Consider the following 198,766-nt stretch of genomic DNA (forward strand, 5'->3'; position numbering starts at 1 on the left):
GGGTGACGAGGGTCGCGACGAGCACCAGGGAGAGGGTCGACATGGCGTCGTCCCACAGCTCGATGGAGTCCACGAGCGCGAAGCCGGCGAAGGCGAGCACACCGGCGGTGAGGCCGCGCAGCCACCAGGCGACGACGGCGAGGATGCCGGCGAAGAGCAGCGGTTCGGGAGCGGCGAGGACCGCGTCGATCCCGTCGTAGAGACCGGTGACGGCGGTGCTGATGGCGTCGAAGAGCCAGGAGAGCTGGATCTGCAGCCAGTCGACGGCGCTGTCGACCCACTGACCGAGGGGGAGCCTAGGCATGGGCGGGCACCTCCTCGACGTCGGCGGCCGGGGCGTCGCAGGCGGTGGGGGGCCTCTGCTCGTCACCGATGAAACCGATGAGACGGGACTGCGGTACGACACCGAGGAGGGTGCCGTCGGCGTCCTTGACGGCCACGGGGTGCGGGACGCGGGCGCTGACGGCGCACAGGTCCGCGACCAGCGTGTCGGGGCCGACGGTCTCGCAGCCGCAGGCGTCGGCGGCGGCCCGACGGGTACCGGCGGGGGCGGCCGCGGGCTCGGCGGCGTCGGCGGTGGACGCGGCGGGGCCGGTCACGGCGGGTGCGGCGTCGGCGGTGGACGCGGCCGGACCGGGCACGGCGGCCGTGGGCTCGGGGTCGGTCATCACGGCGGCGGCCGTGAGCACGCGGGAGCGGTCGACGTCCTGGATGAAGGAGGCGACGTAGTCGTTGGCGGGGCGGAGCAGGATGTCCTCGGCGGAGCCGAGCTGGACGATCCGGCCGTCCCGCATCACCGCGATCCGGTCGCCGAGGCGCATGGCCTCGTTGAGGTCGTGGGTGATGAAGACGATGGTCTTCTTCAGCCGCTTCTGCAGTTCCAGGAGCTGGTCCTGCATGTCACGGCGGATCAGCGGGTCGAGGGCGCTGAACGACTCGTCCATCAGAAGCAGGTCGGCGTCGGTCGCGAGCGCGCGGGCGAGGCCGACGCGCTGCTGCATACCGCCGGACAGCTCGTCGGGCCAGGAGTCCTCCCAGCCGGCGAGACCGCACAGCTCCAGCGCCTCGGCGGCGCGGGCGAGGCGCTCGGCGCGCGGGACGCCCTGGACCTCCAGGCCGTAGGCGGCGTTCTCCAGGACGCTGCGGTGCGGGAAGAGCGCGAAGTGCTGGAAGACCATGCTGATCTTCTGCGAGCGCACGGCGCGCAGGTCGCGGGGGCTCAGCGCGGTGAGGTCCTTGCCGTCGAACAGGACACGGCCGGCGGTGGGGTCGAGCAGCCCGTTGAGCATGCGCAGCAGGGTGGACTTGCCGGATCCGGACAGACCCATCACGACGAAGATCTGGCCCGGCTCGACGACGAAGGACGCGTCGATCACGGCCGCGGTCGTGCCTTCCGCACGGAGCTCGTCGCGGTCCGCGCCGTCGGCGAGCTTCTTGACGGATTCATCGGGTCGTCTGCCGAACACCTTGTACAGGTGATCGGCCTGGAGCCTGGACACATATACCTCACGCGTAGCAACGAATACGGCCCTCCCCCGAGGACTCCGTCCTGGGGGACCCCCACCCCGCGGCCGGGCCGTGGAGCGGGACGGGTTCGGCCCGCGTCTCCCTGTGCACGGGATTCGATCGTTAAATCCCGTACCGGGTCCGCTCCGGGCCCGCGCCTGCCCGGGCCCCCTGACACCAAACGCAAAGGTGACGGGCGTCACGACGGAAACCGGCTCCGGGCGGGAACCGCGTGGTGGGGTGGGGGTCGATGTCGTCACGGGGTCGATGTCGGTGGGGTGCGGCATGATCGGGGGGTGACGACGCCACGCCTGATGCTTCTCGACACCGCCTCCCTCTACTTCCGCGCGTACTTCGGCGTGCCGGACTCCGTCCGGGCCCCGGACGGCACCCCGGTCAACGCCGTACGCGGACTCCTCGACTTCATCGGCCGGCTCGTACAGGACCATCGCCCCGACGAGCTGGTGGCGTGCTGGGACGACGACTGGCGTCCGCAGTGGCGGGTGGACCTGATCCCCTCGTACAAGGCGCACCGGGTGGCCGTGGAGACGGAGAAGGGCCCGGACGAGGAGGAGATCCCGGACACGCTGTCGCCGCAGGTGCCGGTGATCGAGGCGGTCCTGGCGGCGTTCGGCATCGCCCGGATCGGGGCGGCCGGCTACGAGGCGGACGACGTCATCGGGACGCTCGCGGGCCGGGCGAAGGGGCCGGTGGACATCGTCACCGGCGACCGCGACCTGTTCCAGCTCGTCGACGACGAGCGCGGCGTGCGCGTGCTGTACCCCCGCAAGGGCGTCGGCGACTGCGACCTGGTCGACGACGAGATGATCCGTACGAAGTACGGGGTGCGGCCCGACCAGTACGCCGACTTCGCGGCCCTGCGCGGGGACGCCAGCGACGGACTGCCCGGCGTGAAGGGCATCGGGGAGAAGACGGCCGCTCAGCTGATCACCGAGTACGGCGATCTGGCGGGCGTCCGCGCGGCCGCCGTGGACCGCACGTCGAAGCTGACGCCGGCGAAGCGGCGCGGGATCGTGGAGGCGGCGGCCTATCTGGACGTGGCCCCGACGGTCGTCCGGGTCGCCGGTGACGTACCGCTGCCGGAGTTCGACCCGGCCCTGCCGAAGGCGCCTCACGACCCGGCGATGCTGGCCGCGCTGGTGGAGCGGTGGGGGCTGGGCGGGGCGGTGGGCCGGCTGCTGACGGTGCTGGAGCGGTGACGAAAGCTCCTGGGCGGAGATCCCGAAGGATGCTAGCTTAGGTAAACCTAAGTTCATCTCGGTACACCGAAGCCAGGGAGACGTCGTGGCAGAGCAGCCGGCGCGCAAGGCACCGAAGGCCCACGAGGCACGTGTCGTGCGCACGGAGCGGATCACTCCGCACATGGTGCGGGTGGTGCTGGGCGGGGCCGGACTCGACGCGTTCGAGGTCGGCGACCACACCGACCACTATGTGAAGCTGCTCTTCGCCCCCGAGGGCGTGAGCTATCCGGAACCGTTCGACATGGACCGCATCCGCGCGGAGTTCCCGCGCGAGCAGTGGCCCACCACCCGGACCTACACGGTACGGAACTGGGATCCGGTCCAGCGCGAGCTGACGATCGACTTCGTGGTCCACGGCGACGAGGGCCTGGCCGGCCCCTGGGCGGCGCGGGCCCAGGCCGGCGAGATCATGCGGTTCCTCGGACCGGGCGGCGGATACGCCCCGGACCCGGCCGCCGACTGGCACCTCCTCGTGGGCGACGAGAGCGCGCTTCCGGCGATCGCGGTGGCTCTCGAACGGCTCCCGGAAGGGGCGGTCGTCCAGGCCTTCCTGGAGGTCGCCGACGCGACGGAGGAGCAGAAGCTCGCGACGGGCCCGGGAGTGGAACTGACCTGGCTCCACCGGGGCGACCGCCCGACGGGCGAGGCCCTCCTGAAGGCGGTACGCGGCCTGGAGTTCCCGCCCGGTGACCTCCACGCCTTCGTCCACGGCGAGGCGGGCTTCGTCAAGGACCTCCGCCGCCACCTCCGCCTGGACCGCGCCGTCCCCCGCGAACGCCTCTCGATCTCGGGCTACTGGCGCCTGGGCAAGACGGACGAGGCCTGGCGCGCGATCAAGCGCGACTGGAACGACCAGGTCGAACGCGAACAGGAATCCTGACCCGCCAGGGCCCCGCGAGACTCGGACCGCCTCAGGGGGCCCTCCCCCTCCCTCCCTCCCTCCCTCCCCTCCACCTCCACCCGCCTGGGTCCCCGGCTTCGCGGCGGGCCCCTTCCCCTCCTCGATCACCGCTCCCCGACCGGGAGTTGGCGACGGTAAGGCCGCAGGTCCCGACTCGTGAAAGCGGTCCGAACGTCACCTAGGCTGACGCGATGAGCCCCACGCACCCGATGCCCGCGATCGACCGAGCCGTAGGGGCCGTGCTGGGCTCCGCCGTCGGGGACGCCCTCGGAGCTCCCTTCGAGTTCGGGCTGCCGGGGGGCTTCAGCGCGCGCTTCCCCGATGGTGTCGGCACGATGTGCGGAGGCGGCGGCTGGGACCCGGGCGAGGCCACCGACGACACCCAGATGGCCGTGCTCGTCGGAGAGTCGCTCCTCGACCGGGGCGGCCTCGACCTGCCGGACGTCTTCGACCGGTTCCGCGCGTGGGCGGCGGCCGAACCCAAGGACATCGGGCTCCAGACGGAGGACGTCCTCACGAGCGGCGACCCGTGGGACACGGCAGCCGCCCTCCACTTCCAGATCAACGGCCGCGCAGCGGGCAACGGTTCCCTCATGCGCGCCTCCACCTCCGCCGTGTACTTCGCCTCCGCCGGGCGCGAGGCCACGATGGACGCGGCCCGCCCCCTCGCCGCTCTCACCCATGGCGACGGCGCCGCCTGGGAGGGCACCGCCATCCTCCACGAGCTCGTCCGTGTCGCCCTCCTCGGCGAGGACCCCCTCGAGGCCCTGCCCGCCACCCTCGCCGCGGTCGCCCCGCCCCACCGGGAGCGCTGGTCGCGCGTTCTCGCCCCTTCCTGGCACCCGGACGACGCCACGGAGTTCAACGGCGCCGTCTGGCCCTGCCTCGCGTCTGCGGTGTGGTCCCTGCGCACGACCACCTCCTTCGAGGCGGCGCTGTCCGTCGCGATCGACCTGGGCGGGGACACGGACACCGTGGCAGCGGTCACCGGCATGCTGGCCGGCGCGGTGCACGGCCCTTCCGCGATCCCGCCCCGCTGGACGGCGCCCCTCCACGTCCCGCTCCCCGGATTCGGCGACCGCGTCCTGCGCGCCCCCGAGCTCCGCGACCTGGCCGTGTCCCTGACCCGCGCGGGAGCCGCACACTGACGCTGTCTCCCCCGCCGCCCCGGGAGTCCCACGTCGGCACCGCTCCCCCCATTCCCGCAGCTCAGTCCTCGGTCGTGCCGCTGCCGGTCGCACGAGCCCGCACCGTCGCCAGGACCTCGCGGTCCGGTTGGAGGGTGAGGCTGGGCACGGGGCGTATCTCCCCCGGGTCGACGGTGACGGTGAACCTGCGGGCGAGGACCGCCAGGACGAGGACGGCCTCGACCATGGCGAACCGGGTGCCGAGGCAGACGCGCGGTCCGCCGCCGAAGGGGAACCAGGCGTATTCCGGTATCTCCTCGGCGGCCCCGCCCTCGGTGGTGTCCCAGCGCTCGGGGCGGAACTCCTCCGGGTCGGGGAACCAGCGCCCGTCGCGGTGGGTGGCCCACTGGCTGCTCCACACCCGTGTGCCGGCGGGTATCGGCATGCCGCCGAGGGTCGCGCCTTCTTTGGCGATGCCCGTGAGGAGCCAGATCGTCGGGTAGAGCCGCAGGGTCTCCTTGACGACGGCCTGGGTGTAGGTCAGCCGGGCGTAGTCGTCGAAGCCGGGCTCCCGGTCGCCGAGGACCCGGTCCAGCTCCTCGGTGAGGGCGTCGCGGACTCGCGGGTTCTGCGACAGGAGCTGCCAGGCCCAGACGAGGGTGGAGCTGGTGGTCTCGTGGCCGCCGATGTAGAGCGTGACGGTCTCGTCGCGGATCTCCCGGTCGGAGAGGCGGGCCCCGGTCTCGTCCTGGGCGGTGAGGAGCCGGCTGAGGAGGTCGGGCCGTTCGCCGTCCCCCTCGCGGTGGCGTGCGACGATCCGGCTCACCTCGGCGTCGATGACGGCGGTGGCCCGCTTGATCCTGGCCCGCCCCGGAGTCGGGACCCAGTCGGGCAGCAGGGCGCCCAGGCCGCTGAACTCGGCGCCGATCTCCTTCTGCGCGATATCCATCGCGCTGCCGATGGCCTCGGCGTCGGCGGCGGTGTCGACGCCGAAGATGGTGCGGACGGCGATGAGTTGGGTGAGGGCGGCCATCTCCTTCTTGATGTCGATCCGCCGGCCGTCGGACCACCGGTCGGCGAGGTCGACCGCGCACTCCGCCATCGTGGCGGCGTAGGAGCGCACCTGCCTGGGCCGGACGGAGGGCTGGACGAGGGAGCGCTTGCGGCGCCAGTCGGCGCCTTTGGCGACGACCACGCCGTTGCCGAGGAGGGTGCGGAAGGCGATGCCGAGGTCGGGCTGGTCGAAGGTCCGCTCGACTTCGGTGAGGAGTTCGCCGATGGTGTCGGGGTGGGCGATGAAGAGGGCGCGCCCGCGGCCGAACTGCCAGCTGACGAAGTCTCCGCGCTCGCGCAGCCGCTCGAAGAAGGCGAGCGGATCCTTGCCGAACTCGGGGAGGTTCCCCAGCAGCGGCACGCCCCGTGGCCCCGGCACGATCGTAGGTCCGTCGGTCGCCCTGTCGGCGGCGGCCGGACCGGCTTGCGTGGTCACGAGCGTTCCCTCCCCCTGGTGTTGCCCGGTGTGTGTCTCCATGGAATCGGAGAGGACCGACCCTCCGCCACCCCTGTGGACAACTGCCTGTGGTTGACGGGTGGGCAGAAAGCCGGGAGGGGCCCGTGGCGTCAACCACGGGCCCCTCCCGGCTACTTCGGCGCCCCGCGTACGGCGGTCCGCCTTCGCGCCCTTGGGCGTCAGCTCACGGAGCTGTACGCCACGACACCTCTCAGCAGCGCCTCGACGGCCTTGCGCGCGTTCTTGGAGACGGTGCTGTCGCCGTCCTTCGGCGCTGCCGCCGCGATCTGTCCCAGGACGTCGATGACCTGCTTGCACCAGCGCACGAAGTCGCCGGCGGGCATCTCGGCTTCCCGCAGCACCTCGTCGAGCCCCCGGTCGGACGCCCACTGGTGCGCGGCCCAGGCGAAGCCGAGGTCGGGTTCGCGCTGGCCGACCCCCTCCGCCTGGTTGATCTTGAACTCTTCCTCCAGGGCGTCGAGCCGCCCCCAGATCCGCACCATCTCGCCGAGGGCGGCCTTGGCGTTGCCGGTCGGCAGCTTCGGCGGGACGGCGTCGTCGGCCTGCCGCGCCTCGTACACCAGGGCCGAGACGCAGGCGGCGAGTTCGGCCGGGTTGAGCCCCTCCCAGACACCTTCGCGGAGGCATTCGCTGGCGAGCAGGTCGAGTTCGCCGTAGAGGCGGGCGAGCCGCTTGCCGTTGTCCGTGACGTCGTCGCCCCGGAGGTAGTCGAGCTCGGTGAGCAGCGCGACGATCCGGTCGAAGGTGCGGGCGATGGTGTTGGTGCGGCCTTCGATGCGCCGCTCCAACTGGCGGGTGTCGCGCTGGAGGCGGTGGTACCGCTCGGCCCAGCGAGCGTGGTCCTCGCGCTCGTCGCAGCCGTGGCAGGGGTGGGCGCGCAGTTCGGTGCGCAGCCGGGCGATCTCACGGTCGTCGGCGGCGGGCGAGCGGTCCCTGCGGTGCCGCTCGGGGTTGATGTGCCCGGCCTTGGTGCGCAGGGCGGAGGCGAGGTCGCGGCGGGACTGCGGGGAGCGCGGGTTGAAGGACTTGGGGATCCTCATGCGCTCCAGGGCTTCGACCGGGATGGGGAAGTCGATCGAGGCGAGCCGCTTGACCTGCCGCTCGGCGGTGAGGACGAGCGGGCGGGGCCCGTCGTGGTGCTCGAAGCCGCGGTGGCCGTTGGTCCGGCCGGCGGGGATGCCCGGGTCGAGGACGAGCGCCAGCCCGGCGAACTTCCCGGTGGGGACGTGGATGACGTCGCCGGCCTTGAGGCGTTCCAGGGAGGCGGCGGCCTGGGCGCGGCGCTGTGCGGCGCCCTGCTTGGCCAGCTCCGTCTCGCGGTCCTTGAGGTCGCGGCGCAGCCGTGCGTACTCCTCGAAGTCCCCGAGGTGGCAGGTCATGCCCTCCCGGTAGCCCTCCAGGCCCTCTTCGTTCTTCTGGACCTGCCGGGAGATGCCGACGACGGACCGGTCGGCCTGGAACTGCGCGAACGACGTTTCGAGGAGTTCCCGGGAGCGGTGCCGCCCGAACTGGTCCACCAGGTTGACGGCCATGTTGTACGACGGCTTGAAGCTGGAGCGCAGCGGGTACGTGCGGGTGCCGGCGAGGCCGGCGAGGTGGCCGGGGTCGAGGCCGCGCTGCCAGAGCACGACCGCGTGGCCCTCGACGTCGATGCCGCGGCGGCCCGCGCGGCCGGTGAGCTGGGTGTACTCACCGGGGGTGATGTCGGCGTGCTGCTCGCCGTTCCACTTGACCAGCTTCTCCAGGACCACGGACCGGGCGGGCATGTTGATGCCGAGGGCGAGGGTCTCGGTGGCGAAGACCGCCTTGACCAGGCCGCGGACGAACAGCTCCTCGACGACCTCCTTGAACGTGGGCAGCATGCCGGCGTGGTGGGCGGCGATGCCCCGCTCCAGCGCCTCGAGCCATTCGTAGTACCCGAGGACGTGCAGGTCCTCGGTGGGGATGGAGGCGGTCCGCTCCTCGACGATCTCCCGGACGCGCCGGCGGGCGTCGTCGTCGTTGAGCCGCAGGCCGGCATAGAGGCACTGCTGGACGGCGGCCTCGCAGCCGGCGCGGCTGAAGATGAAGGTGATGGCCGGCAGGAGCCCCTCGGCGTCGAGCCGGTCGATGACCTCCGGTCGGCCCGGCGTCCAGATGCGGGAGCGCTGGCGGCGCTCGCGCTCCCGGTCGGCCTCGCGGATCATCTTGCCGCGGCGCCGGTCGCGGGGGTTGTACGTCCGGGAGTTCTCGGTGTGGGCGAGGCGCAGCAGGTCGGGGTTGACCTCGCGGCGGGACGCGCCGCGGCCGCCGTGGTCGGTCTCCTCCTCGAAGAGGTCGTACATCCGCCGGCCGGCCAGCACGTGCTGCCAGAGCGGCACGGGGCGGCTCTCGGAGACGATGACCTCGGTGTCGCCGCGCACGGTGTCGAGCCAGTCGCCGAACTCCTCGGCGTTGGAGACGGTCGCGGAGAGCGAGACGAGGGTGACCGACTCGGGGAGGTGGATGATCACTTCCTCCCAGACGGCGCCGCGGAAGCGGTCCGAGAGGTAGTGGACCTCGTCCATGACGACGTACCCGAGGCCGGAGAGCGCCTGGGAGCCCGCGTACAGCATGTTGCGGAGGACTTCGGTGGTCATCACGATGATCGGCGCGGCGGCGTTGACGCTGTTGTCGCCGGTGAGCAGGCCGACCTTGGCGTTGCCGTACCGCTTGACGAGGTCGGCGTACTTCTGGTTCGACAGCGCTTTGATGGGTGTCGTGTAGAAGCACTTGCGCCCTTGGAGGAGGGCGAGGTGGACGGCGAACTCGCCGACGATGGTCTTGCCCGAGCCCGTGGGTGCCGCGACGAGCACGCCTTTGCCCGCCTCGAGTGCCTGGCACGCCTCGATCTGGAAGGGGTCCAGATCGAACTCGTACATCTCGCGGAAGGGGGCCAGCGCGGTGGCCTGCTCGGCATTGCGGGCCCGGGCGGCTGCGTACGCTTCGGCTGGTGTGAGGTCCTCTGTCATCTTGTCGTCGAGCCTACCCGCCACCTCTGACAGTGACGCGATCTTTAACGACCTGCCGTGCGGAGCGCGGGAAGCGGAGGCGCGGGGGCACGGAGCGCCGTCGTCGTACGACGTTCCGTGAGCGCCGACGGCCGGGGACCACCCCCGGAGACGGGTGTCCCCCCGGACGCCTGTCCGGGGGGAGAGGACCCGGTCGGGTCAGGTGATGTCGTCGTAGCCGATCTGCCGGTGCGCCCGGGCGCCGTCCGAGTCGCCGGTGGCCTGCTCGGGAAGGGCGGGCGCGGCGCTGACCGGCTCGACCGCTGCGACGGCCTCGGGGTTGAGGTCGAGGACGGAGGCCTCGTCGTCGTCGAGTTCGGCGTCGGGGTTGTTGCGCCTGCGGCGCCGGTCGTTGAGGAGCGAGAAGCCGACGGCCGCGAAGTAGAGGATGGTGATCGGCCCGGCGAGGGCCAGCATGCCGATCGGGTCCGTGGTGGGGGTGATGACGGCGCCGAAGACGAAGACGCCCATGATCACGCCACGCCACCAGCCGGCCATCCGTCGGCCGGTGAGGACGCCGGTGAGGTTCAGCATCACCAGCACGAGCGGCAGCTCGAACGCGAGGCCGAAGACGAGCACCATCCGCAGGGTGAAGTCGAGGACGTCACCGAGCGAGAGGATGTTCGCGGATCCACCGGGCGTGAGGCTGATGAGCACCTTCACGCTGATGGGGAGGATGAGGTACGCGAGGTAGGCGCCGGCCGTGAAGAGCGGGACCGCGGCGCCGACGAAGGCGTAGGTGTACTTCTTCTCGCTCCTGTGCAGGCCGGGCGCGATGAAGGCCCAGAGCTGGTACAGCCAGACCGGGCTCGCGACGACGAGACCCGTGACGAGGCTGACCTGGATCGTGGTGCTGAAGGGCGCGATCAGCGTGTTGAAGGAGACGATCGCGCAGTTTCCGCCGTCGCTGGTGACGCCCGACGGGCACTTGGGCACCGACCTCGTCAGGAACTGCATCAGGTCCTCGCTGTACACGAGGGCCACGACGGTGACCGCGGCGATGGCCAGCAGGCCTTTCGCCATGCGGTTGCGAAGCTCACGCAGGTGCTCCACGAGGGGCATGCGGCCCTCGGGATCCTTCTCCTGCTTGCGGGCAGACTTGAGCAACCCACGTCCTCATCTCGTGCGGCAGCCGCCGCTCGGTGCGGCGGCCGCGGCGGACCGGGTCAGCGCTTGGTGGTGTCCGTCGGCTCGGCCACCGGACGCGCGCTGGTCACGTCGCCGGGCGCGGCCTGGATGGTCCGGGGCACGGCCTGGTCCGGGGCGCCGGGGTGCGGCGGGTCCGCGGGGGCGCTCTGCTGGTCGTCCGACTTCATCGCCTTGGCCTCGCTCTTGAGGATGCGGGCCGACTTGCCCAGCGAACGGGCCATGTCGGGCAGCTTCTTCGCGCCGAAGAGCAGGATGATGACGACGAGGATGAGAATGATCTCGGTGGGGCCGAGCCTACCCATAGCGTTTACCTTCTTCACCGAGGCGACATTGAGTGCGTGTCCGGCGGGTCGGACATGCGTCCGGCCACCGCGCTGTCTGCGATCGTAACCCGCAGGAGTAAACGCCGGGCAATGCCTGTGCATACTCACCATTGCGGCCCCCGCTGCCTCGCGAAGCCGCTTCGTGCAGCGTACGGCAGGGATCAGCGCAGCGTGTCGCCGGTACGGGCCAGGTCGGCGGCCGCCTTCTCGAGGTCTTCCGCCGCGCGATTGATGCGCTCCGTGGTGCCGGCGACCTGGCGGCCGAGCCGCTGGGCCTCCACGAAGACCTTGATGCCGAGGACACCGAGGACGGCGATCCCGAGGAATCCGAGTGCGATGGCGAGCATGGGCCAGAACATGGGGCGAGCCTAGGGGTAGTACGGACGCCGCGCCGGACGGTACCGCCGCGGGGACGGGAACCGGCCGGCCACGGCGGGAAACGGAACGCGTGGGGCCGGGCCCGGTCTCAGACGGTGGAGTGCAGACGCAGGGTCCGCACCCCGCCGCCGGTGAGGAGTTCGATGATCCGCTCGCCGGCCGGCTTGCGGACCGCGCTGCCGCACTCGGGGCAGGTGAAGGAGTAGAAGGTGGTGCGACGGCTGGCCCCGATCGCGAGGCGCAGCGCGCTCGCGGAGAGTTCGCAGCGGGAGCGGCAGTCGGGGCAGGCGGCCTTGAAGAAGACCGGTGCGATCGACGCCGTCATTCCGTGCATCACGGACATGTCCCTCTTCTCTCATCCTTCTGGGGGAATGTCACATTCCCCTCGATTCCCGGCCTTCCCCCGTCGCCCCGGGGGCGGGGGTCACTCCACGCCGTCGTAGGCGGCCAGTGCGGCGGTCGCAGCCGCCCTCGCGCTGTCGGCCAGTTCGGGCGGGGAGACGATCCGCCCGTCGCTGCCCAGCCGCAGCGCGAGCCGGCGCAGCGAGGCGGGAGCGGGCGTCCGGAGGGTGATCCGCAGCCCGCCGTCGGCCAGCTCCTCGGCCCGGTCGTGCGGGTAGTACTCCGCCACCCAGCGGCCGCCGGGACCGACCTCCACGACGACCTCCGGGTCGTCGGCGGACGGCTGGACCAGACCCTCGGAGAGGTCCCGGAGCTCCAGCTCCGGGGGCGCCGCGTGCTCGTCGAGGATCCGGATCTCGGCGACGCGGTCGAGCCGGAAGGTGCGCCGCGCCTCGGAGAGCCGGCACCACGCCTCCATGTACGTGTGCCCGACGGCGAAGAGCCGGATGGGGTCGACCTCCCGCTCGGTCAGCTCGTCCCGCGCGGGTGAGTAGTACCGCACCCAGAGCCGCCGCCGCTCCGAGATGGCCCGGTCGACCTCGGCGAAGACCCCGCCTTCGGACTCGAAGGTCACGGAGAGGCGGGAGCTGGCGCCCGCGGCCTCCCCGGCCGCCGCCTCCAGCTTGGCGGTGGCCCGCAGCAGCGCCTCGCGGTCGCTCTCGCGCAGGCCGGGCAGGGTGGACACGGCCCGGGCGGCGACCAGCAGCGCGGTGGCCTCGTCGGCCGCCAGCCGCAGCGGGGCCGCCACGTCGTCGGGGTTGTGCCACCAAATCCGGTCGCCGTCCGTGTCGATGTCGAGCAGGTCGCCGCCCCGGAAGCTGGTGCCGCACATGGGCAGCACGTCGAGGTCGGAGATCAGCTCGTCCTCGCTGATGCCGAAGGCGCGGGCGACGTCGGCGACATGGGCACCGGGGCGTTCCCGTAGGTAGGTGACGAGGGAGAGCATCCGCCTCGTCTGGTCGATCGCGTTCGCGGCCATGCCGTACGTCTCCCCTTCAGCCCTTGGCCACGGCGCGCAGCCGGTCCATCACATCGGCCCGCAGATCCGCGGGTTCCCGGACGACGACATCGGGGCCGAACTCGACGAGCCAGGCGTCGAGGCCGTGCCCGTACGGGATCTCCAGCTCGTCCCAGCCGTCCGTCCCCTCCTGTACGGACTGGGCGCGGGCCCGCAGCGGATAGCCGCAGCCGGCGCGCAGCCGGATCCGGGCGGAGCGGGTGGCGGTCTCGCCGGCCCAGCTCTCGACGGTCTCGCGGACGGTGACGACGTCGGGCACGGGCGCGGTGAAGGCGCCGGCCCGCGAGCGGACCTTGCCGGTGATGCGGGAGAGGCGGAAGACCCGCTCGGCGCCGCGTTCGCGGTCCCATCCGGCGAGGTACCAGTGGCCGCGCCAGCATTCCAGCGTCCATGGTTCGACCTGGCGCGTCTCGGGGCGGGCCGCGGTGGCCTTGCGGTAGTCGAAGACCACGGGCCGCCGGTCGCGGCAGGCGAGCATCAGGGGCTCGAAGGCGGCCTCGTGCACGGGGATCCGCGGTTCGAGGGCGCTGTGCTGGACGTCGTACGAGTCCTCCGCCTCGGGCATCCCGGCGGCGCGGAGCTTCTGCAGGGCGCCGCTGGCGGCGCCGGCGAGGCGGGCCTGCTGCCAGACCTTGGCGGCGAGGCCGAGCGCGGCGGCCTCCTCGGCGTCGAGGGTGATGGCCGGCAGGCGGTTGGAGTCGCGGCGGGCGAGGTAGCCCGTCTCGCCCTCCAGGTTCTCGACGGTCTCGATGACCAGGCCGAGTTCGCGCAGATCGTCCTTGTCGCGCTCGAACATCCGGTTGAAGGCGTCGTCTCCGCCGGCTTCGAGGTAGGCCTCGATCGAGCCGCGCAGCTCGCGCTTGCTCAGCGGGCGGCGGGTTCCGAGCAGGCACAGCGCCAGATTCATCAGCCGCTCGGCCTTGGCAATCGCCATCGACGCCCTGCACCTCTTCTGCCGGATTGACTTCTCGGACGTCCGACCGTACCGCCCCGGGGTGTCGCGGCAAAAGCCGAGGGCCCATGCCGGACGGCATGGGCCCTCGTGGTGATCGGTTCCGGGTCAGGATCCGGTCACACCGGGTCCGATCAGACCGCGACCAGGTCGCAGACGAAGATCAGCGTCTCGCCGGGGGCGATCTTGCCGCCCGCGCCACGGTCGCCGTAGGCGAGGTGGGCGGGGATGATCAGCTGGCGGCGGCCGCCGACCTTCATGCCCTGGACGCCCTGGTCCCAGCCGGCGATGACCTGGCCGGCACCGAGCTGGAACTGCAGCGGGGTGCCGCGGTTCCAGGAGGAGTCGAACTCCTCGCCGGTGGAGAAGGAGACGCCGACGTAGTGGACGGAGACGGTGGCTCCGGCCTTCGCCTCCGGGCCGTCACCCTCCCAGATGTCCTTGATCTCCAGGTCCTTCGGCGGCTCGCCGCCCGGGAAGTCGACCTCGGGCTTGTCGATGCTCACTGCAGTGTGCTCCTCAAACTGATGAACTGGACAACCGGGACAGTCTTACATCCCCGCCCCCGCTTACTTGGCAAGGATGTCCACGGTGAAGACGAGGGTCGACTTGGCGGGGATCTGCTCGTTCGCCTGGTCGCCGTAGGCCATGTCCGGCGGCACGACCAGCAGCACCCGGCTGCCGACCTTCTTGCCTTCGAGGCCCTTCTGCCAGCCGGGGATGACCTGGGAGAGCGGGAAGCTCACCGGGGCGCCGCGGTTGTAGCTGCTGTCGAACTGCTTGCCGTCCTTCCAGAGCACGCCCTGGTACTGCGCGGTCACGGTGTCCGCGACGGTGACGGCCGGTCCGGTGCCCTCGATGATGTAGTTCGACACCAGCTTGGTGGGGGCCGGCTTCTTCGGGACCGTCAGCGAGGGGGCCTTGCCGTCGGTGTTGGTGCCCACCTTCGGCAGGTCGACGTTGTCCTGCGCGACGACGGTGCCCTTGGCGGAGACGGGCACGGTCTTGCTCTTCACGATGTCCATGACGAAGACGAGCGTGGCGTTGGCCGGGATGTCGCCCTGTCCCTGGGCGCCGTAACCGAGGTTCGGCGGGATCGACACCTCCAGGCGGCTGCCGACCTTCTGGCCGTCGAGGGCCTTCTGCCAGCCCTCGATGACGCCGCCGCCTCCGATGTTCACGGCGAACGGCTGGCCGCGGTCGAAGCTGTTGTCGAACGGCTTGTCGCCGTCCCACAGTTGCCCGAGGTAGTTGACGTCGGCCTGGTCGCCCTTCTTCAGGACCGCGCCCTTGCCCTCGCTGATGACGTTGACCTTGAGGTCCTTGGGCGGGGTGCCCTCCCCCTTGGCGAGGGTGGGCTTCTCTCCGAACTTCTCGCCCGCCGTGATGGCGGGGAGACCGTTCTTCATCGAAGCAGCATCGGAGCCCTTGTCGTCGCTGCCGCACGCCGCTGTCGAGAGCAGCAGCAGCGGGACGACGAGTAGGCCGGCAAGTCGGCGCACGTGTTCCTCAGATCTCAGACGGCACAGTATGCACGACACTCTAGGGGACCTCCCGGGCATGCCGAGGGCCCCGCACGTGGACGTGCGGGGCCCTCGGGGGATCCGGCCGGACCGGCCTTACATTCCGGCGATCAGCTTTTCCACCCGGTCGTCGACCGACCGGAAGGGGTCCTTGCACAACACCGTGCGCTGTGCCTGGTCGTTCAGCTTGAGGTGGACCCAGTCGACGGTGAAGTCCCGTCGCTGCTCCTGGGCGCGGCGGATGAAGTCGCCGCGCAACCGCGCCCTGGTGGTCTGCGGGGGCACGGACTTGCCCTCGAAGATCTTCAGGTCGTTGCAGATCCGCGCGGTCTGGCCCTTCTTCTCCAGGAGGTAGTAGAGCCCGCGGCGGCGGTGGATGTCGTGGTAGGCGAGGTCTATCTGCGCGACCCGGGGGTTCGACATGGTCATGTTGTGCTTGGCGCGGTACCGCTCGATGAGCTTGTACTTCATGACCCAGTCGATCTCGGTGCCGATGCGGTCGAGGTCCTCGGCCTCGATCGCGTCGAGCGTGCGGCCCCACAGTTCCAGGACCTGGGCCACCGTGCCCGTGCGGATGCCCCGGCGGTCGACGAAGTCCGCTGCCTTTTCGTAGTACTCCCGCTGGACCTCCAGGGCGGAGGCCTCGCGGCCGCTGGCGAGGCGGACCTTGCGCTGTCCGGTGATGTCGTGGCTGACCTCGCGGATCGCCCGGATGGGGTTCTCCAGCGTCAGGTCGCGCATGACCGTGCCGGCCTCGATCATGCGCAGCACGAGGTCGGTGGCGCCGACCTTGAGGAGCATGGTCGTCTCGGACATGTTCGAGTCGCCCACGATGACGTGGAGCCGGCGGTAGCGCTCGGCGTCGGCGTGCGGCTCGTCGCGGGTGTTGATGATCGGCCGGGAGCGGGTGGTGGCCGAGCTGACGCCCTCCCAGATGTGCTCGGCCCGCTGCGAGACGCAGTAGACCGCGCCGCGCGGGGTCTGCAGCACCTTTCCGGCGCCGCAGATGAGCTGTCGGGTGACGAGGAAGGGAATGAGGATGTCCGCGAGCCGGGAGAACTCTCCGTGGCGGGCGACGAGATAGTTCTCGTGGCAGCCGTAGGAGTTTCCCGCCGAATCGGTGTTGTTCTTGAAGAGATAGACGTCGCCGGCGATTCCCTCCTCGTGCAGGCGGCGTTCGGCGTCGACGAGCAGGCCTTCGAGAATGCGCTCGCCGGCCTTGTCGTGCGTGACCAGTTCGGTCACGTTGTCGCATTCGGGTGTTGCGTATTCCGGATGCGAACCCACGTCGAGGTACAGGCGGGCGCCGTTCCGCAGGAAGACATTGCTGCTGCGGCCCCATGACACGACACGGCGGAAGAGGTAGCGCGCCACTTCGTCAGGTGACAGTCGGCGCTGTCCCCTGAACGTGCACGTGACGCCGTACTCGTTCTCCAGCCCGAAAATGCGGCGGTCCATGTCTGAACATTACGCCTGATGGCCTGAGCTGAAACCGGGTTGGGCGGCCCCGTTTCGATCATTTTCCGATGAGTGCGTGTTCTTTTCGGTGTGTCCGGCGTGACCGCCGACGTCGCTGACGGCGTGTCGCACGCTCCGGCCTGGGGCGGCGAGGGCCCGGCCGGTGGCGAGCAGCACCAGGAGGGCGGTGAGACCGCCGGCCGCGGCCACCGAGAAGCCCGCGGTGATCCCGGCCAGTTCGACGACCGGACCGGCGACGGCGGAGCCGAGGGCGGCCCCCACGCCGAACGTGGTGACGAGCCAGGAGAAGGCCTCCGTGACGGTCCCGGTGGGGGCGTGCCGGTCGACCACGATGAAGCCGCAGGCGAGCGCGGGGGCCAGGAAGACACCGGCGAGGGCGGCGAGGGCCGTCATCGGGACGACACCGGGGGTGAGCATCAGCGGCACATAGCCCAGCGCGAGCAGCCCGACGATCACCGTCAGGCGCTTCTCGGGGGACCCGGACCAGTGGCGGGCGCCGTACAGCACGCCGCCGACGAGGGCGCCGAGGCCGACGGCGGCCATGATCCAGCCGTAGGCGGCCGCGTGGCCCCGGTCGTCGGCGTAGGCGAGCCCGGCGACCGTGATGGAACCGAGCGCCAGGCCGACGAAGAAGAACGAGCCGAGCAGGGCGAGCAGGCCCGGTGAGCGCAGCGCGCCCAGCCAGTGCGCCTCGCGGGGCTCCGAGCGCCAGACGCGCGAGGGCTCGGAGAGGACGACGGAGAGGGCGCCGAGTACGCCCAGGACGTTGATGACGAGGAGGGCGGCGGCCGGGGACCATACGGCGACGAGCAGGGTCACCAGGAGCGGGCCGACGGTGAACATCACCTCTTGGGCGACGGCGTCCAGGGCGTAGGCCCGGTGGACCCGGTCCTCGCGGCCCAGGACGCTCGGCCAGAGGGCCCGCAAGCCGCCTTCGAGCGGCGGGGTGAAGAGTCCGGCCACGACGATGGCGGCGTAGGCGAGGGCGATGTTGCCGATGCCCGCGACCGCGAGGGCGGCCATGCCGAGGGCGGAGAGGACCGCGGCGGGCAGTTGGACCCGGGGCTGGCCCTTCAGGTCGACCGCGCGGCCCAGGAGCGGCTGTCCGACGGCGGTGGCGACGCCGTAGGCGGCGACGAGGCCGCCGGCGAGGCTGTAGCTGCCGCCTTCGGCGCGGGTGAAGACCACCGTGGCGATCGGGCCGGTGCCGTTGGGGAGCCGGCCCACGAGGGTGCCGGTGAGCAGCCGGAGAGCGTGCGGCGCCCTGAGTATGTCGCGGTAGCCGCCGCTCGCCTGGGCCTCGGTGGCCATGTACGTCTCCTCTCCCCCGGTGCCCGAGCCGAGGTTTTACGTATAACTTTCTGCGTCATACGTACCATGGCTCCAGCCCCAGGGTCCACCTCGCGGGCCCCGACCGCATCCACGGAGGCACGCGTGCGCACCCCGGAACCGCCCGGCGCGGCCAGGCCCACGAGCCGGGACGTCGCCCGCGCCGCCGGGGTGTCCCAGGCCACCGTCTCCCTGGTCCTCGGCGACAAGTGGCGCGGCCGGGTCTCCGAGCGCACCGCCCAGTCCGTGCGCGACGCCGCCCAGGGCCTCGGCTACCGCCCCAACCTCGCCGCCCGCAACCTCCGGCTCGGCCGCACCCGCACGGCGCTCCTCGTCGTCCCGGCCCTCACCAACGAGTTCTTCGCGCGCGTCTACACCGGAGCGGCCACCGTCGCCGCCCGGCACGACTTCGGCGTGGTGCTCTATCCCTCCCCCGACGGCGTCGGCCCCGCCAGGGACCCCTTCGCCTCCGCCCGCGCCGCCCTGGACGGCGTCATCGCCTCCTCGATGGCGGCCGACGCCCTCACCGCGATCCGCGGCACGGACCTCCCCCTGGTCATGCTCGACAGCGACCCCTCGGACGCCGGGGCGGCCGCGCACGTCAACCTCGACATCGCGGACGGCATGCGCCAGGTGGCGGAGCACCTGCTCGGTCTCGGCCACCGCCGCCTCGTCCACCTCGCGTCGGCCGTGCCGTCCTGGACCTTCGACGTCCGGGCCGCCGCGCTCGCCGAGGCCGTGCGCGACGTCTCCGTACGCACCGTCCGCGCGCCCCTCGACGTGGACGGCGCCCGGGCCGCCGCAGAAGCGGCCCTGACCGCCCCCGGGCCCCGGCCGACCGCTCTCGTCTGCGACGACGACATCCTGGCCGCCGGCGCGTGCAAGGCCGCCCGCCGGCTGGGCCTGCGCGTGCCCGAGGACGTGTCCGTCACCGGCTTCGACGACCTGGCGCTGGCCACCGCCGTCGAACCCGAGCTGACCACCGTCCGCCTCCCCGCCGAACGGGTCGGCGAGGACGGCATGACGGCCCTCCTCGCCGTCCTCGACGGCCGTGCCCCGGACTCCGGCGGCCTGCCGGTCACCCTGGTGGTCCGCGGCTCCTCCGGCCCGCCACCAGCCCCCTAGGTCGTTGTAACGACCTGATCGGCAGTGCCCCCATGAGACCCCGGGACAACGCGACGGCCCCGGACCGCCTGCGCGGGCCGGGGCCGTCGGCCGGGTCGACGGAGGAGCTACTCCTCGGTCTCCTCCGGGATCTCGTCCGAGGGGTCGTCGGTCTTCGCGATCGCCGCGTTGTCCGCCTCCATCAGGCGGACCAGCTGCCGTCCGACGATCCGCTTGAACTTGCGCTGCTGCGGCCGCGTGCGGTCCAGGACGGCCACCTCAAGGCGCTCCGCGGGGATCTCCCGCTCGCTGCCGTTGGTGTCGCGGGACAGCGCCTGCACGGCCAGCTTCAGCGCCTCGGCCAGGGACATGCCGTCGCGGTGCCGCTGGTCGAGGAAGCTGCCGATCTGCTCGGCGTTCCCGCCGACCGCGACGGAGCCGTGCTCGTCGACGATGGAGCCGTCGTGCGGCAGCCGGTAGATCTGGTCGCCCTCGGGCTCGGTGCCCACCTCGGCGACGACCAGCTCCACCTCGTAGGGCTTCTCCCCCGCGCTGGAGAAGATCGTGCCCAGCGTCTGGGCGTAGACGTTGGCGAGGCCCCGGGCCGTCACGTCGTCCCGGTCGTAGGTGTAGCCCCGCAGGTCGGCGTAGCGCACACCGCCGATCCGGAGGTTCTCGTACTCGTTGTACTTGCCGGCGGCCGCGAAGCCGATCCGGTCGTAGATCTCGCTGAACTTGTGCAGCGCGCGGGACGGGTTCTCGCCGACGAAGACGATGCCGTCGGTGTACTGCAGGACGACGAGGCTGCGGCCTCGGGCGATGCCTTTGCGGGCGTACTCCGCCCGGTCGGCCATGGCCTGCTGGGGTGAGACGTAGAACGGGGTCGACACCGGCTATCCGTCCCTTTCTTCTGGGCGGCTGAGGGTCCCCCGGACGGAGTCGGGGGAGGAAGGACGAGCGGAGACTCAGAGCAGCGCGGCGCGCGGTCCGTCGGGCTGCTCCAGGCGCCGGTCGGTGACCGAGCGGGCGAGCGCCGAGGACTCCTCCTCGCTCAGCCTGCGGAAGCCCTCGTCGGAGATGACGGTGACGATCGGGTAGATGTTGCGGTAGAGGTCCGGGCCGCCGGTCGCCGAGTCGTCGTCGGCGGCGTCGTACAGCGCCTGGACGACCAGCGTGGTGGCCTGCTCCTCCGTCAGGCCGGGGCGGTAGAGCTTCTTCATGGAGCCCCGGGCGAAGATCGAGCCGGAGCCGGTGGCCGCGAAGCCGTGCTCCTCCGAGCGGCCGCCCGTCACGTCGTAGGAGAAGATCCGGCCCTTCTCCTTGCCCTCGTCCCAGCCGGCGAAGAGCGGGACGACGGCCAGGCCCTGCATCGCCATGCCGAGGTTGCCGCGGATCATCGTGGAGAGACGGTTCGCCTTGCCCTCCAGGGAGAGCGTCGTGCCTTCGACCTTCTCGAAGTGCTCCAGCTCCAGCTGGAAGAGCTTGACCATCTCCACGGCCAGGCCGGCGGTGCCGGCGATGCCGACGGCCGAGAACTCGTCGGCCGGGAAGACCTTCTCGATGTCGCGCTGGGCGATCATGTTGCCCATGGTCGCCCGCCGGTCACCCGCGAGCACGACGCCGTCGGCGAAGGTGGCGGCCACAATGGTGGTGCCGTGCGGCGCCTCGACGATCCCGTCCGGGAGCTTCCGGTTGCGCGGCAGGAGCTCCGGCGAGTGGTCGGACAGGAAGTCCAGGAACGAGGACGACCCCGGCGTCAGGAAGGCAGCTGGTAGACGCCCGGTGCTACGAGTGTTGGCTTCCACGCGTGTCCCTCCAAATATTGAGATGGCCCGCCGCAGAGTGTCGGGATCGTCTCCCGACGTGCCGATGGCCGAATTGCAGTTGAAGCACAGTACGCCACGGACCCTACCCGCCAAGTGACGGTGATCCACCTGAATCCGGCGGGGGATGCCGGACGGATCGGCGGGCCTGCGCGGCGGGCCGCTCCGGCCCGCGCTCGGCTTCGGTGGTGCCCTCTCGCCCCCCACGGCCGCGCACCCGCCGCACGGGACGGAGACCGCGCGCGGGCGTCCTTTTCGGACCGCACCGCGCGCGTCGCTCCGTCACCTGGGTGTGCCGCCCTGCTCCACCTTCGATGTGAAGGTGGAGCGCTCTTACTGGCCGCCCTTTTGCACGAACGACCGCACGAAGTCCTCGGCGTTCTCCTCCAGGACGTCGTCGATCTCGTCGAGGACGGAGTCCACGTCGTCCGAAAGCTTCTCCTGGCGTTCCTTGAGGTCGGAGCTTTCCTCCGCGGTCGTCTCCTCGACCTCCTCCGTGGAACGCGTCGCCTTCTGCTGTCCGCCGCCGGTGTCCTTGGTCGCCATATCCCTCACCCCGCTCGAATCGGCCCGCTCGGTTGGGTCTCTCTCAAGATCAGACCCTACAAGCCAGGTCTGACATCGGCCCTGTGGTCGCCGCAACGTCCGGGCACTAGTTCCATGATTCCCAGTGCCCGGCCATTTCAGCCGTGCAATCAGTTGCCGGACAGGAAACGGACCAGTTCCTCCGCGGTCCGGCACCGGTCGAGCAGTTCCTTGACGTGGTTCCTGGTGCCCCGCAGGGGCTCCAGCGTGGGCACGCGCTGGAGGGAGTCCCGGCCGGGCAGGTCGAAGATCACGGAGTCCCAGGAGGCGGCCGCGACGTCGTCCGCGTACTGCTCCAGGCAGCGGCCCCGGAAATAGGCCCTGGTGTCCTCGGGCGGCTTCGTCTCGGCCCGCTGGACCTCGTCCTCGGTCAGCAGCCGCTTCATGCGTCCACGGTCCACCAGCCGGTTGTAGAGGCCCTTCTCGGGCCGCACGTCGGCGTACTGCAGGTCCACGAGGTGCAGCCGGGCGGCGTCCCAGTCCAGGTTGTCGCGGCGGCGGTAGCCCTCCATCAGCTCCCGCTTGGCGATCCAGTCCAACTCGCCGGCGAGGCTCATCGGATCGTTCTCGAGGCGGTTGAGGGTGTCCTCCCAGCGGACCAGGACGTCCTTGGTCTGCTCGTCGGCGTCGGCGCCGAAACGCTCCTCCACATACTTCCTGGCCAGCTCGAAGTACTCCATCTGGAGCTGCACGGCGGTCAGCGTGCGACCGCTGCGGAGCGTGATCAGATAGCTCAGGCCCGGGTCGTGGGAGACGTCGTGCAGGGTGCGTACGGGCTGGTCGACGGCGAGGTCCACGTTGATGAACCCGTCCTCGATCATGGACAGGACCAGGGCGGTGGTCCCCAGCTTGAGGTAGGTGGAGATCTCCGAGAGGTTGGCGTCCCCGATGATCACGTGGAGGCGGCGGTACTTCTCGGCGTCGGCGTGGGGCTCGTCCCGGGTGTTGATGATGGGCCGCTTCAGCGTGGTCTCGAGGCCCACCTCGACTTCGAAGTAGTCCGCGCGCTGACTGATCTGGAAGCCGTGCTCCCGGCCGTCCTGGCCGATGCCGACGCGGCCGGCGCCGGTGACGACCTGGCGGGAGACGAAGAACGGCGTCAGGTGGCGCACGATGTCCGAGAAGGGGGTCTCCCGCTTCATCAGGTAATTCTCGTGCGTGCCGTAGGAGGCGCCCTTGTTGTCGGTGTTGTTCTTGTAGAGGTGGATCGGCTGAGCGCCGGGGAGCTGGGCGGCTCTCTCGGCGGCCTCGGCCATGATCCGCTCCCCGGCCTTGTCCCAGAGGACGGCGTCGCGGGGATTGGTGACCTCGGGGGCGCTGTACTCGGGGTGGGCGTGGTCGACGTAGAGCCGTGCTCCGTTGGTGAGGATCACATTGGCCAGGCCGATGTCCTCGTCCGTGAGCTGGCTGGAGTCGGCGGCCTCGCGGGCGAGGTCGAAGCCTCGGGCGTCCCGCAGGGGGTTCTCCTCCTCGAAGTCCCAGCGGGCGCGGCGCGCCCGGTGCATCGCCGCCGCGTAGGCGTTGACGATCTGGGACGAGGTGAGCATGGCATTGGCGTTGGGATGCCCCGGAACGGAGATCCCGTACTCCGTTTCGATGCCCATTACTCGCCGTACGGTCATGCGGCCCTCCTTGCCCGGCGGCGCGCCCATTCGGGTGCGGCGCTCAAGTACCGCGCTTTCTCGTGCGTGTGCGGTGCCCGTCCCCGCACTGCGCGATTCGGCGGTACCGAAGAGCCTAGAGCGACTCCGCGTCGGTGGGGAGATCGATTACGTCATTGTGTACGTTGGTGGTGGCGAAAAGCGACGGCTGCGGATGTCCGACTTCCGGACATCCGCAGCCGGTGTGCGTTCCTACAGGTACTGACCGGTGTTCGCCACGGTGTCGATGGAGCGACCCGTGTCGGCGCCCTGCTTTCCGGTGACAAGGGTGCGGATGAAGACGATCCGCTCGCCCTTCTTTCCGGAGATACGGGCCCAGTCGTCGGGGTTGGTGGTGTTGGGCAGGTCCTCGTTCTCCTTGAACTCGTCCACGCACGCCTGGAGGAGGTGGGAGACGCGGATGCCCTTCTGGTCGTGGTCGAGGAAAGCCTTGATGGCCATCTTCTTGGCCCGGTCGACGATGTTCTGGATCATCGCTCCGGAGTTGAAGTCCTTGAAGTAGAGGACTTCCTTGTCGCCGTTGGCGTACGTCACCTCGAGGAAGCGGTTCTCCTCGGATTCGGCGTACATCTGTTCCACGACCGATTGGATCATGGCGTGGGCGGCGGCCGGCTTCGACCCGCTGTGCTCGGACAGGTCGTCCGCGTGCAGCGGGAGGGTCGACGTGAGGTACTTGGCGAAGATGTCCTTTGCCGCTTCCGCGTCCGGACGCTCGATCTTGATCTTGACGTCGAGCCGGCCGGGCCGCAGGATCGCGGGGTCGATCATGTCCTCGCGGTTGGAGGCGCCGATGACGATGACGTTCTCCAGGCCCTCCACACCGTCGATCTCGGCGAGCAGCTGCGGGACGATGGTGTTCTCCACGTCCGAGCTGACACCGGATCCGCGGGTGCGGAAGAGGGATTCCATCTCGTCGAAGAAGACGATGACGGGGGTGCCCTCGCTCGCCTTCTCCCGGGCACGCTGGAAGACGAGGCGGATGTGCCGCTCGGTTTCTCCGACGTACTTGTTGAGCAGCTCGGGACCCTTGATGTTCAGGAAGTACGACTTCCCGGCGGGCTGCCCGGTCACCTCCGCGACCTTCTTGGCAAGGGAGTTGGCGACGGCCTTGGCGATGAGCGTCTTGCCGCAGCCGGGCGGGCCGTAGAGCAGGATGCCCTTCGGCGGCCGCAGTTCGTGCTCCTTGAAGAGGTCCGGGTAGAGGTACGGAAGCTCGACCGCGTCGCGGATCAGTTCGATCTGGTTGCCCAGGCCGCCGATCTTGTCGTAGTCGACGTCCGGGACCTCTTCGAGGACGAGCTCCTCGACCTCGCTCTTCGGGATCACTTCGTAGACGTAGCCGGACCTGGGCTCGAGCAGCAGGGCGTCGCCGGGGCGGATGGTGATGTCCAGCAGCGGCTCGGCGAGCCTCACCACCCTCTCCTCGTCGGTGTGCCCCACGACCAGGGCGCGCTCGCCGTCCTCGAGGATCTCCTTGAGGGTGACGATGTCCCCGGCCCGCTCGAATTCCATGGCCTCGACCACGTTGAGCGCTTCGTTGAGCATGACTTCCTGGCCGCGCCGGAGCTCTTCGAGCTCGACGCTGGGGCTGACGTTCACCCGGAGCTTGCGGCCCCCGGTGAAGATGTCGCAGGTGCCGTCCTCGTTGTCCTGCAGAAAGACACCGAAGCCCGCCGGCGGCTGCGCGAGCCGGTCGACCTCCTCCTTGAGGGCCACGATCTGGTCGCGGGCCTCACGGAGCGTATTGGCGAGCCGCTCGTTCTGTGCGGATACGCCGGCCAGGTTGGTCTGCAGCTCGACGATCCGCTCTTCGAGAATCCTCGTATGACGCGGAGAGTCGGCGAGCTTGCGGCGCAGGACGGCGATTTCCTGCTCGAGATAGGCAACCTGGCCGGCGGGGTCTTCAGACCCCCGCCCCGGCCGGATGCCGCGGTTGATGTCGTCGTCGTGGGCTGCCACGGTCCTCACCTCCTCCAAGGGGAGCTGGACGCTTCCTGACCCTACCTGCGTGGGTGGTGATTGAAACCCCTAGATCACAAAGACATCGGGGTGTGTCCGATCTTCACCCTTGCGCTTCCCCTCACGCCAAGGGAATACCCACCCATCAACATCGGAAAGCCGACGGTTGTATCGTCATCGGTGGTCAACACCCGTCAGGCTTGGCCGGACTTAGCAGGAACGCTCACTTTCACAGCTCAGGATCGGCAGGAGACATGACCGTGCGGCACGAGGTCCCGACGGCGGGCGCCGGTGAGGCGCTGGAGGTCTGGATCGACCAGGACCTCTGTACCGGGGACGGGATCTGCGTGCAGTACGCGCCGGAGGTCTTCGAGCTGGACATCGACGGGCTCGCCTACGTGAAGAGCGCCGACGACGAGCTGCTGCAGGAGGCGGGGGCCACGACGCCGGTGCCGCTGCCGCTGCTGACCGACGTGGTGGATTCGGCCAAGGAGTGCCCGGGCGACTGCATCCACGTCCGCCGGGTCGCGGACGGGGTCGAGGTCTACGGTCCCGACGCGGAGTGACGGTGCGCGCACGGCGCGTGGGTCACAGGGCGACCGGATCGGTGTGGGCGGTGCGGACGAACGCGCTGCCCTTCCAGCGCCATTCGACGCGTTCCCGCTGGTCGGGGCAGCAGCTCGGGACATCGAGCGAGGAATAGCCGAGGACGGTGGCGACGACCGCCCCGTCCCGTACGGCGAGGTCGGCGACGGTGCTCCGCCGCGCCGGGTCCAGGAGCGTGGCGACCACGCGCGCGGTGGCGTCCTTGGCGCGGGTGAGGACGTAGATCCCGCTGGGAGGCGTGCCGGAACCGGCTTCGCAGTGCACGACTGCGACGGTCTCGGGGTTCCCGTCGCCGTCGAGGTCCCCGCGGCTCTGCCGGGCGACGGTGGTGGGCGCGCGTCCGCAGTCCAGGGGGTAGTCGGCCGCGGCGGCGTCCGGGGCGGGCGCGGCGGCCGGGGCGGCCTGGGGGCCGGCCGCGGTGGTGGCGGTCGCGGGGCCGGGTTGCAGCAGGCCGGCGGCGGCGACGACGGCGGCCATGGCGGTCGCGGTGGCCAGCCAGTGCACCGGCCGGGCGTGGGTGTGCGCGAGGTCCGGGACGGCGGAGGGCTGCACGCGAGAAGTCTCCTGTGAGGGTGGCGCGGAAGGAGTTGCGGGCATCGTGCCACACGTCACAGGAGGGGGGAACAGCCGGGGTGGAAACGGTCTTCGATGCGGAAGCGAACACTCGAACATGAGGATGCCGCCGTCGAGTTCCCCGCCGTGGGGCGGGAACTCGGCGGCGGCACGCCTGCGTTGCCGGGGCGTCGGGCCCCGGGTCGTGTCGGGGGGCGTCAGCCCTTGTTGGGGCCTTCGTAGTCCTCGCCGTAGGCGCCCTTGGCGGGGCGGCGGCGGCGCATCGGCGGCTCGACGCCGTCGGCGAGGCGGCGGGCGGTGACGAGGAAGCCGGTGTGGCCGATCATCCGGTGGTCCGGGCGGACGGCGAGGCCCTCGACGTGCCAGTTGCGGATCATGGATTCCCAGGGCTGCGGCTCGGCGTAGCAGCCGAACTCGCGGATGGACTCCACGGTGCGGGCGAGCTGGGTGGTGGTGGCCACGTAGCAGCAGAGGATGCCGCCGGGGACGAGCGCCTTGGAGACGGCCTCCAGGCACTCCCACGGGGCGAGCATGTCGAGGATGACCCGGTCGACGTCGGTGTCGGAGAGGTTGTCCTGGAGGTCGCCGACCGTCAGCTGCCACGCGGGGTGCGGGCCGCCGAAGTAGCGCTCGACGTTGCCCTTGGCGATCTCGGCGAAGTCCTCGCGGCGCTCGTAGGAGTGCAGCATGCCGCTGTCCCCGATGGCGCGGAGCAGGAAGCTGCTGAGCGATCCCGAGCCCACGCCGGCTTCGACGACGCGTGCGCCGGGGAAGATGTCGGCGAAGGCGAGGATCTGCCCCGCGTCCTTCGGGTAGACCACGGCGGCGCCGCGGGGCATGGACAGGACGTAGTCGGGGAGCAGGGGGCGCAGCGCGAGGTAGGCGACGTTTCCCGTGGTACGGACAACACTGCCCTCGGGAGCACCGATCAGCTCGTCGTGGGGGAAGGAACCCTTGTGGGTGTGGAAGTTCTTCCCGGCCTCGAGCGTGAACGTGTAGTGGCGTCCCTTGGGGTCGGTGAGCTGGACCTGGTCCCCGACCTTGAAGGGCCCGCGACGGCGGGCGGCACCGGTCGGTTCGGACATGTGACCAGAGTACCGGGGTTACGAGGACGGTCTTGCCATGGCCTTGACGAAGGCGCGCTCCACGTCGGCGGTGGAGAGCACGCCGTAGATCTCCCCGGTCTCCTCGACGACGAGGTACTCGGTGGCCGGGCTGGTGCGGAGGTGGTCCAGGAGGGGCTGGCCCGCGAGCTCGCTGGGGACCCTCATGCCGTCGGTGAGGTCCTGGGCGAGGCCGCTGACCGCGACCCAGGGGCGGCGGTGCTGCGGGACGCCGGCGATGGCGCTCTCGCGGACGAGTCCGGTGGGGACGCCGTGGGCGTCGACGACGACGAGGGCGCGGGCTCCCGCTTCGTTGGCCCGGCGCAGGGCTTCGGAGAGGGGCGTGGCGGGTTCGACGGGGATGGCGCGGCGGGTGAGGCTGCGGGCGCGCAGGTCGGGGAGGTGTTCGCGCAGCCGGGCCATGCGCAGGCTGTTGCCGGCGCCGGTCCAGATGATGGCGGCGAGGATGGCGGCGAGGAGCGCGTCGGTGACGGTGCTCATGCCGCTGATGTCGTCGGTGGAGTTGCCCAGGAGGCCGGTGCGGGTGAGCAGGGGCAGGCCGATGAGGACGGCGACGGCGAGGGCGCGGCCGACCCAGGCGGCGGCGACGGTGCCGCTCATGGGCTTGCCGGTGATCTTCCAGATGACGGCGCGGAGCATGCGGCCGCCGTCGAGGGGCAGGCCGGGCAGCAGGTTGAAGACCGCCACGATGAGGTTGGAGATCATCAGGCCGGCGAGCAGGACGCCGGGGACGGTGCCGGGTTCGACGGCGTACAGGGAGACGTAGAAGAGCCCGGCGAGGACGAGGGAGAGGAGCGGGCCGACGAAGGCGAGGACGAATTCGCGGCCGGGGGTCTCGGTCTCCTTCTCGATCTCGGAGACGCCGCCGAAGAACTGGAGCTGGATGCGGCGGACCGGGAGCTTGAAGCGGAGGGCGGCGAGGGTGTGCGCCAGCTCGTGGACCAGGACGGAGGCGTAGAAGGCGATGGCGAAGAAGAGGGAGACGAGATAGCGGGCGCCGCCGAGGTCGGGCAGGACGCGTTCGATCTGGTCGCCGAAGACCCAGGTGATCAGGGCGGCGACGAGGAACCAGCTGGGGGCGACGTAGACGGGCACGCCGAAGGGGCGGCCCATGAGGAGCCCGCCGCCGGGTTCGTCGGTGCGCCGGGGCCTGCCCTTGCCCGTGCCGGAGGGGCCTCCGGCGGGGCCGGGTGCGGCGGGCTTCGCTTCCGGTTCCGTTTCGCCGGACTGCGGCCGGTGGTTCTCGCCGCGCTCGTCGTCCTGGTTCACGGGTTCCTTTCGTCGCCGGACTGCATGACCCGCGTCACTGCGTCACGGTTCGATCATGCAGTGCGACGGGGTCTGCCGTCGATGGTATTCCGCTCGCTGTCGGTGGCGGGCCGTAGGGTCTGAGTCATGAGTACGAGCGAGCAGCCGCCGACCGGGTCACGGGCGCCCATGTCGTTGTCCCCGTCACGGGCGAGCGACTTCATGCAGTGTCCCCTGCTGTACCGGTTCCGGGTGATCGACAGGCTGCCGCAGAAGCCGAGCGAGGCGGCCACTCGGGGGACGCTGGTGCACGCCGTCCTGGAGCGGCTCTTCGACGATCCGGCGGCGCACCGGACGGCTCTCCGGGCGAAGGCGATGATCCCGGGGCAGTGGGACCGGCTGCTGGAGTCGAAGCCCGAGCTGGCCGAGCTGTTCGCCGAGGACGCGGAGGGCGAGCGGCTCGCGCGCTGGCTGGGCGAGGCGGAGCGGCTGGTCGAGCGGTGGTTCACGCTGGAGGATCCGACGCGTCTCGAGCCGGCCGAGCGTGAGCTGTTCGTGGAGACGGAGCTGGATTCGGGGCTGCGGCTGCGCGGGGTGATCGACCGGATCGACGTGGCGCCGACGGGCGAGGTGCGGATCGTCGACTACAAGACGGGGAAGGCGCCCCGGCCGGAGTACAGCGAGGGCGCGCTCTTCCAGATGAAGTTCTACGCGCTGGTGATCTGGCGGTGGAAGCGGGTGGTGCCGCGCCGGCTCCAGCTGGTGTACCTGGGCAGCGGGGACGTGCTGACGTACGACCCGGTGGAGGCGGATCTGCTGCGGGTGGAGCGGAAGCTGCTGGCGCTGTGGGAGGCGATCCGGGAGGCGACGGAGTCGGGTGACTGGCGGCCGCGGCCGACGAAGCTGTGCGGTTGGTGCGACCACCAGGAGCTGTGTCCCGAGTTCGGGGGGACTCCCCCGGTGTATCCGCTGGAGATCGTTTCGCCGCGCCCGCCGGAGTCGGGCGAATCCGGGCAGGGCAGAATGGACGGGGTCCAGCCCGCCCCGTGAAGGAGTTCCTGTGGCTATCCGCGTCCTACTGGTCGACGACCAGCCGCTGCTGCGCACCGGCTTCCGGATGATTCTGGAGGCGGAGCAGGACATCGCGGTCGTCGGTGAGGCCGGGGACGGTCTTCAGGCCCAGGACCAGGTCCGGGCGTTGCAGCCGGACGTGGTGCTGATGGACATCCGGATGCCCCGGATGGACGGGGTCGAGGCGACGCGGCAGATCACCGGCCCGGGCCGGGACGGTCCGGCGAAGGTGCTGGTGCTGACCACGTTCGATCTGGACGAGTACGTGGTGGAGGCGCTGCGGGCCGGGGCGAGCGGTTTTCTGCTGAAGGACGCTCCGGCCAACGAGCTGGTGCAGGCGATCCGGGTGGTGGCGGCGGGCGAGGCGATGCTGGCGCCGTCGATCACGCGCCGGCTGCTCGACAAGTACTCCGCGCACCTTCCGTCGGGCGACGAGCAGGTCCCGGACACGCTGAACACGCTGACCGACCGTGAGGTCGAGGTGCTGAAGCTGGTGGCGCGGGGGTTGTCGAACGCGGAGATCGCGGCGGACCTGTTCGTCAGCGAGACGACGGTGAAGACGCACGTGGGGCACGTGCTGACGAAGCTGGGTCTGCGCGACCGGGTGCAGGCGGCGGTGTACGCGTACGAGAGCGGGCTGGTCCGTCCGGGCGCGCAGTAGCGGCGTACGAGGAAGGGCCCGGCGCGCGTCCCCGCGTGCCGGGCCCTTCGTCGTCGTGTGCCGGTGTCCTGGTCAGCTCTTCTTGATCTCCCAGAAGCGGAAGACGGTGGAGGCGTCCAGGGTCCACTCCAGGCCGGTGACGTTGTCGCGGGCGACGGCGTACTGCTTGCCCTGCCACAGCGGGAGCAGGGGCAGCTCCTCGGCGACGAGGTCCTGGAGCCGGCCGAAGTCCTGGGCCGTGGCGGCGCGGTCGGCGGCGGCCGCGGTCTTCGGGATGAGGGTGCCGGTGATGGTGGTGTTCTCGTACCGGTTGCCGAGGACGTTGCCCTTGCCGAAGAACGGGGTGGTGAAGTTGTCGGCGTCGGGGTAGTCGGGCACCCAGCCCTTGACGTAGACGCCGTACTTGCCGGCTTCGATGTCCTTCTCGTACTGAGCGAACGCGACGGACTTCACGTCGGCGTCGAACAGGCCGCTGGTGTTGAGCTGGCCGGCTATCGCCTTGAGCTCCTGGTCGGTGGCGGGGCCGTAGCGGCTGGGCGTGGACCAGAGGGTGAGCTTCACCTTGTCGGTGATGCCAGCCTTGCGGAGGGCCTTCTTCGCCTTGGCGGCGTCGGGGCTGCCGTAGGTGTCGAAGAAGGCGGTGTTGTGTCCGGCGATGCCGGCCGGGACGATCGAGTAGAGCGGCGTGGCCGTCGACTTGTAGACGTCCTGGACGAGGGCCTCGCGGTCGACGAGATGGGCGATGGCCTGGCGGACGCCCAGCTTGCCGACGACGGGGTCCTTGACGTTGAAGACCAGGTGCTGGACTTCGGCGCTGGTGCCCTGGACGATCTCGATGCCCTTGTCGGCGGTGGTCTCGGAGGCTTCGAGGGCGGCGATGTCGTCGGCGGCGAGGCCGCGGTAGGCGACGTCGACATCGCCCGCGGCGAAGGCCTCGGAGAGGGCTTCGCGGTCGCCGGAGTAGAGCTTGAGGCTGACGCCGCCGTTCTTCGGCGTGGCCCCGCCCTTGTAGCCGCCGTTGACGGAGAAGACGGCCTCGGTGTCGCTGAGGGAGTCCAGCGTGTACGGGCCGGAGCCGACGACCTTGCCATCGGTGCGCAGCGCGTCGGCGGCGTACTCGCGGTGGTCGACGATGGAGCCGGCCCCCGAGGCGATCTTGCTCGGGAAGGTGGCGTCGGGGACCTTGAGGCGGAAGACGACGGTCCGGTCGTCGGGGGTCTCGATGGTGTCGATCGTCGAGAGCAGCGGCGCGGGCCCCGACGGGTCGTCGATCCTCAGCGCGCGCTCGAAGGAGAACTTGACGTCCTTCGAGGTGAGGGGGTTGCCGTTGGAGAACGTCAGACCCTCGCGCAGGGTGCAGCGGTACACCGTGCTGCCGGCCTGGAAGCCGCACTCCTCGGCGGCCTCCGGCTCGGGTACGGAGGCTCCCTTCGGGAAGCCGAGGAGGGACTGGAAGACGTTGTTGAACAGGAGCCAGGAGCCGGGGTCGTAGCCGGCGGCGGGGTCCGTGGCCAGGATCTCGTCGGACATGCCGACGCGGACGCTGCCGCCGGAGCCGCCGGAGTTCCCGCCCTGCTCCGCGCCGCAGCCGCTGAGCAGGGCGGCGGACAGACCCGCGGCGAGCGGAGCCGTCAGCCACTTGTTGTGCTTCACAGAACGTGCCTCTTGATCTCTTGCCAGGCCGGCCGCGCGCCCTGCGCGGCCGGTGTAACCGAGCTGGGTGAGGGGGTCAGGCGGTGCCGCGGCCCAGCTCCCACAGGAGCAGGTCCGAGGAGGTGTTCAGCGCCCATTCGACGCCGGTGACGTCGTCGCGCGCGGCGACGTACTGCTTGCCCTGCCACAGGGGCAGGACGGGGACGTCCTTGGCGACGATCTTCTGGATCTCTCCGAAGACGGGGCTCGCGGCGTTGCGGTCGGCCGAGCGGCGCGAGCGGGGGATCAACTGGTCGCGTACGGCCTTGTTGACGTAGGGGGTGTTGAGGAAGTTGTCCGTGTCGAGGAAGGGGGCGACGTAGTTGTCCGGGTCCGGGAAGTCGGGGAACCAGCCGAGGCCGTAGACGGGGTAGTCGCCGCGCTTCTGCGCGGTGCGGAACGTGGCCCACTCGGTGCCCTCGACGGTGACGTCGAAGAGGTCGGTGGCGTTGAGCTGGTCGCGCAGCGCCTCGAACTCCTTCTTGGTGGCGGAGCCGTAGTGGTCGCTGGTGTAGTGCAGGGTCAGCTCGACGGGCTTCTTGATGCCGGCGTCCCGCAGGATGCCGGCCGCCTTGGCGGTGCTGGGCTCGCCGTAGGTGTCGAAGAAAGCGGTGGAGTGGCCGGTGACGCTGGAGGGGATCAGCGAGTAGAGCGGCTTGGCGGTGGGGCCGTAGACGTCGTCGACGAGTTCGCCGCGGTCGACGACGGCGGCGATGGCCTGCCGTACGGCCTTGTTCCTGACCGAGGGGTCCTGGGTGTCGAAGGCGAGGTAGCGGATCTCCAGGCCGGGGACCTCGGTGAGCTCGACGCCCTCCTGGGGCTTGTCGGTGAGTTCCTTGATCTGGTCCTGCGACATCGAGCGGGCCATCATGTCGATCCGGCTGTCCCGCAGGGCCTGGCCCATGCTGTCCGCGTCGGCGAAGGACCGCAGCTCGATCTTGTCGTTGCGCAGGGTGATGTCGCCCTTGTACGCCGGATTGCGGGTGAAGACCACCTTGGTGATCTTGTCGCCGTCGTGTTCGGCCTTCATGGTGTACGGGCCGGAGCCGTCGACCTCGAAGCCTTCGCGCAGCTTCTTCGCCCCGTACGTCTTCTTGCTGAGGATGCCGGCGACCGGGGTGGAGAGCTTGTACGGGAAGGTCGCGTCGGGCGTCTTGAGGTGGAAGACGATCTCGCGCTCGCCGTTGGCCTCGACGGTGTCGATGTTGGCGAGGAGGGCGGCGGTGCCGTTGTCGGACTTGATGCCGAGGACGCGCTCGACGGAGAACTTGACGTCCTCGGCGGTGACGGGGGTGCCGTCGGCGAAGGTGAGCCCCTCGCGCAGTTCGCAGCGGTAGCTCTCGCTGGCCCGGTCGCTGAAACCGCAGCTCTGGGCGGCCTCGGGGACGGGCTCGCCGCCGCCGCGGGGCACGTGCATGAGGGTCTGGACGGTCTGCCGGAGGATGTTCCAGGCGCCGGTGTCGTAGGCGAAGGCCGGGTCCAGGGGGGCCGGTGCCTCGGCGGTGGCGACGAACTGGTCCGTGGTGCCGACGACGATGGCTCCGGCCTCGTCCGAGCCGCCGCAGGCGACGAGCAGGGGGGCGAGCATGCCGGCCGCCAGGGCGGGCAGCACCAGAGTCTTGCGGTTCATCGTGGTCGTTCTCCTCATCCGGCACTGGGATGCAGCGGGTACGGACACTCCGCCGCTGCCGCCCGGTCGGGGCGGGCGATCGGGCCGGGATGGTGAGCGATCGGTCCTGCGTTCACGGCGACTTGGGTGTGCGCCGGGGCACGCGGAGGGTGCGGCGAAGTACTCGCGAAAGGTTAGTCGGCGGCGCCGGTCGGGCCGGACCGCCGACGGTCCGGGAGGTCACCACACAGTGATCATGAATACGGCGGACTCGATAGTCATGCGTGGGAACGTATCGCTACGGAGGGCGCGAAACGGGACACAGGGGAAGGGCGCAACCACCGCGATCCGGACACGGTTCACAAGAAGGCCACCCGCCGGTCGGTACGCTGCGTGACCAAGGTCACGCGGCGGTCCGGAGTCGGGTGGCCGGAAGAGCACGGTGAGGTGGCGCGGACGGGACGGCCGGAGCGGACCCGACGTAGGGGCGCGGGGGCAGCCGACGGAGGGCCGGGGAGAGCCGGGCCGACCCGGGTCCTCAGGGGCCGGTGATGAGGGTCCGCAGGAAGGGGACGTCGACGTCCTCCAGGGAACGGACGACGACCCGGCCCTCGGAGGGTGCGATCGGGGCGACGGAGGGCACCGCCACCACCCGGCAGCCGGCCGCCTCCGCGGCCGCTACGCCCGTCGCCGTGTCCTCGATGACGGCGCACAGCGCCGGGTCGGCGCCGACGCCCCGGGCGGCCGTGAGGTAGGGCTCCGGGTGCGGCTTGGTCTGGACGACCTCGTCTCCCGCGACGCTGAGGGTGAAGCGGTCGCGGCCGAGGGAGGCGAGCACCCGGTCGATGATGCGGCGGTGCGAGGCGGAGACCAGGGCGGTGGGGATGTCGTGGTGGGCCAGCTCGGCCAGCAGGCGCTCCGCGCCGGGCATGAGCGGCACACCGCGCTCGATGCGCTGCTCGAACTTCTCGTTGAGCAGGACCGTCAGCTCGGCGAGGGTGATGTCGGCGCCGGTGGCCTCGATGAGATAGCCGGCGCTGCGGGTCATGGGCCCGCCGACCACGATGTCGCGCCAGGTCTCGTCCAGCCGGTGCCCCAGGGCGGCGAAGGCCTCGACCTCGGCGTCCCACCAGAACCCCTCCGTGTCGACGAGGGTGCCGTCCATGTCGAGGAAGACCGCTTGCAGGGCGGAGCTTCCGTTGGCGTGGAACAAGGACGCGGGGACCGTACTGGTCATCCGGCACACCTCCATGGAGGGACGAGAAGGCCGGTCTCGCCCCCCAGCTACGGGGAGGGAGACCGGCCTGCGCTGGACCGACCAGTGTACGTCCCGATCATCCCGGGCGCTCGGAATCGGCCCGTGACGTGCGTCGCGGTGTCGCCGTGACCTTGCGGGCTCGTGGCGACCGCGGCGCTCAGCGCGCGTTGAAGTACTTCGCCTCGGGGTGGTGGATGACGATCGCGTCCGTCGACTGCTCGGGGTGGAGCTGGTACTCCTCGGACAGCTCGACGCCGATCCGCTCCGGCCGCAGCAGCTCGGCGATCTTCGCCCGGTCCTCCAGGTCGGGGCAGGCGCCGTAGCCGAGGGAGAAGCGCGCGCCGCGGTACTTGAGCGCGAACATGTCCTCGACGTCGGACGGGTCCTCGCCGGAGAAGCCCAGCTCGGCGCGGACGCGGGCGTGCCAGTACTCCGCGAGGGCCTCGGCGAGCTGCACCGACAGGCCGTGCAGCTCCAGGTAGTCGCGGTAGGAGTCGGACTCGAAGAGCTTGGCGGTGGCCTCGCCGATCCGCGATCCGACGGTGACGACCTGGAGGCCGACGACATCGGTCTCGCCGGACTCCTCCGGGCGGAAGAAGTCGGCCAGGCACAGGCGCCGGCCGCGGCGCTGACGCGGGAAGGTGAAGCGGGTCCGCTCGTTGCCCTGCTCGTCGAGGATGATCAGGTCGTCGCCCTTGGACACGCACGGGAAGTAGCCGTGCACGACGGCCGCCTCCAGGAGGTTCTCGGTGTGCAGGCGCTCCAGCCAGCCGCGCAGCCGCGGCCGTCCCTCGCTCTCGACCAGCTCTTCGTACGACGGTCCGTCGCCGGCCCGGTTCTGCTTGAGGCCCCACTGGCCCTTGAAGAGGGCGCCCTCGTCGAGCCAGGAGGCGTACTCCTTGAGCTGGATGCCCTTGACGACCCGGGTGCCCCAGAAGGGCGGCTCGGGGACGGGGTTGTCGACGGCGACGTCCGAGCGGCCCGCCGGCTCCGCCTCCTCGACCTCCACGGCGGAGGCGCGCGCGGCGACCCGGCGCTGCTTCAGCTCGGGCAGCGCCGCGCCCGGGACACCGCGCTTCACAGCGATCAGGGCGTCCATCAGGCGCAGGCCCTCGAAGGCGTCGCGGGCGTAGCGGACCTCGCCCTGGTAGATCTCGTGGAGGTCCTGTTCGACGTAGGCGCGGGTGAGGGCGGCGCCGCCCAGGATGACCGGGAAGTCGGCGGCCAGGCCGCGCTGGTTCAGCTCCTCCAGGTTCTCCTTCATGATCACCGTGGACTTGACCAGGAGGCCCGACATGCCGATGACGTCGGCGCGGTGCTCCTCGGCGGCGTCCAGGATCGCGGAGACGGGCTGCTTGATACCGAGGTTGACGACGTTGTAGCCGTTGTTGGACAGGATGATGTCGACGAGGTTCTTGCCGATGTCGTGGACGTCGCCGCGGACCGTCGCCAGCACGATGGTGCCCTTGCCGTCGGCGTCGGTCTTCTCCATGTGCGGCTCCAGGTAGGCCACCGCGGTCTTCATGACCTCGGCGGACTGGAGCACGAACGGCAGCTGCATCTGTCCCGAGCCGAACAGCTCGCCGACGACCTTCATGCCGTCGAGCAGCGTCTCGTTGACGATCTCGAGGGCCGGCTTGGTCTGGAGGGCTTCGTCGAGGTCGGCCTCCAGGCCGTTCTTCTCGCCGTCGATGATCCGCCGCTTGAGGCGCTCGTCCAGCGGCAGCGCGAGCAGCTCCTCCGCCTTGCCCGCCTTCAGCGACTTCGTGGTGGCGCCCTCGAACAGCGCCATCAGCTTCTGCAGCGGGTCGTAGCCCTCGGCGCGCCGGTCGTAGATCAGGTCCAGGGCGGTGGTGACCTGCGCGTCGTCGAACCGGGCGATCGGCAGGATCTTCGACGCGTGGACGATCGCCGAGTCGAGTCCGGCCTTCACGCACTCGTCGAGGAAGACGGAGTTCAGCAGGATCCGGGCGGCCGGGTTCAGGCCGAAGGAGATGTTGGACAGGCCCAGCGTGGTCTGCACGTCCGGGCGGCGCCGCTTCAGCTCCCGGATGGCCTCGATGGTGGCGATGCCGTCCTTGCGGGACTCCTCCTGACCGGTGCAGATGGTGAAGGTCAGCGTGTCGATGAGGATGTCCGACTCGTGGATCCCCCAGTTGCCGGTCAGGTCGTCGATGATCCGCTCCGCGATCGCGACCTTGTTCTCGACGGTGCGGGCCTGGCCCTCCTCGTCGATGGTGAGCGCGATCAGCGCGGCCCCGTGCTCCTGGGCCAGCCGGGTCACCTTGGCGAAGCGGGACTCCGGTCCGTCGCCGTCCTCGTAGTTCACCGAGTTGATCACGGCGCGGCCGCCGAGCTTCTCCAGGCCCGCCCGCAGGACCTCCACCTCGGTGGAGTCCAGCACGATCGGCAGGGTGGAGGCGGTCGCGAACCGGCCCGCCAGCTCCTCCATGTCCGCGACACCGTCGCGGCCGACGTAGTCGACGCACAGGTCCAGCATGTGCGCGCCCTCGCGGATCTGGTCGCGCGCCATCTCCACGCAGTCGTCCCAGCGGCCCTCCAGCATGGCCTCGCGGAACTTCTTCGACCCGTTGGCGTTCGTCCGCTCGCCGATCGCCATGTACGCCGTGTCCTGGCGGAAGGGGACGGTCTGGTAGAGGGAGGCGGCGCCGGGCTCGGGGCGCGGCTCGCGGGCGGCCGGGGTGAGGTCGCGCACCCGCTCGACGACCTGCCGCAGGTGCTCCGGGGTCGTACCGCAGCAGCCGCCGATCAGGGAGAGGCCGTAGTCCCGGACGAAGCTCTCCTGCGCGTCGGCCAGCTCGGCCGGGGAGAGGGGGTAGTGCGCGCCGTTCTTGCCGAGGACCGGCAGGCCGGCGTTGGGCATGCAGGAGAGCGGGATGCGGGAGTGCCGGGCGAGATAGCGCAGGTGCTCGCTCATCTCGGCGGGGCCGGTGGCGCAGTTCAGGCCGATCATGTCGATGCCGAGCGGCTCCAGTGCCGTCAGCGCGGCGCCGATCTCCGAGCCGAGGAGCATCGTGCCCGTCGTCTCCACCGTCACCGAGCAGATGAGGGGTACGTCCGCGCCGAGCGCGTCCAGCGCGCGGCGGGCGCCGATCACCGACGCCTTGGTCTGCAGCAGGTCCTGGGTGGTCTCCACCAGCAGCGCGTCCGCGCCGCCCGCGAGCATCCCCTCCGCGTTCTGCTGGTAGGCGTCCCGCAGCGCGGCGTAGGGGGCGTGGCCCAGGGTCGGCAGCTTCGTGCCGGGGCCCATGGAGCCGAGGACCCAGCGCTGCCGGCCGGTGCTCGCCGTGAACTCGTCCGCGACCTCCCGGGCGATCCGCGCGCCGGACTCGGACAGTTCGTAGACCCGCTCCGGGATGTCGTACTCCCCCAGCGCCGCGAGGTTCGCGCCGAAGGTGTTGGTCTCGACGCAGTCGACGCCCGCCGCGAAGTACTCCTCGTGCACCGACCGCACGATGTCGGGCCGGGTCACGTTCAGGATCTCGTTGCAGCCCTCGAGGTTCTCGAAGTCCTCCAACGTGGGGTCCTGCGCCTGGAGCATGGTGCCCATCGCACCGTCCGCGACGACCACTCGACTGGCGAGTGCCTCACGGAGGGCGGCGGCGCGGGTCCGGCTGTCAGCGGAAGGGGTCGGCGACGAGGCCATGGATGAGCTCCCTGGGATGCGACGGCTGTCGGCTTTGCACGCTCGGTGGAGGGTGCACGGGGCCAGACTAGCCCCGCGGGTGCCGGGGTGGGCATGGCATCCCACGTGCCGGACGGCATCCTGTGTGCGGGGGCTCCCGTCCGCGTGTCGTCGTGGCGGACACTGTCGGGTACCACTCGGTCGGCATCGACCGATAGTGTTCAGCATTGTCGAACGGCATGATCCACGGGATCCTGTCCGTAGGACCCCGCGACCTGGCGGGATCGAGGAAAGGGAGAAGGGCCGGGCGATGGCGAAGAACATCCAGTCGCTTGAACGGGCGGCGGCGATGCTGCGACTGCTCGCGGGCGGCGAGCGCCGGCTCGGCCTGTCCGACATCGCCTCCTCCCTGGGGCTGGCGAAGGGGACGGCGCACGGCATCCTGCGCACGCTGCAGGCCGAGGGCTTCGTGGAGCAGGACGGGCCCTCGGGCCGCTACCAGCTCGGCGCGGAGCTGCTGCGCCTGGGCAACAGCTATCTGGACGTGCACGAGCTGCGGGCCAGGGCGCTGGTATGGACGGACGACCTGGCCCGCTCCAGCGGCGAGAGCGTGCATCTGGGCGTGCTGCACCAGCAAGGCGTACTGATCGTGCACCACGTCTTCCGCCCGGACGACAGCCGGCAGGTCCTGGAGGTGGGGGCCATGCAGCCCCTGCACTCCACGGCGCTGGGCAAGGTCATCTCGGCGTACGACCCGGTGGCGCACAGCGAGGTCCTGGAGGTGCCGCGGGAGGCGTTCACGCCCCGGACGGTCACCGGCCTGGAGGAGTTCGAGACGCTGCTCGACACGACCCGGGCCCGGGGCTGGGCGGCGGACGTGGAGGAGACGTGGGAGGGCGTGGCCTCCGTGGCGGCGCCGATCCACGACCGGCGCCGGATGCCGGTGGGCGCGGTGGCCATCACGGGAGCCGTGGAGCGGGTCTGCGGCGACGGAGAGCTGCGCTCCGAGCTGGTCGCGGCGGTGCGCGACTGCGCCCGCGCCGTCTCCCGCGACCTGGGGGCCGGCCGCTTCTGAGAGGTTCGTACGACAACGGGGAACCCGCTGGTAACGATCGCGTTATCGGCGGGTTTTTCATTTCCCGGACCCTTGACGCGCTGTTAACCGGAGGGCAAAACTTCCGTTCATCGGTCGGCATTGTCGAACACCTACCGGCAATACGCGCTAGAGTGTGGCAGTGCCAAGGGCCGGCAACCGCCCTCACACGAGGGCGCGGACCATCGGAGGGACCCGGGGTTCGCCTTCCCCTGGACGAAGGACAAAGGAGTCGCGGGTGTCCAGCTCCGACATCTTCATCGGCGAGACCATCGGGACCGCCGTTCTCATTCTGCTCGGCGGTGGCGTCTGCGCCGCCGTCACGCTCAAGAGCTCCAAGGCCCGCAACGCGGGCTGGCTCGCGATCACCTTCGGGTGGGGCTTCGCGGTCATGACCGCCGTGTACATGACCGCTTCCCTCTCCGGTGCCCATCTGAACCCTGCCGTCACGGTCGGTATAGCGGTCAAGGACGGGGACTGGGGCAACGTCCCGGTCTACATCGCCGGCCAGATGCTCGGCGCCATGATCGGCGCGGCGCTGGTCTGGGTGGCCTACTACGGCCAGTTCCGGGCCCACCTCACCGACCCGGAGACGCTCGGCGAGAAGCCGCTGGAGGGCCCCGGCCCCGTGCTCGGCATCTTCTCCACCGGGCCCGAGATCCGGAACGTGTGGCAGAACCTCGCCACCGAGATCATCGGCACGGTCGTCCTGGTCCTCGCGGTGCTGACCCAGGGCCTGAACGACAGCGGCAAGGGACTCGGCGTCCTCGGCGCCCTGATCACGGCCTTCGTCGTCGTCTCCATCGGCCTCTCGCTCGGCGGCCCGACCGGTTACGCCATCAACCCGGCCCGTGACCTCGGCCCGCGCCTCGTGCACGCTCTGCTGCCGCTGCCGAACAAGGGCGGTTCCGACTGGAGCTACGCCTGGATCCCGGTCGCCGGTCCCCTGATCGGTGGCGCCCTCGCAGCGGGTATCTACAACATCGCGTTCGCCTGAGCCGTCCTTCTTCCAGACTTCCCTTGGAGTAACCGTGACCGACGCACACACCGCCGGGTCTTCCTCCCACGGCAGCGGCCCCTTCATCGCCGCCATCGACCAGGGCACCACCTCCTCGCGCTGCATCGTCTTCGACAAGGACGGCCGGATCGTCTCGGTCGACCAGAAGGAGCACGAGCAGATCTTCCCGAAGCCGGGCTGGGTCGAGCACGACGCCGCCGAGATCTGGGCCAACGTCCAGGAAGTCGTGGCGGGCGCCATCGACAAGGCCGGCATCACCTCCGCCGACGTCAAGGCCATCGGCATCACCAACCAGCGCGAGACCACCCTGCTCTGGGACAAGAACACCGGTGAGCCCGTCCACAACGCCCTCGTCTGGCAGGACACCCGCACCGACGGCCTCTGCAAGGAGCTCGGCCGCAACGTCGGCCAGGACCGCTTCCGCCGCGAGACCGGCCTGCCGCTCGCGTCGTACTTCTCCGGCCCGAAGGTCCGCTGGCTCCTCGACAACGTCGAGGGTCTGCGCGAGCGCGCCGAGCGCGGCGACATCCTCTTCGGCACCATGGACTCCTGGGTCATCTGGAACCTCACGGGCGGTGTCGACGGCGGCCACCACGTCACCGACGTCACCAACGCCTCCCGCACCATGCTGATGAACCTGCACACCATGGCCTGGGACGACAAGATCCTGCAGTCCATGCAGATCCCGTCGGCCGTGCTGCCCGAGATCCGCTCCTCCGCCGAGGTGTACGGCACGGTCAAGGGCGGCGTCCTGGACGGTATCCCGGTCGCCTCCGCCCTCGGCGACCAGCAGGCGGCCCTGTTCGGCCAGACGTGTTTCGCCGAGGGCGAGGCGAAGTCCACGTACGGCACCGGCACCTTCATGCTGATGAACACCAGCGACAAGATCATCAACTCCTACAGCGGGCTGCTGACCACCGTCGGCTACCAGATCGGCGACCAGAAGCCGGTCTACGCCCTGGAGGGTTCGATCGCCGTCACCGGTTCGCTGGTGCAGTGGATGCGCGACCAGATGGGCCTGATCAACTCCGCCGCCGAGATCGAGACGCTCGCCTCCTCGGTCGAGGACAACGGCGGCGCCTACTTCGTGCCGGCCTTCTCCGGCCTGTTCGCCCCGTACTGGCGCTCCGACGCCCGCGGCGTGATCGCCGGCCTCACCCGGTACGTCACCAAGGCGCACATCGCCCGCGCCGTCCTCGAGGCCACCGCCTGGCAGACCCGCGAGATCACCGACGCGATGACGAAGGACTCCGGCGTCGAGCTGACCGCGCTCAAGGTCGACGGCGGCATGACCTCCAACAACCTGCTGATGCAGACGCTCTCGGACTTCCTGGACGCGCCGGTCGTGCGTCCGATGGTCGCCGAGACCACCTGCCTCGGCGCCGCCTACGCCGCCGGCCTGGCCGTCGGCTTCTGGCCGGACACCGACGCCCTGCGCGCCAACTGGCGCCGGGCCGCGGAGTGGACCCCTCGCATGGACGCCGAGAAGCGCGACCGCGAGTACAAGAGCTGGCTGAAGGCCGTCGAGCGCTCCATGGGCTGGCTCGAAGAAGAGAACTGACGAGGAGTAGATCGACATGACCACCCTGCAGAGCGTCCCCGCCCTGGGGACGCACCCGGCTGCCGGTTCCCTCCCGAGCCGCGCCGAGACCCGGGAGCAGCTTTCCAAGGCGACGTACGACCTCCTGGTCATCGGCGGCGGCATCCTGGGCATCTCCACCGCCTGGCACGCCGCGCAGGCGGGCCTGCGGGTGGCCCTGGTGGACGCCGGCGACTTCGCCGGCGCCACCTCCTCCGCCTCCTCCAAGCTCCTCCACGGCGGCCTGCGCTATCTGCAGACCGGCGCGGTGAAGCTGGTGGCGGAAAACCACTTCGAGCGGCGCGCGGTCTCCCGCCAGGTGGCGCCCCACCTCGCCAACCCGCTCACCTTCTACCTGCCCGTTTACAAGGGCGGCCCGCACGGCGCCGCCAAGCTCGGCGCGGGCGTGTTCGCGTACAGCGCCCTGTCGGCGTTCGGCGACGGGGTCGGGCATCTGCTGAGCCCGTCGAAGGCCGCGCAGGACGTGCCCGAACTGCGCACGGACAACCTGAAGGCCGTGGCCGTCTACGGCGACGACCAGATGAACGACGCCCGCATGGCCCTGATGACGGTCCGCGCCGCGGTCGCCGCCGGGGCCACCGTCCTCAACCACGCCGAGGTCACCGGTCTGCGCTTCACCCGGGGCCGGGTCACCGGCGCGGAGCTGAAGGACCGCACCAGCGGGGACGAGTTCGGCGTCGACGCCCGGCTCGTGCTCAACGCCACCGGCCCCTGGGTCGACCACCTGCGGAAGATGGAGGACCCGGCCTCGGCCCCGTCGATCCGGCTCTCCAAGGGCGCGCACCTGGTCCTCAAGCGCACCTCCCCGTGGAAGGCCGCGCTGGCGACGCCGATCGACAAGTACCGCATCACCTTCGCCCTCCCCTGGGAGGACATGCTGCTGCTCGGCACCACGGACGAGGAGTACGAGGGCGACCCCGGCCAGGTCGAGGTCACCGAGAAGGACACCGCGCAGATCCTCGACGAGGCCGCCTTCTCCATCCGCGACCAGCAGCTGTCGCGCGATCTGATCACCTACTCCTTCGCCGGTCTGCGGGTGCTGCCCGGCGGCCCCGGCGACACCTCCAAGGCCAAGCGGGAGACGGTCGTCACCGAGGGCCGGGGCGGGATGCTGTCGGTGGCCGGCGGCAAGTGGACGACCTTCCGCCACATCGGCCGTACGGTGATGCGGAAGCTGGAGTCCCTGCCGGGCGGCCCGCTCGGCGAGGACTACGAGCCGGTCTCCGCGCTGCCGAAGCGGCTTCCGCTGCCCGGCATAGCCAACCCGAACGCGGTCGCGCACCGGCTGCTCTCGGACGGCCCGGCGCCCGGCCCGCGCATGGCCGCGGACACCGCCAAGCACCTGGCGACGCACTACGGTTCGCTCTCCTTCGACATCGCCCGGATGGCGAACGAGAACCCCGAGCTGGCCGAGCGCGTCCACCCGGACGCGCCGGAGATCTGGGCGCAGGTCGCCTACGCCCGGGACCACGAGTGGGCCGAGACGGCGGACGACGTGCTGCGCCGCCGTACGACGCTGACGATCCGTGGTCTGGCGACGGACGAGATCCGCGCCAAGGTGGAGGACGTCCTGCGCGCGTGAGCGGGTGAGCGGGTGAGGGAGGGGTGGACTTCCGGACGGAAGTCCACCCCTCCCGCGTGTGCGGCGGGTGTCGGAAGGTTCGTGTGCCGACGGGAATTACTGGGTAGTCGATCATGGCGACGAAGGCCCTCGGTGGTGCACGAGGGCTGCGGACGGGTCGACGGAAAGCCGTAAGGTTGGTCCGTACGACAGGAACTTCGAAAAGGAGGCGCTGGGTGATCGAGCTCGAGGGGGTTCCCGAGCTGATCGACCCGGTCATGGTGGCCGCGTTCGAGGGCTGGAACGACGCCGGCGACGCCGCCTCCACCGCGGTCGCCCATCTGGACCGGGAATGGAAGGGCGAGGTGTTCGCGGCGCTGGACGCCGAGGACTACTACGACTTCCAGGTCAACAGGCCCACGGTATGGCTGGACAACGGCGTCCGGAAGATCACCTGGCCGACGACCCGGCTCTCCGTGGTCCGGATCGGCGGCGACAAGCCGCGCGATCTGGTCCTGGTGCGCGGGATCGAGCCGTCGATGCGCTGGCGTTCGTTCTGCAACGAGATCCTCGGCTTCGCCCACGAGTTGGGCGTGGAGATGGTGGTGATCCTCGGCGCGCTGCTCGGCGACACCCCGCACACCCGGCCGGTCCCGGTCAGCGGCGTCACCTCCGACCCCGACCTGGCGCGGACGATGGACCTGGAGGAGACGCGCTACGAAGGCCCGACCGGCATCGTCGGCATCCTCCAGGAGGCGTGCACGCACGCCGGGGTGCCCGCTGTCAGCCTGTGGGCCGCCGTGCCGCACTACGTGTCGCAGCCGCCCAACCCGAAGGCGACACTGGCGCTGTTGAACCGCCTGGAGGACCTGATCGACCTGCGCATTCCGCTGGGCGAACTGCCCGAGGACGCGCGGGCCTGGCAGCTGGGCGTGGACCAACTGGCCTCCGAGGACAGCGAAGTGGCGGAGTACGTCCAGACGCTGGAGGAGGCGCGGGACACGGCGGAGCTGCCGGAGGCCTCGGGCGAGGCGATCGCCCGGGAGTTCGAGCGCTATCTGCGGCGGCGTGAGCCCGGTCAGGGGCCGGGCCAGGGGCACGGAGTGGCCACCGAGGGCGGGGACACCTCGTATCTGCGGGACCCGTCCAGCGGCCGGACGCGACCGCCGAAACCGGAGCAGCCGGGGCCGGAGTCCGCGCCGGAGCTGCCGGGGGTCACGGGGCCGGACGCGACCCCGGAGCCGCCCGGGACGCCGAAGGTGTCACCGGCCGACGGCACCACGGACGGCCCGGGGAACAGTCCGGAGGACACGCCGGATGCCGGCCCGGGGACCGGCAACGCGGACCGTGGCAACGCGGACGGCACGGAGGACGGCCCGGCCGGCGAGGCCGGGGACGGGTCCGCGGGCGACGCGGAGAAGTAAGGCGTACGGGAGAGGGGCCGCACCGGGATCGGTGCGGCCCCTCTCCCTTCTCAGGCGATGCGGCGCCGCGGGTGTTACAGCGCCACGCCGAGGAGGGCGTCGACGGCGCGGGAGACGAGGCCGGGCGCGGACTCGTCCGTGCCGCCCTCCTCGTTCTGCCGCGCGGCCCAGCGGTCGACCGCCGCGAGGGCGGCCGGGGCGTCGAGGTCGTCCGCGAGGGCTTCGCGGATCTCCTCGACGAGCGCGTCGGCGGACGTGCCGTCGGGGCGGGAGACCGCGGCGCGCCAGCGGTCGAGGCGCTCCACGGCGTCCCGGAGCACCTGGTCGGTCCACTCCCAGTCGGCGCGGTAGTGGTGCGAGAGCAGGGCCAGTCGGATGGCGGCGGGGTCGACGCCCTCACGGCGGAGCGTGGAGACGAAGACGAGGTTGCCCTTGGACTTGGACATCTTCTCGCCGTCCAGGGCGACCATGCCGGCGTGGACGTACGCCTTGGCCATGGGGAACTCGCCGGTGAGCGCCTGGGCGTGGGAGGCGCCCATCTCGTGGTGCGGGAAGATCAGGTCGGAGCCGCCGCCCTGCACGTCGAAGCCCATGCCGAGGTGGTCCAGGGCGATGGCGACGCACTCGATGTGCCAGCCGGGCCGGCCGGGGCCGAGGCTGTGCCCGTCCCAGCTCGGCTCGCCCTCGCGGGCGGCCATCCAGAGCATCGGGTCGAGGGGGTTCTTCTTGCCGGGGCGGTCCGGATCGCCGCCGCGTTCGGCGGAGAGGTGCCGCATCAGCTCGGTGTCGTAGTGCGACACCTGGCCGAAGTGCGGGTCGGCCTCGACGGAGAAGTAGATGTCGCCGTCCAGTTCGTAGGCGGCGCCGGAGTCCCGCAGCCGCTCCACGAGCGGCACGATGCCGGGTATGGCCTCGACGGCTCCGATGTACTGCTGCGGCGGAAGCATCCGCAGGGCCGTCATGTCCTCGCGGAAGAGGGCGGTCTCGCGCTCGGCGAGGCCGACCCAGTCGATGCCGTCGCGGATCGCCCGCTCCAGGAGCGGATCGTCCACGTCGGTCACGTTCTGGACGTAGTGAACCTGCCGCTTGGTGTCGAGCCACACGCGCTGCACGAGGTCGAACGCGTTGTAGGTCGCCGCGTGACCCAGGTGGGTCGCGTCGTACGGCGTGATGCCGCAGACATAGATACGGGCGACGGGACCGGGGGCGAGGGTCACTCGTCCGCCGGTCGCGGTGTCGTGGATCCGGAGGTCGCGGCCCTTGCCGGGCAGGGCGGGGACCTCAGAAGCGGGCCAGGCATGCATGCCATGAGCGTAACCGGACAGCTGTTCCGGATACGAACCGGATCCGGGATCTTGACCTGATAGGCGGTCTTGCGGCCCAGGGGCCTGGCGTGCATACCCCAGGGGGGTGCGGCACGGGCAACAGGCCGTGGCCGGATCCGATCGGTCAGACCGGAGGCCAGGGGATGGCCGGCCACTGCCCCGACGGCTCGGGGTGCCGGCGGCTCGTGCGCAGAGCGGTGACGCGGCCGCGCAGCGCCTGCACCTCGGCGACGGTGAGCAACTGAGCCAGCCGGGTGGCGAGAGCGGTGCCCGGGGCGAGGGACCGGTCGAGCCGGTCCAGCACCTCGGACGCCTCGGCGGGCAGCTCCTCCCCCGCCCAGCCCCACAGCAGGGTGCGGAGCTTGTCCTCGACGTTGAAGGTGACGCCGTGGTCGATGGCGTACAGACGTCCGTCCGGGACGGGCAGCAGGTGGCCGCCCTTGCGGTCGCCGTTGTTGATGACCGCGTCCAGGACGGCGAGGCGGCGCAGGTCGGGACTGTCGGCGTGCACGAGGAGCGCGGTGCGGCCCTCGCCGGTCCTGGCGGGTCCGACGGCCTTCCAGCCGTCCCCGGGCTCCTCGTCCTCGGTGAGCGCGAGCAGGTTCGCGGTGGGGTCGGCCTCGATCCAGAGCTGGACCATGCCCTGTCCGTACGGTCCGTCGCGCAGCACGGTGGGCGGTACGAGACCCCAGCCGGTGGCCTCGGAGAGCTCGTACGCCGCGACCTCCCGCTGGGCGAGCGTGCCGTCGGGGAAGTCCCACAGCGGCCGCTCCCCGGCGACCGGCTTGTAGACGCACGAGGCTTCCTCTCCGTCGTGGGCGACGGAGCAGAAGAGCACGGCGTTGGAGGCCTCGCGGACCTGCCCGCGGACGGTGAGCTCGCCCCGGGCGAGCAGCTCGATGACCGGCAGCGGCGGCGCGGTCGGCAGGCTCGGCACGTCGGTCATGCTCCGCGCCGGTAGCCGTTCTGGCGCGGGCAGACGTGCCCCTCCGGGTCGAGCGGAAGACTGCACAGGGGGCAGGGCGGCCGGCCGGCGTTGACCACGTCGAGGGCCCGCTTGGCGAAGGCTCTGGCCTGGGCTCCGGTGAGCCGGACCCGCAGCATCGGGGGGCCGTTCTCCTCGTCCTGCAGCAGGCGTTCCTCGGCCTCGGCGAGGTCCTCGTCGGTCTCGGCCTCGAGTTCGACCAGGGCCTGGGCCTCGACGATCATGCGCTGTTCCTCGCCGTCCCAGGCCAGCGCCATGGTGCCGACGCGGAACTCCTCCTCGATGGGGGCGTCCAGCGGGGCGGTGTCGGCGATGTCGGCGGGGGCGACCGCGGGGACGGGGGCGTTGCCCCCGGTGCGGCGCACCACTTCGTCGAGCAGCTCGTCGATGCGTTCGGCGAGCGCCGCCACCTGGGTCTTCTCCAGGGCCACGCTGGTGACCCGGCCGGCCCCGGACGCCTGCAGGAAGAACGTACGGCGGCCAGGCAGCCCGACCGTACCGGCCACGAAACGCTCCGGTGGGTCGTAGAGGAACACCTGACGGGACACGTCCCTGTCTCCCTTGCGTCTCGACGGTTCGAGGGCCCTGTGGAGGGCCTACAGCGGCCTGTCCACCCTACTGCGCGGATGGATCACGGTGCGCCCGCACCGCCACCGACCTCGGCGGCCCCGCCGCGGTCGGTGCCCTCGCCGCTCTCGCGGGGCGCGAGGGCGGCGAAGTCGCCGGTGTCGCCGAGGCGTACGAGGAAGGGGCGCAGGCGCGTGTAGCGGATCACGGTCAGGGAACACGGGTCGACATGGATCCGCTGGAAGAGGTCGAGGTGGAGGCCGAGCGCGTCGGCGACGACCGACTTGATGATGTCGCCGTGCGAGCACATGGCGTAGACCGCGTCCTCCCCGTGCTCAGCCTCCACGCGCGCGTTCCAGTCGTGTACGGCGTCGACGGCCCGCGCCTGCATGGCCCGCATCGACTCGCCGCCGGGAAAGGACGCCGCGGAGGCGTGCGCCTGGACGACCTGCATCAGCGGCTCGTCGCCGAGTTCGGCGAGCTTGCGCCCCGACCAGTCGCCGTAGTCGCACTCGTTGATCCGCTCCTCGGTGTGCAGCGGCAGCCCGGGCCGGGCGTCGAGGAGGGGCCGCACGGTCTCCTGGCAGCGCTGCAAGGGGCTGCTGACGACGGCCGCGAGCGGCACCCCGGCCAGCCGGCCGGGCAGGGCGGCGGCCTGCGCGGCCCCGCGCTCGTCGAGCGCCACCCCGGGCGTCCGCCCGGCGAGGACTCCGGAGGTGTTGGCGGTGGAGCGTCCGTGTCGGACGAGGATCAGGGTGACCATGGCGGCAAGCGTAGGCGGTGTGGCGCGCGTGGGTGAGTGCCGGAAGGACCGCGGGGACGGAACGGGGCACGCGCGCGTGGAGCCGGGGCGGGCGGGCCGCGCCCCCGACGCGTGTGTGACGGGCCCCGGCGGGGGAGAATACGTCGCATGATCGTCGACTCCGCCCTGTACAAATGCGGTGCTCGCGCCGTGGGGCCGTCCGATCTGTCGGACGCCCTCGCGGAGGCGCGGGCCACCGGGGACGCCTTTCTGTGGGTGGGCCTGCACGAGCCGACCGCTCGCGAGTTCGATCACGTCACCGCCGAGTTCGCCCTCCATCCGCTCGCGGTCGAGGACGCCCTGAAGGCCCATCAGCGGCCCAAGCTGGAGGTGTACGACGACTCGCTGTTCGTCGTCCTGAAGCCGGTGCTGTACGAGCCAGAGAGCGACCGGGTCAGCACGGGCGAGCTGATGGTCTTCATAGGCGATTCGTTCGTGGTGACCGTCCGGCACGGCGACGGCGCGCCCCTCGCGGCCGTGCGCCAACGCCTGGAGGCCGAGCCGGAGGTGCTGCGGCACGGTCCGACGGCGGTGCTGTACGCGATCAGCGACGCGGTCGTGGACCACTACATCGACGTGGCGGGTGAGCTCCAGGTCGACCTGGAAGAGCTGGAGGCCGACGTGTTCGCGCCGAGCGGCGGCTCCGCGTCGAACACGGCGGAGCGGATCTACACCGCCAAGCGCCAGGTCCTCGAGTTCCGGCGGGCCGGCGGGCCGCTGGCGGGGCCGATGGAGCGGCTGGCGGCCGGGACCGTACCGTTCGTGAGCGAGCACGCGCAGCCGTTCTTCCGGGACGTGAGCGACCATCTGATACGGGCCAACGATCAGGTGGAGGGGCTCGACCGGCTGCTCTCGGACGTGCTGTCGGCGCATCTGGCGCAGATGGGCGTGCGGCAGAACGACGACATGCGGAAGATCTCGGCCTGGGCCGCCATGGCGGCGGTCCCCACGATGGTCGCGGGGATCTACGGCATGAACTTCGACCACATGCCGGAGCTGCGGTGGGTGGGGTCCTATCCGGCGGTGGTCCTGGTGATGGCGGGCGCGGTGTTCGGCCTGTACCGGCTCTTCAAGCGCCGGGGCTGGTTGTAGCCGGTCCGTTCCGGCACTCCCCCGCACCCGCCGGCTCCGCCGAGGCGCCGGTCATCAGAAGGCAGGGGCGGGGACCGGCGGGCCGCCCAGGGCGTCGCGCCGTTCGGGCATGGCGAGGTTCACCATCTTGTGCCAGCCGCCGACGCGTTCGTACGCGTACATGCCGTGGATGCCGGCGACGAGGGCCGCGGACTTCGCCCTGGGCCACTTCAGGATGCGGCCCATGTGGCCCATCACCGCGAGGCTGACGTCGCGGTAGATCCGGATCTCGGCGAGCGCGGACTCGCGCAGGGTCCGGTGGATGAGGCGGCCGTGACCGGCGTACGCGAGGCGCAGCAGCTCCTCGTGGCAGTACGCGAGGTGGTTCACCTCGTCGTCGCAGATCATGTGGATGGCCTTGCCCAGCTCGGGGTGGTTCCCGAAGTAGGTGACCAGCATGTCCATCTGGTCGGCGGCCCGCTGTTCGGTGACCCGGCTGTGGGAGAGGTAGACGATGATGTCCCGCTCGCTCAGCGGTTCCTCGCGGCGCAGCGTGTCGTGGGCCAGGCCGATGCCGTGGCGTTCCAGCAGCATCGTGTAGTCGGTCTCCGGCGGCACCGGTACGGGCTCCAGGCCCCGCTTCCTCAGCAGCGCGTTGAAGATCCGGCCGTGCTTGTCCTCGTCGGCACCGTGCCGGGTGATCTTGGGGGCCAGCTCGCGCATGCCCGGGGGGACGAGCGCCGCGATCCGGGCGTTCTCCCAGCCTCCCTGAGCCTCACCGCTGGCGGCGATCGAACAGAAGAGCTGGAAGGCCTCGTCGTCGTCGACGATCTCCTGGAACAGGCCCTTGGCCGTGAGCATTGCCGCCTCCTGACTGTGGGCGTCCGCACGCCGCACGTCCGCAGACCACGAGTCAAATGCGCTCCGGCGGCGCGGGCAACACGAGGGGCCGCGGGACTCGGCCGAAAGACGGAGCCCGCGATCCGTAACCGGCCGCGCGGTGGAGCGTTGTGCTCCGTGACGGCCGTGGCGGGGAAGACCCCCCGAGCCCCCACCACGGCCGCAGACTTCCCGCCCCGCGGGCCTCCCGGGCCCGGGCCCTTACGGGTCCGGCTCCCGGGTCGGGGTCAGGCCAGGCCCGCCCGTTCGAGGGCCTCGGTGCCCGCCCGCAGCGCCGCCACCCGCTCGTCGAGGGTGAAGCCGGCCGGGGCCAGGGTCAGCGTGGTGACGCCGGCGGCGGCGTAGGCCTTCATCCGGTCGGCGATGCGCTCGACGGAGCCGAGCAGCGTGGTCTGGTCGATCAGTTGGCGCGGCACGGCCGCCGCGGCGCCCGTCTTGTCGCCCGCCAGGTACTTGTCCTGGATCTCCGCGGCCTGCTTCTCGTACCCCATGCGCTGGGCGAGCTGGTTGTAGAAGTTCTGCTTCCTGCTGCCCATGCCGCCCACGTACAGCGCCGTGTACGGACGGAAGAGGTCCGCCAGGGCGTCGATGTCGTCGCCCAGGGCCAGCGGCAGCGTGGGGTGGACGTCGAAGCCGTCCATGGTCAGACCGGCCTTCTCGCGGCCCGCGCGCAGATGGCGCAGCGCGGTGTCCTCCAGATGCTCGGCGGAGGGGAAGATCAGCAGCGCGCCGTCGGCGATCTCGCCGGTCTGCTCCAGGTTCTTCGGGCCGATCGCGGCGATGTAGAGCGGGATGTGCTCGCGCTGCGGGTGGACGGTGAGCTTGATGGGCTTGCCCGGGCCGTCCGGCAGCGGCAGCGTCCAGTGCTCGCCCTCGTAGCTGAGCCGTTCGCGGGTCATCGCCTTGCGGACGATCTCGACGTACTCGCGGGTGCGGGCCAGCGGCTTGTCGAATTTGACGCCGTACCAGCCCTCCGAGACCTGCGGCCCCGACACGCCGAGACCGAGGCGGAAACGGCCGCCGGAGAGCGAGTCGAGGGTGGCGGCGGTCATCGCCGTCATGGCGGGCTGGCGCGCCGGGATCTGCATGATGGCGGAGCCGACGTCGATCCGCTCGGTCTTGGCCGCCACCCAGGCGAGCACGGTGGGGGCGTCGGAGCCGTACGCCTCGGCGGCCCAGCAGACGTCGTACCCGAGGCGGTCCGCCTCCTGGGCCACGGCGAGATTGTCGCCGTCCATACCGGCGCCCCAGTAGCCGAGGTTGATGCCGAGCCTCATGACCGCTCCCTCTTTACTGATCAGTAACGTCCCTTGGGGCGGACTCTAGCGCGCGGGCACGGGATCCGTCAGGAGGAGGTTGTCCACAGGCTCTCTCCGCGTGGGGCCCTGGCCAGTAATCTCGCGCCCATGGAGCAGAGGCATCTCGGACGTACCGGCCTGCGCGTGTCCAGGATCGGGCTCGGCACCCTCACGTGGGGCCGGGACACCGACGAGCACGACGCCGCCGACCAGCTGAAGGCGTTCTGGGACGCGGGCGGCACCCTGGTCGACACGGCCGACGTGTACGGCGGCGGCGAGGCGGAGTATCTGCTCGGGCAGCTCATAGAGCGGCTGGTGCCGCGGCGGGATCTGGTCATCTCCACCAAGGCCGGCAGCGTGCCGGACCCCGACCGGCGGATGGACGGCTCGCGCGGCCATCTCCTGGCGGCTCTCGACGCCTCCCTGGAACGGCTCGGCACGGACCACGTCGACCTCTGGCAGCTGCACGCCTTCGACCCCCACACCCCGCTGGAGGAGTCGCTCCAGGCGCTCGACATCGCCGTGAGCAGCGGCCGGGCCCGCTATGTGGGGGTGTCGAACTTCTGCGGCTGGCAGCTGGCCAAGGCGGGAACCTGGCAGCTCGGCGCCTCCGGCGCGGGCAGGACCCGGCTCGCGGCGACCCAGATGGAGTACTCCCTGCTGCAGCGGGGCGTCGAACGGGAGGTGCTCCCGGCCGCGCTCGACCTGGGGATAGGGCTGCTGCCGTCCTCGCCGCTGGGGCGCGGCGTCCTGACGGGCAAGTACCGGCACGGGACGCCGACGGACTCCCGGGGCGGCTCGGAGACCATGGCGCCCTTCGTGGAGCCGTACCTCGACGACGCGGCGAGCCGGATCGTGGACGCGGTCACGACGGCCGCGGACGGACTCGCGGTGACGCCCTTGCAGGTCGCCCTCGCGTGGGTGCGGGACCGGCCAGGGGTGACCGCCCCGATCGTCGGCGCGCGCAACGCGCGGCAGCTCACGGCCGCCCTGTCAGTGGAGACCCTTAGTCTTCCTGACGAGATCTGCCGGGCTCTCGACGACGTGTCGGCGCCCGTGCACCGCTATCCGGACCAGGACTGGAGCACCCTGTGACCGAGCCTTCCCGGGAGACCCCTCCCGAGGCCGCCGAGCCCGTGCCGGGCGATAACGACGACGCCCTCGCGAGCACGTCCACCCCGGAGCCCGTGGCGGCCGGCGCGGAGACCCACGCGGACGCGGACCCCGAAGCGGGGACGGGCGACACGGCCACGGGCGAGGGGGCGGCGGCCGACGCCGGGACCGCCGACGCCGGGACCGCCGACGCGGAGAGCACCGACGCGGAGACCGCCGACGCCGGGACGGCCGCCGACGATGCCGGGACCGCCGAAGGTGCCGCCGGGGACGGGGCCACGGCGGCCGAGGTCTCCGAGGCGCAGGCCGAGCTGGCGGCGCAGCGGGAGCTGCGGGCCCGGATCGAGCAGCGCAAGGCGGAGAAGGAGGCGCCGATCGCCGCGGGCGCCAAGCTCAGTGGCAAGGCCGCCGACCTCCTCGCCGCCGTACGGGCCGTCGAGTCCGGTACGACCTCGGGCACCGCCTTCTTCGAGGAGCCGGAGACCGCGCCCCGGCGCCCCGCCCCGGCCGCGCCCGCCACGCCCGCGCCGGCTCCGGCGCCCCTGCGGCCGGCGCCCCGGGAGACGGCGGCCGCCCCCGAGACCGTGGCGGCCGTGCGGGAGGTCCTGGTCCGCGGCGGGGCGCCGGACGCCCTGGCCGGGCAGGTGGCCGCCCTGCTCGGCGAGGGCGCCCCGCAGGCGCTGCTCGACGACCCCTGGCGGCTGCTCTCCGTGCCCGGGGTGCGCCCCGAGCACGCCGACGGCTTCGCACGGGCCCTGCTGGGCGCCGAGTGCGGGCCGGGCGACTCCCGGCGGGCCGTCGCGCTCGTCGTCTGGCTGCTCGAACGGGCCGCGGAGCGGGGGCACACGGCCCTGGAGGCGACGGACGTGAAGGCCGAACTCGGGAAGCTGTCCCTGCCCGACCCGGACGGGGCGGTCCAGGAGGCGATCTTCGAGGGGGCTGTCCTCGTCTTCCAGGAGGAGGAGGCGCCCGCCGGGGAGGAGGGGCCGGACGAGGAGGAACCGGCCGCGCCGGAGGAGGCGCCGGGCACGCCGGTGCCCGTGCTGCTGGGGCTCGACCGGTACGCCCTCGCCGAGGAGAGCCTGGCCGACGGCCTGGCCCGGCTCGTCAAAACCGTCTCCGCCGAGGTCTGGGAAGGTCCTGACCTGGTCCGCGCCGCCGGAGCGCACGGCCTGGTGCTCCACACCGGCGGCGAGGCGGCCCGCGCCGAGGCCGTCGCGCTCGCCGGGGCGGCCCGGGAGCGGGGGCTGCGGGTCGTGGTGGCCACGCACAGCGAGAACGGCCGGCGGCGCGTCGGCGGCGACGCGCTCACCCTCGCCGCCCTCCTCTCGGGGGAGGCGGGCCCCGGCCGCGACGCGGAGGGCGCGCTCGCCGTGGACCTGCTCGTCGTCCTGGACGCCCCGCAGCTCGACGTCGAGGGCGGCGCTGCGCTCGTGGAGTCTTTGCCGGACGGCTGCCGTCTGGTGCTCAGCGGCGACCCCGGGGTCCTCGGCTCCGCGGGCGCCGGCCGGGTCTTCGCCGATGTGCTGGCGTCCCGCGCGTGCCCGCAGGTGGCCTCCCGGGTGCCCGACCCGGGCCCGCTCGGCGAGCTGGTCTCGGGCATCGGCATCGGCGAGCTGAACCAGGTGGAGGCCCCGGGCAAGGAGGTCGTGATCGTCCCGGTCAGGGACGCGGGCGAGGCCGTCCACCGCACGGTGCAGCTGGTCGCCGACTCCGTCCCCCGGGCGATCGGGGTGCCGCCCGAGGACACCCAGGTGATCACGGTCGGCCACGGTGGCTCGGCGGGGACCCGGGCGCTGAACGCCGCACTGAAGCAGCGGCTCAACCCGGGCCCCGGCCGCTTCGGGGGCTTCGACCCGGGCGACCGCGTGGCCTATGTCCCGGCTCCGGGGCGGACGGTGGCGGGGACGGTCGTCTCGGCGGACGCGGAGGGGCTGCGCCTGACGTCCGAGAGCGGTGAGGAGCTGGTCGTACCGAAGGAGCGGGTGGAGTCGGCGCTGCGGCACGGCTGGGCGCTGACGGCGCACCAGGCGGCCGGGTCGCGCTGGCCGGCCGCGGTGGTGGTCCTGCCCGGCGACGCGGCGCAGGGGCTGAGCCGGGCCTGGGTGTACACCGCCTTCGGCCGCGGCGAACGGCATCTGTCGGTCGTCCACGGCGTGGACCAGGCGCTGCCGAGGGCGGTCGCCGAGGGCGTGCCCGCGGACCGCACGACCCGGCTGCGTCCGCTTCTCGAAGCGCTGCTGGCCGACACCGAGGAGTAGCGCCCGCCGGCCGGCCCGTGGGGGGTGTGCGGGAACGACGCGAGGGCGGAGCACCCGGTGCCGGGTGCTCCGCCCTCGCGAGGGGTCGGTCAGGCCCTCTGCGGCCTGAGGTCGTCGTCCGGTTCGTCGTCGAAGACCGCGCTGACGTCGAAGCGACAGACGATCCGCTCGGGATCGGCGTGCTCGAAGGGGGCGCTCAGCCAGTCCCCCGGTTCCGGGAGCTCCTCGGCGGCCGAGACCCAGAGGGTGGAGTCGCCCTCTTCGAGGCCGAACTCCTTGTGCCGGGAGGCGATTTCGTCCGGCTCGAACTCGCCGAAGAGCAGCCCCAGCGCCGCATGGGTGCCCGCGGCGACCACGGAGGGCATGGCCGCGCCTTCCTCCTCGCTCTCCAGGTCGGCGATGCGCTGTGCCTGGGCGATCAGCCGCTGCGGCTCGACCACGGCGTAGTCGCGCCGGATCAGCACGCTGAGGGCGTGCGGCTCCTCGGGTCCGGCGTACGGCGGCAGGGAGTCGTCGGCGCCTGGGATCTCGAAGGGGGTGACCTCGTCGTACCGGTCGTAGAGCCGCTCGTCGTAGGCCTCGGCGGCCGCGGCGAGGGCGTTGAAGGCTTCGTAGACGGCCGGGTCGTCGTCCCCCGTGCGGCGTTCGACCGCCGCGAGGTGACGGTCCAGTGCGGCTTTGACCGCCTCGGCGGCGGCACGTACCTCGGCAGCGGTGGGCTGCGCAGCATCAGACATGGGACAGACGCTATCCGTACCGGGCCCGTGCCCGCACAATAGATGCGATGCCGGAATACGAATTTGTCGACGTGTACGTGCCGCGAGGGGTCTCCCGCAAGGAGGCGACGCGGCTGTTGACCGACCATGCCGAGTACGGGCACTGGGAGTTGGACCGTCTGAGCCTGCACCGGGACGGCAGCCGCAGAGTGCGGCTGCGACGGCGCATCATCCGTCAGGTCCGCGCCACCTGGTGATACGACGAGGGGCCCCGCCCGGGCGGGGCCCCTCGTGTGCGCCCGGCCACCCGGCGTGAGCCGGGGGCACGGGGGGCGCCTAAGCGGACTGGCGGGCGCGGCGGTAGATCACGGAGCCGGCGAGCAGCAGGGCCGCGCCGGCCGGGACGATCAGTCCGAGCGGGCCGGAACCGGTCTCGGCGAGCTCCTCGGTGGCCGCCGGCTGCGTGATGGTCTGCGTACCGGGGGTGTTCGGCCCCTGCGGGGTGCCGGGGCCGCTGGGCCAGCCGGACCCGCCGTCGTCACCGGGGTTGCCAGGCGTTCCCGGAGTGCCCGGGTTTCCAGGGTTACCGGGGTTGCCAGGGTTACCGGGGTTGCCAGGGTTACCGGGGTTGCCAGGGTTCCCCGGGTTACCGGGGTTGCCCGGGTTTCCGGGGTTGCCCGGGTTTCCGGGGTTGCCCGGCTCCCCCGGGGGCGTCGGCTCGATGCCGTTGCCGCACTCGTTGCCGAAGGACGGATTGATCGCGCCGATACCCGTGATGCTGTTCCCGCAGACGTTCACCGGGACGTGGACCGGGGCCTGCACGTGGTTGCCGGAGGCGATCCCCGGGGAGTTGGCGGTGCCCCCCTCGGCCGAGGCGCCGCGGTGCCGGCCGGACGGGCCCGCCGGCTTGGAGACGTTGGCGCATGAATTGCCGAACGTCGGATTGATCAGCCCGACCACACTGACGGTGTTCCCGCAGATGTTCACCGGGGCGTGCACCGGCACCTGGACGGAATTGCCGGACGCGATGCCCGGGGAATTCGCCGCCGTACCGCTCGCACCGGAATCGGCGTGTGCGTAACCGCCGCCGAGGGCCATGACCCCGCCCGCGGCCGCAACGGTGATCAGGCCCTTGCGCGTGACCTGTCGCATAGGTTCTTCCCTGCCTTTTGGCTCTGCCTGCTCGGCTTCAGAAAAGGCCCCGGGCTCGGCGCCCGGGGCCGGAAATGCCCACCGGCCCCGGAGTGCATGGCACGCACTCCGGGGCCGGCCTGGGGCTCAGACCCTCTGGGGGTCGAGGCTCAACGTCAGGCGTTGACGCAGGTGTTGCCGAAGGCGGGGTTCAGCAGCCCGATCACGGAGACCGTGTTGCCGCACACGTTCACCGGGACGTGAACCGGCACCTGGACGACGTTGCCCGAGAGCACGCCGGGGGAACCGATGGCGGCACCCTGGGCACCCGAGTCGGCAACGGCCATGCCCGCACCCGCGAGAACGAGACCGCCCGTGGCAGCCGCAGCAGCGACGACCTTCTTGATCATTATTCCTCCTTGTTGGCAATGCGATCCCAACCGCGGACCGCACCACCTGTAACGAGGAGGACCCATTGGGGCTACGAGCCTATGAGCGCATTCACCCTTTCCGGTCAATTAGCACGCACGACCGAATAGCGCAGGGTTCGCCACTCACGCCCCTCAGGAGGCGTCGATGAACCGGTCGAGGACCCGGACGCCGAACTTCAGACCGTCCACCGGGACGCGCTCGTCGACGCCGTGGAACATGCCGGCGAAGTCCAGCTCCGGCGGCAGCTTGAGGGGGGCAAAGCCGAAGCAGCGGATGCCGAGGTCGTCGAAGGACTTGGCGTCGGTGCCGCCGGAGAGCATGTACGGCACGGCCCGGGCGATCGGGTCCTCCGCCTTGAGCGCCAGCTGCATGGCGTCCACGAGGTCGCCGTCGAAGCTGGTCTCCAGCGCCTTGTCGCCGTGCACGTCCTCGCGCCGGACGCGCGGGCCGAGGATCCGGTCGAGGTCGGCCAGGAACTCGTCCTCGTACCCCGGCAGGAACCGCCCGTCGACGTGCGCGGTGGCCTGGCCCGGGATGACGTTGACCTTGTAGCCGGCGCCGAGCATGGTCGGGGCGGCGGAGTTGCGCAGGGTCGCGCCGATCATCTTGGCGATGCCGCCCAGCTTGGCGAGCGTGGCCTCCATGTCCTCGGGGTCGAGCGGGGTGCCGAGCGCGTCGGAGAGCTCGTCCAGGAAGGAGCGCACGGTCTTGGTCATCCGTACCGGCCACTGATGGCGGCCGAGGCGGCCCACGGCCTCGCACAGCTCGGTGATGGCGTTGTCGTTGTTGGTCATCGAGCCGTGGCCGGCCGTACCCTCGACGGTCAGCCGCATCCAGTGCATGCCCTTCTGGGCCGTCTCCACCAGATAGAGCCGCAGGTTCTCGTTGACGGTGAAGGAGAAGCCGCCGACCTCGCCGATGGCCTCGGTCACCCCGTCGAAGAGATCCCGGTGGTGGTCGACCAGGTGGCGGGCGCCGTAGGTGCCGCCGGCCTCCTCGTCGGCGAGGAAGGCGAGGACGATGTCCCGGGGCGGCTTGCGGCCGCTGCGCAGCCGGTCCCGGACGACCGCGAGGGTCATCGCGTCCATGTCCTTCATGTCGACCGCGCCCCGGCCCCAGACGCAGCCGTCGGCGACCTCGCCGGAGAAGGGGTGGTGCGTCCAGTCGTCCGCGTTGGCCGGCACCACGTCGGTATGGCCGTGGATGAGGAGGGCCGGCCGGGACGGGTCCTCGCCCTCGATCCGGGCGACGGTGGAGGCCCGCCCCTGGTGCGATTCGATGATCTTCGGATCCAGGCCGACCTCGGCCAGCTTCTCCGCGATGTACTCCGCCGCCGCCCGTTCGCCCGGGCCGGAGTGGTCGCCGTAGTTGCTGGTGTCGATGCGGATGAGGTCGCGACAGAGGTCGACGACCTCGTCCTCGCCGGTGACGCTCCGGGCCGTGTTCGACTCGCTCACGCTGCTTCCTCCCACTACGTGCCCCACATGGTTGCTGGTGGTCTCCCCCCATCCTCCCGCGCCCGGGCCCGGGCACCCAAGGGCGGCCCCCGGCGGACATGTGCCCGTCACATGTGCCCTACGCGTTCCGCACCGGCCGGGGCCCGGGAAGGGTGGTGATCTGCCACTCCGAATGTTTGCTATGGTTTTCCACGTCGGAACGGCCCAGCGGCCGGAAAGACAGACACCTTGTCCGGGTGGCGGAATGGCAGACGCGCTAGCTTGAGGTGCTAGTGCCCTTTATCGGGCGTGGGGGTTCAAGTCCCCCCTCGGACACCAGCGGAAGACCCCACGTCTCGTGGGGTCTTTCTTCGTTACGGCGGTGGGACCGGTGAGACGCAGAGCGAGGGCCCTCGGGGCGCCGTTGCCGCAGCGGGAGGGGATCGATCCCGCGCGGGTGCGGCTGCCCGAGGACGCGGAGGGCCGCTGGGCGACCGTCGGTGATCATCTGCGGGACCGCTTCGGCGGCGCCATCGGTGCCGGGCGGGTGGACGAGATGCTGCGGGACGGCCGCTTCGTGCGGCTGGACGGGCCCGTGACCGGCCGGGAGCCGTACGCCGCCGGGCTGAGCGTCTGGTTCCACCGCGACTTCCCCGCGGAGGAGCCGGTGCCGTTCGGGATCGGAGTGGTGTACCGCGACGAGCGGATCGTGGTCGCCGACAAGCCGCACTTCCTGGCGACGATGCCCCGCGGGCGGCACGTGACCGAGACGGCGCTGGCGCGGCTGCGCCGGGAGCTGGCGCTGGCGGAGCTCCAGCCGGCGCACCGGCTGGACCGGCTGACGGCGGGGCTGGTCCTCTTCGTCGTGCGACCCGCGGACCGGGGCGCGTACCAGACGCTGTTCCGGGACCGGCTGGTGCGCAAGGAGTACGAGGCGGTGGCGCCGTACGATCCGGCGGTCGCGCTTCCGGTCACCGTGCGGAGCCGGATCGAGAAGGAGCGCGGGGTGATGGCCGCCCGGGAGGTGCCGGGCGAGCCGAACAGCGAGAGCCGGATCGAGCTGGTGGAGCGGCGGGGGGCGCTCGGGCGCTACCGGCTGCTGCCGGCCACCGGGCGCACCCATCAGCTGCGGGTGCACATGAACGCCCTGGGGCTGCCGATCCTGCACGATCCGGTCTATCCCGTGGTGCGCGCGGACGGGCCGGAGGACTTCACGCGGCCGCTGCAACTGCTGGCGCGGACGCTGGAGTTCACCGACCCGGTCTCGGGCGTGGAGCTTCGGTTCGAGAGCCGGCTGAGCCTCGCCGGGCTCAGTGGCCCCGGCTGATCCACTCCTGGAGGTGCGGGGCTTCGGCGCCGATGGTGGTGGTGTCGCCGTGTCCGGTGCGGACGACCGTCTCCGGCGGGAGGGCGAGGAGGCGGTCGCGGATCGAGTCGACGAGGGTGGGGAAGTGGGAGAAGGACCGGCCGGTGGCGCCGGGTCCGCCCTGGAAGAGGGTGTCGCCGGTGAAGACGGTGGCCAGGTCGGGGGCGTACAGACAGACCGCTCCGGGGGCGTGGCCGGGGGTGTGCAGGACCTTGAGGTCGGTGCCCGCGATGGTGAGGGTCTGGCCGTCGGCGAGTTCGCCGTCGGGGGTGTGGTCGGGGTGGGTCTGCTTCCACAGGGGCTGGTCGTCGGGGTGGAGCAGGATGCGGGCGCCGGTGGCGGCGGCGAGGGCCGGGGCGGCGTCGATGTGGTCGTTGTGCGCGTGGGTGCAGACGATGGCGCGGAGGGTACGGCCGTCGAGGGCGGCGAGGATGGCGGTGGCGTCGTGGGCGGCGTCGATGACGATCGCCTCGGTGTCGTCGCCGACGATCCAGACGTTGTTGTCGACGTCCCAGGTGCCACCGTCGAGGGAGAAGGTGCCGGAGGTGACCAGGTGGTCGATGCGGGTGGCCATCAGAACACCACCACCGAGCGCAGGACGTCGCCCTCGTGCATGCGGGCGAACGCCTTCTCCACATCACCCAGGCCGATGGTCTCGGTGACGAACGCGCCCAGGTCGATGCGGCCCTGCTGGTGCAGGTCGATCAGCATCGGGAAGTCCCGGGAGGGCAGACAGTCGCCGTACCAGGAGGACTTCAGCGCACCGCCGCGGCCGAAAACGTCCAGGAGCGGGAGGTCCAGGCGCATCTCAGGGGTGGGCACACCCACCAGGACGACGGTGCCGGCCAGATCGCGGGCGTAGAACGCCTGCCTGTACGTCTCCGGGTGGCCGACGGCCTCGATGACGACATCGGCGCCGAAACCGCCGGTCAGTTCGCGCACCGCCTCGACCGGGTCGGTGGAGCGGGAGTTGACCGTGTGGGTGGCGCCCATGGAACGGGCCGTCTGCAGCTTCCGGTCGTCGATGTCGACGGCGATGATCCGCGCCGCACCGGCGAGGCGGGAGCCGACGATCGCCGCGTCCCCCACACCACCGCAGCCGATGACCGCGACCGTGTCGCCGCGGCCGACGTTCCCGGTGTTGATCGCCGCGCCGATACCGGCCATGACACCACAACCCAAAAGACCGGCGACCGCCGGAGCCACGGACGGGTCGACCTTGGTGCACTGACCCGCCGCGACGAGGGTCTTCTCGGCGAAGGCACCGATACCCAGGGCCGGGGAGAGCTCGGCCCCACCGGCGAGCAGCGTCATCTTCTGCCGCGCGTTGTGCGTGTCGAAGCAGTACTGCGGACGCCCCCGCAGACAAGCCCGGCACGCCCCGCACACCGCACGCCAGTTCAGGATCACGAAATCGCCCGGGGCCACGTCGGTGACACCCGCGCCGACCGACTCGACGACACCCGCGGCCTCATGACCGAGGAGGAAGGGATAGTCCTCGCTGATGCCACCCTGCTTGTAATGCAGGTCGGTGTGACAGACCCCGCAGGCCTGGACCTTCACCACGGCCTCACCCGGACCCGGATCGGGAACGACGATCGTCTCCACCCGTACGGGCTCGTTCCGGCCGGGGGCGACGACCCCCTGGACCTGCTGCGCCATCGTGCACTTCCCTTCCTCGGTAAGCCTCTTGGCTACCACTATCTCCTGACGAACGGTGAGACCCCCGCAGATCGTGCCCGCGGGGGTCTCACTGTTTGTCAGGTGTCCGTGCCGAGGTCAGCCCTTGAGGGAGGCCTCGGTGGCGCGGACCCGCTTGCGGACGAGGAACCAGCCGCCGACGAGCAGGAGGCCGATCAGCGGGAGGCAGTTCACGGTGGTGCGGCTGATGCCGCCGTCCATCCACATCAGGACGAGGACGGAGCCGAGGAACACCAGCGTGACGATCTGGGTGTACGGGGCCCAGGGCAGGCGGTAGGAGGGGCGGGTGACCCGGCCTTCCTTGGAGCGGTTCACGAACAGCAGCGAGCAGACCATGATCATGGCCCAGGTGCCGATGATGCCGACGGAGGCGAAGTTCAGCACCAGCTCGAAGGCCTCGCCGGGCATGACGTAGTTCAGGCCGACGCCGAGGACACCGAAGGCGGCGGTCAGCAGGATGCCGCCGTAGGGGACGCCGCCCTTGTTCATGACGCCGGTGAACCGGGGCGCGGAGCCCGCCAGCGACATGGAGCGCAGGATCCGGCCGGTCGAGTAGAGACCGGAGTTCAGGCTGGAGAGCGCGGCGGTGAGGACGACGAGGTTCATCACGCCGGCGGCGCCGGGGATGCCCAGCTTGTCGAAGACGGTGACGAAGGGGCTCTGGTCGCCGGAGTACGCGGTGTACGGCAGGAGCAGGGCGAGGAGGACGACGGAGCCGACGTAGAAGAGGCCGACGCGCCACATGATCGAGTTGATCGCCTTGGGCATGATCTTCTCGGGGTTCTCGGTCTCGCCGGCGGCGACGCCGCACAGCTCGACGGAGGCGTAGGCGAAGACGACGCCCTGGATCAGCAGCAGCATCGGCATGACACCGCTGGGGAAGATGCCGCCGTTGTCCGTGATGGTGGACAGGCCCGGGGTGTGGCCGCCGACCTCGTGCGAGGTCGCGATCAGGAAGATGCCGATGAGCATGAAGGCGACGAGGGCGCCGACCTTGACGATCGCGAACCAGAACTCCATCTCGCCGAAGTACTTCACCGAGATGAGGTTGGCGGCGAGGACGACCGCGAGGGCGATCAGGGCGAGGATCCACTGCGGGACGTCGCTGAACATGGCCCAGAAGTGGGCGTAGGTCGCGGCCGCGGTGATGTCGGCGATGGCGGTGGTCGACCAGTTCAGGAAGTAGAGCCAGCCGGCGGTGTAGGCGCCCTTCTCGCCCATGAACTCACGGGCGTAGGAGACGAAGGCTCCGGAGGAGGGGCGGTAGAGCACCAGCTCGCCGAGGGCGCGCACCACGAAGAAGGCGAAGACGCCGCAGACCGCGTAGGCGATGAAGAGGGACGGACCGGCGTTGGCCATGCGGCCGCCGGCGCCGAGGAACAGACCGGTGCCGATGGCGCCGCCGATGGCGATCATGTTGATGTGCCGGGACTTCAGGTCCTTGCGGTACCCGGCGTCACCGGCGTCGACGTGGGGGGACGCCCCGGGCGCGGGGGGCAGGCCCGCCGGTGGGGTGGCGGACAGCGTGTCGGCCGCAGGGGAGATGCGGTCACTCATGGACTTGTTCGCCTTCGTGAGGGGGAGGGTCTGTGCGGTACCCGGCCACGCGCGCGGGAGGTCGTCCTCGACGCGGCCAGCGCACATCGTCACGGCAAGACGGGGGTTCTGACAGTGGCCAATGTCACTGAACGCCCTTATTTGAGCTACTTCTGAGCTTGCGCCGGGGTGTACGGGGCGAGATCGGGCGGTTGACGCGCGTTTACGGCGCGAGGACGTCCAGCTCCTTGAGGGCGCCGACCGCGATCTGCCGGGTCAGCTCCTCGGCGCGGGCCGCGTCCCGCTCCCGTACGGCCTCGGCGACCTGGACGTGGAGGGTGACGGCGGCCGGGTCGGGGTCCTCGAACATCACCTGATGGTGGGTGCGGCCGGTGAGCACCTCGGCGACCACGTCGCCGAGCCGGGCGAACATCTCGTTGCCGGAGGCGTCGAGGACCACGCGGTGGAAGGCGATGTCGTGGACGAGGTACTCCTCCAGCCGGCGGCCGCGCGAGGTGGCGACCATGCCGAGCGCCTGCTCGGTCAGCTCGCGGCACTGCGCAGGGGTGGCGTGGAGGGCGGCGAGGCCGGCGGCGACCGGTTCCACGGCGGAGCGCAGGACGGTGAGCGAGCGCAGCTGACGGGGCCGGTCGGCGCCGGCCAGGCGCCAGCGGATGACCTGGGGGTCGTAGACGTTCCACTGCGGGGTGGGCAGGACGGTCACCCCGACGCGGCGGCGCGACTCGACCAGGTGCATGGATTCCAGGACGCGCACGACCTCGCGGACGACCGTCCGGGAGACGTCGAAGCGCTGGGCCAGCTCGTCGGTGCGCAGCACGCTGCCCGGCGGGTACTCCCCCGCGGTGATCGCGAGGCCCAGGGTGGCCAGGACGTGCGAGTGGAGCCCCGGGGCCGGTGTCGTCATGGGGTCAGCCTATGCGGCGACGCGATCACCGAACTAAAAGTATGACTTTTATGTCACATGCTCTTGAATACGTCGTACTCAATGGGTTTCATGAGCGCGACGGAATCGATGTCGAGGAAGACAGCGAGGCACCACCCATGAGCAGCACCCCTCTGACGGCGCCCCTGGTCGTCGTCGTGATGGGCGTCGCGGGCACCGGCAAGACCACCATCGGTCCGCTGGTCGCCGACGCCCTCGGCGTCCCCTACGCCGAGGGCGACGACTTCCATCCGCCGGCGAACGTCGCCAAGATGTCCGCCGGCGTCCCGCTGGACGACGAGGACCGCGGCCCGTGGCTCGACGCGATCGGGCGATGGGCGCACGGCAGGGCCGGGCTCGGCGGGGTGGTGAGCAGCTCCGCGCTGAAGCGGATCTACCGGGACCGGCTGCGGGCGGCCGCCCCGGGTGCGGTCTTCCTCCACCTCACCGGTGCGCGCGAGCTGATCGAGCGGCGGATGGCCGAGCGGAAGGGCCACTTCATGCCGACCGCGCTGCTCGACTCGCAGTTCGCCACCCTGCAGCCCCTGGCGGACGACGAGGCGGGGGTCGCCGTGGACGTCTCCGGCTCCCCCGAGGAGATCGCCGCCCGGGCCGTCGCCGCGCTGCGCCGGCTCGGCGGCTGACGCCGGAGCCGTGACGGCGGCGCGGGACGGGCATCCGCGCCGCCTGGCCCGATCACCGGTCCTCTGAGCCGTATCCGCGCCGTCGGAACCGTCTCCGCGCCACGGGCGCTCCCCCAGCGCCCCCTCCCCCCTACGACCGTCCCTAAGGAACCACCGTGACCAGTCTCAGCGTCGAGACGCTGGCAGCGGACGCCGTCGAGCCGATCACCTCGGCCGGCAACGCCCAGCTCGGCATCGCCGTGCTCGCGGGCATCGCCGTCATCGTCCTGCTCATCACCAAGTTCAAGCTGCACGCCTTCCTGGCGCTGACCATCGGGTCCCTGGCCCTGGGCGCGTTCGCCGGCGCCCCGCTCGCGGCGACCATCGAATCCTTCACCTCCGGCCTCGGCAAAACCGTGGCCGGCGTGGGCGTGCTCATCGCGCTCGGCGCGATCCTCGGCAAACTGCTCGCCGACTCCGGCGGCGCCGACCAGATCGTCGACACGATCCTCGCCCGGGCGAGCGGCCGGGCCATGCCGTGGGCGATGGTGCTGATCGCCTCCGTCATCGGGCTGCCGCTCTTCTTCGAGGTCGGCATCGTGTTGCTGATCCCGGTGGTCCTGCTGGTCGCCAAGCGCGGCAACTACTCGCTGATGCGGATCGGCATCCCCGCCCTCGCCGGCCTCTCGGTGATGCACGGACTGATCCCGCCGCACCCCGGTCCGCTGGTCGCCATCGACGCGCTCGGCGCCGACCTCGGCGTCACGCTCGCCCTGGGCGTGCTGGTCGCCGTACCGACCGTGATCATCGCCGGTCCGGTCTTCTCGCGGTACGCCGCCCGCTGGGTGGACATCCCGGCCCCCGAGAACATGATCCCCAGCCGTCCCTCCGAGGAGCTGGAGAAGCGTCCCGGCTTCGTCGCCACCGTCTCGACCGTGCTGCTGCCCGTCGTCCTGATGCTGGTCAAGGCGCTGGTCGACATCGTCGTGGACGACCCCGCCCACCCGGTGCAGAAGGTCACCGACGTCATCGGCTCGCCGTTGATCGCGCTGCTCGCCGCCGTGCTCGTCGGCCTGTTCACGCTGGGCCGGGCGGCCGGCTTCACCAAGCAGCGGCTCTCCACGACCGTCGAGAAGTCCCTCGCCCCGATCGCGGGCGTGCTGATGATCGTCGGCGCCGGCGGCGGCTTCAAGCAGACCCTGATCGACGTCGGCGTGGGCCAGATGATCCTGGACTTCTCCGAGAACTGGTCGATCCCCGCGCTGCTGCTCGCCTGGCTCATCGCGGTGGCGATACGGCTGGCGACCGGCTCGGCGACGGTGGCGACGATCTCCGCCGCCGGTCTCGTGGCCCCGCTCGCCGAGGGCATGGGGACGAGCGAGACGGCCCTGCTGGTGCTGGCGATCGGCGCCGGCTCGCTCTTCTTCAGCCATGTGAACGACGCCGGGTTCTGGCTGGTGAAGGAGTACTTCGGCATGACCGTCGGCCAGACGATCAAGACCTGGTCGGTGATGGAGACCATCATCTCGGTGGTCGGCATCGTCTTCGTCCTGCTGCTGTCCCTGGTGTTGTAGCGGGCGCCGGACCGAGCGGCGGGAACGGGCGGCGAGGGCCGGTCGTGGCTGACAGACTGTCGGCCATGACCGGCCCTCACGCGCTCAAGCCGTTCCTGCTCGCCTTCCCCGGACCGCTGCGCGACCGGCTCGTCGCCGCGGTCCTCTCCGGCGAGAAGGTCTCCACCACCGGGCTGCTCGCCGAATGGGAGGCGGAGGGCGAGGACCTCCCCGAGGTCGGCGAGCGCTCGGCCCTGATCGACTCGGACGGGCGCGAGGTCGCGGTGGTGGAGGTGGTCGGGGTCCGGACGCTGCCCCTCGGCGAGGTCGACCTGCGGCACGCGCGCGACGAGGGCGAAGGGCACACGTCGGTGGCCGCGTGGCGCGCGGACCACGAGCGGTTCTGGCACTCCGAGGAGATGCGGGAGGCGCTCGGCGATCCCACCTTCACGGTGGACGACGCGACGCCGGTGGTGGCGGAGCGGTTCCGGGTCGTGGAACTGCTGCCGCCCGCCTGAGGCTCGCGGACCTCCGGCCGCCGCCCTCCGTTACGACACCGCCTGCGCCGCCGCCCGGCCGGCCGCGCGGCCCGAGAAGATGCAGCCGCCGAGGAAGGTGCCCTCCAGGGAGCGGTAGCCGTGCACGCCTCCGCCGCCGAAGCCGGCCGCCTCGCCCGCCGCGTACAGGCCGGCGAGCGGCTCGCCGCCCTCGGTCAGGACCCGCGAGGAGAGGTCGGTCTCCAGTCCGCCGAGCGACTTGCGGGTCAGGATGTTGAGCCGTACGGCGATGAGCGGACCGGCCTTGGGGTCCAGGATGCGGTGCGGGGCGGCGGTACGGATCAGCTTGTCGCCCAGGTACTTCCGGGCCCCTCGGATCGCCGTGACCTGGAGGTCCTTGGTGAAGGGGTTGGCGATCTCCCGGTCGCGGGCGGTGATCTCGCGGCGCAGCTCGGCCTCGTCGATGAGCGGCTCGTCGGTGAGCGCGTTCATGCCCCGGACGAGCGCGGCCAGATCGTGCTCCACGACGAAGTCGACGCCGTTGTCCATGAACGCCTTCACCGGGCCCGGGACGTCCGCCCGCGCGCGGCCGATCACGTCGCGGACCGACTTGCCGGTCAGGTCGGGGTTCTGCTCGGAGCCGGAGAGCGCGAACTCCTTGCCGATGATCCGCTGGTCGAGGATGAACCAGGTGTGGTCGTGGCCGGTGCGGGTGATGTGTTCGAGGGTGCCGAGGGTGTCGAAGCCGGGGAAGAGCGGGACGGGCAGCCGGCGGCCGCGCGCGTCCAGCCAGAGCGAGGAGGGCCCGGGCAGGATGCGGATGCCGTGGCGGGCCCAGATCGGGTTCCAGTTCTCGATGCCCTCGGTGTAGTGCCACATCCGGTCGCGGTTGATGTGGTGGGCCCCGGCCTTCTCCGCGATGCCGAGCATCAGCCCGTCGACGTGGGCGGGGACCCCGGAGAGCAGCTTGGCGGGCGGGGTGCCGAGCCGCTCGGGCCACTGGGCCCGGACCAGGTCGTGGTTGCCGCCGATGCCGCCCGAGGTGACGATCACGGCCTGTGCGCGGTAGGAGAAGGCGCCGGTCACCTCGCGGCTGCTCGCGGCGCCGCGGGCGGCGGACGAGGGGGCGAGGGTCTCGCCGTGGACGGTGTCCACGGCCCCGGCCGTGCGACCGAGGCCCGTCACCCGGTGGCGGAAGCGGAACCGGACCCGGCCGGCGGCGGCGCCTTCCCGGACCCGGCGCTCGAACGGGGCGACGAGGCCCGGGCCGGTGCCCCAGGTGATGTGGAAGCGGGGGACGGAGTTGCCGTGGCCGGTGGCGCCGTACCCGCCGCGCTCGGCCCAGCCGACGACGGGGAAGAAGCGCACCCCGCGCGCGTGCAGCCAGGACCGCTTCTCGCCGGCGGCGAAGTCGACGTACGCCTCCGCCCACTTCCGCGGCCAGCGGTCCTCCTCGCGGTCGAAGCCGGCGGTGCCGAGCCAGTCCTGGTGGGCGAGGTCGCGGCTGTCCTTGATCCGCATCCGGCGCTGCTCGGGCGAGTCGACGAGGAAGAGCCCGCCGAAGGACCAGTGGGCCTGTCCGCCGAGGGACTGCTCGGGTTCCTGGTCGAGCAGGATCACGCTCCGTCCCGCGTCGACCAGTTCCGCGGTGGCCACGAGCCCGGCGAGCCCGGCTCCGATCACGATCACATCAGCGTCGTACGACATGGTCCGAATATTGGATACACCGATGTATCCAGTCAACCGTCCGGCACCGATCTGGTCGCATCTGTTTTCTCGCGTCGGGCTCGACCCGTCTCGCCACCGGCGCGTTCCCGGCGGCCGGGAGCGGGGGCCGGCGTGGGGCGGGCTGATTGCATGACGTCATGAGCGCCGCGGATGAGGTACTGGACGTCGTGGACGAGTCCGACCGGGTGGTCGGGCAGGCTCCGCGCGGTGAGGTGTACGCGCGGGGGCTGATCCACCGCTGCGTGTTCGTCCGGGTCCGGGACGCCGAGGGCCGGACCTTCGTCCACCGCAGGACCCCGGGGAAGCTGCTCTTCCCCTCGATGTACGACATGTTCGTCGGCGGTGTGGTCGGCGCGGGCGAGTCGTACGACGCGGCCGCCCTGCGCGAGGCCGAGGAGGAGCTGGGGGTGCGCGGGCTGTCCCGCCCCGAGCCGGTGCTGCGTTTCCTCTACGACTCCGGCGGCGTCGCCGGGAAGTGGTGGTCGGCGGTCTACGAGGTCCGGTGCACGCTGCCGGTGAACCCGCAGGTGGAGGAGGTCGCCTGGCACGGCTTCGTCACCGACGCGGAGCTGGAGCGGCGGCTGCCCGAGTGGGAGTGGGTGCCCGACGGCCTCGCCGCGTACGAGCGGCTGCGCGCGCACAGGAGGCGCTGAAGAGCGGCGGATAGGGTGCCGGGGTGAGCGATTTCGTACGGAGCCTGCGCCTGTGGTTCGCCCCCCAGCGGATCCGGGAGGAGGGTGACACCCCCGACTACCGCTTCTCGCTGGCCAACGAGCGGACGTTCCTGGCGTGGATACGGACCTCGCTCGCGCTCGTCGGCGGCGGATTCGCCGTCGACCAGTTCCTGCCGGATCTGCGTTGGGGGGTACGGGTCGGGCTCGCGCTGGCCCTGCTCGCCGCCGGGGTGCTGTGCGCCCTGCGGGCGGTCAACCACTGGGTGCGCTGCGAGCGGGCGATGCGGCGCGGCGAGGACCTGCCGGTGTCGCGGTTCCCGACGGTGCTCGGTCTCGCGGTGGCCCTGGTGGCCCTCGCGATGGTGGTGGTCATCGTCTTCGGGTGGGCCGGGCGGTGATCGGCGCGTCGGGATCCGCGGGGGCGGTCGACGCGAAGGACCCGGGGCTGCAGCCCGAGCGGACCCGGCTCGCCTGGCGGCGTACGACGCTGGCCTGCACGGTCGTGGCGGTGCTCGCCGTACGGGCGGCGATCGACGGCGAGATCACGGCCGGGGCGCTGGTCGGTATGGCGCTGTCGGCGCTGGTCTGGATCGGCTTCCTCGCCGTCGCCCACCGCCGCATCGGAGCGCTGGACACGGCCCGGCCCCGCGCGCTCTCCCACCGGGGCGCTCTCCTCGCGGCGGCGTGCACGGTCGCCCTGGCGGGGCTCGCGGTCGCGGTGGTGCTGTGACGGGGCGTACGCCATTCGCACCGGCCCTTGCGCTGAGGGGCGCGGGCGGCTGCCAGCGGCGTGCGCCGGAAGCGTCGTACGCCGTGCGTCAGTCGGGCCACTCCACCGTGACCACCACTTTTCCGTTCAGGCCGCCCTCGGCGTTGGCGCGCTGGGCGTCGGCGGCCTGGTCCAGCGGGAACGACCGCGCGACCCGTACGGACAGGACGCCTTCGTCGACCAGGCCGGCCAGGGCGGCGAGGTCGTCGGCGTCGGGGCGGACCCAGAAGTAGCGGCCGCCGAGGGCGATGACCTCGCCGTCCGCGATGGAGGCCAGGCGCCCCTCAGGGGCCAGGATCCTCGGTGTGAGCTTGAGGAAGGCGCCGCCGATGGTGTCGACGACCGCGTCCACCCCGTCCGGGGCGAGCGCGCGGACCTGCTCCACGAAGGTGTGCTCGTCGTAGAGCACCGGCTCCGCGCCCAGTTCCACGACCCGGTCCCGGCCCGCCTCGCGGGCCGCGCCGATGACGCGGCAGCCGAGGTGGCGGGCGATCTGGACGGCCATGGAGCCGACCCCGCCGGCGGCGGCGTGGACGAGGACGGTCTCCCCGGAGCGGACGCCGAGGGCCCGGTGGAGCACCTGATAGGCCGTGAGGCCGACCAGGGGGAGAGCGGCGGACTCCTCGAACCCCACGGTCCGGGGTTTGCGGGCGAGGGTGCGGACCGGGGCGGCGACGTACTCGGCGAAGGTGCCGTGCGCGAGGAAGTCCTCGCGGACGTAGCCCATCACTTCGTCGCCGACGCCGAACTCGGTCACGGAGACACCGGGCTGGACGACGACACCGGCCACGTCCCAGCCCGGGATGACCGGGAACACGGCGTCCAGCATGCCGTCCAGGTACCCGGCCTGGGCCTTCCAGTCGACGGGGTTCACGGCGGCGGCCCGCACCTTGACGAGGACGTCGTCGGGGCCGACCTTCGGGTCGGGCCGCTCGCCGTACTCGAGCACCTCGGGTCCGCCGTACCGGCTGTAGCTGATCGCCTTCATACCCCGAACCTTCGAGGCGGCCCCGGTGCCCCGCAAGCCGGGCTCCCCCGGCGGAGCGACCCGACACCCCCACCCAGAACCGGGATGACCGGGGCAAACGGGACTAGCCTGGTGCCGTCACACCGCACCCTCACAGAGGCGATGTCATGACCGTTCTCCACCACGAGCACCCGACGCACGAGCACACCCACGGGGCCGCGTGCGGCCATCCCGCGGTCGAACACGAGGACCACGTGGACTACGCCCACGACGGGCACCTGCACCGCGAGCACTCCGGCCACTGGGACGAGTGCGAGCGGGCGGAGCACCTCGCGCACGAGGGGCACACGCACGAGCACGGGCCGGCGTGCGGGCACACCTCGGTGATCCACGGTGATCATCTGGACTACCTGCACGACGGGCACCGGCACGCGGCGCACGACGGGCACTGGGACGACCACTGAGCCTCGCCTCGGGGCCGCTGAGCCCACCGCTTGCGGCGCCGGCCGGCGCCGAGCCGTACGTCGTGAGGCTCGCGCCGGCCGTCCACGCCTTCGTGCAGCCCGACGGGGGCTGGTGTCTGAACAACGCCGGGTTCCTCGGCGCGGGCGGGACCGGCGGGGAGACCCTGCTGGTGGACACGGCCGCCACGGAGCGGCGGGCCCGGCTGCTGCGCGCGGCCGTGCTCGCCGCCGGTCTGCCGCTCCCCCGGACGATCGTGTCCACCCACCACCACGGCGACCACACCTACGGCAACGGCGTGTTCCTGCCCGAGGCGCGCGTCATCGGGCACGAGAACTGCCGGACCGAGCAGCTCGCGGCCGGGCGCCAGCTGCATCTCCTCTGGCCCGGGACCGACTTCGGCGACATCGAGGTGGCGCCGCCGACGCTCACGTACCGCGAGCGGCTGACCGTGCACGTCGGTGACCTGGAGGTACGGCTGCTGCACCCGGGCCCCGCGCACACGACCGGCGACACGGTCGTCCACGTCCCGGAGGCGGGGGTGGTCTTCACCGGCGACCTCGTCTTCCAGGGCGGCACGCCCTTCCTCCCCGATGGGCTCACTGGCCGGCTCCCTGCGCGCCCTGGAGCTGCTGCGCTCGCTGGACGCCCCGACCGTGGTCCCCGGGCACGGCCCGGTGACCGACCCCTTGGCGTACGACGCGACGGAGCGGTACCTGCACTGGGTCGCCGCGCTCGCCCGCGAGGGGTACGCCCAGGGGGCGACGCCGCTGGAGACCGCGCGGCGGGCCGATCTCGGCGAGTTCGCGGCATGGCGGGAGGGCGAGCGGCTCGTCGCGAACCTGCACCGCGCGTACGCGGAGCTGGCCGGCCTCCCGGAGGGCTCGCCGCTCGACCCCGCGCTCGTCTTCGGCGACATGGCGGCGCTGAACGGGGGCGTGCCGGTGGCGTGCCACGTGTAGGGGGTGTCCCGCGGGCGGGCGCCGGAACCGCGACCGGGGGTGTCACCAGCGGGGGACCTCCGGGGTGGTCCAGTCCGGGCGTGCCCTCCGCATCGCCGCCGCGTCGTCGCGGTCGCGGAGGGAGCCGTCGTTCTCCTGCCAGCGGCGGTGGAGGGCGGCGAGGCGCTCCCGGTCGAGTGCGATGCCGAGGCCGGGGGCGTCGGAGACGGTCAGGCGGCCGTCGCGGAAGACGGGGCGGGTGGTGACGACGTCCTCGGTCTGCCAGGGGTAGTGGGTGTCGCAGGCGTGCCGGAGGTCGGGGAGGGTGGCGGCGACCTGGGTCATGGCGGCGAGGCTGATGCCGAGGTGGGTGTTGGAGTGCATCGAGAGCCCGACGCCGTACGTCCGGCACAGCGCGGCGAGTTCGCGGGTGCGGTGGAGGCCGCCCCAGTAGTGGTGGTCGCAGAGGACGATCCGTACCGCGTCGCGGGCGAGCGCCTCGGGCAGCTCCTCGAAGGTCGTGACGCACATGTTGGTGGCGAGCGGGACGTCCGTGCGGGCCGCGACCTCGGCCATCGGCGCCGTGCCGCTCGTCGGGTCCTCCAGGTACTCGAGGACGTCCTTCAGCTCCCTTGCGACGGCGAGGGAGGTCTCCACGGACCAAGCGCCGTTCGGGTCGAGACGGAGCGGGCGGCCGGGGAACGCCTCGGCCAGGGCGCGGATCGCGGCGATCTCCTCGTCGGGCGGGTGGACGCCGCCCTTGAGCTTGAAGGAGCGGAAGCCGTACGTACGGTCGAAGCGGCGGGCCTGGGCGACGATGCCGGCCGGGTCGAGCGCCGCGCCCCAGTCGTCCGTACCGGCCCCGCCCTCCCGGCGGTCGTCCGCGCCGTCGTCCGCGCCGGCGGGGTGGGCGGCCCAGCGGTAGAAGAGATAGGCGCTGTACTCGACGGAGTCGCGGACCTTGCCGCCGAGGAGGGCGTGGACGGGGACGCCGAGGGAGGTGCCGAGGGCGTCCAGGCAGGCCACCTCGAAGGCGGAGACGACGGAGAGCCGCAGCTTGTCCGCGGTCTGCACGCCGCGCAGCCCGCCCGCGTCGACCCGACCGTCGGCGGCGCGGGAGTCACCGCACACCTGCTCGGCGAGCGCGAACAGGCCGTTCACGTCCGTGACCGTACGGCCGGGCAGCGCCTCGGCGAGCGGGCGGGCCAGGTCCAGGTACTTCCCGTCGCCGTAGGTCTCCCCGAGGCCCGTGACCCCGCCCCGTGTGGTCACTTCGACCACGAGGCGGGGGGTGAAGGGCTGGTGGACGCCCTGGGTGTTGAGCAGCGGCGGGTCGGAGATGAGGATCGGGGTCAGCCGGACGTCGTCGATGATCAGCCGTGAATCCATATGTGAACCCTATTCATGAACAGGATCGGGTGGCCAGACCCGCGCGGCCATTTCCGGCCCCGCCCTGGACGACATACCGACTGGTCGGTCATCATGGTCGCCGATCCCTCGACGCCCCCCGGAGGTACGCACGATGAGCTCAGCCCAGCCGCCAGGTCTCGACCCCGAGCAGCTGCGCGGACACCTCGACCGCGAGCGCCCCGGCCTGGTGGCCGGTCCGCTCACCGCCCGGCTGATCGAGGGCGGCCGGTCGAACCTCACGTACGTCGTCACCGACGGCACCGGCCAGTGGGTGGTGCGCCGGCCGCCGCTCGGCCATGTCCTGGCCACCGCGCACGACATGAAGCGCGAGCACCGCGTCATCTCCGCGCTCCACCCGACGGCCGTCCCGGTCCCGGAGACGGTCCTGCTCTGCGAGGACGACAGCGTGCTCGGCGCGCCGTTCTACGTCATGGAGTTCGTCGCCGGAACGCCGTACCGCTCGGCCGGGCAGCTCGCCCCCCTCGGCGCCGAACGGACCCGCGCGGCCGTCCTCGGCCTGGTCGACACCCTCGTCGACCTGCACGCCGTCGACCCCGAGGCGGTGGGCCTCGGCGACTTCGGGCGCCCCGAGGGCTTCCTCGACCGCCAGCTGCGCCGCTGGGGCAAGCAGCTCGACGCCTCCCGCAACCGCGATCTCGCGGGCATCGACGAGCTGCACGCCGCCCTCGGCCGGAACCTGCCCCGCTCCCCCGCCGCCACCGTCGTCCACGGCGACTACCGCCTCGACAACGTCCTGATCGGCGAGGACGACCGGATCAAGGCGGTCCTCGACTGGGAGATGTCGACCCTCGGCGATCCGCTCACCGACCTCGGCCTGCTGGTGATGTACAGCGCGAAGCTCGACCTCCCGCACTCCCCCGTCAGCACCACCGCGGCCGCGGCCGGGCACCCCGAACCCGCCGAGCTGATCGAGCGGTACGCCGCCCGCTCGGGCCGCGACACCTCCGCCCTCGCCTGGTACACCGCCTTCGCCTGGTTCAAGCTCGCCGTGATCCTGGAGGGCATCCACTACCGCTACACCCTCGGCCAGACCGTCGGCGCCGGCTTCGACCGCATCGGCGACCTCGTCCCCGTCTTCATCGAGCACGGCCTCACCACCCTCCAGGAAGGCTGACCCGCCATGGACTTCGCATTCGACGCGCGCACCGAGGAGCTGCGGGCGAAGCTGCTCGCCTTCATGGACGAGCACGTGTACCCCGCCGAGCGGACCGCCGAGGAGCAGCGGGCGCTGCTCCCCTCGCCGTGGGACACCCCGCGGGTGGTGGACGAGCTGAAGGCCGAGGCCAAGCGGCAGGGGCTGTGGAACCTCTTCCTGCCCGACGAGGAGTACGGAGCCGGGCTCACCAACCTGCAGTACGCGCCGCTGGCCGAGATCACCGGCCGCAGCCCGCACCTGGCCCCCACCGCCCTCAACTGCGCCGCGCCGGACACCGGCAACATGGAGGTGCTCGCCCAGTTCGGCGACGAGGCGCAGAAGAAGCAGTGGCTGGAGCCGCTCCTCGCCGGGGAGATCCGTTCGGCGTTCGCGATGACCGAGCCCGAGGTGGCCTCCTCGGACGCCACCAACATCGAGACCCGGATCCTCCGCGACGGCGACGACTACGTGGTCAGCGGCCGCAAGTGGTACATCTCCGGGGCGATGAACCCCGACTGCAGGATCTTCATCGTGATGGGGAAGACCGACCCCGACGGCGCGGACATCCGCCGCCAGCAGTCGATGATCCTGGTGCCGCGCGACGCCCCCGGCGTGGAGGTGCGCCGGGCCATGCGGGTCTACGGCTACGAGGACCACTCCCACGGCGGCCACGCCGAGGTGCTCTTCCACGACGTGCGCGTCCCCGCCGCGAACCTGATCGGCGAGGAGGGCGGCGGTTTCGCCATCGCCCAGGCCCGCCTCGGCCCGGGCCGTATCCACCACTGCATGCGGCTGATCGGCATGGCGGAGCGCGCCATCGAGCTGATGTGCCGCCGGGCCGTGTCCCGGACCGCCTTCGGCAAGGCCATCGCCCAGCAGGGCGTCGTGCAGAACTGGATCGCGGACGCCCGGGTGACGGTCGAGCAGCTGCGGCTGCTGGTCCTCAAGACGGCCTGGCTGATGGACACCGTCGGCAACCGGGGCGCGCACACCGAGATCCAGGCCATCAAGATCGCGACCCCGCGCGCGGTGGTCGACATCCTCGACAAGGCGGTCCAGGTGCACGGCGCGGGCGGCGTCTCTCAGGACCATCCGCTGGCCGAACTCTGGGCCGCGGCACGGACGCTGAAGCTGGCGGACGGGCCGGACGAGGTGCACCAGCGGTCGCTGGCGCGCCGGGAGCTGAAGAAGTACCTGTAGCCGCAACGGCGTCGGACGGAGGTACGGCGGCCGGCCGATCGTCCGGCCGCCGTACCGCGTCGGCGGGGGGCGGGTCAGGGGCTGACGAACGGCTGGTGCTCGGCGAGGGCCAGGGAGCGGACGAAGGCGGTGACCCGCAGGGCGGTGCGGGCGAGCAGCCGGGTGAGCGGTGCCCGGGACGGTCCGTACGCGGCGCTCCACAGCCGGGGTACACGGTCCATACCTCCACCGTGACCCCGTTGCCCCGGCCGGTCCACCGCAGGGCGGTGGACCGGTGTGCCGTCAGGGCCGCAGCGCGCGCAGGAGCAGGTCGGCGAGCTGGTCGGCGACCTGCTGGGGAGTGAGCGGGCCGTCGGGGCGGTACCAGGTCGACAGGTGGTGGACCGAGCCGAAGTGGTAGTCCACGACCAGGTCGGCCGGGGTCGCGGCGGAGAACACCCCGGCCTGCTGCCCCTCCTCGATGAGCGCGCGGAAGCGCTCGTGGTAGCGCCGCCGCTCCGCCCTGACCTGCTTGTTCTTCTCCGGGCTCAGGTGGTGCATGGAGCGGAAGAAGATCGACGCGTCGTCGAGGTTGTCGATCGTGGTGACGACGACGTCGGCGGCGGCGTCCCGCAGCCGCTGTTCGACCGGGGCGTCGGCGTCGGCGAAGGCGTCGAGCCGCTCCTGCTGGAGGCGCAGGACCCGGGAGTAGACCTCCTGGAGGAGGTCCTCCTTGGAGCCGAAGTAGTGGTAGAGCGCCCCCTTGGTGACGCCCGCCGCCTCCACGATCTCCTGGACGGAGGTGCGGTCGTAGCCCCGCTCCGCGAAGAGCCGGGTGGCGGCGGCCAGCAGCCTCTGGGGGACGGGAACGCCGCTCCCGTCCGTGGTCCTGGCCATGCGCCGCCGCCTTTCGCTCGTGCTCGTCGTCATTTCGGGGAACGCAGTTCCCGCCTGAGGATCTTCCCACTTGTCGTCTTGGGCAGCTCCGGCAGGATCTCGACCTCGCGCGGGTACTTGTACGCGGCGAGCAGCCGCTCGCAGTGGGCGGACAGTTCGGCGGGGTCGGCGCTCGCGCCCGGGCGCAGGCTGACGTACGCCTTCACCGTCTCCCCGCGGTAGGCGTCGGGGACGCCCACGACGGCCGCCTCGCGGACGGCCGGGTGGGTGTACAGCACGTCCTCGACCTCGCGCGGCCAGACCTTGAACCCCGAGGCGTTGATCATGTCCTTCTTGCGGTCGACCACGTACAGCCAGCCGCCCTCGTCCATGAAGCCGATGTCGCCGGTGCGCAGCTCGCCGTCGGGGAAGCCGGCGGCGGTCGCCTCCGGCAGGCCCCAGTAGCCGGGAACGACCTGGGGCCCGCGGACGGCGATCTCGCCCGGTGTGCCGAGGGGGACCTCGGCGCCGTTCTCGTCGAGGACGCGCACGATCGTGTCGGGGCCGGGGACGCCGACCGAGAGGGTCCCGGAGGCCGGGTCGACGGGTGCCTCCTTCTCGGGCGGTACGGAGGCGCAGGGCGCCGTGCACTCGGTGAGGCCGTAGCCGTTGCGGATGTACGGGCCGAATCCGGCGCGGAACCGCTCCACCAGCGCGGGCGGCAGGGGAGCCCCGCCGGAGGAGATGACGCGGAAGGAGGAGAAGTGGTCGGGGGTGGCGCCGGGGTGGGCGCCGAGCGCCATGAAGGCGGTGGAGGGGCCGACCGTGTAGGCGGGCCGGTGCTCCAGGAAGGCGTCCAGGACGACCCCGGCCTCGAAGCGATAGGCGAGGACGAGGGTGCCGCCGTTGGCGAAGCAGGCGGCGAGTTCGCAGACGAGGCCGGTGATGTGGAAGAGCGGGGCGAGCGCGAAGTAGCCGGCTCCCGGGGGGACGGGGTGGCCGGTGCGCTGGCGTTCGGCGTTGTGGATGACGCCCCGGTGCAGGTTGAGCGCGCCCTTGGGGGTGCCGCTGGTGCCGGAGGTGTAGCTGATCAGGGCGATGTCGTCGCCGTCGAGCTCGCGGTCCCGGGGCGCCGGGTGCCCGGCGCGGGCCACGGCCAGCAGGTCGTCCGTCTCGGTGGGGACCCGCTCGAAGCCGAGGAGGCGCGGGTCGTCGCGGGTCTGGAGATCGCGCTCGCAGGCGGTGAGCGCGATCCGTACGGGAGTGTCGGCGGCGGCGTCCCGCAGATGGCTCTCCCAGGCGCGGTCGGAGCAGATCAGGGCGATCGCCCCGGAGTCCCGCAGGGCGTGGCCGACCTCGGCCGCCTTGTACATGGGGTTGACCGGGACGACGGTGGCGCCGGCCTTCCAGGCGCCGAGCAGGGCGAGCACGAAGTGCGGGCTGTTCTGGAGCATGATCGCGACCCGGTCGCCGCGCTCCACGCCGTGGGCGGCGAGATGGCCGGCGACCGAGTCGGAGAGGGTGTCGGTCTCGCGGTAGCTCAGCCGCCCGTCGAAGTAGGCGAGGGCGGAGTGGTCGGGGGTGCGGACGGCGGCGGTCCGGAAGGCGTGCAGCACGGTGGGGGGCGGCGATATCGGCGCCCGCTGGGCCTCGCTGAGCTGCGCGAGCCAGGGCCTGGCCGCGTAGGGGCCCGGCCCGGGCGAGGGCGTGGGGCTCGGCGACTCGGCCGGGGTCATGCGCCGGCCCCTTCCCACTTCCGCTGGATGTGGTTCATGTTGCCCAGCCAGCGCTCCGGGTCGTTGGCGCGGGCCCGGTAGAAGTCGGCGACCTCGGGGTGCGGCAGGACGAGGAAGCGGTCGGCGCCGATGGCGTCGAAGAGGGAGTCGGCGACGTCCTCGGGCTCGATGGCGGTGGGGGCGAGGACGAGCTTCCCGGCGGATCCGGCGGCGGTGAGCATGTCCGTACGCACGCCCTGCGGGCAGATGGCGTGAACCTTGACCCCGCGGTGGCGGTAGGTGAGGGAGAGCCACTCGGCGAAGGCGTACGCGCCGTGCTTGGAGACGCTGTAAGGGGCGGCGCCGACCATGGTGAGCAGGCCGGCGGCGGAGACGGTGGAGACGAACCGGCCGCTGCCGCGCTCCAGCCAGTCGGGCAGCAGGGCCCGCGCCGCGCGGACGTGGGCCATGACGTTGACGTCCCAGGCGGCGGCCCAGACGGCCTCGTCGGCGAAGGCGTCGCCGGGTGAGGCGAGGCCGGCGTTGGCGCACCAGACGTCGACGGTGCCGCCGAGGGCCTCGCGGGCCTCCTCGACGATCGCCGAGGCGTCCCCGGCCACCGCGACGGCGCCGATCTCGTCGGCGACGGCCTTGGTGCGGCCCGGGTCGAGGTCGTTGACGACGACCCGCGCGCCTTCGGCGGCGAACCGGCGGGCCAGGGCGGCCCCGATACCGCCTCCCGCGCCCGTGACGACCACTCCAGCGCCCTGCACCGTACTCATCGAGATCCGCCTCTCCGTTGTGACAGTGTCAGCAGACTAACCAGTCGGTATGTTGCGGGGGAAGCCCCCTTCGTGCGATGTCGGGCGTCGCGCCGCGCACGCCTCGTTCCCCGGGGGCCGAGTGCGCGCTAGCGTGCGTGGCCATGTCAGGAAGGGCGATCAAGGAGGTTTCCGCATGAGCCTGTCCAGACGGGGTCTGCTGTCCGCCGGGGGCGCGCTGGGGGCGGCCGGTGCGCTGGGGGCGGGCGCCGCGCCGGCGGCGGCCGCGCACGAGGGAGGGGCGGGGCGCGAGGGCCGCCACCGGGTCCGTACCGGCTTCGAACGGCTGGCCGCCGACGGGTACGCGCTCCTCGCCGGGCAGCGGGTCGGCGTCGTCACCAACCCGACCGGGGTCACCTCCGACGTCCGCCACATCGTCGATGTGATGCACGCCGACGACCGGATGGACCTGCGGGCCGTCTTCGGGCCCGAGCACGGCTTCCGGGGGACGGCCCAGGCCGGCGGCTCCGAGGGCCGCCACGAGGACCCGGCGACCGGGCTGCCCGTCTACGACACGTACCTGAAGAGCGGGCAGCCGCTCGCGGACGTCTTCACCGCCTCCGGCGTGGACACGGTCGTCTTCGACATCCAGGACGTGGGCGCGCGTTTCTACACCTACATCTGGACGCTCTACGACTGCATGGTGGCGGCCGCCCTGGCCGGGAAGCGGTTCGTGGTCCTGGACCGGCCGAACCCGGTCACCGGCCGGGCGGCGCTCGGGCCCGTCCTCGACCGCGCCTTCGCGACCTTCGTGGGCCGCGAGCCGATCGCGCAGGCGCACGGCATGACGGTGGCGGAGCTGGCCGGGCTCTTCGCCGGGGAGTTCCTGGCGGAGCCGGTGGAGCTGGAGACGGTACGGATGTCCGGCTGGCGGCGCACGGAGTTCTTCGGGTCGACCGGGCTGCCGTGGGTGCCGCCGAGCCCCAACATGCCGACCCCCGAGACCGCGCTCGTCTACTCCGGCACCTGCCTCTTCGAGGGGACCAACCTGTCCGAGGGCCGGGGCACCACCCGCCCCTTCGAGCTGCTGGGCGCCGAGGGCGTCGACCGGCGGTGGGCGGAGGCGGCGAACGCGCTGGAGCTGCCCGGCGTGCGCTTCCGCGAGGCGTACTTCGCCCCCACCTTCTCGAAGTTCCAGGGCCGGACGGTCGGCGGGGTGCAGGTCCATGTGCACGACCCGGCCGCCTTCGATCCGGTACACGCCGGGATCGGGCTGCTGATCAGCGCCAAGCGGTCCTGGGCCGGCTTCGCCTGGCGCCCCGACCACTGGATCGACAAGCTGACCGGCTCGACACGGGTGCGGACCCTCGTCGACGCGGGCGCGGACACCGACGAGGTGGTGGGGGCCTGGGCCGCGGACCTGGCCGCCTTCCGGGCGGTACGGAGGGAGTACCTGCTCTACCGCTGAGCCGGGGGCGGCCTCGGGAGCCGGGGGCGCCGGCCCGGGGAACGCCCGGCCGGGCGCGCGGCCACGGGAGGCGGGGCCCGGCGGCCGAGCGGGCACCGCGGCACGTCCGGCCGCCCCTCCTCCGGGGGACGTCTGACGGCCGCCGCGCGTGGGCACAATGCCCGTGGAGCAGCGCACCTCGACGCGGAGGGACGGGGCGGGCCATGGCCGGACCGGCGGCGGCGGAGCCGTACCGCGAGATCATCTTCGACAAGGACGGCGACGGCGTGGCCGGGCAGCGCGAGGCGCTCGCGGGGCTCGCGGCCCGGGGAGTCACGGATCTGGTGGTGTTCGCCCACGGGTGGAACAACACCCCGTCCACGGCGCGCGGGTTGTTCCAGGCGTTCTTCGCGCCCTTCCCCGCCCTGCTGCGCCCCGGGGCGCGGGTGGCGTACGCCGGCGTGGCCTGGCCCTCCGTCATGTTCACGGACGAGCCGATCCCCGACGTCGAGGCCGTGGCGGCGGCGCACCCCGGGAAGGAGGCGGTGGCGGCCCGGCTCGGCGTCCTGCTGCGGGAACAGCCGGACGACGAGGCCGCCTTCGCCGAATTCGGCTTGCTCCTCCGGGAGTTGACCGGGGTCGGCTCCGGCCACGGGGCGGCCGGACGGCGCTTCACGGAGCCCCCGGACGGGTCCGGCGGCGCGGAGGCGTCCGAGGGCCCCGAGGTGCCCGACTTCCTGCTGGGCGATCCCGTCGCCGTCTGCGCGATGTTCGTCGACGCGATGGAGGAGGCGGCCGGACCGGGGAGCGTGCCCGCGCCCCGCGAGGCGGCGTTCGGCGGCGGTCTCGGGCGGTACTGGAAGGGGGCGCGGGAGGCGCTGCGCCAGGCCACGTACTACACGATGAAGCGCCGGGCCGGCACGGTCGGCGAGCGCGGGCTCGGCCCGCTGATCGGCGCGCTCGCCCGTTCCTCGCCCGGCCTGCGGATCCATCTCGTCGGGCACAGCATGGGCGCCCGGCTGGTCGCGTTCGCGCTGCGCGGACTGCCGGCCGGCGCCGGTAACGTCCGGTCACTGACGCTTCTTCAGGGCTCCTTCTCGCACTACGCGTTTGCGGCGAGCCTGCCGCACGAGCCCGGGCGCGGCGGGGCGCTGCGCGACCTCCAGCGGCGGGTCGACGGCCCCGTGGTCGCCTGCTACTCCCGCCACGACACCGCCCTCGGGGTGTTCTATCCGCTGGCCTCCCGGCTGGCCCGGGACGCCGCCTCGCTGCTCGGCTCCGACAAGCGCTGGTGGGCGATCGGCCACGACGGCATCCAGGCGGTGCGGGGCACGGCCGCCGTGACGCTCGCGGCGGCGCTGGACGGCGGGCTGCCGGCGTCGGGATGCGTCAGCGTGGACGCGGCGGAGGTGGTCGGGGGCCACAGTGACATCCGCCACCCGGAGCTGGCGCGGGTGGTGGCGCTGGCCGCCCGGATCGGAGGCTGACCCCCCGCCGCGAACATCGCGCGGCCCGGAGGCCGGCTCCGGCGAACGACGACCGGACGCCACGGCCCCCACGGCGAACGCCGAACGGACGCGGCGGCCGCCGCCGAACGCCGTAAGCGGAACGGTCGGAGCGCCGCCGCCGGGACGAAATCGCGCCATTCGTACGGGGGGACGGCGTCGCCGGGCGGGGCGGGATCGGCCCTGCCCGTACCCGTCCGCGATGGCGTCGACAGGGGGGTCCCCACACGCGCCTCCGCTTGGTGGTCGGCCTCCCCGTCCACCGCCCGACCCCGGCGCGACGGCTCCTCGCGCTGGTTGACGAGGGTGCCGCGGACGGCCGTGCGGGAAGCCGTCCGGTGTCTCGTATGGGCCCCGTCGAATTTTGGATGGAACAGGACGGGGCACTCGTTCGTCCATCCCATAACGTCCTTGACGCCGAAGTACGAGCGACGGAGGTGCGGAGCGATGGCCGGTTTCCGGAGTCTTGCGAGACAGGTGCGCGATCCGGGGTGCGACACGGCCCTGCGGAGGTACTCCCTGCGCAAGTGCCTGGAACGGTTCGCCCCCTACGGGCACCGTGCGACCTGGGACCACCTGTGCCGCAGGCACAGGTTCGGGCCCGAGGACCGGGAGCTCGATCCTGGGCGGCTGGTGGCCGCGCTGGAGGAGCTGGAGGAGGCGCGGGCGGTGTGGCTCGCGTACGAGAGGGAGTTCGCCGAGCGCCGCCGGCGCGAGAAGCACGACGGGCTGCGCCGGCCGGGCGCGCTCGACGACTGGCACCGCCGGACCTGGGGCGGCAACGGAGTGGCGCGGTGCGACGATCCGGCGGTCCATCCGTCGGAGCCGCTGGCGGAGGTGCTGCGGCGGTTGATCACGGCCCTGGAGTCGGGTCCGGGCGAAGCCTGCCCGGTGTGCGCGGGGCGGCGGATCGACTGGCGGCCCGACCTGGACGACGAACCGTGGTTCGGGCCGGTGTGCGGTGAGTGCGGTGTGGTCGTGCCCCGGGCGGTCCTCACCTCGCGGGCGCTGGCGCGGGCGCGCGGCGAGGCCCTGCCCCAGCTGGCGTCGGTGGCCTGAGGCGGGGCGAGGTGCCGATCCAGGCCTGTCTCAACGGGGGCCGCGGGCCGGGGGACGCGGCGGTCGTGCCGATGTCGCCGGGTGCCCTGGCCGAGGAGGCGGTGCGCGCGGTCGCGGCGGGGGCGGTGGACCTCCATGTCCACCCCAAGAGCCCGTGCGGCGGGGACACCCTGTCGCCCGGGGTGCTGGCGGACACCCTGACGGCGATCCGGGAGGCCGTCAACGTCCCGGTGGGCGTGACCACCGGCGCCTGGGCGGAGCCCGATCCGGTACGCAGGGTCGAGCGCGTCCGGTCCTGGACGGTGCTCCCCGACCACGCCTCGGTGAACTGGCACGAGGCGGGTGCGGAAGACGTCGCGGCGGCGCTCCTGGACCGGGGTGTCGGCGTGGAGGCGGGTCTGTGGTCGGGTACGGACGGCCCCGCCCGGTTCCTCCGCTCACCGCTCGGGCCGTACGTCCTGCGGGTCCTGGCCAAGGTGACGGATCCCGATCCGGCGACGGCCGAGTCGACCGCCCGCGCCCTGTTGGCCCGACTGGGCGCCTCCGGCTCCGCGTCGACGGCGGGTGACGCGGTCCGGCGGGCGCCCCTGCTGCTCCACGGCGAGGACGGCGGCGCGTGGCCGGTCCTGCGGCTGGCGGGCCGTCTCGGTCTGGCCACCCGGATCGGCCTGGAGGACACGCTGTTCCTGCCGGACGGCCGCGCGGCGCGGGACAACGCCGCGCTGGTGCGGGCGGCGCTCGCGGAGGGGGCACGCTAGGGCGTGTTTCGAAAGTAGCGTCGTCCGCCCGCAGGGCGGGGCCGGGGGCGTCTGGTGCGTGCGATCGCAGGCGGAGGGTGGGGGCACCTCCCGCGCCGCTAGGCGCAGGGGGAGAGCGCAGCGGGCTGCGCCGACGACCGACAACGCAGCGAGCGGGCGTGCCAGGCGCCCCCGGCCAGACGGGACTTTCGAAACTCGCCCTAGCAGGCGAAAAACGGTTCGCCCAGGGGGATTCGGCACCGGCAGAGTGTCCGGCGATGCCTACACCACCCGAAGAGCCGGAGAACTGACATGTCGACGCTGCGCGTCACCGCCGAACTGCTGACCGTCCACGCGCATCCGAACGCCGACGCCCTGGAGCTGGCCCAGGTGGGCCTCTACCGCGCCGTCGTCGCCAAGGGCGCGTACCGCAGTGGTGATGCCGCGATCTACATCCCGGAGCAGGCCGTCCTCCCCGCCGCCCTCGTCGACGAACTGGGGCTGACCGGCCGGCTCGCCGGCAAGGCGTCGGACCGGGTCAAGGCGGTACGGCTGCGCGGCGAACTGTCGCAGGGCCTGGTGTGCCGGCCCACGGCGCTTGCGGACGTGGACCTGGCGCGGGCCGCCGAGGAGGGGACCGATTTCGCCGAGGTCCTGGGGATCACGAAGTGGGCGCCGCCGATACCGCCGACGATGAGCGGGGACGTGGAGTCCGCGCCGGATCTGCTGCCCTGGGTCGACATCGAGAACCTCCAGCGCTATCCGGGGATCTTCGAGCCCGGCGAGCCGGTGGTGCTGACCGAGAAGCTGCACGGCACGGCCTGCCTGATGACGTACGTCGCCGAGGACGGGCGGGTGCACGTCTCCTCGAAGGGGTTCGGCGGCAAGGGCCTGGCCCTGACGGAGGATCCGCGCAACCTCTACTGGCGGGCGATCACGGGCCACGACGTCCCCGCCGTCGCCGCGCGCCTGGCCGCCCGTCTGGGCGCGCGCCGGGTCGGGCTGTTCGGCGAGGTGTACGGCTCCGGGGTCCAGGACCTCGGCTACGGCGCCGACGCCCGCTCCCAGGGTCTGGGGTACGCCGTCTTCGACGTCTCGGCCGAGATCGACGGCGAGGTGCGGTGGCTGGACCCGGCCGCCGTCCTGGAGCGGGGTGAACTGCCGCTCGTACCGCGGCTGTACGAAGGGCCCTACGACCTCGACACGGTGCTGGAGCTGGCGAGCGGCCGGGAGACGGTGTCGGGGCGGGCGCTGCATCTGCGCGAGGGCGTCGTGATCCGCCCGGCGGTCGAGCGGTACAGCCCCGTGACGGGCGGCCGCGCCATCGCCAAGGCGGTCAGCCCGGCGTATCTGACGCGTAAGGGCGGGACCGAGTTCGAGTAGGGACCGGCCGGCGACGGCCGCCGGCAGGGGAACGAGACCAGGGGCCCGCCCACGGGGGTGGCGGGCCCCTTTTCCCTGCCCGCTGCGGCGCCTGACAGGCCAATTTTTCCCGCCCTGCCGCGACCCGTGACAGGCCCCCCTTGTCCGGCCCGCGGCCCGCTCCTACTCGTCCGCCGCCGCCACCCGCTCCGCCATCAGGCGCGAGCCCGTCATGCTGCGGCCGAACGCGTCGTCCGGGTTGGACAGCACGCAGGTCTCAAGGGACAGGCACCCGCAGCCGATGCAGTCGCTCAGGTGGTCCCGCAGCCGCCCCAGCTGCTTGATCCGCTCGTCCAGCTCGGTGCGCCAGGCCGCCGACAGGCGGGCCCAGTCGTCGTGCGTGGGCGTGCGTTCCTCGGGGAGTTCGGCGAGCGCGCCGCGGACGGTCGCCAGCGGGATGCCGACGCGCTGCGCCGCCCGGATGAAGGCGACCCGGCGCAGGGTGTCGCGGCCGTACCGGCGCTGGTTCCCGCTGGTACGACGGCTGGTGATCAGGCCCTTGGACTCGTAGAAGTGCAGGGCGGACACGGCCGCTCCGCTACGCGCGGACAGCTGACCGACGGTGAGCTCGTGGATCTTCTCCGGAATCTGTGGCACCCCTCGAACCCTACTGGTGGGTCCCGTTCGTCCGTTGACAGGAGCCCACCCACCCCCACATGCTGAGCAAGCGCTTAGACATGGGCACGAGAAGGGACGAGGAAACATGGCAGAGCCGAGGATCTTCACCTCACCGGAGGAGCTCCGCGCCGCCGTCGGCGAGCAGCTGGGCCACAGCGACTGGCTGGAGATCGAGCAGAAGCGGATCGACCAGTTCGCCGACGCGACCGGTGACCACCAGTGGATCCACGTGGACCCGGAGCGGGCCGCGGCCGGCCCGTTCGGCACCACCATCGCGCACGGCTATCTGACGCTCTCGCTGCTGCCGACGCTCGTCCCGCAGATCATGCGCGTCGAGGGCATGAAGATGGGGCTCAACTACGGCACGGAGAAGGTCCGTTTCCCCGCCCCCGTACCGGTCGGCTCCCGGCTGCGCGCCGACGCGGTGCTGACGAAGGTGGAGGAGGCCGGGGGCGGCGTGCAGGTGACCGCGAAGGTGACGATCGAGCGCGAGGGCGGCGACAAGCCGGTCTGTGTCGCCGAATCGGTCTCCCGCTACTACTTCTGAGCGCCGACCATCCGCAGCACGAGGTCGGCGTAGAGCGCGCCGACCTCGTCCGGCGTCCTGCGCCCCTCGGCGTTGAACCAGCGCGAGACGTCGATGCAGAGCGAGAGCACCGCGACGGTGGTGCCGGGCACGTCGGGGACGTCGAACTCCCCGGCCGTCACGCCCTCCTCGATGATCCCGCGGACGGCGGCGTCGGACTCGCGGCGCAGGGCCACGATCTCGGTGCGGTGCTCCGGGCCGAGCGCGTCGAGTTCGTACTGCACCACGCGCGCGGTGGTGTGCCGCTCGGCGTGCCAGCGCACGAAGGACCGGACGGCGTCGGCGAGCCGCTCCCCGGCGGTGCCCTCGCCGTCGGCCGCGGCCCGGAGGATCTCCAGGGCCCTGTCGTGGCCGATCCGGCTGATCCGGTGGAGCAGCTCTTCCTTGGTCTTGTAGTGGATGTAGAGCGCGGCCGGGCTCATACCGGCCCGGCCGGCGATGTCGCGGGTCGTGGTGGCGTGGTAGCCGCGCTCGGCGAACGCCTCGACGGCCGCCACCAGCAGCCGCCTGGCCGCTTCGGGCGTGACCTCGCCCCACGGCACGTCCTCGCCGCCGGGCGTCTCCTCCGTCGCGTCCGCCGCGCTCATCGTTCGCCCCTTCTCCAGCCCGTCAGGACGAACACCATACAACGAGGGTGAGCAAGCGCTTAGAGGCGCGGGCCCAGAGCTTCCGGAACGTGCTCAGAGCTTCTGGAAGGGGTCGTGCTCGGCGAGGAGCTTCTCCAGCCGCGCCTGGTCGACCCGGCTGACGATCTGGCCGGCCTCCTGGCGGTCGCGGACGACCTTGGCGAGGGTGAAGGCGGACGTGGTGAGGTAGAGGACGGCGATGGCGAGGAAGGACCGCACCCAGGCGTCGGCGTCCAGGTTGAAGATGCCGATGCTCACGGCCGCGAGGGCGAGCCCGAAGGAGATGACGGCCTGCAGGTAGTAGGCGGCCGTGTTCTGCTGCTTGACCGGTGTGTCGCTCATGGGGACAGCATCGGACGGATGTGGTGCCCGCCACATCCGTCCGGATACTCAGCGTGGGTACTCAGCGGCACGCGGTACGGGCCGCTCGGAGCGCTCCGAACGTTCCGAGCGGTGGCGCTCGGGGACGGGGGCGCCCGGCCCCCGGCTCCGCGGGCTCAGAACGCCGAGACGCCCGTGAGCGCCCGCCCGATGATCAGCTTCTGGATCTGGCTGGTGCCCTCGTACAGCGTCATCACGCGCGCGTCGCGCAGGAGTTTGCCGACCGGGTACTCGTCGATGTAGCCGTAGCCGCCGTAGACCTGCAGGGCGTTGTTGGCCGCCCGGACGGCGGCCTCGGAGGCGTACAGCTTGGCCTTCGAGGCGGCGGTGGCGAAGTCCTGGCCCCGGTCGATCAGATCGGCGACGCGCCAGGTCAGCAGCCGGGCGGCGTCCACGTCGACCGCGATGTCGCTGATCATCTCCTGCACCAGCTGGTAGGAGGCGATGGGCTTTCCGAACTGCTCGCGCTCCCCCGCGTAGCGGACGGCGGCGTCGAGCGCGGCCTGCGCGATGCCGACACAGCCGGCGGCGACCGACATCCGTCCCTTGGCCAGGGCGGACATGGCGAGGGCGAAGCCCTTGCCCTCCGGCCCCAGCAGCGCGTCGGCCGGCACCCGGACATCCTCAAGGACCAGTTCGGCCGTCGCCTGGCCGCGCAGGCCGAGCTTGCCGTGGATGGTGCGCCGGGTGAGGCCGGGGGTGTCGGTGGGGACGAGGAAGGCGGAGATGCCCCGGTGACCCGGGGCGTCGCCGGTCCGGGCGAAGAGGAGCGCGACATCGGCCCAGGTGCCGTTGGTGATGAACATCTTCGAGCCGTTGAGCACATAGGTGTCGCCGTCGCGGACGGCCCGGGTGGCGAGCGCGCCGGCGTCGGAGCCCGTGCCGGGCTCGGTCAGGCCGAAGCAGCCGATCGCGTCGCCCGCGGTGAGCCGGGGCAGCCACCGGCGCTTCTGCTCCTCGCTCCCCCAGGCGGCGATCGTCTTCGTGACGAGACCGAGCGAGACGGAGACGATCCCGCGCACGGAGGAGTCGCCGCGCCCGAGCTCCTCGGTGACCAGGCAGTAGGCGAGGTGGTCGCCGCCCGAACCGCCGTACTCCTCGGGGACGGTGAGGCCGAGGAAGCCGAGCGCCCCGAGCTTCTTCACGATCGACTTGTCGACGTTCTCGGCGCGGTCCCACTCCACGGCGTGCGGGGCGACCTCGCGCGCGACGAAGTCCTCGGCGAGCCGCCGTACGGCTTCCTGCTCCTCGCTCAGCTCCAGATTCACGGTGCCACCCCACTCGACTTTAATTACCACTGCTAGTTTTTAGCGTCACGCCTACTATGTGCGCCATGGCCCGACCGCGCAAGCCCCTCCTGAGCAGAGACCGGATCGTCGAGACGGCGAGCGCGCTCGTGGACGCGGAGGGCCTCGCCGCCGTCTCCACCCGGCGACTCGCGGCCGAGCTGGGCGTGAGCGGGCCGTCGCTCTACAACCACTTCCGCACGAAGGACGAGATCCTGGACGCGGTCGCGGACGCGGTCAGCGCGAAGGTCGATCTGTCGATGTTCGACGAGGCCGACGGCAGGGACTGGCGTACGGCGCTGCACGACTGGGCCGCCTCCTACCGCGCGGCCCTCGCCGACCACCCGAACATCGTCCCCGTCCTGGCCCAGGGCCCGGGGCGCCGCCCGGCGGGACTGCGCGTGGCGGACGCCGTCTTCGGCGCGATGGTCCGGGCGGGCTGGCCGCCGGCCCAGGCCACCTACATCGGCGCCCTGATGCGCTACTTCGTCACCGGCTCGGCGCTGGGCTCCTTCGCCCGTGGCTTCGTGGACGACGAGACGGCCTACGACCCGGCGGACTACCCTCACCTCGGCCAGGCGCACCTGCTTGCGGAGCACCGGCAGAAGGTCGACGACGGCGCGTTCGACACGGGTCTGAGGGCGCTGCTCGACGGGCTCGCGCTGCAGTACGAGACGGGGGTACGGGGAGCATGGGCCAGACAGGAGTCGACGAGCGGCTCGTAGCGGCGGTCACGGACGGCGACGCGGAGGCCGTCCGCGCCCTGCTGGCCGCGGGAGCGGACCCCGGCGCCCGGACCGGGGAAGGACTGCCCGTGCTCTGCGCGGCGGTGGCCGCCCACGACGCCGGGACCGCCCTCGCCCTGGTGGAGGGCGGCGCGGACCCGGACCAGGAGCTGCCGGACGGGACGACCCCGCTCGGCCGGGCGGTCGAGGGCGGCTCCCCGGCCGTCTTCGAGGCCGTCCTGGGGACCGAACCCCGGCTGCGGCAGGCGCCGCCCGCGCGGGAACGGCTCCTCGGCCTCGCCCGCCGGTGGCACGGTACGGGGGCCGAGGCGGGGCTCCGGTGCGCGACGGGCACCGCAGGCCCCGCGCGGACCCTTCTGGTCGAGGACTCCGAGGACCGGACCGTGGAACAGGTGACGCTCGGCGGGCGGACCGTACGGGACGGGCACGGAGCGATCCTGACCACGCTGGAGTGGGCCTTACGCGTCCTGACCCCGGTGGACGCGCTGGTGGAGCGGGCGGTGGCCTCCCCCCACGCGAGCCCGGACCACGTCACCTGGTGCGCGGCGCGCGGGGTGCTGACCGAGCGACGCAGCCGCGAGACCTGGGCGGCGCTCGCCGCCTACCGCCACCACCCGGACCCGGCGCGCCGGCTCTTCGCCGTGGACGTCCTCTGGAGGACCGCCGTCTTCCAGGGGAGCCACCGCAACTCCTACGCCAAGGACACCGCCGGGCTCCTCGCCGAATGGGCTCCGCACGAGCCGGACGCCGAGGTCCTCACGCGGATCCTCGACACCTACAACCATCTGGAGCACCCCGGCCACGAGCGGCTCGGCCTGCTCTTCGCGGATCACCCGCACCCGCCCGTCCGGGCCGAGGCGGCGTGCGCCCTGGCCGGCGAGGAGGCGCCCTCCTCCGCCGCCCGGGCGGCGCTGCTCGGCCTGGCACGCGACCCCCACGCCCGGGTGCGTGCCATGGCGGGCGACATGCTGGCCCGGACGCACGACCTCACGCCCGAGGTCACCGACGCCCTGCTCGCCCTGGTCGCGGACCGGGACGGCGAGGTGCGCGGGCGGGCCGCGGCGGCGCTCGCCGGCAGCCGGGACCGCTCCCCCGCCGCCGCGGCCGCGCTGTGGGGACTCCTCGACGCGGACGATCCGTCGCTGCGGCTGGAGGGCGCCTTCGGCCTGGCGCTGCGCGACGACCCGCGGACCGAGGAGGCGTACCGGCGGGCGGGGCCGTCGGCCGGTCCGGAGTTCGAGCACGATCACCGGCCCACGCAGCTGCTCCACTACCGGTGGCGCGCCCGGGACCGTTCGGCGGACGCCGAAACGTGAGTGCGGCACCCTGGAGCCATGGCCGCCCACGACCTCGCCGCCCTCGCGGCGCTCCTCGCCGACGAGACCCGTGCCGCCTTCCTCCTCGCCCTGCTCGACGGGCGGGCCTGGACGGCGGGCGAACTCACGCGCCACGCGCGCGTGGCGCCGTCCACCACCAGTGAGCACCTCGGGAAGCTCGTCGCCGGCGGCCTCCTCGCCGAGGAACGGCAGGGCCGGCACCGCTACGTCCGCCTCGCCGACTCCGGGGTCGCTCACCTGGTGGAGGACCTCGCCGCCTGGGCCGAGCCCGTCCGCAAGGACGCGCCGCGTTCGCTGCGGGCCGCGAGCGCCGGGCACGCCATGGCGCGGGGGCGGACCTGCTACGACCATCTCGCCGGACGGCTCGGCATCACGATCACGGAGGCGATGACCGGACGCGGACTCCTGCGCCAGGACACCGGGTTCGCGCTCACCGACGGGGGCGTGGAGTGGTTCACGGCGCTGGGCATCGCGCTGGAGCCGACGCGGCGCCGCCCGATCGCCCGCGGCTGTCTCGACTGGACCGAACGCAGACCGCATCTGGCGGGGGTCGCGGGCGCGGCGCTCTGCCGTCACGCGCTCGACGCCGGATGGTGCGTACGGATCGGCTCGGAACGGGCGGTGAAGGTCACCGGCACGGGGGAGCACGCGCTGCGGGACACCCTGGGCATCGAGCCGGAGACAATTCGGTGAGCGCCGAAGGGTCCAGGGCCTACCGTCACCCCATGAGCAACTCTCCCGCCCCCGCCGCCTCCCGGCTCGCGCTCGCCGCCGCCGGTGTCACGGTCGTCCTGTGGGCCTCGGCCTTCGTCTCCATCCGCAGCGCCGGAGCCGCCTACTCCCCCGGCGCGCTCGCGCTGGGGCGGCTGCTCGCCGGGGCCGTCGTGCTCGGCTGCGTCCTGCTGATACGGCGGGAAGGGCTGCCGTCCCGGCAGGCCTGGCCGGGCATCCTGATCTCCGGACTGCTCTGGTTCGGCGTCTACATGGTGGTGCTGAACTGGGGCGAGCAGGAGGTCGACGCCGGGACCGCCGCGATGGTCGTGAACATCGGCCCGATCCTGATCGCCCTGCTCGGGGCCCGCTTCCTGCACGAGAAGCTGCCGCCCCGGCTGATCGCGGGCATGGCGGTGTCGTTCGCGGGGGCGGTGACCGTCGGCCTCTCCATGTCGGGCGAGGGCCACGCCTCGGTCCTCGGCGTGCTGCTGTGCCTGCTCGCGGCGATCGCGTACGCGGGCGGGGTCGTCGCCCAGAAGCCCGCGCTCGCCCACGGCAGCGCCCTGCAGGTCACCACGTTCGGGTGCCTGGTCGGGGCCGTGGGCTGTCTGCCCTTCGCCCCGCGGCTGCTCGACGAACTGGGCAGGGCGCCGCTGTCGGCGACCCTGAACATGGTCTACCTCGGGGTGTTCCCGACCGCGCTCGCCTTCACCACCTGGGCCTACGCCCTGGCCCGGACGACCGCGGGGAGGATGGGCGCGACGACGTACGCCGTGCCGGCGCTGGTCGTGGTGATGGCGTGGGTGTTCCTCGGCGAGCTGCCGGGGCTGCTGACGCTCGCGGGCGGCGTGCTCTGCCTGGCGGGCGTGGCGGTCTCCCGCTCCCGGCCGAAGCCGCCCGGGGCGGTGCCCTCGGCCGGGAGCGCCGACGCGAGGCCGGAGAAGGTCTGACGCCCGCCCCCCCCGTGGGCGGGCGCCAGGACTCCCGAGCGCTGGTACGGGGTTGTCGGGCGCTGGTCAGAAGATGACGAGCGCCCGGCCGCCCTTGCCCGCGAGCATGTTGTCGAAGGCGCCCGGGATGCCGTCGAGGGTGATCCGCTCGGTGACCAGGGTGCTCAGGTCGAGGCGGCCGGCCCGGATGTGCTCGGCGAGGACCGGCAGGTCCTTCGCCGGGTCGGAGTTGCCGTAGACGCAGCCGGACAGGGTCCGCCCCCAGTGGAACAGCTCCAGGGCGTGGAAGGTGACCTGCTGGTCCTTGCCGCCGATGCCGACGACCGTGGTGCGGCCGCCGCGCCGGGTGGAGTCCCAGGCGGTACGGATGGTGACGGCGCGGCCGACGCACTCCACGGCCACGTCGGCGCCCTGGCCGCCCGTCAGCTTCCGGATCTCCCGGGCGGTCGTGTCGGAGGCGACGACGTACTCGGTGGCTCCGGCGGCCCGCGCCAGGGCCTCCTTCTCGGGGGACACGTCGACCGCGATGATCGGCGAGGCGCCGGCGATCCGGGCGGCCTGGAGGGTGGCGAGGCCCACGCCGCCGACGCCGAAGACGACGACGGACTCCCCCTCCCGTACCCGGGCGGAGTGGTGGACCGCGCCCCAGCCGGTGAGGACGGCGCAGCCCAGGAGGGCGGCATCGGTGAGCGGGACGCCGTCCGGGGCGGGCAGCACGCAGGAGGCGGCGACGACGGTCTCCTCGGCGAAGGCGGCGACGTTGAGGCCGGGGTGGAGTTCGGTGCCGTCCTCGGTGACGGCGTGGACGTTCCCCGCTCCCTTCAGGGCGTCGACGCAGAGCCACACCTCGCCCAGCGCGCAGGGGTGGCAGGCGCCGCAGGACGGGGCCCAGTTGAGGACGACCCGGTCGCCGGGGGCGATGTGGGTGACGCCCTCGCCGACAGAGACGACCGTGCCGGCGCCCTCGTGACCGAGGACGGCCGGGACCGGCAGCCGCATGGTGCCGTTGGTGAGGGAGAGGTCGGAGTGGCAGACGCCGGCGGCGGCCAGCCGGATCCGGACCTGGCCGGGGCCGGGCTCGGGGAGTTCGATGCCGGTGATCTCCAGCGGAGAGCCGACGGCGGGCAGGACGGCGGCGCGGATCACGCTCACGCTCGGGGCTCCTCGGGGCTCAGAACTGGAGGGACTTGGTCTGGAGGTACTCGGCGAGTCCGTGGGCGCCGAGTTCGCGGCCGACGCCCGACTGCTTGTAACCGCCGAAGGGCGCCAGCGGGTTGAAGCGGCCGCCGTTGATGTCGACCTGGCCGGTCTCCATCCGGCGGGCGAAGGAGACGGCCCGCTCCTGCTCTCCCCAGACGGCGCCGGCGAGGCCGTAGACGGTCCCGTTGGCGATCGCGAGGGCGTCGTCCTCGTCCTCGTACCGGAGGATCGAGACGACCGGGCCGAAGATCTCCTCCTGCGCGATGGTCATCTCGGGGGTGACGTCGGCGAAGACGGTCGGGGAGACGTAGTAGCCGGTCTCCCGCGGGGCGTCGGGGCCGCCGGCGACGATCCGGGCACCCTCCTCGACGCCCTGCTCGATGTAGCCGCGGACACGCTCCCGCTGCTTGGCGTTGACGAGCGGTCCGACGCGTTCGCCGGGAACGTAGGCGGCGACGGCCTCGGCGGCGAGGGAGACGGCCTCGTCGTACTGGTCGGTGTGGACCAGCATCCGGGTCCACGCGCTGCACGTCTGGCCGGAGTTGGACATGACGTTGGCGATGCCGACGGTGACCGCCTTGCGGAGGTCGGCGCCGGGCAGGATGACGTTCGCCGACTTGCCGCCGAGCTCCAGCGCGACCCGCTTGACGGCTCCGGCGGCGGTGGCGCCGATCCGCTTGCCGACGGCGGTCGAGCCGGTGAAGGAGACCAGGTCGACGTCGGCGTGCTCGGCCAGCGCCTGGCCGGCGACCGGGCCGAGGCCGGTGACCAGGTTGAACACCCCGGCCGGGACACCGGCGTCGTGGACGGCCTCGGCGAAGAGCTGGGCGGTCAGCGGGGTGTCCTCGGCGGGCTTGAGGACGACGGTGCAGCCGGCGGCGAGCGCGGGGGCGACCTTGGCGACGATCTGGTGGAGGGGGTAGTTCCACGGGGTGATCGCGCCGACCACACCGACCGGCTCGGAGTAGACGGTGGAGTTGCCTACCTTCTCTTCGAAGGGGTGGGTGGCGGCCAGCTCGGCGTAGGAGCCGGCGACGGCGATCGGCAGTCCGGTGTGCACCGCGGCCGCGAGCTTGGGCGGGGCGCCCAGCTCGGCCGTGACCGTGGCGGCGATCTCCTCGGCGCGGGCGGCGAGCGCGTCGCGCAGGGCGCCGAGGCGGGCGGCGCGCTCGGCCGGCGGGGTGGCGGCCCAGGCGGGCAGGGCCGCGCGGGCGGCGCGCACGGCGGCGTCGACGTCCTCGGCGGTGCCCGCGGGGACCCGGGCGATGACCTGCTCGTCCGCGGGATCGATCACCGGGATGGTGTCCGTGGAGGAGGCGGGGCGCCACTCCCCGCCGATGTACATCGCGTCGTGGGCCTTCATCCGCTGTCTCCTCACGTGACCGACCGGGCGCCGTCCGAACCCAAACTAGCGCTGATAGTTTTGCGGCGCCAGGGCCCCCGGACGTGCGCCGCGTCTCAACGGCGGAAGGCGGCCGCGCGGAAGGCCGCCCTGCGGAAGGCGGCCCTGCGGAAGGCCGGCCTGCGTGGCCGGTCAGAAGTCGGCGAGGGTCGGCTCGTCGAGGCGCGCCACGGATTCCTGCGCGAAGCGCCGTTCGTACACGTCCCTGATCCGCTCGATCCGCGGGTCACGGACCGTGGCCTCGGCGGCCGGGTAGAGCAGGATCAGCTCGTACGAACGCTCCCGCTCGATGGTGCCGTTCCCGTCCCGCCACTGGCCCCGGCCCTCCTGCACCGTCAGGCCGCCGGGGAAGGCGGGCGTCACCTCCGTGTCCACGAAGGCCATGAACTGCCGGTCGGTCACGTCCGCTCCCCCGTCGGGGCGTTCGGTCCCGAAGAAGAGCCGGGTCTCCACGTACGGCTTGCCCCGGCCCTTCGGCGTCCCGGCGGTGACGGCGTCCGGCGCCGTGACCGTGGCGGTCGTGGCGGCGGCCGGGGCCGCCGGCCGCGTCCCGTCAAGCGTGGCGTACGCGGTGGGCGCGGCGGCGACGAACAGCAGCCCGGCGACACAGGCGGCCACACGGCCGCGGGTGGTGGTGAACGGGCGGTGGGTCATGGGCCTCTCCCTGGGTCGTGGCGTCACGGGTGTGGTGTGCGCGCCGGCGGTGTGCGCGGGCGCGCGGAGGCGCCGACGGGCGCGCGCCGGGTGGCGCGGCCCGCCGGCTTCCGGCCTGACGCGGTCAGATCTCCTTGTCGAGATCGGTGAGGTGGGCGTAGACGACGACGTTCGACTCGTACCCCTTCTTCGGGTCGAACGAGCCTCCGCAGGTGAGCAGCCGCAGCTCGGGGCGGCCCCGGGACCCGTACACCTCCTCGTCCGGGAAACCGGCCTTGGTGTACGTACGGACCTTGTCCACCGTGAACACGGCGACGCGGCCGTCGGCCCGGGCGACACGGACGGTGTTGCCGGGGCTGAGCACGTTGAGGTTGAGGAAGATGGCGGGCCCGCTGCGGGTGTCGCGGTGGCCGACGACCACCGCCGTGCCGCGTTCGCCCGGGGTGGGGCCGCCGCGGTACCAGCCGACGACACGGGGGTTGTCGACCGGCGGGGTGGCGAGCCGGCCGGCGCCGTCGAGCCCCAGGTCGACGACCGGTGCCTCGATGGTGATCGCGGGGACGGCGAGACTGGTGGGGCGCGAGCGTCCCAGGGGCGCGGGCGGCGACCCGGGCCCCGCCTCCGCCGCGGGTTTCGGCTTGGCCGCGGCGGTGCCCGGCGACCTGCCGGGAGCCTTGCTCGCGGGCGGGTTGGTGGGCTTGGCCGCGGGCTGCGGCCGTGCCCCTGCCGCCGGCTCGACGGCGGGCTTCGGCCGGGACGGAGGCTCGGGCGCGGGATCGGGGGGCGCCTTCGGCTTCTGGTCGGCGTGGAGCCCGGTTACGGCCGGGGCGGCAGCGGACGCCGCCGCCCCGTGCGCGGCCGGGGCGGCCGCGATCGGTGGGCCCGACGGTTCCCCGTCCTGGGCCCACCAGATGCCGCCGACGACCAGTGACAGGGCCACCACCACCGTCCGGGCGAGCCGGAGGAGGCGCCGCTGCCTGCGCGTGTAGCGGGACCTACGCGGCGCCATCGGTGCGGCGGCGCGACCGACGGAGACGGACGAGGATCAGTCCGGCCGTGCCGGCGAGACCCGCGGCCAGTGCCGTGCCGACGCCGAAGGCGGAGCTCTCGTCGCCGGCGAGTTCGGCGCTGCCGCCACCGCCCGCTCCGACGGGACCCTGCGGGGGCCGGCCCTGGTGGCCGTTGCCGCCGCCGTTGTCACCGGGTCGGTGGTTGTCGCCGTTGGAGCCGGGGCGGTGGTTGTCGCCGTTGCCGCCCTGGCCGCCGTTCGGGCCGTCGAGGAAGTCGGCGCAGTCGACCTTGAAGATCTTGCTCTTCTTGGCGCCCAGCTGACCGGCCCAGGTCCACTCGACCTTGTACGTGCCGTCGCCGAGCTCCAGGTCAGGAGTGAAGCCGTTGCCCTCGGAATCGATGGTGATCGCGCCGCTCCTGACGACGCCACCCCGCGGCGGCTGCGGCGAGATCGTCCAGCTCAGGGACTGGAGCCCGTCGAAGCTGAGGGCGGCGAAGTAGAAGGTGCAGACCTTGGGCTCGTGGCGCTGGTCGTTCTCGGGGCTGCGGGGCGGCTCGTCGGGGCGCCCGGCGTGGTGGACCTTCACGTCGCCGTTGTCGCCGGGGGCGGCGACGGCGGCGGGCGCACCGGCCAGGGCCGCGGCGCCGAGAGCGAGGGTCGCGACGGCTGTGGAGAGAAGGGGGCGGACAGCCTGAGCGGTCATGCGGGGGTTCCTCCAGTCATGAAGACGGTCGGATGAATCAACCGATAATCTGACTATCTGTCATTACGAGGAAGCGGAGAGTGGCCGCAACGCCGCGACACTCCCCGACATTCACTCCCCCGGCGCAAGCACGCTCACGGCCCGTGACGGCTGACCGGGACCTGTGCCCCGTGCCGGGCCCCGGCCCCACTTCCCCGGCCCCCGCCTCCCGTCCGCTGTCTAGACGGTTCCGAAGAGGATCCCCGCCCCCAGGACCACCAGCGAGGTCAGCGCGGCCCACTTGACCGTGAACTTCGTGTGGTCGCCGAACTCGACCTTCGCCATGCCGACCAGGACGTACACCGCCGGCACGAGCGGGCTCGACATGTGCAGGGCCTGTCCGGCCAGGGAGGCGCGGGCGATCTCCAGCGGCGAGACCCCGTGGGCGGCGCCCGCCTCGGCCAGGACCGGGAGCACACCGAAGTAGAAGCCGTCGTTCGACATGAAGTACGTGAGCGGCAGGCTGAGCACGCCCGTGACCAGCGCCATGTGAGGGCCCATGGCATCGGGGATCGCCCCGACGAGCCAGTCGGCCATGTGCTCGACCATGCCGGTGCCGGTGAGGACGCCGGTGAAGACGGCCGCCGCGAAGACCATGCCGGAGACGTTGAGGACGTTGTCGGCGTGCGCCGCGATCCGGGCCTTCTGCTCAGCCATCTTGGGGTAGTTGACGCTCAGCGCCAGCGCGGCCCCGATCAGGAAGAGCACCGGGATCGGCAGGAGTTCGAGGATCATCGCGGCGAGCAGGGCCACGGTGAGCGAGGCGTTGAACCAGTACAGCCGGGGGCGCAGCGTCGGGCGGTTCGGGTCGAGCCCCTGGAAGCCGCCCTCGCCCGTCCCTCCGACCGCCGGGGAGGCACCGGTACCGGCGCCGTCCGTACCACCGGCGGCACCGGCCCCGTCCGTACCACCGGAGGCACCGGCCCCGTCCGTACCGCCGCCGGTCGTGACCAGGACCGTCTCGGGCTCCGTCACCAGCGCCTCGTCCAGGGTGAGGTAGCCGATCCGCTTCCGCTCGCGGCGGCCCAGGACGTACGCGAGGACGAAGACGAAGAGCAGACCGGCGCCGAGGGCCGGGATCATCGGCACGAAGATGTCGGCCGCGTCGAGCTTGAGCGCGGTGGCGGCGCGGGCGGTGGGGCCGCCCCACGGCAGGGTGTTCATGACGCCGTTGGCGGTGGCGGCGACGCCGGTCATGACGACCAGGCTCATCCCGAGCCGCTTGTAGAGCGGATACATGGCGGAGACGGTGATCATGAAGGTGGTGGAGCCGTCGCCGTCGAGCGAGACGATCGCGGCCAGCACCGCCGTACCGACCACGACCCGGACGGGGTCCGCCTTGCAGAAGCGCAGGATGCCCCGGACGATCGGGTCGAAGAGCCCCACGTCGATCATCACGCCGAAGTAGACGATCGCGAACATCAGCATCGCCGCGGTGGGCGCGAGCTTGCCGACACCGTCGAGGACGAAGTCGCCGAGCTGCGCGCCCTGCCCGACGAGGACACAGAACAGCGCGGGGATCAGGACGAGCGCCGCGATCGGCGACATCCTCTTCATCATGATCAGGACCAGAAAGGTCGCGATCATGGCGAAGCCGAGGACGGTCAGCATGGAGGACACCTCACGTTCACCTTCGAACTCCCACCGGGAGGACTCCACCGGTGCGGCGGTCCGGACGACGTTAGGTGCCCTCTTCCGCCGTTAACAAGATGTCGACGCGTGAGCAATACGAGCAAAAGCCCAGGTCACGGCGGGGGCGCTACGTACGGGTGTCACGGCAGGGGTGTCACGGCGACGGGGAAGCCGTTGAGCACGGCGGTGCCCGAGAGGGGGTCCAGCCGGGAGCCGTCGAGGAGCTGGTTGACGTTCACGCCCGGGCGGGCGGCGGCGACGGCGAGCCGGGTGCCGGGCCGGTCGTGGCCCCAGCCGTGCGGCAGGCTGACCACTCCTGTCCGCACCGTGTCGGTGATCTCCACCTCGACGTCCAGGGCGCCGCCCTCGGCGGTGACGCGGGCGGGCTTCCCGTCGGCGAGCCCGAGCCGGTCGGCGTCCCGCGGGTGGACCTGGAGGGTGCACCGGTTCGATCCGCCGTTGAGGGAGGGGACGTTGTGCAGCCAGCTGTTGTTGGAGCGCAGGTGGCGGCGGCCGACGAGCACGAGCCCGTCCCGGCCGGCGTCCAGGGCCGCTCGCAGCCGTGGCAGGTCGGCGGCGAGGGGCGGCGGGAGCAGTTCGACGCGCCCGCTGCGGGTCTTGAGGAGATGCGGCAGGCGGGGCCGCAGCGGACCGAGGTCGACCCCGTGCGGCTGCCGGCGGAGCGCGTCGAGGGTGAGGTCGTACGGTCCGAGGCGGAGCATCAGGTCCAGGCGCCGCTCGGCCCCCGTGGCGCCGGTGAGCAGGGCGGCCTGTTCCCGCGGGTCGGCGCCGAACAGCGGCGAGTGCTCCTGGGTGACGGCCTTGGCGAGGGCGGTGTCGACGGCGAGGTCGTCGACGGCGGAGGGCGGGGCTCCGTGCATGCCGGAGACCGCGAGGATCAGCCGGGCGTGGATCTCGCACTCGTCCATGCGCCCCTCCTCCAGGGGGACGGCGGCCGGGGTGAAGCGCGCCTGGTTACGGACGGCGAAGCCGTTGAAGGCGAAGTCGAAGTGCGCGCTCTGGGAGGGCGGCGGCGGGGGCAGGACGACATCGGCGTGGCGCGTGGTCTCGTTGAGGTAGGGGTCGACGGCGACCATGAAGTCGAGGGCGGCGAGGGCCGCGTCGAGGCGCTGTCCGTCGGGGGCGGACAGGACGGGGTTGGCGGCGATGGTGACGACGGCCCGGATCCGCCCCTCGCCCGCCGTCTCGATCTCCTCGGCGAGGGCGGCCGTCGGCAGTTCGCCCTTGGCCTCGGGGTGGCCGGAGACCCTGCTGGCCCAGCGGCCGAGCGCGAAGCCCTTGCCGGGTCCCGCGGGCCGGGGCGCGGGGGCGGTGGCGGAGAGCGGGAAGAGCGCCCCGCCGGGGCGGTCGAGGTTGCCGGTGAGGACGTTGAGGACGTCGACGAGCCAGCTGGCGAGTGTTCCGTACGCGACGGTGGAGCTGCCGATGCGTCCGTAGACGGCCGCCGAGGGCGCGGCGGCGAGTTCGCGGGCGACCGCGCGGATGGTGGCGGCGTCCAGGTCACAGGCGTCCGCGACGGCCTCGGGGCTGAACTCCGCGAGCGCGGCGCGGACTTCCTCGACGCCTTCCACGTGCCCGTCGAGCGCGCCGAGGTCGGTGAGGTCCTCGGCGAAGAGGGTGTGGGTGAGCGCGGCGAGGAAGAGCGCGTCGGTGCCAGGGCGGATGGCGAGGTGCCGGTCGGCGAGGGCGGCCGTGCGGGTGCGTCGGGGGTCGACGACGGTGAGGGTGCCGCCGCGCTTGCGCAGGGCCTTGAGCTTGCCGGGGAAGTCGGGGGCGGTGCACAGACTCCCGTTGGACTCCAGGGGGTTGGCGCCGAGCATCAGCAGATGGGCGGTGCGGTCCAGGTCCGGCACGGGGACGGCGAAGGGGTCGCCGAAGAGCAGCCCGCTGGAGACGTGCTTGGGCATCTGGTCGAGCGTGGAGGCGGTGAAGAGGTTCCTCGTCCCGAGCGCGCCGATCAGCAGGGGCGGGTAGAGGGCGCCGGCCATGGTGTGGACGTTGGGGTTGCCCAGGACGATACCCACCGCCTGTGGTCCGTACTCCTCCACCAGCGGCCGGATCCGGGCGGCGATGAGGTCGAACGCCTCCTCCCACGAGGCGTCCCTGAGGACCCCGTCCGTACGGACGAGCGGGCCCTTGAGCCGGTCGGGGTCGGCGTCGACCTCGGCGAACGAGGCGCCCTTGGGGCAGATGAAGCCCTGGCTGAACACGTCGTCGCGGTCGCCGCGCGCTCCGGTGACCCGGGGCCCGTCGAGGGTCAGCGTCAGCCCGCAGGTGGCTTCGCAGAGGGGACAGATGCGCAGGGCCGTGGACATGGAGGTCTCCCTGGGGCGTCGGCGGGTGCCGCCGAGCATACCGACCGGTAGGGATGAAGGGGAGGGGTTCCGCGAGCGGCCTGGACGCGGGGCGGGAGCGGGGGGCGTTACGCGAGGGAGGGGGGTTACGCGAGGGAGGGGGCGAGGTAGGCGTGCAGGAGCTCGCGGGTCTCGGCGATGAGGGCCGGGTCGCCGGTGGGGCCGACGCGGAAGGCGAGGTGGAGGAGGGCGTCCGTGGCCTCGACGCCGACCAGGACCTTGCGGCGCAGGGCCTCGTCGGCGGGGCGGTCGAGGGTGGCCGCCAGCAGGGCGCAGAGCCGGTCGGCGACCAGGTGGTTGGGGTCCTCGTCGCCGGGTTCGCCGGGGCTGGGGACGCCGAAGTCGACCAGGGCGAAGCCGGGCACGGTCCGCTTCATGGCGATGTACTCGTCGAGGACGGTGTCGATGGCCCGGCGGGCGTCGACGGCCGGGAGGGCGGCGAGGCGGGCGGTGATGCGCTCGGCGTACCGGTCGAGGTTGCGGTGGGCGAGGGCGGCGGCCATGGCGCGCTTGTTGCCGAAGAAGCGGTAGACCGAGCCGATGGGGACGCCCGCGCGGAGGGCGACGGCCCGGGTGCTCAGCTGTTCGTAGCCGGTCTCGTCGAGGAGTTCGGCGCAGGCGTCGAGGATCCGGGCGAGGCGGTCGGCGCTGCGCTGCTGGACGGGCGCGCGACGCAGGGCGGGCTGGGCGGGCCGGTCGGGCGGACTGGGCTGGGGCACGGGGACCATGATGCCGTTCCGCGCCGGGTCAGGCGATGAGGAGGCCGATACCGCCGAGGGTGTACACGATCATCAGCGCGAAGAGGGGAAGCTGCCCGGCCAGTGCACGGGCGGGCGGGAAGAGCCGCACGGCGCGGTCGTGGGCGGCGATGACGCCGAGGACGTGGCCGGTGACGACGGCGACGACCTGGAGGGTGGCGAGGCCGCCGGGACCCAGCGGTGGGGCGGGCGAGGGGGCGTTGTCAGTGCCCGCTGCCATCATGACGGTACGTGGTCCTTCGGTGACCAGGAGTGTGAAGTAGTGGGCGACGAGATAGCCGAGCGCGATCGGCAGGAGGGAGTGGGCGAAGGACGAGAGGGGGTGGGTGAGTTCGGGGGACATCAGGCGCAGGGCGCCGGCGCAGAGGCCGTAGAGGGCGGCGACGAGGGCGACGGCGGCGAGCAGTCCGAGGGTGGCGGTGAGAGTGGGGCCGAGTGGGGAGGTCTGGAGGGTGGTGAGCCAGCGGGGGTGGTCGGAGAGGCCGTCGTAGGCGGTGGAGCCGAGGAGGACGCAGACGGTGGCGACGAGGCCGGGGGCCTGGGGGGTGGAGTCGAGGCCGTCGAAGGGGGAGCGCAGGACGAGTCGGCCGTCGGCGCGGCGGCCGAGCGGGGAGAGCCGGGCGAGGAGGGAGGAGTAGAGCTCGAAGGGGTCGGCCCGGGCGAACCACCGCTCGCCGTATCGGGCGGCGCCGAGGAGTTGGACGGCGGTGAGGACCGTGAGGAAGGTCAGGAGGGTGGGGGTGGACGTGGGGTCGGGGGCGGCGAGTTCGAGCCAGGCGAAGGCGAGGAGTCCGGCGGCGGCCGGCCGGGTGCCGAGCCGGGCGGGCAGCGGGTGGGGGTCCCCGGCCGGGCGGAGCGGGCGGAGGAGGGAGTGGAGCGCGCGCAGGGGGTTGAGGAGGCGCCAGACGGGTCCGAGGAGCAGGGAGGCGGGGACGAGTCCGACCCAGAGCAGGACGTAGACGGCGCCGGGGGCGGGGTTGCGGTCGGGGTCGTCCGGGCCGAGGAGGAGATGGAGGAGGACGGTGATCGCGGCGGCCAGGCCGAAGGTGCGCAGGGCGGTGCGGGTGGCCGGGGCGTCCGCGAGGCGCTGGAGGGCGGCGGGCAGGGGGCGGCCGGCGCGGTCGCCGCGGAACCGGGAGGTGGACCAGAGCAGGCCGAGGCCGAGGAAGGAGATGAGGAGGGCGGTGAAGGCGCCGGCGTAGGCGTAGAACGGCGAGAGGGGCAGGTCGTGCTGGGCGCCGACGCCGTGCGCGAGGGTGGTCATCGGACGAGGAGTTGGGTCAGCACGAGTCCGGACTCGTGGGTCTCGACCTCGAAGAGGCCGGTGCGGTCGACGGTGAGGGTGAGGGAGGCGGGGCGGCCCGCGGGGAGCGGGAGTTCGCGGTCGTAGCCGTGGACGTGGAGGGTGTCGGCGCGGTCGCTGGTGACGCGGAGGGTGAGGCGCTCGCCCTTCTTCAAGGAGACGCGGGAGGGAGGGGGTTGTATGGACGTGCCGTCGACGCGGATGTCCACGGTCCGGCCGGCGGGCGGGTCGGGGGCGGCCGTGGGGGCGGTGGTCGGGGCGAGGCCGGCTGTGGCCTGGACCGGCCTGCCGTCGACGGCCCAGACGGTGTGGTCGTCGGCGTGGAGCCGGACGGTGAGGCTCCGGGCACCGGGCGGGACGTGGTGCCAGGGGCCGTAGGCGCGGGCGGCCTCCCGGCCGTCGACGAGCAGCCGGGCGTATCCCCTGCCCGGGACGGCGGCGCCGCCGACGCTCTCCGGGGTGAACCGGAACCTCTCCACGGCCAGGTGGACGTTCCAGCCCCCCTCGGAGTCGGGCCGCACCTCCAGCCGCACGCCCGGCGCCCTCCCGGCAGGCGCCTCCCGCAGTCGGTGCCCTGCCTCGTCCTTCGCCGCGAGCAGCGTGCCACTGCCCGCGGTGGCCTCCTGGTGCCCGGTCCCCGGCTTGTGATGCGTGGTGGCCCGCCCACCGCACCCGGTGACAAGAAGAACGGCGAGAACCGCGACCAGCATCGGCCGGCCCGCCCACCGGACGGACCACCGCCGCGGCCCGAACCACCGCCGCGGCCCGGGCCGGCGGACGCGCGGGGCGCCGTCGCTGGCCGGGGCGGGGGTACCGGCGACGGCGAGCCCGACCGGCGCAGGCCCGACCGGAACGCGCACGGCCGGCGCGCGCACGGGCGGAACGGGCACGGCCAGCGCGGACCCGACCGGCCCGGGGGCCCCGGCGACGGCGAGCCCGACCGGCCCGGACCCGGGCGGAACGGGCCCCACCGGCGCGGACCCTGCCGACGCGCGCGCGAGCGGAACGGACCCGACCGGAAAGCGCGACCCCTGGCCCGCCGGTTCGCGCTGCCCGCCGGTCGTCTCGGGGCGGGTCATTCGGTCGCCTCCGCGCCCGAGCGGGGTGTCCCGGCCGCGGGGTCGTCCCGGCGCGAGCGAGGTGGCCCGACGACCGGGGTGCCGTGGGCGGGCTCCGGCCGGGGGGCGTCGCCGTCCCGGCCGTCCGTTCCGGCGCCGGCCGGCTCGGGCCGCGGGTCATCGCCGTCCCGGCCGTCCGGCCGCGTGCCCTCCGTCCTCTCCCCCGTGGCGGGGCCGGAGGCCGCAGGGCGGGTGGAGAGGGTGGCGGACCAGAGGATCCAGGCCACGGCCAGGAGGGTGCGGAGCCAGGCGGGGCTGAGGGGGATCCAGGGGATCATGAGGACGGCCTTGTCGAAGGCGTCGAGGAGGGTCAGGGCGCCCAGGGTGAGGGTGGTCCAGGCGAAGGCGGGGCGGGCCGGGCGCAGGGTGAGGCCGAGGGCCGTCCACCAGGCGCCGGTCAGGAGGAGGGCCAGGGCGGGCAGGGGCCCGGAGGCCAGGCCCAGGGTCGAGCCGGCGACGTCGAGGGCGAGGCCCACGAGGCCGAGGAGGGTCGCCGCGCCCGCCAGGCGGCTGCCCCGCAGCCTGCGCCACCACAGGGCCCCGCCCACGAGCGCGAGGACCACCGCGGACCCCAGGGCGAGCTGGGTCTCGACGCGCTGGACGCCCCGGGCGCCGTACCAGTCGCAGCCCGCCGGGAGCCTCCGCGCCTGGACGTCGTAGTCGGCGCAGACCAGCAGATGGGCGAGCTTGGACGGTTCGCCGACGAGCCGGTCGGTGTTCCCCGAGACCTCGCCCCGGCGCGCCCCGCACTCGGGCAGGGTGCCCGGGGTGGAGGCGCCGGTGCCGGGCTGCCAGCAGTTCCCGCCGCCCTGGCCGTCCCACCAGACGTCGGTGCGGTTGGGGCGGGAGGCGCCCGACCGGTCGACGCCCAGGTGGTTGCCGGCGTAGCGGTTGTGGTGGGAGGTGTCGGTCTGCTTGCCCCAGGCCGACTCGCCCCGGATGAAGGCGGGGACGGCGCTCAGGAAGAAGGCGGCGCGCTGGTGCCCGTACACCCAGTTGTTCTCGTAGAGGTTCCAGTTCCCGCCGGCGGTGATGATGCCGGTGCCCGGGGGCATGGAGATCTGCGGGCAGACGACGCCCTGTTCGTAGCCGCGCTCGACGGGCGGCGCGGCGCAGGTGCCGTCGGCGACGTACCGGTAGTAGTTCTGGTTGTTGTCGTGGATGAGGTTCCGCTCGAAGCGGGCGTGGTTCTGCGGCAGTCCGGGGTGGCCGGGGAAGGCGGAGTCCATGGAGGCGCCGCCCATGTTGTGGTCGAACTCGTTGTCGTGGACCCAGACCGAGTCACCGGCCGTGCCGGAGTAGCCGACCATGTTGTGGTGGCTGCGGCAGCCGGTGATCTCGATGGAGTAGCGGGGGACGTCGTAGCCGCGGCCGTTGTTGATGTCGGAGGCCGAGCCGGGGTAGATGCCGGAGTCGCCGTTGCCGTACGACTCGCAGTTCTTGTAGAGGCCGTGGTCGGAGGCGAAGGTCAGGAAGCCGTACTCGTCGTTCCACCGGGTCAGGACGTCGTCGATGACGAAGCCGTCGGCCGCGAGGACGTACAGCGAGTTGAATGTGGTGCGCTGCGCGGTGAAGTTCCGGAAGTAGATGCCGTCGGAGCGGTCGGCGCGCACGGCGTTGAGCTTGGTGTAGGCGGCGTCGACGACGACGTCGAGGCGGGAGGCTCCGGTGCCCTCGATCTGGAGGTCCTTCTTGCCGAGGACGGCGACCAGGTTCTGGTTGTGCGGGCACCGCCGCTGCTGTTCGTACGACAGGATCTGGTAGCCGAGCGAGGAACGGGGCGCGTCCAGGGAGGCGCAGGCGCCGGTCGGCGTGGCGCGGGAGGGCTCCTCCTCGTACAGGCCGGGCAGCACGGCGATGGTCATGCCGGGGCGGTCGACGGCGTCGACGGCGTCCTGGAGGTGGCGGTGTCCCCCGCCGGGGCCGCCCCGCGCGCAGCGGGCGAAGAGGGCGAGGTTGCGGGCCTTCAGCGCGGCGGGGAAGCGGGCGATCCGCCGGTCGAAGTCGGCCCGGTCGGTCTTGCAGACCAGGAGGTCGGGCTCCCCCGTGCGCAGGACCGGCACGCTGCCGGAGCCGTCGGGGAAGGTGACGGGCCGTTCCTCGTGGGCCTGGGCCCCCGGGGCGGCGAGGAGGGAGGCGGCGAGCGCCGCCAGGACGACCGAGAGCGTGAGGAGGAGCCTGCGGGTCCACGACATGCGCTGGAGAGTAGAGCAATGTTCATGTTTTGGAACCCCTCGTGCACGGACTTCGTCCCACTCCCGCCGCGGTGCACCGTTGACGCGAGCGGGGGCGGAATCCTACGGTCATGCATAGGATTCTTTGAGGGCAGAGGACAGGAGCGCGCGATGACCACGGAGAGCACCGAGCGGGCGAGAAAGACGGCCGAGGGGCTTCGGTACACCACCGGCTTCGGCAACGAGCACAGCTCGGAGGCGGTCCCCGGCGCGCTGCCGCACGGCCGGAACTCGCCGCAGCGGGCGCCGCTGGGCCTGTACGCGGAGCAGCTGAGCGGGAGCGCGTTCACCGAGCCGCGCGCGCACAACCGCCGCTCGTGGCTGTACCGGATCCGTCCCTCGGCCGCGCATCCGCCGTTCACCCGGGTCGGCAACGGCGCCGTACGCTCCGCGCCCTTCACCGAGACCGTGCCGGACCCCAACCGGCTGCGCTGGAACCCGCTGCCCGACCCGGCCGAGGGCACGGACTGGCTCGCCGGCCTCTGGACGCTCGGCGGCAACGGCGACGCGACCCAGCGCACCGGCATGGCCGTGCACCTCTACCACGCCAACGCCTCCATGGACCGCGTCTTCAGCGACGCCGACGGGGAGCTGCTGATCGTCCCCGAGCGCGGCGGCCTCCTCCTCCGGACGGAGCTGGGCCTGCTCTCCGCCGGTCCCGGCGAGGTCGCGCTGATCCCCCGCGGGGTCCGCTTCCGCGTGGAGCTGCTCGACGAGAGCGCCCGCGGCTACGTCTGCGAGAACTACGGCGCACCCTTCCAGCTCCCCGACCTCGGCCCGATCGGCGCCAACGGGCTCGCCCACGCCCGCGACTTCCGCGCGCCCGTCGCCGCCTACGAGGACGTCGAGGGCCCGGTCGAGGTCGTCAACAAGTACTGCGGCAACCTCTGGTCGGCGACGTACGGCCACTCACCGCTCGACGTCGTCGCCTGGCACGGCAACCACACCCCGTACGTCTACGACCTGCACCGCTTCAACGTCATCGGGACGATCTCCTACGACCACCCGGACCCGTCGATCTTCACGGTGCTGACCTCGCCCTCCGACACCCCCGGTCTCGCGGGTGTCGACTTCGTGGTGTTCGCCCCGCGCTGGCTGGTCGGCGAGGACACCTTCCGCCCGCCGTACTTCCACCGCAACGTGATGAGCGAGTACATGGGCCTGATCGAGGGCGCGTACGACGCCAAGGCGGAGGGGTTCGTGCCGGGCGGCGGCTCGCTGCACAACATGATGTCCGCGCACGGTCCCGACCGGGAGACCTTCGACCGGGCGAGCGCGGCCGAGCTGAAGCCGCAGAAGATCGACGACGGCCTGGCCTTCATGTTCGAGACCCGCTGGCCGCTCACCGCCACCGGCCAGGCCGCGAACGCCGACCATCTGCAGAGCGGTTACGACGACGTGTGGCAGGGTCTTGAGCGCCACTTCCGGTCGTAGTACGGAGAAAACCGTGACCGCCTTCGCTCCCGACTCACTGGTCCTGAACCGCAAGCTGCCGCTCTGGTACCAGGTCTCGCAGTCCCTGCGCGCCTCCATACTGGGCCGCACGCCCGACGCCTCGCTGCGGCTGCCCACCGAGGAGCAGCTCGCCGCCCATTACGGCGTGAGCGTGCTGACCATGCGGCAGGCTCTCAAGGAGCTGGAGGAGGAGGGGCTGATCAGCCGCCACCGGCGGCGGGGCACCTTCATCGAGCCGGGGGCGAGGCGGTCCACCCCGCGCCGGCTGCTCGGCTCGATCGACGCGATCGTGGCCCAGCAGTCGGGCGAGCTGACCACGGTCCTGGGCCACGGCGCCGAGCCCGTCCCCGGTGAGCTCGCCGAGTACTTCCCGGACGAGTCCGAGGTGATGGCCTATCGGCGGCTGCGCTGTGACGGGGAGAGCGGCGAGCCCACCAACTGGGCCCTGAACGCGGTCCGCCAGGATGTCGCGGCCCGGCTCGACCCGGCCGATCTGGAGCGCTGGCCGATGACGAAGGTGCTGCGGGACGTGGTCGGCGTCCGGATCAGCCGCATCACGGACACGGTCGAGGCCCGGCTCGCGGACCCGGAGACGGCGGGCCTGCTCCAGGTGCCGCTGCTCTCGCCGATCCTGCACTACACCGGGGTGACCTACGGCGAGGACGGGCGAGTGGTGGACGTGGCCCGCATCTTCTACCGGGGCGACCGGTTCTCCTTCACGGTGACGGTCGAGGCCCACTGACCGTCCCGGCCCCCGCCCGGGCCGCCCGCCCCGACGCGCTGGTGCGCCGCCGGGGGGCCGCTCACTAGCATGCGGCACGTGACGGACGAGAAACCCCCGCCGGACGAGGCGCCGCTGCTCGACGAGCTCATGCCGTGGTCCGTGGCGCCGCTGCGGCTCGGCCGGTCGTGGATCGTGGCCCCGGACGTCCGTACCCTGCGCGCCCGCTGGGACCGCCTGGTGGCGGCCGAGGGCGCGGAGCGCGAGCGGCTCTTCCGGTCCAGCAGGGCCCGCACGCCCTCGAGTTCGGTCGCCGCGCTTCCCGGGCAGCGGACCGGCACCGGCCGCCTCGCCCGTGAGTCGGGACCGTGCCCGGCGCCCGTCCGCCTGGCGCACGGCCCGTTCGACGAGCAGTGGCTGATCCCGGACCACCGGCTGATCGACACCGCCCGGCCCGAGCTGTGGCGGGTGGCCGACGCCCAGCAGCTGTTCGCGGTGGAGCAGGGTTACGTCCCCGCTCCGGGGCCGGGCGGCGGCCCCGCGCTGCTGGTGACCGCCGCCCTGCCCGACGGCCGCTCCCCCGCCGGCCGTCCCGGCCGGATCCGCCCGCTCTTCCGCCGCCCCGGCGGCCGGGAGCCGAACGTGGCGCACGGTCTGCTGGCGCTGCTGGGCGAGCGGTACGGGCACGAGGTCGCCGCCGAGGAGCTGCTGGCCTGGGCCGTGGCGGCGGCCCGTCCCTCCCCCGTGGGGCCCAGGGTGCCGCTGCCCCGGGACCGGGCCGTCTGGGCCCGTGGCGTGGAGCTGGGCCGGCTGCTCACCGGCGTCCAGCTGCGGGGTGCCCGGGGCGGCGAGAAGCCCCGGTTGCCGGGGGGCCGCCGGCCGTACGTACGGGCGGCGATCCCGGCCCGGCCGACGACGCCGGTGCACGACCCCGAGGAGGAGGTGCTGGAGCTCGGCGGGGGGCGGATCTCCCCGGTGCCGGCCGAGGCGTGGGAGTTCCGGGTCGGTGGCGTGCGGATGCTGGAGCAGTGGTGCGCGCACCGGACGGCGCCGGCCGAGCCGGGGACCCTGGAGGCGATCGGTCCGGCGGCCTGGCCCCAGGAGTGGACCTCGGAGCTGCTCGAACTGATCACGGTCCTCGCGCTGCTGGCCCGGCACGAGCCGGAGCGTGCCTCCCTCGCCGCGGCCCCCTCGCTGACCCGCGCCGACCTGCGGGCGGCCGCCGTGCTGCCCGTGCCGCAGGGTGCGCGCAGCCCCGCGTCCGTCCTGGACCACCAGGAGGAGGGCCCCGAGGGCCAGTTCGCGCTCCTGTAGGCGGGCGATGTCCGGCGCTCCCCCCGGGTGGCCTGCGTGGACGCGGTGACATGTCCCGCAGTGACAAGGGCGGTGTCCACCGGGTAGGCAGAGCTGTCATGAGCACTCAGCCACTCCCCCTGGAGGGGATCACGGTCGTCGCGGTCGAGCAGGCCGTCGCCGCGCCCTTCGCCACCCGTCAGCTCGCCGATCTCGGCGCCCGGGTGGTGAAGATCGAGCGGCTCGACGGCGGGGACTTCGCGCGCGGCTACGACACGGCGGCCCGCGGGCTCGCCTCGCACTTCGTGTGGTGCAACCGTGGCAAGGAGTCGGTCGCGCTCGATCTGAAGCAGCCGCGGGGCCTCGCGCTCGCCCGCCGTCTGGTGGCCGGCGCCGACGTCTTCGTACAGAACCTGGCGCAGGGCGCGGCGGCCCGTCTCGGCCTGGACGCGGCCACGCTGTGCGCCGCCCACCCCCGGCTGATCGCGGTGGACGTATCGGGGTACGGGCCGGGCGGGCCGTACGCGCAGAAGCGGGCGTACGACATGCTCGTGCAGTGCGAGGCGGGGCTCGTGTCGGTGACCGGGACCGAGGAGCGGCCGGTCAAGTCGGGGATCCCGGCGGCCGACATCGCGGCGGGGATGTACGCGTACGCGGGTGTCCTCGCCGCGCTGGTGCGGCGCGGGACCACGGGCCGGGGCGGGCCGGTGGAGGTGTCCCTGCTCGACTCGTTGGCGGAGTGGATGGGGCATCCCCTGCACCACGGGATGCACGGGGGCACGGCCCCGGCGCGCACGGGTCTGGCGCACGCCGTCATCGCGCCGTACGACGCCTATCCGACGGCGGACGGGAGCCTGGTGCTGCTGTCCGTGCAGAACGACCGGGAGTGGCGGCGGCTCGCCACTCGGGTCCTGGGCCGGCCCGAGCTGGCGGAGGATCCGGCGTTCGCCACGAACACGGCCCGGGTGGCGGGCCGGGCGGAGACGGACGCGGTGGTCGCCGCCGCGCTGGCGCCGTTGACGGCGGCGGAGGCGTTGGACCGGCTGGACGCGGCGGGCATCGCCTGTGCCCGTCTGAACACGGTGGCGGATCTGGCGGGCCATCCGCAGCTGGCGGCGCGCGACCGCTGGCGGTCCGTGGACTCGCCGGTGGGGCCGCTGCGCGCGCTGCTGCCGCCGGTCGTCTTCCCGGACGGTCCTGACCCCCGGATGGACCGGATCCCCGCCCTGGGCGAGGACACGGAGAGGGTGCTGGGGGAGCTGGGGGTCACTGCGGCCGAGCTGCGGGGGCTGCGCGGGGACGGGGTCGTGGCGTGACGGGGGTTGACGGTCTCGGAGCGGTCGGGGCGGGTGGCCGGGCACCGGGGTGTCCGATCACCGTCTTCGGGGTTGCGCCCAACCGCTCCCGGACATGCCCCCGGACGGTGTCGGGGGGAGGAACGTCTGCCCGCAACCCTTTCGCGGGGCCTCCGGAGTCGTCCAGAGGCTCAGCCCCGGCTGCCGAAGAGCGAGCGGCGCAGTCGGCGCAGGGGTGCGAAGAGCGAGACGCGCGCGCTCTTGCTGCGTCGGCTATGCGCGAGGTCACGGGTCGTCAGTTCACGCATCAGCAGCGTCGCCTCGGCCGCCTCGCGCTGGGGCACGGCGGGACCGCCGAGCACCGCGAGATGGCGGTCGAGCCGCGAACTGGTCGCGTTGTTCCCGCATGTGATGGCAGGCACTCGCGGCCTGCTGCGCATTGCTATCTGTTCCATGTCACTCCCCACCCTAACGAGGGCACCCGGCCCGGGCAGGTTAACCCTATCGCCCCACCGTCACACCCGTGTATCCCGGCGGCAGGATTCACCACACTCGTACGGGGGTTGACGGTTACCGTCTGAATCCATTTGATTCCAGGGCGAGTTGGACAGCGATCGAACACCTGCCGAACTGTCACGAACCATCCTGCACGCAAGGGCCTCGGCCATGGTCATCCGGCGGGCTGTGATCTCCACCACCAAGATCACCGCCCGCTGGTTCCGTGGAGTTCGAAATACCCCGGACGGGGGCAGAAATGCACCACCGGGCCGACAACGGACAGGGGAACGCGCCATGACCGTGATCGCGGGGCGGTACCGGTTACTGGACATCCTGGGCGAGGGCGGGATGGGGACCGTCTGGCGCGCCAGGGACGAGGCGCTCGGCCGCGAGGTCGCCGTCAAGGAGGTCCGCGCCCCCGCCGGCCTCCCCGCGGGCGAGGAGAGCCGGCTGTACGCCCGGCTGGAGCGGGAGGCCTGGGCGGCCGCCCGGGTCTCGCACCGGAACGTGGTGACGGTGTACGACGTGGCGACCGAGCACGGCCGTCCCTGGATCGTGATGGAGCTGATCCGCGGGCTCACCCTTTCGGACGTCCTGGACGCGGAGGGCCCCATGCCGCCGCGCCGTGCGGCGCACATCGGCGCCGAGGTCCTGGCCGCGCTGCGGGCCGCTCACGCGGCGGGGGTGCTGCACCGGGACGTGAAGCCGGTCAACGTCCTGATGGGCAACGACGGCCGGGTGGTGCTGACCGACTTCGGGATCGCGACGGTGGACGGCGTCTCGACCCTCACCGTGCCCGGGGAGCTCGTCGGATCCCCCGAATTCCTGGCCCCCGAGCGCGCGTTGGGCGAGAGACCCGGCCCGGCCTCCGATCTGTGGTCGCTCGGGGTGCTGCTGTACGCCGCGGTGGAGGGCAATTCCCCCTTCCGCCAGGACACGCCGCTGAGCACCCTGCGGGCCGTGGTGGACGAGGAACTTCCGCCGCCACGCCTGGCGGGTCCCCTCGGGCCGGTCATCGAGGGGCTGCTGCGGAAGGACCCCCGGGAGCGGCTGTCCGCGGCGGAGGCCGAACGGCAGCTGCGCCTGGTGGGCGCGGGCGGTTCGCCGCGTACGGAGCCGGTACGGGCGGCGTACGGCCCGGTCGGCCCGACCGTCTCCTCGTCGGCCTCCCCGTCCTCCTCCTTCTTCGGCGGAACAGGACGCCCGTCGGCCGCCGGGGCCCCGGGGTCCGGCGCCGGCGAGCGGAGGCCGGGCCGCCCGGGGGTGCTGCTCGCCGCCGGTATCGTCCTCCTGCTGATCGCCGGGGGGTTGCTGGCGTACGCGCTGCTCCGGGCCGAGCGGCCGGGCGGTGGCACGGGGGCCGGGGCGGGCGCGGGGGCCACGAGCGGCGACCCGGGACTCACCCCGCCGCCGGCACGCACGACGGGTGCCCCGGGCGGCTCCCCCGGCACACCCACCATGACGACGACCACGACCGTCACCACCGCGACCACGACCGTGACCGCCACGCCGCCGGCGCAGACGGTTCTCGTGTACGTGACGGCCGTGCGCGGCAGTTACACCGGGCCGTGCCCGCCGCCGGCCGCCGAGGCCCCGTCCTTCACGGCCACGGTCGCGGTGGGGCGTACGCCCGCCTCGGTGGAGTACCGCTGGGCGACGGAGAGCGGGGAGAGTTCCACGGGTGCCTGGCGGAGGCTGGAGTTCGCGGCCGACGGTCCGCCGCAGCGGAGGGTCGGCCACACCGAGCCGGCGCACCGCGCGGACGGGGCGCGGCGGGACCGGATCCGGGTGGAGGTCCGGGCCCCGGTCGAGGTCCGGTCGAACTGGGTGCGGACTTCCGTGACGTGCGAGGAGGCGACCCCGTCGGGCGGGGCCGCCTCCTCGGACGGGGTGCTTACGCCACGGCCCTGAAGGCGGGCAGGTAGCCGCCGGACTGGCCGGAGGCGGTGGGGTGGTACGACTCGCCGATGTTGAGCCAGTTGACGCTGTGCAGCCAGGCCGAACCGGAGCAGATCTCGTGTCCGGTGAAGGCGGGGACGACGCTCGCGAAGGTGTAGCCGTGGTCGGCCGCGCGCTTGGCGGTGGCCGCGTTGAGGTGGTCGGAACCGCCGTTGATGGCGCGCCGCTCGTTCTCGCTCAGTCCTGCGACGCAGCTGCCGCCGATCTTGTAGAAGCGGGGGTAGCCGAGGACCACGACGCGGGCGTTGGGGGCCTTGGCTCTGATGGCCGAATACACCGCGTCGAGGCGCCCGGGGAGGGTGGTGTCGACATAGCTCTTGGCTTGATTCACCCGGTTGATGCAGGTGGCCTCCGACTGGAGGACGCAGGTGGTCATGACGTCGGCGAAGCCCGCGTCATTGCCGCCGATGCTGAGGGAGACCAGGTCGGTGGCGGCGGAGAGGGGTCCGAGCTGTCCGCTCGTGACATCACCCGTTCGGGCGCCCGAGCATGCGGTGAAGGCGAACGACGAGGGTGAGTTGGCGTTCGCCCAGAGGACGGGGAAGGCGCGGGTGGAGCGCTTGCAGTCGCCACTGGCGCTGTCGTAACTCCCGGCTCCGACACCGGAGGAGTACGAGTCGCCGAGTGCCACGTAGTCGACGGCGGCGGCTTCGGCCGCCTGGGCGTTCCCCGCGCCGGTCAGGGCGAGGACGGCACCGAGCAGGAGCGAGGACGAGATGGCCGCGAATCGGGACAGTTTCATGGAACCTCCCTGTAGCAGTACCTCTGCGTTACTAGGTAGTAGCAGCGCATCCGGCCCACTGGAAGTGTTCATGCCAAGAACATTTGGCGAGATCTCCCCGACGCCCCGTCAACCACCGTCGTGATCAGGCCATCTGGCGGGTCGTCCGCCGGGCCCCCCGCCCGCCCGGTGCCGGGCCGGCGGGCTCCCGAGGCGGAGCCGCGCCCGCGACCCGCGGACCGTCCCGTTCAAAACGCTGTGCGTTCCCTGCCCGATTGCCGGATCATGACCGCCATGTCTCTGACCCCGGCGGAGCCCGCCGAGCCGACCGACCCCCAGCGGGCGCTGCCGATCCGGCTCAACGTCGACGACAGCGACTCGCCCGCCGATGTCGTCGACGCGCTGTTCCTCGGCCGCTTCGCCACGGGCGAGCAGCCGCACTCCCACAGCACCACCCTGGACCGGGTCAAGCCCGCCGCGACCCTGCTGCCCGCAGGGGCGAAGGTGCTGCGCGCGGCCAAGGACGACGACCGCAGCGCCGTGCTCGCCGAGGGCGAGGGCTGGACGCTGCTGGTCAGCCGCTGGAACCGCGGCGCGGACGTCACCGTCACCGCGACCGGAGCGCACCTGGCGGAGCAGGTCCTCAAGGAGGCCACGGACGGCGCCAAGGACGAGCCGGAGCCCCAGCCGGAGAACGTGACGATGGGGTTCTGGTACGTCTCGCCCCGCCGCGGCCCGCACCGCACGACCCGTCAGATCAGCGCCGGTACGTGGGAGGAGATCCGGCCCAACTACACGGCGCCGGTGGCCACGGGGATGGACCGGCTGATGAAGGTCACCCCCGACGACATCGCGGGCCGGCTGCTGCTGCTCCACGGCCCGCCGGGCACGGGCAAGACGTCCGCACTGCGGACCCTGGCCCGATCGTGGCGGGACTGGTGCCAGGTGGACTGTGTCCTGGACCCCGAGCGGCTCTTCAACGACGTCGGCTATCTGATGGACATCGCCATCGGCGAGGACGAGGGCACGGCGAAGGGGCGGTGGCGGCTGCTGCTCCTGGAGGACTGCGACGAGCTGATCCGCGGCGAGGCGAAGCACACCGCCGGCCAGGCGCTGTCGCGGCTGCTCAACCTCACGGACGGCCTCCTCGGCCAGGGCCGCAACGTCCTCGTCGGTGTCACCACCAACGAGGACCTGGAGCGGCTGCATCCGGCGGTGGTCCGCCCCGGGCGCTGCCTGGCCCGCATCGAGGTCGGGGGCCTGACCCGGAACGAAGCGGTGGCGTGGCTCGGCACGGAGGAGGGGATCGGCGCCGACGGCGCGACCCTGGCGGAGCTGTACGCGCTGCGGCGCGGCACGACCCCGGCCGGCGTCCCGGAGTCCCGCCGGCCGGACGCGGGACTCTACCTCTAGGGCGAGTGCCGGGGTGCGCCGCGTCTTACGGGCGCTGCCTCACGTGCCGTACGCGGCCCGCGGGGGCGCGGCGCCTCAGGGTGCGGCCTCGCCTGCTGGGGCGCCGCGCCTCACGGGCGCTGCCTCACGTGCCGTACGCGGCCCGCAGGGCGTCCTCCACCGCCTTGGCCGCCGCCTCGCGGGTCAGGCCGAGCCGGTGGGCCTCCCCCGCGTACGACGCCGCCGCCGTCGCGGCCAGCCGTTCCGCCGCGTCGCCCGCCGCCGCGACGAACGTGCCGTGGCGGCCGCGCGTCTCGATGACGCCGTCCGCCTCCAGCGCCTTGTACGCCTTGGCGACCGTGTTCGCCGCCAGTCCGAGGTCCTCCGCCAGCCCCCGTACCGTCGGCAGCTTGTAGCCGACCGGCAGGACGCCGGAGCGGGCGCGCTCCGCGATCTGGGCGCGGAGCTGTTCGTACGGAGCGGTCGGGGAGCCGGTGTTCACGGTGATTCGCAATGTCACCCGCTGATTCTGCCTCCGCCGGGCCCGAAAATGGGAGGCGGCCCCACCACCCGCGGCCGTAGCGTGCGGGCCCATGACTGTGATCGTGCGCGATGTCCGGCCCGAAGACGCGGGGGGCTTTGCCCAGGTGCGGCACGCGGCCCTGCCGTTCATGCTCGCCACCCCCGCGCAGGTGGCCTTCGACTGGGCCCATGCCCATCCCGACGCCCATGCGCGTCCCCTGGTCGCCGAGGTCGACGGGGAGATCATCGGCACCGCCCAGCTGCGCTACGCGCACGACGCCCCGGAGCCGGGGGTCGGTTCCGTCAACGTCTACGTCCACCCGGAGCGGCGGGGACTCGGGGCCGGATCGCTCCTGCTGCGGGCCTCCGAGGAGCACCTCGCCGAGGTGGACGCCACCACGCTGTACAGCTGGGTGCTGGACGAGCCGCCGAACCGCGCCTTCGCCGAGCGGCACGGGTACGCCCCCCGCCGCTCCGCGCACTTCCTGCGGCTCGACCTGACCGCCGCCGGCCTGCCGCCGCTCCCGGAGACGCCCGCCGAAGTGGAGATCCGCACCGCCGCCGACTTCGCCGCCGATCCGCGGCCGCTGTTCGCGCTCGACGCGCTGACCACCGCGGACGAGCCGGGTGACGTGGGTGCCGAGCTGACCGACTACACGCACTGGCTGGCGACCACCTGGAACCATCCCCTCTTCGACCCCGGCCTGACCACGGTCGCCGTGGTGGACGGCCGGCCCGTCGCGTTCAGCGCGGCCCAGACCGACGGCCGGGGGCGCTACAACTCCGCGATGACCGGTACCGATCCGGCGTTCCGGGGCCGGGGGCTCGCCAAGCTCGCCAAGACGCACTCCCTCCACCGGGCCCGGGCGGCCGGCTGCACGGAGGCGTTCACCGGGAACGACGCCGGCAACGCACCGATGCTGGCGATCAACACCTGGTTCGGCTACGAGGTCTGCGCGACGGAGGTCCGTCATGTCCGCACGCTCGGTTGAGGTGGTGCTGGTCAAGGCCGGGCGGACGAAGATCCGTTACCCGGCCGACGTCCTCGCCGACGACGGCACCCGGCTCACGGTCCGCGCCCCCTGGGCGGCGGAAGGGGTGCGGGACTTCGGCTTCGTACGGTTCGAGCCGGGCGACGTCTTCGTGGAGCACTACTGGCGTGACCGCTGGTACGCCGTCAAGGAGGTCCGTGGCGGGGACGGCTCCCTCAAGGGGTGGTACTGCGACATCGCCCGGCCGGCCCTGATCGACGACGCGGGCGGCGAGGTGGTGGTCGAGGACCTCGACCTGGACCTGTGGGTGTCGGCGGACGGCAGCGAGGTGCTGCGGCTCGACGAGGACGAGTTCGAGGCGAGCGGGCTCGCCGTCCGTGACCCGGAGGCGGCGGAGTGCGCCGTCGTCGCCCTCGACGAGCTGGAGGTACTCGGACGCGAGGGCCTGGCGGAGCTGCTGCGGTAACGCCCGCCGCGGGCCCGGGGTGGGGGAACCGGGCCGCGGCGGGCGGCGGGGTCGGGGGCGCCGCGAGGGGTCCGCGGCACGGCTGTGCCCGTGCGGGCGGTGCGCCGGAGCCCCCGGACACCGCTCGGAAGGCCGTCAGTACAGGGTGACGTCCGAGTCCTGCGCGGCGAGGAAGCCGGGCATCGGCAGGCCCATCGGGCCGGTGGGCGTGAGCTGCATCAGGGTGGCCTTCACCCGGGCCGCGCCCGCACGGTAGGCGGGCTCCTTCACGACGCCGGAGTTGGTCCACGTCCGCACCCGGCCGTCGCAGACGGCACGGGTGCCGCCGATCCCGGCGGAGAGATTCTGCTGGACGAGGGTGCTGCCGACGAAGACGGGGCCGGCGCTGTCGTCGAAGCAACGGTAGGTGCCGGAGACGGTGACCGTGCCGTCGTCGGCGACGGTTCCGTACGCGTCGACGGACAGGTCGTCGACCTGCTCCGCGTGGGCGGTGGACGCGGTGGCGGCCATGAGCAGGCTGGTGGCGGCGAGGGCGAGACGGAGACGCATGGGCGCGGTCCCTTTCGAAGTGGGGGAACGTTGCCCGCCAGGGATATCGGATCAAGCCGCCCTATGTCCGAAACTCACCCTTTCGGGGGCGCGTTGGGACCGGACGCGACCGGTCGCGGTCGGGCATACCGTCGTACGCTCATACCTTCCGCTTCCTCAGCAGCGGCCAGACCAGCAGGAGCAGGACGACGGCGTACACGGTGACGGAGAAGGGCGTGTCGACCAGGCCCGTCAGCGCACCGTCGCTGATCTGGAGCGCGCGGCGCAGTTGCTGTTCGGCGGCCGGGCCGAGGATGACGCCGATGACGGCCGGCAGCACGGGCAGTCCGTAGCGCCGCATGCCGAAGCCGACGAGCCCGATGACCAGCAGGATCACGAGGTCGAGCGCCTCGCCGCCCACCGCGTACGCGCCGACGGCGGCGAAGAAGAGGATGCCGGCGTAGAGGTACGGGCGCGGAATGCGCAGCAGCTTCGCCCACACCGGGGCGAGCGGCAGATTCAGCGCGAGCAGCAGGACCATGCCGACGAAGAGCGAGGCGATCAGGCCCCAGACCAGGTCGGGTTCGCGCTCGAAGAGGAGCGGGCCCGGCTGGATCCCGTACTGCTGGAACGCGGCGAGCATGACGGCGGCGACCGCGGTCGTCGGCAGCCCCAGGGTCAGCATGGAGACGAGCGTTCCGGCGGCCGACGCGGAGGCGGCGGACTCCGGCCCCGCGACGCCTTCGATGGCCCCCTTGCCGAACTGGTCCCGGTGCTTCGAGAGCCGCTTCTCCGTGACGTACGAGAGGAAGGTCGGGATCTCCGCGCCGCCGGCCGGGATCGCGCCGAACGGGAACCCGATGAACGGCCCGCGCAGCCAGGCCTTCCAGGTGCGCCGGACATCGTCCTTGCCGAGCCACGGCCGCCCGACCGGGAGCGGCTTGCCCGAGGTGCGGCGCAGATGGGCGGCGACCCAGAGGGCCTCGCCGATCGCGAAGAGACCGACCGCGACGATGACGACGTCGATGCCGTCGGCGAGCTGGAGCGAGCCGAAGGTGAGGCGCTGCTGGCCGGTCATCTGGTCGAGGCCGATCAGGCCGATCGTCAGACCGATGAGGAGCGAGGCGAGGCCGCGGATCCGGGAGGAGCCGAGGACGGAGGTCACCGCGATGAAGGCGAGGACCATGAGGGCGAAGTAGTCGGGCGCGCCGATGTCGACGGCGAGTGCGGCGACGGTCGGGGCGAGCGCGACGAGCAGGAGCGTGCCGATCATGCCGCCCGCGAAGTGGCCGATGGCTGCGGCCGCGAGCGCCTGCGCGCCCCGGCCCGCCTTGGCCATCGGATTGCCCTCGATGGCGGCGACGACGGCGGCGCTCTCGCCGGGGGTGTTGAGCAGGATGGAGGTGGTGGAGCCGCCGAACATGGCGCCGTAGTAGATCCCGGCGAACATGATGAAGGCGCCGGTCGGTTCGAGCCCGTACGTCACCGGGAGCAGCAGGGCGACGGCCATGGCCGGGCCGATGCCGGGCAGGACGCCGATGGCGGTGCCGAGGAGCACGCCGAGCGCGGCCCAGAGCAGGTTCATCGGGGTGAGGGCCGTACCGAAGCCGTCGATGAGCGAGTTCACGGAGTCCATGGTCAGAGCACTCCCATCAGCGGGCCGCCGGGCAGCGGGACTCCGAGCAGGTGGTCGAAGACGAGGTAGGTGAAGAGGGAGAGCCCGGCGGCGATGAGGGGATCGCGGCGGGGGTGGCGGCTGCCCAGCGCGTAGGCCGCGCCCCAGAAGAGCAGGGCGCCGGCGACGGGGAAGCCGACGGGCCCGATGAGGACCGCGAAGGCGAGGAAGACTCCGGCGAGGAGCAGCACCGTGCGCCAGTCGCCCGGCTCGGAGAGGTCGACGTCCTCGCCGCCCTCTGCCTCGCCGCGGCCGCCGCGCAGCACGTCGACGGTGAGGAGGACGGCCACGACGAGGAGTCCGACGCCGACGACGAGCGGGACGGTCCGCGGGCCGACGGGGCCGCGCTGGGCGACGTCGACGGTCATGGTGAGTGCGTCGGTGAGGACGAGGACGCCGATGAGGAGGAGCAGGAGGCCGACACCGAGCTCGGAGCGCTCGCGTAGCCGGCCCTTCCGCGCGGGCGCCGCGGGGGTGCCGGGGGTCTCGGGGGTCTCGGGGGTGGTCACAGTCCCAGCTCCTTCAGTACGGAGCCGACGCGCCGGTCCTGTTCGGCGAGGAACGCGCCGAAGCGTTCGCCGGGCAGGAAGGCGTCGTTCCAGCCGTTCTTCTTCAGCGACTCCCGCCACTGCGGGGAGGCGTGCAGCTCGCCGACCAGGCCGACGAGCTTCTCCCGCTCCGCCTCGGAGAGGCCGGGCGGGGCGACGATCCCACGCCAGTTGGTGAACTCGGTGTCCAGCCCCGCCTCGCGCAGGGTGGGGGCGTCGAGCCCGGGGACCCGCTGGGCGCCGGTGACGGCGAGGAGGCGCAGTTCACCGGACTCGATCTGGTCGAGGTACTCGCCGACGCCCGAGACGCCGAAGGCGACCTTGTCGCCGAGGATGGAGGCGAGGAGTTCGCCGCCGCCGTCGAAGGGGACGTAGTTCACGGTCTTCGGCGCGATGCCGGCCGCCTGGGCCATCAGCATCGGGGCCAGGTGGTCGGGACCGCCGGGCGAGGACCCGCCGCCGACGGGCAGCTTGCCCGGATCCTTCTTCCAGGCGGCGAGAAGCTGCTGGATGGTCCGGTACGGGGAGTCCTTCCCGACCACGACGATGTCCTGCTCCTCGGTGAGCCGGGCGATCGGAGTGGTGTCGGCGAGGGTCTTCGGGGTCTTGTTGGTGTGGACGGCTCCGACGACGCCGAGGCCCATGGACATCGCGAGCCGGCCGTTGCCGTGCTCGCCGACGAGCCGGGTGAGGCCGACGGTGCCGCCGGCGCCGGGCAGGTTGAAGACCTCGATGCCGGTGGTGAGACCGGCGTCCTCGGCGTTCTTGGCCACGGTGCGGGCCGTGATGTCGTACCCCCCGCCGGGGGTGTTGGGGACCATGAACCGCAGGCCCGGTATCCGCGTGCCGGTGTCGGAGCCGCTGCCGGGCGTGAGCAGCGGCGGCCCCACGAGCACCAGCAGCGCCGCCCCGAACAGGGCGAGGGGAGTGCGCAGACGCACGTGTGCCGCCTCTCAGGTAGGTGGGTGAAGTGGCCCACATGTTGCCCGCGCGTGAGGAAGCTGTCTCCCTTCCGCAATCAACGGACGTTGTGGTCCTTGTGGTCGCGACCTAGCGTGTCGGGGTGACGAAAGTGCTGGTGGTGGACGACGACTTCATGGTCGCGAAGCTGCACAGCCGTTATGTGTCGGCCGTGGACGGTTTCTCCGTCGTGGGTGTCGCGCACAGCGGCGCCGACGCGCTGCGCGCCGCGGACCTGTTGCGTCCCGATCTGGTGCTGCTCGACATCTTCCTGCCCGATATGGACGGGATCAGCGTGCTGCGCGAGCTGCGCGGGGCGGGTCTGGGGGTCGACGCGCTGTTCATCACGGCGGCGCGGGACGCGGGCATGATCCGTTCGGCGCTGCGGGCGGGGGCGTTGCACTATCTGATCAAGCCGTTCAACCAGGCAGCGCTGCAGGAGCAGCTGCGGCACGTGGCGGCGCTGCGCAGCCGCCTTGCGGAGCTCGACGAGGCTCGGCAGGAGGACGTGGACCAGATCTTCGGCGCGCGGCCGCCGGGCTCGCGGGAGCTTCCCAAGGGCCTCGCGGCGCCCACGGCGGAGCTGGTGGACGGCATCCTGCGGGCCCATCCGGAGGGCCTGTCGGCGACGGAGTGCGCGGAGGCGGGCTCGCTGTCCCGGGTCAGCGCCCGGCGCTATCTGGAGTACTTCGCGGAGACCGGCCGCGCGGAGATCACCCTGCGGTACGGGGGCACGGGCCGCCCGGAGCGACGCTACCGCCGCCTGGGCGGCTGACACCGCCCGCGCGACGCCCGGAGCCGACGCCCGGAGCCGACGTCCGCGACCGCCACCCGTACGGCTCCGCGCCCGTTCGGCTCCGCGCCGGTCCGGCCGCCGTCCCGCACCGGCGCTGGCCGGGAGCACGCACCGGTCCGGCCGCCGTCCCGCCCGTGCGGCTATCGGACCGATCCGCCCGCGTCCGCCCGTGCGGTTCACCGCGCCGGGCCGCCCGGTGTCCGGCTCACCGTCCGGCCCAGGGCGGCCACCGCCCGGGCGAAGGCGGGGGCGTCGGCGACGGCCGCCCCGCCGGTGTCGTTGTTGAAGTACGCGTACACCTCGGCCTCGTCCGGCCAGGTCCCGGCGATCCGCCCGGCCCAGGAGGCGAGCGCCTGCCGGCCGTAGCGGGGCGCCGGCCGGGCGAGGCCGGCGTGGAAACGCACGTACCCCCACGGGGCGGTCCGCCACAGCGGGGTCACCGGGCGTGATCCGCGGTCGGCCCAGCACAGCGCGCTGCCGTGCCGTTCGAGCACCGCCCGCAGCGGGCCCTGCGCCTCCCACCAGGAGGGATGCCGGAGCTCCACGGCGACGCGGACGTCCGCGGGGAAGCACCTCAGGCAGGCGTCCAGCGCGTCGACGTCCTCCCGGAACCGCGCCGGCAGCTGGAGCAGCACGGGCCCCAGCCGGTCGCCGAGCCCGGCCGCGTGGTCCAGGAGCCGGCGCACCGGTTCCTCGGGGTCGTGGAGCCGCTTGAGGTGGGTCAGATAGCGGCTGGCCTTGACCGCCATGACGAAGCCGTCCGGTGTCCGCTCCCGCCAGGAGGCGAAGGTCTCGGCCGTGGGGAGGCGGTAGAAGGCATTGTTGTTCTCGACGGTCGCGAAGGACCGGGCGTACTCCTCCAGCCACAGCCGCTGCGGGACCCCGGGGGCGTAGAGCGCCCCGCGCCAGTCCCGGTACTGCCACCCCGAGGTTCCCACGCGTACGGGCACGGTCCACCCTCTCGGAAACGGCCGGCTCCACCCTCCGCGGGACGGAACGGCCGGTCTGTCCGTGGTGCCTTCTCCGGTGCTTTCTCCGGTGCTTCTCCGGCGCTTTCTATCGTGCCGCTTAGGCGCTCCTTAAGTCGACCATAAGGATCCCCCTCACCCGCTCCCAGCAGCCCGTTTCACCGGTGCGGACGGCTAGCTTGCTCAGCGACCCCACGTTCCCCCCTCCCGAAGGAGTCGCCCTCATGACCGCTCGCCGTACGGCCGCCACCGCTCTCGTCCTCGGCATCGCGCCGCTCGCGCTGGCGGGTCTCGCCGCCGCCCCGGCCGTCGCGCACGGGTCGATGACGGACCCGGTGAGCCGGGTCTCGGCCTGTTACGCGGAAGGTCCCGAGAGCCCCGACTCCCCCGCCTGCAAGGCGGCGGTGGCGGCGAGCGGGGCGCAGGCGTTCTACGACTGGAACGCGGTGAACATCGCCAACGCCGCCGGCAAGCACCGCGAGCTGATCCCGGACGGCAAGCTGTGCAGCGCCGGCAACGACAAGTACCGAGGTCTCGATCTGGCGCGCGGCGACTGGCCGGCGAGCAAGCTGGACTCCGGGACGCACACTTTCCGCTACAAGGCGACCGCTCCGCACCGCGGCTCCATCGCGCTGTACGTCACCAAGGACGGGTACGACCCGTCCAAGCCGCTGTCGTGGTCGGACCTCGAGGAGAAGCCGTTCGCGACGGTGACCGACCCGCGGCTCGAGGGCGGGGACTACGTCTTCGGCGGGACCGTCCCGAAGAAGTCCGGCCGGCACCTGATCTACTCGATCTGGCAGCGCTCGGACTCCCCCGAGGCGTTCTACACCTGCTCGGACGTCGTCTTCGGGCAGGACAACGGCGGCGCGGGCGGCGGTCCGGCCCCGACGGCGAGCGCGCCGAGCGAGGAGCAGATCGAGGACGGGAAGGACCAGTCCTCGGTCGAGCACGGCGGGCACGGCGACGACGACGCGGGGACCGGCGCGGGCGAGACCGCGGCGGCCCCGGCCTCGGCAGGGGCCGCGCCGGGCGGGTCCGGTTCCTCCGAGGCCGGGGCCGGAACAGAGGCCGGGACGGAGGCCGGAACGGAGGCCGACGGTTCCGGCACCGGGACCGGGGCCGCGCCCGGCGCCTCCGCGCCGAACGCGCCCGCCGCCGCCGGCTCGGGCGAGAACCTCGCCGAGACCGGTGGCGACAGCTCGACTCCGTACATCGCGGTCGGCGGCGCCGCCGTCCTGGCGTTCGGCGCGGCCGTGCTCTTCGCCACGGTCCGGCGCTCGTCGCCGTCGACGGGCCGCCACGGCCGCTGACGCGTCAGCCGACGACCGACAGGCAGGTGGTCGGAGTGGCGCGGGCCGGGTCGAGGGCGTTGGCCACCTCGTGGAACGCGACCCGGTCCAGCGTCCCGATCGCCACGTGCTCGGAGAGGTCGAGGGCGCACTTGTCCTGGATGAGGACGTTGGTGACGTGGGCGCCGTCGAGGAACTGCGAGCGGTACGGGGTCACGACCTGGTCGTACTGGGTGGCGATGACCGTGTAGGTCACGCCCGGCACGGTGTCCCCGCCCTGGTTGAGCTTGGTGAGGAACGGCGAGCCGGCGATCTGGTCGGCGAGACCGGGGGTCTTCTCGTCGATCAGGTCGGCGACGCCGGGGAAGTACGGCAGGAGCCGGGTGAGGCCGAGCAGGGTCGTGCCGTGGTTGTCGGGGGCGATGCCGACGAGCGCGCGGACCTTGTCGGCCCCGCCGAGGAACTTGAGGTAGTAGCGGGGCATCATGCCGCCCTGCGAGTGGCCGACGAGGTCGGCCTCGGCGGCGCCGGTGGCCGCGAGCACCCGGTCCACGTAGGCGTCGAGCTGTTCGGCGGACTTGTCGATCGGTCCGAGGCCGTGGAAGAAGGGCACGTTCGGCAGCTGTCCGTAGTCGAGCGAGAAGACGCAGTACCCGCGGTTGACCAGGTACGGCGCGAGCCCCAGCCAGTTGTCGATCGAGTTCCCGAAGGTGCCGTGGACGAGGACGATCGGACGGGGGTGGGCGGCGGAGGGCTTGCAGGAGAAGTCGTTCCAGCCCCTGCCCGCGGCGGCCGTGACGGCGGCGGGGGACGCGGTGCCGGACGGGGCGGCCGCCGGGGTGGGGGCGGCGGCCTGGGCGGAGGCGGTGGGTGCGAGGGTGGCGGCGGCGGTCAGCAGTAGGACGGACACGGCTCTGAGGGCGTTTTTCCAGGGCAGCATCGTGCGATCTCCTTGTGGCTCAAGGGAAATCCAGGCGAACGATGACAGCGAGCCCTGCGGTCCGGACCACAAGTGGGGATGCTCTGCTCATGCCAAGCTACGCACGGGTAGCCTTTGCTGGGAAGTTACGCGTCGGTAAAAACTGACCGTTCGTCAGTACGGAGCAACGGCCGGGCCTCAGGCCGCCAGCGAGCCCGGTATGACCGCCCGCGGACCGAACTTCGCCCGCGCCCGGTCGGCCACCGCCTCGAGCCGACGGGCCTTCTCGTCCGCCGGGTCGAAGGTCAGCTGCCGCGCGGCCCCCTCGGCGGGGGTGAGCCCTTCGGCGCGCAGCGCGATCCCCCGCACTCGTGCGCGCTGCAGTCCGAACGACGCGTGGATCGTGTACACGAGGTCGGCGAGCGCCGCCGTGTGGGCGGTCGGCTCGCGCAGGGTGCGGGTACGGCTGCTGGTGGACCGGTCCGCGTACCGCACGGTGACCGCCAAGGAGCGGCACACCTGGCCCTCCGTCCGCATCCGGGCGCCCAGCTCCCCGGCGAGCGAGAGCAGCGCCCTGCGCTGGGCCGACGGGTCCAACTCGTCATGGGGGAAGGAGTGTTCGGCCGCCATCGAGCGGGAGGCGGCGTTCGGCACGACCGGCGTGCGGTCGACGCCCCGCGCCCGCTCCGCCAGTTCGCGCCCCGCCTTCGCGCCCACCAGCCGCTGGAGCACGGCGAGCGGCGCGTCCGCGACTCGTCCGATGGAGTCGAGTCCGTAGGCGCAGAGGGTACGGGCGGTGGTGCGGCCGACCCCGTCGAGCGCGACGACCGGGCGGTCCCGCAGGAAGCGCTCGGGGTCCTCCACGACCAGGGTGACGCCCGGGCGGGCCTCGCGGGCCGCCATCCGGGCCAGCATCGGGTTGGGCCCGGCGCCGACGACGCAGTCGACGCCGTACAGGGCGAGCGCCCTGACCCGTATCACCGAGGCCAGCTCCGCCGGGCTCCAGCCGAAGTAGCGCAGCGCGCCGCGGACGTCGGCGAGCAGGGTGTCGGGCGGGGCGGCCTCGACGACCGGGGTGAACTCGCCGACCAGGGCGAGCAGACGCGGAAGCATCGCCTCGTACAGGGGCTCCAGCCGGAACCGTACGCAGAGGATCATCCCGCGCTCCCCGGACTGCTGTGCCACAGCTTGCGGCGCGGCGGGGTCACCGCGCCGTCGCCGGCGGGCCGGAGGTCCGCCCACGGGTTCATCTCGAACCCGGTGGACATCCTGATCCGGCGGCCGCTGTCACCACCCTTCCCCTGGCCGTCGCCCTGACTCTGTCCCTTGCCCTGGCCGCCGTCGCCACTGCCGTCGCCGTCACCGTCGCCGTCGCCGTCGCCGTCGCGGCGGGAGGAGGGCCCGCCGTCACCGTTCCCGTCGCCATAGGAGGGCGGGGGCTCCGCGAGCCGCTCCCCCACCGCCTCCAGACCGCCGGCCGCCCGCAGCTCCGCCAGCTCGGCGAGGTTCCACGCCGCGGACCCGACCACGCTGAGGCTGCGCGGGCCGCGCCGCTGCACCACGCCGCGGACGAGCAGCAGCCAGGAGTGGAAGACGGTGTGCGCGCAGGCCTCGTGGGAGTCGTCGAAGAAGGCGAGGTCGACCAGGCCCGTGCCGTCGTCGAGCGTGCTGAAGATGACGCGCCTGCCGGAACGGATCGGCGGGGTCTGGGTGGCCGCCTTGGCGCCCGCGACCAGGACCGTCTCCCCGTGCCGGGCCTCGCGCAGCCGTTTGGCGGAGACCACGCCGAGTTCGCGCAGGAGGACGTGGTGGTCGCCCATGAGATGGCGGGAGGCGTCCATGCCGAGGACGCCCAGCTCGGCGCTGAGCCGCTCCGACTCGTCCAGGTCGGGCAGGCCGACGGGGGCGGTCTTCATGCCCTGGGCGAGCGGGAGCTGACCGCCGTAGGAGGCGGCTCCCCGCTGGGTCCGGTGGAGTTCGGTCAGATGCAGCAGCAGATCGCGGCGGTTGGCGCCGAAGGCGTCCAACGCGCCCACCTGCGCGAGTCGTTCGGCCACCGGCTTGCGCGGCCGGGCCCGCTCCCAGAAGTCGAGCAGCGAGGCGTAGGGCTGCCCGGCCTCGATGCGCGCGCTCTCCGCCTCGCTGATGCCGTGGACGTCGGAGAGGGCGAGCCGGAGGCCCCACACCTTCGGTGATTCAGACACCAGTTCGATACGGTGGCCGACGGCGGACGCGTTCACGTCCAGGGGCAGCACCGGCACCCCGCGCCGCCGCGCGTCCGCGAGCAGCAGCCGCTTCGGGTACATCCCCGGGTCGTGGGTGAGCAGCCCGGCGTAGAAGGCCGCCGGGTGGTGCGTCTTGAGCCAGGCCGACTGGTACGTCGGCACGGCGAAGGCCACCGCGTGCGCCTTGCAGAAGCCGTACGAGCCGAAGGCTTCCACGATCTCCCAGGTGCGGGCGATCGTCTCGTAGTCGTACCCCCGCCGCTCGGCCCGCTGGGCGAACCAGATCCTGATCCGGCCCTGCGACTCGGGGTGCGAGAGCCCGCGCCGCACCTGGTCGGCCTCGCCCCGGCCGCAGCCGGTCATGATCCGTACGATCTCGATGATCTGCTCGTGGAAGACGACCACGCCGTACGTGTCCTTCAGCGCGTCCTCCAGGTCCGGATGCGGGTAGCGGGCGGGGGCCCGGCCGTGACGGGCCTCGATGAAGGGGCGGACCATGTCGGCGGCGACCGGCCCGGGCCGGAAGAGGGAGATGTCGACGACGAGGTCGTGGAAGGTGGCGGGCTGGAGCCGGCCGACCAGATCGCGCTGGCCGGGCGACTCGATCTGGAAGCAGCCGAGGGTCTCGGTGGACTGGATGAGCCGGTACGTCTTCGGGTCGCCCGGCGGCACCCGCTCCGGGTCGTCGAGGTCGATCCGCTCGCCCGTGGTCCGCTCGATCTCGGTGACGGCGTGGGCCATGGCGGACTGCATCCGCACCCCGAGGACGTCGAGCTTGAGCAGCCCGAGGTCCTCCACGTCCTCCTTGTCGAACTGGGACATGGGCAGGCCCTCGCCGCTGGTGGGCATGACGGGGGTACGGGTGAGCAGCGAGGCGTCCGAGAGCAGCACCCCGCACGGGTGCATCGCGACGCCGCGCGGCAGCTTGTCGAGGGCCTCGACCAGCTCCCAGAGCCTGCCGTAACGCTCCTTCTCCCCGGCGAGGGCGCGCAGCTCGGGCAGTTCGTCGAGGGCGGCGAGCGCGTCGCGGGCCCGGATGTGCGGGAACGCCTTGGCGAGCCGGTCGATCTCGGCGGGGTCCATGGACAGGGCCGCGCCGACGTCCCGGATCGCGTGGCGGACCCGGTAGGTCTCGGGCATGGCGACGGTGGCGACCCGCTCGGTGCCGAAGCGGTCGATGATCGCGCGGTAGACCTCCAGACGGCGGGCGGACTCCACGTCGACGTCGATGTCGGGCAGGGCGGTGCGGTTCTTGGAGAGGAAGCGCTCCATCAGCAGCCCATGCTCGACGGGGTCGGCCTGGGCGATGCCGAGGAGGTGGTTGACGAGGGAACCGGCGCCGGAGCCCCGGGCGGCGACCCGGATCCCCATCCCTTTGACGTCGTCCACCACCTGGGCGACCGTCAGGAAGTAGGTGGCGAAGCCGTGGTGGGCGATGATGTCCAGCTCGCGGTGCATCCGGTCCCAGTAGGCGCGGCGCCCGTCGTAGCCGCGCAGCACCATGCCGGCGGCGGCCCGGGAGGCGAGGACGCGCTGGGCGGCGCGGTGCTCGGCGCCGACGAGGTACGGCTCCGGGAAGTGGGCGGACCCGATGCCGAGGTCGTCCTCGGGGTCGAGCAGGCAGTCGGCGGCGACGGCCCGGGTCTGTTCGAGCAGCCGGTGGGCGGTGTCGCGGCGGAAGCCCGCGGCCTCGACGACCCGCTCGGCGGCGGCCGCCATGGCGTCGGCGTCCTTGAGCCAGGCCTCGCCGCTGTCGAGTTCCTTGCGGGGGTCGACGGGGACGAGGCGGCGGGCGGAGTCGAGGACGTCGGCGACGGGCCCCTGGCCGGGGTCGGCGTAGCGGACGTCGTTGCCGAGGACCGGGCGGACGCCCTGCTCGGCGGCGAAGCCGACGGTACGGGCGGCGAGCCGCAGCGAGCCGGGGCCCGTACCGGACCGGCCGTGGTGGACGGCCTCCAGGCGCAGCGCGTCGCCGTACCGCTCGCGCCAGGGGGCGAGCAGCCGGGCGGCCCGGTCGGGGCGGCCGGCCGCGAGGGCGCGGCCGACGTCGGAGGCGGGGCCGAGGAGCACGGTGAGACCGTCGCCGTGGTTGGCGTCCCAGGGCAGCAGGGGCTGGGGCTGCGCTGCGCCGGCCGCGTGGGCCGCGGTGATCATCCGGCAGAGCGCGGCCCAGCCCTCCCGGGAGCGGGCGAGGAAGACGGCGCGGGGCGCGGACTCGTCCACGAAGGCGCCTCCCCGCACGGGGACGCGCCGCGCGGAGGTCCCGTCACCGCGCACCGGCCAGGCGGCGGACCTAGCGGGCCCTGCGGGGGCGGTACCGGCGCCGCGGCCGGGGACGCCGGCGCCGTCCGGGCCGAGGCCGTGGGAGCCGTGGGGGCGGTAGCCCGTGCCACCGGAGCCCGCGTACCCGTTCCGGCCGGGGCCGGTCGGGGCGGGTCCGTCGAGCGCGAGGTCGGCGCCGAAGAGCGGACGTACCCCCGCCTCCGCGCAGGCCTTCGCGAAGCGGACCACGCCCGCGACGGTGTCACGGTCGGTGAGGGCGAGGGCGTCCATCCCGCGCTCGGCGGCGCGCTCGGCCAGCCGCTCGGGGTGCGAGCCGCCGTAGCGCAGGGAGAAGCCCGACGCGGTGTGCAGATGCGTGAACCCCGGCATGCGCACCTCCCGCATCGATTCGTACGTACGTTCCCACCCCCCTCGTCTTCACCATAGACCATTTCGAACGTGCGTACGATACGCCGGGCGCACCGCTCCGCGTCATCCGTTCGGACCCAGCCCACCTGCGGGAACGCTCGGCTCACCGGAGCGTGGGGGCATGAGTCTCGCCGAGGAACTGAAGAGCGCCGTCACCCCGCGAGCCGCCCTGCTCGTCGTCGGGGTGCTCGCCCTCCAGCTGCTGTTCATCGCCTCGTACGTCGGGGCGCTGCACAACCCGAAACCGAAGGACGTGCCCTTCGGCGTGGTCGGGCCCCAGCAGGTCTCCGCCCAGCTCATCGGGCGCCTGGAGCGGCTTCCGGGCAAACCCCTCGACCCACGGACGGTCACGGACCAGGCCGAGGCCCGGAAGCAGATCATGAACCGGGAGATCGACGGCGCCCTGGTGGTGGACCCCGCCGGCACCACCGACACCCTGCTGGTCGCCTCCGGCGGCGGCACGGTGCTCTCCTCCGCCCTTGACGCGCTCTTCACCCGGGTCGAGGCGGCCGAACGACGCACGCTCAGGACCGTCGACATCGCCCCGGCCTCGAAGCAGGACTTCGACGGCCTCTCGGCCTTCTACCTGGCCGTCGGCTGGTGCGTCGGCGGCTACATCTGTGCCGCGATCCTCGCCATCAGCGCGGGCTCCCGCCCCGCGAACCGCGAGCGCGCGCTCATCCGGCTCGGCGTCCTCGCGCTCTACTCGGTCCTCGGCGGGCTCGGCGGCGCGGTGATCGTCGGCCCGATCCTCGGCGCCCTGCCGGGCAGCGTGGCGGCCCTGTGGGGTCTGGGCGCCCTGGTCGTCTTCGCCGTCGGCGCGGCCACCCTGGCCCTGCAGTGCCTCTTCGGCATCGTCGGCATCGGCCTGGCGATCCTGCTGATCGTGATCGCGGGCAACCCCAGTGCGGGCGGTGCCTTCCCGCTGCCGATGCTGCCCCCGTTCTGGAGCGCGATCGGCCCGGCCCTGCCTCCGGGCGCGGGCACCTGGGTGGCGCGTTCGATCGCGTACTTCAAGGGCAACGACGTCACCGGTCCGCTCCTGGTCCTCTCGGCGTGGGCGGTCGTCGGCAGCGTGATCACGCTGGTGATGTCCTCCCTGAAACGGACGCCGGAGGCGGAGCGCGTCGCGGGCGAGCGGGCGAGGTGAGCCGACCGCGCCCTAGGACGTGACCGGGCCCCGGGGACGTGACCGGGCCCCGGCCCCCTCGCACTCGGGGGGCCGGGGCCCGGTCGCGTATCGGTGTTCCTATCCCCTGCCGGGGATCAAGCCGCCTGGCATCAGCCGAAGGCCTTGATGCCGTTCCAGTTGACCGACAGCACCGTCTTGACGGGCGCGTTGGTGTTGGTCTTGGACGGGTGGTAGATCTTGATCGTTCCGTCGGCGGTCGTCCGGGTCCAGATGTCCGGGATCCCGTCCCCGCTCACGTCCGGGATGCCGATGGCGGTGTTCACGTTGACCTCGGTCCAGCTGGTGCCGTACTGGACGTCACCGTTGAGCGAGTTGGCCGCGACCATCAGCGAGTTGAGGTCCACGCTGCCGGCCCCGGCGGCGCCGGGCTTGCCGTGGCGGACGTACATGTTGCCGTTGTCGAGGTTGCGCCACAGCAGGTCGGGCGTGCCGTCGATGTTGATGTCCGCGAGGTTGACGATGTCGCGGCGCTCCCAGGCGTCGGCGTTCATCAGGGTCGCCGTCTGGAAGGTGGCGCCGGTGTAGCCGGACAGGACCCAGAAGGAGACACCGGCCCGCAGGACCAGGTCGGCCTTCTTGTCACCGGTGATGTCGCCGACGGCCTTCAGCTGCGTCCAGGTGGAGGGCGCGGGCGTGTTCGACGGCAGCTTGATCTTGAGCCGCTCGCCGACGTCGAAGGTGCCGTAACCGTCGCCCGGGTAGAGCCAGAAGCCGCCGTCGGGCGTCCGCGCGAACAGGTCGGTGGTGCCGTCGCCGGGGTAGGCGTCGCTGTGGTGGGCGATCAGGGCCGCCTTGCCGGTGGTCGCGTTGAACCAGTGCCCCTTGGGGTGCAGGGCCACGTTGCCGTCCGGGCCCTTGGTGTAGGAGCCGGCCAGACCGGCGTACAGCTCCCCGCCGGGCCCACCCGGGTAGGAGAACAGGTTGCCGTTGGCGTCGATGACGAGCAGGTCGGCGATGCCGTCGCCGCCGACGTCACCGGGGCCGTCGGCCGTGTCGCGCGGCGGCACGTAGAAGGCGTAGTCGGTCCGGGCGCTGACGTTGCCGTTCGCGTCCAGGGCGAAGATGTGCAGCCAGTTCGGGCCCGCGTGCGGGGGCTTGAGCGCCGGGTCCGTGAAGGCGCCGTTGACGGCGGGCGCGTCCGGGTAGTACATGCCCTCGAAGCCGTACCGGAACTTCGCCGCGCCTTCGGAGCGGAAGGTGATGGAACCGGTCCCGCCGAACTTCACCGACGCCCAGGTCGCGCCGTCGGAGGTGGCCCGCTTGAACGGGGTGGTCTCCTCGTCGACGGTGGGCTGCGGGGGCGAGGTCGGGTCGATCGTGATGCGGCACGGCTCGGTGGTGTTCGGCGGGAAGTACGTGGACACGGCACCGACCTGGTCGATGGCGTGGACGTCCCACGAGTAGGACGTGTTGGCCGTGATGTCCTTGATCAACGGGTCCGTGGCGGCAATGATCCGCTGGGCGGTGCCGCTGGAGTTCGGGGTGATGTCGACCGGGGCCGGGACCGTGCCGCCGGTCTTCCAGAAGCGGAACCGCAGCTTGGAGAGGTTCCCGTCGCCGTCCTTGGCGTTGGCCGACAGGGTGATGTTGGTCTTGCCGATGGTCACACCCGCACCCGGGCCGGGCACACAAGGTCCACCGGGGGTGGTGGTGCCGGCGGTGGGCTCGCTCGGGGGACGGTTGTAGTCGACCTCGAGGGTGGCGGAGGTGGCGCGGAACTTGCGCCAGGTCTGGGTGTCGCCCTCGCTGGTGGCGCGCATGCCGAAGGTGATGTTCGACCAGCCGTTGTCGGCGCCCTTCTGGGCGGCGGCCTTGACGTTGGCGTTGTCGAACGCTTCGTAGGCGTCCCCGCAGGAGGTGGACCAGCCGTGGGCGAAGGACTTCGACTGCAGGTGGGTGGACCAGGACGGCTGCGCGTTCCAGGTCGTGCCCGTGGAGATCGAGCCGGTCAGGTAGAACTTGAACTCACGGTCCGTGCAGGACCAGGAGTGGTTGTTCAGCACCTTGTACGACGCCCGGGTGACGGTGGCGCCCTTGATCTTCGGATCGAACTTCATCCGCCAGAACGAACGGCCCAGACCGCCGGTGTCCGACTCGTAGCCCACGCGGGCGTCGGAGGTGCCGGAGGAGAAGTTCGTACCGTTCCAGAAGCTGCTGTTGGGGTACTTGCGGTAGGCGGTGGTCCACGCCTGCCAGGCGGCGTTCATCGTCGGGTCGACGAAGACCGGGAACTTCACGCCCGGCTTGGTGAACAGACCCGTCTCGGCCACGTTCAGCGACAGCCGGGCGGTGCTCGTCTTGTCACCGTCGAGGGCGACGGGGAGCGGGGCGGAGTGGGCGCCGGGCTCGATACCGGTCAGACCGGAGAGCTTGAGGACGTCGGCCGGCGTACCGGTGGCGGTGCGCGGGGCGCTCTCGGGCGCTTCCGGGTCCTGGCCGCTGGAGTCCCACGCGAAGGGCGTGGGAATCGAGGCGACTTCCTTGCCGGCCTTGTCCAGGACGAGGACGCGGCCCTTGGGGGCGTCCAGCTGGAAGGTGGCCGTCGTGGACTGGAGTCCGTACGCGACCGACTTCAGCGCGTCCTGCTTGGCAGCCTCGGGGGTCTTGACGATGAGGAGCTGGGCGACACCGCCTTCCTCACGCGCGACCAGGAGCAGGTCGACGCCGGGCAGGACCTCGGAGTAGAGGGCACGCGGGCCGTCGAGGACCGGCTCGGGCAGGGCGCCCGGCCAGGTGTAGGCGACGGTGTGGCCGGCGACGTCCATCTCGGCGAGCACGGTCTGACCGGGCTGCGGGGCGCGGGCGAAGGAACGGTCCGCACGGGACGCGTCCTTGCTGCCGCTGGAGAACCGCACGGGCACGGCGGCGTTGACCGGCACGATGCCGAGCCCACGGGGCGCCTTCGCCGAGCGGACCAGCTTGTTGTCGATCGGGGCCCACTCGCCGTCGGCGTTCTTCGCGCGCTGCGGCGTGGCGTGCATCTGGGAGCGCATCTGCCCGTTGGGGAGCGCCCACGTCTGCTGCGTGGCGGTGGTCGCCGTGTCGACGAGCACCTGCTTCCGCGTGCGCTTGGCCTCGGCGACGGCAGCGGACTCGTCACGCGGACCGGTCGACGCCGGCTTCGCCTCGGTGGCCTTGTTGCCCTGGGCAACAGGCGGGGTCTGAGGTTGCCACCACGGAAGCAGTGCGGCGGTCAGAGCGGCCAGAACGAGGCCGAGGGTCAGGGACAGCCTCGTGCGCGTGCGCACGAAGGGGCTGAGTAGTCGAGATGGCGGCGCGGACACAGTGGTCAACTCCCGTGGAAACAAGGCGGACAGGGGCAGCACGGACACCCCGTACGGCAGACCACGGGGCACAAGGCGCGCACACGATCACACGCGACGCACAGGCCGTCCACACATTTGAAATTTATGAATCCGTTATGCACCCGAAGAAACCGTCCGCCGGCTCGCCAATTCCGTCGCCCTTGCGGCTTTCGTGGGTCGCGTACGGCCCGAACGACCCCGAACACACGATCCACCTGAATGGTCGTCATTGACCGATACTGAGACGAACTGCGGCGTGAGCCACCTCACTTGACGGCGTCTCAAGCCGTGTCATCGATCTTGAGCGTAGGGCCTCGATGACGGAGAGTTCGCACGCACGTGCCTGCCGCAGCCGCGTGCTTTTGGTGTTTCCGCACCATTCTCCGTTGTCTGAATTTCCTGGGTGGGAGTCGACGCAATGCGTTCTTCAGGTCCACCGTCATGGCTGGGGCGGGGACGCCTAGCCGTGACGGAGTCACAAAGACGGCGCCGGCGGTTGAGCCGCACGGCGACTGTCCTTTTGTTGTCCTCGATGCTGACGGTGACGAGCCTCAGTACGCAGGCGTTGGCGATCCCCGGCGACGGCATGAGCCGCGAGGAGCAGACCGCGCAGGTCGACCTCCCGGACATTCCGAAGAGCACCGAACTCGACGGTGACGAGACCGCGCAGAAGGCACTGACCACGGCTCCTGAGGTGCCGGTCACGCCGTACGTGCCGAAGAACGTCACCCCATGGGTGGCCGACCTCGGCAAGGCGACGCTGACGGCGACGAGCGAGCCGGGCACCACGGTCCCGGTGTCACAGAATCTGCCGATCGCGATCGGCGTTCCCGAGGGTGGGGACCCGGCGGCTCTCGCGGGCGAGTGGAGCGTCGACCTCAAGCCGGTCGAGGCGTCCCAGGACGCGGGCGTCTCCGGCATGATCATGAAGGTCACGCCTCCGGCGACGGCCGACCCGGCCGCGCAAGTCGCGCTGACCGTCGACACCACCGGCTTCGAGGACCTCTACGGTCCGCAGGCGGCTCAGCGCTTCGGTCTGACGCTGCTGCCGGAGTGCGTGTACTCGGACCCGACCGCGGGTGAGTGTGCCGACGACGGCACCTCCACCATGGCCGGCAAGGACGAGGGCGTCGGCTTCGAGCGTCTGAACAGCTCGATGGAGGAGGTGGCGGCCAAGGACGCCCCCACCAAGACCACCGCGGCGAAGGACGCCAAGACCCGCAAGGTCCTGACCGGCACGATCCCGGTCGCCAAGCTCCTGGAAGAGGGAAGCACCGGCGCTTCGGCCCGGAAGGCTTCCTTCTCTGCTGCGGGTACGGAGACCGGCGGCAACGCGGTCGGCATGCTCGACACCGGCTCGTCGGTGCAGGGTGACTTCACCGCTTCCCCGCTGCTGTCGTCCGGCGCCTGGTCGGCCGGCTCCTCCTCCGGTGCGTTCACGTACAACTACCAGGTGCAGGTGCCGGAGACCGCCGGCGGCCTGATGCCGAAGATCGGCCTCGGGTACTCGTCCCAGTCGGTCGACGGCCGGACCTCGGCGACGAACAACCAGGCCTCCTGGATCGGCGACGGCTGGGACTACAACGCGGGCTCCATCACCCGTACCTACGCCAACTGCCGCCAGGACTCCAAGCGCGCCGGCTCGAACAACGCCACCCACAAGACCGCCGACCAGTGCTACGGCTCCGAGAACGCCACCCTGTCGCTGGGTGGCATGACCACCGAGCTGGTGTGGGACGCGGCCAAGGGCACGTGGTTCACCGCTAACGGTGACGGTTCGAAGATCGAGCGGCTCAAGGACACGTCCAAGGACCCGCGCTCGGGCATGAAGGACGCGGACGGCGAGTACTGGGTCGTCACGACCAAGGACGGGACGAAGTACCACTTCGGCCTGAACAAGCTCCCGGGCTGGTCGGACAACGGCACCGCCGCCGACGACCCCTACACCGACTCCGTCCTCGCGGTCCCGGTCTACGGCAACCACGCGGGCGAGCCCTGCTACAAGGCCGGCGACTGGAAGAACTCCTTCTGCAACCAGGCCTGGCGCTGGAACCTCGACTACGTCGAGGACATCCACGGCAACGCCATGTCCCTGTGGTGGAAGCGCGACGTCAACTACTACGCGCGGAACTTCAACTTCAAGGCCCCGGTCGAATACCATCGCGACGGCTACCTCTCGCACATCGACTACGGCCAGCGCAAGGACTCGATCTTCTCCGCCCCGGCTCCGGCGCGCGTGAACTTCTCCGTCGAGGAGCGCTGCTTCACCGAAGGCACGCTGACCTGCATCGAGGACAACTTCAAGTCGAAGGACATGGGCAAGTACCGCATCTGGTACGACACCCCGGCCGACCTCCGCTGCGAGGCCGTCACCTCGACGTACAAGCAGAAGTGCTGGAACGCCGGCCCGACCTTCTGGACGCGCAAGCGCCTGGACAAGATCACCACCACCGCACAGCGCAAGGCGGGAGACCCCGCGCGTCAAGCTGTGGACGAGTACAAGCTGAACCAGAACTTCGCCTCGCTGAAGACCGGCCCGAACACGGCCCTGTGGCTGGAATCGGTCCAGCGGACCGGCTTCGCCCGTAACGGCGCCACCGACGCCAGCGTCACGCTGAACACGGTCAGGTTCGAATCGAACGCCGAGGACATGCCCAACCGGGTCAAGGCGTTCAACCCGCAGCGTCCGGGCTTCTCCCGCCTGCGCATCGCCCGCGTGATCAACGAGTACGGCGGCGAGACCGTCGTCACCTACAAGCCGATCGAGGGCCAGTGCGCCACCGGTACCGGCCTGCCGACCAAGACGGACACGGCGGCGCTGAAGGCGAACAACCGCCTGTGCTACCCGTCGTACTGGAGCCCGGACCCGGAGAAGGAGGAGATCGACTGGTTCCACAAGTACGTCGTGGACTCCATCGAAGAGCTTCCCAACGTCTCCGGCTCGTACGGCACGAAGACGTTCTACGAGTACAAGAACCCGGGCTGGAAGCTCGCCGAGGCCGAGTTCACCAAGAAGTCCACGCGCACCTACTCGCAGTTCGCGGGCGTCGAGCAGACCACCGTCCTGACCGGACCCAAGCCGTCCGACGCGGACAGCGGCGAAGGCTCCACCGGTGAGAACACCCCCGGCGTCGACGCACCTCAGACGAAGGCCGTCACCCGCTACTTCCGTGGCATGGGCGACACTGTCCCGGTCAAGGACGTCCACGGCAACGTGATCAAGGCGTCCGACGGCTCGACCGTCTACGACCGCGAGCCGTTCGCCGGCCGCATCGCCGAAGAGCTCGTCTACACCAACGCCACGGACGCGGACACCAACTGGCTCTCCCGCAGCGTCACGATCCCGGCGGCGACGGAACTCGGCAAGCGGGACCGCGAGGACGGCCTGACCGACCTCAAGGCCTGGCGCGTCACCGAACCCGAGGAGATCGCCTACACCAAGTCGTCCGGCACGAACGAGGACGACCCGCGCACCCTCCGTGAGGTCCGCACCAAGACGACCTACGAGTCGACGCACGGTCTCCCCACTCTGATGGAGTCGCTGGGTGACACGGGCAAGACCGGCGACGAGGCCTGCACCAAGTCCGAGTACGCGCATCAGACCGACAAGAACATCATCGGCCTGACGAAGCAGGTACTGATCTCACCGACAACCTGCGCAAACGCGAACTGGGCCGACCTGTCGACGCTGAGCGCCGCGATGCGCACGGCCTACGACGGGACGGCATACGGCACCGCGCTCGCCGGTACCACCCGAGCCCTGGCGACCGAGTCCTGGACGCTGAACGGTGCGGGCACCGGCTTCCAGACGAGCGGCACCTCGTCCTTCGACGCCGTCGGTCGCGTGATCCGGCAGGCCGACCCGGACGGGAAGGCCTCGACCACCACCTTCGACCCGCCGACCGGTCAGGTCTTCAAGGTCACCGAGGTGAACGCCCTCGGGCACACCGAGGTTCAGGAGCTGGAGCCGGGCCGCGGGGTCTCGTTGAAGACGACGGACCCCAACGGCTTGGTGAGCGAGGCGAAGTACGACCCGCTGGGCCGTCTCGCCGAAGCATGGGCCGCCGGCCGCACACCGGGCTCAGGAGCGGTACCGGACTTCCGCGCCGAGTACACGATCCCCGAGCCCGAAGTGGACCCGGAGGACTCCGAGCGCGAAATCCGCAGGCCTCCGTACGTCACCACATACGCCCGCGGGCACGAGAACCGGATCGAGACCTCCGTCACCCTCTACGACGGTCTCGGCCGTGAGCGCCAGTCGCTGGAGGAGCCGGAGAGCGGTGACGGCTACCTCATCACCGACACGCTGTACAACAGCGCCGGTGAGGTCTACCAGACCAACAACGCCTACCTGACGAAGGAGGCGAAGCCGGGCGAGCTGTTCACGCCGCTGGCCGACACCGCGATCCCGAACATCACCCGCTATGCCTACGACGGCCTCGGCCGCGTGGTGAACGAGACCCCCTACATGAAGTGGGTCGACCCGAACACCACGGAGACCATCTCCAAGGCGTACCCGGAACGGGCCACCACGTACGAGTACGGCCAGGACTGGTCCAAGGTCATCCACCCGCAGGGCGCCTCGTCCTACCGCGTCTACACCGACGCGACGGGCCGCACTGTCAGGGCGGACACGTTCAACCCCGCGGCACCCAAGGGCTACACGTCGACGTCGTACGCCTACGACGCACGCGGCCAGCTGGTGAAGGCCACCAGCTCCGCCGACCCGACCCACCCGTGGACGTGGACCTACGACCGCCGGGGCCAGCTGGAATCCGCGGTGGACCCGGACTCCGGTACGACCCGTACCACGTACGACCACCACGGCCGTATCCTCACCCAGACCAACGCTCGTGGAGTCACGGTCTGGAACGGCTACGACGAGCTGTCCCGGCCGAAGCAGCAGCGCCTGAACAACTCCACCGGCACGCTGCTGGCTGACTTCACCTACGACACCGTCCCCAGTGGCAAGGGCATGCCCGCCACCGCTACCCGCTATACGGACGGCCTGGCGTACACCCAGAAGGCGAACGGCTACACGAAGGACTACCAGCCGACGTCGACCACCCTGTCCCTGCCGCAGTCGATCGTCGACACGTGGGGCTTCGCCAAGGACTACAACTACAGCTACAGCTACACCGACACGGGCAAGCTTGAGGAGGCGCAGCTCCCGGCCGTCGGCAGGCTGGACGCCGAGAAGACGGTCGTCCGTTACAACAAGAACGGACAGCCGCTCTCCGTTTCCGGCAAGGACTGGTACGGCGCCGAGACCGTCTACTCCCCCTACGGCCAGATCCTCCGTTCGACCCTGGGCGCGCAGCCCTACCGGGTCTGGACGCAGAACTCGTTCGCTGAGGGCAGCGGTGAGCTCCAGGAGCAGGCCGTCTATCGGGAGCAGAACACCCCCGGCCTGGTCGGCGGGAACCTGGTCTCCAACCGGGCCTACGGCTACGACCCGGCCGGCAACATCACCTCGGTCCGGGAGAAGTCCCTCGGAATCGAGGAGCGCCAGTGCTTCACGTACGACCCGCTGGGTCAGCTGAAGAAGGCGTGGACCGACAAGAACCAGGAGTCCTGCTCCGCCGACCCGAAGAACGCCGACGGTTCGGTCAACGTGAAGTCGGGATCGGATGGCTCTGGTTACTGGCAGGAGTACGAGTACGACCTGCTCGGTAACCGCACCAAGCTGACCGAGCGGGATCTGACGGGCGACACGGGCAAGGACTCCGTCAGCACGTACGACTACGGCAAGGGTGCCACCAAGGAGCAGCCGCACACGCTGACCAAGGTGACCAGGAAGTACACCACCCCGGCCGGGGCGCAGGTCACCACCGAGGCCGAGCGTCTGTACGAGCTCACGGGCGAGACCAAGTCGGTCACGTCCAGCCAGAACGGTGACAAGCAGGAGCTCAGCTGGACCTACGACGGCAAGGTCGACCGGATCACCGGTCAGGGCGCGAACGGCAAGACCCCGTATGTGGGCCTTGGCCAGAAGTGCCTCGATCTGAAGTCGGGTCTCGCGTCCGCGGGCCAGGCCATCCAGCTCTACGCGTGCAACGGCACGGTGGCGCAGGCCTGGCACTTCGACCCGGCCCCGGGGCAGTCTGACGCCAACGTCGGCACCCTCGAGGTGTACGACACGTGGTGTGTCCAGCCGGCGGCGAACACCGCGGGCTCGGCCGTCCAGCTCCAGAAGTGCAACGGCACCACCGCGCAGCAGGTCAAGCGCAACGCTTCAGGCCAGCTGACCCACATCGCCTCCGGTCTGTGCCTCGCGGTGCAGGGCGCGGTGAACGTGAGCGGCACGGCCATCGTGCTGGCCACCTGCGACGCGGCCCAGGCCGCCCAGCAGTGGCTGCCGCAGAACGACACCCGTCACATCTACGGCCCCACCGGTGAGCGTCTGCTGACCGTCCAGGGCAAGCAGGCCACGCTGAACCTCGGCGAAGCCCAGGTCACGGTTCAGCAGGGTGGCGTCCTGGTCCGTACCGAGCGCACCTACGCCGCTCCTGGCGGCGCGGTGCTCCGGTACTCCAACGGCGCCGGTGGTGAGGCGCTGGTGGCCCTGGCCTCGGATCATCAGGGCAGCGCCTTCGTGGAGGTCGCTCTGGGCAGCGGCCAGCCGGTCCGCGTCCGTAAGCAGGACCCCTTCGGAAACCAGCGCGGCGCCGACACCGTGGGACAGAACTTCCAGACGCACCAGGGCTTCCTGGGCAAGACCCGGGACGACGCCTCCGGCTTCCAGCCGCTGGGCGCACGTCTGTACGACCCGGTCGTGGGACGCTTCCTGTCCGCCGACCCGCTGATGGACCTGAACGACCCGCAGCAGGCCAACGGGTACGTCTACGCCCATAACAACCCGGTCACCCACGCGGACCCGACGGGCCTGTCCATCGTTCTGACCGCCTCGGAGAAGGCCGCTGCCCTGGCGGGCGCGGGTCTGTCGCAGGCGCAGGTGGCGGCGGCGCAGGCCACCATGGGCAAGTCCCTGACGTCGGTGATCCTGTCGGCGGCCTGGGGTGCGCTGAAGGACTTCATCGGGATCAACGACGCCATGGCCTGCTTCGGCGGTGACATGTGGTCGTGCGGCAGCTTGATCATCGGGGCCATCCCGTGGACCAAGCTCGGCAAGATTCCCTCCGTCCTCAAGGCCGTCAGCCGCACGATCGACGCCATCCAGGCGTTCAAGAAGGCGAAGGCGGCCGCCGAAGCCGTCCTCAAGGCCGCGAAGGCAGCCGAAGCAGCCGCCTTGAAGGCCAAGAAGGCCGCCATCGAGAAGGCCAAGAAGGAGGCCGCTCAAAGAGCGAAGAAGAAGGCAGCCGAAGCCGCCAAGAGAAAGGCCGACGCAGCGGCGGCCGCCAAGAAGAAGACCGGTAATCCCGTCCAGAAGAAGGCGCAGGCCAAGGCGGCTCCCAAGTCCTCCTCGCAGGCAGGCAAGCCCGGCAAGGGCAGCGGCGGCGGGAGCAAGGCCGGCCAGTCCAAGCCCGGTGGTTCCTCCGGCGGCTCCGCCCGCACGAAGGGCGGGTCAAGCGGAAGTGGAGGCTCCGGCAAGGTCGATGGCGAGACCTGCAACAGCTTCGCGGCCGGTACGAAGGTGCTGATGGCCGACGGCTCCACCAAGCCGATCGACAAGATCAAGGCCGGTGACAAGGTCGTCGCGACCGACCCGAAGACCGGGGAGACCCGGATCGAGACGGTCACCGCGGAGATCAAGGGCCAGGGCCTCAAGCACCTGGTCAAGGTCACCATCGACACCGACGGCAAGGCCGGCACGAAGACGGCACAGGTCACCGCGACCGACGGCCACCCCTTCTGGGTCCCGGAGCTGGGCGAGTGGATCAAGGCCACCGACCTGAAGCCGGGGCAGTGGCTCCGGACCAGCTCCGGCACCCGTGTCCAGGTCACCGCGGTCCAGCGCTGGACGGCGGCGCAGGCGACCGTCTACAACCTGACCGTCTCCGACCTCCACACGTACTATGTGGTGGCGGAAGCCGTTCCCGTCCTCGTCCACAACTGCGATGTGGCCCTGGGATGGCAGCGCAACGGAGAGCTCGACAGCTGGGCGCGGGACAACAAGTTCACCACTTACTCCATCGCCAAGGCGCAGGACTTCGCGCAGATGGTGGAGAAGGCCATCGCTGACGGGAACGTGCGGCTGCACGTCAACATGACGGGGCTGGAATCCCATGGTGACTTCATGGCGGCCGCCCAGCGAGGCCTCAAGCTCGGCCTGGAAGGAGGGGCCGCGACGGACTTCGAGATGGGACTGATCGCCAGAGCGCTCGCCAATGGTCAGCGCTCATGGGATTCGATCAAGTTCTATTCCCCGAAGGGACCGAACGGAGCCATGCAACTGAACGACTCGGGCCCCATGCCCGACCTGTCGGTACTGCAGGGAGACATGGACCCGTTGAAGGGTTCGGTCATCGGATCCTGCCACTGCTGAGGAACGGAACATGGATACCCACCGGAACAGCCCGTACCCGGACCTGAACGCGCCGGAAGGCCTCGCGGCGGCCATGCGTGACGCTGCCAGGCTGCGCGGATGCGATATCGGGCGTGTCTCTCCGACACCCGCCGGCGTCGTGACCGAGACGGCCAGAGGGTTCGTATCGGTCGAGCCCGCGGCCGATGGGCTGTTCCGGATGGTCGTCCACATTCCGGATTACGCGTGGGTGATCGGCTCCACTGACGATCTCGGTCGAATGGTGGAGGCGGTCGCCGCGTGGCGGCAGGGAGTGGCGTACGACGCTTTGGAAGCGCGCTTCGAGTTCCTGGAATTGGGTGCGTTCACCACGGCGCTCGAAAGCGGGGACCCCGCCCGTTCACAGTGGGCCTCTCTCCTGTCGGCCGACTTTTCTCGGCCGCAGTGGGAACTTCTGCGTCGCCTCCGTGCGGACGAGACGCTCCGGGGATTCTTCCCCCTCCTCTCGCACGGCGCGGTCCGTCTCCTGGTGGATCCGCTGGACGCGGAGAGCCGTCGGGTCCGGGTGGCGGAAGCGGAGGAAGGGCGCTACGAGGTCGTAGGCGTCAGTGAGGCCGGACCCGCCCGGGTCGAGGTAGCGGCCGAGGATCTGATCGCTTACGTGCGGAATTTCCTCACCGCACGGTGATCTCGGCAGACCCGTGAGAAGAAGCCCCGCCAGGCGTCGCTTGGCGGGGCTTCTTCATGGGGCCGTACGGTTCGCACGGCGCGTCGGGTCGTGGTCCCGCCTCAGTGCGCCCTCGTCTAGTAGACGCTGACCCCGTACGCGCTCAGCGCCTCCCTGACCGGCTGGAAGAACGTCGTGCCGCCCGAGGAGCAGTTGCCGCTGCCGCCGGAGGTGAGGCCGATCGCGCGGCTGCCGGAGTAGAGCGGGCCGCCGGAGTCGCCCGGCTCGGCGCACACGTTGGTGCGGATCATGCCGTAGACGATGTCGCCGCCGCCGTAGTTGACCGTGGCGTTGAGGCCGGTGACCGAGCCGCTGTGGGTGCCGGTGGTCGAGCCGCGGCGGGTCACGGACATGCCGACGGTGGCGTTCGCCGCGCTGGTGATGTCCACGTTGCCGACGGTGCCGGACTTGGTGACCGAGCTGTTGGTGTACCGGACGATGCCGTAGTCGTTGTTCGGGAAGCTGGAGCCCGAGGTGGAGCCGAGGACGGTCGTCCGCGCGGAGTTGGAGTACCAGGTCCCGGCGCCGTCGGTGCAGTGACCGGCGGTCAGGAAGTAGTAGTTGCCCGCGCTGTCGCGGACGTTGAAGCCGAGCGAGCAGCGCCAGCTGGTGGCGTAGATGGCGTCGCCGCCGGATATCAGCTTGTTGAACCTGCCCGGGGTGCGCTCGACGCGTATCGCGCCGGCGTTGGCGCCCGCCTGGCGCTTGATCTTGGCGATCTCCGCCGGGGAGACCGTGGAGTCGGCGGTGACCACGAGGGTCTTGGTGGCCTGGTCGACGTGCCAGGCGGTGCCCGCGACGTCGGCGGCCAGGACGGCCTCGCCCGCGGCGGAGAGCTGCGTCGCGCTGAACGTCCCGGCGGTGTCGGCGTTCGCGGTGGGGACGGCGAGGGCCGCCGCGGCGACGAGACCGGTGGTGACGGCGATGAGACGGGTGCGTCTCGCGGTGACCGTGCGGGGGGTGGTGCGCTTAATCCTCACTTCGCGTTCCTCCAGAGGGGAATCGGGGGTCCGCAGTGGGGTGTCGGACCCGTGAGGCGCGGCCCCAGGGGCCGGCGCTGTGGGGGAGTCTCGGCCCGCCCGGTCGGCGCCGCAAGGGCGCCTTTCGGCCGTACGGCGCTCAACTACCGCGTCAGCGCACCTGATCCGATCCCCGTTCCGCCGTCCGCGCCACGACCCCGGCCTCCGCCGGGCCCACGCCGCCCCTCAGGCCCCGGCCACGCGCCTCTCCCCCGCCGGCACCGCCGTGTCGAGGGTGTTCCCCGGGGGCGGGAACGGGCAGATGAAGTGATCGACGAAGGCGCACGGCGGCAACAGCGCGCGGTTGAAGTCGACCGTCACCGAGCCGTCCGGCGCGGGGGCGGGCGGCCGCAGGAAACGGAAGCGGTAGCTGTCCCGGCCGCTGGTGGCGTCCGCGAAGACCGCCCAGAGCGTGCCGTCGTCCTCGACCGCGACCTGGAGGACGTGCTCGGCGCCGTGGAGCGCGAAGGACAGGTCGCCGGCGAGGCCGAGCCCGCGCTCCTTCCCGTCGGCGTTCTCCACCCGGACGCTGCGGGCCCTCTCGTACGGGCGGAAGGTGCCGGGCACCACATAGCGCTCGTCGTACGGCGTGGCCTCGATGCCCCGGAAGGAGCGGCGGGCATGCGACTCCGGGTCGAAGTCGCGTACCGCCCAGTCCCCTTCACGGCGCAGGACCACCAGCCGTCGGCCCGCCGACTCGGCCCGGGACTCGTGGATCGGTGCGTGGTCGGCGGTGAGCCGGACGGTGCCGATCAGGGGTTTTCCGTCGACGGTGACGGCGTCCTCGGCGCCCGCCGTGAGCAGCACCTCGTCACCGTCTTCCCGCCACTGGCCGGGAACGGCCGGAATTCGCCCCTCCGGGTGATCGGAGAGCCAGTAGGTGCCGGTGAGGGAGAGCGGTCCGTACGGCGAGGCGACCGCGGCGACGCGCTGGTCGTGCCAACGCTGCCAGTCCTGCTGGGGATCGGTGGTCATGGTGTTCCACCCTTCCACACGGTCCGGGGAACCCCGAGAGCCGGCCGTGGCGCCGCGACGGGGTACCCCCGTACGGAAGACCACGGCCGGGTCGGACCGGCCCCGCCGTGTCCGGAAGACCGAGCGTCAGCCGTCCGACGGGTCGTCAGCAGTCGCAGCCGCAGCAGTCACAGCACTCACAGGCGCAGTCGCAGCCGTCCTCGTTGCGGCAGCAGCCCTTGCGCTTCTTCCGGGACCACGGCCCCTCGTACTCCTTCGCGCAGCACAGCTGACAGGTGCAGAACAGCCAGGTGAAGGCGGCACAGCCGGCGAGGAACCCGCGCGGCGTGGGCCGCTGCGGCTCGCCGCCGCCCCCGCCGCCGAACTGCGGCGGCTGCCCGCCGTACCCGCCCGAACCACCGGCGCCGGCCGCCCCGCCCCCGTACGGGTTCCCGCCGTACGGGCCGTACGGGTTGCCCCCGCCCTGCCCGCCACCGCTCCCGTACGGGCCACCGTTCCCGTACGGGTTCCCGCTCCCCTGCACCGGGCCCGGCGTGCCGTGTGCGCAGGTGGTCGTGCCGAAGGCCCGGTCCACCGAGTTGCGCAGCTCGTGTGCCAGGAGCATGTGTGCCAGCGTCCCGTCGACGAACCGCGTGTCCCGCAGGGCCAGGCGGATCCCGTGCAGGGCGTCGTCCGCGAGCCGTCGCGCCTCCGTGAGGGAGGTGCCCGTCGCCGCGAGCGGGTTCCAGGCGCCGGAGGCGGCGTCGGCCTGGCGGTCCTCGACGGCGTCCAGGAGGTGGGCGAGGCGTCCGAAGAGCCGGCCGGCCTCGGCCAGCGGCGCGGTGTTCTCCGGCCGGCCCGCCAGCACCGCGGTGTGCGCGAAGGCGGCCGCGGTCGCCGTCTCGGTCGGCTCGGTCACGACGAGGAGCGAGGTGCCGGGGCCGGCCAGCGACTCGATGCCGCCCTGCCGGTCCACCGCGTCGACCAGGACGTCGGTGTCGAAGCCGAGTTCGCGCCCGGTCCGGGCGCCCGCCAGGTCCCAGGACCTGGCCACCCGGCGGGCCGCCGCGGCGACCGGGCGGCGGGCCAGCAGCCCGTCCCGGTCGGCGACGTGGTCGCGCACCTTCGCCGAGGCGAGCACCAGCGAGACCGTGGCGGCGAGCCGGGCCCCCTCGCCGTGGGCGACCGGGGCCCTCTTCATCTGGCGCAGCGGGCAGGGTCCTGCTGTGCGCCGGCCGCCCGGCACGGCGCCGGTCCTGGTGCCGGTCTGAGCCTCCGTCAGGACCGAGACGATGAGGCCGTCGTAGTTGGTGACGACCCTCGCGAACTGGCCGTGGTCGGCGCGCAGCGCCAGGCAGAGGCCGCAGAGATGGGCCATCCACTCGGTCTTGAGGCCGTCGGTGAGGCGGTGCGTGCAGGGCCTGACGATTCCGAACAAGAGACTCCCCCGTGAGTCGTGCGCAGGTGTCCCGCGCGCGTGCGCCAGGCATCGTATCGAGCCGTGGCGTTCACCCGTACGCCCGCCACGTCACCCTTCCGGCCTGACGTTCATATTTTAAGTTGCACACCCCGGCCAATCCTCCGTCAGGCCCCGCATACCGCAGGTTTCCTGACGATTCGCCAGGAAACGGGCCTCACGTTCTGCACCAGTACCGTCACGAATCTCCTGCGCGGCGACTATCCACTTGGCGCGCGATCCGCATGATGGACCACGATAGGGAATGCGGAACCACAAGTGACCGCGCTGAAAGGAGGCGTCCATGGGATCGGTGCGCAAGGCGAGTGCCTGGCTGGGACTCGTCGAGGACAACGACGAGCGTTACTACGACGACGAGTACGCCGAGGGTGCCGAGAACGGTGACGCCTGGGTGACGGACCCGCGGGTGCGGGTGGCGTCCGACTCGGCGCAGGAGCAGGGCCGCCGGATCGCGACCGTCTCCCCGGACGGCTTCCGGGACGCCCGGGGCATCGGTGAGCTGTTCCGGGACGGGGTCCCGGTCATCGTGAACCTCACCGCCATGGAGCCTTCCGACGCCAAGCGCGTGGTGGACTTCGCGGCGGGTCTCGCCTTCGGTCTGCGGGGATCGATCGAGCGCGTGGCGACGCGGGTCTTCCTGCTGACCCCCGCCGACACGCAGATCGTCAGCGGGGACTCCGCCGGGCGTGCGCAGGACGGTTTCTTCAACCAGAGCTGAGCGGGGTGCTCCCCGGCCGGACCTGTCTCGTCCCGACCGGTGAGCGCCCCGCCCGGCCGTACGTCGCCGCTCCCGTTCAGCGCGCGGTGCGCCCGGATCCGGCCCGCTCGACGTGTTCACGTTCGACCGGCCGACGGCCCGCGGACTCCCGCGCGGCTGCTTCGCGCCCGAGGGCCTCGCAGCCGACGGCCGCGCGGCCCGCGGCACCGCCCTCCGCTCCTTCACCGACACCGTGCCCGCGACCGGCGGGCTCCGCCGCTCCGCGCCCGCGTCCCACGGGCTCGCTGCGCAGGGGCTCGCGCGTCGCCGGCACCCGTACCGCGTCGCGGGCGTCCGCGATCACCGGGAAGGCGGCCGGGTCCTCCGCCTCCACCGGGCACTCCATGACCCGGGGCAGCCGCAGCGCCATCAGCGCGCCGAGGAGCAGCAGCCCGGCACTGACGAGGAGCGTCACGTGCAGGCCGTTCACGAAGGCGTGCCGGGCCGCGTGGTACAGCGCCGTCCCGGCGGTGCCGCCGAGCCGGTCGGCGACCTGGTAGGCCTCGCCGAGCGAGTTCGCGGCGGCCCGGCCCGCTTCGGCCGGGACGCCCGGCACGGCGGCGAGGCCGGGGCCGTACGACGCGTTCATCACGCTGCCCAGCAGGGCGATGCCCATGCCCGCGCCGAGCTGGTACGAGGTCTCGCCGATCGCCGCCGCCCCGCCCGCGCTCTCCGGCGGGGCCTCGCTGAGCATCGACTCGTATGCCGAGAAGAGCGTCGTCTGCAGGCCGAAGCCGAGCAGGACGAAGCCGACGGTGAGCAGCAGCGGCCGGTCGTCCTGGCCCATCATGACCAGCAGCAGGACGGCCGCGGCCGTGAGGACGAAGCCCCAGCCGACCATCCGGCGCGGGCCGATGCGGCGCAGCGTGTACGAGCCGGTGGCGCCGGCCGCCATGGCGGCGAAGGTGAGGGGCAGCAGGCGCAGCCCCGTCTCCAGGGGGCTCAGTCCGAGGACCAGCTGGAGGTACTGGACGGCGATCAGCTCCAGGCCGACCAGGGCCAGCATGGCGAGCACGATGCAGCCGACGGAGGTGGTGAACGCGGGCCGGGAGAACAGCCGCATGTCGACCAGCGGATGCTTCCGGCGCCGCTGGCGCCGTACGAAGAGGATCAGGAGCGCCGCGCCGAGGAGCAGCGGCCCCGCGGTCTCGAGGGAGAGCGGCGGGTCGCCGGCGCCGATCCGCTTCACGCCGAGGACCGCGCCGAGGACGCCGGCCGCCGCCATCAGCGCGCCGAGGATGTCCCAGGGGCCGTCGCCGCCGCCCTTGGACTCCGGGAGCAGCCAGCGGCCGGCCGGGAGGATCAGCGCCATCAGCGGGATGTTGATCAGGAAGACCGAGCCCCACCAGTAGTGCTCGACGAGGAAGCCGCCGAGGACCGGTCCTGTAGCGGCGCCGACCGCGGCGACGGCGGTCCAGATGCCGATGGCGGTGGCGCGCTCCCGCCGGTCGGGGAAGACCGCCCGGAGGATCGACAGGGTGGCGGGCATGATCATGGCGCCGCCGACACCGAGCAGGGCGCGGGCCCCGATCAGCACCTCGGGGACGGTCGCCAGGGCGGCGACCGCGGAGGCGACCCCGAACAGCGCGTAACCGAGCAGGAGCACCCGGCGCCGTCCGACCCGGTCGCCGAGCGTGCCGAAGAGGATCAGCAGTGAGGCGCAGATCAGGGGGTAGGCGTCCACGATCCAGAGGAGCGCGGTGGAGCTGGGGCGCAGGTCCTCGGTGAGGGAGGGGACGGCGACGTGGAGGACGGTGGCGTCCAGGGCGACCAGCAGCAGGCTGACGCAGAGGACGACGAGGACGACCCAGCGGTTGGCACCGCCGCCGGCGGCCCGGAGCCGTGCTCCGGCCGTGATCGTCCGCTGCATGTCCGTACCTCCCAGTGAATCTCTCGCGCTCGGCGGTCGCCGACCGGGGCGCGCGGCCTCGTGGCGGCCCGGCATCGACGGGCGAGTGAGCCGTCAGCGTACGCGAGTTCAAGGCCCGAGCGCGTGGTGCAGCTCTCACCCCGGCGGGCCGGGGAGTGTGTCGTACGCCACTCCGGGGCGCCGCGTGTCGCGTGGAATTCCGCGCGGACAAGCGTGTGGGGCATTTCCCCGGCGTACAAACAGACTTCCGGAAAGTCGCCTCCGGCATTCGGGCGGAAGCTCATCGGATTCTCAGACCGGGGCCGGGAAAAACCCCCCGGTTGAGACCAACTCCACATCACATCGTCATCACGAAGAGACCGGATCGACCAGGGTCGCTACTCACTCCCTGTAACGTCGATTGGGTGCGTACCGACATCTTTGCCCGGCTGGACCGGGAGCCGGAACCGCCGAAGATAGAGGTCCCGCGGATGACCCGCACGCGTCTCGCCCTCTTCGGCGGGACGTCGGCGTTCTATCTCGCCATCGTGGTGGCCGTGCTGCTGTCGTCCTGGCTGGTGACCCTCGACTGGAAGATCATGCTCTTCCGTCCCTACCAGCAGTGGCCGGAGCTGCACGCCTTCCTCGACTACTACGTGGTCCTCGGTCAGCGCGGCCCCACAGCCGTGATGGTGGCGGCCTGGCTGGGCTGGCGCTCATGGCGCCAGCACACGCTGCGGCCGCTGCTCACCCTCGGCGCGGCGCTGCTGCTGCTGAACATCACGGTCGGCGCGGTCAAGATCGGACTCGGCCGTCTCGGCCCCCATTACGCGACGCAGATCGGCTCGGCCGAGCTCTTCGCGGGCGGCGATATATTTCCGTCGGGACACACCGCCAACGCGGTCGTGACCTGGGGAATCCTGGCTTATCTGGCCACGACTCCGCGGGCCCGGCGCTATCTGTCGGCCCTCTCGGCCGTGGTCGCCCTGGGCGTCGGCCTGACCACCGTGTATCTGGGGACGCACTGGCTCAGCGACGTACTGCTGGGCTGGGCCGCCGGCCTGCTGATCCTGCTCGCGCTGCCCTGGTGCGAGCCGCTGATCGCCTGGGCGGAGGCGCTGGTCCTCAGCCTGCGGGACCGGGTGCGCGAGCAGCTGCGGGCCCGTCGCCGTCTGGTGCCCTCGCTGCCCGTCGCGACCGGCGGCCCGCGTCCGGCGCCGTATCCGCGGCGTCCGGCGGCGGCGGAGGAGCCGGTACGGGAGGTCGTCGGGTCCAGAACCGGCAGGGCGGCCCCGGCCGGGCGCGGAGAGGGGCGGCTCGCCCCGCCGCTGGCCGCCCGGCCGCACGCCGTGCGCTCGGAGCGGACCCCGGTCACCCCGGCGGGCAGCCGTCGGCCGCCGCACTCGCGGCCGCTCACGGGTGGCTGAGAACCGCCAGGAGCACCCCGGCACGACCGCATGGAGAAGGGCCCCGGCTTCGGCCGGGGCCCTTCCCTGTGTCCGGCGGTCGCGGCCGCCTCCCGGGTCCGGGAGGGCGTGCGTCCGCGCTAGCCGAGCCAGCAGCGGGTGACGGTGCCGTTGTCCACCTCGAAGTTGAGACGCCCTTCGAGGTACTCCATGGTGATTATCGAACCGGGCGGAAGCGAGCGCACCACGCTCCAGCCACGGGCCTTGGCGAGCTGCTCGGCGCGTTCGGCGTCGAGCCCCACGTAGGACTCCGCGGAGCCGTCTTCGGGCGGTACGGGAGAGGTCGGCTTGGGTGTCATGTGCCCACGGTAGGCGGCGTCGGACGGTGACGGAAGCGCGGGGTGTTCGAGAGGCCCGAACTACCTCATGTACCTCACCGGTCACGCTTGTGTCACAGGTTCTCGACATATGTTTGACAAGAACATCATCACTCGATCAGGCGGTTTCCGGCCGTTTCTCCGGCAATTCAGGGACTCATAGCGAAGGTGCCGCAGAAGCCCGGCAATTCCCCTGTCCGGCCCGTGCGGACGGAATTGACGGAGCGCCACGCCCCCGGGCCGCATTACGACGGCCGACGGCCATTCGACCCCGCACACCACGGCGGATCAGCTCTCGGCCGAAGCCGTATCGGGATCCGCGCCGAGAACCGGATCAGGGGCTTGAGCGGCGCTCTGAGCAGGGGCGCGGCCGCCGGGAGCCCGGCCGAGGGCGCGGTCGATACGGTCCCTGATCGTCCGCATCCGTTCGTCCAGGCCGGGCGGATCGATCACCTCGAACTCCAGGCCCATCAGCGCCACGTGCATCAGCAGATAGTCCGGGTTCGCGGCACCGGTGCGGAGCAGGCAGGCGTCCTCGCCGTCCGCCTCCAGGACGCCGTCCATGGGCCCCACGACCGTGGCCGCCTCCGCGAGGGGGACGTGCAGCCGGAAGGTCGCCTCCAGGGCGTAGGCGGCCGTGGAGACGCCCTTCGAGACATAGGCGGCGAGGTCCTCTGCGGGCGGTTCGCGGGGCGGGAACCGCGGGCCGTGGGGCGGCGTGGGCTCGATCCGGTCGGCACGGAACGTACGCCAGCCCGCCCGGTCCACGTCCCAGGCGACCAGGTACCAGCGGCGCTCGGTGCACACCAGGCGGTGCGGCTCGACCGTGCGGCGGCTGGTGGCGCCGCCGTGGTCCCGGTACGCAAAGCGGAGCCGTTCGCTGTCCCGGCAGGCGGCCACCAGCTCGGTGAGGACCGCCGGGTCGACCGGGCTTCCGGGTGTGCGGAGCATCGGCACGGTGTAGGCGTTCAGGGCGCTCACCCGGCGCCGCAACCGGCCGGGCAGGACCTGCTCCAGCTTGGCCAGGGCGCGTACGGAGGTCTCGCCGATGCCCTCGATGCCCTGGCCGGCGGCCGTGCGGAGCCCGACGGCGACGGCGACGGCCTCCTCGTCGTCCAGGAGCAGCGGGGGGAGTTCGGCGCCCGCGCCGAGCTGGTACCCGCCCCCGGTACCCGGGCTGGCGTTGACGGGATAGCCGAGCTCGCGCAGCCGGTCGACGTCCCGCCGCACGGTCCGCGGGGTGACACCGAGCCGGTCGGCGAGATCGGCGCCGGACCATTCGCGGTGGGCCTGCAGTAGTGAGAGCAGGCGCAGCAGTCGTGCGGAGGTCTCCAACATGGGGCCGAGTCTGCCAGCCGTCGCGGACAGCTACGGTCCTCGATGAAAGGCGCTACCCCGGGCGAGGCGCTACCCCGGACCGTAGGGAACCGCCCCCGACCGCCCGGGGCCGCCGAGCCGGGCACCGAAGCCGGGGGCGCCGGGCCGGGTGGGGTCAGCGGAAGCGGCGGACCAGCGTGCCGGCCTTCGCCTTCGCGGTGTAGACGGCGTCGATCGCGGTGCCGATCGTGCGGTGCAGGGCGTCCCGCACGGCTCCGTGGTGGCGGGCGCGGGCGCCCCGGGCGGTGAGGGCGGACCAGATCTCCTCGTGCCGGGCGGCGATCCGGACCGGGTCGAAGCGCTCGGAGGCCGCCAGGGCGGCGCGCGCGGTCTTCGCGCGCAGTTCGTCGTCGTCGATCAGCTCCCGCAGGGCGCGGGCGATCGCGGCCGTGTCGTCGACCGGCACGAGGCGGCCGTCGACGCCGTCCTCGATGATCTCCCGGGGGCCGTGCGGGCAGTCGGTGGAGACGACCGGCAGTCCGCACCGCATCGCCTCGACGATGGTCATCCCGAAGGACTCCCGCCGGGAGGTGACGGCCGCGAGCGAGCCCTTGGCCCACTCCGGCTCCATCGGGTTGGCGGTGCCCATGAGGAAGACGTTCTCGCCGAGACCGAGCCGCTCGATCTGCCGGGCGAGCGTCTTCTTCAGGTTGTCGGCGGCGTCACCGGTGCCGTAGATCCGCAGCCGCCAGTCGGGACGGGCCGCGGCCACCTCGGCGAAGGCGTCGATGAGCACGTCGTACCGCTTGACGGGGGTCAGCCGCCCCGCCGCGACGACGATCTTCGCCGCGGGGTCCGCCGGCGGCACGCTCGGCGCGGGGACGCTGTTGGGGACGGCGTCGATCCGGACGTCCGGCAGGGCGAGCGCGCGGTACGAGCGGGCGTCGGCCTCGGTGACGGTGGTGACGGCGTCCAGGAGGGCGTAGTGGTGCCCGATGTCGCGGCGGAGCCGGTAGCTGTGGCCGTCGAGGATGAGGTGCTCCTGGCCGATCAGGACCGGGCCGCGCCGGGCCTGCCGGGCCAGCTGCACGTTGAGGCCGGGGCGCGTGGCGACCACCACGTCGGCCTCGACGGTCCTCAGGTGCTCGCCGATCCGGGTGTCGGTGAGGGCGCTGTACTGCTTCCACCGGCCGTCGCCGCGCGGGAAGACCCGGGCGGGCCGGGAGAAGTCGGGGTGACCGCCGTCGTAACCGGGGCTGTTCTTCCGTAGGTCGACGAGGTGGCGCAGCGTCACTCCGGCGGGGACGCCGAGGATCGGTTCGTCGCGGTGGCGGAACACCGAGACGATCTCCACCTCGTGACGCTCCGCCAGCACCTGGGCGAGGGTGAACGTCGTCCGGATGGTGCCGCCGATGTGGTAGCCGTTGTGGAGCAGAAAGGAGATGCGCATCGTGCTGCCGGTTCCCCCCGGTGAATGGGTCGGTCGTGGCGACTGTACTGCGTGGCCGCCCGCCCCTTCACGGTCGGTAGCCGCCTGGGAGGCGGCGGCACGGCCGGTGCCGCCGCCTCCCGTCCGGTCCAACCGGCCTACAGGGGTGCGATCTTCAGCATGGTGCCGGTCACGATGCGGTTCGGGTCGGGGCCGATCAGGGTGCGGTTCGCCTCGTACAGCGCCTTCCAGCCCCCGCTGATCCCGAAGCGCCGGGCGATCGAGCTGAGGGTGTCCCCCGGCTGGACCACGTGGGCGCGTCCGCTCAGTCCGTACCGTCGGGAGCAGACCGGCCAGGCGTTCCAGCCCTGGATCCGCAGGACGTCCTCCGCGACCGTGATCTGCTGCTGACGGGTCGCCAGGTCGGCGCGCGCGGCGTGGCGCAGGCCGCCGAACTCCACCCAGGTCGACTGCCGGAACTGCAGGCCGCCGTAGAAGCCGTTGCCGGTGTTCGTGTTCCAGCGGCCGCCGCTCTCGCACTCGGCGACGCAGCCCCAGGGCCACTGGTCCTCTGCGCACGAGGCGGCCGACGCGGGCGGGGCGCCGGACGCCGGCGGGCCGCCCGACCCCGGTGCGGTGCCGGGATCCTCGGTCGCCTCGGGGGCGTCCGCGCCGCCGGGGTCCGCCGGGCCGTCGGAGTCCGCCGGCCCGCCGGGGCCCTCGGTCCTGGGCGGGTCCCAGGGAGCGTCGGAGCCCCACGGGCCGTCGGCCCACGGGATCCCCGGGGTCCACGCGGTGTCAGGGGCCCACGGGACGACCGGGATCCAGGGCGCCGACGGGCGCCCGGGGACCCCCGGCAGAGCGGGAAGCCCGGGCACGCCCGGGGCTCCGGAGGCTCCGGGACGCGGCGGAGGTCCGTCCGCTCGGGCCGGCGCCGGGAGCAGGGCCAGCAGAGCGGCGGAGCACACACCGGCTGTCATCCATACGATTTTCGACATCGACGCAGGCTAGGCAGCCCGCCCGCCTCCCGGGCCCGTGCCGCGCGGTACGGGCCGCGCCGCCCACCCGGTCGGAGGTACCGGCGCTCGCGCAACTTGGCGCGCCGCGACGCGTGACCCCGGCAGAGCCTCTCCCGTTGAACTCGTCATGAGACGAGCCGGGATCCGCCCGGTGTCGCACGTACCGAGTCCAGGGAGCCCCCCGTGCCGCGCATGCTCGACGTCAGCGAGGACGTACGCGCCGAGATCGGCGACGAAGAAGCCGACCGGCTGCTCGCCGGCGACAATGCCCCGGGCAGCTACGACTGCACCTCCTGCCGCACGCCGGGCGACTCCGAGCAGGAGCGCACGAGCACCGTGCTGTTCGTCGGCGAGGAGACGGCCGTCCTGGCGTTCGCCCACGCCAGCTGCATCCCCTCGCAGGTCGTCCAGGTCGCCGAGGAGCAGCTCCAGGGTGCCGTCCGTTCCATCGCCGCGACGGACGCGGCGGACGCGCTCACGGCCGCCCACCCGGAGCAGGCGGTCCTCGGGGTGACCAGTGGTCTCGTGCTGATCGAGGGTGAGCTGCACCCGGCGCTGGTCGTCGAGCCGACCGCGCCCGTCGCGCGTCCGGGGTCGGACGGGCTGAGCGACGAGTTCCTGCCGCTGCTGATCGAGCAGGGTTTCGCGCCGGTGTCCGACCTGAACCGGAAGCCGGGCACGCTGCCGGGCTGGTCCGTGCTCGTGGCCATGGGCCAGCTGCACTCCGTGCTCCAGCCCGGTGCGGGCGGCCACGGCCAGGCCGCCTGGTGGCAGGCCCACCAGCCGCTCCAGGTGACGGAGGGCTGGCGCGCGGCGGCGAACAAGTCGCACACGGTCCTGGTCTTCGCCGCGCCGGTGGGTTCGATCGGGCAGCAGCCGCGCGAGGACCTGCTGCGCGACGCGCTGGAGAAGGCGGCGGCCAACGGCCGTCTGGTCGCGGCCGCGATGCCGCTGGCCGGCACGTGAGGGAGCACGGTCGTCCCGGCTTAGGGGCGGCGGGGCACGGCCCCGGGGGTCCGACGGTCCCCCGCCCCCGGCGGGCGGCTCTTTCCGAGGGCCGCCCGCATCCGACGGACGACGGTGTCGTTGGCACATACGTGCACACATACGACCCACTCCGTCAGCCCTATCCGAGTCAGATCCCTTCGATGCGTCCCGCGCAGGACGTGATGGCGGGCGAGTCGGCGACGCCGATCTACGACGCCCTGTACTCGGAGTACCGCCGGTCGTTCCGCGCCCTGCCGGGTGACCGCAGCGGCGAGGAGGATCTGACCTTCCGGGCCTTCGGTACGCAGGTGGGCTCGGGACTGCACGGGCACTACGGCCACCGGCACGCGGCGCAGCCGGCGGCGTGGTCGGCGCAGCACCACCACCTCCCGGCGGCCCTTCCGCCGGGGCCCCGCAGAGGTCTGTAGGACGGACGGCGGGGGTACGGGGTACGGCCGAGGGCCGGGGCGACGCGCCCCGGCCCTCGGCCTTTGTCGTCCTCCGCCTCCGCGAAGGACGCGCGACCGCATCGCGGTCCCGCGGCTACTTCTTGCGGCCGCGCTTCTCGCGCACGCGCACCGAGATGTGGATCGGGGTGCCCTCGAAGCCGAACTCCTCGCGCAGCCGGCGCTCGACGAAGCGGCGGTAGCCGTGCTCCAGGAAGCCGGAGGCGAAGAGGACGAACCGGGGCGGCTTGGTGCCCGCCTGCGTGCCGAAGAGGATGCGGGGCTGCTTGCCGCCGCGGATCGGGTGCGGGTGGGCGGCGACCAGCTCGCCGAGGAAGGCGTTCAGACGGCCGGTGGGGACGCGGGTCTCCCAGCCGGCGAGCGCGGTCTCGATCGCCGGGACCAGCCGGTCCATGTGGCGGCCGGTCTTGGCGGAGACGTTGACCCGGGGCGCCCAGGAGACCTGCTGCATCTCGGTCTCGATCTCGCGCTCCAGGTAGTAGCGCCGCTCCTCGTCCAGCTCGTCCCACTTGTTGTAGGCGATGACGAGGGCACGCCCGGACTCGACCGCCATCGTGATGATGCGCTGGTCCTGGACCGAGATGCTGTCCGTGGTGTCGATCAGGACGACGGCGACCTCGGCCTTCTCGATCGCGGCCGCGGTCCGCAGGGAGGCGTAGTAGTCCGCGCCTTCCTGGAGGTGGACCTTCTTGCGGATGCCGGCGGTGTCCACGAACTTCCACGTGATGCCGCCGAGCTCGATCAGCTCGTCGACCGGGTCGCGGGTGGTGCCGGCCAGCTCGTTGACGACGACGCGGTCCTCACCGGCGACCTTGTTGAGGAGCGAGGACTTGCCGACGTTCGGACGGCCGATGAGCGCGATGCGGCGCGGGCCGCCGACGGCGTTGCCGAAGGTCTGCTCGGGGGCCTCGGGCAGCGCCTCCAGGACGGCGTCGAGCATGTCGCCCGTACCGCGGCCGTGCAGGGAGGAGACGGGGTGCGGCTCGCCGAGACCGAGCGACCACAGGGCGGTGGCGTCGGCCTCGCCGGACGGGCCGTCGACCTTGTTGGCGCAGAGCACGACGGGCTTGCCGGCCCGGCGCAGCAGCTTGACGACGGCCTCGTCGGTGTCGGTGGCGCCGACGGTGGCGTCGACCACGAAGACACAGGCGTCGGCGGCCTCGATGGCGTACTCCGCCTGGGCGGCGACGGAGGCGTCGATGCCGAGGACGTCCTGCTCCCAGCCGCCGGTGTCGACGACCTTGAAGCGGCGGCCGGCCCATTCGGCCTCGTAGGTGACGCGGTCGCGGGTGACGCCCGGCTTGTCCTCGACGACGGCCTCGCGGCGGCCGATGATCCGGTTCACCAGGGTCGACTTGCCGACGTTGGGGCGGCCGACGACGGCGAGTACGGGGAGCGGGCCGTGCCCGGCCTCCTCGATCGCGCCTTCGACCTCCTCGACGTCGAAGCCCTCGTCCGCGGCGAGCTCCATGAACTCCGCGTACTCGGCATCGCCAAGCGCCCCGTGGTCGTGCTGGTCGTTCATGAAGTCCGTTCCTTGATCATTCGTGGTCGGTGGGGTGCCCGAGCCTCGGGGCCCACTACTCAGAGTCTCGCTCAGCGCCCGGTGAGGCGCCTGGCGTTTTTCAGGTGGGCGGTGAGCCGCTCCTGAATGCGTATGGTGGCGTCGTCGAGCGCCTTGCGGGTGCGGCGGCCGCTCCCGTCCCCCGCCTCGAAGGCGTCGCCGAAGACGACGTCCACGCCGCTGCGCAGCGGAGGCAGTGCCTTGACCAACCGTCCGGGGCGGTCGGAACTTCCCAGCACCGCGACCGGGACGATCGGCGCACCGCTGCGGAGGGCGAAGTAGGCGAGCCCGGCGCGCAGCGAGGCGAAGTCGCCTTCGCCGCGGGTGCCCTCGGGGAAGATCCCGAGGACGCCGCCGTGGTCCAGGACCGCGAGGGCGTTGGCGATCGCGGTCCGGTCGGCGGTGGCCCGGTCCACCTTGAGCTGCCCGATCCCTTCCAGGAAGGGGCCGAGGGGGCCGATGAAGGCTTCCTTCTTGATCAGGAAGTGCACCGGCCGGGGGGCGGTGCCCATCAGCATGGGCCCGTCGATGTTGTGGGCGTGGTTGACGGCGAAGATGACGGGCCCGGAGGCCGGCACCCGCCAGGCGCCCAGGACGCGCGGCTTCCACAGGCCGTACATCAGCCCGATGCCGATGCCGCGCCCCACGGCGGCGCCCTTCGCGGAGGGCAGGGTCACCGCGCGGCCGCCCTCTTCTCCTCGACCAGCGTGACGACGCATTCGATGACCTGGTCGAGGGTGAGGTCGGTGGTGTCGACCTCGACGGCGTCGTCGGCCTTGGCCAGCGGAGACGTCTTGCGGCTGGAGTCGGCCGCGTCCCGCTTGACCAGGGCCTGCCGGGTGGCGGCCACGTCGGCGCCCTTCAGCTCGCCGGAGCGGCGTGCGGCGCGGGCCTCGGGGGAGGCCGTGAGGAAGATCTTGAGGTCGGCGTCGGGGAGGACGGTCGTACCGATGTCCCGTCCCTCGACGACGATGCCGCCGTCCGCGCTCCGGGCGATGGTCCGCTGGAGCTCGGTGATGAGGGACCGCACCTCGGGGACGGCGCTGACGGCGCTGACCTTGGCGGTGACCTCTTCGGTACGGATGGGTCCGGCGGCGTCGGTCCCGTCGACGGTGATCGTCGGGCGGGCCGGGTCCGTACCGGAGACGATGACGGGCTTGGCGGCGGCGTTGGCGACGGCGTCGGCGTCCTGGACGTCGACGCCGTTGCTGATCATCCACCAGGTGATGGCGCGGTACTGGGCGCCGGTGTCCAGGTAGCTCAGTCCCAGCTTGGCGGCAACCGCCTTCGAGGTGCTCGACTTGCCCGTGCCGGAGGGCCCGTCGATGGCGACGATCACGGTTTCCACGGTGGGGAACACCTTCCTGGGTACGCGGTGAGGCCCATCGGATGCGGGGGGCCACCCCAAGGTTACCGATTCCCGCGCACCCATTCGGCCCAGCGGGCGGGACGACCGCGTCACCCCGCCCGCAGTGCCCAGCCCCGCTCCTGCAGCGCCGCCCCCAGGACGGGGGCCGCGGAGGGCTCCACCATCAGCTGGACCAGGCCCGCCTGCTGCCCGGTGGCGTGCTCGATGCGGACGTCCTCGATGTTGACACCCGCGCGGCCCGCGTCCGCGAAGATGCGGGCCAGCTCGCCCGGCTGGTCGCTGATGAGGACGGCGACCGTCTCGTACTGGGCCGGGGCGGCGCCGTGCTTGCCGGGGACGCGCGCGCGGCCGGCGTTGCCCCGCCGCAGGACGTCCTCGACGCCCGTGGCGCCGCCGCGGCGCTCGGTCGCGTCCGCGGACTGCAGCGCGCGCAGCGCCTGGACCGTCTCGTCCAGGTCGGCCGCGACGCCCGCGAGGACGTCGGCGACCGGTCCGGGGTTCGCCGAGAGGATCTCCACCCACATGCGGGGGTCGGAGGCCGCGATCCGGGTGACGTCCCGGATGCCCTGGCCGCAGAGCCGTACCGCAGTCTCGTCCGCCTCCTCGAGCCGTGCGGCCACCATCGACGACACCAGCTGCGGGGTGTGGGAGACGAGCGCGACCGCCCGGTCGTGGGCGTCCGCGTCCATGACGACCGGTACGGCGCGGCAGAGCGCGACCAGCTCCAGGGCCAGGTTCAGGACCTCGGTGTCGGTGTCCCGGGTGGGGGTGAGCACCCAGGGCCGTCCTTCGAAGAGGTCGGCGGTCGCGGCGAGCGGCCCCGAGCGCTCCTTGCCGGACATCGGGTGGGTGCCGATGTAGGCGGTGAGGTCGACGCCCAGCTCCGTCAGCTCCCGCTTGGGGCCGCCCTTGACGCTCGCGACGTCGAGGTAGCCGCGGGCGAGGCCGTCCCCGATCGCGGCGGCGAGGGTGCGCGCCACGTGCGCGGGCGGTACGGCGATGATCGCGAGGTCGACGGGCCCCTCGGGCGCCTCGTCCGTGCCGGCGCCGAGGGCGGCGGCCGTCCGGGCGCGGGCCGGGTCGTGGTCGCGGAGGTGGACGGCGACGCCCCGGCCGGCGAGGGCGAGGGCGGCGGAGGTCCCGATCAGTCCGGTGCCGATGACGAGCGCGGTCCTCACTGGGCGATGTCCTTGCGCAGGGCCGCGGCGGCGCCGAGGTAGACGTGGGCGACGTCCGGCTTGGGGAGGTCGGACTCGACGTGGGCGAGGAGGCGTACGACCCTCGGCATGGCGCCCTCGATGTCCAGCTCCTGCGCGCAGATCAGGGGGACGTCGACGATGCCGATCCGGCGGGCCGCGGCGGCCGGGAAGTCGCTGTGGAGGTCGGGGGTGGCCGTGAACCAGATGCTGATCAGGTCGTCGGCGGTGAGCCCGTTGCGCTCCAGGACGGCGGTGAGCAGCTCCTCGACCTGCTCGTGCATGTGTCCGGCCTCGTCCCGTTCCAGCTGGACGGCGCCTCGGACCGCTCGTACCGCCACGTCGTGCTCCTTCGAAATGCGATCAGTGCTCCGATCAGCGTAGTGACCCTCTCAGGGGCCGGTTCGCGGCGACCGCCCTCCGAGACAGGGTCACTGTCGCTCCGGCGGGGCCGGGCCGCCACTCGGCGCGGGCGGCCGTGCGGGGGAGCCGGGGGGCCGGGTCCAGGCGTGTTGCCGCGCGGCGGCGGGGCGCGTCGCCAAGCTGGAGGGCATGAATCCAGAAGCTCCCGACGTCGCACCGGCCCCCGACGTCACGCCCCGCCGTTCCGTGCTGTTCGCCGGCGCCGGTTCGGTCGCCGCCCTGGCCACCGGCTGCGGCTCGGGCGGGGGCGAGGACGGCACCGCGACGGCCAGTCCGACGGCGGGCACGGACGGCTCACCGTCGCCGTCCGCGTCCGAGCCGGCCGCCTCCTCCCCCGCGGCGTCCGCGCCGGCCGGTGACGCGCTGGCGCGCACCACGCAGATCCCCGTGGGGGGCGGGGCCGTCTTCAAGGAGCGCAAGGTCGTCGTCACCCAGCCGAAGGCCGGCGAGTTCAAGGCCTTCTCGGCGGTCTGCACCCACCAGGGCTGCCTGGTGAACAAGGTCGCGGACGGCACGATCGACTGTCCGTGCCACGGCTCCAAGTTCCGCGTCGCCGACGGTTCGGTGGCCGTGGGCCCGGCGACGCGGCCCCTGCCGGCCGAGCGGATCACCGTGTCCGGGGACCGGATCACCCTGGCGTAGCCTGTCGCCCATGACTCCGGCGGAACTGGTGCGCGACCATACGATCTACTCCTGTGTCATGGGGTCGCGCGCCTTCGGTCTGGAAACCGAGGGGAGCGACACCGACCGTCGGGGCGTCTTCCTCGCCCCGACCCCGCTCTTCTGGCGCTTCGACAAGCCCCCGGCCCAGGCGGAGGGCCCGGGAGAGGAGCAGTTCAGCTGGGAGCTGGAACGCTTCTGCGAGCTGGCCCTGCGCGCCAACCCCAACGTCCTGGAGTGCCTGCACTCCCCCGTGGTCGAGTCCATCGACGCCACCGGCCGCGAGCTGGTCTCGCTGCGGGAGGCGTTCCTGTCCCGCCGGGCGCACCGGACCTTCGTCCGGTACGCGGGCGGGCAGCGCAGGAAGCTCGACGCCGACGTCCGCCAGTACGGCGCGCCGCGCTGGAAGCACGCCATGCATCTGCTGCGGCTGCTGATGAGCTGCCGGGACCTGCTGCGGACCGGTGAGCTGACCATCCACGTCGGCGACGAGCGGGACCGGCTGCTCGCGGTGAAGCGCGGCGAGGTGCCGTGGCCCGAGGTGGAGTCCTGGATGGCCCGCCTCACGGAGGAGGCCGACAGCGCCTCCACCACGAGCCCCCTGCCCGCCGACCCGGACCACGCGCGCGTGGAGGACTTCCTGACGCGCGCCCGCCGCTCCTCAGCGCTCCGCGTCCTCCAGCCGGACGCGGACGACGAGATCGTGCAGGGCGTCGTGCCCGCCGGGAGCCTCGGGCAGCGCTGACCCGGCCTGGGCCGCGTCCAGGACACCGTGGAGCGCCTCCACGTCCCCGCGCACCCGTTCGGCGTCCACGTCGGCGGCACCGTGCTCGGCCGCCGCCTTCGCCTCGATCAGGTCGGGTACGTAGACGGGGGCCTCGGCCACCTCCCCGACGAGTGTGGGCAGGTGGGCCTGCACCTCGCCCGCGCGCATCAGATGGATGCCGGTGAGCAGGGCGCGCAGCGTGTAGAGGAGCGGCTTCAGCTCCCCCGTCCGCTCGAACAGCCGCCACTGCGTGCCCGCGAAGCCGCGGTAGTGGTGCGCGTGGTGTGCGGTGAGCACCCGCGGGGCGAGCGCGGTCAGCTCGGCGTGCACGTCGGTGGTGTGGGCGACCAGCGGGGAGAGCAGCTGCTCCAGTACGTAGCCGTTGCGCCGCAGCATCAGCCGGACGAACTTCCGCAGGTCGTGCGTGACGAGGTCCATCTCGACCCCGTCGCGGTCCCACATCCGGGTCCGTGTCTCCTCGGGCTCGCGCAGCCCGATCAGCCCCGCGACCGGCAACAGGTGGACGCCGCGCAGGTCCACGTCCGAGTCGCGGGAGGGGAAGCCGTACAAGTGGGCGCCGGAGACGGTGGCGAAGACCAGCGGGTCGGGCTGTTCCGCCACGATCGCGGAGAGGTCCGTGGCGGGGGTGAGGGCGAGCGTCATGGATCAAGCGTCCCAGAGGGCGCCCAGGGTCAGGAGGTCGGAGCGGTACTCGATCCGGTCCGTCCAGGCCGCCGGCCAGGCGCCCGGGCCCAGGTGGGCGCCGGCGAAGGCGCCGGTGAGGCAGGCGATCGAGTCGGAGTCGCCCCGGGTGCAGGCGGCCCGGCGCAGGGCGGTGAGGGGCTCGTCGGGGAAGAGCAGGAAGCACAGCAGCCCGGTGGCGAGGGCTTCCTCCGCGATCCAGCCGTCGCCGGTGGCGGCGCACGGGTCCAGCTCCGGGTCGGCCGTGCGCTGGACGGCGTCGAGCCTCTCCAGGACGGCGAGGCACTCGTCCCAGCCCCGCTCGATGAAGTGGCGGGCCGACGGGTCCTGCGCGTACGTCCACAGGTCGCCGAGCCAGGTCTCGTGGTAGCGGGAGCGGTTCTCGTAGGCGTACGAGCGCAGGTGGCCGACGAGCCCGGTCGGGTCGACGCCCTGGGCCAGCAGGTACACGGCCCGGGCCGTGAGGTCGGAGGCGGCCAGCGCCGTGGGGTGTCCGTGGGTGAGCGCGGCCTGGAGCTGGGCCGCGCCGGCGCGCTGCTCCTCTCCGAGACCGGGCACGAGGCCGATCGGGGCGACCCGCATGTTGGCGCCGCAGCCCTTGGACCCGGTCTGGCTCGCCCGCTGCCAGGGGATCTCGGTCGACAGCAGACCGCAGGCCACCATGCAGGTGCGTCCCGGGGCGCGGTCGTTGTCCGGGGAGCGGTACCAGGCGACGAACTCCTCCCTGACCGGCCCGGCCATCCCGGCCGGGGAGAGCACGCCGTGGTCCATGGCGGTGCGCAGACCGCGGCCCAGGGCGAGGGTCATCTGGGTGTCGTCGGTGACGTATGCCGTCCCCGTCCCCTGCCCCTCGCCGGGGAGTGCCATCTCCCGCCAGGGGCCGCACTTCGCCAGGATCGACGGAACGTCGTTGAACTCGGTGGGGAAACCCAGCGCGTCCCCCAGCGCCAGGCCCATCAGTGCGCCGGTCGCGGCCTGCTTCGTCGTCGTCCTCATGGGGTGGTTCGTCCTTCCGGTCGCAGAAGCGGCGGGTGGAGGGCCGTGGCCTCTCCCGCCCGGTAGAGAGCGGCCGGTTTCCCCCGTCCGCCGGTGAGGCGCGGTGGTCCTTCCACGGCCCGGACGAAGCCGGGGGTGGCGAGGACCTTGCGCCGGAAATTGGGCCGGTCGAGTTCGACGCCCCAGACCGTCTCGTACACCTGCCGCAGCTCGCCGAGGGTGAACTCGGGCGGGCAGAAGGCGGTGGCGAGGCAGGTGTACTCGAGCTTGGCGCCGATGCGGTCGCGGGCGTCGGCGAGGATCCGGTCGTGGTCGAAGGCGAGCGGCCCGTGCGTGCCGTACGACGCCCATCGCGCCCGTGCCGCGTCGCCGCCGCCGTGCGGCTCGGGCGGGTCGGGGACGAGGGCGGTGTAGGCGACCGAGACGACCCGCATTCTGGGGTCGCGGTCGGGTTCGCTGTAGGTGCGGAGCTGTTCGAGGTGGAGCCCGGCGACGGTGTCCGCGGCGAGGCCGGTCTCCTCGGCGAGTTCGCGGCGCGCGGCCTGTTCGGAGGACTCGCGGGGCAGGACGAATCCGCCCGGCAGGGCCCAGTCCCCGGCGTACGGCTCCTGGCCGCGCTCCACCAGCAGGACGTGGAGGTGCTGCTCGCGGAGGGTGAAGACGGCGAGGTCGGCGGTGACGGCGAACGGCTCGAAGGCGTGGCGGTCGTAGCCGTCGGGGGCCTGGGCGGGGGCCTGGGCGCGGTTCATCGGCGCTCCGGAAGGGGGTCGGCGAGGTGCCAGCCCTCGGCGAGGAGGGCGTCCACGGCGGCCACCGCGGTCGCCAGCCGCTCCTCGTGCGGGCCGGTGAGGACGGCGGTCCGGCGGCCGCTGTGGGCGAGCTGGGTCACGAAGCGGGCGGTCATCCAGGGGCGCAGGTGCTCGCCGTCGCGCAGTCCGTCGTCCTCGAAGTCGACGCCGTGGTGGTCGGTGAGCAGCCAGAGGTGCTGGCAGCCGCGGGCGGCGATCTGGCCGGTGTCGGCGCTGGCCGTACCGATGTACCGCTCGTGCCAGATGGTGGTGGCGAAGGCGTCGGTGTCGCAGATCAGGACGGGCGATCCGGCGCGGGCGGCCTCCTCCTCCAGCTCGGCCTGGCGCTGGGCGATGACGGGGAAGTCGCTGGAGCGGAAGGTGACGTCCGGCCACGTGGCGCCGGGGCGTTCGGCGCGCAGTTCGGCGAGCTTGAGTTCGCTGTACGCACGGCCGTACTCCGGTACGTACCCGGTGCGGGACCACACTCCGCCGCGCTTGCGGTAGTGGTCGGCGAGGGCGAGGGCCAGGGTGGTGGTGCCGGTGGACTCGGCGCCGAGGACGACGATCCGGCGGGTGAGCGCGGCCCGTACGGGCGGTTCGAGGAACTCCCAGTTGCCCACGGGGTCCTTGCGGACGGCGGTGCCGGAGACGGGGAAGAGCGCACGGTCCGGGTCGACGCAGACGGCGTCGGCGCCGAAGCGGCGGCCCAGCTCCTCGCCGTAGGGCTCGGAGGTGAAGACGGCGTCGACGGGTTCGGGCACGGCGGCACGGAAGACGGCCATGTGGGCGGCCCACACGTCCGGGTCCTGGAGGTCCACGGGGATGTCGTCGACGGCGCCGACGACGAGGACGTCGGGGTGGGTCTCGCGCATCCAGGCGACCCGGTCCTCCAGGGTCAGGGTCTCCACGGAGGAGGCGCAGACGAGGACGGTGAGGCGCTCGCAGCGGTCGCGGGCGGTGCGGACGAGGTGGTGGTGGCCGGCGTGCGGCGGATAGAACTTGCCGAGGACCAGGCCATGGCCGTAGCGCTTCATGCCGCCGCCTCCACCGGGATCGCGCGCCGGGCGGTGAGGTCGCGGTTCCAGTTGCGCAGGCCGAGGACGCAGAGCGTCAGGAAGCCGGCGTACAGCAGGGAGGTCAGGTACAGCTCCTTGTGGGCGTACAGGGGGATGTACACGAGGTCGGCGGCGATCCAGAGCCACCAGGACTCCAGCCGCTTCCGGCACTGGCCGTAGGTCGCCGCCAGGGAGAGCGCGGTGGTCAGGGCGTCCCAGAAGGGGACGGTCGAGTCGGTGGCGCGGTCCAGGAGCAGGGTGAGGGCGAGGGTCCCCACCGCCCCCGCCGTGATCAGCCACGTCCACTCGGTGCGCGAGGTGCGGCGCACCGGGAGGGTGTCGGAGCCTGGTCCACCCCCGTGGGTCCAGGTCCACCAGCCGTACACGGCGAGGGCGATGAAGACGATCTGGAGGCCGGCGTCGGCGTAGAGCCCGGCCTGCGCGAAGAGAAGGATGAAGAAGAGGTTGTTGGCGATGCCGAGGGGCCAGTTGGCCAGGTGCTGGCGGGCGACCAGCCAGACGCAGAGCGCTCCGCTGCCGAAGCCGAGGACCTCGGTCCAGCTGACCGGGGTGTCCAGGACCGTGAAGAGCGGCTGCTGCAGGGGTTCGAGGATGTTCGCGAGGCTCACGCCCGCCTCCTTAAGAGTCACCTTGACTATAAAGGGGGACGGGCTTCGGCCACAAGTGCGATCGGGACACGCGAGAAGCCCGTGACCGCCGGGCGGGCGGTCACGGGCTTCTGCGCGGGTCGTCGGGGGACGACGGTGCTACATGCCGACTTCCTTCATCAGCATGCCGACCTCGGTGTTGGTCAGACGGCGGAGCCAGCCGGACTTCTGGTCACCGAGCCCGATCGGGCCGAAGGAGGTGCGGACCAGCTTCTCGACCGGGAATCCGGCCTCGGCGAGCATGCGGCGCACGATGTGCTTGCGGCCCTCGTGGAGGGTGACCTCGACGAGGTAGTTCTTGCCGGTCTGCTCGACGACGCGGAAGTGGTCGGCGCGGGCGTAGCCGTCCTCCAGCTGGATGCCCTCCTTGAGCCGCTTGCCGACCTCGCGGGGCAGCGGGCCGGTGATGGCGGCCAGGTAGGTCTTCTTCACGCCGTACTTCGGGTGCGTGAGGCGGTGGGCCAGCTCGCCGTGGTTGGTGAGCAGGATGATGCCCTCGGTCTCGGTGTCGAGCCGTCCCACGTGGAAGAGCCGGGTCTCCCGGTTGGTGACGTAGTCGCCGAGGCACTGGCGGCCGTCGGGGTCCTCCATGGTGGAGACGACGCCGGCGGGCTTGTTCAGCGCGAAGAAGAGGTACGACTGGGTGGCGACGGTCAGGCCGTCGACCTTGATCTCGTCCCGCTCCGGGTCCACGCGCTTGCCCTGCTCCAGGACGATCTCGCCGTTGACCTCGACACGGGCCTGCTCGATGAGCTCCTCGCAGGCGCGCCGCGAGCCCATGCCGGCGCGGGCGAGGACCTTCTGCAGCCGCTCGCCCTCCTGCTCGGCGCCGGGGAAGGTCTTCGGGGTCCGGATCTCCGGACGGTCGGCGTACCGGTCGCGGTTGCGCTGCTCGATCTTGGCGTCGAGTTCGCGCGAGCGCGCCGGAGCCTGCCGCTGGCCGTGCGGGCCGCGGCGGGGCGGGGTGCCGCCCTGGGGGGCCTTCGGGCCGCCCTTGGCGCCCCCGCGGGCCGCGGAGCCGCGACCCTTCTTGGGGCCGTCGGAGGGGCCGCCGGTGCCGCCCACGTCGTAGCGACGCTCCTCGGGGCGCGGGTTGCGGGGGCGGCCGCCGCCCTGCTGGTCGTCGCGGCTGTTGCCGGCGCCGCGGTAGTTGCCGCGCCCGCCTCCGCCGCCGCTGCTGCCGCCGCGGCCGCCGCTGTTGCCACCACGGCTCCCGCCGTTGTTTCCGCTGCTGTTCCTGCCGCTGCTGCTTCGCATCAATCTTCCGTCGTCTTGTCGTCTGCGTCCGGGTCGAACGACGGAACCCCTTCCAGCGTCTCCGCCTCGATCGCGTCCGCCTCGGGGAGGAAGGGCGCGAGTTCCGGGAGCTCGTCCAGGCCGCGCAGGCCCATCCGCTCCAGGAAGTGGTTCGTCGTCCTGTACAGGATCGCACCTGTTTCGGGTTCCGCGCCCGCCTCCTCCACCAGACCGCGCTGGAGGAGGGTCCGCATGACCCCGTCACAGTTGACCCCGCGGACCGCGGAGACCCGCGAACGGCTGACCGGCTGGCGGTACGCGACGACGGCGAGGGTCTCCAGGGCCGCCTGGGTGAGCCGGGCCTGCTGGCCGTCCAGGACGAACGCCTCGACGGCCGGGGCGTACTCCGCCCGCGTGTAGAAGCGCCAGCCGCCGGCGACGGTGCGCAGCTCGAAGCCGCGGCCCTGGGCGGTGTACTCGTCGGCCAGCTCGCGCAGGGCGTCGCCGACCTCGCGGCGGGTGACGTCGAGGACCTTGGCGAGGTGGTCCTCGGTGGCGGGCTCGTCCACGACCATGAGGACGGCTTCGAGGGAGGGTTTGAGGTCGCTCACGCGCGGGCCTCCGTTTCGTGATCGGGTTGTTCGTCGAACTCGTTGGTGACCCGGGTCTCCCCGTCGCCGCCGGTCCAGGAGACGGTGAGTTCGCCGAGGGCCTCGTCCTGGTCGAGGGCGACGGCACGGTCCCGGTAGAGCTCCAGCAGGGCGAGGAAGCGGGCGACGACGGTGAGGGTGTCGGGGGCGTCCCGGGCGAGCTCCCGGAAGGCGAGGGTGCCGCGCTCCCTGAGGAGGGCGACGACGATCCCGGCCTGTTCGCGGACGCTGACGAGGGGTGCGTGGATGTGGTCGACGTACACCTGCGGCTTGGCCTTGGGCTGCATGGCCTTGACGGCGAGCCTGGCGAAGCCCTCGGCGCCGATGCTGATGACGACCTCGGGGAGCAGTTCGGCGTGGTGCGGCTCGAGGCCGACAGTCCGGGGGTATCTGCGGCCCTCGGCCTCCCACCGGTCGCCGAAGATGTCGGCGATCCGTTTGTACGCGCGGTACTGGAGGAGCCGGGCGAAGAGCAGGTCCCGCGCCTCCAGGAGCGCGAGGTCGGCCTCGTCCTCCACCTCGGCGGCGGGCAGCAGCCGGGCGGCCTTGAGGTCGAGGAGGGTGGCGGCGACGACGAGGAACTCGGTGGTCTGGTCGAGGTCCCAGTCGGCGCCCATGGCCCGGATGTGGGCCATGAACTCGTCGGTGACCTTGGAGAGGGCGACCTCGGTGACGTCGAGCTTGTGCTTCGAGATGAGCTGGAGCAGCAGGTCGAACGGCCCCTCGAAGTTCTCGAGCCGCACGGTGAACCGCCCACCGTCGGCGGCGGCGCCTGGGTCGGGGGCGGGAGCGGACGGGCCGGGAGCTTCGGGGCCAGGCGCGGCGGCCTCGGGGGCGGTGGCCCGGGCTGCGGGCGCCTCGGGGGCCGGGACGGCCTCGGGGCCCTGCGCCTCAGGGAGAAGCGCCTCGGAGCCGGGCGCCTCGGGGTCGGGCGGCGCCGGCCGGGGCGGGGCCGGGACGTTCGCGCTGTGCGGGTCTTCGCTTCCGGCCGGGCCCGCCGGTGGTTCCGCGACGGGCCGGGGCTCCCCGTGCCCCCTCCCCGGGGCCGCGGCCACGGGGCCCGCCGCCTCGGGCGGGGGCTCGGGGGCCGCGGGGGGCGTTCCGGGGCCCCTGCCGAGGGCGCGGCGGGGCGGGCGGGACGTTTCGGCGGGGGGCGGGGGCATCGGGGTCCAGGGAGGAGCAGGGGCGCGGCAGGCCCGCAGGCTACCCTCAGCGGCCGCGCAGGCGGCGCACGAGGATGCTCGCGTCGCCCCGGGACTCCAGGTCCGCCAGGACCACCGCGACCGCCTCGCGGACGATCCGGCCCCGGTCCACGGCGAGCCCGTGCTCGCCGCGCAGCACCAGACGGGCGTGCTCCAGGTCCATCAGCTCCTCGGCGGAGACGTAGACCGTGATCTTCTCGTCGTGACGCTCCCGGCCGCTGGGCCGCCGGTTCGGCGACCGGCCCCGTCGGCGGGCCGCCGGCGCGACCGGCGCCGAGGGCTTCGCCTGCGGCGCGGCCTCCGCGGGATCGGCCGTCCGGGCCCGCGGCTCCGCCGTCTCCGACCCCGCCGCCGAATGCTCCGCCGACGCCGAGCCCTCGGCCGCCTCCGGGCCGCTCTCGCCCGCCGGAGCCGGCACGCGGGCCTCACCCCTGCGCGGTGACGACGCCTGCAGCGCCATCCCCCCGGTCGTACGGAACAGTTCGTCGGCGCCGGGCAGACTCACTCGGCGTGACACCGGGCGAGCACCTCCCTGGCGAGCTGACGGTAGGCGGCGGCGCCCACGGAGTTCGAGGCGTACGTCGTGATCGGCTCGCCGGCGACCGTGGTCTCCGGGAAGCGCACGGTCCGGCCGATCACCGTGTGGTACACGTGGTCGTCGAAGGCCTCGACGACCCGCGCGAGCACCTCACGGCTGTGCACGGTCCGGGAGTCGTACATCGTGGCGAGGATGCCGTCGAGCTCCAGCTCGGGGTTGAGCCGCTCCTGGACCTTCTCGATCGTCTCGGTCAGCAGGGCCACACCGCGCAGCGCGAAGAACTCGCATTCCAGCGGCACGATGACCTTGTGAGCCGCCGTCAGCGCGTTGACGGTCAGCAGACCGAGCGAGGGCTGACAGTCGATCACGATGTAGTCGTAGTCGTTCATCAGCGGCTTCAGGGCGCGCTGGAGCGTGGACTCGCGCGCGACCTCGCTGACCAGCTGCACCTCGGCGGCCGAGAGGTCGATGTTGCTCGGCAGCAGGTCCATGTTGGGAACGGCGGTCTTGAGCAGCACCTCGTCCGCCGACATGCCCCGCTCCATGAGCAGGTTGTAGACGGTGAGGTCGAGCTCCATCGGGTTCACGCCGAGACCGACCGACAGGGCTCCCTGCGGGTCGAAGTCGACGAGCAGCACCCGTCGCCCGTACTCCGCGAGCGCGGCACCCAGGTTGATGGTCGACGTGGTCTTGCCGACGCCGCCCTTCTGGTTGCACATCGCGATGATCTTCGCGGGTCCGTGATCGGTCAGCGGGCCCGGGATCGGGAAGTACGGCAGGGGCCGTCCGGTGGGGCCGATCCGCTCGCGGCGCTGCCGGGCAGCGTCGGGTGCGAGGGTGGCCGCGTACTCCGGGTCGGGCTCGTACTCGGCGTCAGGGTCGTAGAAGTGCCCCTCGGGCACCTCGTCGTAGGCGGCGAAGTGGGTGGACTCTCGGCCACTCTCGTTGCCGGCCGTGGCGTTCACGTGTAGGCCGTCCATCATCTTCATCGTGTGGGCTGTCGTCATGGGCTGATGTGTCGCGAAGGTTCGCACAGCGACGGAGCCGACAGGGGCTCCTGGCCGGCCACCCCCGGGAGTAAATGTCGACTCATTCACAAGTCGTCTTACCTCCTTGGATGTGACCAGGAACATTTATCGATAGGTCAGCGTGGCGCCATGCCGACGGTTTGCGACTCTATGGCGTGTCACCGCTCCGCAGCAACACAATCCGCCGGACCCGGCCCGATGTGTCGGCAACCGAACACCCCTCTGTCAAGGGCGCGCAGCCACGCATCCACACGTTTCGGGGGTGTGCGAAACGGTTAAAGGGTTACGTTCGAGGCGAGTTGACCAGGGCCGTAGACGTGGCCGGACACACATCCGGCCGGACCTTGGTGCACAAGGTCCGGCCGGATGCATGAGGTTGACGGCGCTCCTCGTCGGGAGGCCGGTGAGCGTCAGCCCAGGAGGCTCGTCAGCTCGACGTGCGCGAGGCCGTGCGCCTGCGCGACTTCCTTGTAAACGACCTTGCCGTCATGGGTGTTGAGGCCCAGGGCGAGGGCGGCGTCGCGGCGCAGCGCCTCGGCCCAGCCGTTGTTCGCCAGCGACACGATGTAGGGAAGCGTGGCGTTGGTGAGGGCGTACGTGGAGGTGTTCGGGACCGCGCCCGGCATGTTGGCGACGCAGTAGAAGACCGAGTTGTGGACCTGGAAGGTCGGCTCCGCGTGGGTGGTCGGACGGGAGTCCTCGAAGCAGCCGCCCTGGTCGATCGCGATGTCGACAAGGACACTTCCGGGCTTCATCTTGGCGACGAGCTCGTTGGTGACCAGCTTCGGGGCCTTGGCGCCCGGGATGAGGACGGCGCCGATGACGAGGTCGGCCTCGACGACGGCCTTCTCCAGCTCGAAGGCGTTGGAGACGATCGTCTTCACCTTGGTGCCGAAGATCTTGTCGGCCTCGCGGAGCTTGTTGATGTCGCGGTCGAGCAGGGTCACGTGGAAGCCCATGCCGACGGCGATCTGGGTGGCGTTCCAGCCGGAGACGCCGCCACCGATGACGACGGCCTCGCCGGCGTGGGTGCCGGGGACGCCGCCGGGGAGCACGCCGCGGCCGCCGACCGAGCGCATCAGGTGGTAGGCGCCGACCTGCGGGGCGAGGCGGCCCGCGACCTCGGACATCGGGGCGAGCAGCGGCAGCGCGCGGTTCGCGGTCTCGACGGTCTCGTACGCGATGGCGGTGGTGCCGGACTCCAGCAGGGCGTCCGTGCACTCGCGGGACGCGGCGAGGTGGAGGTAGGTGAAGAGGGTCTGGTCCTTGCGGAGGCGGTGGTACTCCTCCGCGATGGGCTCCTTGACCTTCAGCAGGAGGTCGGCGGTCTCCCAGACCTCGTCGGCCGTGGGCAGGATCCGCGCACCGGCCGAGACGTACTCCTCGTCCGTGATCGAGGAGCCGGCTCCGGCGTTCTGCTCGACGAAGACCTGGTGGCCGTTGCGGACGAGCTCGTGGACACCGGCGGGGGTGATGGCCACGCGGAACTCGTTGTTCTTGACCTCGCGGGGGATGCCGACCTTCATCGTCGATCACGGTCCTTGAATCAGGGGGGATAACTGGGGGCACTGCGATACATACCCGGCCGCATCGTGGCGCACCGGGACACACCACGATCGAACGCGGCTCACCCAGTCTAATGAAGGAGTTCCCGCTGTCTAGCCTTGCAAAGCATTAATCTTCGAGACAGCCACTGCGGATTTCGCAGGCGGAGGGTGCGGTTCCCAGCAGTCTTTCGGCTGCTGAGCGGTGCAGCCGGGCGGCGGCGGGGTCGCCGAGCCGCTCCAGGGTGTCGGCGAGCCGCAGCTGCAGGGCCGCCTGGAGCCGTACGTCCTGGGCGCGCCGGGCCCACTCGACCGCCTCCTCGCAGGTCCGCAGGGATTCCTGCGGCCGTCCGGCGTACTCCTGGACCCGGGCCGCCTCGCTCAACGCCCGGGCGTAGGCGGGGAGATCGGACTGCCGGCGGTAGCCCGCGGCGGCGGCGCGCCAGTTCCGCAGGGCCTCGCCGTAGCGGCCGGCGTAGGTGTGCACCGCGCCGAGCCTTGCGTAGAGCCGGGCCTGGTCGGCTCGCTCGTCGCGGGCGAGGCGCTGGGCGAGCGCGCGGCCGTACCAGTCACCGGCCCGCTGCCAGTCCCCCAGCTCCTGGTAGGAGCCGCCTACGGATTCCATCGCGCGGCCGATCGCGTACGGGTCGTTCGCGGCCCGTCCGGCGTCCAGCGCTTCCCGGTAGCGGGCGAGCGCGTCCCGGGTCCGGCCGCTCCCGGCGTCGAGATCGGCCAGGTTCAGCAGGGCGGCGGCCCGCTCGCGGTGCAGTCCCCGGCGCTCGGCGACGTCGAGGACGAGCCGGTGCAGGCCGTAGAGGTCGGGGGCGGCCGCCTCGGCCCCCCGGTGGGCGGCGAGCGCACGGACCAGGGCGGCGACCAGGCGGCGGGCCAGGGTGTCGAGCTCGCCGTCGGCGACCGCGAGCCGGGCGGAGGCGAGCAGGACGGGCCTGCGGCCCTCCAGCCATTCGGCGGCGGCGGGGGCGTTCGGGAAGCGCAGGGCCCGGGGCAGGCCGGCCAGCTTCCTGCGGGCGGCGGAGCCCTCCGGTTCGGTGACGGCGCGGCAGGACTGCAGGAGCCGTACGGTCCGCTCCAGCATCCGGGCCCGGGCGAGCTGCACCTCGGCGGGCCGGTCGCGCTCCTCCAGCTCGGTGCGGAGCAGGGGGACGAGGTGCGCGGGGATCTCGTACTCTCCTCCGTCGCGCTCCCCGAGGAGCCCGAGGGTGGCGAAGTCGGCGAGGGTGGTGGCGGCGGCGGAGACGGAGCAGCCGGCCAGGGCGGAGGCGGTGTGGGCGTCGGCGCGGCCGAGCGGGGCGAGGCAGAGGAGCCGCAGGGTCCGCGCGGCCGGGGCGGGCAGGGACTCGTGGACGAGCTGGAAGGCGCGGGTCACCGGGTCGCCCGGCAGGGCGCGCAGTCGCTTGGCGAGGTCGGCGACGGAGGACTTGGGGCGGGCGGCGAGCCAGCTTCCGGCGAGGACCAGGGCGGCGGGCTGGCCGCCGCACTCCTCGGCGAGGGTCTCGGCGGCCTGGGGGTCGACGGTGACCCGCACCGATCCGGTGTAGGTGGTGAGCATCTCGATGGCCGACTTGGGGTCGAGTCCGCCGACCGTGCAGGGGCGGACGTCCGGGATGCCGGTGAGGGGGCCCTGGGCGACGGCGACGACGAGGGCGTCGGGATGGTCGGGGATCAGGGGGTCGACCTGGGCCGCGTCGACGGCGTCGTCCAGGACGAGGACGGTCCGCCGGTCCGCCAGGGCGGTGCGGACCAGTTCGGTCAGCTCGTCCTCGGCGGCGCCGGGGGGTTCCTCGACGCCGAGGTCCTCCAGGAGGCCGCGGGCGGCCAGCGCGGTGGGGACGGGCTCGCCCCCGGGCTCGGTGAGCCGGGCGCGGTACACCCCGTCGGGGTATCGGGCGGCGAGCCCGGCGACCAGCTCCTCGGCGAGGGCCGTCCGCCCGGAACCGGGCCGTCCGGCGATCAGCAGGACGCGCGCGCGGGGGGCTTTGCGGCCGGTCAGGGTGTCGAGCCCGGTCCGTTCGATGTCGGCGCGCAGCGCCTTCAACTCCCGCTGTCGCCCGAAGAATCGACGCACCCCGCCCGCTGTCACCGCCTGATCCGTCACGGGCCACGCTCCCGTCCACCTGCGCACGAGCCGATCCCGCGGGGATCTCCGCACGGGCGATCCCGAGCGTAGTTCAGGGCACGGCCCCGACCCGGCGGAGCGCGGCGGGCAGGTCCCCCGATCGGATCAGCAGATCGTCAGATCGGAACCCTCGGAGACGACCCGGGGGCGGAATTCCTCCCGGCCGCCGACCGGGCCGGTGTACCCCCGTCGGCCGCCGGGGCCCGAGGGTCGGGCCGGCCGCCGGGGCCCGAGCGTGAGCCCGCCCTCCGCGCCCGGCCCGTCTGCCCGACCGCCCCGGCCCTACGCCTGTCCGCGCCCGCGCCCACCCCGACGCGCACGCCGACGCATGCGCCCGCGCGACACCTGCGTCCGCGCCTACGCCTCGAAGGGGCGGGCCGGCCACGGCGAGTCCGCCGGCCGCAGGGTGGCGACGCCGCCGTCCACCGCGCGCGCGGCCGCCAGCGACAGGACGCCCACCACCAGGCAGTTGTTGTGCAGCTCGCCGGCGAGGGCGCCGCGCACCAGGTCGTCCAGGGGGACCCGGGCCAGCTCCATGTCGGCCTCCTCCTCGGCGACCTCGTAGCGCTCGCCCTCGGCCGCCGAGAGGTCCCGGGCCAGGAAGATCCGTACCGCCTCGTCGCAGCCGCCCGGCGTGGTGTAGACGTCGGTCAGGACCCGCCAGTCCTCGGCCTTGACGTGCGCCTCCTCGTACAGCTCGCGCTGCGCCGCGTGCAGCGGGTTCTCCCCCGGCACGTCCAGGAGACCGGCCGGGATCTCCCAGAGTTTCATCCGCACGGGGTGCCGGTACTGCTTCAGCACCAGGACGCGGTCCTGCTCGTCGAGGGCGACGACCGCCACCGAACCGGGGTGGACCTGGTAGTCGCGGCGCGCGACCGTGCCGCCCGGCATGACCACGTCGTCCGCGCGGACACTCGTCTTGTTGCCCTGCCAGGGGGTCGTCGTGGCGACGACCTGCCACTCCTCGGGGGTGTCCTGCAACTCCATCTGCGTCCTCCCACACACGAAAACCGGGGTACGGATCCCTCAGGACCCGTACCCCGGCAACGTTAACCGCTCGCGGCTACTTGCCCGTCTTGCGCTCCACGGCCGCCTTGACCAGGCCGGCGAAGAGCGGGTGCGGACGCGTCGGGCGCGAACGCAGCTCCGGGTGGGCCTGCGTGGCGACCAGGTAGGGGTGCACCTCGCGCGGGTACTCGACGTACTCGACGAGCTTGTTGTCCGGGGAGGTGCCCGAGAAGACGAGGCCCGCCTTCTTCTCCAGCTCCGCGCGGTAGGCGTTGTTCACCTCGTAGCGGTGGCGGTGGCGCTCCTCGACGTACGGCTGGTCGGCGTAGACCTCGCGGACGATGGAGCCCTCGGCGAGCTTCGCCGGGTAGAGGCCCAGGCGCATCGTTCCGCCCAGGTCTCCGGCGCCCTCGACGTACGCGAGCTGCTCCTCCATCGTCGAGACGACGGGGTGCGCGGTCGCGGGGTCGAACTCGGTCGAGTTCGCCTCGGGGATGTCGGCCAGGTTCCGCGCGGCCTCGATGACGATGCACTGCAGGCCGAGGCAGATGCCGAGCAGCGGCACCTTGTTCTCGCGGGCGTACTGGATGGCGCCGACCTTGCCGCTCACACCGCGGTCGCCGAAGCCGCCGGGGATGAGGATCGCGTCGACGTCGCCGAGCTGCTTCTGCGCGTCGGCCGGGGTCTTGCAGTCGTCGGAGGTGACCCACTTGACCTTGACGCGCGCCTTGTTGGCGAAGCCGCCGGCCCGCATGGCCTCGGTGACCGAGAGGTAGGCGTCGGGCAGGTCGATGTACTTGCCGACGAGCGCGACGGTGACCTCGTGGTCGGGGTTGTGGACGCGGTCGAGCAGGTCGTCCCAGGTGGACCAGTCCACGTCGCGGAACGGCAGGTCGAGCTTGCGGACGACGTAGGCGTCCAGGCCCTCGGTGTGCAGGACCTTGGGGATGTCGTAGATCGACTTGGCGTCGATGGCGGCGACGACGGCGGCCTCGTCCACGTCGCACATCAGCGAGATCTTGCGCTTGATGGCGGTGGGGACGTCGCGGTCGGCACGCAGCACGATCGCGTCCGGCTGGATGCCGATGTTGCGCAGGGCGGCGACGGAGTGCTGGGTCGGCTTGGTCTTCAGCTCGCCGGAGGGGCCGATGTAGGGCAGCAGCGAGATGTGCACGACGAAGACGTTGTCGCGGCCGACCTCGTGGCGGACCTGGCGGACCGTCTCCAGGAACGGCAGCGACTCGATGTCGCCGACGGTGCCGCCGACCTCGGTGATGACGACGTCGACGTCGTCGGTCGCCATGCGGCGGATCCGAGACTTGATCTCGTTGGTGATGTGCGGGATGACCTGGACGGTGTCGCCGAGGTACTCGCCACGCCGCTCCTTGGCGATGACCTGGGAGTAGACCTGGCCCGTGGTGACGTTGGCGGAGCCGTCGAGGTCGACGTCGAGGAAGCGCTCGTAGTGGCCGATGTCCAGGTCGGTCTCGGCGCCGTCGTTGGTGACGAACACCTCGCCGTGCTGGAACGGGTTCATCGTGCCGGGGTCGACGTTGAGGTACGGGTCGAGCTTCTGCATCGTGACCCGCAGGCCCCGCGCCTTGAGGAGCGCACCCAGGCTGGAGGCGGTCAGGCCCTTGCCGAGGGAGGAGGCGACACCCCCGGTGACGAAGATGTGCTTGGTCGTCGTGGTTTTGGGCGGCATCGCCAAGAGGGGGCTCCCGTGGTCGCGTTCTGGAGGTGCGTACCGGCGTCCCCTCCGGAAGAATCGGGGGGTGCCGTCGCTGCGGTTTCGGGGGCCTCGGCTTTCGCCGTTTCCCACCGGTCCACGGGGTACCAGGGTATCAGCGACGAAGGGAGGCCGCTTCCGGCCACACGGGGCAGTCGGGTGCATACGGACGGCTACACCACAGGTCACGGTGGCCTCACCCGTTCGGCGCAACGCCGTTATCAGGGCGTTGCCGCCGCTGCTTAGGGTGCGACGTATCCTGCTCGGACACTCCCTGCCGAGGCGGACCGGCCATCGGCAGCACCCCCGCCAGTCAACCGGAAGCACGGGGCTCGTCAACCATCCCTTGACTGCTGGCACCATCTGTAGGAAGCGCCCCGCGGGGCGGACGTGGCCGTTCGACTGGAGATTGCACGTGGCCGGGCGCATCGAGGATTACGCACTCATCGGAGACATGCAGACCGCGGCACTGGTCTGCCGGGACGGCAGCGTCGACTGGCTCTGCCTGCCACGCTTCGACTCGCATGCCGTCTTCGCCGGGCTCCTCGGTACGGAGGAGCACGGTTTCTGGCGGGTCGCGCCCGCCGTGGCCGAAGGCGCCACCCCGGCGCCGGCCGACCGGCGCCGCTACGTCGGCGACTCCCTGATCCTCGAATCGGAGTGGGACACGCCGCGCGGCACGGTCCGGGTGACCGATTTCATGCCCCCGCGTGACGGCGCGCCCCAGCTGATCCGGATCGTCGAGGGCGTCTCCGGGCGCGTGCCGATGCACTCCGCGCTGCGGATGCGGTTCAGCTACGGCCGCGTGGTGCCGTGGGTGCACAAGGTCGGGGACCGTACAGTCGCCGTCGCCGGGCCCGACTCCGTGTGGCTCGACACCGAGATCGAGACCCACGGCAAGGACCTCACCACCTACTCCGACTTCACCGTCACGCCCGGTGACCGGATCACGTTCACGATCAGCTGGCAGCCCTCGCACAAGGAGCCGCCCGCCCTGCCGGACCCGGAGGGTTCGCTGGAGGCGACGGCCGACTTCTGGCGCGACTGGGTCGCCCACTGCACGTACCACGGCCCGTACCGCGAGGCGGTGGTCCGCTCCCTGATCACGCTGAAGGCGCTGACGTACGCGCCCACCGGCGGCATCGTCGCCGCGCCGACCACCTCCCTGCCGGAGGAGATCGGCGGCGTCCGCAACTGGGACTACCGCTACACCTGGCTGCGCGACGCGGCGATCACGCTGTCGTCGATGCTGCGCACCGGCTACCGCGAGGAAGCGCGCGCCTGGCGGGACTGGCTGCTCCGCGCGGTCGCGGGCGACCCGGAGAACCTGCAGATCATGTACGGCATCGCCGGCGAGCGCGAGCTCGGCGAGGCCGAGCTGGACTGGCTGCCCGGGTACGAGAACTCCGGCCCGGTCCGGGTCGGCAACGGCGCGGCCAACCAGCTCCAGCTCGACGTCTACGGCGAGGTCACCGAGGCGCTGCACCTGGCCCACATGACGGGCCTCTCGCGCAACGACTACGCCTCCCTGCTCCAGCTGAAGCTGATCCGCTACCTGGAGACCCACTGGAACCAGCCGGACGAGGGCATCTGGGAGGTGCGCGGCCCGCGCCGCCACTTCGTGCACTCGAAGGTGATGGCCTGGGTGGCGGTCGACCGCACCATCAAGCTGATCGAGTCCGGGGACGCCGACGGCCCGCTGGAGCGCTGGCGGCAGCTGCGCGACGACATCCACCGGGACGTGTGCGAGAAGGGCTACGACAAGGACCGCAACACGTTCACGCAGTCGTACGGCTCCAAGGAGCTGGACGCGTCGCTGCTGCTGATCCCGCAGATGGGCTTCCTGCCGCCGGACGACAAGCGGGTCATCGGCACCATCGAGGCGATCCAGCGGGAGCTGTCCACCGAGGACGGCTTCGTGCTGCGCTACCCCACCGCCGGCGCGGAGGCGGGCGTCGACGGCCTGGAGGGCGACGAGGGCGCCTTCCTGGCCTGTTCGTTCTGGCTCGCCGACGACCTGGCGATGATCGGCCGGGTGGACGAGGCGCGCCGGCTCTTCGAGAAGCTGCTCTCGCTCCGCAACGACCTGGGGCTGCTCGCGGAGGAGTGGGACGCGCGGCTCCAGCGCCAGGTGGGGAACTTCCCGCAGGCGTTCAGCCACGTCCCGCTGATCGACACCGCCCTGCGGCTGACGGCGAGCGGCGCGTACGGAGGTTAGGGAGGCCGGGCGGGGTCCGGGGCGTCGAGAAGCGGGCCGACGACCGCCGCCCTACGATGAAATGGTCCTGTCCCCCCTCGGAAAGGGGGGCGTCCCATGGCTCCCCCGAAGACCGTTCCGCCCACCGCCCTCGCCGCGCTCCGCGAGGCATCGGCCGGTGAGGTGCTCGTACCCGGTGATCCGGGCTACGACGAAGCCAGGACCGTCCACAACGCCATGATCGACCGCCGCCCCGCGGTCATCGCCCAGTGCGCGAACCCCTCCGACGTCTCGCGCGCCGTTCTCTTCGGCCGGGAGGCCGGGCTGCCGATCGCGGTGCGCGGCGGCGGGCACAGCGTCGCCGGGGCGTCCGTCGTCGACGAGGGCCTGGTCGTGGACCTGCGCCGGATGCGCGCGGCGGACGTGGACCGCGACGAGCGGACCGTACGGGTCGGCGGCGGCGCGACGATGAGCCATCTGGACCGGGCGGCCGAGCCGTTCGGCCTGGCCACCACCGGCGGGCGGGTGTCCACCACCGGGGTCGGCGGCTTCACCCTGGGCGGCGGATCGGGCTGGCTGGAACGGAAGTTCGGTCTGGCCTGCGACAACCTGGTCGCCGCCGAACTGGTCACGGCGGAGGGCAAGCACGTCGTGGCGAGCGACCGGGAGAACCCCGAGCTGTTCTGGGCGCTCCACGGCGGCGGCGGGAACTTCGGCATCGCCACCTCCCTCACCCTGCGGCTGCACGAACTCCCGGCCATGAGCATGGCCATGCTGTTCTACCGCCCGGAGGCCGCGCCCGAGGTGGGCCGCGCCTTCCGCACGGTCTTCGCGTCCGCCCCCGCCGAGGCCGGCGGCGGCATGATCTACTTCCCCGCGCCGCCCGAGCCCTTCATCCCCGAGCACCTGGTCGGCACCCTCGTCTGCGCCGCGCTGATCACGTACGCGGGTCCGGTCGACGAGGTCCACGAGCTGGCCGCGCCGCTGCTGGCGCTGCGGCCCGAGGTCGAGGTCGTCACGGACATCCCGTACGCGGATCTCCAGTGCATGATCGACGACCCGCCGGGGCTGCGGAACTACTGGTCGGCGGAGTACCTCCGCGAGTTCCCGGACGAGGCGGTCGACGCCTTCTGCGCCCGCGCGGCGCGGATCCCGATGCCCACCACCACCCAGCACGTGCTGTTCCCGATGGGCGGCGCCGTGGCGGACGGCCCGTCCCGGTTCCCGTTGCCGTGGCGCACCGCGCCCTGGGCCGTGCACCCCTTCGGGACGTGGGAGAAGCCGGAGGACGACGCCCGGGTGGTGGCCTGGGTGCGCGACGTGCGGGCCGACGCGAGGCCCTGGTCGGTCGACGCCGTGTACCTCAACTTCATCGGCGCCGAGGGCGAGCAGCGCGTCGTCGCCGGCTTCGGCGCCGACAACTACCGTCGGCTCGCCGCCGTCAAGGCGGAGTACGACCCCGACAACGTCTTCCGCCTCAACCACAACATCACCCCGGCCCCGGCGGCCGCGTGACCCCCGCCCCGCGGCCCCGCCCGGGAAGGCCGCCCACGATGGTCCCGGCGGCGCCGGTGACGTACGACACACTCGACAGAGGGTCGGGCAAGTGGCGCCGGGGCGCGACGAGTTGTCGCCCCCGGGAACGGACCGGGCCGACCCGCGAGCGCCCGGTGATGCCGCGGGAACAGGGACGCGGGTAGCGTCCGGGCCCATGGACAGTCAGGGCGGGATCACCGTGCAACGGGCGCTGGAGCTGCCCGGGCTGCGCGGCGGGCTCCCGGAGGTCGTCGCCGGCGCGGACCGGCTGCACCGCACGGTGCGCTGGGTGCACGCCGGCGAGGTGCCGAACATCGCGTCGCTGCTCAAGGGTGGTGAACTGCTGCTCACCACGGGGCTGGGCCTCGGAACCCGCCCGGCGGAACAGCGCGCCTTCGTGCGCCGCCTCGCGGACCGGGGCATCGCCGCGCTCGTCGTCGAGCTGGGGCCGCGCTTCTCGCGGCTGCCGGCCACGATCGTGGAGACGGCCCGGGCGACCGGCCTGCCGCTGGTGCAGCTGCACCGCGAAGTGCCGTTCGTGGCGGTGACGGAGGAGATCCACACCGAGATCGTCAACGGCCACTACGCCCTGCTCCGGCAGGCGGACGACGTCCACCGGCGGTGTACGGACGCGCTGCTCGGCGGGGGCGGGGTGCCCCAGGTCCTCCAGATCCTGGCCGAGTTCACGGCGAACCCGGTCTTCCTGGAGACGGCGGACGGCCAACTGCTGTACGCGGCGGGGAGCGAGTCGGCCCCCGCAGATCCGCTCCAGGTGTGGGACGGGCTGCGCGGGCAGCGGGCGGCGCGCGAATCGGGGCCGCCCACGGGCGCGGTCCTGGTGGACGTGCCGGGCGGCGGCGGCCCGGGCACCGGCGCCGTCCGCGCGCGGCTCGCCCTGCTCGCGGTCGCCGGCCCCCTGTCCCTCGTCCACCGGATGGCCGCGGAACGGGCGGCCGGGCTGCTGGCGGTCGTCCTGATGCAGGCGCGCCAGGAGGAGGAGCTGGCGGCGCGGGGCAGGGGCGACTTCCTGACGGACCTGGCCGAGGGACGGATCACGCCGGAGGACGCGCCGGCCCAGGCGCGGGTGCTCGGCTTCAAACCCGGGGACGGCCCGCTGCTCCCGGTGGTGATGCGCCTGGCCCCCGAACTCTCCCCCTCGGGCAACTGGGCGCTGCTCGCCCGGGCGGTCCTGGAGGAGCTGGCGTCGGTGGGCGTCCCGGTACTGCTGGGCGTCCGTCCCGTCGAGGGCCGGGTGCCGCTGCTGCTCGGGCTGCGGACGGAGTCGGAGCGTACGGCGGTGGCGGACCGGGTCGCGGCGGCGCTGCGGGCCGGGGTGGAGCGGGCGGGCCTGGAACGGGCCGGCGCGCACGCGCCGGTGATCGTGGTCGGTGTCGCGGGCGGCTGGGCGGCGGCCTCGGCGAGCCTGCGCCACGCCGCCGAGACGGCGACGGCGGCGCAGGGCCTCTCGGACCGCCCGTGGTACGACGCCCGGCGTCTGGACATCGACCTCCTGCTGTGGCGGCTGCGGGACCACCCGGACCTGGCGGCCTTCGTGGACCGCGCGATCGGTCCCCTGCGCGACCACGACCGCACGTCCCGGCCGCCCCTGCTGCCCACGCTGGAGACGTACCTGGCCCACGCGGGCCGCAAGGCGGAGACGGCGCGGGAGCTGCATCTGAACCGCCAGACGCTCTACAACCGGCTGGCCCGGATCTCCGAACTCCTCGGCACGGACCTGGACGACCCGCAGACGGTCCTGGCCCTGTCCCTGGCGCTGCGGGCACGCCGGCTCACGGCGTAGGGGGGCGCGCGGAAGCGCGGGGCGGCGGCGTCTGGCACCGCGCCCTGATCCAGCCTGATGCGACAAGCGCCCCCTCGGGGGCCGGCGGCGCCAGGAAGCGCGGGGCGGCGGCAGGGCGCCCGGCGTCAGCGTCGGCCCGACAGCTCGTCGTAGACGCTGAGGACGTGCGCGATCGTCTCGTCCTCCGTCGGCCACGTCCCGGCCTGGACCCGCCCCGCCGCGGCCAGGTCCATCCGCCGGTCGGTGTCCTCCAGCAGCCCCCGCACCGCTGCGGCCAGCGCCGGAGCGTCCCCCCGGGGGACCAGCTCGGCCGCGTCGCCGACCAGTTCCGGGACCCCTCCGACGGCCGTCGCCACCAGCGGTACGCCCAGCCGCAGCGCCTCCTGTGCCAGCAGGGACCGGGCCTCCCACCGCGAGGGCAGGACGGCGACGTCGGCCGCCGCGAGGAGCTCCGCCACGTCGTCCCGGCGGCCGATCAGCCGGACCGCCAGCCGCTCGGTCTCGATCCGGCGCTGGAGGGCCGCGCGTTCGCGCCCCTCCCCCGCGATCACGAGCAGCGGCTGGGGGTCGAGCTCCCGCCACCGGCGGGCGGCGTCGAGCAGCGTGTCGTACCCCCGCTCGGGCTCCAGCGCGCCCACGGCCATGAGCAACGGCCGGTCCACGGCGCCCAGTTCCGCCCGGGCCTTGCCGTCGTGCAGGCAGACCGGCGCCCGTGAGGCGGGGACGGTCACCGGTGCGAGACGGGCGTCCCGCGCGCCGCGCCGACGGGCGCGGTCGACGAGCTCGGAGGAGGTCGCGAGGACGACGTCCGCCGTCCGCGCGGTCCTTCGTTCCAGCAGCCGCAGCAGCCCGCCCCGCGCACCCTCCACGTGGTTGCGGGTGTGCCAGGTCGTCACGAGCGAGGGCGCCGTCCGGCCGCCGCCCGAGAGGGCGAGGGCGGCCCGGACCGAGGCGTGCAGTCCGTGCGCGTGGACGACGTCCGCTCCGGCACTCGCGCCGCGGAGGGCCGCGACCGTCGCGGGGTCGTTGCGGCGCGGCACGGGGACGAAGCGCGCGCCGGCGCCGATGAAGTCGTAGACGCGATCGAGTTCGGCCGGGGCGCAGACGGTCACCCGCACGCCCCTCGCCACCAGCCCCGAGGCAAGTGATCTGACGTGAGCGCTGCTGCCCGCGCTGCCGCCGCCCAGCACTTGGACCGTACGGAGCTGTGTCACGCGCCCAAGGATGCCAGTCCGTACGCACGTTCCGGCACCGAAGACGCTTCGTTGTCGTGTCGTTCCCGTGTCGGAGGCGGCAACACCCCGCGCACGTTCACCCACACGGGTGAACGTGCGAGGTCACCGGGCTGCCGCCGCCCCGGACCGCCTCGCGGGGCCGGCCACCCGGCACCGGCCTCGCGGGCTTCCTCAGCCGTCCGCCCGGGCCGTCGCCAGAAGCTCCTCCGCGTGCGCCCGCGCCGTCTCGGAGTCCTCCTGCCCGGCCAGCATCCGCGACAGCTCGCGGACCCGGTCCTCGCCCTCCAGGACGGTGACGCCGGACCGGGTCACGGACCCGTCGTCGGTCTTCTCGACCAGCAGCTGACGGTCCGCGAAGGCCGCCACCTGCGGAAGGTGCGTGACGACCACGACCTGCGCCGACTTGGCGAGCTTGGCCAGCCGCCGCCCGATCTCCACGGCCGCCTTGCCGCCGACGCCCGCGTCGACCTCGTCGAAGAGGTACGTCGGCACCGGGTCCACCCCGGCGAAGACGACCTCGACGGCGAGCATCACCCGCGACAGCTCGCCGCCGGACGCGCCCTTGGCGATCGGCCGCGGCGGGGCCCCGGGGTGGGGCGCGAGCAGCAGCTCCACCTCGTCGGCGCCGGACGGCCCGTAGACCACGGACCGGCCGCCGACCTCGACGCCCGAGGCCTCGTCGACGGACTCCGTCTGCCGGATGTCGAAGGACACGCGCGCGTGAGGCATGGCGAGGGAGGCAAGTTCGGCGGTGACCGCGTCGGCGAACCGGGCGGCCGCCTCCGTACGGGCGTCGGTGAGCGCCTGCGCGAGGAGCGACAGCTCGGCCCGCAGCGCGTCCCGCTCGGCCGTCAGCTCGCCGATCCGGTCGTCGTCGCTCTCCAGCTCGGTCAGCCGGGCCGCGCTCTCCTGCGCCCACGCCAGGACGGCGGAGACGTCCGCCCCGTACTTCCGGGTGAGCTGGGTCAGCGCCGCGCGCCGCTCCTCCACGACGGCGAGCCGCCGCGGGTCGGCGTCCAGGTCGTCGGCGTACCCGGCCAGCTCCCCGGCGACGTCGGCGAGCAGGATGGAGATCTCCCCCATCCGGTCCGCGAGCGAGGCGAGCGCCGGGTCGTGCGCGCGTACGGCGTCGAGCGCGCGACCGGCACCGGCGACCAGGGTGGTCGCGTCGACGGCCTCCGGGTCCTCGGGGTTCCCGGCCAGCGCTCCGTGCGCGAGGGCGGCGGCGGAGGCGAGGGCCTCGGCGTGACCGAGGCGTTCCGCCTCGGCGGCCAGGTCCACGTCCTCGCCGGGCAGCGGTGCGACAGCCTCGATCTCACCGAGACCGAAGCGCAGCAGATCGGCCTCCTGGGCCCGCTCCCGGGCGCGGGTGGTGATCTCGTCCAGCTCGGCGGCGACGGCCCGCAGCCGCCGGTACGCCTCCCCGTACGCGGCCAGCGGCACGGCGACGGCGTCGCCCGCGTACCGGTCGAGCGCCCCGCGCTGCCGGGCCGGCTTGAGCAAGCCCTGCTGGTCGGTCTGGCCGTGGACGGCGACGAGTTCGTCGGCGAGTTCGGCGAGCAGCCCGACGGGCACCGAGCGGCCGCCCAGATGGGCCCGTGAGCGCCCCTCGGCCGAGATCGTCCGGCTGACGAGCAGCACGCCGTCGTCCAGCTCGGCGCCCGCCTCCTCGGCCCGTACGGCGGCGGTGGCGCCCGGAGGCACGCTGATCCGCCCCTCGACGACGGCGGACGCCGCGCCGATCCGCACGAGGGCCGGGTCGGCGCGCCCGCCGAGCAGCAGCCCCAGGCTGGTCACGACCATCGTCTTGCCCGCGCCGGTCTCGCCGGTCACCGCGGTGAAACCGGGTGACAGCTCGACCACCGCGTCGTCGATGACCCCGAGCGACCGTATCCGCATCTCCTCCAACACGGGGAAGACCTTACGAGGTCCGGCCCCCGCTGTGCGACGACCCCTGCCGCAACAGCCCGAACCCGCAGGTCACCGGGGAGTCGGCCGACCGTGTCTGTCACCCGTGGGAGTGGGCGGTCCGGGGCGGGGCAGGCTCAGTGGGGGGCGCCGCGCCAGCCCGACACGGGCAGGGCGAACTTCGCCACGAGCCGGTCCGTGAAGGACGCGTGGTGCAGCCGTGCGAGGCGTACGGGCACGGCCCCGCGCCGCACCTCCACCCGCGCCCCGGCGGGGAGTTCCACGGTCCGCCGTCCGTCGCACCACAGCACGCCGTTCGGGGTGTGCGGCTCGACCTCCACGGCGAGCACCGACTCCGGGGTGGTCACCAGCGGCTTGGCGAAGAGGGCGTGCGCCCCGATCGGCACCATGAGCAGCGCCTCGACCTCCGGCCAGATCACCGGTCCGCCGGCCGAGAAGGCGTACGCCGTGGAGCCGGTGGGAGTCGCGCAGATCACTCCGTCGCAGCCGAAGCCGGTCACCGGACGCCCGTCGATGGCGAGGACGACCTCCATCATGCGTTCCGGGGAGACCTTCTGGACGGCCGCCTCGTTCAGCGCCCAGTCCCGGTGCAGCACGTCGCCGTTCTCGTACACGACGACGTCGAGGGTCATCCGCTCCTCGACCTCGTACGCCCGTGTGACGACCCGGTCGACGACCTGGTCGAGGTCGTCGCGCTCGGCCTCGGCGAGGAAGCCGACCCGGCCCAGGTTCACCCCGAGCATGGGCACGCCCGAGGCGCGGGAGAGCTCGGCTCCGCGGAGCAGGGTCCCGTCGCCGCCGAGGACGACGATCAGCTCACAGCCGTCGAGCGCGTCGGGGTGCGCGTCCGGCACCATCTCGACCGACGGCGGCAGCGGCAGGTCGGCCGCCTCCGCCTCCAGGACGCGCACCCCGATCCCGCTGCGGAGCAGTCCCAGGACGACGAGTTCGGCGCTGCGCACTGCGGCCGGCCGGCCGGTGTGTGCGAGCAGGAAGACGGTACGCGTACCTGTGTTCAACGAGGTCCCTCCGCCACGGCGCGGTCGACATCCGCCGGATCGAGCGCGGGCGCCCCGGCCCGCAGCCACAGAAAGTACTCGACGTTGCCCGAGGGGCCCGGCAGCGGGCTGGCCGTGACGCCGAGGACGCCGAGGCCGAGGTCGCCCGCCTGGCGTGCCACGTTCCGTACGGCCTCGGCCCGCAGTTCGGGGCTGCGGACGACGCCGCCGGTGCCGAGGCGCTCCTTGCCGACCTCGAACTGCGGCTTGACCATGAGCACGAGGTCGGCGCCGGGGGCGGTGCAGGCCGCCAGCGCGGGCAGGACGAGGCCGAGCGGGATGAAGGAGAGGTCTCCGACGACGAGGTCGACCGGCTGCCCGTCGATCGCCTCCACCGTCAGCTCCCTGACGTTGGTGCGGTCCTTGACGGTGACGCGCTCGTCGCTCTGCAGCGACCAGGCGAGCTGACCGTAGCCGACGTCGACCGCGACGACGTGCGCGGCGCCCGCCCGCAGCAGGACGTCGGTGAAGCCGCCGGTGGACGCCCCGGCGTCGAGCGCCCGGCGGCCTTCGACCTTCAGCCCCAGCGGCACGAAGGCGGCGAACGCGCCGGCCAGCTTGTGGCCGCCCCGGGAGACGTAGTCGGGGTCGTCGTCGTCCTGGGCCACGACGATGGCCGCGGCGGTCTCGACCTGCGTGGCGGACTTGGTGGCGACGGTCTTCCCGACGGTCACCCGCCCCGCGGCGATCAGCTGGCCGGCGTGCTCGCGCGAGCGCGCGAGCTTGCGGCGTACCAGCTCGGCGTCGAGGCGGCGGCGTGCCACTCCTGCCACGTTCGGTTCAGCTCCTGTGGTCGTACGGATCGGATGACGGGTTCGGTCCGGGGCGCACGGCGTCGAGCGAGGTCAGCTCGTCGCGCAGCCCACGGTGTACATCCTCGTACACCTCCAGGTGTCCGTCCGCCGTGAGGTGGTCGAGATCGCCGAGCCGCCCGAGGACCCCGTCTACGCCGCCGTGTCCGGTCGCCTCCCGCGCCACCCCGAGGGGCGCGGGCCCGGCGGGCCCGAAGTCCGCGTCGGCGAGGGGGGCGGTGAGGCCGGGACGGGGGCCGTCGGGCCGCGCGGCGCCGGGACCGGAGGGCTCAGGGGCAGCCGGGTGCGCGGTCGCGGGGCGGGGAGCCTCGGGGCGCCCGGCCTGAGGGGCGCCGGTCTGCGCGGTCGCGGGGCGGGGGCCGTCGGGGCCCGCTCCGTCGGCGTCCGGTCGCGGCGGGGACGGTGGTACGGGCTCCGGCTCCCGGTCGGTCGCCCGCTCCGGGCCCGGCGCCGGCGGCGGTTCCGGCATGACGTCGTTCATCCCATGACGCTATCGCGAAGCCCTGGGGTAACGTCGATCATGATGGCCACGATCACGGAGTGCCGGAGCGCACTCGACAGACTTTCGGACAACCTGGCGCGGGCGAACGGCGAGGTCCGCGGCGCCGCCGCGCTCGACCGCACCCTCAGCTGCCACATCACGGACCTCGACACGACGTTCACCGGCCGCCTCGAAGGCGGCCGGATCGAGGTCGAGGACACGGTGGAGGGCCCGCCGCCCGCCAAGGCGCAGATCCGTCTGGCCATGACCGGCGACGATCTCGTGGCGATGGTGGCCGGCGAGCTGAACTTCGCCAAGGCCTGGGCCTCCGGCCGGGTCAAGCTGGAGGCCGGCCTCCGCGATCTGCTGCGGCTGCGGTCGTTGCTGTAGCGGGGTCGACACCGGCCCACGGGCCATCGGACACCGCGGTCTCCCGGGCGCCGCGTGCCCGCCGGTCGCCCCCTGCCCCGGCCGCGGGCCCCTGACCGCGGGTCCCTCAGCCCCCGGTCTTCACGTCCCCGGCCACCGGCCCGCCGCCCGCCGGCCCACCGGCCGGACGCCCCCGTCCCCGCGCCTTTCGCCCCGCGGGCACCACCAGCGGGGTCCCCGTCTCCGGGTCCTCGATGACCTGGCAGCGCAGTCCGAAGACCCGCTCGACCAGCTCGGCGGTCACGACCTCGGACGGCGGCCCCTCCGCGACCACCTCGCCGTCGCGGACGGCGATCAGGTGGGTGGCGTAGCGGGCGGCGTGGTTCAGGTCGTGCAGGACGGCCACCAGGGTCCGGCCCTGCGTCTCGTGCAGCTCGGCGCACAGGTCGAGGACGTCGATCTGGTGCTGGATGTCGAGGAACGTCGTCGGCTCGTCAAGCAGCAGCAGCGGCGTCTGCTGGGCGAGCGCCATCGCGATCCAGACCCGCTGGCGCTGACCGCCGGACAGCTCGTCGACGTACCGCTCCCCCAGCTCGCCGACCCCGGTCGCGGCCATCGACTCCTGGACGATCCGCTCGTCCTCCGGGGACCACTGCCGCAGCAGGCCCTGGTGCGGGTAGCGACCGCGCGCCACCAGGTCGGCGACCGTGATGCCGTCGGGCGCGAGGGACGACTGGGGCAGCAGCCCGAGAGTCCTGGCGACCTTCTTCGCGGGCATCGTGTGGATGGTCTGCCCGTCGAGCAGCACCCGGCCCCGGCTGGGCTTGAGCATCCGGGAAAGGGCGCGCAGCAGGGTCGACTTGCCGCACGCGTTCGGCCCGACGATGACGGTGAAGGAGTTGTCGGGGATCTCGACGGACAGGTCCCGGGCGATGACCCGCTGGTCGTAGGCGAGCGTGACCGAGTCGGCGCTGAGCCGCTGCGCGGGCGCATCCGGCCGGGACCGGGCCGGGCCCCCCGCCCGGATCGGCGCGTCTGTCGCCGTCGCTGTCGGCGTCCCGGTGCGCGTCTGACCGTGCATGCCCGTACTCCTGCTCCTGTGGTTCCGGTCGTGGTTCGTGTCCGCGCTCACAGCCGGCCCGCCTTGCGTTCGGTGACGAGCAGCCAGAGCAGATAGCAGCCGCCGAGGATCCCGGTCACGACTCCGACCGGCAACTGGCGGTCGCCGAAGGCGTTGGTGGCGGTCCAGTCGGCGATCAGGAGGAGGGCCGAGCCCATGAGGGCGGAGACGGCGAGGTTGGGGCCCGGGGCCCGCGTCAGCCGGCGGGCCAGCTGGGGGGCGCTAAGGGAGACGAAGACGATGGGGCCGGCGGCGGCCGTCGCGACGGCGACGAGGAGAACGGCGGAGCCCATCAGCACGATCCGGGTCCGTTCGACCCGCACCCCGAGCGCGAACGCCGCGTCGTCGCCCATCTCCAGCATGCGCAGCGACCGACCGTGCGCGAGGACCAGCGGCAGCAGCAGACAGCAGACCGCGAACAGCGGCCGGAACTGGGTCCAGTCGCGGCCGTCGAGCGATCCGGTCATCCACACCACCGCGCGCGTGGCGTCGACCAGGTCGGCCTTGGTGATCAGGTAGTGGATGACGGCGGTGAGCATGGCGGCCGCGCCGATGCCGACGAGGACGAGGCGGTAGCCGTGGACCCCGCGCTTCCAGGCGAGGAGGTAGATCGCGGCGCCGGTGACGAGACCGCCGACGACGGCTCCGCCCGCGGCGGCGAGCGCGTCGCCCTGGAAGAGCACGATGACGGTGAGCGCGCCGACGGTGGCGCCCTGCCCGAAGCCGATGACGTCGGGGCTGCCGAGCGGATTGCGGGAGATCGACTGGAAGACCGCGCCGCCGATGCCGAGCGCGGCCCCGACGAAGACGGCAACGAGGATACGCGGCAGCCGCAGCTCCATGACGGCGAACTCCTGCACGGCGGTCCCGTCGCCGAACAGGGTGGTGACAACGTCGCGGGGGGCGATGGGGAAGTCGCCGGTGCCGAGGAGGACGACGGCGGCGGCGAGGGTGAGCACGAGCAGCCCGAGCACGGAGACGGCGACGCGGGGCTCGTAGCGTACGGAGAGCCCGCCGCCGGTCCGTATCGACTTGGTGGTCACAGCTGGGCCATCCTCTTGCGGCGGACGAGTCGGATGAAGACGGGGCCGCCGACGAGCGCGGTGACGATGCCGACCTGGAGCTCCGAGGGGCGGGCGACGAGCCGGCCGATCACGTCGGAGCCGAGGAGCAGGACCGGCGCGAGCACGGCGGCGTACGGGAGGATCCAGCGCATGTCGGGGCCGGTGAGGGCGCGGACGAGGTACGGGACCATCAGCCCGATGAAGACGATGGGGCCGCAGGCGGCCGTCGCCGCGCCGCACATCAGGGTGACGGACACCATGGCGATGACGCGGGTGCGGTTGAGGTGGGCGCCGAGGGCGCGGGCCGTGTCGTCGCCCATCTCCATGGCGTTGAGGGGCCGGGAGATGAGCAGGGCGAGGACGACGCCGACGAGGATGAACGGGGCGACCCGGCGCACGGTCTCCATGTCGGCGGAGGCGAGCGAGCCGACGGTCCAGAAGCGGAGCCGGTCGAGGGCCGCGGAGTTCAGCAGCTGGACGGCGTTGACGTAGCCGTAGAGCGCGGCGGTGGCGGCGGTTCCGGCGAGCGCGAGACGCACGGGTGTGGCGCCGCGGCTGCCGCCGAGGACGTACACGACGACGGAGACGACCGCGGCGCCGAGGAAGGCGAACCAGACGTAGTCGGAGACCTCGGTGATCCCGAGGAAGGCGATCGCGGAGACCACGGCGGCGGCGGCGCCGGCGTTGACGCCGAGGAGGCCGGGTTCGGCGAGGGGGTTGCGGGTGAGGCCCTGCATCACGGCGCCGGACAGGCCGAGTGCGACGCCGACGAGCAGACCGAGCAGCGTCCGGGGCACGCGTACGTCACGGATGATGACGTCGTTCCCGGTGCCGGTGTTCTGGAACAGGCCGTGCCACACATCGCCGAACGGCACCGGTTTGGCGCCGATCATGATGCTCAGGACACAGACCAGCAGCAGGACGCCGACGGCCGCGACCAGTCCGACGGCGCGCAGGGAGTTCCGGCGCGTCGGCGTCTGGGCGGGACTCGTCTGCTCCGCGCTCGCGACGGAGGGGCTCTCGACCAACACGGCAGTTAGGTTAGCCTAGCCTGCCATCGCGACCGTCTCCCCGGTATGCCTGCCCGACGGCCCGAAGCCGCAGGTCCGCGCCGCCCCGATACCCCCGCCGGGGCCGCCGGCGCCCCGCCCGGTCCCCGGAGCCAGGGGCCACCGGCACCCCGCCCGTCGCCAGAGCCGGGGCCGTGAAGCCCCGCCCCGGCGCCCCGGTCAGCTCCCGCCGCCTCCGCGACGCCCCGTCACCGCCCCAGCCCTCACAGCCGTCACAGCTGTCCCAGTCTTTCGAGCGCCTTCCCCGCGTCCAGACCGCACGCCCCGGCGCCCGCCTGGGACCAGGCGGCCGCGCACAGCGCCCGCACCCCGTCGAGCGGGTCGTCGCCCTCACCGTCGAGCACCAGCGCACCCCCGCTCACGGACGCCGTCCAGCCGCCGCACACGAAGCCGCCGGCGTCCGTCCCGGCGACCTCCGGCTGCCCGGTCAGCAACCCCCGCAGATCCGCGTCGACGTACGTCGGCCGGTGCTCCGGCACCGCCGCGAGGAGCTGCGCCACGTCCGTCACGCCGGTCAGGACGAGGAGCGAGTCCACTCCGCCGTTGAACGCCCCCTCGATGTCGGTGTCCAGCCGGTCCCCCACGACCAACGGCCGCTTCGCCCCGGTCCGCAGCACGGTCTCCCGGTGCATCGGGGGCAGCGGCTTGCCTGCCACCTTCGGCTCGGCGCCGGTGGCGATCCGCACGACCTCCACGGCCGCGCCGTTCCCCGGCCCGATGCCCCGCGCCCCGGGGATGGTGAGGTCGGTGTTCGACGCGTACCACGGCACGCCCCGCGCCACCGCGTAGCTCGCCTCCGCGAACCGCCCCCACGGCAGCTCCGGGCCCCCGTACCCCTGGGCCACGGCCGCCAGGCCCTCCTCGTCCGCCGACTCCACCGGCTCCAGGCCCCGCTCGCGCAGCGCCACCCGCAGCCCTTCCCCGCCGATGACCAACACCCGCGCGCCCTGCGGCACTTCGTCGGCGATCAGCCGGGCCACCGCCTGCGCGGAGGTGATGACGTCCCCGGCCTCGGCGGGGACCCCCAGCTCGGTCAGATGCGCCGCCACCGAGTCCGGCGTCCGCAGCGCGTTGTTGGTGACGTACGCGAGGTGCATGCCGCCGTCCCGCGCGGCGCCCAGCGCCTCCACCGCGTGCTCGATCGCCTCCCCGCCCGCGTACACCACACCGTCCAGGTCCAGCAGCGCCGTGTCGTACACCTCGCTCAGCGGTCGCTCGCTGCCGTCCGGGCGCTGCCTGCCCTGCCGGCCCGGGCCGCCGCCGGTCTCGCCGTCACCCATGTCCTCGTACTCCTCTGCATCGCCGCGCGGTACTCCCCCGCTGCCCCCGATCATCGCTCATAGCCACCGCCCACTTACGATTGCGTAATGAACACCTCAGGTCTCGCGGCCGATGACGTCCGCGCCGACGGTCTGCGTCTGCTTCCCTTCCGGGGACTGCGCTACGTCCCCGAACGGGTCGGCAGTCTGGCCGCCGTGACCTCTCCGCCGTACGACGTCGTCGTACGACCCGACGGGCTGCTCCACCTCGAGTCCGCCGACCCCCACAACATCGTCCGGCTGATCCTCCCGCAGGCGATCACCGCCGGCACCCGCCACCGCAAGGCCGCGGTCACCCTGGACCGCTGGCTCGCCGACGGCGTCCTGGCCCCCGACCCGGTACCCGCGCTGTACGTGTACGAGCAGCACGGCGACGGCATCCTCCAGCGCGGGGTGATCGGTGCCCTGGAACTGTCCGAGCCGGCGGCGGGCGTCGTGCTGCCCCACGAGGACGTGATGCCGCACATCGTGGAGGACCGGGCCGCGCTGATGCGGACGACGGCCGCCAACCTGGAGCCGCTGCTCCTCACGTACCGGGGGGACGGCGACGCCGCCGCGGAGGTGATCGAGCGGACCGTCCAGGGCGAACCGCTGCTGTCCACGACCACGGAGGACGGTTTCTGCCACCGGCTGTGGTCCATCACCGACCCGGCCGATCTGGCGGCGGTCAGCGCGGGCCTCGCCGACCACCAGGCCCTCATCGCGGACGGCCACCACCGCTGGGCGACGTACCTCAGGCTCCGCGAGGAGCACGCCTCCCCGGGCCCGTGGAACTACGGTCTGGTGCTCCTCATCGACACCGCCCGCTATCCCCTGCGGGTACGCGCCATCCACCGTCTGCTGAACCGTCTTCCCGTCGCCGACGCGGTCGCGGCCCTCGGCGACGCCTTCCGCGTCCGCCGCGTGGAGGGGCCACTGCCGGCGGCCATGGAGGCTCTCGCCTCCGCCGCGTCGGAGGGCAACGCCTTCCTCCTGGCCGGCGACGGCGCGTTCCATCTCGTGGACCGGCCGGCTCCGGAGCTGCTCGCCCGCACGGTCCGCACGGACCGCCCCGAGGCCTGGCGCACCCTGGACGCGACGGTCCTGCACGCCGCTCTCCTCGATCACGTCTGGCGCATCCCGGACGCTCCCGAGGACATCGCCTATATCCACGACACCGAGGCCGCCGTCGAACAGGCCGAGCGCCGGAACGGCACGGCGGTTCTGATGCATCCGGTCCGTGAGGAGGTCGTACGCGACCTGGCACGGCAGGGCGTCACCATGCCCCGCAAGTCGACGTCGTTCGGCCCGAAGCCGGCGACAGGCCTGGTCCTGAGAAGCCTGGCACTGGACTAGGAGGCTCGGGGTACGAAAAAGGGCGGCACCCGGTGGGTGCCGCCCTTCTTCATACGAGGTCAGGCCTGGCGGCCCTCGTCGTCGCCCTCGTCGTCCTCGTCGTCGTCGAGGTCGTCGTCGAGATCGTCCGCCTCGTCGACGGGCGCGATCTCGACCACCGTGTCGGCGTCGGTGCCGGGCTCGTCGATGACGTCCACGAACTCGACGCCGTCCAGCTCGGCGAGCCGGTCGGAGGCGTCGGTCGCCCCGTCCTTGTCGGCCTCGAGCGCCTTGGCGAACCACTCGCGGGCCTCGCCCTCGCGGTCGGCGGCGAGGAGCGCGTCCGCGTAGGCGTACCGCAGCCGTGCGGTCCAGGGGTGTACGGCGGTGGAGGCGAGCTCGGGGCTCTGCAGGGTCACGATGGCGGCGTCGAGCTGCCCCATGTCCCGGCGGGCGCCGGCGGCGACGAGCCGCATCTCGACCTGCCCGGCCTTGTCGAGCTTCTGCGTCTCGGGCTCGCCGGCCATGGCCAGCGCCCGCTCGGGGCGGCCCATGCCGCGCTCGCAGTCGGCCATGACGGGCCACAGCTCGACGCCACCGGTCATCCGCCGTGCGGCCCGGAACTCGGCCAGCGCCTCGGAGTACTTCTGAGTCGCGTACGCGGCGAAGCCTGCGGCCTCGCGCACGGCGGCGACGCGGGAGGCGAGGCGGAGGGCGATGCGGGAGTACGCGTACGCCTGCTCCGGGTCCTCGTCGATCAGGTTGGCGACCATGACGAGGTTGCGCGCGACGTCCTCGGCGAGCCCCTTGGGCAGGCTCATCAGCTCCTGGCGGACGTCCTGGTCGATCTCATCACCGGTGACCTCCTCGGGGATCGGCAGCCGCTTGATCGGCGCCCGGTCCGGACGGTCCCGGTCCCGGTCGTCCCGGCGCCCGTACCCACCCCGGTCGTCCCGGCCGCGGTAGCCGCCGCCCCGGTTGTCGTCGCGCCGGTCGTCGCGCCGGAAGCCGCCACCACGGTTGTCGTCCCGACGGTCGTCCCGGCCGCGGTAGCCGCCACCGCCACGGTTGTCCCCACGGTCATCGCGCCGGAACGGCAGGCGCTCGCCACCACGGCTGTCGTCCCGGCGGAACGAGGGACGGTCGTCACGACGCTCATCCCGGCGGAAGCCACCGCCCCGGTTGTCATCACGCCGATCGTCACGCCGGAACGGCGGACGCTCGCCACCACGGCTGTCGTCACGACGGAACGGCGGACGCTCACCGCCACGGTTGTCGTCACGACGGAAGCCACCGCCACCGCGGTTGTCGCCACCACGGCTGTCGTCACGGCGGAAACCACCGCCGCCGCGGTTGTCCCCACCACGGTCATCGCGACGGAAACCACCGCGGTCGTCACGACGGTCGTCACGCCGGAACGCCGGGCGCTCGCCACCACGGTTGTCATCACGACGGAACGGCGGACGCTCACCACCGCGGCTGTCGTCACGACGGAAGCCACCGCCGCCGCGGTTGTCGCCACCACGGCTGTCGTCACGGCGGAAACCACCGCCGCCGCGGTTGTCCCCACCACGGCTGTCGTCACGGCGGAAACCACCGCCGCCGCGGTTGTC

Annotated in this window: 171 protein-coding genes, 1 tRNA gene and 3 pseudogenes (1 of these 175 cut by a window edge); 62 read left to right on the forward strand and 113 right to left on the reverse strand. The window is 72.5% G+C overall.

What is annotated here, in order from left to right:
- A protein-coding gene (locus ACZ6RC_RS25275; protein ID WP_469587187.1) for an ABC transporter permease/substrate binding protein crosses the window boundary here: on the reverse strand, positions 1 to 304 show its 5' end (the start). It extends 1,505 nt beyond the left edge of the window; 304 of the gene's 1,809 nt are visible here — the first part of the coding sequence; it begins with the start codon at positions 302 to 304; its stop codon lies off the left edge, out of view.
- Complete coding sequence (locus ACZ6RC_RS25280) at positions 297 to 1,499, reverse strand: quaternary amine ABC transporter ATP-binding protein (RefSeq protein WP_469587190.1); 1,203 nt, start codon at positions 1,497 to 1,499, stop codon at positions 297 to 299. The genes ACZ6RC_RS25275 and ACZ6RC_RS25280 overlap by 8 nt, the downstream gene beginning before the upstream one ends.
- 321 nt (positions 1,500 to 1,820) lie before the next feature.
- Here ACZ6RC_RS25280 and ACZ6RC_RS25285 point away from each other — a divergent pair, with 321 nt between their 5' ends.
- The 3 genes from ACZ6RC_RS25285 (at position 1,821) to ACZ6RC_RS25295 (ending at position 4,817) form a co-directional block, all read left to right on the forward strand.
- Positions 1,821 to 2,726 (forward strand): 5'-3' exonuclease, encoded by a 906-nt coding sequence (locus ACZ6RC_RS25285; protein WP_391145341.1) that lies wholly within the window; start codon positions 1,821 to 1,823, stop codon positions 2,724 to 2,726.
- A gap of 85 nt (positions 2,727 to 2,811) precedes the next feature.
- Positions 2,812 to 3,648 (forward strand): siderophore-interacting protein, encoded by an 837-nt coding sequence (locus ACZ6RC_RS25290; protein WP_391144804.1) that lies wholly within the window; start codon positions 2,812 to 2,814, stop codon positions 3,646 to 3,648.
- 212 nt (positions 3,649 to 3,860) lie between these two features.
- Positions 3,861 to 4,817 carry an ADP-ribosylglycohydrolase family protein gene (locus ACZ6RC_RS25295; RefSeq protein ID WP_469587194.1) on the forward strand — a complete coding sequence of 319 codons (957 nt, stop codon included), beginning with the start codon at positions 3,861 to 3,863 and terminating at the stop codon, positions 4,815 to 4,817.
- Positions 4,818 to 4,878: 61 nt separating this feature from the next.
- Here ACZ6RC_RS25295 and ACZ6RC_RS25300 read toward each other — a convergent pair whose 3' ends face one another.
- The 12 genes from ACZ6RC_RS25300 to ACZ6RC_RS25355 all read right to left on the reverse strand — a co-directional run bounded on the left by ACZ6RC_RS25300 (position 4,879) and on the right by ACZ6RC_RS25355 (position 17,891).
- Positions 4,879 to 6,285 carry a cytochrome P450 gene (locus ACZ6RC_RS25300; protein WP_469587197.1) on the reverse strand — a complete coding sequence of 469 codons (1,407 nt, stop codon included), beginning with the start codon at positions 6,283 to 6,285 and terminating at the stop codon, positions 4,879 to 4,881.
- A 200-nt stretch (positions 6,286 to 6,485) separates the two neighbouring features.
- Positions 6,486 to 9,317, reverse strand: a complete 2,832-nt coding sequence (locus tag ACZ6RC_RS25305; RefSeq protein WP_469587201.1) for a DEAD/DEAH box helicase — start codon at positions 9,315 to 9,317, stop codon at positions 6,486 to 6,488.
- Positions 9,318 to 9,515: 198 nt separating this feature from the next.
- A complete protein-coding gene (tatC, locus tag ACZ6RC_RS25310) occupies positions 9,516 to 10,418 on the reverse strand; it encodes a twin-arginine translocase subunit TatC (protein WP_391145338.1) in 903 nt (300 codons plus the stop codon).
- 104 nt (positions 10,419 to 10,522) lie between these two features.
- Positions 10,523 to 10,807, reverse strand: coding sequence for a Sec-independent protein translocase subunit TatA (gene tatA / locus ACZ6RC_RS25315; RefSeq protein WP_391144794.1), 285 nt, complete (start codon positions 10,805 to 10,807; stop codon positions 10,523 to 10,525).
- Between the two features lie 182 nt (positions 10,808 to 10,989).
- Complete coding sequence (locus ACZ6RC_RS25320) at positions 10,990 to 11,187, reverse strand: hypothetical protein (RefSeq protein ID WP_391144792.1); 198 nt, start codon at positions 11,185 to 11,187, stop codon at positions 10,990 to 10,992.
- A gap of 107 nt (positions 11,188 to 11,294) precedes the next feature.
- Positions 11,295 to 11,549, reverse strand: a complete 255-nt coding sequence (locus ACZ6RC_RS25325; RefSeq protein WP_391144790.1) for a hypothetical protein — start codon at positions 11,547 to 11,549, stop codon at positions 11,295 to 11,297.
- Between the two features lie 81 nt (positions 11,550 to 11,630).
- Positions 11,631 to 12,587 (reverse strand): helix-turn-helix transcriptional regulator, encoded by a 957-nt coding sequence (locus tag ACZ6RC_RS25330; protein WP_391144787.1) that lies wholly within the window; start codon positions 12,585 to 12,587, stop codon positions 11,631 to 11,633.
- Between the two features lie 16 nt (positions 12,588 to 12,603).
- On the reverse strand, positions 12,604 to 13,560 hold the full coding sequence (locus tag ACZ6RC_RS25335) for a helix-turn-helix transcriptional regulator (RefSeq protein WP_469587206.1): 957 nt from the start codon (positions 13,558 to 13,560) through the stop codon (positions 12,604 to 12,606).
- A 152-nt stretch (positions 13,561 to 13,712) separates the two neighbouring features.
- Complete coding sequence (locus ACZ6RC_RS25340; RefSeq protein ID WP_391144781.1) at positions 13,713 to 14,084, reverse strand: FKBP-type peptidyl-prolyl cis-trans isomerase; 372 nt, start codon at positions 14,082 to 14,084, stop codon at positions 13,713 to 13,715.
- 63 nt (positions 14,085 to 14,147) lie between these two features.
- Positions 14,148 to 15,080 carry an FKBP-type peptidyl-prolyl cis-trans isomerase gene (locus tag ACZ6RC_RS25345; protein WP_391144778.1) on the reverse strand — a complete coding sequence of 311 codons (933 nt, stop codon included), beginning with the start codon at positions 15,078 to 15,080 and terminating at the stop codon, positions 14,148 to 14,150.
- 117 nt (positions 15,081 to 15,197) lie between these two features.
- Positions 15,198 to 16,559 (reverse strand): Pup--protein ligase, encoded by a 1,362-nt coding sequence (gene pafA / locus ACZ6RC_RS25350; RefSeq protein ID WP_391144775.1) that lies wholly within the window; start codon positions 16,557 to 16,559, stop codon positions 15,198 to 15,200.
- A gap of 9 nt (positions 16,560 to 16,568) precedes the next feature.
- On the reverse strand, positions 16,569 to 17,891 hold the full coding sequence (locus ACZ6RC_RS25355; RefSeq protein ID WP_469587212.1) for an MFS transporter: 1,323 nt from the start codon (positions 17,889 to 17,891) through the stop codon (positions 16,569 to 16,571).
- Between the two features lie 123 nt (positions 17,892 to 18,014).
- Here ACZ6RC_RS25355 and ACZ6RC_RS25360 point away from each other — a divergent pair, with 123 nt between their 5' ends.
- Positions 18,015 to 19,034 carry a LacI family DNA-binding transcriptional regulator gene (locus tag ACZ6RC_RS25360; RefSeq protein ID WP_469587215.1) on the forward strand — a complete coding sequence of 340 codons (1,020 nt, stop codon included), beginning with the start codon at positions 18,015 to 18,017 and terminating at the stop codon, positions 19,032 to 19,034.
- A 107-nt stretch (positions 19,035 to 19,141) separates the two neighbouring features.
- Here ACZ6RC_RS25360 and prcA read toward each other — a convergent pair whose 3' ends face one another.
- The 6 genes and pseudogenes from prcA to arc form a co-directional block, all read right to left on the reverse strand.
- Positions 19,142 to 19,903 carry a proteasome subunit alpha gene (gene prcA / locus ACZ6RC_RS25365; protein WP_391144766.1) on the reverse strand — a complete coding sequence of 254 codons (762 nt, stop codon included), beginning with the start codon at positions 19,901 to 19,903 and terminating at the stop codon, positions 19,142 to 19,144.
- A gap of 75 nt (positions 19,904 to 19,978) precedes the next feature.
- Complete coding sequence (prcB, locus tag ACZ6RC_RS25370; RefSeq protein ID WP_391145335.1) at positions 19,979 to 20,818, reverse strand: proteasome subunit beta; 840 nt, start codon at positions 20,816 to 20,818, stop codon at positions 19,979 to 19,981.
- Positions 20,770 to 20,950: pseudogene (locus ACZ6RC_RS25375) on the reverse strand (endonuclease domain-containing protein); the annotation flags it as partial. The gene prcB and the pseudogene ACZ6RC_RS25375, both read right to left, overlap by 49 nt.
- A gap of 219 nt (positions 20,951 to 21,169) precedes the next feature.
- Complete coding sequence (locus tag ACZ6RC_RS25380; protein ID WP_365719636.1) at positions 21,170 to 21,382, reverse strand: ubiquitin-like protein Pup; 213 nt, start codon at positions 21,380 to 21,382, stop codon at positions 21,170 to 21,172.
- 149 nt (positions 21,383 to 21,531) lie between these two features.
- Entirely contained in the window at positions 21,532 to 23,043 is a 1,512-nt protein-coding gene (dop, locus tag ACZ6RC_RS25385) for a depupylase/deamidase Dop (protein WP_391144763.1), read from the reverse strand.
- A 231-nt stretch (positions 23,044 to 23,274) separates the two neighbouring features.
- Positions 23,275 to 25,041 (reverse strand): proteasome ATPase, encoded by a 1,767-nt coding sequence (gene arc / locus ACZ6RC_RS25390; RefSeq protein WP_391144761.1) that lies wholly within the window; start codon positions 25,039 to 25,041, stop codon positions 23,275 to 23,277.
- Positions 25,042 to 25,295: 254 nt separating this feature from the next.
- On the opposite strand from arc, the gene ACZ6RC_RS25395 reads away from it, so the two are divergent.
- On the forward strand, positions 25,296 to 25,607 hold the full coding sequence (locus ACZ6RC_RS25395) for a ferredoxin (RefSeq protein ID WP_391144758.1): 312 nt from the start codon (positions 25,296 to 25,298) through the stop codon (positions 25,605 to 25,607).
- Positions 25,608 to 25,629: 22 nt separating this feature from the next.
- Here ACZ6RC_RS25395 and ACZ6RC_RS25400 read toward each other — a convergent pair whose 3' ends face one another.
- The 3 genes from ACZ6RC_RS25400 to ACZ6RC_RS25410 all read right to left on the reverse strand — a co-directional run bounded on the left by ACZ6RC_RS25400 (position 25,630) and on the right by ACZ6RC_RS25410 (position 28,613).
- Positions 25,630 to 26,199 (reverse strand): hypothetical protein, encoded by a 570-nt coding sequence (locus tag ACZ6RC_RS25400; RefSeq protein ID WP_391144755.1) that lies wholly within the window; start codon positions 26,197 to 26,199, stop codon positions 25,630 to 25,632.
- A gap of 218 nt (positions 26,200 to 26,417) precedes the next feature.
- Positions 26,418 to 27,305 (reverse strand): tRNA (adenine-N1)-methyltransferase, encoded by an 888-nt coding sequence (locus ACZ6RC_RS25405; protein ID WP_019884997.1) that lies wholly within the window; start codon positions 27,303 to 27,305, stop codon positions 26,418 to 26,420.
- Positions 27,306 to 27,323: 18 nt separating this feature from the next.
- Positions 27,324 to 28,613, reverse strand: coding sequence for a site-2 protease family protein (locus tag ACZ6RC_RS25410; protein WP_453618237.1), 1,290 nt, complete (start codon positions 28,611 to 28,613; stop codon positions 27,324 to 27,326).
- Between the two features lie 126 nt (positions 28,614 to 28,739).
- On the opposite strand from ACZ6RC_RS25410, the gene ACZ6RC_RS25415 reads away from it, so the two are divergent.
- Both ACZ6RC_RS25415 and ACZ6RC_RS25420 read left to right on the forward strand, forming a co-directional pair.
- On the forward strand, positions 28,740 to 29,642 hold the full coding sequence (locus tag ACZ6RC_RS25415) for a RecB family exonuclease (protein ID WP_469587225.1): 903 nt from the start codon (positions 28,740 to 28,742) through the stop codon (positions 29,640 to 29,642).
- Between the two features lie 10 nt (positions 29,643 to 29,652).
- Positions 29,653 to 30,324, forward strand: a complete 672-nt coding sequence (locus ACZ6RC_RS25420; RefSeq protein WP_391144746.1) for a response regulator — start codon at positions 29,653 to 29,655, stop codon at positions 30,322 to 30,324.
- 72 nt (positions 30,325 to 30,396) lie between these two features.
- Here the strand turns inward: ACZ6RC_RS25420 and ACZ6RC_RS25425 are convergent, their stop codons facing one another.
- The 4 genes from ACZ6RC_RS25425 to metH form a co-directional block, all read right to left on the reverse strand.
- Complete coding sequence (locus tag ACZ6RC_RS25425; protein ID WP_391144743.1) at positions 30,397 to 31,977, reverse strand: ABC transporter substrate-binding protein; 1,581 nt, start codon at positions 31,975 to 31,977, stop codon at positions 30,397 to 30,399.
- Between the two features lie 76 nt (positions 31,978 to 32,053).
- Positions 32,054 to 33,646 carry an ABC transporter substrate-binding protein gene (locus ACZ6RC_RS25430; RefSeq protein WP_391144740.1) on the reverse strand — a complete coding sequence of 531 codons (1,593 nt, stop codon included), beginning with the start codon at positions 33,644 to 33,646 and terminating at the stop codon, positions 32,054 to 32,056.
- 517 nt (positions 33,647 to 34,163) lie between these two features.
- Positions 34,164 to 34,862: an HAD family hydrolase gene (locus tag ACZ6RC_RS25435; protein ID WP_391144737.1), complete on the reverse strand. Its 699-nt coding sequence runs from the start codon at positions 34,860 to 34,862 to the stop codon at positions 34,164 to 34,166.
- A gap of 178 nt (positions 34,863 to 35,040) precedes the next feature.
- A complete protein-coding gene (gene metH, locus ACZ6RC_RS25440; RefSeq protein ID WP_469587230.1) occupies positions 35,041 to 38,550 on the reverse strand; it encodes a methionine synthase in 3,510 nt (1,169 codons plus the stop codon).
- A gap of 289 nt (positions 38,551 to 38,839) precedes the next feature.
- Between metH and ACZ6RC_RS25445 the strand changes: the two genes are divergently transcribed.
- The 5 genes from ACZ6RC_RS25445 to ACZ6RC_RS25465 all read left to right on the forward strand — a co-directional run bounded on the left by ACZ6RC_RS25445 (position 38,840) and on the right by ACZ6RC_RS25465 (position 45,225).
- Positions 38,840 to 39,604 carry an IclR family transcriptional regulator gene (locus tag ACZ6RC_RS25445; protein ID WP_391144731.1) on the forward strand — a complete coding sequence of 255 codons (765 nt, stop codon included), beginning with the start codon at positions 38,840 to 38,842 and terminating at the stop codon, positions 39,602 to 39,604.
- 256 nt (positions 39,605 to 39,860) lie between these two features.
- Positions 39,861 to 40,619 carry an MIP/aquaporin family protein gene (locus tag ACZ6RC_RS25450; RefSeq protein WP_391144728.1) on the forward strand — a complete coding sequence of 253 codons (759 nt, stop codon included), beginning with the start codon at positions 39,861 to 39,863 and terminating at the stop codon, positions 40,617 to 40,619.
- Between the two features lie 34 nt (positions 40,620 to 40,653).
- Positions 40,654 to 42,201: a glycerol kinase GlpK gene (gene glpK / locus ACZ6RC_RS25455; RefSeq protein WP_391144724.1), complete on the forward strand. Its 1,548-nt coding sequence runs from the start codon at positions 40,654 to 40,656 to the stop codon at positions 42,199 to 42,201.
- Positions 42,202 to 42,217: 16 nt separating this feature from the next.
- Positions 42,218 to 43,822 (forward strand): glycerol-3-phosphate dehydrogenase/oxidase, encoded by a 1,605-nt coding sequence (locus ACZ6RC_RS25460; RefSeq protein ID WP_391144720.1) that lies wholly within the window; start codon positions 42,218 to 42,220, stop codon positions 43,820 to 43,822.
- 215 nt (positions 43,823 to 44,037) lie between these two features.
- Entirely contained in the window at positions 44,038 to 45,225 is a 1,188-nt protein-coding gene (locus ACZ6RC_RS25465) for a PAC2 family protein (protein WP_469587233.1), read from the forward strand.
- Positions 45,226 to 45,299: 74 nt separating this feature from the next.
- Here ACZ6RC_RS25465 and mshC read toward each other — a convergent pair whose 3' ends face one another.
- The 4 genes from mshC to ACZ6RC_RS25485 form a co-directional block, all read right to left on the reverse strand.
- Entirely contained in the window at positions 45,300 to 46,529 is a 1,230-nt protein-coding gene (mshC, locus tag ACZ6RC_RS25470) for a cysteine--1-D-myo-inosityl 2-amino-2-deoxy-alpha-D-glucopyranoside ligase (protein WP_391144716.1), read from the reverse strand.
- A 145-nt stretch (positions 46,530 to 46,674) separates the two neighbouring features.
- On the reverse strand, positions 46,675 to 47,529 hold the full coding sequence (locus tag ACZ6RC_RS25475; protein WP_391145332.1) for an SCO1664 family protein: 855 nt from the start codon (positions 47,527 to 47,529) through the stop codon (positions 46,675 to 46,677).
- Complete coding sequence (locus tag ACZ6RC_RS25480) at positions 47,493 to 48,083, reverse strand: DUF3090 domain-containing protein (protein ID WP_391144713.1); 591 nt, start codon at positions 48,081 to 48,083, stop codon at positions 47,493 to 47,495. Before ACZ6RC_RS25480 ends, ACZ6RC_RS25475 begins: the two co-directional genes overlap by 37 nt.
- 83 nt (positions 48,084 to 48,166) lie before the next feature.
- Complete coding sequence (locus ACZ6RC_RS25485; protein ID WP_391144712.1) at positions 48,167 to 48,865, reverse strand: histidine phosphatase family protein; 699 nt, start codon at positions 48,863 to 48,865, stop codon at positions 48,167 to 48,169.
- 138 nt (positions 48,866 to 49,003) lie between these two features.
- On the opposite strand from ACZ6RC_RS25485, the gene ACZ6RC_RS25490 reads away from it, so the two are divergent.
- Entirely contained in the window at positions 49,004 to 49,996 is a 993-nt protein-coding gene (locus tag ACZ6RC_RS25490) for a magnesium and cobalt transport protein CorA (RefSeq protein WP_469587490.1), read from the forward strand.
- Between the two features lie 54 nt (positions 49,997 to 50,050).
- Here the strand turns inward: ACZ6RC_RS25490 and ACZ6RC_RS25495 are convergent, their stop codons facing one another.
- Both ACZ6RC_RS25495 and ACZ6RC_RS25500 read right to left on the reverse strand, forming a co-directional pair.
- Positions 50,051 to 50,836, reverse strand: a complete 786-nt coding sequence (locus ACZ6RC_RS25495) for a ferritin-like domain-containing protein (protein WP_469587238.1) — start codon at positions 50,834 to 50,836, stop codon at positions 50,051 to 50,053.
- 266 nt (positions 50,837 to 51,102) lie between these two features.
- Complete coding sequence (locus ACZ6RC_RS25500) at positions 51,103 to 52,152, reverse strand: LLM class F420-dependent oxidoreductase (RefSeq protein ID WP_391144707.1); 1,050 nt, start codon at positions 52,150 to 52,152, stop codon at positions 51,103 to 51,105.
- Between the two features lie 129 nt (positions 52,153 to 52,281).
- Between ACZ6RC_RS25500 and ACZ6RC_RS25505 the strand changes: the two genes are divergently transcribed.
- Positions 52,282 to 53,268 (forward strand): aldo/keto reductase, encoded by a 987-nt coding sequence (locus tag ACZ6RC_RS25505; RefSeq protein WP_453618253.1) that lies wholly within the window; start codon positions 52,282 to 52,284, stop codon positions 53,266 to 53,268.
- A complete protein-coding gene (locus ACZ6RC_RS25510) occupies positions 53,265 to 55,547 on the forward strand; it encodes a helix-hairpin-helix domain-containing protein (protein ID WP_469587243.1) in 2,283 nt (760 codons plus the stop codon). Before ACZ6RC_RS25505 ends, ACZ6RC_RS25510 begins: the two co-directional genes overlap by 4 nt.
- An 89-nt stretch (positions 55,548 to 55,636) precedes the next feature.
- Here ACZ6RC_RS25510 and ACZ6RC_RS25515 read toward each other — a convergent pair whose 3' ends face one another.
- Positions 55,637 to 56,284, reverse strand: a complete 648-nt coding sequence (locus ACZ6RC_RS25515) for a hypothetical protein (protein WP_453618257.1) — start codon at positions 56,282 to 56,284, stop codon at positions 55,637 to 55,639.
- 47 nt (positions 56,285 to 56,331) lie between these two features.
- On the opposite strand from ACZ6RC_RS25515, the gene ACZ6RC_RS25520 reads away from it, so the two are divergent.
- The gene (locus ACZ6RC_RS25520; RefSeq protein WP_005319466.1) at positions 56,332 to 56,520 is read left to right on the forward strand and encodes a DUF5703 family protein; all 189 of its coding nucleotides are present in this window, start codon (positions 56,332 to 56,334) and stop codon (positions 56,518 to 56,520) included.
- A gap of 79 nt (positions 56,521 to 56,599) precedes the next feature.
- Here ACZ6RC_RS25520 and ACZ6RC_RS25525 read toward each other — a convergent pair whose 3' ends face one another.
- From ACZ6RC_RS25525 to ACZ6RC_RS25535, 3 genes are all read right to left on the reverse strand, one after another.
- Complete coding sequence (locus tag ACZ6RC_RS25525; RefSeq protein ID WP_469587248.1) at positions 56,600 to 57,415, reverse strand: chaplin; 816 nt, start codon at positions 57,413 to 57,415, stop codon at positions 56,600 to 56,602.
- A gap of 155 nt (positions 57,416 to 57,570) precedes the next feature.
- Positions 57,571 to 57,804: a chaplin ChpH gene (chpH, locus tag ACZ6RC_RS25530; protein ID WP_030315925.1), complete on the reverse strand. Its 234-nt coding sequence runs from the start codon at positions 57,802 to 57,804 to the stop codon at positions 57,571 to 57,573.
- 153 nt (positions 57,805 to 57,957) lie between these two features.
- Complete coding sequence (locus ACZ6RC_RS25535) at positions 57,958 to 59,283, reverse strand: M20/M25/M40 family metallo-hydrolase (RefSeq protein ID WP_391144694.1); 1,326 nt, start codon at positions 59,281 to 59,283, stop codon at positions 57,958 to 57,960.
- Positions 59,284 to 59,513: 230 nt separating this feature from the next.
- Between ACZ6RC_RS25535 and ACZ6RC_RS25540 the strand changes: the two genes are divergently transcribed.
- Both ACZ6RC_RS25540 and ACZ6RC_RS25545 read left to right on the forward strand, forming a co-directional pair.
- Positions 59,514 to 59,601, forward strand: a tRNA-Leu gene (locus tag ACZ6RC_RS25540).
- 52 nt (positions 59,602 to 59,653) lie between these two features.
- On the forward strand, positions 59,654 to 60,589 hold the full coding sequence (locus ACZ6RC_RS25545) for a pseudouridine synthase (protein WP_469587252.1): 936 nt from the start codon (positions 59,654 to 59,656) through the stop codon (positions 60,587 to 60,589).
- Here ACZ6RC_RS25545 and ACZ6RC_RS25550 read toward each other — a convergent pair.
- The 4 genes from ACZ6RC_RS25550 to ACZ6RC_RS25565 all read right to left on the reverse strand — a co-directional run bounded on the left by ACZ6RC_RS25550 (position 60,573) and on the right by ACZ6RC_RS25565 (position 64,790).
- Positions 60,573 to 61,202, reverse strand: a complete 630-nt coding sequence (locus tag ACZ6RC_RS25550) for an MBL fold metallo-hydrolase (RefSeq protein ID WP_469587255.1) — start codon at positions 61,200 to 61,202, stop codon at positions 60,573 to 60,575. The two genes, ACZ6RC_RS25545 and ACZ6RC_RS25550, sit on opposite strands and share 17 nt — an antisense overlap.
- Complete coding sequence (locus tag ACZ6RC_RS25555) at positions 61,202 to 62,290, reverse strand: S-(hydroxymethyl)mycothiol dehydrogenase (RefSeq protein ID WP_469587258.1); 1,089 nt, start codon at positions 62,288 to 62,290, stop codon at positions 61,202 to 61,204. Before ACZ6RC_RS25555 ends, ACZ6RC_RS25550 begins: the two co-directional genes overlap by 1 nt.
- 117 nt (positions 62,291 to 62,407) lie before the next feature.
- Positions 62,408 to 63,886, reverse strand: a complete 1,479-nt coding sequence (locus ACZ6RC_RS25560; RefSeq protein WP_391144685.1) for an amino acid permease — start codon at positions 63,884 to 63,886, stop codon at positions 62,408 to 62,410.
- A 202-nt stretch (positions 63,887 to 64,088) separates the two neighbouring features.
- Positions 64,089 to 64,790, reverse strand: coding sequence for a FadR/GntR family transcriptional regulator (locus ACZ6RC_RS25565; RefSeq protein ID WP_391144682.1), 702 nt, complete (start codon positions 64,788 to 64,790; stop codon positions 64,089 to 64,091).
- A gap of 152 nt (positions 64,791 to 64,942) precedes the next feature.
- On the opposite strand from ACZ6RC_RS25565, the gene ACZ6RC_RS25570 reads away from it, so the two are divergent.
- From ACZ6RC_RS25570 to ACZ6RC_RS25580, 3 genes are all read left to right on the forward strand, one after another.
- On the forward strand, positions 64,943 to 65,452 hold the full coding sequence (locus tag ACZ6RC_RS25570; protein WP_391145327.1) for a gluconokinase: 510 nt from the start codon (positions 64,943 to 64,945) through the stop codon (positions 65,450 to 65,452).
- Between the two features lie 155 nt (positions 65,453 to 65,607).
- Positions 65,608 to 67,005 carry a GntT/GntP/DsdX family permease gene (locus ACZ6RC_RS25575; protein ID WP_391144679.1) on the forward strand — a complete coding sequence of 466 codons (1,398 nt, stop codon included), beginning with the start codon at positions 65,608 to 65,610 and terminating at the stop codon, positions 67,003 to 67,005.
- Between the two features lie 65 nt (positions 67,006 to 67,070).
- Complete coding sequence (locus ACZ6RC_RS25580; protein ID WP_391144677.1) at positions 67,071 to 67,502, forward strand: ASCH domain-containing protein; 432 nt, start codon at positions 67,071 to 67,073, stop codon at positions 67,500 to 67,502.
- Positions 67,503 to 67,532: 30 nt separating this feature from the next.
- Here ACZ6RC_RS25580 and ACZ6RC_RS25585 read toward each other — a convergent pair whose 3' ends face one another.
- Positions 67,533 to 69,188 carry an FAD-binding dehydrogenase gene (locus ACZ6RC_RS25585; RefSeq protein ID WP_469587264.1) on the reverse strand — a complete coding sequence of 552 codons (1,656 nt, stop codon included), beginning with the start codon at positions 69,186 to 69,188 and terminating at the stop codon, positions 67,533 to 67,535.
- A 158-nt stretch (positions 69,189 to 69,346) separates the two neighbouring features.
- On the opposite strand from ACZ6RC_RS25585, the gene ACZ6RC_RS25590 reads away from it, so the two are divergent.
- Genes ACZ6RC_RS25590 through ACZ6RC_RS25600 form a run of 3 tightly spaced genes read left to right on the forward strand, consistent with a single transcriptional unit; the run spans position 69,347 to position 70,613 of the window.
- Positions 69,347 to 69,862 carry an NUDIX domain-containing protein gene (locus ACZ6RC_RS25590; RefSeq protein ID WP_469587267.1) on the forward strand — a complete coding sequence of 172 codons (516 nt, stop codon included), beginning with the start codon at positions 69,347 to 69,349 and terminating at the stop codon, positions 69,860 to 69,862.
- Between the two features lie 23 nt (positions 69,863 to 69,885).
- Positions 69,886 to 70,281, forward strand: coding sequence for a YidH family protein (locus ACZ6RC_RS25595; protein ID WP_453619555.1), 396 nt, complete (start codon positions 69,886 to 69,888; stop codon positions 70,279 to 70,281).
- On the forward strand, positions 70,266 to 70,613 hold the full coding sequence (locus ACZ6RC_RS25600; RefSeq protein WP_469587271.1) for a DUF202 domain-containing protein: 348 nt from the start codon (positions 70,266 to 70,268) through the stop codon (positions 70,611 to 70,613). The genes ACZ6RC_RS25595 and ACZ6RC_RS25600 overlap by 16 nt, the downstream gene beginning before the upstream one ends.
- A gap of 88 nt (positions 70,614 to 70,701) precedes the next feature.
- Here the strand turns inward: ACZ6RC_RS25600 and ACZ6RC_RS25605 are convergent, their stop codons facing one another.
- Positions 70,702 to 71,640, reverse strand: coding sequence for an NADP-dependent oxidoreductase (locus tag ACZ6RC_RS25605; protein ID WP_469587273.1), 939 nt, complete (start codon positions 71,638 to 71,640; stop codon positions 70,702 to 70,704).
- A 146-nt stretch (positions 71,641 to 71,786) separates the two neighbouring features.
- Between ACZ6RC_RS25605 and ACZ6RC_RS25610 the strand changes: the two genes are divergently transcribed.
- Both ACZ6RC_RS25610 and ACZ6RC_RS25615 read left to right on the forward strand, forming a co-directional pair.
- A complete protein-coding gene (locus ACZ6RC_RS25610) occupies positions 71,787 to 72,083 on the forward strand; it encodes a hypothetical protein (RefSeq protein WP_391144660.1) in 297 nt (98 codons plus the stop codon).
- Positions 72,084 to 72,100: 17 nt separating this feature from the next.
- A pseudogene (locus tag ACZ6RC_RS25615) lies at positions 72,101 to 73,043 on the forward strand (MBL fold metallo-hydrolase).
- 42 nt (positions 73,044 to 73,085) lie between these two features.
- On the opposite strand, the gene ACZ6RC_RS25620 reads toward ACZ6RC_RS25615, so the two are convergent.
- Positions 73,086 to 74,411: a glucarate dehydratase family protein gene (locus ACZ6RC_RS25620; RefSeq protein WP_469587277.1), complete on the reverse strand. Its 1,326-nt coding sequence runs from the start codon at positions 74,409 to 74,411 to the stop codon at positions 73,086 to 73,088.
- Positions 74,412 to 74,544: 133 nt separating this feature from the next.
- On the opposite strand from ACZ6RC_RS25620, the gene ACZ6RC_RS25625 reads away from it, so the two are divergent.
- The gene (locus ACZ6RC_RS25625; RefSeq protein ID WP_469587279.1) at positions 74,545 to 75,567 is read left to right on the forward strand and encodes a phosphotransferase family protein; all 1,023 of its coding nucleotides are present in this window, start codon (positions 74,545 to 74,547) and stop codon (positions 75,565 to 75,567) included.
- A gap of 6 nt (positions 75,568 to 75,573) precedes the next feature.
- Complete coding sequence (locus ACZ6RC_RS25630; RefSeq protein WP_453619565.1) at positions 75,574 to 76,788, forward strand: acyl-CoA dehydrogenase family protein; 1,215 nt, start codon at positions 75,574 to 75,576, stop codon at positions 76,786 to 76,788.
- 74 nt (positions 76,789 to 76,862) lie between these two features.
- Here the strand turns inward: ACZ6RC_RS25630 and ACZ6RC_RS25635 are convergent, their stop codons facing one another.
- From ACZ6RC_RS25635 to ACZ6RC_RS25650, 4 genes are all read right to left on the reverse strand, one after another.
- Positions 76,863 to 77,009 carry a hypothetical protein gene (locus ACZ6RC_RS25635; protein ID WP_391144649.1) on the reverse strand — a complete coding sequence of 49 codons (147 nt, stop codon included), beginning with the start codon at positions 77,007 to 77,009 and terminating at the stop codon, positions 76,863 to 76,865.
- 61 nt (positions 77,010 to 77,070) lie between these two features.
- Positions 77,071 to 77,664 carry a TetR/AcrR family transcriptional regulator gene (locus tag ACZ6RC_RS25640; protein WP_391144647.1) on the reverse strand — a complete coding sequence of 198 codons (594 nt, stop codon included), beginning with the start codon at positions 77,662 to 77,664 and terminating at the stop codon, positions 77,071 to 77,073.
- A 29-nt stretch (positions 77,665 to 77,693) separates the two neighbouring features.
- On the reverse strand, positions 77,694 to 79,379 hold the full coding sequence (locus ACZ6RC_RS25645) for an AMP-binding protein (RefSeq protein ID WP_469587284.1): 1,686 nt from the start codon (positions 79,377 to 79,379) through the stop codon (positions 77,694 to 77,696).
- Positions 79,376 to 80,140 (reverse strand): SDR family oxidoreductase, encoded by a 765-nt coding sequence (locus tag ACZ6RC_RS25650; RefSeq protein WP_469587287.1) that lies wholly within the window; start codon positions 80,138 to 80,140, stop codon positions 79,376 to 79,378. The genes ACZ6RC_RS25645 and ACZ6RC_RS25650 overlap by 4 nt, the downstream gene beginning before the upstream one ends.
- A 175-nt stretch (positions 80,141 to 80,315) precedes the next feature.
- Between ACZ6RC_RS25650 and ACZ6RC_RS25655 the strand changes: the two genes are divergently transcribed.
- From ACZ6RC_RS25655 to ACZ6RC_RS25675, 5 genes are all read left to right on the forward strand, one after another.
- Complete coding sequence (locus tag ACZ6RC_RS25655) at positions 80,316 to 81,587, forward strand: exo-beta-N-acetylmuramidase NamZ family protein (protein WP_469587290.1); 1,272 nt, start codon at positions 80,316 to 80,318, stop codon at positions 81,585 to 81,587.
- Between the two features lie 203 nt (positions 81,588 to 81,790).
- Positions 81,791 to 83,053: a serine-threonine protein kinase gene (locus ACZ6RC_RS25660; RefSeq protein WP_469587291.1), complete on the forward strand. Its 1,263-nt coding sequence runs from the start codon at positions 81,791 to 81,793 to the stop codon at positions 83,051 to 83,053.
- 465 nt (positions 83,054 to 83,518) lie between these two features.
- Positions 83,519 to 84,130, forward strand: a complete 612-nt coding sequence (locus tag ACZ6RC_RS25665; protein WP_453619577.1) for a hypothetical protein — start codon at positions 83,519 to 83,521, stop codon at positions 84,128 to 84,130.
- Positions 84,131 to 84,147: 17 nt separating this feature from the next.
- Positions 84,148 to 84,888: a 3-keto-5-aminohexanoate cleavage protein gene (locus ACZ6RC_RS25670; RefSeq protein ID WP_469587493.1), complete on the forward strand. Its 741-nt coding sequence runs from the start codon at positions 84,148 to 84,150 to the stop codon at positions 84,886 to 84,888.
- 291 nt (positions 84,889 to 85,179) lie between these two features.
- A complete protein-coding gene (locus tag ACZ6RC_RS25675; RefSeq protein WP_469587296.1) occupies positions 85,180 to 86,250 on the forward strand; it encodes an RNA ligase (ATP) in 1,071 nt (356 codons plus the stop codon).
- A 162-nt stretch (positions 86,251 to 86,412) separates the two neighbouring features.
- Here ACZ6RC_RS25675 and soxR read toward each other — a convergent pair whose 3' ends face one another.
- Positions 86,413 to 86,886, reverse strand: a complete 474-nt coding sequence (gene soxR, locus ACZ6RC_RS25680) for a redox-sensitive transcriptional activator SoxR (RefSeq protein ID WP_469587299.1) — start codon at positions 86,884 to 86,886, stop codon at positions 86,413 to 86,415.
- Positions 86,887 to 86,992: 106 nt separating this feature from the next.
- Between soxR and ACZ6RC_RS25685 the strand changes: the two genes are divergently transcribed.
- A complete protein-coding gene (locus ACZ6RC_RS25685) occupies positions 86,993 to 87,454 on the forward strand; it encodes a MaoC family dehydratase (protein ID WP_391144623.1) in 462 nt (153 codons plus the stop codon).
- Here ACZ6RC_RS25685 and ACZ6RC_RS25690 read toward each other — a convergent pair.
- From ACZ6RC_RS25690 to ACZ6RC_RS25700, 3 genes are all read right to left on the reverse strand, one after another.
- Positions 87,445 to 88,080 carry a TetR family transcriptional regulator gene (locus tag ACZ6RC_RS25690; protein WP_469587302.1) on the reverse strand — a complete coding sequence of 212 codons (636 nt, stop codon included), beginning with the start codon at positions 88,078 to 88,080 and terminating at the stop codon, positions 87,445 to 87,447. The two genes, ACZ6RC_RS25685 and ACZ6RC_RS25690, sit on opposite strands and share 10 nt — an antisense overlap.
- Positions 88,081 to 88,173: 93 nt before the next feature.
- Positions 88,174 to 88,461, reverse strand: coding sequence for a YiaA/YiaB family inner membrane protein (locus ACZ6RC_RS25695; protein WP_391144617.1), 288 nt, complete (start codon positions 88,459 to 88,461; stop codon positions 88,174 to 88,176).
- 155 nt (positions 88,462 to 88,616) lie between these two features.
- Positions 88,617 to 89,768, reverse strand: coding sequence for an acyl-CoA dehydrogenase family protein (locus tag ACZ6RC_RS25700; protein ID WP_469587306.1), 1,152 nt, complete (start codon positions 89,766 to 89,768; stop codon positions 88,617 to 88,619).
- 65 nt (positions 89,769 to 89,833) lie between these two features.
- Here ACZ6RC_RS25700 and ACZ6RC_RS25705 point away from each other — a divergent pair, with 65 nt between their 5' ends.
- From ACZ6RC_RS25705 to ACZ6RC_RS25720, 4 genes are read left to right on the forward strand one after another with little or no spacing between them, the layout of a single operon-like run.
- Positions 89,834 to 90,511 (forward strand): TetR/AcrR family transcriptional regulator, encoded by a 678-nt coding sequence (locus tag ACZ6RC_RS25705; RefSeq protein WP_469587309.1) that lies wholly within the window; start codon positions 89,834 to 89,836, stop codon positions 90,509 to 90,511.
- Complete coding sequence (locus ACZ6RC_RS25710) at positions 90,478 to 91,848, forward strand: ankyrin repeat domain-containing protein (RefSeq protein ID WP_469587311.1); 1,371 nt, start codon at positions 90,478 to 90,480, stop codon at positions 91,846 to 91,848. Before ACZ6RC_RS25705 ends, ACZ6RC_RS25710 begins: the two co-directional genes overlap by 34 nt.
- Before the next feature lie 18 nt (positions 91,849 to 91,866).
- The gene (locus ACZ6RC_RS25715) at positions 91,867 to 92,562 is read left to right on the forward strand and encodes an ArsR/SmtB family transcription factor (RefSeq protein ID WP_469587314.1); all 696 of its coding nucleotides are present in this window, start codon (positions 91,867 to 91,869) and stop codon (positions 92,560 to 92,562) included.
- A 32-nt stretch (positions 92,563 to 92,594) separates the two neighbouring features.
- Complete coding sequence (locus ACZ6RC_RS25720) at positions 92,595 to 93,533, forward strand: DMT family transporter (protein WP_469587322.1); 939 nt, start codon at positions 92,595 to 92,597, stop codon at positions 93,531 to 93,533.
- Between the two features lie 66 nt (positions 93,534 to 93,599).
- Here ACZ6RC_RS25720 and ACZ6RC_RS25725 read toward each other — a convergent pair whose 3' ends face one another.
- The 11 genes from ACZ6RC_RS25725 to ACZ6RC_RS25775 all read right to left on the reverse strand — a co-directional run bounded on the left by ACZ6RC_RS25725 (position 93,600) and on the right by ACZ6RC_RS25775 (position 107,924).
- Positions 93,600 to 94,679: a zinc-binding dehydrogenase gene (locus ACZ6RC_RS25725; protein ID WP_391145322.1), complete on the reverse strand. Its 1,080-nt coding sequence runs from the start codon at positions 94,677 to 94,679 to the stop codon at positions 93,600 to 93,602.
- Between the two features lie 25 nt (positions 94,680 to 94,704).
- A complete protein-coding gene (locus ACZ6RC_RS25730) occupies positions 94,705 to 96,096 on the reverse strand; it encodes an aldehyde dehydrogenase family protein (protein ID WP_469587325.1) in 1,392 nt (463 codons plus the stop codon).
- Positions 96,097 to 96,267: 171 nt separating this feature from the next.
- Entirely contained in the window at positions 96,268 to 96,789 is a 522-nt protein-coding gene (locus ACZ6RC_RS25735; protein ID WP_469587328.1) for a DUF3574 domain-containing protein, read from the reverse strand.
- Between the two features lie 124 nt (positions 96,790 to 96,913).
- Positions 96,914 to 97,798: a class F sortase gene (locus ACZ6RC_RS25740; RefSeq protein ID WP_469587331.1), complete on the reverse strand. Its 885-nt coding sequence runs from the start codon at positions 97,796 to 97,798 to the stop codon at positions 96,914 to 96,916.
- Complete coding sequence (locus tag ACZ6RC_RS25745; RefSeq protein ID WP_391144593.1) at positions 97,785 to 98,504, reverse strand: hypothetical protein; 720 nt, start codon at positions 98,502 to 98,504, stop codon at positions 97,785 to 97,787. Before ACZ6RC_RS25745 ends, ACZ6RC_RS25740 begins: the two co-directional genes overlap by 14 nt.
- Before the next feature lie 219 nt (positions 98,505 to 98,723).
- Positions 98,724 to 100,154, reverse strand: coding sequence for a CitMHS family transporter (locus tag ACZ6RC_RS25750; RefSeq protein ID WP_469587498.1), 1,431 nt, complete (start codon positions 100,152 to 100,154; stop codon positions 98,724 to 98,726).
- Positions 100,155 to 100,315: 161 nt separating this feature from the next.
- Positions 100,316 to 102,511 carry a molybdopterin oxidoreductase family protein gene (locus ACZ6RC_RS25755; protein WP_469587334.1) on the reverse strand — a complete coding sequence of 732 codons (2,196 nt, stop codon included), beginning with the start codon at positions 102,509 to 102,511 and terminating at the stop codon, positions 100,316 to 100,318.
- A gap of 125 nt (positions 102,512 to 102,636) precedes the next feature.
- Positions 102,637 to 103,278: a TetR/AcrR family transcriptional regulator gene (locus tag ACZ6RC_RS25760; protein WP_469587337.1), complete on the reverse strand. Its 642-nt coding sequence runs from the start codon at positions 103,276 to 103,278 to the stop codon at positions 102,637 to 102,639.
- 19 nt (positions 103,279 to 103,297) lie between these two features.
- The gene (locus ACZ6RC_RS25765; RefSeq protein ID WP_469587340.1) at positions 103,298 to 104,572 is read right to left on the reverse strand and encodes a hypothetical protein; all 1,275 of its coding nucleotides are present in this window, start codon (positions 104,570 to 104,572) and stop codon (positions 103,298 to 103,300) included.
- Entirely contained in the window at positions 104,569 to 105,321 is a 753-nt protein-coding gene (locus ACZ6RC_RS25770; RefSeq protein ID WP_469587343.1) for a hypothetical protein, read from the reverse strand. The genes ACZ6RC_RS25765 and ACZ6RC_RS25770 overlap by 4 nt, the downstream gene beginning before the upstream one ends.
- 365 nt (positions 105,322 to 105,686) lie before the next feature.
- Positions 105,687 to 107,924 carry a right-handed parallel beta-helix repeat-containing protein gene (locus ACZ6RC_RS25775; RefSeq protein WP_469587346.1) on the reverse strand — a complete coding sequence of 746 codons (2,238 nt, stop codon included), beginning with the start codon at positions 107,922 to 107,924 and terminating at the stop codon, positions 105,687 to 105,689.
- A gap of 150 nt (positions 107,925 to 108,074) precedes the next feature.
- On the opposite strand from ACZ6RC_RS25775, the gene hmgA reads away from it, so the two are divergent.
- The 4 genes from hmgA to ACZ6RC_RS25795 all read left to right on the forward strand — a co-directional run bounded on the left by hmgA (position 108,075) and on the right by ACZ6RC_RS25795 (position 112,748).
- Complete coding sequence (hmgA, locus tag ACZ6RC_RS25780; protein WP_469587350.1) at positions 108,075 to 109,397, forward strand: homogentisate 1,2-dioxygenase; 1,323 nt, start codon at positions 108,075 to 108,077, stop codon at positions 109,395 to 109,397.
- A 13-nt stretch (positions 109,398 to 109,410) separates the two neighbouring features.
- The gene (locus ACZ6RC_RS25785) at positions 109,411 to 110,160 is read left to right on the forward strand and encodes a GntR family transcriptional regulator (RefSeq protein ID WP_453619604.1); all 750 of its coding nucleotides are present in this window, start codon (positions 109,411 to 109,413) and stop codon (positions 110,158 to 110,160) included.
- Positions 110,161 to 110,229: 69 nt separating this feature from the next.
- On the forward strand, positions 110,230 to 111,453 hold the full coding sequence (locus tag ACZ6RC_RS25790; protein WP_469587353.1) for a type ISP restriction/modification enzyme: 1,224 nt from the start codon (positions 110,230 to 110,232) through the stop codon (positions 111,451 to 111,453).
- Positions 111,454 to 111,551: 98 nt separating this feature from the next.
- Positions 111,552 to 112,748, forward strand: a complete 1,197-nt coding sequence (locus ACZ6RC_RS25795) for a CaiB/BaiF CoA transferase family protein (RefSeq protein WP_469587356.1) — start codon at positions 111,552 to 111,554, stop codon at positions 112,746 to 112,748.
- Positions 112,749 to 112,918: 170 nt separating this feature from the next.
- Here ACZ6RC_RS25795 and ACZ6RC_RS25800 read toward each other — a convergent pair whose 3' ends face one another.
- Positions 112,919 to 113,182 carry a hypothetical protein gene (locus ACZ6RC_RS25800; RefSeq protein WP_391144569.1) on the reverse strand — a complete coding sequence of 88 codons (264 nt, stop codon included), beginning with the start codon at positions 113,180 to 113,182 and terminating at the stop codon, positions 112,919 to 112,921.
- 337 nt (positions 113,183 to 113,519) lie between these two features.
- Between ACZ6RC_RS25800 and ACZ6RC_RS25805 the strand changes: the two genes are divergently transcribed.
- Positions 113,520 to 115,136 (forward strand): serine/threonine-protein kinase, encoded by a 1,617-nt coding sequence (locus ACZ6RC_RS25805; protein WP_469587359.1) that lies wholly within the window; start codon positions 113,520 to 113,522, stop codon positions 115,134 to 115,136.
- On the opposite strand, the gene ACZ6RC_RS25810 is transcribed toward ACZ6RC_RS25805, so the two are convergent.
- Positions 115,120 to 115,926: an SGNH/GDSL hydrolase family protein gene (locus ACZ6RC_RS25810; RefSeq protein ID WP_391144564.1), complete on the reverse strand. Its 807-nt coding sequence runs from the start codon at positions 115,924 to 115,926 to the stop codon at positions 115,120 to 115,122. The two genes, ACZ6RC_RS25805 and ACZ6RC_RS25810, sit on opposite strands and share 17 nt — an antisense overlap.
- Positions 115,927 to 116,190: 264 nt before the next feature.
- Between ACZ6RC_RS25810 and ACZ6RC_RS25815 the strand changes: the two genes are divergently transcribed.
- Positions 116,191 to 117,318: a DUF5925 domain-containing protein gene (locus tag ACZ6RC_RS25815; protein ID WP_453619609.1), complete on the forward strand. Its 1,128-nt coding sequence runs from the start codon at positions 116,191 to 116,193 to the stop codon at positions 117,316 to 117,318.
- A gap of 124 nt (positions 117,319 to 117,442) precedes the next feature.
- On the opposite strand, the gene ACZ6RC_RS25820 is transcribed toward ACZ6RC_RS25815, so the two are convergent.
- Positions 117,443 to 117,817: a GntR family transcriptional regulator gene (locus tag ACZ6RC_RS25820; protein WP_453619610.1), complete on the reverse strand. Its 375-nt coding sequence runs from the start codon at positions 117,815 to 117,817 to the stop codon at positions 117,443 to 117,445.
- A gap of 73 nt (positions 117,818 to 117,890) precedes the next feature.
- Between ACZ6RC_RS25820 and ACZ6RC_RS25825 the strand changes: the two genes are divergently transcribed.
- Together ACZ6RC_RS25825 and ACZ6RC_RS25830 are read left to right on the forward strand one after the other, a co-directional pair.
- Positions 117,891 to 118,811 carry a GNAT family N-acetyltransferase gene (locus ACZ6RC_RS25825; RefSeq protein WP_469587364.1) on the forward strand — a complete coding sequence of 307 codons (921 nt, stop codon included), beginning with the start codon at positions 117,891 to 117,893 and terminating at the stop codon, positions 118,809 to 118,811.
- The gene (locus ACZ6RC_RS25830; protein ID WP_469587368.1) at positions 118,792 to 119,277 is read left to right on the forward strand and encodes a ribonuclease FAU-1 family protein; all 486 of its coding nucleotides are present in this window, start codon (positions 118,792 to 118,794) and stop codon (positions 119,275 to 119,277) included. Before ACZ6RC_RS25825 ends, ACZ6RC_RS25830 begins: the two co-directional genes overlap by 20 nt.
- 135 nt (positions 119,278 to 119,412) lie before the next feature.
- On the opposite strand, the gene ACZ6RC_RS25835 is transcribed toward ACZ6RC_RS25830, so the two are convergent.
- The 4 genes from ACZ6RC_RS25835 to ACZ6RC_RS25850 all read right to left on the reverse strand — a co-directional run bounded on the left by ACZ6RC_RS25835 (position 119,413) and on the right by ACZ6RC_RS25850 (position 122,969).
- Positions 119,413 to 119,826 carry a DUF6299 family protein gene (locus tag ACZ6RC_RS25835; RefSeq protein WP_469587371.1) on the reverse strand — a complete coding sequence of 138 codons (414 nt, stop codon included), beginning with the start codon at positions 119,824 to 119,826 and terminating at the stop codon, positions 119,413 to 119,415.
- A 139-nt stretch (positions 119,827 to 119,965) separates the two neighbouring features.
- A complete protein-coding gene (locus ACZ6RC_RS25840) occupies positions 119,966 to 121,441 on the reverse strand; it encodes a tripartite tricarboxylate transporter permease (RefSeq protein ID WP_391144548.1) in 1,476 nt (491 codons plus the stop codon).
- Between the two features lie 2 nt (positions 121,442 to 121,443).
- Positions 121,444 to 121,989 (reverse strand): tripartite tricarboxylate transporter TctB family protein, encoded by a 546-nt coding sequence (locus ACZ6RC_RS25845; RefSeq protein WP_469587375.1) that lies wholly within the window; start codon positions 121,987 to 121,989, stop codon positions 121,444 to 121,446.
- Complete coding sequence (locus ACZ6RC_RS25850) at positions 121,986 to 122,969, reverse strand: Bug family tripartite tricarboxylate transporter substrate binding protein (protein WP_391144543.1); 984 nt, start codon at positions 122,967 to 122,969, stop codon at positions 121,986 to 121,988. Before ACZ6RC_RS25850 ends, ACZ6RC_RS25845 begins: the two co-directional genes overlap by 4 nt.
- 122 nt (positions 122,970 to 123,091) lie before the next feature.
- Between ACZ6RC_RS25850 and ACZ6RC_RS25855 the strand changes: the two genes are divergently transcribed.
- Complete coding sequence (locus ACZ6RC_RS25855) at positions 123,092 to 123,763, forward strand: response regulator (RefSeq protein ID WP_391144540.1); 672 nt, start codon at positions 123,092 to 123,094, stop codon at positions 123,761 to 123,763.
- Positions 123,764 to 123,960: 197 nt separating this feature from the next.
- On the opposite strand, the gene ACZ6RC_RS25860 is transcribed toward ACZ6RC_RS25855, so the two are convergent.
- Positions 123,961 to 124,734: a DUF72 domain-containing protein gene (locus ACZ6RC_RS25860; protein WP_469587381.1), complete on the reverse strand. Its 774-nt coding sequence runs from the start codon at positions 124,732 to 124,734 to the stop codon at positions 123,961 to 123,963.
- 242 nt (positions 124,735 to 124,976) lie between these two features.
- Here ACZ6RC_RS25860 and ACZ6RC_RS25865 point away from each other — a divergent pair, with 242 nt between their 5' ends.
- Positions 124,977 to 126,065 carry a lytic polysaccharide monooxygenase gene (locus ACZ6RC_RS25865; protein ID WP_469587384.1) on the forward strand — a complete coding sequence of 363 codons (1,089 nt, stop codon included), beginning with the start codon at positions 124,977 to 124,979 and terminating at the stop codon, positions 126,063 to 126,065.
- Between the two features lie 4 nt (positions 126,066 to 126,069).
- Here the strand turns inward: ACZ6RC_RS25865 and ACZ6RC_RS25870 are convergent, their stop codons facing one another.
- From ACZ6RC_RS25870 to ACZ6RC_RS25880, 3 genes are all read right to left on the reverse strand, one after another.
- Positions 126,070 to 126,984, reverse strand: a complete 915-nt coding sequence (locus tag ACZ6RC_RS25870; protein WP_391144532.1) for an esterase/lipase family protein — start codon at positions 126,982 to 126,984, stop codon at positions 126,070 to 126,072.
- A gap of 177 nt (positions 126,985 to 127,161) precedes the next feature.
- The gene (locus ACZ6RC_RS25875; RefSeq protein ID WP_469587388.1) at positions 127,162 to 128,121 is read right to left on the reverse strand and encodes a DNA polymerase Y family protein; all 960 of its coding nucleotides are present in this window, start codon (positions 128,119 to 128,121) and stop codon (positions 127,162 to 127,164) included.
- Entirely contained in the window at positions 128,118 to 131,840 is a 3,723-nt protein-coding gene (locus ACZ6RC_RS25880; protein ID WP_469587390.1) for a DNA polymerase III subunit alpha, read from the reverse strand. Before ACZ6RC_RS25880 ends, ACZ6RC_RS25875 begins: the two co-directional genes overlap by 4 nt.
- 160 nt (positions 131,841 to 132,000) lie before the next feature.
- Here ACZ6RC_RS25880 and ACZ6RC_RS25885 point away from each other — a divergent pair, with 160 nt between their 5' ends.
- On the forward strand, positions 132,001 to 133,029 hold the full coding sequence (locus ACZ6RC_RS25885) for a DUF3533 domain-containing protein (protein WP_469587393.1): 1,029 nt from the start codon (positions 132,001 to 132,003) through the stop codon (positions 133,027 to 133,029).
- Between the two features lie 131 nt (positions 133,030 to 133,160).
- Here ACZ6RC_RS25885 and ACZ6RC_RS25890 read toward each other — a convergent pair whose 3' ends face one another.
- Positions 133,161 to 136,355 (reverse strand): hypothetical protein, encoded by a 3,195-nt coding sequence (locus ACZ6RC_RS25890; RefSeq protein ID WP_469587501.1) that lies wholly within the window; start codon positions 136,353 to 136,355, stop codon positions 133,161 to 133,163.
- A gap of 553 nt (positions 136,356 to 136,908) precedes the next feature.
- Between ACZ6RC_RS25890 and ACZ6RC_RS25895 the strand changes: the two genes are divergently transcribed.
- A complete protein-coding gene (locus ACZ6RC_RS25895; RefSeq protein ID WP_469587396.1) occupies positions 136,909 to 144,822 on the forward strand; it encodes a ricin-type beta-trefoil lectin domain protein in 7,914 nt (2,637 codons plus the stop codon).
- A 10-nt stretch (positions 144,823 to 144,832) separates the two neighbouring features.
- Positions 144,833 to 145,489, forward strand: a complete 657-nt coding sequence (locus ACZ6RC_RS25900; RefSeq protein WP_469587399.1) for a hypothetical protein — start codon at positions 144,833 to 144,835, stop codon at positions 145,487 to 145,489.
- Between the two features lie 116 nt (positions 145,490 to 145,605).
- On the opposite strand, the gene ACZ6RC_RS25905 is transcribed toward ACZ6RC_RS25900, so the two are convergent.
- The 3 genes from ACZ6RC_RS25905 to ACZ6RC_RS25915 form a co-directional block, all read right to left on the reverse strand.
- Positions 145,606 to 146,508 (reverse strand): S1 family peptidase, encoded by a 903-nt coding sequence (locus ACZ6RC_RS25905; protein ID WP_391144515.1) that lies wholly within the window; start codon positions 146,506 to 146,508, stop codon positions 145,606 to 145,608.
- Between the two features lie 225 nt (positions 146,509 to 146,733).
- Positions 146,734 to 147,522 carry a DUF1684 domain-containing protein gene (locus tag ACZ6RC_RS25910; protein ID WP_469587402.1) on the reverse strand — a complete coding sequence of 263 codons (789 nt, stop codon included), beginning with the start codon at positions 147,520 to 147,522 and terminating at the stop codon, positions 146,734 to 146,736.
- Positions 147,523 to 147,667: 145 nt separating this feature from the next.
- Entirely contained in the window at positions 147,668 to 148,939 is a 1,272-nt protein-coding gene (locus ACZ6RC_RS25915; protein WP_469587405.1) for a DUF5685 family protein, read from the reverse strand.
- A 322-nt stretch (positions 148,940 to 149,261) separates the two neighbouring features.
- Between ACZ6RC_RS25915 and ACZ6RC_RS25920 the strand changes: the two genes are divergently transcribed.
- Positions 149,262 to 149,696, forward strand: a complete 435-nt coding sequence (locus ACZ6RC_RS25920; RefSeq protein ID WP_391144508.1) for a cell division protein SepF — start codon at positions 149,262 to 149,264, stop codon at positions 149,694 to 149,696.
- Between the two features lie 76 nt (positions 149,697 to 149,772).
- Here ACZ6RC_RS25920 and ACZ6RC_RS25925 read toward each other — a convergent pair whose 3' ends face one another.
- Positions 149,773 to 151,605: an MFS transporter gene (locus ACZ6RC_RS25925; protein WP_391144506.1), complete on the reverse strand. Its 1,833-nt coding sequence runs from the start codon at positions 151,603 to 151,605 to the stop codon at positions 149,773 to 149,775.
- 404 nt (positions 151,606 to 152,009) lie between these two features.
- Between ACZ6RC_RS25925 and ACZ6RC_RS25930 the strand changes: the two genes are divergently transcribed.
- Positions 152,010 to 153,011 (forward strand): phosphatase PAP2 family protein, encoded by a 1,002-nt coding sequence (locus ACZ6RC_RS25930; protein WP_391144505.1) that lies wholly within the window; start codon positions 152,010 to 152,012, stop codon positions 153,009 to 153,011.
- Positions 153,012 to 153,130: 119 nt separating this feature from the next.
- On the opposite strand, the gene ACZ6RC_RS25935 is transcribed toward ACZ6RC_RS25930, so the two are convergent.
- From ACZ6RC_RS25935 to ACZ6RC_RS25950, 4 genes are all read right to left on the reverse strand, one after another.
- A complete protein-coding gene (locus ACZ6RC_RS25935; RefSeq protein WP_391144503.1) occupies positions 153,131 to 153,349 on the reverse strand; it encodes an I78 family peptidase inhibitor in 219 nt (72 codons plus the stop codon).
- Between the two features lie 306 nt (positions 153,350 to 153,655).
- Complete coding sequence (locus ACZ6RC_RS25940; RefSeq protein ID WP_469587411.1) at positions 153,656 to 154,705, reverse strand: helix-turn-helix transcriptional regulator; 1,050 nt, start codon at positions 154,703 to 154,705, stop codon at positions 153,656 to 153,658.
- A 154-nt stretch (positions 154,706 to 154,859) separates the two neighbouring features.
- A complete protein-coding gene (locus tag ACZ6RC_RS25945) occupies positions 154,860 to 156,134 on the reverse strand; it encodes a glycosyltransferase family 4 protein (RefSeq protein ID WP_469587413.1) in 1,275 nt (424 codons plus the stop codon).
- Between the two features lie 137 nt (positions 156,135 to 156,271).
- Entirely contained in the window at positions 156,272 to 157,093 is an 822-nt protein-coding gene (locus ACZ6RC_RS25950; protein ID WP_469587416.1) for a LysM peptidoglycan-binding domain-containing protein, read from the reverse strand.
- 222 nt (positions 157,094 to 157,315) lie between these two features.
- Between ACZ6RC_RS25950 and ACZ6RC_RS25955 the strand changes: the two genes are divergently transcribed.
- Together ACZ6RC_RS25955 and ACZ6RC_RS25960 are read left to right on the forward strand one after the other, a co-directional pair.
- Complete coding sequence (locus tag ACZ6RC_RS25955) at positions 157,316 to 158,098, forward strand: hypothetical protein (RefSeq protein WP_391144495.1); 783 nt, start codon at positions 157,316 to 157,318, stop codon at positions 158,096 to 158,098.
- 182 nt (positions 158,099 to 158,280) lie between these two features.
- Positions 158,281 to 158,547: a hypothetical protein gene (locus ACZ6RC_RS25960; protein WP_453619647.1), complete on the forward strand. Its 267-nt coding sequence runs from the start codon at positions 158,281 to 158,283 to the stop codon at positions 158,545 to 158,547.
- 115 nt (positions 158,548 to 158,662) lie between these two features.
- Here the strand turns inward: ACZ6RC_RS25960 and der are convergent, their stop codons facing one another.
- The 5 genes from der to aroH form a co-directional block, all read right to left on the reverse strand.
- Positions 158,663 to 160,111: a ribosome biogenesis GTPase Der gene (gene der, locus ACZ6RC_RS25965; RefSeq protein WP_391144493.1), complete on the reverse strand. Its 1,449-nt coding sequence runs from the start codon at positions 160,109 to 160,111 to the stop codon at positions 158,663 to 158,665.
- A 71-nt stretch (positions 160,112 to 160,182) separates the two neighbouring features.
- On the reverse strand, positions 160,183 to 160,869 hold the full coding sequence (locus ACZ6RC_RS25970; protein WP_391144491.1) for a lysophospholipid acyltransferase family protein: 687 nt from the start codon (positions 160,867 to 160,869) through the stop codon (positions 160,183 to 160,185).
- Positions 160,824 to 161,510, reverse strand: coding sequence for a (d)CMP kinase (gene cmk / locus ACZ6RC_RS25975; protein WP_391144490.1), 687 nt, complete (start codon positions 161,508 to 161,510; stop codon positions 160,824 to 160,826). The genes ACZ6RC_RS25970 and cmk overlap by 46 nt, the downstream gene beginning before the upstream one ends.
- 98 nt (positions 161,511 to 161,608) lie before the next feature.
- Positions 161,609 to 162,697, reverse strand: coding sequence for a prephenate dehydrogenase (locus tag ACZ6RC_RS25980; protein ID WP_391144488.1), 1,089 nt, complete (start codon positions 162,695 to 162,697; stop codon positions 161,609 to 161,611).
- A complete protein-coding gene (gene aroH, locus ACZ6RC_RS25985) occupies positions 162,694 to 163,056 on the reverse strand; it encodes a chorismate mutase (protein WP_469587424.1) in 363 nt (120 codons plus the stop codon). Before aroH ends, ACZ6RC_RS25980 begins: the two co-directional genes overlap by 4 nt.
- Positions 163,057 to 163,267: 211 nt before the next feature.
- Between aroH and ACZ6RC_RS25990 the strand changes: the two genes are divergently transcribed.
- Positions 163,268 to 163,780, forward strand: coding sequence for a Rieske (2Fe-2S) protein (locus ACZ6RC_RS25990; RefSeq protein WP_469587427.1), 513 nt, complete (start codon positions 163,268 to 163,270; stop codon positions 163,778 to 163,780).
- 10 nt (positions 163,781 to 163,790) lie between these two features.
- Positions 163,791 to 164,543 (forward strand): nucleotidyltransferase domain-containing protein, encoded by a 753-nt coding sequence (locus ACZ6RC_RS25995; protein ID WP_469587430.1) that lies wholly within the window; start codon positions 163,791 to 163,793, stop codon positions 164,541 to 164,543.
- On the opposite strand, the gene ACZ6RC_RS26000 is transcribed toward ACZ6RC_RS25995, so the two are convergent.
- The 14 genes from ACZ6RC_RS26000 to ACZ6RC_RS26065 form a co-directional block, all read right to left on the reverse strand.
- Positions 164,460 to 165,227 (reverse strand): nucleotidyltransferase domain-containing protein, encoded by a 768-nt coding sequence (locus tag ACZ6RC_RS26000; RefSeq protein WP_469587433.1) that lies wholly within the window; start codon positions 165,225 to 165,227, stop codon positions 164,460 to 164,462. The two genes, ACZ6RC_RS25995 and ACZ6RC_RS26000, sit on opposite strands and share 84 nt — an antisense overlap.
- Before the next feature lie 3 nt (positions 165,228 to 165,230).
- Complete coding sequence (locus ACZ6RC_RS26005) at positions 165,231 to 166,262, reverse strand: ADP-ribosylglycohydrolase family protein (RefSeq protein ID WP_469587436.1); 1,032 nt, start codon at positions 166,260 to 166,262, stop codon at positions 165,231 to 165,233.
- Entirely contained in the window at positions 166,259 to 167,011 is a 753-nt protein-coding gene (locus tag ACZ6RC_RS26010; RefSeq protein WP_469587439.1) for an NUDIX hydrolase, read from the reverse strand. The genes ACZ6RC_RS26005 and ACZ6RC_RS26010 overlap by 4 nt, the downstream gene beginning before the upstream one ends.
- Entirely contained in the window at positions 167,008 to 168,087 is a 1,080-nt protein-coding gene (locus tag ACZ6RC_RS26015) for an AAA family ATPase (RefSeq protein ID WP_469587442.1), read from the reverse strand. Before ACZ6RC_RS26015 ends, ACZ6RC_RS26010 begins: the two co-directional genes overlap by 4 nt.
- Positions 168,084 to 168,737 carry a nicotinamide riboside transporter PnuC gene (gene pnuC, locus ACZ6RC_RS26020; protein ID WP_469587445.1) on the reverse strand — a complete coding sequence of 218 codons (654 nt, stop codon included), beginning with the start codon at positions 168,735 to 168,737 and terminating at the stop codon, positions 168,084 to 168,086. The genes ACZ6RC_RS26015 and pnuC overlap by 4 nt, the downstream gene beginning before the upstream one ends.
- 138 nt (positions 168,738 to 168,875) lie before the next feature.
- Positions 168,876 to 170,033, reverse strand: coding sequence for a pseudouridine synthase (locus ACZ6RC_RS26025; RefSeq protein WP_453619656.1), 1,158 nt, complete (start codon positions 170,031 to 170,033; stop codon positions 168,876 to 168,878).
- Entirely contained in the window at positions 170,033 to 170,623 is a 591-nt protein-coding gene (gene scpB / locus ACZ6RC_RS26030) for an SMC-Scp complex subunit ScpB (protein ID WP_469587448.1), read from the reverse strand. Before scpB ends, ACZ6RC_RS26025 begins: the two co-directional genes overlap by 1 nt.
- Positions 170,620 to 171,825: a segregation and condensation protein A gene (locus ACZ6RC_RS26035; RefSeq protein ID WP_469587451.1), complete on the reverse strand. Its 1,206-nt coding sequence runs from the start codon at positions 171,823 to 171,825 to the stop codon at positions 170,620 to 170,622. Before ACZ6RC_RS26035 ends, scpB begins: the two co-directional genes overlap by 4 nt.
- 46 nt (positions 171,826 to 171,871) lie before the next feature.
- Positions 171,872 to 172,369: a hypothetical protein gene (locus ACZ6RC_RS26040; protein WP_453619688.1), complete on the reverse strand. Its 498-nt coding sequence runs from the start codon at positions 172,367 to 172,369 to the stop codon at positions 171,872 to 171,874.
- Positions 172,366 to 173,409 (reverse strand): ParA family protein, encoded by a 1,044-nt coding sequence (locus ACZ6RC_RS26045; RefSeq protein ID WP_229818740.1) that lies wholly within the window; start codon positions 173,407 to 173,409, stop codon positions 172,366 to 172,368. Before ACZ6RC_RS26045 ends, ACZ6RC_RS26040 begins: the two co-directional genes overlap by 4 nt.
- Before the next feature lie 431 nt (positions 173,410 to 173,840).
- A complete protein-coding gene (gene ald / locus ACZ6RC_RS26050; RefSeq protein ID WP_391144464.1) occupies positions 173,841 to 174,956 on the reverse strand; it encodes an alanine dehydrogenase in 1,116 nt (371 codons plus the stop codon).
- 148 nt (positions 174,957 to 175,104) lie between these two features.
- Positions 175,105 to 177,090, reverse strand: a complete 1,986-nt coding sequence (locus tag ACZ6RC_RS26055; protein ID WP_469587455.1) for an AAA family ATPase — start codon at positions 177,088 to 177,090, stop codon at positions 175,105 to 175,107.
- 378 nt (positions 177,091 to 177,468) lie between these two features.
- A complete protein-coding gene (locus tag ACZ6RC_RS26060) occupies positions 177,469 to 178,098 on the reverse strand; it encodes an NUDIX domain-containing protein (protein WP_391144459.1) in 630 nt (209 codons plus the stop codon).
- A 76-nt stretch (positions 178,099 to 178,174) separates the two neighbouring features.
- Complete coding sequence (locus ACZ6RC_RS26065) at positions 178,175 to 179,824, reverse strand: CTP synthase (protein ID WP_391144457.1); 1,650 nt, start codon at positions 179,822 to 179,824, stop codon at positions 178,175 to 178,177.
- A 439-nt stretch (positions 179,825 to 180,263) separates the two neighbouring features.
- Here ACZ6RC_RS26065 and ACZ6RC_RS26070 point away from each other — a divergent pair, with 439 nt between their 5' ends.
- The 3 genes from ACZ6RC_RS26070 to ACZ6RC_RS26080 all read left to right on the forward strand — a co-directional run bounded on the left by ACZ6RC_RS26070 (position 180,264) and on the right by ACZ6RC_RS26080 (position 185,382).
- Positions 180,264 to 182,066, forward strand: a complete 1,803-nt coding sequence (locus tag ACZ6RC_RS26070; protein ID WP_391144454.1) for a glycoside hydrolase family 15 protein — start codon at positions 180,264 to 180,266, stop codon at positions 182,064 to 182,066.
- 96 nt (positions 182,067 to 182,162) lie between these two features.
- A complete protein-coding gene (locus tag ACZ6RC_RS26075; protein WP_391144451.1) occupies positions 182,163 to 183,560 on the forward strand; it encodes an FAD-binding oxidoreductase in 1,398 nt (465 codons plus the stop codon).
- 196 nt (positions 183,561 to 183,756) lie between these two features.
- On the forward strand, positions 183,757 to 185,382 hold the full coding sequence (locus ACZ6RC_RS26080; RefSeq protein ID WP_391144449.1) for a PucR family transcriptional regulator: 1,626 nt from the start codon (positions 183,757 to 183,759) through the stop codon (positions 185,380 to 185,382).
- A 125-nt stretch (positions 185,383 to 185,507) separates the two neighbouring features.
- Here the strand turns inward: ACZ6RC_RS26080 and ACZ6RC_RS26085 are convergent, their stop codons facing one another.
- The 5 genes and pseudogenes from ACZ6RC_RS26085 to ACZ6RC_RS26105 all read right to left on the reverse strand — a co-directional run.
- Positions 185,508 to 186,596, reverse strand: coding sequence for a glycosyltransferase family 4 protein (locus ACZ6RC_RS26085; RefSeq protein ID WP_469587462.1), 1,089 nt, complete (start codon positions 186,594 to 186,596; stop codon positions 185,508 to 185,510).
- A gap of 192 nt (positions 186,597 to 186,788) precedes the next feature.
- Positions 186,789 to 188,516 carry a DNA repair protein RecN gene (gene recN, locus ACZ6RC_RS26090; protein WP_469587504.1) on the reverse strand — a complete coding sequence of 576 codons (1,728 nt, stop codon included), beginning with the start codon at positions 188,514 to 188,516 and terminating at the stop codon, positions 186,789 to 186,791.
- A 146-nt stretch (positions 188,517 to 188,662) separates the two neighbouring features.
- Positions 188,663 to 189,565 (reverse strand): NAD kinase, encoded by a 903-nt coding sequence (locus ACZ6RC_RS26095; RefSeq protein ID WP_391144444.1) that lies wholly within the window; start codon positions 189,563 to 189,565, stop codon positions 188,663 to 188,665.
- On the reverse strand, positions 189,562 to 190,377 hold the full coding sequence (locus ACZ6RC_RS26100; protein ID WP_469587466.1) for a TlyA family RNA methyltransferase: 816 nt from the start codon (positions 190,375 to 190,377) through the stop codon (positions 189,562 to 189,564). The genes ACZ6RC_RS26095 and ACZ6RC_RS26100 overlap by 4 nt, the downstream gene beginning before the upstream one ends.
- A 7-nt stretch (positions 190,378 to 190,384) precedes the next feature.
- Positions 190,385 to 190,729 (reverse strand): annotated as a pseudogene (locus ACZ6RC_RS26105) (hypothetical protein); the annotation flags it as partial.
- 210 nt (positions 190,730 to 190,939) lie between these two features.
- Here ACZ6RC_RS26105 and ACZ6RC_RS26110 point away from each other — a divergent pair.
- Positions 190,940 to 191,287, forward strand: coding sequence for an SCP2 sterol-binding domain-containing protein (locus ACZ6RC_RS26110; protein WP_391144438.1), 348 nt, complete (start codon positions 190,940 to 190,942; stop codon positions 191,285 to 191,287).
- A gap of 106 nt (positions 191,288 to 191,393) precedes the next feature.
- On the opposite strand, the gene ACZ6RC_RS26115 is transcribed toward ACZ6RC_RS26110, so the two are convergent.
- The 4 genes from ACZ6RC_RS26115 to ACZ6RC_RS26130 all read right to left on the reverse strand — a co-directional run bounded on the left by ACZ6RC_RS26115 (position 191,394) and on the right by ACZ6RC_RS26130 (position 195,800).
- Positions 191,394 to 192,347 carry an ABC transporter ATP-binding protein gene (locus tag ACZ6RC_RS26115; protein WP_391144435.1) on the reverse strand — a complete coding sequence of 318 codons (954 nt, stop codon included), beginning with the start codon at positions 192,345 to 192,347 and terminating at the stop codon, positions 191,394 to 191,396.
- A gap of 47 nt (positions 192,348 to 192,394) precedes the next feature.
- Positions 192,395 to 193,429 (reverse strand): FecCD family ABC transporter permease, encoded by a 1,035-nt coding sequence (locus ACZ6RC_RS26120; RefSeq protein WP_391144432.1) that lies wholly within the window; start codon positions 193,427 to 193,429, stop codon positions 192,395 to 192,397.
- Positions 193,426 to 194,481 carry a FecCD family ABC transporter permease gene (locus ACZ6RC_RS26125; protein WP_469587471.1) on the reverse strand — a complete coding sequence of 352 codons (1,056 nt, stop codon included), beginning with the start codon at positions 194,479 to 194,481 and terminating at the stop codon, positions 193,426 to 193,428. The genes ACZ6RC_RS26120 and ACZ6RC_RS26125 overlap by 4 nt, the downstream gene beginning before the upstream one ends.
- Positions 194,482 to 194,732: 251 nt before the next feature.
- Positions 194,733 to 195,800: an HAD-IIA family hydrolase gene (locus ACZ6RC_RS26130; protein WP_391144427.1), complete on the reverse strand. Its 1,068-nt coding sequence runs from the start codon at positions 195,798 to 195,800 to the stop codon at positions 194,733 to 194,735.
- An 87-nt stretch (positions 195,801 to 195,887) separates the two neighbouring features.
- On the opposite strand from ACZ6RC_RS26130, the gene ACZ6RC_RS26135 reads away from it, so the two are divergent.
- On the forward strand, positions 195,888 to 197,174 hold the full coding sequence (locus tag ACZ6RC_RS26135; protein ID WP_391144425.1) for a DUF1015 domain-containing protein: 1,287 nt from the start codon (positions 195,888 to 195,890) through the stop codon (positions 197,172 to 197,174).
- Between the two features lie 59 nt (positions 197,175 to 197,233).
- Here the strand turns inward: ACZ6RC_RS26135 and ACZ6RC_RS26140 are convergent, their stop codons facing one another.
- Together ACZ6RC_RS26140 and ACZ6RC_RS26145 are read right to left on the reverse strand one after the other, a co-directional pair.
- Positions 197,234 to 198,034: a tetratricopeptide repeat protein gene (locus ACZ6RC_RS26140; RefSeq protein WP_469587510.1), complete on the reverse strand. Its 801-nt coding sequence runs from the start codon at positions 198,032 to 198,034 to the stop codon at positions 197,234 to 197,236.
- Positions 197,974 to 198,766, reverse strand: a 793-nt coding sequence (locus ACZ6RC_RS26145; protein WP_469587513.1) for a hypothetical protein, incomplete at its 5' end; no start/stop codon positions are given. The genes ACZ6RC_RS26140 and ACZ6RC_RS26145, both read right to left, overlap by 61 nt.

The sequence above is a fragment of the Streptomyces sp. NPDC048353 genome (genome assembly GCF_055587165.1).

Coding starts and splice junctions, on each gene's coding strand:
- ACZ6RC_RS25500 (WP_391144707.1), bottom strand. CDS start 52,152: ATGAGGCTCGGCATCAACCTCGGCTACTGGGGCGCCGGTATGGACGGC.
- ACZ6RC_RS25900 (WP_469587399.1), top strand. CDS start 144,833: ATGGATACCCACCGGAACAGCCCGTACCCGGACCTGAACGCGCCGGAA.
- ACZ6RC_RS25285 (WP_391145341.1), top strand. CDS start 1,821: ATGCTTCTCGACACCGCCTCCCTCTACTTCCGCGCGTACTTCGGCGTG.
- ACZ6RC_RS25610 (WP_391144660.1), top strand. CDS start 71,787: ATGACCGTTCTCCACCACGAGCACCCGACGCACGAGCACACCCACGGG.
- ACZ6RC_RS25995 (WP_469587430.1), top strand. CDS start 163,791: ATGACTCCGGCGGAACTGGTGCGCGACCATACGATCTACTCCTGTGTC.
- ACZ6RC_RS25585 (WP_469587264.1), bottom strand. CDS start 69,188: ATGTCGTACGACGCTGATGTGATCGTGATCGGAGCCGGGCTCGCCGGG.
- ACZ6RC_RS25685 (WP_391144623.1), top strand. CDS start 86,993: ATGGCAGAGCCGAGGATCTTCACCTCACCGGAGGAGCTCCGCGCCGCC.
- ACZ6RC_RS25895 (WP_469587396.1), top strand. CDS start 136,909: ATGCTGACGGTGACGAGCCTCAGTACGCAGGCGTTGGCGATCCCCGGC.
- ACZ6RC_RS25825 (WP_469587364.1), top strand. CDS start 117,891: ATGACTGTGATCGTGCGCGATGTCCGGCCCGAAGACGCGGGGGGCTTT.
- ACZ6RC_RS25745 (WP_391144593.1), bottom strand. CDS start 98,504: ATGACCGCTCAGGCTGTCCGCCCCCTTCTCTCCACAGCCGTCGCGACC.
- ACZ6RC_RS26045 (WP_229818740.1), bottom strand. CDS start 173,409: ATGACGACAGCCCACACGATGAAGATGATGGACGGCCTACACGTGAAC.
- ACZ6RC_RS25580 (WP_391144677.1), top strand. CDS start 67,071: ATGACCGGCCCTCACGCGCTCAAGCCGTTCCTGCTCGCCTTCCCCGGA.
- chpH (WP_030315925.1), bottom strand. CDS start 57,804: ATGATCAAGAAGGTCGTCGCTGCTGCGGCTGCCACGGGCGGTCTCGTT.
- dop (WP_391144763.1), bottom strand. CDS start 23,043: ATGACCGTACGGCGAGTAATGGGCATCGAAACGGAGTACGGGATCTCC.
- ACZ6RC_RS25630 (WP_453619565.1), top strand. CDS start 75,574: ATGGACTTCGCATTCGACGCGCGCACCGAGGAGCTGCGGGCGAAGCTG.
- ACZ6RC_RS25325 (WP_391144790.1), bottom strand. CDS start 11,549: ATGTCCGTGATGCACGGAATGACGGCGTCGATCGCACCGGTCTTCTTC.
- ACZ6RC_RS26080 (WP_391144449.1), top strand. CDS start 183,757: ATGGACAGTCAGGGCGGGATCACCGTGCAACGGGCGCTGGAGCTGCCC.
- ACZ6RC_RS25690 (WP_469587302.1), bottom strand. CDS start 88,080: ATGAGCGCGGCGGACGCGACGGAGGAGACGCCCGGCGGCGAGGACGTG.
- ACZ6RC_RS25910 (WP_469587402.1), bottom strand. CDS start 147,522: ATGACCACCGATCCCCAGCAGGACTGGCAGCGTTGGCACGACCAGCGC.
- ACZ6RC_RS25710 (WP_469587311.1), top strand. CDS start 90,478: ATGGGCCAGACAGGAGTCGACGAGCGGCTCGTAGCGGCGGTCACGGAC.
- ACZ6RC_RS25655 (WP_469587290.1), top strand. CDS start 80,316: ATGAGCCTGTCCAGACGGGGTCTGCTGTCCGCCGGGGGCGCGCTGGGG.
- hmgA (WP_469587350.1), top strand. CDS start 108,075: ATGACCACGGAGAGCACCGAGCGGGCGAGAAAGACGGCCGAGGGGCTT.
- ACZ6RC_RS25445 (WP_391144731.1), top strand. CDS start 38,840: ATGGCGAAGAACATCCAGTCGCTTGAACGGGCGGCGGCGATGCTGCGA.
- ACZ6RC_RS26025 (WP_453619656.1), bottom strand. CDS start 170,033: ATGCGAAGCAGCAGCGGCAGGAACAGCAGCGGAAACAACGGCGGGAGC.
- ACZ6RC_RS25525 (WP_469587248.1), bottom strand. CDS start 57,415: ATGCGACAGGTCACGCGCAAGGGCCTGATCACCGTTGCGGCCGCGGGC.
- ACZ6RC_RS25735 (WP_469587328.1), bottom strand. CDS start 96,789: ATGACCCACCGCCCGTTCACCACCACCCGCGGCCGTGTGGCCGCCTGT.
- ACZ6RC_RS25560 (WP_391144685.1), bottom strand. CDS start 63,886: ATGAGTGACCGCATCTCCCCTGCGGCCGACACGCTGTCCGCCACCCCA.
- ACZ6RC_RS25635 (WP_391144649.1), bottom strand. CDS start 77,009: ATGGACCGTGTACCCCGGCTGTGGAGCGCCGCGTACGGACCGTCCCGG.
- ACZ6RC_RS25970 (WP_391144491.1), bottom strand. CDS start 160,869: ATGCGTCGTCACGCTGGTCGAGGAGAAGAGGGCGGCCGCGCGGTGACC.
- ACZ6RC_RS26000 (WP_469587433.1), bottom strand. CDS start 165,227: ATGACGCTCGCCCTCACCCCCGCCACGGACCTCTCCGCGATCGTGGCG.
- ACZ6RC_RS25435 (WP_391144737.1), bottom strand. CDS start 34,862: ATGACCAGTACGGTCCCCGCGTCCTTGTTCCACGCCAACGGAAGCTCC.
- ACZ6RC_RS25330 (WP_391144787.1), bottom strand. CDS start 12,587: ATGGCCGCGAACGCGATCGACCAGACGAGGCGGATGCTCTCCCTCGTC.
- ACZ6RC_RS25335 (WP_469587206.1), bottom strand. CDS start 13,560: ATGGCGATTGCCAAGGCCGAGCGGCTGATGAATCTGGCGCTGTGCCTG.
- ACZ6RC_RS25835 (WP_469587371.1), bottom strand. CDS start 119,826: ATGCGTCTCCGTCTCGCCCTCGCCGCCACCAGCCTGCTCATGGCCGCC.
- ACZ6RC_RS25945 (WP_469587413.1), bottom strand. CDS start 156,134: ATGCGCATCTCCTTTCTGCTCCACAACGGCTACCACATCGGCGGCACC.
- ACZ6RC_RS26115 (WP_391144435.1), bottom strand. CDS start 192,347: ATGCACGGTCAGACGCGCACCGGGACGCCGACAGCGACGGCGACAGAC.
- tatC (WP_391145338.1), bottom strand. CDS start 10,418: ATGCCCCTCGTGGAGCACCTGCGTGAGCTTCGCAACCGCATGGCGAAA.
- pafA (WP_391144775.1), bottom strand. CDS start 16,559: ATGGACCGCCGCATTTTCGGGCTGGAGAACGAGTACGGCGTCACGTGC.
- ACZ6RC_RS25990 (WP_469587427.1), top strand. CDS start 163,268: ATGAATCCAGAAGCTCCCGACGTCGCACCGGCCCCCGACGTCACGCCC.
- ACZ6RC_RS25665 (WP_453619577.1), top strand. CDS start 83,519: ATGGCCGGTTTCCGGAGTCTTGCGAGACAGGTGCGCGATCCGGGGTGC.
- ACZ6RC_RS25295 (WP_469587194.1), top strand. CDS start 3,861: ATGAGCCCCACGCACCCGATGCCCGCGATCGACCGAGCCGTAGGGGCC.
- ACZ6RC_RS25550 (WP_469587255.1), bottom strand. CDS start 61,202: ATGGCCACCCGCATCGACCACCTGGTCACCTCCGGCACCTTCTCCCTC.
- ACZ6RC_RS25495 (WP_469587238.1), bottom strand. CDS start 50,836: ATGCTCACGGCCAAGGGCCTGTTCCAGGAGATCGTCGACGACGACGAG.
- ACZ6RC_RS25950 (WP_469587416.1), bottom strand. CDS start 157,093: ATGACAGCCGGTGTGTGCTCCGCCGCTCTGCTGGCCCTGCTCCCGGCG.
- ACZ6RC_RS25880 (WP_469587390.1), bottom strand. CDS start 131,840: ATGCCGGGGTTCACGCATCTGCACACCGCGTCGGGCTTCTCCCTGCGC.
- ACZ6RC_RS25705 (WP_469587309.1), top strand. CDS start 89,834: ATGGCCCGACCGCGCAAGCCCCTCCTGAGCAGAGACCGGATCGTCGAG.
- ACZ6RC_RS25870 (WP_391144532.1), bottom strand. CDS start 126,984: ATGCTGCCCTGGAAAAACGCCCTCAGAGCCGTGTCCGTCCTACTGCTG.
- ACZ6RC_RS25405 (WP_019884997.1), bottom strand. CDS start 27,305: ATGTCCGAACCGACCGGTGCCGCCCGCCGTCGCGGGCCCTTCAAGGTC.
- ACZ6RC_RS26015 (WP_469587442.1), bottom strand. CDS start 168,087: ATGAAGCGCTACGGCCATGGCCTGGTCCTCGGCAAGTTCTATCCGCCG.
- ald (WP_391144464.1), bottom strand. CDS start 174,956: ATGAAGGTCGGCATCCCCCGCGAGGTCAAGAACAACGAGTTCCGCGTG.
- ACZ6RC_RS25605 (WP_469587273.1), bottom strand. CDS start 71,640: ATGAAGGCGATCAGCTACAGCCGGTACGGCGGACCCGAGGTGCTCGAG.
- ACZ6RC_RS25715 (WP_469587314.1), top strand. CDS start 91,867: ATGGCCGCCCACGACCTCGCCGCCCTCGCGGCGCTCCTCGCCGACGAG.
- ACZ6RC_RS26035 (WP_469587451.1), bottom strand. CDS start 171,825: ATGCCCCCGCCCCCCGCCGAAACGTCCCGCCCGCCCCGCCGCGCCCTC.
- recN (WP_469587504.1), bottom strand. CDS start 188,516: ATGCGGATACGGTCGCTCGGGGTCATCGACGACGCGGTGGTCGAGCTG.
- mshC (WP_391144716.1), bottom strand. CDS start 46,529: ATGCATGCCTGGCCCGCTTCTGAGGTCCCCGCCCTGCCCGGCAAGGGC.
- ACZ6RC_RS25840 (WP_391144548.1), bottom strand. CDS start 121,441: ATGGACTCCGTGAACTCGCTCATCGACGGCTTCGGTACGGCCCTCACC.
- ACZ6RC_RS25430 (WP_391144740.1), bottom strand. CDS start 33,646: ATGAACCGCAAGACTCTGGTGCTGCCCGCCCTGGCGGCCGGCATGCTC.
- tatA (WP_391144794.1), bottom strand. CDS start 10,807: ATGGGTAGGCTCGGCCCCACCGAGATCATTCTCATCCTCGTCGTCATC.
- ACZ6RC_RS26065 (WP_391144457.1), bottom strand. CDS start 179,824: ATGCCGCCCAAAACCACGACGACCAAGCACATCTTCGTCACCGGGGGT.
- ACZ6RC_RS25695 (WP_391144617.1), bottom strand. CDS start 88,461: ATGAGCGACACACCGGTCAAGCAGCAGAACACGGCCGCCTACTACCTG.
- ACZ6RC_RS25565 (WP_391144682.1), bottom strand. CDS start 64,790: ATGACGACACCGGCCCCGGGGCTCCACTCGCACGTCCTGGCCACCCTG.
- ACZ6RC_RS26110 (WP_391144438.1), top strand. CDS start 190,940: ATGGCCACGATCACGGAGTGCCGGAGCGCACTCGACAGACTTTCGGAC.
- ACZ6RC_RS25800 (WP_391144569.1), bottom strand. CDS start 113,182: ATGGAACAGATAGCAATGCGCAGCAGGCCGCGAGTGCCTGCCATCACA.
- ACZ6RC_RS25305 (WP_469587201.1), bottom strand. CDS start 9,317: ATGACAGAGGACCTCACACCAGCCGAAGCGTACGCAGCCGCCCGGGCC.
- ACZ6RC_RS25755 (WP_469587334.1), bottom strand. CDS start 102,511: ATGTCCACGGCCCTGCGCATCTGTCCCCTCTGCGAAGCCACCTGCGGG.
- ACZ6RC_RS25885 (WP_469587393.1), top strand. CDS start 132,001: ATGAGTCTCGCCGAGGAACTGAAGAGCGCCGTCACCCCGCGAGCCGCC.
- ACZ6RC_RS25765 (WP_469587340.1), bottom strand. CDS start 104,572: ATGACCACCCTCGCGCACGGCGTCGGCGCCCAGCACGACCTGCCCCTC.
- ACZ6RC_RS25590 (WP_469587267.1), top strand. CDS start 69,347: ATGAGCGCCGCGGATGAGGTACTGGACGTCGTGGACGAGTCCGACCGG.
- ACZ6RC_RS25935 (WP_391144503.1), bottom strand. CDS start 153,349: ATGACACCCAAGCCGACCTCTCCCGTACCGCCCGAAGACGGCTCCGCG.
- ACZ6RC_RS25720 (WP_469587322.1), top strand. CDS start 92,595: ATGAGCAACTCTCCCGCCCCCGCCGCCTCCCGGCTCGCGCTCGCCGCC.
- ACZ6RC_RS25485 (WP_391144712.1), bottom strand. CDS start 48,865: ATGGTCACCCTGATCCTCGTCCGACACGGACGCTCCACCGCCAACACC.
- ACZ6RC_RS25805 (WP_469587359.1), top strand. CDS start 113,520: ATGACCGTGATCGCGGGGCGGTACCGGTTACTGGACATCCTGGGCGAG.
- ACZ6RC_RS25650 (WP_469587287.1), bottom strand. CDS start 80,140: ATGAGTACGGTGCAGGGCGCTGGAGTGGTCGTCACGGGCGCGGGAGGC.
- ACZ6RC_RS26130 (WP_391144427.1), bottom strand. CDS start 195,800: ATGGGTGACGGCGAGACCGGCGGCGGCCCGGGCCGGCAGGGCAGGCAG.
- ACZ6RC_RS25395 (WP_391144758.1), top strand. CDS start 25,296: ATGACCGTGCGGCACGAGGTCCCGACGGCGGGCGCCGGTGAGGCGCTG.
- ACZ6RC_RS26075 (WP_391144451.1), top strand. CDS start 182,163: ATGGCTCCCCCGAAGACCGTTCCGCCCACCGCCCTCGCCGCGCTCCGC.
- ACZ6RC_RS25795 (WP_469587356.1), top strand. CDS start 111,552: ATGAGCACTCAGCCACTCCCCCTGGAGGGGATCACGGTCGTCGCGGTC.
- ACZ6RC_RS25320 (WP_391144792.1), bottom strand. CDS start 11,187: ATGTTCTGGCCCATGCTCGCCATCGCACTCGGATTCCTCGGGATCGCC.
- ACZ6RC_RS25960 (WP_453619647.1), top strand. CDS start 158,281: ATGCGTCCCGCGCAGGACGTGATGGCGGGCGAGTCGGCGACGCCGATC.
- ACZ6RC_RS25355 (WP_469587212.1), bottom strand. CDS start 17,891: ATGGCCACCGAGGCCCAGGCGAGCGGCGGCTACCGCGACATACTCAGG.
- ACZ6RC_RS25520 (WP_005319466.1), top strand. CDS start 56,332: ATGCCGGAATACGAATTTGTCGACGTGTACGTGCCGCGAGGGGTCTCC.
- ACZ6RC_RS25620 (WP_469587277.1), bottom strand. CDS start 74,411: ATGGATTCACGGCTGATCATCGACGACGTCCGGCTGACCCCGATCCTC.
- ACZ6RC_RS25750 (WP_469587498.1), bottom strand. CDS start 100,154: ATGCTGACCGTCCTCGGCTTCGCCATGATCGCGACCTTTCTGGTCCTG.
- ACZ6RC_RS26010 (WP_469587439.1), bottom strand. CDS start 167,011: ATGAACCGCGCCCAGGCCCCCGCCCAGGCCCCCGACGGCTACGACCGC.
- ACZ6RC_RS25740 (WP_469587331.1), bottom strand. CDS start 97,798: ATGGCGCCGCGTAGGTCCCGCTACACGCGCAGGCAGCGGCGCCTCCTC.
- ACZ6RC_RS25790 (WP_469587353.1), top strand. CDS start 110,230: ATGCGGCACGTGACGGACGAGAAACCCCCGCCGGACGAGGCGCCGCTG.
- ACZ6RC_RS25730 (WP_469587325.1), bottom strand. CDS start 96,096: ATGAAGGCCCACGACGCGATGTACATCGGCGGGGAGTGGCGCCCCGCC.
- ACZ6RC_RS25625 (WP_469587279.1), top strand. CDS start 74,545: ATGAGCTCAGCCCAGCCGCCAGGTCTCGACCCCGAGCAGCTGCGCGGA.
- ACZ6RC_RS25460 (WP_391144720.1), top strand. CDS start 42,218: ATGACCACCCTGCAGAGCGTCCCCGCCCTGGGGACGCACCCGGCTGCC.
- ACZ6RC_RS26135 (WP_391144425.1), top strand. CDS start 195,888: ATGAACACCTCAGGTCTCGCGGCCGATGACGTCCGCGCCGACGGTCTG.
- ACZ6RC_RS26005 (WP_469587436.1), bottom strand. CDS start 166,262: ATGAGGACGACGACGAAGCAGGCCGCGACCGGCGCACTGATGGGCCTG.
- ACZ6RC_RS25920 (WP_391144508.1), top strand. CDS start 149,262: ATGGGATCGGTGCGCAAGGCGAGTGCCTGGCTGGGACTCGTCGAGGAC.
- metH (WP_469587230.1), bottom strand. CDS start 38,550: ATGGCCTCGTCGCCGACCCCTTCCGCTGACAGCCGGACCCGCGCCGCC.
- ACZ6RC_RS25775 (WP_469587346.1), bottom strand. CDS start 107,924: ATGTCGTGGACCCGCAGGCTCCTCCTCACGCTCTCGGTCGTCCTGGCG.
- ACZ6RC_RS25555 (WP_469587258.1), bottom strand. CDS start 62,290: ATGGCGCAGCAGGTCCAGGGGGTCGTCGCCCCCGGCCGGAACGAGCCC.
- ACZ6RC_RS25760 (WP_469587337.1), bottom strand. CDS start 103,278: ATGGTCCCCGTGCCCCAGCCCAGTCCGCCCGACCGGCCCGCCCAGCCC.
- ACZ6RC_RS25940 (WP_469587411.1), bottom strand. CDS start 154,705: ATGTTGGAGACCTCCGCACGACTGCTGCGCCTGCTCTCACTACTGCAG.
- ACZ6RC_RS25645 (WP_469587284.1), bottom strand. CDS start 79,379: ATGACCCCGGCCGAGTCGCCGAGCCCCACGCCCTCGCCCGGGCCGGGC.
- ACZ6RC_RS25675 (WP_469587296.1), top strand. CDS start 85,180: ATGTCGACGCTGCGCGTCACCGCCGAACTGCTGACCGTCCACGCGCAT.
- ACZ6RC_RS25415 (WP_469587225.1), top strand. CDS start 28,740: ATGAGTACGAGCGAGCAGCCGCCGACCGGGTCACGGGCGCCCATGTCG.
- ACZ6RC_RS25380 (WP_365719636.1), bottom strand. CDS start 21,382: ATGGCGACCAAGGACACCGGCGGCGGACAGCAGAAGGCGACGCGTTCC.
- ACZ6RC_RS25640 (WP_391144647.1), bottom strand. CDS start 77,664: ATGGCCAGGACCACGGACGGGAGCGGCGTTCCCGTCCCCCAGAGGCTG.
- der (WP_391144493.1), bottom strand. CDS start 160,111: ATGAACGACCAGCACGACCACGGGGCGCTTGGCGATGCCGAGTACGCG.
- ACZ6RC_RS25865 (WP_469587384.1), top strand. CDS start 124,977: ATGACCGCTCGCCGTACGGCCGCCACCGCTCTCGTCCTCGGCATCGCG.
- ACZ6RC_RS25875 (WP_469587388.1), bottom strand. CDS start 128,121: ATGATCCTCTGCGTACGGTTCCGGCTGGAGCCCCTGTACGAGGCGATG.
- ACZ6RC_RS25810 (WP_391144564.1), bottom strand. CDS start 115,926: ATGAAACTGTCCCGATTCGCGGCCATCTCGTCCTCGCTCCTGCTCGGT.
- ACZ6RC_RS25925 (WP_391144506.1), bottom strand. CDS start 151,605: ATGCAGCGGACGATCACGGCCGGAGCACGGCTCCGGGCCGCCGGCGGC.
- ACZ6RC_RS25830 (WP_469587368.1), top strand. CDS start 118,792: ATGTCCGCACGCTCGGTTGAGGTGGTGCTGGTCAAGGCCGGGCGGACG.
- ACZ6RC_RS25515 (WP_453618257.1), bottom strand. CDS start 56,284: ATGTCTGATGCTGCGCAGCCCACCGCTGCCGAGGTACGTGCCGCCGCC.
- ACZ6RC_RS25505 (WP_453618253.1), top strand. CDS start 52,282: ATGGAGCAGAGGCATCTCGGACGTACCGGCCTGCGCGTGTCCAGGATC.
- ACZ6RC_RS25770 (WP_469587343.1), bottom strand. CDS start 105,321: ATGCTGGTCGCGGTTCTCGCCGTTCTTCTTGTCACCGGGTGCGGTGGG.
- ACZ6RC_RS25660 (WP_469587291.1), top strand. CDS start 81,791: ATGGCCGGACCGGCGGCGGCGGAGCCGTACCGCGAGATCATCTTCGAC.
- ACZ6RC_RS26060 (WP_391144459.1), bottom strand. CDS start 178,098: ATGGAGTTGCAGGACACCCCCGAGGAGTGGCAGGTCGTCGCCACGACG.
- ACZ6RC_RS25815 (WP_453619609.1), top strand. CDS start 116,191: ATGACCGCCATGTCTCTGACCCCGGCGGAGCCCGCCGAGCCGACCGAC.